Annotated in this window: 191 protein-coding genes, 5 tRNA genes and 6 rRNA genes (2 of these 202 cut by a window edge); 78 read left to right on the plus strand and 124 right to left on the minus strand. The window is 45.6% G+C overall.

Annotated elements, in window-relative coordinates:
- The 6 genes from pssA to ACSX1A_RS14760 all read left to right on the plus strand — a co-directional run.
- Window positions 1-204 carry the final stretch of a CDP-diacylglycerol--serine O-phosphatidyltransferase gene (gene pssA, locus ACSX1A_RS14735; protein ID WP_439880407.1) on the plus strand. 501 nt of this gene lie to the left of the window's left edge, so only the last 204 of its 705 coding nucleotides appear in the window; its start codon lies beyond the left edge, outside the window; it ends in the stop codon at window positions 202-204.
- A complete protein-coding gene (locus ACSX1A_RS14740; protein WP_439880408.1) occupies window positions 201-359 on the plus strand; it encodes a phosphoribosylformylglycinamidine synthase subunit PurS in 159 nt (52 codons plus the stop codon). The genes pssA and ACSX1A_RS14740 overlap by 4 nt, the downstream gene beginning before the upstream one ends.
- Window positions 360-521: 162 nt before the next feature.
- Entirely contained in the window at window positions 522-4370 is a 3849-nt protein-coding gene (porU, locus tag ACSX1A_RS14745; protein WP_439880409.1) for a type IX secretion system sortase PorU, read from the plus strand.
- Between the two features lie 49 nt (window positions 4371-4419).
- On the plus strand, window positions 4420-5535 hold the full coding sequence (gene porV / locus ACSX1A_RS14750) for a type IX secretion system outer membrane channel protein PorV (protein ID WP_439880410.1): 1116 nt from the start codon (window positions 4420-4422) through the stop codon (window positions 5533-5535).
- Between the two features lie 19 nt (window positions 5536-5554).
- On the plus strand, window positions 5555-6841 hold the full coding sequence (locus ACSX1A_RS14755; RefSeq protein ID WP_439880411.1) for a M16 family metallopeptidase: 1287 nt from the start codon (window positions 5555-5557) through the stop codon (window positions 6839-6841).
- Window positions 6842-6876: 35 nt separating this feature from the next.
- Window positions 6877-7017, plus strand: coding sequence for a hypothetical protein (locus ACSX1A_RS14760; protein ID WP_439880412.1), 141 nt, complete (start codon window positions 6877-6879; stop codon window positions 7015-7017).
- Window positions 7018-7281: 264 nt separating this feature from the next.
- On the opposite strand, the gene rrf (ACSX1A_RS14765) is transcribed toward ACSX1A_RS14760, so the two are convergent.
- From rrf (ACSX1A_RS14765) to rpmH, 10 genes are all read right to left on the minus strand, one after another.
- Window positions 7282-7393, minus strand: a 5S ribosomal RNA gene (gene rrf, locus ACSX1A_RS14765).
- 113 nt (window positions 7394-7506) lie between these two features.
- Window positions 7507-10397 (minus strand): 23S ribosomal RNA (locus tag ACSX1A_RS14770).
- 221 nt (window positions 10398-10618) lie between these two features.
- A tRNA-Ala gene (locus tag ACSX1A_RS14775) sits at window positions 10619-10692 on the minus strand.
- Window positions 10693-10704: 12 nt separating this feature from the next.
- Window positions 10705-10778 (minus strand) — tRNA-Ile (locus tag ACSX1A_RS14780).
- Between the two features lie 129 nt (window positions 10779-10907).
- Window positions 10908-12431: ribosomal RNA gene (locus ACSX1A_RS14785) — 16S ribosomal RNA — on the minus strand.
- The 16S, 23S and 5S rRNA genes sit together here with 2 tRNA genes alongside, the layout of an rRNA operon.
- A 792-nt stretch (window positions 12432-13223) precedes the next feature.
- Window positions 13224-13736 carry a DUF2480 family protein gene (locus tag ACSX1A_RS14790; RefSeq protein WP_439880413.1) on the minus strand — a complete coding sequence of 171 codons (513 nt, stop codon included), beginning with the start codon at window positions 13734-13736 and terminating at the stop codon, window positions 13224-13226.
- 23 nt (window positions 13737-13759) lie between these two features.
- Entirely contained in the window at window positions 13760-14452 is a 693-nt protein-coding gene (gene tsaB / locus ACSX1A_RS14795) for a tRNA (adenosine(37)-N6)-threonylcarbamoyltransferase complex dimerization subunit type 1 TsaB (protein ID WP_439880414.1), read from the minus strand.
- Window positions 14453-14588: 136 nt separating this feature from the next.
- On the minus strand, window positions 14589-16238 hold the full coding sequence (locus ACSX1A_RS14800) for a S41 family peptidase (RefSeq protein ID WP_439880415.1): 1650 nt from the start codon (window positions 16236-16238) through the stop codon (window positions 14589-14591).
- 29 nt (window positions 16239-16267) lie between these two features.
- Window positions 16268-16678: a ribonuclease P protein component gene (rnpA, locus tag ACSX1A_RS14805; protein WP_439880416.1), complete on the minus strand. Its 411-nt coding sequence runs from the start codon at window positions 16676-16678 to the stop codon at window positions 16268-16270.
- 40 nt (window positions 16679-16718) lie between these two features.
- Window positions 16719-16880, minus strand: a complete 162-nt coding sequence (gene rpmH, locus ACSX1A_RS14810; protein WP_219878235.1) for a 50S ribosomal protein L34 — start codon at window positions 16878-16880, stop codon at window positions 16719-16721.
- Window positions 16881-17126: 246 nt separating this feature from the next.
- Between rpmH and ACSX1A_RS14815 the strand changes: the two genes are divergently transcribed.
- Entirely contained in the window at window positions 17127-18842 is a 1716-nt protein-coding gene (locus tag ACSX1A_RS14815) for a M61 family metallopeptidase (protein WP_439880417.1), read from the plus strand.
- Window positions 18843-18900: 58 nt separating this feature from the next.
- Here the strand turns inward: ACSX1A_RS14815 and ACSX1A_RS14820 are convergent, their stop codons facing one another.
- The 7 genes from ACSX1A_RS14820 to ACSX1A_RS14850 all read right to left on the minus strand — a co-directional run bounded on the left by ACSX1A_RS14820 (window position 18901) and on the right by ACSX1A_RS14850 (window position 24923).
- Complete coding sequence (locus ACSX1A_RS14820; RefSeq protein ID WP_439880418.1) at window positions 18901-20142, minus strand: NAD(P)/FAD-dependent oxidoreductase; 1242 nt, start codon at window positions 20140-20142, stop codon at window positions 18901-18903.
- Window positions 20143-20278: 136 nt separating this feature from the next.
- Window positions 20279-20479, minus strand: a complete 201-nt coding sequence (locus tag ACSX1A_RS14825; protein ID WP_439880419.1) for a hypothetical protein — start codon at window positions 20477-20479, stop codon at window positions 20279-20281.
- A gap of 153 nt (window positions 20480-20632) precedes the next feature.
- Entirely contained in the window at window positions 20633-21556 is a 924-nt protein-coding gene (locus tag ACSX1A_RS14830) for a PfkB family carbohydrate kinase (RefSeq protein ID WP_439880420.1), read from the minus strand.
- Between the two features lie 127 nt (window positions 21557-21683).
- A tRNA-His gene (locus ACSX1A_RS14835) sits at window positions 21684-21760 on the minus strand.
- 126 nt (window positions 21761-21886) lie between these two features.
- Window positions 21887-22255, minus strand: a complete 369-nt coding sequence (locus ACSX1A_RS14840) for a DUF6980 family protein (RefSeq protein ID WP_439880421.1) — start codon at window positions 22253-22255, stop codon at window positions 21887-21889.
- Window position 22256: 1 nt separating this feature from the next.
- Window positions 22257-23591 carry a dihydroorotase gene (locus ACSX1A_RS14845; protein WP_439880422.1) on the minus strand — a complete coding sequence of 445 codons (1335 nt, stop codon included), beginning with the start codon at window positions 23589-23591 and terminating at the stop codon, window positions 22257-22259.
- A 93-nt stretch (window positions 23592-23684) separates the two neighbouring features.
- Window positions 23685-24923: a serpin family protein gene (locus tag ACSX1A_RS14850; RefSeq protein ID WP_439880423.1), complete on the minus strand. Its 1239-nt coding sequence runs from the start codon at window positions 24921-24923 to the stop codon at window positions 23685-23687.
- 256 nt (window positions 24924-25179) lie between these two features.
- On the opposite strand from ACSX1A_RS14850, the gene ACSX1A_RS14855 reads away from it, so the two are divergent.
- Entirely contained in the window at window positions 25180-26541 is a 1362-nt protein-coding gene (locus ACSX1A_RS14855) for a DEAD/DEAH box helicase (RefSeq protein ID WP_439880424.1), read from the plus strand.
- A 62-nt stretch (window positions 26542-26603) separates the two neighbouring features.
- Here the strand turns inward: ACSX1A_RS14855 and ACSX1A_RS14860 are convergent, their stop codons facing one another.
- The 3 genes from ACSX1A_RS14860 to ACSX1A_RS14870 form a co-directional block, all read right to left on the minus strand.
- Window positions 26604-27011: a hypothetical protein gene (locus ACSX1A_RS14860; protein ID WP_439880425.1), complete on the minus strand. Its 408-nt coding sequence runs from the start codon at window positions 27009-27011 to the stop codon at window positions 26604-26606.
- Window positions 27012-27241: 230 nt separating this feature from the next.
- Entirely contained in the window at window positions 27242-27898 is a 657-nt protein-coding gene (gene upp / locus ACSX1A_RS14865; RefSeq protein ID WP_439880426.1) for a uracil phosphoribosyltransferase, read from the minus strand.
- Window positions 27871-28854, minus strand: a complete 984-nt coding sequence (locus ACSX1A_RS14870; protein ID WP_439880427.1) for a GNAT family N-acetyltransferase — start codon at window positions 28852-28854, stop codon at window positions 27871-27873. The genes upp and ACSX1A_RS14870 overlap by 28 nt, the downstream gene beginning before the upstream one ends.
- 77 nt (window positions 28855-28931) lie before the next feature.
- Here ACSX1A_RS14870 and ACSX1A_RS14875 point away from each other — a divergent pair, with 77 nt between their 5' ends.
- From ACSX1A_RS14875 to ACSX1A_RS14915, 9 genes are all read left to right on the plus strand, one after another.
- A complete protein-coding gene (locus ACSX1A_RS14875) occupies window positions 28932-30602 on the plus strand; it encodes a hypothetical protein (RefSeq protein ID WP_439880428.1) in 1671 nt (556 codons plus the stop codon).
- A 229-nt stretch (window positions 30603-30831) separates the two neighbouring features.
- A complete protein-coding gene (locus tag ACSX1A_RS14880) occupies window positions 30832-32670 on the plus strand; it encodes an ABC transporter ATP-binding protein (protein WP_439880429.1) in 1839 nt (612 codons plus the stop codon).
- Between the two features lie 129 nt (window positions 32671-32799).
- The gene (locus ACSX1A_RS14885) at window positions 32800-33153 is read left to right on the plus strand and encodes a hypothetical protein (protein ID WP_439880430.1); all 354 of its coding nucleotides are present in this window, start codon (window positions 32800-32802) and stop codon (window positions 33151-33153) included.
- Complete coding sequence (gene lpcA / locus ACSX1A_RS14890; protein ID WP_439880431.1) at window positions 33150-33725, plus strand: D-sedoheptulose 7-phosphate isomerase; 576 nt, start codon at window positions 33150-33152, stop codon at window positions 33723-33725. The genes ACSX1A_RS14885 and lpcA overlap by 4 nt, the downstream gene beginning before the upstream one ends.
- Before the next feature lie 240 nt (window positions 33726-33965).
- Window positions 33966-34625 (plus strand): hypothetical protein, encoded by a 660-nt coding sequence (locus ACSX1A_RS14895; protein ID WP_439880432.1) that lies wholly within the window; start codon window positions 33966-33968, stop codon window positions 34623-34625.
- Between the two features lie 137 nt (window positions 34626-34762).
- Window positions 34763-36301 carry a YifB family Mg chelatase-like AAA ATPase gene (locus ACSX1A_RS14900; protein ID WP_439880433.1) on the plus strand — a complete coding sequence of 513 codons (1539 nt, stop codon included), beginning with the start codon at window positions 34763-34765 and terminating at the stop codon, window positions 36299-36301.
- A 237-nt stretch (window positions 36302-36538) separates the two neighbouring features.
- Window positions 36539-37129, plus strand: coding sequence for a porin family protein (locus ACSX1A_RS14905; RefSeq protein ID WP_439880434.1), 591 nt, complete (start codon window positions 36539-36541; stop codon window positions 37127-37129).
- Between the two features lie 345 nt (window positions 37130-37474).
- A complete protein-coding gene (locus tag ACSX1A_RS14910) occupies window positions 37475-38137 on the plus strand; it encodes a porin family protein (protein ID WP_439880435.1) in 663 nt (220 codons plus the stop codon).
- Window positions 38138-38286: 149 nt separating this feature from the next.
- Entirely contained in the window at window positions 38287-38931 is a 645-nt protein-coding gene (locus tag ACSX1A_RS14915) for a porin family protein (RefSeq protein WP_439880436.1), read from the plus strand.
- 77 nt (window positions 38932-39008) lie between these two features.
- On the opposite strand, the gene ACSX1A_RS14920 is transcribed toward ACSX1A_RS14915, so the two are convergent.
- From ACSX1A_RS14920 to ACSX1A_RS14960, 9 genes are all read right to left on the minus strand, one after another.
- Complete coding sequence (locus tag ACSX1A_RS14920) at window positions 39009-40373, minus strand: dipeptidase (protein WP_439880437.1); 1365 nt, start codon at window positions 40371-40373, stop codon at window positions 39009-39011.
- Window positions 40374-40484: 111 nt separating this feature from the next.
- Window positions 40485-41129, minus strand: a complete 645-nt coding sequence (plsY, locus tag ACSX1A_RS14925) for a glycerol-3-phosphate 1-O-acyltransferase PlsY (protein ID WP_439880438.1) — start codon at window positions 41127-41129, stop codon at window positions 40485-40487.
- A gap of 166 nt (window positions 41130-41295) precedes the next feature.
- On the minus strand, window positions 41296-46044 hold the full coding sequence (locus ACSX1A_RS14930) for a hypothetical protein (RefSeq protein ID WP_439880439.1): 4749 nt from the start codon (window positions 46042-46044) through the stop codon (window positions 41296-41298).
- 32 nt (window positions 46045-46076) lie between these two features.
- On the minus strand, window positions 46077-46907 hold the full coding sequence (gene prmA, locus ACSX1A_RS14935; protein ID WP_439880440.1) for a 50S ribosomal protein L11 methyltransferase: 831 nt from the start codon (window positions 46905-46907) through the stop codon (window positions 46077-46079).
- Between the two features lie 8 nt (window positions 46908-46915).
- Window positions 46916-47290: a DUF6150 family protein gene (locus ACSX1A_RS14940; protein WP_439880441.1), complete on the minus strand. Its 375-nt coding sequence runs from the start codon at window positions 47288-47290 to the stop codon at window positions 46916-46918.
- 93 nt (window positions 47291-47383) lie between these two features.
- Window positions 47384-48145, minus strand: a complete 762-nt coding sequence (tpiA, locus tag ACSX1A_RS14945; protein ID WP_439880442.1) for a triose-phosphate isomerase — start codon at window positions 48143-48145, stop codon at window positions 47384-47386.
- A 157-nt stretch (window positions 48146-48302) separates the two neighbouring features.
- Entirely contained in the window at window positions 48303-51110 is a 2808-nt protein-coding gene (gene uvrA / locus ACSX1A_RS14950; protein ID WP_439880443.1) for an excinuclease ABC subunit UvrA, read from the minus strand.
- Window positions 51111-51431: 321 nt separating this feature from the next.
- On the minus strand, window positions 51432-51638 hold the full coding sequence (locus ACSX1A_RS14955; protein WP_439880444.1) for a hypothetical protein: 207 nt from the start codon (window positions 51636-51638) through the stop codon (window positions 51432-51434).
- Entirely contained in the window at window positions 51631-52893 is a 1263-nt protein-coding gene (locus tag ACSX1A_RS14960; RefSeq protein WP_439880445.1) for an MFS transporter, read from the minus strand. The genes ACSX1A_RS14955 and ACSX1A_RS14960 overlap by 8 nt, the downstream gene beginning before the upstream one ends.
- A gap of 472 nt (window positions 52894-53365) precedes the next feature.
- Between ACSX1A_RS14960 and ACSX1A_RS14965 the strand changes: the two genes are divergently transcribed.
- The 6 genes from ACSX1A_RS14965 to ACSX1A_RS14990 all read left to right on the plus strand — a co-directional run bounded on the left by ACSX1A_RS14965 (window position 53366) and on the right by ACSX1A_RS14990 (window position 57191).
- Entirely contained in the window at window positions 53366-53713 is a 348-nt protein-coding gene (locus tag ACSX1A_RS14965; RefSeq protein ID WP_439880446.1) for a hypothetical protein, read from the plus strand.
- Between the two features lie 306 nt (window positions 53714-54019).
- Entirely contained in the window at window positions 54020-54394 is a 375-nt protein-coding gene (locus ACSX1A_RS14970; RefSeq protein ID WP_439880447.1) for a group III truncated hemoglobin, read from the plus strand.
- A gap of 458 nt (window positions 54395-54852) precedes the next feature.
- Window positions 54853-55455 (plus strand): RNA polymerase sigma factor, encoded by a 603-nt coding sequence (locus tag ACSX1A_RS14975; protein ID WP_439880448.1) that lies wholly within the window; start codon window positions 54853-54855, stop codon window positions 55453-55455.
- Window positions 55430-55660 carry a hypothetical protein gene (locus ACSX1A_RS14980; protein ID WP_439880449.1) on the plus strand — a complete coding sequence of 77 codons (231 nt, stop codon included), beginning with the start codon at window positions 55430-55432 and terminating at the stop codon, window positions 55658-55660. The genes ACSX1A_RS14975 and ACSX1A_RS14980 overlap by 26 nt, the downstream gene beginning before the upstream one ends.
- Window positions 55661-55679: 19 nt before the next feature.
- Window positions 55680-56363, plus strand: a complete 684-nt coding sequence (nth, locus tag ACSX1A_RS14985; RefSeq protein ID WP_439880450.1) for an endonuclease III — start codon at window positions 55680-55682, stop codon at window positions 56361-56363.
- Between the two features lie 237 nt (window positions 56364-56600).
- Window positions 56601-57191 (plus strand): phospholipid scramblase-related protein, encoded by a 591-nt coding sequence (locus ACSX1A_RS14990; protein ID WP_439880451.1) that lies wholly within the window; start codon window positions 56601-56603, stop codon window positions 57189-57191.
- A 64-nt stretch (window positions 57192-57255) separates the two neighbouring features.
- Here the strand turns inward: ACSX1A_RS14990 and ACSX1A_RS14995 are convergent, their stop codons facing one another.
- The 3 genes from ACSX1A_RS14995 to gldB form a co-directional block, all read right to left on the minus strand.
- Window positions 57256-57711: a hypothetical protein gene (locus ACSX1A_RS14995; RefSeq protein ID WP_439880452.1), complete on the minus strand. Its 456-nt coding sequence runs from the start codon at window positions 57709-57711 to the stop codon at window positions 57256-57258.
- 119 nt (window positions 57712-57830) lie between these two features.
- Entirely contained in the window at window positions 57831-59036 is a 1206-nt protein-coding gene (locus ACSX1A_RS15000; protein WP_439880453.1) for a glycosyltransferase family 4 protein, read from the minus strand.
- Between the two features lie 26 nt (window positions 59037-59062).
- Entirely contained in the window at window positions 59063-60067 is a 1005-nt protein-coding gene (gene gldB, locus ACSX1A_RS15005) for a gliding motility lipoprotein GldB (protein ID WP_439880454.1), read from the minus strand.
- A 77-nt stretch (window positions 60068-60144) separates the two neighbouring features.
- On the opposite strand from gldB, the gene ACSX1A_RS15010 reads away from it, so the two are divergent.
- On the plus strand, window positions 60145-60813 hold the full coding sequence (locus ACSX1A_RS15010) for a porin family protein (protein ID WP_439880455.1): 669 nt from the start codon (window positions 60145-60147) through the stop codon (window positions 60811-60813).
- A gap of 75 nt (window positions 60814-60888) precedes the next feature.
- Here ACSX1A_RS15010 and ACSX1A_RS15015 read toward each other — a convergent pair whose 3' ends face one another.
- The 3 genes from ACSX1A_RS15015 to ACSX1A_RS15025 all read right to left on the minus strand — a co-directional run bounded on the left by ACSX1A_RS15015 (window position 60889) and on the right by ACSX1A_RS15025 (window position 63930).
- Window positions 60889-62487, minus strand: a complete 1599-nt coding sequence (locus ACSX1A_RS15015) for an Rne/Rng family ribonuclease (RefSeq protein WP_439880456.1) — start codon at window positions 62485-62487, stop codon at window positions 60889-60891.
- A gap of 209 nt (window positions 62488-62696) precedes the next feature.
- Entirely contained in the window at window positions 62697-63563 is an 867-nt protein-coding gene (locus ACSX1A_RS15020; protein WP_439880457.1) for a tetratricopeptide repeat protein, read from the minus strand.
- A 61-nt stretch (window positions 63564-63624) separates the two neighbouring features.
- Window positions 63625-63930, minus strand: a complete 306-nt coding sequence (locus ACSX1A_RS15025; RefSeq protein WP_187068752.1) for an HU family DNA-binding protein — start codon at window positions 63928-63930, stop codon at window positions 63625-63627.
- A 324-nt stretch (window positions 63931-64254) separates the two neighbouring features.
- Between ACSX1A_RS15025 and mutY the strand changes: the two genes are divergently transcribed.
- From mutY to recG, 5 genes are all read left to right on the plus strand, one after another.
- The gene (gene mutY, locus ACSX1A_RS15030; RefSeq protein ID WP_439880458.1) at window positions 64255-65346 is read left to right on the plus strand and encodes an A/G-specific adenine glycosylase; all 1092 of its coding nucleotides are present in this window, start codon (window positions 64255-64257) and stop codon (window positions 65344-65346) included.
- Window positions 65347-65449: 103 nt separating this feature from the next.
- The gene (locus ACSX1A_RS15035; RefSeq protein WP_439880459.1) at window positions 65450-65902 is read left to right on the plus strand and encodes a single-stranded DNA-binding protein; all 453 of its coding nucleotides are present in this window, start codon (window positions 65450-65452) and stop codon (window positions 65900-65902) included.
- A gap of 27 nt (window positions 65903-65929) precedes the next feature.
- Window positions 65930-67300, plus strand: coding sequence for a gliding motility-associated protein GldE (gene gldE, locus ACSX1A_RS15040; protein WP_439880460.1), 1371 nt, complete (start codon window positions 65930-65932; stop codon window positions 67298-67300).
- Window positions 67260-67880, plus strand: a complete 621-nt coding sequence (gene gldD / locus ACSX1A_RS15045; protein WP_439880461.1) for a gliding motility lipoprotein GldD — start codon at window positions 67260-67262, stop codon at window positions 67878-67880. Before gldE ends, gldD begins: the two co-directional genes overlap by 41 nt.
- A 203-nt stretch (window positions 67881-68083) precedes the next feature.
- Window positions 68084-70183: an ATP-dependent DNA helicase RecG gene (gene recG, locus ACSX1A_RS15050; RefSeq protein WP_439880462.1), complete on the plus strand. Its 2100-nt coding sequence runs from the start codon at window positions 68084-68086 to the stop codon at window positions 70181-70183.
- Between the two features lie 155 nt (window positions 70184-70338).
- Here the strand turns inward: recG and ACSX1A_RS15055 are convergent, their stop codons facing one another.
- The 5 genes from ACSX1A_RS15055 to ACSX1A_RS15075 form a co-directional block, all read right to left on the minus strand.
- Window positions 70339-72135, minus strand: coding sequence for an acyl-CoA dehydrogenase family protein (locus tag ACSX1A_RS15055; protein WP_439880463.1), 1797 nt, complete (start codon window positions 72133-72135; stop codon window positions 70339-70341).
- Window positions 72136-72255: 120 nt separating this feature from the next.
- A complete protein-coding gene (locus ACSX1A_RS15060; RefSeq protein WP_439880464.1) occupies window positions 72256-73434 on the minus strand; it encodes a thiolase family protein in 1179 nt (392 codons plus the stop codon).
- A gap of 33 nt (window positions 73435-73467) precedes the next feature.
- Complete coding sequence (locus ACSX1A_RS15065; protein ID WP_439880465.1) at window positions 73468-75870, minus strand: 3-hydroxyacyl-CoA dehydrogenase NAD-binding domain-containing protein; 2403 nt, start codon at window positions 75868-75870, stop codon at window positions 73468-73470.
- Window positions 75871-75894: 24 nt separating this feature from the next.
- The gene (locus ACSX1A_RS15070) at window positions 75895-76329 is read right to left on the minus strand and encodes a MarR family winged helix-turn-helix transcriptional regulator (RefSeq protein WP_439880466.1); all 435 of its coding nucleotides are present in this window, start codon (window positions 76327-76329) and stop codon (window positions 75895-75897) included.
- Between the two features lie 228 nt (window positions 76330-76557).
- Window positions 76558-78318 (minus strand): AMP-dependent synthetase/ligase, encoded by a 1761-nt coding sequence (locus ACSX1A_RS15075; RefSeq protein ID WP_439880467.1) that lies wholly within the window; start codon window positions 78316-78318, stop codon window positions 76558-76560.
- A gap of 194 nt (window positions 78319-78512) precedes the next feature.
- Between ACSX1A_RS15075 and ACSX1A_RS15080 the strand changes: the two genes are divergently transcribed.
- From ACSX1A_RS15080 to murQ, 4 genes are all read left to right on the plus strand, one after another.
- Window positions 78513-79682 carry a formimidoylglutamase gene (locus ACSX1A_RS15080; protein WP_439880468.1) on the plus strand — a complete coding sequence of 390 codons (1170 nt, stop codon included), beginning with the start codon at window positions 78513-78515 and terminating at the stop codon, window positions 79680-79682.
- 5 nt (window positions 79683-79687) lie between these two features.
- The gene (locus ACSX1A_RS15085) at window positions 79688-79948 is read left to right on the plus strand and encodes a cytochrome b5 domain-containing protein (RefSeq protein ID WP_439880469.1); all 261 of its coding nucleotides are present in this window, start codon (window positions 79688-79690) and stop codon (window positions 79946-79948) included.
- 65 nt (window positions 79949-80013) lie between these two features.
- Window positions 80014-80892, plus strand: a complete 879-nt coding sequence (locus ACSX1A_RS15090) for a hypothetical protein (protein ID WP_439880470.1) — start codon at window positions 80014-80016, stop codon at window positions 80890-80892.
- Window positions 80893-80941: 49 nt separating this feature from the next.
- Complete coding sequence (murQ, locus tag ACSX1A_RS15095; protein ID WP_439880471.1) at window positions 80942-81748, plus strand: N-acetylmuramic acid 6-phosphate etherase; 807 nt, start codon at window positions 80942-80944, stop codon at window positions 81746-81748.
- A 69-nt stretch (window positions 81749-81817) separates the two neighbouring features.
- Here murQ and ACSX1A_RS15100 read toward each other — a convergent pair whose 3' ends face one another.
- A complete protein-coding gene (locus ACSX1A_RS15100; RefSeq protein WP_439880472.1) occupies window positions 81818-82885 on the minus strand; it encodes a hypothetical protein in 1068 nt (355 codons plus the stop codon).
- Between the two features lie 203 nt (window positions 82886-83088).
- Here ACSX1A_RS15100 and ACSX1A_RS15105 point away from each other — a divergent pair, with 203 nt between their 5' ends.
- The gene (locus ACSX1A_RS15105) at window positions 83089-83658 is read left to right on the plus strand and encodes a hypothetical protein (protein WP_439880473.1); all 570 of its coding nucleotides are present in this window, start codon (window positions 83089-83091) and stop codon (window positions 83656-83658) included.
- 177 nt (window positions 83659-83835) lie between these two features.
- On the opposite strand, the gene ACSX1A_RS15110 is transcribed toward ACSX1A_RS15105, so the two are convergent.
- The 5 genes from ACSX1A_RS15110 to era all read right to left on the minus strand — a co-directional run bounded on the left by ACSX1A_RS15110 (window position 83836) and on the right by era (window position 87170).
- Window positions 83836-84033 (minus strand): hypothetical protein, encoded by a 198-nt coding sequence (locus tag ACSX1A_RS15110; protein WP_439880474.1) that lies wholly within the window; start codon window positions 84031-84033, stop codon window positions 83836-83838.
- A gap of 193 nt (window positions 84034-84226) precedes the next feature.
- The gene (locus ACSX1A_RS15115) at window positions 84227-84418 is read right to left on the minus strand and encodes a hypothetical protein (RefSeq protein WP_439880475.1); all 192 of its coding nucleotides are present in this window, start codon (window positions 84416-84418) and stop codon (window positions 84227-84229) included.
- Window positions 84419-84630: 212 nt separating this feature from the next.
- Window positions 84631-84828 carry a hypothetical protein gene (locus ACSX1A_RS15120; RefSeq protein WP_439880476.1) on the minus strand — a complete coding sequence of 66 codons (198 nt, stop codon included), beginning with the start codon at window positions 84826-84828 and terminating at the stop codon, window positions 84631-84633.
- A 71-nt stretch (window positions 84829-84899) separates the two neighbouring features.
- Window positions 84900-86213 (minus strand): ribosome biogenesis GTPase Der, encoded by a 1314-nt coding sequence (der, locus tag ACSX1A_RS15125; protein WP_439880477.1) that lies wholly within the window; start codon window positions 86211-86213, stop codon window positions 84900-84902.
- Window positions 86214-86282: 69 nt separating this feature from the next.
- Window positions 86283-87170: a GTPase Era gene (gene era, locus ACSX1A_RS15130; protein WP_439880478.1), complete on the minus strand. Its 888-nt coding sequence runs from the start codon at window positions 87168-87170 to the stop codon at window positions 86283-86285.
- Window positions 87171-87416: 246 nt separating this feature from the next.
- Here era and hemH point away from each other — a divergent pair, with 246 nt between their 5' ends.
- The gene (gene hemH / locus ACSX1A_RS15135; protein ID WP_439880479.1) at window positions 87417-88445 is read left to right on the plus strand and encodes a ferrochelatase; all 1029 of its coding nucleotides are present in this window, start codon (window positions 87417-87419) and stop codon (window positions 88443-88445) included.
- Here hemH and ACSX1A_RS15140 read toward each other — a convergent pair.
- The 4 genes from ACSX1A_RS15140 to glmM all read right to left on the minus strand — a co-directional run bounded on the left by ACSX1A_RS15140 (window position 88390) and on the right by glmM (window position 92061).
- Complete coding sequence (locus tag ACSX1A_RS15140; protein WP_439880480.1) at window positions 88390-88716, minus strand: hypothetical protein; 327 nt, start codon at window positions 88714-88716, stop codon at window positions 88390-88392. The two genes, hemH and ACSX1A_RS15140, sit on opposite strands and share 56 nt — an antisense overlap.
- A gap of 12 nt (window positions 88717-88728) precedes the next feature.
- Window positions 88729-89310, minus strand: a complete 582-nt coding sequence (locus ACSX1A_RS15145; protein WP_439880481.1) for a TIGR00730 family Rossman fold protein — start codon at window positions 89308-89310, stop codon at window positions 88729-88731.
- A gap of 80 nt (window positions 89311-89390) precedes the next feature.
- Entirely contained in the window at window positions 89391-90533 is a 1143-nt protein-coding gene (locus ACSX1A_RS15150; protein ID WP_439880482.1) for a cysteine desulfurase family protein, read from the minus strand.
- A gap of 136 nt (window positions 90534-90669) precedes the next feature.
- Window positions 90670-92061, minus strand: a complete 1392-nt coding sequence (glmM, locus tag ACSX1A_RS15155; RefSeq protein WP_439880483.1) for a phosphoglucosamine mutase — start codon at window positions 92059-92061, stop codon at window positions 90670-90672.
- 182 nt (window positions 92062-92243) lie between these two features.
- Between glmM and mazG the strand changes: the two genes are divergently transcribed.
- From mazG to ACSX1A_RS15200, 9 genes are all read left to right on the plus strand, one after another.
- Entirely contained in the window at window positions 92244-93050 is an 807-nt protein-coding gene (gene mazG / locus ACSX1A_RS15160; protein ID WP_439880484.1) for a nucleoside triphosphate pyrophosphohydrolase, read from the plus strand.
- 542 nt (window positions 93051-93592) lie between these two features.
- Window positions 93593-94465, plus strand: a complete 873-nt coding sequence (locus ACSX1A_RS15165) for a MotA/TolQ/ExbB proton channel family protein (RefSeq protein WP_439880485.1) — start codon at window positions 93593-93595, stop codon at window positions 94463-94465.
- A gap of 18 nt (window positions 94466-94483) precedes the next feature.
- Complete coding sequence (locus ACSX1A_RS15170; RefSeq protein WP_439880486.1) at window positions 94484-95095, plus strand: ExbD/TolR family protein; 612 nt, start codon at window positions 94484-94486, stop codon at window positions 95093-95095.
- 14 nt (window positions 95096-95109) lie between these two features.
- Window positions 95110-95637 carry an ExbD/TolR family protein gene (locus ACSX1A_RS15175; protein WP_439880487.1) on the plus strand — a complete coding sequence of 176 codons (528 nt, stop codon included), beginning with the start codon at window positions 95110-95112 and terminating at the stop codon, window positions 95635-95637.
- Between the two features lie 2 nt (window positions 95638-95639).
- The gene (locus ACSX1A_RS15180) at window positions 95640-96464 is read left to right on the plus strand and encodes an energy transducer TonB (RefSeq protein ID WP_439880488.1); all 825 of its coding nucleotides are present in this window, start codon (window positions 95640-95642) and stop codon (window positions 96462-96464) included.
- 292 nt (window positions 96465-96756) lie between these two features.
- Window positions 96757-97590: an energy transducer TonB gene (locus ACSX1A_RS15185; protein WP_439880489.1), complete on the plus strand. Its 834-nt coding sequence runs from the start codon at window positions 96757-96759 to the stop codon at window positions 97588-97590.
- A gap of 117 nt (window positions 97591-97707) precedes the next feature.
- Window positions 97708-97965 (plus strand): hypothetical protein, encoded by a 258-nt coding sequence (locus tag ACSX1A_RS15190; RefSeq protein ID WP_439880490.1) that lies wholly within the window; start codon window positions 97708-97710, stop codon window positions 97963-97965.
- Complete coding sequence (locus tag ACSX1A_RS15195) at window positions 97955-98896, plus strand: PstS family phosphate ABC transporter substrate-binding protein (RefSeq protein WP_439880491.1); 942 nt, start codon at window positions 97955-97957, stop codon at window positions 98894-98896. The genes ACSX1A_RS15190 and ACSX1A_RS15195 overlap by 11 nt, the downstream gene beginning before the upstream one ends.
- Before the next feature lie 44 nt (window positions 98897-98940).
- Window positions 98941-100542, plus strand: a complete 1602-nt coding sequence (locus tag ACSX1A_RS15200) for a tetratricopeptide repeat protein (protein ID WP_439880492.1) — start codon at window positions 98941-98943, stop codon at window positions 100540-100542.
- A 141-nt stretch (window positions 100543-100683) separates the two neighbouring features.
- Here the strand turns inward: ACSX1A_RS15200 and ACSX1A_RS15205 are convergent, their stop codons facing one another.
- The 14 genes from ACSX1A_RS15205 to ACSX1A_RS15270 form a co-directional block, all read right to left on the minus strand.
- Window positions 100684-101718, minus strand: a complete 1035-nt coding sequence (locus ACSX1A_RS15205; RefSeq protein WP_439880493.1) for an RluA family pseudouridine synthase — start codon at window positions 101716-101718, stop codon at window positions 100684-100686.
- A gap of 88 nt (window positions 101719-101806) precedes the next feature.
- Window positions 101807-102418 (minus strand): OmpH family outer membrane protein, encoded by a 612-nt coding sequence (locus ACSX1A_RS15210; RefSeq protein WP_439880494.1) that lies wholly within the window; start codon window positions 102416-102418, stop codon window positions 101807-101809.
- A gap of 29 nt (window positions 102419-102447) precedes the next feature.
- Window positions 102448-103107, minus strand: a complete 660-nt coding sequence (locus ACSX1A_RS15215; RefSeq protein ID WP_439880495.1) for an OmpH family outer membrane protein — start codon at window positions 103105-103107, stop codon at window positions 102448-102450.
- A 14-nt stretch (window positions 103108-103121) separates the two neighbouring features.
- The gene (bamA, locus tag ACSX1A_RS15220; RefSeq protein WP_439880496.1) at window positions 103122-105602 is read right to left on the minus strand and encodes an outer membrane protein assembly factor BamA; all 2481 of its coding nucleotides are present in this window, start codon (window positions 105600-105602) and stop codon (window positions 103122-103124) included.
- Window positions 105603-105610: 8 nt separating this feature from the next.
- Complete coding sequence (locus ACSX1A_RS15225; RefSeq protein ID WP_439880497.1) at window positions 105611-106354, minus strand: isoprenyl transferase; 744 nt, start codon at window positions 106352-106354, stop codon at window positions 105611-105613.
- Window positions 106355-106414: 60 nt separating this feature from the next.
- Window positions 106415-107188: a DUF6089 family protein gene (locus ACSX1A_RS15230; RefSeq protein WP_439880498.1), complete on the minus strand. Its 774-nt coding sequence runs from the start codon at window positions 107186-107188 to the stop codon at window positions 106415-106417.
- Window positions 107189-107236: 48 nt separating this feature from the next.
- Window positions 107237-108235 (minus strand): DUF6089 family protein, encoded by a 999-nt coding sequence (locus ACSX1A_RS15235; protein WP_439880499.1) that lies wholly within the window; start codon window positions 108233-108235, stop codon window positions 107237-107239.
- Between the two features lie 122 nt (window positions 108236-108357).
- Window positions 108358-109245, minus strand: a complete 888-nt coding sequence (locus tag ACSX1A_RS15240; protein WP_439880500.1) for an NAD kinase — start codon at window positions 109243-109245, stop codon at window positions 108358-108360.
- Window positions 109246-109256: 11 nt separating this feature from the next.
- Window positions 109257-110648: a BamA/TamA family outer membrane protein gene (locus tag ACSX1A_RS15245; RefSeq protein ID WP_439880501.1), complete on the minus strand. Its 1392-nt coding sequence runs from the start codon at window positions 110646-110648 to the stop codon at window positions 109257-109259.
- A 12-nt stretch (window positions 110649-110660) separates the two neighbouring features.
- A complete protein-coding gene (locus ACSX1A_RS15250) occupies window positions 110661-111326 on the minus strand; it encodes a CBS domain-containing protein (protein WP_439880502.1) in 666 nt (221 codons plus the stop codon).
- Entirely contained in the window at window positions 111323-112099 is a 777-nt protein-coding gene (locus tag ACSX1A_RS15255; RefSeq protein ID WP_439880503.1) for an alpha/beta fold hydrolase, read from the minus strand. Before ACSX1A_RS15255 ends, ACSX1A_RS15250 begins: the two co-directional genes overlap by 4 nt.
- 49 nt (window positions 112100-112148) lie before the next feature.
- Window positions 112149-112718, minus strand: coding sequence for an anthranilate synthase component II (locus ACSX1A_RS15260; protein ID WP_439880504.1), 570 nt, complete (start codon window positions 112716-112718; stop codon window positions 112149-112151).
- Between the two features lie 54 nt (window positions 112719-112772).
- The gene (locus tag ACSX1A_RS15265) at window positions 112773-113291 is read right to left on the minus strand and encodes a CvpA family protein (RefSeq protein WP_439880505.1); all 519 of its coding nucleotides are present in this window, start codon (window positions 113289-113291) and stop codon (window positions 112773-112775) included.
- A gap of 91 nt (window positions 113292-113382) precedes the next feature.
- Window positions 113383-113844, minus strand: coding sequence for a GatB/YqeY domain-containing protein (locus tag ACSX1A_RS15270; RefSeq protein ID WP_439880506.1), 462 nt, complete (start codon window positions 113842-113844; stop codon window positions 113383-113385).
- Between the two features lie 177 nt (window positions 113845-114021).
- Here ACSX1A_RS15270 and ACSX1A_RS15275 point away from each other — a divergent pair, with 177 nt between their 5' ends.
- From ACSX1A_RS15275 to ACSX1A_RS15295, 5 genes are all read left to right on the plus strand, one after another.
- Window positions 114022-114735 (plus strand): pyridoxine 5'-phosphate synthase, encoded by a 714-nt coding sequence (locus ACSX1A_RS15275; protein ID WP_439880507.1) that lies wholly within the window; start codon window positions 114022-114024, stop codon window positions 114733-114735.
- On the plus strand, window positions 114736-115764 hold the full coding sequence (gene mnmH / locus ACSX1A_RS15280; RefSeq protein ID WP_439880508.1) for a tRNA 2-selenouridine(34) synthase MnmH: 1029 nt from the start codon (window positions 114736-114738) through the stop codon (window positions 115762-115764).
- Window positions 115765-115766: 2 nt separating this feature from the next.
- The gene (gene selD, locus ACSX1A_RS15285; protein WP_439880509.1) at window positions 115767-116819 is read left to right on the plus strand and encodes a selenide, water dikinase SelD; all 1053 of its coding nucleotides are present in this window, start codon (window positions 115767-115769) and stop codon (window positions 116817-116819) included.
- A gap of 329 nt (window positions 116820-117148) precedes the next feature.
- Window positions 117149-117919, plus strand: coding sequence for an alpha/beta fold hydrolase (locus tag ACSX1A_RS15290; protein WP_439880510.1), 771 nt, complete (start codon window positions 117149-117151; stop codon window positions 117917-117919).
- A gap of 181 nt (window positions 117920-118100) precedes the next feature.
- Complete coding sequence (locus ACSX1A_RS15295; RefSeq protein ID WP_439880511.1) at window positions 118101-118817, plus strand: SAM-dependent methyltransferase; 717 nt, start codon at window positions 118101-118103, stop codon at window positions 118815-118817.
- Window positions 118818-119012: 195 nt separating this feature from the next.
- Here ACSX1A_RS15295 and ACSX1A_RS15300 read toward each other — a convergent pair whose 3' ends face one another.
- From ACSX1A_RS15300 to ACSX1A_RS15335, 8 genes are all read right to left on the minus strand, one after another.
- Complete coding sequence (locus tag ACSX1A_RS15300) at window positions 119013-120515, minus strand: SusD/RagB family nutrient-binding outer membrane lipoprotein (RefSeq protein WP_439880512.1); 1503 nt, start codon at window positions 120513-120515, stop codon at window positions 119013-119015.
- A 10-nt stretch (window positions 120516-120525) separates the two neighbouring features.
- Complete coding sequence (locus ACSX1A_RS15305; protein WP_439880513.1) at window positions 120526-123795, minus strand: SusC/RagA family TonB-linked outer membrane protein; 3270 nt, start codon at window positions 123793-123795, stop codon at window positions 120526-120528.
- 1049 nt (window positions 123796-124844) lie between these two features.
- The gene (locus ACSX1A_RS15310; protein ID WP_439880514.1) at window positions 124845-125702 is read right to left on the minus strand and encodes a DUF1735 domain-containing protein; all 858 of its coding nucleotides are present in this window, start codon (window positions 125700-125702) and stop codon (window positions 124845-124847) included.
- 85 nt (window positions 125703-125787) lie between these two features.
- Window positions 125788-127314, minus strand: a complete 1527-nt coding sequence (locus tag ACSX1A_RS15315; RefSeq protein WP_439880515.1) for a SusD/RagB family nutrient-binding outer membrane lipoprotein — start codon at window positions 127312-127314, stop codon at window positions 125788-125790.
- Window positions 127315-127347: 33 nt separating this feature from the next.
- Window positions 127348-130461 (minus strand): SusC/RagA family TonB-linked outer membrane protein, encoded by a 3114-nt coding sequence (locus tag ACSX1A_RS15320; protein WP_439880516.1) that lies wholly within the window; start codon window positions 130459-130461, stop codon window positions 127348-127350.
- 628 nt (window positions 130462-131089) lie between these two features.
- Window positions 131090-133243, minus strand: coding sequence for a ferrous iron transport protein B (gene feoB, locus ACSX1A_RS15325; protein ID WP_439880517.1), 2154 nt, complete (start codon window positions 133241-133243; stop codon window positions 131090-131092).
- A gap of 11 nt (window positions 133244-133254) precedes the next feature.
- On the minus strand, window positions 133255-133503 hold the full coding sequence (locus tag ACSX1A_RS15330; protein WP_439880518.1) for a FeoA family protein: 249 nt from the start codon (window positions 133501-133503) through the stop codon (window positions 133255-133257).
- A 220-nt stretch (window positions 133504-133723) separates the two neighbouring features.
- Complete coding sequence (locus ACSX1A_RS15335; protein WP_439880519.1) at window positions 133724-136183, minus strand: bifunctional UDP-N-acetylmuramoyl-tripeptide:D-alanyl-D-alanine ligase/alanine racemase; 2460 nt, start codon at window positions 136181-136183, stop codon at window positions 133724-133726.
- A 193-nt stretch (window positions 136184-136376) separates the two neighbouring features.
- On the opposite strand from ACSX1A_RS15335, the gene ACSX1A_RS15340 reads away from it, so the two are divergent.
- Entirely contained in the window at window positions 136377-137327 is a 951-nt protein-coding gene (locus tag ACSX1A_RS15340) for an EamA family transporter (RefSeq protein WP_439880520.1), read from the plus strand.
- Between the two features lie 55 nt (window positions 137328-137382).
- Here the strand turns inward: ACSX1A_RS15340 and ACSX1A_RS15345 are convergent, their stop codons facing one another.
- From ACSX1A_RS15345 to ACSX1A_RS15355, 3 genes are all read right to left on the minus strand, one after another.
- Window positions 137383-137688 (minus strand): hypothetical protein, encoded by a 306-nt coding sequence (locus ACSX1A_RS15345; RefSeq protein ID WP_439880521.1) that lies wholly within the window; start codon window positions 137686-137688, stop codon window positions 137383-137385.
- A gap of 99 nt (window positions 137689-137787) precedes the next feature.
- Window positions 137788-140376: a DUF5686 and carboxypeptidase regulatory-like domain-containing protein gene (locus tag ACSX1A_RS15350; protein WP_439880522.1), complete on the minus strand. Its 2589-nt coding sequence runs from the start codon at window positions 140374-140376 to the stop codon at window positions 137788-137790.
- Between the two features lie 113 nt (window positions 140377-140489).
- Window positions 140490-141374 (minus strand): DMT family transporter, encoded by an 885-nt coding sequence (locus ACSX1A_RS15355; RefSeq protein ID WP_439880523.1) that lies wholly within the window; start codon window positions 141372-141374, stop codon window positions 140490-140492.
- Between the two features lie 208 nt (window positions 141375-141582).
- Here ACSX1A_RS15355 and ACSX1A_RS15360 point away from each other — a divergent pair, with 208 nt between their 5' ends.
- Complete coding sequence (locus ACSX1A_RS15360; RefSeq protein ID WP_439880524.1) at window positions 141583-142065, plus strand: regulatory protein RecX; 483 nt, start codon at window positions 141583-141585, stop codon at window positions 142063-142065.
- Window positions 142066-142120: 55 nt separating this feature from the next.
- On the opposite strand, the gene ACSX1A_RS15365 is transcribed toward ACSX1A_RS15360, so the two are convergent.
- From ACSX1A_RS15365 to carB, 6 genes are all read right to left on the minus strand, one after another.
- Entirely contained in the window at window positions 142121-142756 is a 636-nt protein-coding gene (locus tag ACSX1A_RS15365) for a DUF4230 domain-containing protein (RefSeq protein WP_439880525.1), read from the minus strand.
- A 150-nt stretch (window positions 142757-142906) separates the two neighbouring features.
- Entirely contained in the window at window positions 142907-143806 is a 900-nt protein-coding gene (locus ACSX1A_RS15370; RefSeq protein ID WP_439880526.1) for a 1-aminocyclopropane-1-carboxylate deaminase/D-cysteine desulfhydrase, read from the minus strand.
- A gap of 88 nt (window positions 143807-143894) precedes the next feature.
- Window positions 143895-146336: a YfhO family protein gene (locus tag ACSX1A_RS15375; protein WP_439880527.1), complete on the minus strand. Its 2442-nt coding sequence runs from the start codon at window positions 146334-146336 to the stop codon at window positions 143895-143897.
- A gap of 42 nt (window positions 146337-146378) precedes the next feature.
- Window positions 146379-146669 carry a DUF4834 family protein gene (locus tag ACSX1A_RS15380; RefSeq protein WP_439880528.1) on the minus strand — a complete coding sequence of 97 codons (291 nt, stop codon included), beginning with the start codon at window positions 146667-146669 and terminating at the stop codon, window positions 146379-146381.
- Window positions 146670-147001: 332 nt separating this feature from the next.
- Window positions 147002-147922: a hypothetical protein gene (locus ACSX1A_RS15385; protein WP_439880529.1), complete on the minus strand. Its 921-nt coding sequence runs from the start codon at window positions 147920-147922 to the stop codon at window positions 147002-147004.
- A 230-nt stretch (window positions 147923-148152) separates the two neighbouring features.
- The gene (carB, locus tag ACSX1A_RS15390; protein WP_439880530.1) at window positions 148153-150966 is read right to left on the minus strand and encodes a carbamoyl-phosphate synthase large subunit; all 2814 of its coding nucleotides are present in this window, start codon (window positions 150964-150966) and stop codon (window positions 148153-148155) included.
- 223 nt (window positions 150967-151189) lie between these two features.
- Between carB and ACSX1A_RS15395 the strand changes: the two genes are divergently transcribed.
- From ACSX1A_RS15395 to ACSX1A_RS15410, 4 genes are all read left to right on the plus strand, one after another.
- Window positions 151190-151411, plus strand: a complete 222-nt coding sequence (locus ACSX1A_RS15395) for a hypothetical protein (RefSeq protein ID WP_439880531.1) — start codon at window positions 151190-151192, stop codon at window positions 151409-151411.
- A gap of 226 nt (window positions 151412-151637) precedes the next feature.
- The gene (locus ACSX1A_RS15400) at window positions 151638-152042 is read left to right on the plus strand and encodes a hypothetical protein (RefSeq protein ID WP_439880532.1); all 405 of its coding nucleotides are present in this window, start codon (window positions 151638-151640) and stop codon (window positions 152040-152042) included.
- 43 nt (window positions 152043-152085) lie between these two features.
- Entirely contained in the window at window positions 152086-153453 is a 1368-nt protein-coding gene (locus ACSX1A_RS15405; RefSeq protein WP_439880533.1) for a lysophospholipid acyltransferase family protein, read from the plus strand.
- A 58-nt stretch (window positions 153454-153511) separates the two neighbouring features.
- Entirely contained in the window at window positions 153512-153739 is a 228-nt protein-coding gene (locus tag ACSX1A_RS15410; protein WP_439880534.1) for a hypothetical protein, read from the plus strand.
- Window positions 153740-153810: 71 nt separating this feature from the next.
- On the opposite strand, the gene ACSX1A_RS15415 is transcribed toward ACSX1A_RS15410, so the two are convergent.
- The 5 genes from ACSX1A_RS15415 to ACSX1A_RS15435 form a co-directional block, all read right to left on the minus strand.
- Window positions 153811-154257 (minus strand): hypothetical protein, encoded by a 447-nt coding sequence (locus ACSX1A_RS15415; RefSeq protein ID WP_439880535.1) that lies wholly within the window; start codon window positions 154255-154257, stop codon window positions 153811-153813.
- Window positions 154258-154326: 69 nt separating this feature from the next.
- Window positions 154327-155415, minus strand: a complete 1089-nt coding sequence (locus tag ACSX1A_RS15420) for a DUF3616 domain-containing protein (RefSeq protein WP_439880536.1) — start codon at window positions 155413-155415, stop codon at window positions 154327-154329.
- Between the two features lie 146 nt (window positions 155416-155561).
- Window positions 155562-156002, minus strand: a complete 441-nt coding sequence (locus tag ACSX1A_RS15425; protein WP_439880537.1) for a hypothetical protein — start codon at window positions 156000-156002, stop codon at window positions 155562-155564.
- A 221-nt stretch (window positions 156003-156223) separates the two neighbouring features.
- Window positions 156224-157423 carry a zinc dependent phospholipase C family protein gene (locus ACSX1A_RS15430; RefSeq protein ID WP_439880538.1) on the minus strand — a complete coding sequence of 400 codons (1200 nt, stop codon included), beginning with the start codon at window positions 157421-157423 and terminating at the stop codon, window positions 156224-156226.
- Window positions 157424-157530: 107 nt separating this feature from the next.
- A complete protein-coding gene (locus ACSX1A_RS15435) occupies window positions 157531-158325 on the minus strand; it encodes a phosphatase PAP2 family protein (RefSeq protein ID WP_439880539.1) in 795 nt (264 codons plus the stop codon).
- Between the two features lie 213 nt (window positions 158326-158538).
- Here ACSX1A_RS15435 and ACSX1A_RS15440 point away from each other — a divergent pair, with 213 nt between their 5' ends.
- Window positions 158539-159027 (plus strand): DUF4864 domain-containing protein, encoded by a 489-nt coding sequence (locus ACSX1A_RS15440; protein WP_439880540.1) that lies wholly within the window; start codon window positions 158539-158541, stop codon window positions 159025-159027.
- Between the two features lie 71 nt (window positions 159028-159098).
- Here the strand turns inward: ACSX1A_RS15440 and ACSX1A_RS15445 are convergent, their stop codons facing one another.
- On the minus strand, window positions 159099-159581 hold the full coding sequence (locus tag ACSX1A_RS15445) for a GNAT family N-acetyltransferase (RefSeq protein ID WP_439880541.1): 483 nt from the start codon (window positions 159579-159581) through the stop codon (window positions 159099-159101).
- A 159-nt stretch (window positions 159582-159740) separates the two neighbouring features.
- On the opposite strand from ACSX1A_RS15445, the gene ACSX1A_RS15450 reads away from it, so the two are divergent.
- Entirely contained in the window at window positions 159741-160334 is a 594-nt protein-coding gene (locus ACSX1A_RS15450) for a membrane-associated protein (protein WP_439880542.1), read from the plus strand.
- Window positions 160335-160393: 59 nt separating this feature from the next.
- Here ACSX1A_RS15450 and ACSX1A_RS15455 read toward each other — a convergent pair whose 3' ends face one another.
- Genes ACSX1A_RS15455 through ACSX1A_RS15470 form a run of 4 tightly spaced genes read right to left on the minus strand, consistent with a single transcriptional unit; the run spans window position 160394 to window position 164799 of the window.
- On the minus strand, window positions 160394-161488 hold the full coding sequence (locus ACSX1A_RS15455; RefSeq protein WP_439880543.1) for an efflux RND transporter periplasmic adaptor subunit: 1095 nt from the start codon (window positions 161486-161488) through the stop codon (window positions 160394-160396).
- A 37-nt stretch (window positions 161489-161525) separates the two neighbouring features.
- On the minus strand, window positions 161526-162773 hold the full coding sequence (locus ACSX1A_RS15460) for an ABC transporter permease (RefSeq protein ID WP_439880544.1): 1248 nt from the start codon (window positions 162771-162773) through the stop codon (window positions 161526-161528).
- A 10-nt stretch (window positions 162774-162783) separates the two neighbouring features.
- Window positions 162784-164028 carry an ABC transporter permease gene (locus ACSX1A_RS15465; protein WP_439880545.1) on the minus strand — a complete coding sequence of 415 codons (1245 nt, stop codon included), beginning with the start codon at window positions 164026-164028 and terminating at the stop codon, window positions 162784-162786.
- Window positions 164029-164079: 51 nt separating this feature from the next.
- Entirely contained in the window at window positions 164080-164799 is a 720-nt protein-coding gene (locus tag ACSX1A_RS15470) for an ABC transporter ATP-binding protein (protein WP_439880546.1), read from the minus strand.
- A gap of 302 nt (window positions 164800-165101) precedes the next feature.
- On the opposite strand from ACSX1A_RS15470, the gene ACSX1A_RS15475 reads away from it, so the two are divergent.
- Window positions 165102-165671 carry a hypothetical protein gene (locus ACSX1A_RS15475; protein WP_439880547.1) on the plus strand — a complete coding sequence of 190 codons (570 nt, stop codon included), beginning with the start codon at window positions 165102-165104 and terminating at the stop codon, window positions 165669-165671.
- A 54-nt stretch (window positions 165672-165725) separates the two neighbouring features.
- Here the strand turns inward: ACSX1A_RS15475 and ACSX1A_RS15480 are convergent, their stop codons facing one another.
- From ACSX1A_RS15480 to ACSX1A_RS15530, 11 genes are all read right to left on the minus strand, one after another.
- The gene (locus tag ACSX1A_RS15480) at window positions 165726-166517 is read right to left on the minus strand and encodes a pentapeptide repeat-containing protein (protein ID WP_439880548.1); all 792 of its coding nucleotides are present in this window, start codon (window positions 166515-166517) and stop codon (window positions 165726-165728) included.
- A gap of 145 nt (window positions 166518-166662) precedes the next feature.
- A complete protein-coding gene (locus tag ACSX1A_RS15485) occupies window positions 166663-166830 on the minus strand; it encodes a hypothetical protein (protein ID WP_439880549.1) in 168 nt (55 codons plus the stop codon).
- A gap of 33 nt (window positions 166831-166863) precedes the next feature.
- Window positions 166864-167235: a GntR family transcriptional regulator gene (locus ACSX1A_RS15490; RefSeq protein ID WP_439880550.1), complete on the minus strand. Its 372-nt coding sequence runs from the start codon at window positions 167233-167235 to the stop codon at window positions 166864-166866.
- 1 nt (window position 167236) lies between these two features.
- Window positions 167237-167968: a hypothetical protein gene (locus ACSX1A_RS15495; RefSeq protein ID WP_439880551.1), complete on the minus strand. Its 732-nt coding sequence runs from the start codon at window positions 167966-167968 to the stop codon at window positions 167237-167239.
- Window positions 167965-168177, minus strand: coding sequence for a hypothetical protein (locus ACSX1A_RS15500; RefSeq protein WP_439880552.1), 213 nt, complete (start codon window positions 168175-168177; stop codon window positions 167965-167967). The genes ACSX1A_RS15495 and ACSX1A_RS15500 overlap by 4 nt, the downstream gene beginning before the upstream one ends.
- Window positions 168167-169018: an ABC transporter ATP-binding protein gene (locus tag ACSX1A_RS15505; RefSeq protein ID WP_439880553.1), complete on the minus strand. Its 852-nt coding sequence runs from the start codon at window positions 169016-169018 to the stop codon at window positions 168167-168169. Before ACSX1A_RS15505 ends, ACSX1A_RS15500 begins: the two co-directional genes overlap by 11 nt.
- Before the next feature lie 168 nt (window positions 169019-169186).
- Entirely contained in the window at window positions 169187-173032 is a 3846-nt protein-coding gene (locus ACSX1A_RS15510; protein ID WP_439880554.1) for a DUF7619 domain-containing protein, read from the minus strand.
- Window positions 173033-173198: 166 nt separating this feature from the next.
- On the minus strand, window positions 173199-174602 hold the full coding sequence (gene lpdA / locus ACSX1A_RS15515; protein ID WP_439880555.1) for a dihydrolipoyl dehydrogenase: 1404 nt from the start codon (window positions 174600-174602) through the stop codon (window positions 173199-173201).
- A 301-nt stretch (window positions 174603-174903) separates the two neighbouring features.
- A complete protein-coding gene (gene odhB / locus ACSX1A_RS15520) occupies window positions 174904-176472 on the minus strand; it encodes a 2-oxoglutarate dehydrogenase complex dihydrolipoyllysine-residue succinyltransferase (RefSeq protein ID WP_439880556.1) in 1569 nt (522 codons plus the stop codon).
- 105 nt (window positions 176473-176577) lie between these two features.
- Window positions 176578-179334, minus strand: a complete 2757-nt coding sequence (locus ACSX1A_RS15525) for a 2-oxoglutarate dehydrogenase E1 component (RefSeq protein WP_439880557.1) — start codon at window positions 179332-179334, stop codon at window positions 176578-176580.
- A 133-nt stretch (window positions 179335-179467) separates the two neighbouring features.
- Complete coding sequence (locus tag ACSX1A_RS15530) at window positions 179468-181012, minus strand: MFS transporter (RefSeq protein WP_439880558.1); 1545 nt, start codon at window positions 181010-181012, stop codon at window positions 179468-179470.
- 325 nt (window positions 181013-181337) lie between these two features.
- Between ACSX1A_RS15530 and ACSX1A_RS15535 the strand changes: the two genes are divergently transcribed.
- The 5 genes from ACSX1A_RS15535 (at window position 181338) to aspA (ending at window position 186965) form a co-directional block, all read left to right on the plus strand.
- The gene (locus tag ACSX1A_RS15535) at window positions 181338-181643 is read left to right on the plus strand and encodes a hypothetical protein (protein ID WP_439880559.1); all 306 of its coding nucleotides are present in this window, start codon (window positions 181338-181340) and stop codon (window positions 181641-181643) included.
- A 387-nt stretch (window positions 181644-182030) separates the two neighbouring features.
- A complete protein-coding gene (locus ACSX1A_RS15540; protein ID WP_439880560.1) occupies window positions 182031-183788 on the plus strand; it encodes a M28 family metallopeptidase in 1758 nt (585 codons plus the stop codon).
- A gap of 164 nt (window positions 183789-183952) precedes the next feature.
- A complete protein-coding gene (locus tag ACSX1A_RS15545) occupies window positions 183953-184180 on the plus strand; it encodes a hypothetical protein (protein ID WP_439880561.1) in 228 nt (75 codons plus the stop codon).
- A gap of 148 nt (window positions 184181-184328) precedes the next feature.
- Window positions 184329-185510, plus strand: coding sequence for a ribonuclease D (locus tag ACSX1A_RS15550; RefSeq protein WP_439880562.1), 1182 nt, complete (start codon window positions 184329-184331; stop codon window positions 185508-185510).
- A 45-nt stretch (window positions 185511-185555) separates the two neighbouring features.
- Window positions 185556-186965, plus strand: a complete 1410-nt coding sequence (gene aspA / locus ACSX1A_RS15555; RefSeq protein ID WP_439880563.1) for an aspartate ammonia-lyase — start codon at window positions 185556-185558, stop codon at window positions 186963-186965.
- A gap of 119 nt (window positions 186966-187084) precedes the next feature.
- On the opposite strand, the gene ACSX1A_RS15560 is transcribed toward aspA, so the two are convergent.
- The 7 genes from ACSX1A_RS15560 to ACSX1A_RS15590 form a co-directional block, all read right to left on the minus strand.
- Window positions 187085-187243 carry a hypothetical protein gene (locus ACSX1A_RS15560; RefSeq protein WP_439880564.1) on the minus strand — a complete coding sequence of 53 codons (159 nt, stop codon included), beginning with the start codon at window positions 187241-187243 and terminating at the stop codon, window positions 187085-187087.
- Window positions 187231-187342 (minus strand): 5S ribosomal RNA (gene rrf / locus ACSX1A_RS15565). The genes ACSX1A_RS15560 and rrf (ACSX1A_RS15565) overlap by 13 nt, the downstream gene beginning before the upstream one ends.
- 113 nt (window positions 187343-187455) lie before the next feature.
- Window positions 187456-190346, minus strand: a 23S ribosomal RNA gene (locus tag ACSX1A_RS15570).
- Window positions 190347-190567: 221 nt separating this feature from the next.
- Window positions 190568-190641, minus strand: a tRNA-Ala gene (locus ACSX1A_RS15575).
- A 12-nt stretch (window positions 190642-190653) separates the two neighbouring features.
- Window positions 190654-190727: transfer RNA gene (locus ACSX1A_RS15580), tRNA-Ile, on the minus strand.
- 129 nt (window positions 190728-190856) lie between these two features.
- Window positions 190857-192380 (minus strand): 16S ribosomal RNA (locus ACSX1A_RS15585).
- Window positions 192381-193168: 788 nt separating this feature from the next.
- Complete coding sequence (locus tag ACSX1A_RS15590) at window positions 193169-194413, minus strand: NAD(P)-dependent oxidoreductase (RefSeq protein ID WP_439880565.1); 1245 nt, start codon at window positions 194411-194413, stop codon at window positions 193169-193171.
- 239 nt (window positions 194414-194652) lie between these two features.
- On the opposite strand from ACSX1A_RS15590, the gene gcvP reads away from it, so the two are divergent.
- The 3 genes from gcvP to ACSX1A_RS15605 all read left to right on the plus strand — a co-directional run bounded on the left by gcvP (window position 194653) and on the right by ACSX1A_RS15605 (window position 199161).
- Window positions 194653-197571: an aminomethyl-transferring glycine dehydrogenase gene (gcvP, locus tag ACSX1A_RS15595; protein WP_439880566.1), complete on the plus strand. Its 2919-nt coding sequence runs from the start codon at window positions 194653-194655 to the stop codon at window positions 197569-197571.
- A 171-nt stretch (window positions 197572-197742) separates the two neighbouring features.
- Window positions 197743-198339 carry a DUF4136 domain-containing protein gene (locus tag ACSX1A_RS15600; RefSeq protein WP_439880567.1) on the plus strand — a complete coding sequence of 199 codons (597 nt, stop codon included), beginning with the start codon at window positions 197743-197745 and terminating at the stop codon, window positions 198337-198339.
- Window positions 198340-198633: 294 nt separating this feature from the next.
- Window positions 198634-199161, plus strand: a complete 528-nt coding sequence (locus ACSX1A_RS15605; protein WP_439880568.1) for a DUF4136 domain-containing protein — start codon at window positions 198634-198636, stop codon at window positions 199159-199161.
- A gap of 37 nt (window positions 199162-199198) precedes the next feature.
- On the opposite strand, the gene ACSX1A_RS15610 is transcribed toward ACSX1A_RS15605, so the two are convergent.
- From ACSX1A_RS15610 to ACSX1A_RS15635, 6 genes are all read right to left on the minus strand, one after another.
- A complete protein-coding gene (locus ACSX1A_RS15610) occupies window positions 199199-201487 on the minus strand; it encodes a TonB-dependent receptor domain-containing protein (RefSeq protein ID WP_439880569.1) in 2289 nt (762 codons plus the stop codon).
- A gap of 178 nt (window positions 201488-201665) precedes the next feature.
- Window positions 201666-203648, minus strand: a complete 1983-nt coding sequence (locus ACSX1A_RS15615) for an OmpA family protein (RefSeq protein WP_439880570.1) — start codon at window positions 203646-203648, stop codon at window positions 201666-201668.
- 18 nt (window positions 203649-203666) lie between these two features.
- The gene (locus ACSX1A_RS15620; protein ID WP_439880571.1) at window positions 203667-204602 is read right to left on the minus strand and encodes a PorP/SprF family type IX secretion system membrane protein; all 936 of its coding nucleotides are present in this window, start codon (window positions 204600-204602) and stop codon (window positions 203667-203669) included.
- 34 nt (window positions 204603-204636) lie between these two features.
- Window positions 204637-208629, minus strand: a complete 3993-nt coding sequence (locus tag ACSX1A_RS15625) for an ice-binding family protein (RefSeq protein ID WP_439880572.1) — start codon at window positions 208627-208629, stop codon at window positions 204637-204639.
- A 435-nt stretch (window positions 208630-209064) separates the two neighbouring features.
- A complete protein-coding gene (gene lipA, locus ACSX1A_RS15630) occupies window positions 209065-209967 on the minus strand; it encodes a lipoyl synthase (protein ID WP_439883562.1) in 903 nt (300 codons plus the stop codon).
- Between the two features lie 120 nt (window positions 209968-210087).
- Window positions 210088-210777, minus strand: a complete 690-nt coding sequence (locus ACSX1A_RS15635) for a hypothetical protein (RefSeq protein WP_439880573.1) — start codon at window positions 210775-210777, stop codon at window positions 210088-210090.
- Window positions 210778-210898: 121 nt separating this feature from the next.
- On the opposite strand from ACSX1A_RS15635, the gene ACSX1A_RS15640 reads away from it, so the two are divergent.
- Complete coding sequence (locus ACSX1A_RS15640; protein ID WP_439880574.1) at window positions 210899-211303, plus strand: OsmC family protein; 405 nt, start codon at window positions 210899-210901, stop codon at window positions 211301-211303.
- A 51-nt stretch (window positions 211304-211354) separates the two neighbouring features.
- On the opposite strand, the gene ytxJ is transcribed toward ACSX1A_RS15640, so the two are convergent.
- From ytxJ to ACSX1A_RS15660, 4 genes are read right to left on the minus strand one after another with little or no spacing between them, the layout of a single operon-like run.
- Entirely contained in the window at window positions 211355-211696 is a 342-nt protein-coding gene (ytxJ, locus tag ACSX1A_RS15645) for a bacillithiol system redox-active protein YtxJ (protein WP_439880575.1), read from the minus strand.
- A 17-nt stretch (window positions 211697-211713) separates the two neighbouring features.
- On the minus strand, window positions 211714-212091 hold the full coding sequence (locus tag ACSX1A_RS15650) for a hypothetical protein (RefSeq protein ID WP_439880576.1): 378 nt from the start codon (window positions 212089-212091) through the stop codon (window positions 211714-211716).
- 10 nt (window positions 212092-212101) lie between these two features.
- The gene (locus ACSX1A_RS15655; RefSeq protein WP_439880577.1) at window positions 212102-212329 is read right to left on the minus strand and encodes a hypothetical protein; all 228 of its coding nucleotides are present in this window, start codon (window positions 212327-212329) and stop codon (window positions 212102-212104) included.
- Entirely contained in the window at window positions 212326-214305 is a 1980-nt protein-coding gene (locus ACSX1A_RS15660; RefSeq protein WP_439880578.1) for an alpha-ketoacid dehydrogenase subunit alpha/beta, read from the minus strand. Before ACSX1A_RS15660 ends, ACSX1A_RS15655 begins: the two co-directional genes overlap by 4 nt.
- Window positions 214306-214515: 210 nt before the next feature.
- Between ACSX1A_RS15660 and ACSX1A_RS15665 the strand changes: the two genes are divergently transcribed.
- The 7 genes from ACSX1A_RS15665 to ACSX1A_RS15695 all read left to right on the plus strand — a co-directional run bounded on the left by ACSX1A_RS15665 (window position 214516) and on the right by ACSX1A_RS15695 (window position 222422).
- Complete coding sequence (locus ACSX1A_RS15665) at window positions 214516-215775, plus strand: M16 family metallopeptidase (RefSeq protein ID WP_439880579.1); 1260 nt, start codon at window positions 214516-214518, stop codon at window positions 215773-215775.
- A gap of 183 nt (window positions 215776-215958) precedes the next feature.
- Window positions 215959-216408, plus strand: a complete 450-nt coding sequence (locus ACSX1A_RS15670) for a MarR family winged helix-turn-helix transcriptional regulator (RefSeq protein ID WP_439880580.1) — start codon at window positions 215959-215961, stop codon at window positions 216406-216408.
- A gap of 54 nt (window positions 216409-216462) precedes the next feature.
- Window positions 216463-217281, plus strand: a complete 819-nt coding sequence (locus ACSX1A_RS15675) for an aldo/keto reductase (RefSeq protein WP_439880581.1) — start codon at window positions 216463-216465, stop codon at window positions 217279-217281.
- 105 nt (window positions 217282-217386) lie between these two features.
- Complete coding sequence (locus tag ACSX1A_RS15680) at window positions 217387-218487, plus strand: alkene reductase (protein ID WP_439880582.1); 1101 nt, start codon at window positions 217387-217389, stop codon at window positions 218485-218487.
- A 211-nt stretch (window positions 218488-218698) separates the two neighbouring features.
- Window positions 218699-219184 carry a 2-C-methyl-D-erythritol 2,4-cyclodiphosphate synthase gene (gene ispF / locus ACSX1A_RS15685; RefSeq protein ID WP_439880583.1) on the plus strand — a complete coding sequence of 162 codons (486 nt, stop codon included), beginning with the start codon at window positions 218699-218701 and terminating at the stop codon, window positions 219182-219184.
- A 65-nt stretch (window positions 219185-219249) separates the two neighbouring features.
- A complete protein-coding gene (locus tag ACSX1A_RS15690) occupies window positions 219250-220899 on the plus strand; it encodes a M28 family peptidase (protein WP_439880584.1) in 1650 nt (549 codons plus the stop codon).
- 149 nt (window positions 220900-221048) lie between these two features.
- A complete protein-coding gene (locus ACSX1A_RS15695; RefSeq protein ID WP_439880585.1) occupies window positions 221049-222422 on the plus strand; it encodes a LutB/LldF family L-lactate oxidation iron-sulfur protein in 1374 nt (457 codons plus the stop codon).
- 65 nt (window positions 222423-222487) lie between these two features.
- Here ACSX1A_RS15695 and ACSX1A_RS15700 read toward each other — a convergent pair whose 3' ends face one another.
- The 5 genes from ACSX1A_RS15700 to sdaAA all read right to left on the minus strand — a co-directional run bounded on the left by ACSX1A_RS15700 (window position 222488) and on the right by sdaAA (window position 227594).
- Window positions 222488-223744, minus strand: a complete 1257-nt coding sequence (locus tag ACSX1A_RS15700; protein WP_439880586.1) for a pyridoxal phosphate-dependent aminotransferase — start codon at window positions 223742-223744, stop codon at window positions 222488-222490.
- 263 nt (window positions 223745-224007) lie between these two features.
- Window positions 224008-225183: a DUF4407 domain-containing protein gene (locus ACSX1A_RS15705; RefSeq protein ID WP_439880587.1), complete on the minus strand. Its 1176-nt coding sequence runs from the start codon at window positions 225181-225183 to the stop codon at window positions 224008-224010.
- Window positions 225184-225354: 171 nt separating this feature from the next.
- Entirely contained in the window at window positions 225355-226080 is a 726-nt protein-coding gene (locus ACSX1A_RS15710; RefSeq protein ID WP_439880588.1) for a hypothetical protein, read from the minus strand.
- 112 nt (window positions 226081-226192) lie between these two features.
- The gene (locus ACSX1A_RS15715) at window positions 226193-226417 is read right to left on the minus strand and encodes a hypothetical protein (protein WP_439880589.1); all 225 of its coding nucleotides are present in this window, start codon (window positions 226415-226417) and stop codon (window positions 226193-226195) included.
- Between the two features lie 271 nt (window positions 226418-226688).
- Window positions 226689-227594 carry an L-serine ammonia-lyase, iron-sulfur-dependent, subunit alpha gene (sdaAA, locus tag ACSX1A_RS15720; RefSeq protein WP_439880590.1) on the minus strand — a complete coding sequence of 302 codons (906 nt, stop codon included), beginning with the start codon at window positions 227592-227594 and terminating at the stop codon, window positions 226689-226691.
- 186 nt (window positions 227595-227780) lie between these two features.
- Here sdaAA and ACSX1A_RS15725 point away from each other — a divergent pair, with 186 nt between their 5' ends.
- The 4 genes from ACSX1A_RS15725 to ACSX1A_RS15740 all read left to right on the plus strand — a co-directional run.
- Complete coding sequence (locus tag ACSX1A_RS15725) at window positions 227781-228926, plus strand: App1 family protein (RefSeq protein WP_439880591.1); 1146 nt, start codon at window positions 227781-227783, stop codon at window positions 228924-228926.
- 41 nt (window positions 228927-228967) lie between these two features.
- Window positions 228968-229252: an acylphosphatase gene (locus tag ACSX1A_RS15730; protein WP_439880592.1), complete on the plus strand. Its 285-nt coding sequence runs from the start codon at window positions 228968-228970 to the stop codon at window positions 229250-229252.
- A gap of 71 nt (window positions 229253-229323) precedes the next feature.
- Window positions 229324-230298 (plus strand): hypothetical protein, encoded by a 975-nt coding sequence (locus tag ACSX1A_RS15735; RefSeq protein ID WP_439880593.1) that lies wholly within the window; start codon window positions 229324-229326, stop codon window positions 230296-230298.
- Window positions 230299-230301: 3 nt separating this feature from the next.
- A protein-coding gene (locus tag ACSX1A_RS15740; protein WP_439880594.1) for a Crp/Fnr family transcriptional regulator crosses the window boundary here: on the plus strand, window positions 230302-230686 show its 5' portion. 167 nt of this gene lie beyond the right edge of the window; only the first 385 of its 552 coding nucleotides appear in the window; it begins with the start codon at window positions 230302-230304; its stop codon lies beyond the right edge, outside the window.

Below are 230686 nucleotides of genomic sequence, written 5' to 3' on the forward strand. Positions count from 1 at the left end.
ATACTACTATCGTTTCTGCTGATAGCTGAGCTGCCTTTGTTTGCGCTGAAGTTTTCGAACCTTACCTGGCAAGACAACTCCCTGCGCTTTATATTCCTGATTCTGTCGCTTATTTTGATAGCACTTCTTAAATTCGCAGCTATACCACTGATCATTGCGTTATACATCCTGTTGTCTATTATCAAAACAACTTCACAATCATGAAGCTGAAGGTCGATATTGATGTAGTGCCTCGTCCGGAATTATCAGCCCCACAAGGTGAAGTTGTATTACCAAATCTGGAACACCTCGGACTGGATCAGGTGGATGATGTTCTCTTTGGCAAACACCTTACAGAAGGTAGAGAAGGCTTGCAGTAAACTACTGGCAAACCTTATAGTGAAATTTTATACTTATGAACTAAAGCAGGCTTAAAAAACTTGCTGATCTGCAATAATTTAGCTGTATATGTGTTAACTTGTGAAATACTGCCAGGGGTACAAAGTCTCTGGCAGTATTTTTTAACAAAGACACGGTTTAATATGGGCCTTATTCGACTAGTTTTTGCTTGCGCTTTCCTTTTACTGAACTTGCTGACGAATGGAGCAAAAGCCCAATCAACGATAACAATTACCTGGAGCGGCTATGAAGCCGTGCCCCCTACTGCTACGCTTACTGATAAAATACCCACCTTTAATGGAGCTACAGTAGACTATACCCTACACCTGCCGTATTACAGGCTGCGTGTACCACAGCATCTGGAGAATTTTACGCTCGCCAACACTACTTACAAAGTTTTTACTCTAGAAGAGCAGAAGCTGTTTGGCAAGCAATCATTTGAAGCAGCGCCGGTAGTGCAAATTTCAAATGCCACAGAAAATAAACTGCCCGTAGCAATTGTTTCCGTACTGCCCATACGCCGTAATCCACAAACCAATCAACTGGAAAAGCTGATCTCATTCAGCTATACTTACAACGGACGTAGCAGTAAAACCAGCAACGCCAGAACAAGCAGCAGCAACTTTGCATCTAATTCAGTTTTAAGCACCGGAGAATGGTACAAACTGGCGGTTACAACAACAGGCGTATTTAAAATCGATAAAAGTTTGCTGCAGAGCCTGGGCGTAAACACACAATCCCTGGATCCGAGAACAATTCAGATTTACGGAAATGGCGGTGGTATGCTGCCGCAGCCCAATAGCGCCCCCCGGCCCGACGACCTGACGGAGAACCCGATTATGGTAACGGGTGAGGCCGACGGGCGTTTTGATGACGCAGATTATGCGCTGTTTTATGCAAAAGGGCCGCACTCCTGGAACTATAACGATACAAAAAAACAGTTCGAGCATAGCTACAACTTTTACTCGGATACTGCTTTTTACTTCCTGCGGCTTGGGTCAGCGCAGGGAACCCGGATTAACAGCCGCGCACAGGCAGCAGGTGCAACACAAACCATAACCAGTTACGATGAGCACATGTTTCATGAAAAAGACCTGAAAAATATGGTTTTTTCTGGGCGTGAGTGGTATGGTGAGGAATTCAGCTCTTTTAATGTATCGCGCACCGTCAGTTTTCCGGTTTCTGATGTAGTGCCAGGTTCTGACGTAAAACTTACAGCATTCCTGATGGCTAACTCCCCGGCAGAGTGCTCTTTTACAATCAAACTCAATGACCAGAACCTGGGTACGCAAAGCATTCCCAGCAGAGGGAATTTCTATTTTCACCCGGAGGGGGTTAACAGTACGCAAACTTATACCCTGAGCCAGCAAAAACTAGGCGCTGCAACAGATCATAAGGTTACATTAGACTTTAATACCGGTGGCAGCTCTACCTCACTCGGGTACCTTAACTACCTGGAGTTAAACTACAACAGGCAGCTAAAGCTGTACGGCGAACAAAGCAGTTTCAGATCAGTGGCAAGCATGGCCGCTCCGGTAAGTACTTTTAGCATTTCGGGTGCACCTGCAGGTGCTATGGTGTGGGATGTAACAGACCCGCTTAAACCGGTATTGCAGCAAACCACCTCTGGGGCTAACCTTACGTTTAGTATAGCCACTGACGAACTCAGGGAGTTTATTGTGCTGCAGAGTAATATTACAAACAAGCCTGTAGCAGTAGGTAAAGTAGCCAACCAGAACCTGCATAACCAAAACCAGAACGGCCAGTTAGATTTTGTTATCGTTACTAATCCTAAGTTTCTGCAGGAGGCCAACCGGTTGGCAGAACACCGCCGCAAGCACAGTAACATGCAGGTATCTGTTGTAACCACCACACAAGTCTACAATGAATTTTCTTCCGGGGCTCAGGATGTAACTGCCATACGCGACTTTATGCGGATGTTGTACAAACGAAGCACCAAGAGTGGTGACAACCATATGTACCTGCTGCTTTTCGGGGATACCTCTTACGATTATAAGAACCGCCTTAGCAACAATACGAACTTTGTACCTGTCTATGAATCCCGGCAGTCACTTCACCCTATCTCCAGCTATTCTTCGGAAGACTATTATGGTTTTCTGGATGATGATGAAGGAGAATGGGCAGAGACCACTGCAGGCGATCATTTACTGGACATAGGCATTGGCCGGTTACCAGCTGAATCTCAAACGGAAGCAGCCAACATCGTAAATAAAATCATTGCTTACGATAGTCCCTCTCATTTAGGAAACTGGAGAAGTCGGGTAACCTTTGTAGCGGATGACGGAGATTATAACGAGCACCTGAACGATGCGGAGTACCTGGCTAACCTTCTGCAGACGATTGCACCTAATTACAACCCAAACAAAGTATATATTGACCTTTACCGACAGGTAGCTGTTTCAAATGGCCAACGCGCACCAGATGCCGTTGCAGCTTTAAATAAAGCTATAGAACAGGGCTCACTGATCACCAACTATACCGGCCACGGAAACGAGGTTAGCTGGTCTTCGGAGCAAATACTTACCATTCCACAAATAAACAGCTTTACAAACAAAGATAATCTCACTTTCCTGCTTACTGCCACTTGCGAATTTGGCCGCTACGACGACCCTTCCCGCCCATCAGGAGCAGAGACCATCCTGCTGCAGCCGAACGGTGGAGCGGTTGGCCTTATCTCTACCACGCGCCCTGTTTATTCTAACGGTAACCGGGTATTGAACAGAAATTTCTTTAAGAGTGCCTTTGCCCCTGTTGCAGGTCAATACCCCAGGTTAGGAGACTTGCTGATGAGCACCAAGAACAATAGTATCACAGATAATGTGAGTGGTTCTAAAGGAGTAAACAATCGCAACTTCACGCTGCTGGCAGACCCAACATTACAATTAGCTTACCCATCGTTGCAGGCACAAATTACACATATCAATGGCAAAGCAGCTGCTGCAGATACTTTAAGTGCACTCAGCAAGGTTAGCTTTAAAGGCAATGTAACCACTTATTCTGGCAATGTGGCTGCAGACTTCAATGGTGATATCAGGGTAACGGTATACGAAAAACCTGTAACCCTGCGCACGTTTGGCGATGATGGCTCTCAACCGCAGCCTATTAAAGTGCGTGAAAATATTTTGTATGATGGTAAGGCAACAGTCAAGAGTGGCTTATTTGATGTAGCGTTTGTGGTACCGAAAGACATTGCCTATAACTATGGCAACGGTAAGGTGTCTTTATATGCAACAAACGGGGCGTTAGATGCTTTAGGTGCAAACCAGTCTGTCATCATAGGCGGTAGTGCCAAAAACGCTGAAGCAGACAATACGCCTCCTACAGTAAAGCTTTTTATGAATGATGAATCGTTTGTGTTCGGAGCCCCTACTAATAAAGATGCTGTGCTGCTTGCTAAACTTTTTGACGATAACGGGATTAATACAGCAGGTTTAGGAATAGGACATGAGTTAACGGCAATCCTGGATGATGATAGGGATAATGTAATTGTTTTAAATGACTACTATACTGCCGAGGCAGACAGTTATCAGGAGGGAAGGGTTAAGTATTACTTTAAAGATCTGGCACCCGGTCCGCACTCACTTCGGGTGAAAGCCTGGGATACACATAACAATGCAGCCGAAGAATACATAGAATTTGTTGTATCTAATGATAGCAAAATTGCGTTAGAGCATGTGCTGAATCATCCTAATCCTTTTTCCACTAAAACAACATTTCATTTTGACCACAATAGGGCTGGAGATAACCTGGAGATACAGGTGCAGATATTTACAATTTCAGGTAAACTGGTAAAGACACTTGAAACAACAAGCTATGCAAGTAAGGCACATTTTGCAGATATAACATGGAATGGCAGGGATGAGTATAATGATTTACTTGGCAGAGGCGTTTATATTTATAAAGTGAATGTCCGATCGCAGTTGGATGGTTCTAAAACCTCAATATTTGAGAAGCTCGTAATTTTAAATTAAAAATTACCCGATAATTTCTATATTTGATATAGTTATCAACAAACTACATATGTATAAAAGAAGTACTTTAGTAAAGGCATTTGCTTTTTTGGCAACGTTTGCGTCAGCTCCAGTTGCTTTTGCCCAAACAACTGTTGGTAGTAATGCAGTGACAACAGCAGTGCCTATCCTTACAGTTGCTCCAGATGCTCGCTCTGCCGCTCTCGGAGATGCCGGTGTTGCGCTTAGCCCGGATGCAAATGCTCCATTCTGGAACCCTGCAAAACTTGGCTTTGTGAAGAATGATATGAGTGTTAGTTTCTCTTACTCTCCCTGGTTACGCAACATTGTTGATGATATGTCTCTTAGCTATTTATCCGGTTATAAAAGGTTAAGTGAGACATCAGCCTTATCTGTTTCTCTTTTATACTTTGATCTAGGACAGATTCAGTTCATTGATGAGAACCGTATTCCTATAAATGACTATAATCCTAAGGAATATGCTGTTTCTTTAGCATATGGCCAGGCACTAAGCGAAAACTTCAGTCTGGGTATTGGAGCTAGGTTTATACACTCTAACCTGGCAGGAAACGTAAATGTTGGAGGTTCATCATCCACCTTTGAGTCGGAACCAGGTAATACAGCAGCAGTTGACGTTGGTGTATATTATAACAAGGACCTGGGACAATCTCTTAACCTTGCTTTAGGTGCTAATGTGTCTAATATTGGTGGTAAGATATCTTATACTACAAAAGACGAAAAGGACTTTTTACCTACAAACCTTAAGCTTGGTACAGCGGTTACTTATAACCTGGATGCTTATAACAAGCTGACATTCCTTTTAGATGCGAACAAGCTTCTGGTACCATCTCCTGGTGCTGACAGTACCCAAACGGTATTGAGCGGTATATTCACTTCGTTCGGAGACGCTGAAGGCGGTTTCAGTGAAGAAGTTAAGGAAGTTGTTCTTTCAGGCGGTGTAGAGTATTGGTATAATGATCTTTTTGCTGCCAGAGCTGGTTATTTCTTCGAAAATGAAGACAAGGGTGGTCGTAAGTATTTCTCACTAGGATTAGGTTTACGCTACCAGAAATTTGGCATCGATGCAGCTTACCTGATACCAAATGACCAGAACAATCCGCTGGCTCAAACGTTACGTTTTAGTATAGCACTCAACCTGGATTAATAGAACCAATAAAAAAATAATGCTTGACAGAACTATAGCTCCTGACATACACGAAATTGACGCAGTCTCTTTACAGATCGCAGAAGTTACACATTTAGACAACGGAGCAAGATTACATATTATCAAAAACGAAACCCAGCCTGTGATCAGGCTGGATTTTGTTTTTAAGGCCGGCAAGTGGTACGAAGCTAAGACAGGAGTATCTGACCTGACTGCTAAAATGTTAATGGAAGGGACAGTTAATTATACTGCTAAGCAAATCGCAGAAAAGATTGGCTTCTTTGGTGCCTCCATGGACATTAACCATGGGTACGACCGCACCGAACTTACGGTGTACTGCCTCTCAAAATATATTGATGAACTGCTGCCTCTTATGTTGGATATCCTTCAGAATCCGACATTTCCAGAAGAAGAGTTTAAGCTTTTAAAGAAGAGAACTTTACAAACTTTAAAAGTACAGCGACAAAAAAACAACTACCTCGCTACACATGCTTTAACAAAACTGATCTACGGTGAAGACCACCCATACATATTTGGGTTTGATGAGCATGGATTGGATGATGTAGAGCTTGAGCTATTAAAGCAATACTATCATGAGCATTACAGCACGAAAGATCTTGAGATATTTGCCTGTGGAGCAGTAGATGATACGATGTATCAGAACTTTGTTACAGGTATCAGCAAACTGAATTTAGAAAATGGTATCAAGGCTGAAAGCAATAATGCGAATAAAGCCATAGTATCAGAGACCAATAAGAAGATACTTGTTGAAACACCTGAAAGCCTACAGTCTTCGATAAGAATAGGCAGAAGCTTTCCACTTAACAACAGTGAAGATTACCTAAAGCTGAAGGTTATGAACGAAATCTTTGGCGGGTATTTCGGATCGAGGTTAATGAAGAATATCAGGGAAGACAAGGGATATACTTACGGTATTTATTCCGCTATTTCTCCAAAAGAACATGACACGCTATTTTTTATTGGAACGGACGTCAAATCCTCAGTTACAGCGGATACTATAAGTGAGATAAAAAAGGAAATAGCAAGAATGCAGAATGAGCTTGTTCCAGAGGAAGAACTCAGTACAGTAAAAAATTATATGTTGGGTAAGTTCATAAATGATGTGACAACCATTTTCGAGCAGTGCGATAGGTATAAGAAAGTTGTGCTGCACAACTTGTCTATGGACCACTATAACAATTATATAACCACAATCAGAAATATAACTCCTTCCGAAATCCAGGATTTAGCTCAACGTTATTTGAATGAGGATAGCTTATTTACTGCTATAGCAGGTAAAAACTAAAGCTATTCCGCTTTATAAAAAAAGCCAGTGCGTTTATGCACTGGCTTTTTTTGTATGTAGTGATTTTAACAATTGAAAGAGTTGATGATGCTTCAACTATCTTTATCACGCAATCGAAGTGGGAGGAGGTTTTTTCGTTGGAGAACCTGCTGCACCCGCGCTTTATCAACAGCTAAGCGCAGATCGGTATCAAAACAAAGAGGGCGCCTGCTTATAGCGGGCGCCCTCTTTGTTTTTGTTCCTTAGCCTGTATCCCCAGGCCCTTAGCCTTGCTTTGTCTTGCCTTTCCATAGGATCACCCTTTGGCAGCGGCCTGGCTTGGTGAGTTGCCAGGGTGAATGGCACCAGCCGGCGTCATTACGTTTTGCTGCTGGTGGTGGTAGGGGTAAAAATGCCAAACAGGGCAGCTTCCTGTGCGGATGCTGCCCTGCTGGTGTTGGGGTTGGCGGCCACCTACTCTCCCGGGTGTGACCCCAGTACCATCGGCGCGTCCGGGCTTAACTTCTCTGTTCGGGATGGGAAGAGGTGCTCACCGGAGCCATAGCCACCATTATCGTCGCTGCCGTCGTTGTGGCAGTCTAATGCTTATAGAAGCTTGTTTTGAGCATGATTGGGGAGAGAGCGGAAAAGTGGCGGGCCGCGTTGCGGCTAAAGGCCTGTGGCCTGTGAGAACACGCTCGGGCAATTAGTACCGCTCGGCTTTGCTATCTCTAGCTTTACACCTGCGGCCTATCAACGTCCTCGTCTTGGACGGCCCTTAAGGGAGATCTCATCTTGGGGCGGGTTTCGCACTTAGATGCTTTCAGCGCTTATCCCGTCCGAGCGTAGCTACCCTGCGCTGCGGCTGGCGCCACAACAGGTGCACCAGAGGCTCGTCCAACCCGGTCCTCTCGTACTAAGGTCAGGACCCCTCAAATCTCCGACGCCCACAACAGATAGGGACCGAACTGTCTCACGACGTTCTGAACCCAGCTCGCGTGCCACTTTAATCGGCGAACAGCCGAACCCTTGGGACCTTCTCCAGCCCCAGGACGTGACGAGCCGACATCGAGGTGCCAAACCTCCCCGTCGATATGAGCTCTTGGGGGAGATCAGCCTGTTATCCCCAGAGTACCTTTTATCCTTTGAGCGATGGCCCTTCCATGCGGAACCACCGGATCACTATATCCGTCTTTCGACCCTGCTCGGCTTGTAGGCCTCACAGTCAAGCGCCCTTATGCTATTGCGCTCTGCGCACGGTTACCAAGCGTGCTGAGGGCACCTTTGAAAGCCTCCGTTATTATTTTGGAGGCGACCACCCCAGTCAAACTACCCACCAAGCACTGTCCCCCTCTTGGAGAGGTTAGGCGCCAAGCAACTCAAGGGTTGTATTTCAAGGACGACTCCACGATGCCTGGCGACACCGCTTCACAGTCTCCAACCTATCCTACACATGAGTTACCCAGCGTCAATGCTAAGCTATAGTAAAGGTTCATGGGGTCTTTCCGTCCCGTTGCGGGTACTCGGCATCTTCACCGAGACTACAATTTCACCGAGCTCACGGCTGAGACAGCGCCCAGATCGTTACACCATTCGTGCAGGTCGGAACTTACCCGACAAGGAATTTCGCTACCTTAGGACCGTTATAGTTACGGCCGCCGTTTACCGGGGCTTCGATTCAATGCTTTGTCTTGCGACTAACATCCCCTCTTAACCTTCCGGCACCGGGCAGGTGTCAGGCCTTATACTTCATCTCTCGATTTCGCAAAGCCATGTGTTTTTGTTAAACAGTCGCCTGGGCCTTTTCACTGCGGCTTCTTGTATTGCTACAAGGAAGCGCCCCTTCTCCCGAAGTTACAGGGCCATTTTGCCGAGTTCCTTGGCCGTGATTCACTCGAGCACCTTAGGATTCTCTCCTCGACCACCTGTGTCGGTTTGCGGTACGGGCGGCATGCCATTTAAACGCTTAGCGGGTTTTCTAGGGAGCCTGATTAGGGACGATCTCCGCGCCCGAGGGCTTGGAGTACTTTCAGATTTCAGCTAGCCTGGCGTACTTCACAACCAGGCCAATACCTACGCCCTTAAACGCACTATTCCGTCAGTGCGCCGTCCTTTCACTTCTCCGTCACCGCATCGCTATGACGTGCCGGTACTGGAATATTAACCAGTTGTCCATCGAACTGCGCTTTCGCCTCGCCCTTAGGACCCGACTAACCCTGATCCGATTAGCGTTGATCAGGAAACCTTGGTCTTTCGGTGTGCGGGTTTCTCGCCCGCATTATCGTTACTTATGCCTACATTTGCTTTTCCAAGCGCTCCAACGCCCCTTGCCGGGACGCCTTCATTGCCCTTGGAATGCTCCCCTACCAGTGCACAGTGTGCAATCCGCAGCTTCGGTGCCATGCTTGATGCCCGATTATTATCGATGCCCTGTCGCTCGACCAGTGAGCTGTTACGCACTCTTTAAATGAATGGCTGCTTCCAAGCCAACATCCTGGCTGTCTAGGCAACTGGACCCCCTTTGTTCAACTTAGCGTGGACTTTGGGACCTTAGCTGGCGGTCTGGGTTCTTTCCCTCTCGGCGCGGGACCTTAGCACCCCGCGCCTCACTGCCGTGTATATCAAATGGCATTCGGAGTTCGTCAGGATTCGGTAGGATGTGACTCCCCCTAGTCCTATCGGTAGCTCTACCTCCATATGACTCCACCACGACGCTGCCCCTAAAGGCATTTCGGGGAGTACGAGCTATTTCTCAGTTTGATTGGCCTTTCACCCCTACCCACAGGTCATCCAAATACTTTTCAACGTAAACTGGTTCGGACCTCCATTTGGTTTTACCCAAACTTCATCCTGCCCATGGGTAGATCACAAAGTTTCGCGTCTACCCCCCCTGACTGTGCGCCCTATTCAGACTCGCTTTCGCTCCGGCTCCGCTCCTCAAGAAGCTTAACCTTGCCAGGGAGGAGTAACTCGTAGGCTCATTATGCAAAAGGCACGCCGTCACCCCACTAAAGGGCTCCGACCGCTTGTAAGCGCATGGTTTCAGGATCTATTTCACCCCCTTATTCAGGGTACTTTTCACCTTTCCCTCACGGTACTGGTTCACTATCGGTCTCTCAGGAGTATTTAGCCTTACCGGATGGTGCCGGTGGATTCAGGCGGGATTTCTCCGGTCCCGCCCTACTCAGGGTACCACTACGGCCAAAGAGCTTACGCACACGGGACTATCACCCCCTCTGGTCATCCTTCCCAGGATGTTATGCTTCAATCTTTGGTCCGACGTCGTGGCCCTACAACCCCAGCCGTGCCGTGACACGACTGGTTTGGGCTCTTCCGCGTTCGCTCGCCACTACTTACGGAATCATTGTTATTTTCTCTTCCTCCGGGTACTTAGATGTTTCAGTTCTCCGGGTTCGCTCCCCGTAGGGTAGTATATCTTCAATATACTGGGTTGCCCCATTCGGAAACCTGCGGATCAATTTGTATGTGCCAATCCCCGCAGCTTATCGCAGCTTGTCGCGTCCTTCATCGCCTCTGAGAGCCTAGGCATCCCCCATGCGCCCTTATCTGCGTTCTCGGCCGTTGCTCCTAAAAGCAAACGGCCCGCCTCTTTTCTCGTTTTGCATGAGTTGTCGTTTCCGACAACCTAAACTTTTATTTTCTCTCTCCCATCATGTCAAAGAACTTCTCTCAAATGCCCTTTCTTCCGCTCCTGCTGCCCTATGAGCAGCCTAAACCAAAGCAAAGGCCTTAAGTTGGAAGCAAAAACCTGCTGTTTCTGCCTGTTGTGTGTTGGTGTGGAGAATAACGGAGTCGAACCGTTGACCTCCTGCGTGCAAAGCAGGCGCTCTAGCCAGCTGAGCTAATCCCCCAGGGTAATCAAGTGGGCCTGCGTGGACTCGAACCACGGACCTCTACATTATCAGTGTAGCGCTCTAACCACCTGAGCTACAAGCCCAGAATGAGTGCTGGGCGCCTCACAGCCACCATACAGTGTAGGTTTTGAGGTGTTGCCGAGACAAAAATTACAAAAGAAGAGGATCCGCGCCGGTCTGCTTGTGCCCGGAAAGCCGGGTGTCGACCCTAGAAAGGAGGTGATCCAGCCGCACCTTCCGGTACGGCTACCTTGTTACGACTTAGCCCCAGTTACCAGTTTTACCCTAGACGGCTCCTTTAACGGTCACCGGCTTCAGGTCTCCCTGACTTCCATGGCTTGACGGGCGGTGTGTACAAGGCCCGGGAACGTATTCACCGCGTCGTTGCTGATACGCGATTACTAGCGATTCCGGCTTCACGGAGTCGAGTTGCAGACTCCGATCCGAACTGAGACCGGCTTTTTGAGATTGGCGCCCTGTTGCCAGGTGGCGACCCTCTGTACCGGCCATTGTAGCACGTGTGTAGCCCTAGGCGTAAGGGCCATGATGACTTGACGTCGTCCCCACCTTCCTCACTTCTTGCGAAGGCAGTCTCTCTAGAGTCCCCACCATTACGTGCTGGCAACTAGAGATAGGGGTTGCGCTCGTTGCGGGACTTAACCCAACACCTCACGGCACGAGCTGACGACAGCCATGCAGCACCTTGCTTTGTGTCCCGAAGGAAGGCTCCATCTCTGGAGCTGTCACGCGCATTCTAGCCTAGGTAAGGTTCCTCGCGTATCATCGAATTAAACCACATGCTCCACCGCTTGTGCGGGCCCCCGTCAATTCCTTTGAGTTTCACCCTTGCGGGCGTACTCCCCAGGTGGATGACTTAACGCTTTCGCTTGGACGCTGACAGTATATCGCCAACATCGAGTCATCATCGTTTACGGCGTGGACTACCAGGGTATCTAATCCTGTTCGCTCCCCACGCTTTCGTGCCTCAGCGTCAGTTTCGGCCCAGCGAGCTGCCTACGCAATCGGGGTTCTTGGTGGTATCTATGCATTTCACCGCTACACCACCAGTTCCGCCCGCCTCGACCGAACTCAAGCCCGCCAGTATCAACGGCAGTTCCACGGTTGAGCCGTGGGATTTCACCGCTGACTTAACGGGCCGCCTACGCACCCTTTAAACCCAATAAATCCGGACAACGCTTGCACCCTCCGTATTACCGCGGCTGCTGGCACGGAGTTAGCCGGTGCTTATTCATCTGGTACCGTCAGTTACCCCCGCAGGGGCGTTTTCTTCCCAGATAAAAGCAGTTTACAACCCAGAAGGCCTTCTTCCTGCACGCGGCATGGCTGGGTCAGCCTCTCGGCCATTGCCCAATATTCCCTACTGCTGCCTCCCGTAGGAGTCTGGTCCGTGTCTCAGTACCAGTGTGGGGGACCATCCTCTCAGAACCCCTAGCCATCGTCGCCTTGGTGGGCCGTTACCCCGCCAACAAGCTAATGGCACGCATGCCCATCTTCTATCGCCGAAGCTTTCACCACAACCCGATGCCGGGTCAGTGGTGGTATGCGGTATTAATCCCGGTTTCCCGGGGCTATCCCCCAATAGAAGGCAGGTTGCATACGCGTTACGCACCCGTGCGCCACTGACCAGGGAACCGAAGCTCCCTGATCCGTTCGACTTGCATGTATTAGGCCTGCCGCTAGCGTTCATCCTGAGCCAGGATCAAACTCTCCATTGTAAAAAACTTTACTGCAGTTCCCTGCAAAATGTGTCCGTTCGACCCCGGCTTTCCTTGTCCCTTACAGGACTGGCGCAAATTCCTTGCGCGGATTACCTTATCTTTTTGTATGTTATTTCTGTCTCAACAATCTCTCAAAGAACTTACCGAAGAACTACTTTCTTCGCCGGAGCGCCCCAGGGGGCGCTGATCTTATTTTTACTCCCTTTCGAGCCGTTCGCTCGTTTGCGGGGTGCAAAGTTCGGAAGTTATTTTCAAACTGCCAAATCTTTTTTCACTCTTTTTTTTTCTCTTCTTTCCGTCTCAGAACGTCCTTCCGGAGCGGGCTGCAAAGGTAGCAAAACCTTTTTAATTTGCAGCAAATTTTTTTACTCTTTTTTTCAACCTTCTGCTTCCGAATCAACCGCCGGCCCTCTTTCCGAACCGGGATGCAAAGGTAAGTGCTTTTTTGGAAACCGCAAGGGGCAAGGTAAGTTTTTTTTCAAGGCCTAAAGTCCTTCAAAATGGCCCTCTCGCCGCCTGCAGGCCGCTTTCGCTGCCCCGCCTTCCCCGCCTTTCTGCCCCGTTCCTGCTGAACCGGGATGCAAAGGTAAGAAGAGTTTTCAGCCCCGCAAGGGGTGGGTCTGAAATTTCTTTACAGTTTTGTGTAAGTGGCTGTGTTGCAGCTTCAAAATTTTCATAGAACTTTTCCCACCATCTTCAGCAGTATCTTTTTTGCCTTTCAGCAGATGATAAACAGAAAGGGGGCAGTGTTTAGTTCACACTGCCCCCTCTTTTTTTCTGTAAATGTTATTACCCGTTTTTGGGCTTCTTATATAATGGAACAGTGCTGCATGGTTCGCCATACATTAAGCTACTTGTAACTGGTAATAGTTTGCGCATTATCTCAACATAGGCATAAGTAGGTACTGGAATGCTACCACAACCTTTCACTACTACTTTGGCATCCTTATACTCTTCCACATCAATTTTTGAGATCGCTTCCTGCAGTAAGGCCTGCTCCAGTGCTTCCTGGTCGCCAAATACAAAGAAGTTTGCGTGCCCGCTTAGTTTTGTTGCTAACAGCATATATGCCCAAGTTGGCACTATGGCATCTGCTGAACATATAATAGCAACGTTCTTCCCGTCGTACTGCGACCAGTCATTCTCTTTCACAAAGGCCCGGAAGTCCTTTTCCTTTAATATGAGTCCGTGAAACAGATTTTCTTTGATATCATACACCACTCTTTCTCCCGGATGAAGCAGTTCCTCCAGGTTAATTGTTACCAGTGAGCTCTGTGCTACTTTATTTATTATCTCTGACATCTTATTAGCTATTATAGTATGCGTTATTTTTTCGCACTTGTTATATAAACATCCTTTAGATAGAAGGGTTCATAGTAGGCCACATCTTCAAATAAGCCCTGTTCAAATTTTGGCAGTGCTAATTTACCTATTGTAATTGCTGATGGCTCTATCTCTTCTATAAACAATGTATTCCCCTTGTTACCCACCAGACTCTTCAGCTTTGAGGCTCCATTTCCGAAGAAGATCACCGTTTGCTCTTTCAAGTATTCCTGAAAAGTTTGTTCATTCAATACAACCGGGGCTATAGGCTCTACTTCCTGCATCTCAGAGTTTAGCAAGCAGGTATATACTTCCATCCGCCGCGCATCCAGCATCGGACTAAACAGGAAACGCTCTGGTTTTGGAGTAAAACTCAGTACTTGTGCTGCCATGCCATATAATGTAGACACTTCCAGTAAAGGAATGTTTAAGGAGTAGCACAACCCTTTTGCCGTTGATACACCTATTCTTAATCCTGTATAAGAACCCGGCCCCCCGGATACTGCTACTGCACTAAGGTTAGCCATCTTTTCCCCACAGTTTTCGACCAGCTGCGCAATCATTACAGTTATATAGGAGGAGTGCGACTTTTCTATCCGAAGTTCAGACGCCCCCATTAGCTGTGTTCCTTTATATAAGGCAACAGAACATACTGTTGTAGAGGTTTCGAGTGCAAGTAGTAAGGGTGCTGACATATGAGTATAAAATTTGCTTTACAAAATTACGCCAAGCGAATGAAGACACAAAATACTTGCTTACTTGTTCTGGTTGTATGAAAAACAAAAAGGCTATACTTTACAGTATAGCCTTTCCTGATTTATTGCCAGTAGTTTACTTAACTTTTAGGTAAGAGCTATACTTCTGTGAGTTATTCAGAACTTGTTTTGCCATCAGTATATTAGGGTCATCATCAAAAGATGATTCTATATATCCTTTCTGCAAGTAATAGCGGGATGCTATTTCTGCCTCAAGCATTTCCTTGATCTCTGTTTTGAATCGCACCAGATCATTAGACTTATTATGAGCTACTTTACTTTTTATAGCCTCCAGCTCGTTTTTAATATCATCATAGTGCTTATCATCCTTCGCTTTCTCAGCCAGATCTTCCAGTTCACTTTCTACACCCGTTGTATAAGCCAGATCCTTATTGGCAAGATAGTCTATAAACTGCTGGTACTCCTGGTCAGACAATTTGAACTGCTTTGCTGGTGCAATAGAAGCATGCCCCGCTTTAAACTTATTAGCATAATCAAAAAAGTAACCATTTCTGGCAATCGTTTTAATTATCTCAGAGTAAGTAGGCTGCTCCACTTCCACATCAGGCTTGATACCACCACCATCATAAACAATGCGGCCCCCCAAGGTTTTGAAAGCAACGCGTAACGAATCCGGAATGGTACCGACACTACCGTCTTCATTGCGGTGTGTATAATCTATTGCCTGAATACAGCGTCCGCTAGGAGTGTAATATTTAGCCGTAGTAACCTTCAACTGGGAGTTGTAAGAAAGCGGACGGGTAGCCTGCACAAGCCCTTTACCAAAAGTACGCTCTCCAACCAGTACCGCACGATCATAGTCCTGCATTACGCCAGCCACAATTTCAGAAGCAGACGCACTACGCGAACTGGTTAGAATAACAAGGGGAATTTCTTTATCCAAAGGTTCGTCCAGTGCCTTGTATGTCTTGTTCCACTCCTTCACTTTTCCTTTAGTGCTCACAATGTCTTTGCCTTTGTCTACAAACACATTCGAAATATTTACTGCCTCATGCAACAGGCCACCAGGATTATCGCGCAGGTCAAAGATTATTTTCTTTGCACCCATCTCCTTCAGCTTCTGCACAGCCATTTTCACTTCCTTCGATGCATCCACGGTAAAACCGGATAACTGGAAATAACCGATCTGATCATCGAGCATACCATAGTAAGGCACATTATCTACCATTATATTGGCACGTTTAAGCTCAACAGTTCTGGGTTTGGTCTGGCCATAGCTACGCACATCCAGCTTCACGGTGGTATTAGCCTGGCCTTTGAGCAGCTTTGTTACATCATTAGTAGATTTACCAGTAACGTCTACACCATCTACCTTTAAAATTTCGTCACCAATTACCAGGCCTGCTTTATGCGCAGGAGATCCTTCATAAGGCATCTGGATAGTTATCTTACCATTCCGGTTACCTACAAGAGCACCAATACCTCCATACTGACCAGTGGTCATGGTACGGAAATCTTCAATATCATCTTCCGGGATATAATTGGTATAAGGGTCCAGTGACTTGAGCATGGCATCAATACCAGTGCGCATCATCTTGGATGGGGGCACATCATCTACATAAAAGGTATTGACTTCCTTAAAGAGCGTGGCAAACACATCAAGATTCTTCGCTATTTCAAAATAGCGCTCTGAATCAGATTTAAAGGAAAAAAAGGCTAAGGATAGGACACCAACCAACAGGCCGGCAATAGACTTCTTGTACATAATTTCTAGGTGTATAGAACGTGGTAAGACTACTTACTCAAACAACGTTCCAAACCTGAAATTAGTTTTTTTTGGATGGATTGAAAGGTTTTTTTTTCTTTCCCTATATAAAGTATACCCAAAAGCAGCGGTGCTTGCTCCGGGTTACGGGTAAGAATATGCTTGTGAAGGCGATATGCCTCACGCATTTGCCTTTTTAGGCGGTTACGATCTGTTGCACGCTTAAAGTAGCGTTTGGAAACAGAGAGGAGCACCTGGGGTGTACCAGGAGACATCTCCTGCGGAGAATAAATAATAAACCGCAGGGGATACAAATTAAAAGAAGAACCCTTGCTAAAAAGCAGCGCGATAAGGCGCTTGCTACACAAGTGTTCTTCTTTCGAAAATGTATAGGAAGTTGGCTGCTCGCCTTTAATATCGTTAGCTTGCTCGTTATGCATGAGCGGCCACCAATAAGCGAAGCATATCCCTGATCAGGAATTAAGCCGCCTTATGTCTTTTTTCGTCAGAAACAGATAATCTCTTTCTGCCTTTGGCTCTTCTGCTAGCCAATACTCTTCTACCGTTAGCGGTCTCCATTCTTGATCTGAAACCGTGCTTGTTTCTTCTTTTTCTCTGAGAAGGCTGGAATGTTCTTTTCATCGTCTGCCAATGGTTTTATTATGGCCTGCAAAATTAGACAACCTTTTGTAAATTACAAAGCCTGCCTCAGAATTTTCGTAAAAATATGGTTATATCCCCCTTAAGTCTTCTAAAATAGCGTAATTAAGCCCTTAACTGCAGCAAGTTTTTTCGTACGCACTTTCACAGCTTGACTAATTTTGCCATTTCAGGCTACATCCGGCAGCTACAGTTAGTGCCAATCTATTACATATGATACCTTCAACTATGATAAGCTACTCCCTCTCCTACTCCAGTGCCCTGTCGCATTTTTTGAACATCACTATTACCATTCCACAAAATACTGCCACTTTACTGTACCTGCAGCTTCCTGCCTGGCGACCCGGACGCTATGAATTGCAGCACTTCGCCCAAAAATTGCGGGGTATAACGGCAAGCGCTAATGGTAAAGACATCGGCATCCACAAAGAGACCAAGGATCGCTGGGTAGTCGAAACTGATGGCGCGTCTTCTATCGAAATAAAGTACAGCTTTTATGCCAGGCAAATGGACGGCGGCGGCTCCTGGCTTGACGAAGAGCAGCTTTACTTAAATCCTATCAATTGCCTCATGGCCGTGGAAGGACGGGAACAGGAGGCTTGCCAGCTAAAATTTGCCATACCTGAGAACTGGCAAGTAGCCTGCGGCATGCCTGAAACCAGCAGGCACACCTTACTGGCAGATAGCTTCGATACCCTGGTGGATAGCCCTTTGATTGCCAGTTCCTCACTAAAAAAAGAAACTTATGAGGCTAACGGAGTCCGTTTTAATATCTGGATCCAAGGGCACTGCCAGCCAGACTGGGATAAGATAAAACACGACTTCAGCGCCTTTACACAGGAGCAGCTGGAAGTATTCGGTGATTTTCCGGTTAAAGAGTACCATTACCTGAATGAGATATTGCCTTACCGTTTCTACCATGGTGTAGAACATAGCAACTCCACTGTTATCACGCTTGGCCCGGGTGAACTGCTGATGACCCCAGCGCTTTACAAAGAATTTCTGGGGGTTAGCTCTCATGAGCTGTTCCATACTTGGAATGTGAAGAAAATCCGGCCAAAAGAAATGATGCCTTACAACTTTGCTCAAGAGAATTACTTTAAGACCGGTTATGTAGCTGAGGGTGTTACCACTTATTATGGCGACTACATGCTGGCCAGAGCACAGGTATTCACAGCAGAGCAGTACTTCGAGGAGCTGAACACATCGCTGCAGCGTTATTTCGGGGATTACAGCCGCAGCAACCTTTCAGTAGCTGACTCATCTTTCGATCTATGGCTTGATGGCTACAAACCCGGCATTCCTGACCGCAAAGTATCGATCTACATTAAAGGGGCTCTTACTGCCCTGCTCCTGGACCTGCAGCTACGGCAGCACACTCATAACAAAGCCAGCTTAGACACAGTGATGAAAGCACTGTGGGAGCAGTTCGGGAAAAAAGGGATTGGCTACACCGAAGATGACTATACTCAGTTAGTACAACGCATTGCAGGCACATCCATGCAATCATACTTTGATGCCTACATAAATGGTACAGTTGCTATTGAGCACGCCCTGGATGAGGCACTTAATTATGTAGGATGCACGGTAAAAGAGCACCCCAACACCCTGCTCTACGAAAGCAAGTATGGATTTAAAGTAAGCTCAGAAGGAAGCACTAAAGTTACTGCTATTGCCCCTGCTTCACCTGCCTATGATGTGCTAAGTGTAGAAGATGAGCTTGTTGCAATTAATGGCCGCAAAATAGAAAACAACCTGCAACACCTTATGGCCCAGCAGCAGGAACCGCCAACCTTAACGCTATTCAGGGAGAAGCAGCTCCATGTAGTGCAGCTGCCACAAGGTACCCACCGCTATTACAGCAAGTATACTATTGCCAAGAGAGAAGACGCTACCCCTGAAGAAAAGCAGAATTTTAAACTGTGGCTGAAACAGGAGTTTTAGGCCCTGCTTTCTCTCCAGGGCTAGTGTGCGTTCCGAAAAAAATTGTTTGGTTACGGGCTTAATTGAAGAGTAGTTTAAAATAGAATGATGGCTGCTTCAACCGCTCCCTGAGGTCCAGGTCATTGAACATACAGGAGATGGTTTCGGCCAATGCTTTATTCTTTGTTGCCTTGTTTGCAACCTGATTGAATAACCAAGGATAATTAAGCAGTTTCTGCATCTGGCGGCTTAGCTTAAGCTCTTTCCAGAGTCGGTTATACACGGCTTTGTCATACTGCTGTAAAAAGGAGGCAGAAAAGTCCTGGTGCTCCAGACACATAGCGGCCTGGTCAGCTGCCCAGCGGCCGCTGATCATGGCGTTGCTAATGCCTTCTCCAGTGAAAGGATCTATCAAGGCACCGGCATCACCTACTAACATATAATTATCGCCTGAAAGGGAGCGCTTTTTAGAGCCTAATGGCAAGCCATAACCTTTTATATCGCCAACAAGCTCTGCATGGGCAAAGCGTTTTTGAAGCTCCGGGTGTGTTTCGATCATGCGGAGCATTTCTTTTTTCAGGTTTATCTTTTTGCTGCTTATCGCACTGCTTAGCATGCCTACGCCTACATTGGCAAAGCCATTGGGCAGCGGGAATACCCAGAAATAACCTGGTAGAAAGTCTTTAAAGAAATGTAGCTCAATAAAATTATCTTTATCCAGGTCTTCCACTCCTTTATAGTAGGCCCTCAGGCCGGCACAATAATGCTCCGGTTCCTGCTGCAGCCCTGCCACATGCCGGGTAAAACCAGACTGGGCACCATTAGCAACTATCAATAACCTGGCGGCTATCTTTACATCACCATTTTTATCAGACAATAAAAAGCTCCCATCCTGCTGGCGCTCATACTTGGCAATGTCAAGCCCCTCCATCAGTTCAATCTCAGACCGCTGCCTTACCTGCTCCACCAGAAAATTATCGAAATCGATACGCTTTGAAATGTAACCGGCAGGAGCATCTACTTCGGGCTTATAGTTATACTTAAAGGGCACGCTCAGTTTCTGCCCACCCGGCGAGATAAAATGAATACCCCACGAAGGCACCTGCACCTCCTGCTCCTGACTGAACAACCCGGGTAAATCCGGAGATATCCTGCGGAGTTCATTTACTACTTTCCCGCTAAGGGCGTCGCCACAAACTTTATCGCGCGGGAAGCTAGCCTTATCTATTAATACAGAAGATATTCCTTTTTGTGCCAGGTGAAGTGCTGTAGTGGCGCCTCCTGGTCCGGCACCGAGTATGCAGATATCAGTTTTATACATGTGTAAGCGTTATGAGCAAACGAAAGATAAGGAATTGCTCAGACAGCCACACTTTATAAGGCATAAAAAAAGAAGGAAAGCCGCTAAGGCCATCCTCCTTCAGTATTTTCATAGTATTTATTTTGCTCGGTATGCGCTACTTCTTTCTTGCGGGAGTGTTATTCCCACCCTTCGCTAAATTGCGGTTAGGGTTTTGCACTTTTGTAGCGTCTTTGTTTAGTGCATTACGGTTTGGGCTATCATTGATATTACCCATTGGCTTATTCGGATCAACCTCGTTTGGGTTGTTCTTCTTCAGTTCATCTATGTCTTTTTTATTCTGGTTCTTTATACTCATAATCCAATCTCCTCATTAGTCTATACATAGTTTTACCCTTTCCGTCCATACTTTGTTACATTTTTCTAAAATTAAAGAGCGGATTGTTGCTGTAAATAAATGCAAAAAGGGAAGCGTTGGCTTCCCTTTTTGCATTCACAAGTATAAATAGGACTACTGTAGTACCGTATCGAACTGAACCAGTTTTACAAATTGTTGCACACGATTCTCGATCTCTTCCTGCGTCAGGTTCTTCAGGCGCTCTGTCCCAAATTTCTCAACACAAAATGAAGCCATAGCCGAACCATAGATCACAGCACGTTTCATGCTATCAAAGCTTATATCACCACTTTTGGCAAGATAGCCGATAAAGCCCCCCGCAAAGGTATCGCCTGCGCCGGTTGGGTCGAACACTTCTTCGAGTGGCAGGGCTGGTGCAAAGAACACTTTTTCCTCATTAAATAACAGGGCACCGTGCTCACCTTTCTTAATGATCAGGAACTTTGGTCCCATTGCCATGATCACTTTCGCAGCTTTAACCAACGAGTACTCACCACTAAGCTGGCGTGCCTCCTCATCGTTGATAGAAAGCACATCTATAAGTGCCAGCGTTTCCTTAAGCTCTTCCAGTGCGATGTCCATCCAAAAGTTCATCGTGTCCATCACGATTAGCTTTGGGCGTTCTGTTAAACGCTCAATTACTGTGCGCTGCACTTGTGGTGCCAGGTTGCCCAGCATCAGGTATTCGCAGCCCTGGTAGCTATCAGGGATGATTGGATCAAAGTCGCCTAACACGTTCAGCTCTGTAGCAAGTGTCTCGCGGCTGTTCATGTCATTAAAGTAACGGCCAGACCAGAAGAAAGACTTCTCATTCTCTTTTACCTGCACGCCTTCGGTGCTGATGTCGCGCTGATGCATGAGTTGGATGTGATCCTGATCAAAATCACCGCCAACAACTGACACTACATTTACAGGCTTCACAAAGTATGAAGATGACAATGAAATGTATGTTGCCGCTCCGCCTACGATTTTATCTGTTTTTCCGAAGGGCGTCTCCAGCGCATCAAACGCCATTGAACCGACTACTGTTAAGCTCATATTTTTAAATTTTGAATGACTGATTTTAGAGAGTAAAAGATCGAAGCTGACAATCAGCGCGTTAAACACTCCGCAAGTTAGCAATTAACTAAAATAAAAAAGCCCCTGAAGGTTTGCTTCAAGGGCTTGGGGTGGAAGATGGGTCTCGAACCCACGACCCCCAGAATCACAATCTGGTGCTCTAACCAACTGAGCTACAACCACCGTGTCTCATTTGAGAGTGCAAATATACACATGAAATCACATAATGCAATACCCTAAGCGCATTTTTGAAGAATTATTTTTAGCATTTTGAGGCAGGTACAGCCTAAGCCGCTTAGCTAAAGAAACTTACTTGGCTAATTTACTGCCACACCAAGGGCAATAATTTATGACCACCATAGATGCACCACCGTCATGTATGGGGATGCCATACAAACCTTCATCCCACTTGTTGATGATCACATCCGGGTCATCACTCTTTATCTCACCTTCTTCATCCAGGCTTTGAAACACTTTATCGGCCATCATCATGCAGCAGTAACCTTCGTAGTCAAAGCCTTTGCTCTTTAGCTTTTCTGTCGTCGCCCAGGTATAGCAGGCTTCATTTTCATGAATGGCATCTGCATAAGCTTCATACTCTTCCGACTGTATAACTTCTTCAGGCAGGTTTTTACCGAAAAAGCGGGCATGCAGCTCTTTAAATCTCTCTAAGTCCATACTATCTGTCAAACAACAATCGCTCTCCCTTCTTGCTCTCATCAAACGTACCATTAGCAAAGGCCAAATGCCCTGACACCAGCGTATGTGTGATAGTACTGTTGAAAGTATGGCCCTCTAAAGGAGACCAGCCGCATTTATAATAGATGTTCTCTTTCGTAACAGTATAGGGTTTATTCAAATCTACCAGCACCAGGTCAGCCCAGTAGCCTTCCCGAACGTAGCCGCGCTCACGCACGTTGAAAAGTATAGCTGGTGCATGGCTCATCTTCTCCACTACCTTCTCCAGCGTCAGTTTACCCTGCTTTACAAACTCCAGCATCATTTGCAGCGAGTGCTGCACCAAAGGAATACCGGAAGGAGCCTTTTTATACTTGTTCTGCTTCTCATCCCAGGTATGGGGGGCATGGTCTGTAGCGATCACATCCAGTTTATCCTCCAACAGCCCTTTTAGTAATCCCTCTTTATGGCGATGCTCTTTAATAGCGGGATTACATTTGATCTGGGTACCAAACTTGTCGTAATCCTCTTTATCAAACCACAGGTGATGCACACACACTTCTGCCGTGATGCGTTTCTGCTCCAGCGGAATATCATTTCTGAAGAGCTTCAACTCTTCTTCAGTGGAAATATGCAGGATGTGCAGGCGCGTGTTGTGCTTTTCAGCCAGCTTCACGGCCAGGTAGGATGATTTGAAACAAGCCACCTCGTTACGTATCTCCGGGTGGCATTTCACGGGGATATCCTCGCCGTACTTCTCCTCATAGATCGCCATGTTGTCGCGTATGGTCTGTTCATCCTCGCAATGCACCGCGATGGGCAGTTTGGCTTTGGCAAAGATCTGCTCCAGCGTTTCGGCATTATCTACGAGCATGTTTCCTGTGGAAGAGCCCATGAATATCTTGATACCGCACACAGTGTTGGGGTTGGTGAGCAATACCTCGGCCAGGTTATCGTTGGAGGCGCCCATGTAGAAAGAATAGTTCGTCAGCGAGGTCTCGGCAGCAATTTTGTACTTATCCTCCAGCAGCTCCTGCGTAAGTGCGTTTGGTACGGTGTTCGGCATCTCCATAAACGAAGTAGTACCACCGGCCACAGCCGCTCTTGCCTCCGTTTCAATATTCGCTTTGTGGGTAAGCCCCGGCTCTCTGAAATGCACCTGGTCATCGATCACCCCAGGAAATAGATGCAGGCCAGTGGCATCAATTGTTTCGTCAGCCTCTGCTGTTATACTATGTCCGATCTGCGCAATACGTCCATCTTGTACAAGAACGTCAGCAGTGGTTATAATTCCTTCGTTTACGAGTTGTGCGTTTTGGATCAGAATACTTTTCATGCTGCTAAGATATGTGCTGAACAAATTTAACACATTATCTTGGTTTCATGCAGTATTCGGGTCTTTACCTCTAGCAAATCTGCTCTGGCCCTGTTATTCAGGCTGCATCAGCTTGCCTATAAACAGTATGGCATTGGAAGACTTCTCGCGGATCATGAACACAAAAGGACGATCTATCCGGACGGTCAAAGGCACAGAGGTAACCCCAATACCAACAGAAGTGACTGCTGCAGCTTCTGTCCCTTCTTCGTTCACGCCCAGAAATGTTTTATGCCTCACTTCAGAAACAGACAAACCTCCTTGCCCCTCAACCATTCGGCTAAAGTCTGCCTGATCACTAAAGGCAATGCCCATACCTAATTGTGTCAGCACCTGATTCAGCTGGCTCTCATACTCTAATTTGAACTTAGGCATCTGAAGCTCTCGCTTCATTGTATCCGCTGCTGACAGCCACGAGGCCAAACTACTCTCGCTAAGCCCCTCTACAGTTTCCTGCACCGTATGCTGCTCCTTAGGCATTACTATTGTCATACTGTACTGCTGGTTACCGTAGGGCAGGTCAACCACCTCTTTGCTGGCATCCTCATAATGCAGGTACTTGCCGTTCTTCAGCGTCATGAAGTCGTGGGTAACGGTATTGCCATCTTCAAGATGAAATGTACCGGGTTTTGTCAGCTGCTTGTCAAACGGGTAAGTCCAGGTACCTTTAAAGTAGATCGCATTGATCAGGAATAATATTTGCTCAGGCCGGATCTCATCAATAATGCCATCAATTTTTCCGTTGGTTTTATTTTTCACCCAGTTATTGATCTGGTCTTTCGCAGCTGGCGAAGAAAAATCAAGCCCCTGCACCGTCGCATCAAAATATTTTTTGTTTGTTTCGATAAACGGAGCCTGCAGCTTGAACTGGTTGCTGTGCCACAAGGAGTTTGCAGACGTGAAAACAACTTTCTTATCTATCCCCTGCAGCAGGCTGGTCAGATCTTTGAATGACTTGTTTATTTCATCGTCTGAATTCAGCTTAAAACCCAAAGCCTGGTACATTGCTTCCTTTGTGGTAGATGCTGCACCATTGTATGTCATACCCAAAGCCATGCTGATGCTGAGAGGAGAAATAAACACATTCTTTGCACCCTCCTCCTCGCTAAGCGAAGCAAAAGCACGAAAGGCAAAATCGTTTGAGCTTTCTACGGTCAGTTGCTCCTGCGCCGTTAATGGCCGCACGTTAGGGGCATTATTGTCCAGCTGCTCTTTTTGACAGGATGAAAAAGACAAAGCAGCAGTAGCGGCAAGAGTAATTAAAAGGGGGAGTCTTGGTAAAGAGTTCTTCATGGTTACTAAGCTAGTAAGGGATCGGCAGTGTAAACCGCTAAATACCTAAGTATATAATTTTGACCCTTAACAGGATAAAAGAGTTGCAAGCTTACAATATATATTATTCCGTCAGAGAACCTAAAAGTGTACAAGTAAGCCATAACACTACGCATATCCAGCATCAGTGGCACTTTTTGCTCTCTTACATCATTTCATCTGCCTCCCGTAAAAAAGCCGTACCTTTGTACACAAATACAAAGCATAAATTACCACCATGGCAGAAGAAGCAGACAAAGAAATAACCACGTTCGAGGATTTTAAGCTGAACAAACAGCTACTGAACGCCATTGCCGATGCCGGTTACGAAAAACCTACACCTATACAATTACAGGCTGTTCCGTTAATAATGGCAGGCCACGATATACTGGGCATTGCTCAAACCGGAACAGGTAAAACTGCTGCCTTTTTGCTACCACTGCTCATGAAAGTGAAGTATGCACAAGGCCATAACCCGCGTGCGCTGATCGTGGCTCCTACCCGTGAGTTGGTCATGCAGATAGAAGAGAATATTGAGCTATTGGCAAAATATACGGACCTGCGCCACCTGGCCATTTATGGCGGACTCGGACCTAAAACTCAAATTGAAGCCCTTAATAAAGGCGTTGATATACTTGTTGCCACGCCTAAGCGCCTGATGGAGCTTTACCTGAAAGGGGAGCTGGTGCTTAAGGAGCTGAAAACACTGATACTAGATGAGGCAGATAAGATGATGGACATGGGCTTTATGCCACAGATCCGCCAGCTGCTGGAGGTAATTCCGCGCAAGCGCCAGAACCTCTTATTCTCAGCCACCATGCCCGACAAAGTGGTGGAGCTATCAGAGGAGTTTCTTGAGTTTCCGACACGGGTAGAGATAACCCCTCAGGCCACTCCGGTAGAAACTGTTACCCAAACCCTTTACCGCGTACCAAACCTGCGCACTAAGATCGAACTGTTTGAGCACCTGATCCAGGATAATGAGACGTTTAACCGCGTGATCATTTTTACCAGGAGCAAGAAAAATGCAGAGAGCGTTTCCAAGTTTCTGGAGCATCGTAACTACGGCGAAGTGCGTGCCATTCATGGAAATAAAGGCCAGAATACACGTATTAACTCTATGGAAGCCTTCAAAGGCGGTGATATACGTTTCCTGGTGGCTACAGATGTGGCATCAAGGGGTATCGACGTAACCATGGTCAGCCATGTGATCAATTTTGATGTACCTCTGATCTATGAAGACTATGTACACCGTATTGGTCGGACAGGGCGCGCTGAAAACATAGGAGCCGCCATTACTTTTGCCACTGAAGCTGAAATGTATCATGTAGGCAAGATTGAAAAGATCATTCGAATGAAGATACCGGAGGTGGCAATGCCTGCCGATGTAAAAGTGTTTGACACGCCCTTTGAGGAACAGCAGGAAATGGCCCGTGACGTAGACCGCCATAAACGGCGTGAAGACCCGGACTTTAAAGGGGCTTTTCATGAGAAGAAAGGGCGCCATAAATCAAACTTTGAGAAAGGCAAAAAGAAAGGCGACCCTAAAAATTCCTATTGGCAGAAAACAAAGAAGAAAGGTAGCAGCAGAAAGAAATAAAAGAAAAAGCCCCTCAGTAAACTTAATTACTGAGGGGCTTTTTCTTTTATTTCTTATCTGTTCTAAAACAGCGAAGATGCTATGTTACCAAACTCAAAAACCATAAAATTAAGTAGTGCACTCCAGAATATAGCACTCCATAACATATGTATAAATATGTGCTTGCGTGAGGCACCAAAAAGTGCTGCGACTACTGTTCCGAATATCGGAGTAAGTAAAATGGGCGTTAAAAAGGCCACACCTGTTACACCAAACCGCTTCCATATCTGCACAACCCTTCTGTTCTTTTTACTAAAGATAGGCTTACGCTTGGCCCGGCGCATGGTAGAGACCCTTTTAGAAAAAGCCCTCCCAACTATGGAGAAGATGATAACGCTTGTCATCATGCCTGCCACAGTTAACAACACTGACTCCATGTAAGATAATCCTAAGGTTGCTCCGGTTACAGGTCCTCCAAAAAATTTTACCATACTCACCAAGTACACCGACAGGTACTTCAGAACTTCTACCAACACAGCAATAAATTTAAATTGTACTCTAAAAAAGGAAAGGGTTGGAAGTATATAGTATACGCACCATAACCATAAAGTTTATATGAGTTTACAGACATCTCAGGTCTGCAAATTCTGCAAAAATTTAAATATCAAAACATTATGGATTCCAGTATGAGCAACAGGCAAGTTATACTTAAAGTTCAGGATCAGATCTTAGGCCCGAAAGCCAGGTCTCCTGCATCTCCTAAGCCCGGCACAATGTACGACTTTTCGTTCAGGTGGCTATCCTGTGTTCCTAACCAGATCAATGCCTCCGGAATCTCCTGCTGCACATGGGCAATACCTTCCGGCGACGCAATGGCGGCGGCAATATGCACCTGAATTGGCTTACCGTGTCGCAACATGCCTTTGTAAGATTTCACCAAGGATCTCCCTGTTGCCAGCATGGGGTCTGCCAGGATAAGTATCTTATCGTGCAGGTCAGTTGATGCCAGGTACTCCATATTTATCTGCAGCTCGGTGTTCTCTTCCTCTACCCGGTAGGCTCCAACGAATGTACTGTACGCCTTATCGAAATAATTCAGCATGCCCTGGTACATAGGCAAACCGGCACGCAGAATGGTGGCCAGTACAGGCTGGTTTGTGAGCAGCATTGTTTCTGTCTCAGCTAATGGGGTTGTAATGGTCACCATTTTATAAGGCAGCGTTTTGGATATCTCATAGGCCAGCAGTTCCCCGATCCGTTCCAGGTTTCTCCGGAAACGCAGGCTATCTCCCTGTACATGAATATCGCGCAGCTCTGCAATATAATGGTTAGCAAGAGAGGGGGTTTCGGTCAGGATGTTGAGATTGCGTCTTTCCATTTGAGGTACCAGGGTTTGTGTTGTTTTGTTAAAGATACATAGGGCACAGGTGTTGCTCCAAAATTTGCGTAAAATTTTGCAACAGATGGCACCATGCTTCCTTCGAAATCAAAAATAACATTTGCGTTTGCGTACTTCCGGATGACATGGTCCAGGAGCAGTGTCATAGCAGCACTTTTTCGTCCTTCCTCGGAAGAGGCTGAAAAAAGGAAGATCACCTTACCAGGCTGTACTATAAACAACGCGGCAGCAACTGGTTGTGCCATACTATTTACTACCTGCAGCAGTTCAGCAGCATTATGCTTCTGTAGCACCTCATATAACCCGGCCAACATACGATAATGCTTCTCCTTCATTTCGGAGAGCTCTCTGCCTTTGGTCGCTTTGAAAATGGAAACAAGCGGCTTTATATTTTTGAGTGGCTTTATCTCCAGGCCGGATCGTTGTGCCTTATGCAGCTTGTGCCGGTTGCGGTAATTCTTGAGCAGGTCTTTATAAGTTGGCCTCAGGTCCAGGTGATACGTTACACGCTCCGACAGGCTAACCGTTTGTATCTCAATATTTAATGCGTTGGTATTCCCCGTGTTCAGCTGCAGGTAAACATTCTTGTACTTATCAGGAATCAGAGCCAGGTAATCCTGTATATTTTTGAAGGCACTGCTGACAGTGGTAAAAAGGCCCAGCTGTTGCGTGAAATAAGGCTGCAACACCCCCAGTTGCCCCCACCGCCGGCCAAGGGGCAGCGGAAAAACAGATACATAAACGCCATCCTGCTCCTCAACCACGGCATCCCAGTTCCGGCACACAGCATTTAAATACCAGGCATACCCATATATAATGTGCTCCGCAGATGCGGCAACACAATCATTCCATTTCTCTTCGTTTATCTCTTGGTGTAGCAGGTAACGCAACATGAGGCACCAGGGCTTTAATGTCCTGCTAAAGTATAAATTCACTCCGGTTTCTTGAACATTAATTTTATAAAAGAGTACATTCGCATTTCAAAGCTTTGATTTCCCCTTAGGTTTTATTCATGAGAAGACTAGGATGGGCCTTTGCCCTGACATTTTTTGTTGGTTTTTCCGCACAGGCACAGGATGTGTATGTACCCTATAACCGTGATGTATACCACTGGATAGACCGTTACCAGATAAAGTACGGTGAACAAGTCCCCGGTCTGCAAACCGCAGTACACCCATATGGACGTCAGGATGTAGCCAACCTTGCCGAGATAAGTGCTCGAAATGCCCGCACGGCAGTAGATGAGTTTAACACTTCTTATCTGCTGAACGATAACTGGAACTATACTACCCAGGAGAACAACGAAAGCAGGAAGCCGATCTTAAATTACTTTTATAGAAATAAAACAGATCTCTTCCACTATGAAAGTGATGCTTTTACTTTACGCGTTAACCCCGTACTGCACTTTGAGGTGGGGATGGATGACCAGACAGATGGCATTCGTTATGTGAACACCCGCGGCGTACAGATAGAAGGTTCTATTGATGGCCGTTTTGGGTTCTATACTTTCATCGGTGAAAACCAGGCCCGCTACCCAGCCTATGTAATGGATCGCATCCGGCGGGATGGCGTGGTACCGCACGAAGGATTCTGGAAAGACTTTAAAGAAGATGGCTACGATTATATAACAGCACGCGGTTACCTGAATTATGCACTTAGCAAGCATGTGGAGATACAGCTGGGCCACGACCGCCATTTTATAGGCGATGGCTACCGCTCCCTAGTCCTTTCGGACTATGCTCCCCCTGCATTTTTCCTCAAGTTAAACACACGTGTCTGGAAGCTGCATTACATGAACCTGTTCCAGGAGCTTACTTCGGAATTCCAGCGTGGCGGTGGTGATAAACTGCTCCCTAAAAAATACATGGCGCTGCATAGGTTGGGCATAAATGTAACCGACAACATCAACATCGGCGTTTTTGAGCAGGTTGTATTTGCCCGCGATAAAGGCAAGTTCGAGCTACAGTACCTGAACCCCATAATATTTTACAGAGCCATTGAGCAGGCTGTAGGTAGCGAAGACAATGCCATGCTGGGTGCAGACTTCCGCTGGAACATACACAACCGACTACAGCTTTATGGGCAGTTAGAGCTGGATGAGTTTGTGTTGAAAGAAGTAAAAGCGATGAATGGCTGGTGGGCCAACAAGCAGGCCGGGCAGATCGGTGCTAAATATATTGATGCCTTTGGGCTTAGTAACCTCGATCTGCAGGGTGAGGTTAACATTATACGGCCTTATACTTACCAGCACCGGAACTCCACTACCAATTACCAGCACTACAACCAGTCACTCGCACATCCTATTGGCGCCAACCTGGCAGAGCTGATAGGTATTGTTTATTACCAGCCTGTACCACGCCTGATGCTTACCGGCAAAGCTATTGCCACCCGTTATGGGCAGGATATAATTACTGATACCGACACCCTGAACTATGGTGGCAGCGTGCTGCTCCCTTACACCACACGCGTTTCAGACTATGGAAATGAGATTGGCCAGGGTAACACAACCAATCAACTGCACCTCGACCTGACTGCAACGTATCAGTTCCGCCATAACATGTTCCTGGACCTGAAGGGAATACTCAGGCGCACGGATGCAGAAATCAACGCACTGGACAGAAATACCACCTTTTTCTCGTTTGCTTTCCGCTGGAACATACCTCAAAGGCTGCATGAGTTTTAGGAGATAAAACAGTCTGGGTCTAAAAAGTAAAAAGGTAGAACAACAAATGTTCTACCTTTTTACTTTTCTGCCATTCTGCCTTTTATTCAGTATCTTTGCGGCGGCTAAAACAGAAGCCTTTCCAGATATAAAAATAAGAACGAAGCAGTTATAAATTGCTACCATAGTGGTTGTGAGGGTGCAGCAACGGCTTTATGCAGGAGAAGCAGCCAGCAACAAATTAAATACCATGAAGACATACCTTCGCATACTTCAGTTCGCAAAACCCTACAGCAGGTTTGTGCCACTATATACCCTGTACACCGTACTCGGCATCATTTTCGGCCTGTTTAATTTTACTCTGATCATCCCTTTGCTTAATGTGTTATTTGGGCAGGTAGGTACTGAAGAAGCCGCCATGATGGCTACAACAAAACCTGAATTCAGCTTTACGATAGATTTCATTAAGAATTTCTTTAACTACCACTTTGGGCAGGTAATTCTGGAGGAAGGCCGTTTGGGGGCTCTGTTATTTGTCTGCATTATTATTGTTATCTCTATTTTCCTGGCTAACCTCTTCCGTTACCTGGCATTCAGGATAATAGGTGCACTACGGGCACATGTGGTAGAGAAAATGCGGGAAAAGGTATACAAGCGTGTGACAGAGCTGGAACTGGGTTACTTTAGCAACGAGCGAAAAGGAGACCTAATGACGCGCCTGACAGTTGATATACAGGAGGTGGAAAGCTCTGTGGTGAGCACTTTAACAGTAGTTGTCAGAGAGCCTATCGCCATCATCGCTTTTTTTGCCATCCTGTTTACAATGTCTGTTAAGCTTACCTTGTTTACGCTTATCCTGCTGCCGATTTCAGGGGGTATCATCTCCGGTATCTCCAAGCAGTTAAAGCGCAAGGCAAGTCAGGGGCAGGACTCCCTTAGCTTTATACTTACCATTATCGATGAAACGTTGAGTGGCATCCGGGTGATTAAAGCATTCAATGCAGAACCCTTTATACTTCAAAAGTTTCATGACCAGAATAATCGTTATGCCCGTATCCAGCGCTCAATAGCTAACAAACGAGACCTGGCATCTCCCCTGTCTGAGTTCATGGGAGTAACAGTGGTGGCAGGTTTGCTTTTTTATGGTGGTACACTGGTTTTAACCCAGCAGTCTGATCTGAAGCCAGCGGAGTTTATAACCTACATCATACTTTTCTCACAGGTCTTAGTGCCTGCAAAGGCTATGTCTGCTGCATTCAGCAATATACAACGCGGGCTGGTTTCTGGTGAGCGGGTGTTAAAAGTGATTGACACCAAGCCTCAGATCGTGAATAAACTTGATGCCAAGGTGCTGCCTCATTTTGAGCGCCGGATCGAATTTATTGATGTCGGCTTTGGCTATGGAGATAAGCCTGTTCTGCAAGATATTAACTTCACCATAGAAAAAGGCAAAACTATTGCTTTGGTTGGTCCTTCCGGTGGAGGTAAGTCTACGTTGGCAGACCTGATACCGCGTTTTTATGACCCTACCAAAGGTGCCATACTTATTGACGGGCATGACATCCGGGATTATACAATGGAATCTGTGCGTGATGAGATTGGGGTAGTTACGCAGGAATCTATCTTGTTCAATGACACTATCTATAATAACATCGCTTTCAATAAGACCGATGCTACAGAAGAAGAGGTAGTTGCGGCAGCTAAAATTGCCAATGCTCATGAATTTATCATCGACTCTGAAAATGGCTACCAGACGATGATAGGTGACCGGGGCAGCAAACTTTCAGGTGGCCAGCGGCAGCGCCTGAGCATAGCCCGGGCTATACTTAAAAATCCTCCGATACTTATTCTTGATGAGGCAACATCGGCACTGGATACTGAATCTGAGAAGTTAGTACAGGAGGCTTTAACCAACCTGATGAGAAACAGGACCTCCATCGTTATAGCACACAGGTTAAGTACTATTCAGTATGCAGATGAGATTCTGGTGTTACAACAAGGCCGCATAATAGAGCGTGGCACCCACGAGGAATTGCTTCAAAATAGCGGCCTTTATGCCAAACTTACCCAGATGCAATTAACCGTTTAGAGGATTAATAGTATTATTTATCAGCTAATTGTTCGATTTATAAGGAATTAGGGTTTAGCCTTGCAAAAGAATCATATTTTTTTTTAGCTTTAAGAAAATATGTTGTTGCACTAAAATCCTACTCTCTACATGAAAGCACTTAAAGCATTCCTGGATTTCCTTGTGATCTCCTACATCGTGTTCACTGTTCTGCTACTCACAACCGTACTTAACGAAAACACAATTCTGAACATCCAAACAGACGAGCAGGTTCTGTTACTTTACAAAGCTATAGTTGCCATTGGCGGCGTGATCATGTTTGCAAGATTGCTGGCTAACCACCTTTACATCGCAGACCTGAAGCACGAGCAGCACCTTGCACAACTTAAAATAAACGGATTAAAAGCGGATCTTTACGAGAAACGACAGGAATTTAGAAGCAACAGCTACAAACCTCAAGCCGAGGAGATCGAGGCAGAGGTAAGGCTCCTTAAACAAGCATGACATCCACCACCATACTGGCAGAGTTAACGCAGGCACAGGAAGTGCTTCATGCGTTTTTATCCGATGCAAAAAACATAGCCTCTATCGAGCTTGCCGCAGATGCTATGGCTGAAGCCGTGAGCAAAGACGGCAAAATCCTGAGCTGTGGCAATGGCGGCTCCATGTGCGATGCCATGCACTTTGCCGAGGAACTAACCGGCCGCTACCGCGAAAACAGAAAAGCGATTCCAGCTATTGCCATCTCTGATGCCAGCCACTTGAGCTGCGTTGGCAACGACTATGGCTACGACTCTGTTTTCTCCCGTTACCTGGAGGCGCTCGGTAACCAGGGAGACGTGCTTTTAGCGATCAGTACGAGCGGCAATTCAGGCAACGTACTGAAAGCCGCTGAGACAGCTAAAGCAAAAGGCATGAAAGTGGTGGGCCTAACAGGCAAGGACGGTGGAAAACTGGCAGATTTGTGTGATGTTGAAATCCGCGTTCCACACTTTGGCTTTGCTGATCGGGTTCAGGAGATACACATTAAAGTTATTCATATACTTATTCTGCTGCTTGAGCAAAAGCTAGTATAAAAGACAACGTGCATTTACAAGCACCCAAAGTATACCCGCAGCTTTTGTCGTGATAGTTGCGGGTTTTTTTTTAAATGGAGGACAGTCACCGCAAGTCACCCGGTGCACAGAATTTATACGCTCGTAAACGCTGCTCTCTTCTTTAACTATTTACTGCCGTAAAATTCTCTCCCCGATGCCATAAGGTGCGTATGTAATGGAGGTTGCGCTCCGGGTACAAGCAGGAAGCAGCATCGGTTTATGAAACACTACTTATTTTTTATTCTGGCTATAAGCCTACTTGCCTGTCAGCCTCAGGTTAACAACGATCTAACAGAAGAGACCCAGCCCCAGGCCGCTGACACAGCAGCTTTAGCACCTGCAAGCACCGAAGCACCCGACTCCGCTTTTCTTATAGTACCCGGCGAAAGTATAGGTGAGATAAATCTGCTAATGCCTGCCAATGAACTGTATAGCATTATGGGCAAAGCTGATAGCGGTGATGCTGCGATGGGTAAATCATTGCAGTTCTGGATCAGCAATGATCCAAAAGGCAAACGCAGCTACGTGGCAGCGTATACCGTCAACAATTTCGATGGCAGTGGTTCCCCTCCAAAAGTGCAGCAGATACAGGTTACTGCTTCCGGTTACAAAACCAAAAGCGGCATCGGCACTGGTGATACGTTTGCCAGAGTTCGTAAAGAGTTCAGCAATCTGCGGCCACTTGCATACTATACTAACCAAATGAAACAGCAGGTTTACATTTACGATGATCAACCACAAGGCATAGCCTTTGAAATTACTATTCCCGACAGTACTTGCACAGCAATCACTGTGCATCCGAAAGGCGAAAATGTAACAGAAACATACTTACCTATCCACCCAGACATGACCAGGTTAAAAGGCGATACGCTTCAGTAGCGGCAGCGACTTCCATCAATTTTTATTTGATGTTGCAAGAGGTTTCTTTCTTAAGTTCAATATTTAGAACTTTGTAGCTTGGCCTCGTGTTAGCGCACAGATTACCTGCAATTTTTTACCGGGATAACTTATACCAGATGCTTATTAAATCATTCGGCAGTGCCGTACAGGGCGTACATGCCTACACCGTAACCGTAGAAGTTAATGTTAGTGCCGGCACCAGATACTACCTGGTTGGCCTCCCGGATAATGCGGTAAAAGAAGGCGAGCAGCGCATAGAGTCTGCCTTGAAGCAGTACAATTTTAAAATGCCCCGCCAGAAAGTTGTTATCAACATGGCACCCGCCGATATTCGCAAAGAGGGTACAGCGTATGACTTAACCATCGCAATGGGAATATTGGCCGCCTCGGGTCAGATAGCTACTGAGAAAATCTCACAGTATATGATAATGGGTGAGTTATCTCTGGATGGATCGTTACGGCCAATAAAAGGTGTATTGCCTATTGCTATCCAGGCCCGCAAAGAAGGCTTCAAGGGGTTTATACTTCCAACACAAAATGCACAGGAAGCTGCCATTGTAAATAACCTGGATGTGATCGGTGTCAGCAATATTCTGGAGGCCATCAATTTTCTTGACGGGAAAAGCGACATCATTCCTTTAACTATTGATACCCGTGATATTTTCCAGAGTACCGTAGATCAATATGCCGCTGACTTTGCCGATGTACAGGGCCAGGAGAATATCAAGCGTGCTTTAGAGATCGCTGCCGCAGGTGGGCATAACGTCATCATGATCGGCCCTCCAGGTGCAGGTAAAACCATGCTGGCTAAACGACTTCCGTCTGTGCTTCCGCCATTATCCATGCACGAAGCACTGGAAACAACGAAGATACACTCTGTGGCAGGCAAACTGGGCGAAGCAGCCTCTTTGCTGACAACGCGCCCTTACCGCTCGCCCCATCATACTATATCTGATGTAGCTTTAGTAGGAGGTGGCAGTAATCCGCAGCCAGGCGAGATCTCCCTTTCTCATAATGGGGTACTATTCCTGGATGAACTCCCGGAATTTAAGCGCACCGTGCTGGAGGTAATGCGCCAGCCGCTTGAAGAGCGGCGTGTAACGATCTCGAGGGCCAAAACAACCATCGACTTCCCTGCTAATTTTATGCTGGTGGCAAGCATGAACCCCTGCCCCTGCGGTTATTATAACCACCCGGAAAAAGAATGTGTGTGCGGCCCAGGCGTGGTGCAGCGTTACCTTAATAAGGTGAGTGGCCCTCTTCTGGACAGGATCGACCTGCACGTAGAGGTGACACCGGTAACTTTTGATGAGATGACTGCCACCCGAAAATCAGAGGACAGCGCCACTGTAAGGGAAAGAGTAGTGCAGGCCCGGGACCTGCAGACAGAACGTTTTAAGGAGACCCCTGCAGTGCACTCCAATGCGATGATGCCATCGCAGATGGTAAAAGAAATTTGCCAGATAAACGAAGCAGGACGCACCCTTCTGAAGACAGCAATGGAGCGCCTGGGGTTATCGGCCCGTGCTTATGACCGCATCCTGAAAGTGAGCAGAACCATTGCTGACCTGGCAGGAAGTGAAAATATAAAAATTGAACATTTAGCAGAAGCTATACAATACAGAAGCTTGGACCGAGAAGGCTGGGCAGGATAATTCAGAACTACTTAATTTATACATAGATAGCTATTTAGCGATAAGCAGCGGCATATTATGTCGCTGCTTTTTTATTTGCAGTTGCACCATATGCTTCACATAAAATACTATTACCTCAACAAAATTATTTGCTAATTCTTAGACTTTTTAAATATCCTGTCGTAAGAGGCTTACATCAGGCAGATAGTTCTTACTGCCGGCCTGGAGAATACTTTTAATTACATGAATTTAGAAACAATGAAAAAGACACTTATATTATTCGTTTTAGCAATGGTAACCACGGTTGCCGCACAGGCACAAATGCAAGCCCCGCGATTTGGAATAAGAGCAGGTGCGAACTACTCCGGCTTTTCTGGTGATGATGCCGATAACCTTGATAGGCTTTTTGGTTTTCATGCCGGTGTTACATCACAATTTATGCTTTCCAGTGATGGTTTCTTTGCAATACAGCCAGAGCTTTTATTCTCTACAAAAGGAGCCGAGTCGAAAGATGACAGCTTTAAGTATAAGATCAGTTATTTAGATGTGCCCGTACTAGCACGTATCAATGCCGGACCATTATACTTTGAAGGCGGCCCCCAGGCTTCCTTCCGCATTGGCGGCGACATTGAGTCTAATGGTGTGAATATAGATGATAACCTGGACCAGTTTAAGCGTACTAGTTTTGGTTATGCGGCAGGTATTGGCTTTGCTTCCACCCCATTAGGTTTAAGCCTTGGTGTGCGTTATAATGGTGACATCTCAAAACTTTATGATAACGAAAACGTTTCAGATGCACGGAACAACCTATTTATGTTAACACTTGGTTATACATTCCCGACCAGATAACGCAGACTACCTGTTAGTATAAAATATTACTATGGAAAGTTAGAGCCCGGCGCTTGTCGGGCTCTATCCATTAGTTAACTCCCCCGGCACTTCCACCGACTCCGTTAAAACCAATATTTACACTTCATATATAGGCAATGTTAATATTTTGGCCCGCTTGTTGCTATGCTATGTTTGCATGCATATTACGGTTTAACTGCCCGAAAAAAGCCTTTAAATTTTTATCGCTAACCATCAGGTAGTTGTATCAAAATCTTAAACATTGAATAAAAATTTGAGTCTTAACTTATCTTATTTACCGCATACTGCTCGTTAATCAGGGCGTATCAAAACATTTTTATGATTATGAAAAAGTTATTTTTTGTATTTGCATTTGTACTAGCCTCTTTCTCTTTCGCTCAGGCACAATCATTTGGTATCAGAGGTGGTGCTAATCTTTCTAATCTATCAGGAGATTTGCGTAACGAAGACCGCTATGAAAACAAGTTTGGTTTTCACGCAGGTGTTACTCTTAATTTTGGTATTGTTGATGAGTTTTTCTCTATTCAGCCGGAACTGTTGTACTCTAACAAAGGCTTTAAAAATGCCGATGAAGAGTTTACTACTCCCCTTGGTACTTATAAGCGCACAGGTAATGTAAACTATAATTACCTGGACCTTCCTATACTTGCCAAGATCAAAGCTGGCCCTTTATACTTTGAGGCGGGCCCACAAGCATCCTACCTGCTAAGCGTAAATAATGCTACCAAGGAGTACTTTAATGGTAACCTGCAGTCTTCCACAACTACAGAGAGAGACAAAGATGGTCTGAAAGAATTTGAACTAGGCTATGCTGCAGGTGTAGGGCTTATGTCCAGAAGTGGTATTAGTTTAGGTTTACGTTATAACGGAAGCTTAACTGATTTTGTAGACAAAGACACTGAGGAGTATTTTGATGGTGACCTAACCAACGCACGTCACTCTACTATTATGCTAACATTAGGCTTTACAATACCATCAGCAAAATAAATTCTTATTATTTAGCTTTATTTAGCTACTTACAATTTTTGCCGGCTCTGCCTTTCAGGTAGGGCCGGCTTTTTTTTTTGCGTATCCTACTTCAAACTATTTTTTGCCAACTATAGTAAAACTATAAGCCTCACCACTGCATATATGCTATGAAAAAGACGCTCTTTGTATTCCTGCTTATACTTGCTCCTGTTATTGTGACACATGCTCAGTTTGCCAGGTTTGGGGCAAAAGTAGGCGGCGGCTTCACCTCGGTTAAAGGTGATGACGCTTCATCTGATTTCACAAATTACCTGGCAGGTTTTCATGGCGGTTTTATAGGAAGCTACGAATTTGTATCAAAGCTGGCCGTACAGGCTGAGCTTGAGTATGATCAGAAAGGGTTTACGTACGATAACTACCCTCTTAGCCCGACTGAAGCACTCGTTGATGACCATCGGCTGCACTACCTGACCCTACCACTACAATTAAAACTTCAGAAAGGCGGATTGTTTGTTTTAGGTGGACCTTACGTTGGGTACTTGGTGGCAGAAGGAACAAAAGTCAGGATACTGGACAGTGCCACACTCGAGGACCCTGAGCCAGTAGAACTAGGTAAATACCCGCTGCACATTAGCGATTTTGAACGGTGGGATTACGGCTATACCGTTGGTCTTGGCATTGAACTGGATAATGGCTTCTTTATGAGCTTCCATAACACTGGCGGATTTAAATCTTTCTCCAAAGAACTTGATCAGAAAAACGTTGTCTTTAAGCTAAGCATTGGATACCTGATGCGCCCTGTGCTTCCTTAACAGCCTCAAAAGATTTATAAAAAACAAAGGGCTTGCTACTTCTGTAGCAAGCCCTTTGTTTTTTATAAATCCCAATGTTATTTACTCATCTCAGCATAGTGCTTGTAGAACAACGGAATTGTTTCGATACCTTTCATGTAATTAAAAACTCCGAAATGCTCATTTGGCGAATGGATTGCATCTGAATCAAGACCAAAACCCATCAATACCGAGTCAAGGCCAAGCTCTGATTTGAACATTGAAACTATCGGAATTGAACCACCGCTACGGACAGGGATTGGCTTTACCCCAAATGTCTCTTCATACGCCTTAGAAGCAGCTTTATAGGCAACAGAATCAGTAGGGGTAACTACCGGTTCACCGCCATGGTGTGGCTTTACCACTACGCTCACACTGGCAGGAGCTATACTTTCAAAATGCTTTCTAAACTTCTCTGTTATTTCTTCTGAAGTCTGGTGTGGCACCAGGCGCATGGAGATCTTGGCAAAGGCCTTAGAAGGGATCACTGTTTTGGCCCCTTCACCTGTATAGCCGCCCCAGATACCGTTCACATCCAACGTCGGCCTGATCGAATTGCGCTCCATGGTTACATAACCCGCCTCGCCATGCACGTCTTTCAGGTCAAGAGATTTCTTATACTTCTCCAGGTCAAAGGGAGCACGCGCCATTTCAGCACGCTCTTCCTGGCTCAATTCATCTACATTGTCGTAAAAACCAGGTATGGTAATATGATTGTTTTCGTCGTGCAACGAAGCAATCATCTGGCACAGGATATTGATCGGGTTAGCCACTGCACCACCGTAAAGGCCGGAATGCAGATCGCGGTTAGGGCCGGTAACTTCCACTTCTACATAACTCATGCCTCGCAGACCAGTAGTTATAGAAGGTGTATCGTTGCCCAGCATACCCGTATCAGAGATTAGGATCACATCTCCCTTCAGCCTTTCTTTGTTCTCTTTCACAAAAGTGGCCAGATTAGCAGAACCTACTTCCTCCTCTCCTTCGATCATAAACTTTACGTTGCAGGCCAGCGTGCCTGTGCGCACCATTGTCTCGAATGCTTTCACGTGCATGTACATCTGCCCTTTATCGTCGCAAGCGCCCCGTGCATAAATATTCCCATCTTTTATAACCGGTTCGAAAGGGGGTGAACTCCAGAGCTCGTAAGGGTCTGCAGGCTGTACATCATAGTGTCCGTATACAATCACGGTTGGCAGATCAGGACTTACCATCTTCTCACCATACACCACCGGATAACCTGCTGTTTCAACCAGCTCCACATGGTCAGCACCAGCATCTACCAGGCGTTGTTTCACGAACTCAGCCGTACCAAGCACATCTTGTTTAAACTTTGGGTCAGCGCTTACTGATGGTATGCGCAGCATGTCGAGCAGCTCGTTTATAAAACGGTCTTTGTTCTCATTGATATATTGATTTATCATAGCAGTGGATACGTTTTGGTTCAAACATAAAGTTACAAAAAAAAGCTACCCTTGCAGTAAAGGATAGCTTTTCAAAATATTACAGATTTTACAACTGGCAGAAAGCTGCCGCTATTTTTTTAGTCCCAGATTAATGTTGGCCTTACTTTCCTCGCCGGCAATTAACCGGTTAATGTTCTTGCGGTGTGTAAGTACAACTACGGCAAAAAGGATGAAGCCGAAAATTATCAGTATCGGGTTATCCGGGTGGAAGCGTGGCAACAGCAGTAGAATAGGGAAAGCTAGTGCTGCGATCATAGATCCCAGCGATACATAACGCGATGTAAATAGCACGATCACAAAGATAACCATACACATTAACGCCACTTCAGTTTGGATGGCAAGCATCATACCCAGAAGAGTAGCAACGCCTTTACCTCCCTTAAAATGCTCGTAAACCGGAAAAATATGTCCTACTACAGCCAAAGCACCCATTATAAGCTGAAAGTATACCAGGTTGTCAGCAGATATAACATTAAAGATCACAAGTAAGCCCGCCAACGACGTAGCTACCCAGCCTTTAAAAATATCGATCAGCATAACTGCCGTTCCCGGCTTTTTACCTAAAACACGAAATGTATTGGTGGCACCGGAATTACCACTGCCATGCTGCCTGATATCAATTCCGTAATAGGCTTTACCCAGCCAAACGGCTGTAGATATAGAGCCGATCAGGTAAGCAGCTACAAATAATATTGCTGTTAATAAAATGTCCATGTATACACAACTCGTTTTAGCCTTCAGACTCCTCCATCCCTACAATAAAGTACACTGAAAGGCACTTGTCTGGTTCTAAAGGAAGCCCAAATATAGGCATAACTTAATTTAAACTCCAAAAATCAAGTTTCTCTTAAACTATATACGGGATGTCTAAAGTTCCTGGTTAATTTCCTTTCTCATCCTTATTTTTCTTTTTCTTCTCTTTTTTCTGACTATCTGTTGTATCTGTTACTTTTTGTGTGGGCTCCGCCTGCGGTTGCGGCTGTACCGCCGTCGCTTTAAAGCCTGTTTCTCCATTCAGATAGTTTTTTCTAAAGTGGTCAAGAAAGATATTCTTATCCATTTCTTCGCCAGAATATACGTCATAATTAGTGCTTACACCACGTCTCCCTTTAGATTTGGACTGTACTTGCTTGCTTAAGCCGTCATCAGATGAGGCGATGGTAAGCCCATTTTCAAAGAAATTGATGTAATACCATGAGTTCGGATTTGCCTCCAGGTAAAGTGATACAGCCGGCTCCCCGTTCAGATCCTGCTTCACTTCCAGGTATCCATCCAGTTGCGCATTGATATCCTCTTTCATTGTGCTGGCTACGCTGATCTTACCTACACTGTACCATGCATTTTGCTCATTAGACCAACGCAGGTTCACTTTATTCAGGAGCAGGCTTCGCACTAGTTTGCCAGACAGCTCCGGCAATGGCACATACCCTGTGGCAGAACGCTGCTTATATTGACGCACATCTCTGTCGCCTACAAAACCGGCAAGTTTATACAGGGCTGCATCGTTGTTTTCAACTGCCTCCGGTGCACCACCAACATTGTCTTTTAAAGACTCTGCAAATGCTGCCATTATATTTTTATGGGCAGTTAGATCCAACGCTATAAAAGTATCTAGTTCATACTGGCTACTGTCCACGTTTGCATCACCACTACCCGAAACCTCCATAGAGAAATTCTTCATAGGGCTTACCAGGTTCATCATACCTTCAAAATGAATGGTATTAGAAGCTTCGTTGTAAAGCAGCATGTTACCTTCATAAGAATCTGAGTAGGCACGCCCTTCCCTTCCCATCTTAAACTCGCTCTTGTCTTTGTTGTAAGACAGCAAGCCATCTACTACAAAAAGATCAAGGTCATCGTCGGCCTGCTTCTTTGAAACAAGGGTATTATAAAGTTTTGAACTGGCTTTGGATACGTGCAGACCTGTATAAAGCGGAGTACCATCTGCAGTCTTTGGTTTAGTGATCGGAATACGTACTGTTCTTGGGTCCAGTGATTCCTGCTTATAAGAGAACCAATCTGAATCTGATGGATTACCTGTAAAGTTAAGCTTCAGGTCTCCGTCAAAGTCAAAGTTCTCATTCATGGCATGCATCACGATTTTACCACGGTACAAAATGCGGGGGAATACATAAAATGGATTCTTTTCATCCGTATTGGCCTCGGCAAATGTATAAATTGGTTTCTTCTTCTCGCGTGGGTTACCATACACAAAATTGGAGAACTGTAACCGGAAAGAGTCTGAAGCCGCATTCAAATAATCGTGCATCGCTGTGGCCGTCATGGAGTTTCTGGACAAAATATTAATAGTACCTGCATATAATTTGTGGTATTGCTGCAGGCTATCAGCCAGGATCCGGGCATTACGGAGTGTTTTGATAGTAGCATCTGCGGCTACCGCTACTTTACCGCTATCCGGCACTACATAAGAGTCTCCTACTGTGATGTAAGGCACACCACCGGCAAGCACAGTATTTGCTTTCAGGTCATACATACCGCTGGCGGCCATAAACCGTAGCCCTTCCTGCTTTGGATGCATGGAGTAGAACCAGTTCTTGTTGCCATTCTCATCCGCCTTTAGGCTCACGTTCTGCTGGTTCATGTCCCAGCGGGCACTGTTCATTGAAGTTTTGTACTGCGCTTTCGGGAATTCTATACTTGCCACACCCTTTTGCTCACTTTCAAAATCTACAAAGCCTTTTACCAAGTCATATTTAAAAGCCATGTCCTGCGCTTTGATAGCTGGTTTACCAGCCACGTCTGATTTAGCGATCATAGTGGCATGGTTGCCACTTATCTCCCTTTGCTTAAAGTAAAGCTCCTGCGAGGTTACATTTGCCACCGGGTTATCCACCACGCCGGCTCCATATAAACCGCCCGGGGATAGCTTGGCCACTCCTTTGAAATCAAACTCTTCTTTGTAGATCTTCATCGGCTCTTTCTGCGTCTGAATATACATGGTATCTGCTTGCGGCAACCATTTCAGGTCGAAACCGGCAAGTTTGGCTACCGGAAACTTAGTGCCTCCCAAGCTGGCCTCTGCAATAGCAGCGGAGCCACCAACTTTAGTGACAACAGAATTTTTAAAGTAAGTATAAACAGGAGACTGCAAGGTAGCCGTAAGGTATGTCAGTTTGCCTTTACTCTGAATGCCGCTGGAGCTCATCATAATGGTATCGTACGCAATACCTTTACCTCCGTAAGCAGCCAGGCCTTTTGCAGTTGGCTGGTAATAGAAGCCCAGGGTTTTGTCAGGCATCATCAACAGCTTTGTTTTGATTGGCGGGAAAATACCCCCGGAATTGAAAGTGCCCTCAAACCCGATCACATTCTTACCTGCGCTAAGGCTATCGAGCTTAAAAGGTGGAATGTCAAAATATACGGTACTATCATACGCGCCACCTGCCACGTCTGGGCGTGCAAAGGCAACCTGTGCTCCCATAGGCGCATCAAACTTCGGGTATTCCGCAAAATGCTCCTCCCCTGATTTATTGTTTGGCTTATCGATATAGAGTTTACCTGATAGCGCACGACCTTTTCCTGTTAACACCTGGCTGGTCATTTTTCCCGAACGACGTTGCCTTGCCATCAGGGCGATGGTATCCAGTTTCACCAGATCAATAGAAAACTCATCATAATTGAACCTGAACTTACTGCCTTTAAAAGCTAAGCTACTGGCAAATACATTTCCGTCAAACTCGATATCACGGTTTTTAAGAATATGTACTTCACTATTCCTGGGAGTGATAAACACACTGGCTGTATCATTATTGAACGTGATCTTATCTACACCACGCACCGTAAGCTTGTTGTCTGCCAGGTTTAAAGTTGCATTCCGCCCCGATGGCACTACTGACCTTATGATCAGGTGGTCATAATCTGCCAGGCTACGTGATGACTTTACGTAATGCCAGGCCTTTTCCTTTAGCTCAACATAACCGGATATAGGTTCATAGTCAATGTAGCCGGCATGTTGCATGGTGAGTGCAGCTTCTTTTATCGCCTTCTCGCTTAGCTTAGTGGCGCGTGCCACTTCAGAAGTATAAAATGTATTGCTTTTAGATTTAGCACCATACCCCACCAGCACCTGTAACGGATGAAAAGGGGCTATCCCCACCATTTGCTGGTATCGGTTGTTAGAATAATAATGCTTTGACTCCAACTGCACCGGCACAAGCGTTTTTGTGTTGATTATTGAGAAGTCAAGGTTTTGGGCGCTTAGGTCCCAAAGCAAACGCTCTGCTGTAATTTCAAGCTTATGGTAAGTATCGTAAAACGGTGTGCTGGCATAGGGGCCTTTATCCTTTGTAAGAGTTAGCACTTGTTTGGGCTTGGAAAAACGCAGCTGCATTGCCGGGTGTGTCAGGGAGTCTTTTTGCTGATAAATAACTACCGAAGCCCTGCTTGCTGTTATTAAAGAGTCGTTAATGGTGAAACTACGGGCTGTAGACCTGAATTTTCGCTCATTGTTATACGACACCACAATTTCAGAAAGGCTATTATCCAAAGACTTACTTCCTACAGCATTTCCTACTAATGAGAAACCACCCGTGTACCTAATGTTACTGCCTAGTGTTTTGAGCTGTGCATCATTCGTAAAGGAAAAGAATTTCGGGTACGGATATTCGCTTGTTTTACGCTTCCCGCTGATCCATTCCATGGCTCCCTCAACTGGTTGAGCAAGTACAGCAGGGTATGTAATTGTTACATCCGGGGCTTTAAACCCCGCAAAAGAAGTATTAAAACTATACTTGTTGATAACAGCAGCTACAGGCTCCCCGTTTACATTCCAATTAAAAGCACCACCCTCGCCAACAAACATGTTGTTGGCCAGCATAAGCTGCCCCTGCGTATTTTTTATTGCTGTAGAATCCCAGGGTGTAACAAATGTTATCGTCAGGTTTTCTAATTTAAGTACAGGCCCTGTTGGTTTGGGCTGCTCTGGAATAAACTGGCGCTTTATGCTTTCTTTCCTGTTCTTCTCCGTCTTTTTATTGTCCTCCTTCTTAGGAGCGGCAGTAATTGTTCCCCAACCATCATCCTCTATCACTTCTCCCTTATCATTTACCTCATCGTCCCATGAGTTATCCCAGGTGCTGCCGGCGTCTGCTGTTGCTTCTGCTGATTTGCCACCTCCTTCGTAAGAAAAGCTAAAATTACCCTTTGAGGCCCGCAGACTATAGTATGAGTTCTGAAAAAGACGGTTTTTACTTAAATATAAACTTGCCGCACTTAAAAATTTCTCAAGTTGCTTGCCATCCTCCTGCTGCACCGCCTTTGCAGTAACTTCCAGCATTTCGTCGATCTGCTTCCCTTGCATGTTCTGGGTATTTACACCAGCGATTACCATGGTAAAGAAATCAGAGAAATGCGGATTAACACGCATCCGCTTCTTGTACAGATTCTGCGCAATGTCTATAACTTCTTTCTGCTGCTTTGCCGTGAGCCGGCCACTGTCCCATACCTGCTGCAGGTCGGCAGCCAGTTTTTCAGGATTCTCTGCTTTGCCGTAGATAAGCATCGCTTTTGCATCAGCCACAAAACTTTCAGGCTTATCCGAAAGTTTTGTCTGGGCCTGCGCAGTAAAAATTGTCAAGAAGAAAAGGAAGGGTAAAAGTTTGTGCCTCATAGCGGGTGGTTTATTAGCTTGAGAAATTAGGTTTAGATTGCTTTAAAAATGGCAGACACCCAGTTGTTCTTAACACGGTGCGATACATAACTGAGGCCAAGCTCAGATGCTCTTTCCTGTATCATTGGGAGGTCTTCGGTATAGAATCCGCTTAACAACAGCCAGCCTTCCGGCTTCAGTACAGCCTTGTAGGCAGGCATGTCATCTAAAAGCACATTGCGGTTGATGTTAGCAAGTATGATATCATAAGGCTGATCGCCTTCTATTGTCTCGGCTCCGCCTAAACGCACATCAATAGCATCGTAATTGTTGAGTGCGGCGTTCTCACGGGCATTTTCTACCGTCCAGTCCTCGATCTCAACTGCCACAATCTCAGAAGCCCCCAGTTCACCGGCCATAATAGCCAGAATGCCTGTACCGCAGCCCATGTCCAGCACACGTTTGCCGTGGTGGTCGAGTGTCAGCTGGTTCTCGATCATAAGTGTAGTAGTTTCGTGGTGGCCTGTCCCGAACGACATTTTTGGGTTGATCACGATGTCATACTTTGCGGCTGCAGGTTTCTCGTGAAACGAAGCTCTCACAGACACTTCGCCACCTATGAACAGGGGCTCAAAGTTCTTTTCCCATTCTTCGTTCCAGTTCTGGCGCTCAATTTTCTGCGTGGCATACTCCACCTGCACAAGATCTGCATAGCGGTTTAATACCTCCTCCAGTTCCTCCTGCGAGTACTTATCTTCATCAATGTAGGCGCTAAAGCCATCTTCTGTTTCAACAAAAGCGTCGAAGCCCAGTTCTCCCAACTCGGCTGTAAATATGTCCGCGAAATCCGCGTTCACTTTAAGGGTTACTTCTATAAAATCCATTTTTGTATTTATTCGCGGCAAGTGGCAAACGACCGCACATCAGTATAATGCACAGTAAAGTCTGCAAAATTACGGTTTTCGGTCACATATAGCACATGATCGGCAAAAGCTTTGCTTGGAGTAAGATACCAAATAGCAGTACCATCGGCAAACAGCTTATTATTTTCCCGGTACACTACCATGTTGGCAAAAGCCTCTTCCTCGTTCAGGAACACAGTATAGGAGGCTGTATTTTTATACTTTGGGTCACGCTCCAGGTAAACAGAGCCGTAAATCTTGCAATAATCCCGTGACGCAGCAGGTGCAGACACAGGTGCCGAAATTGTACTACCCGCAGGTAGTAGCGGCAGGAACGCCAGCCAAAGTGTAAAAAAAATATGCATACTCTAAAGTTAAAGAAAGATAACTATATGCGCTAACAAAAAAGGCTGCCGACAAATTGCACCGGCAGCCTTAATATTTTGAAAAACTTTTATTTAAAACGACTTGATTATAGCCGTAAAGTCACGGGACTTAAGCGAAGCACCACCTATCAGGCCACCATCCACATCTTCCTGGGCAAACAACTCCTGCGCGTTGCCAGGGTTACAGCTACCGCCATAAAGTATGGATGTGTTAAAAGCTGCCTCCGCGTCGAACATACGCGACAGCTGCTCACGGATGTAAGCGTGCATTTCCTGCGCCTGCTGGCTGCTGGCCGTACGGCCAGTGCCAATAGCCCAGATAGGCTCGTAGGCTACCACTACCTGATCAAACTCTTCGTTGCTCAGGTAAGAAAGGCTGTCGTGCAGTTGCTTGCCCACATACTCAAAATGGTTATCTGCATCGCGCTCTTCCAACGGCTCGCCGCAGCAGAAAATCGGTCTAAGGCCTTGCGCTATACTAGCTTTCAGTTTCTTATAAAGTGTCTGAGCATCTTCGTGGTGGTACATGCGGCGCTCACTGTGCCCGATAATCACGTACTCCGTGCCTACAGACTTGAGCATGCTTGCCGATACCTCCCCGGTAAACGCACCGCTATCGTGCTCGCTTACATTTTGGGCCGCCAGGTGCATCAGGTCGTTGCCCTGTGTTAGCTTACCAACGCTTTGCAGAAACGGGAACGGAGGTGCAATTACCACAGTCACTTCTCCGTTTACCTCATCTTTCACCATATTGTCGATCTCTGACACCAGCGAAAGCGCCTCTTCGTAGGTTTTGTTCATTTTCCAGTTGCCGGCAACGATTCGTTTTCTCATGTTCTATAGTTTGATAATAGGTTTTATACTTGTTTTAACAATCTCTGCTGCTTTACGGCAAGTTAATAAATTATGGTATACCTCCCCCTGCTCTCTGCTAAAAACAAAAGCCGCTGTAACTTATAGCTACGGCGGCTTTTCTATTTTTTATTTGTACCTACAATTTACCCTTCAGAAAACGGGCCGTATGGTTCTCTTCCAACTTAGCCATATCCTCGGGAGTGCCTTCAAAAAGCAGGTGCCCCCCGTTTATACCACCCTCAGGACCAAGGTCTATGATCCAGTCAGCAGATTTAATAATGTCCATGTTATGCTCAATGATCACAACGGTATTACCGTTCTCAATAAGTGCGCTTATGGATTTTAGTAATTTGCTGATATCGTGGAAGTGCAGGCCTGTACTTGGTTCGTCGAAAATAAAGAGGATGTCTTCCTGGTGTGGCTGTGCTCCCTTGGTCAGGAAAGATGCCAGCTTTACGCGTTGCGCCTCGCCACCCGACAACGTGTTGCTCGATTGCCCCAGTCGGATATATCCTAGCCCTACCTCATTTAAGGGTCGGAGTTTTTCAATGATCTTCGGCTGGTCGGCAAAAAACGCGATGCTATCAGCAATGGTCATGTCCAGTACATCGGAGATGCTCTTCTCTTTATATTTCACATCCAGCACATCCTGCTTAAAGCGTTGCCCGTGGCAGCTCTCGCAAGTCAGGTAGATATCAGCCATGAACTGCATTTCTATCTTTACCTGGCCTTCACCCTGGCATACTTCACAACGCCCGCCTTCTATGTTAAAAGAAAAGTGAGACGGTTTAAAACCGCGTGATTTCCCTAATGGCTGATCCGCGTAAAGTGTACGGATAGCGTCATAAGCCTTTACATAAGTAACCGGGTTAGAGCGGGAGGACTTACCGATCGGGTTTTGATCTACAAATTCCACATGCCTGATCTTGTTGTAATCACCGGCCAGTTTATCAAATTTACCTGTAGCCTCCGATGTAGAGCCATGCAGCTTCTGCATGGCCGGGGCCAGTATTTTCTTGATCAGGGTTGATTTTCCTGATCCACTCACACCTGTCACCACCGTCATCACGTTCAGCGGTATCTTCACGTTCAGGTTTTTCAGGTTATTCTCGCGGGCACCAACCAGTTCTATCGAATTGCGCCACTTACGGCGCTGTGCCGGCACAGGCACCTCCATAGCACCAGACAAGTATTTTGCAGTATAAGTGTCGGCACTTTGAGTCATCTCTTCAAAAGACCCCTGAAACATCAGGTTTCCGCCGCCGGAGCCGGCTTCCGGGCCAATGTCAATCAACTGGTCTGCGGCACGCATCATTTCTTCCTCATGCTCTACCACAATTACCGTGTTGCCTAACTGCTGCAACGTACGCAGCACACCAATCAGCTGCTCCGAATCTTTTGGATGCAGCCCTATACTCGGTTCATCCAGAATATACATAGAGCCCACCAAGGCACTACCTAATGAAGTAGCCAGGTTAATACGCTGACTCTCGCCACCGGATAAAGTGTTGGATAACCGGTTAAGTGTCAGGTAGCCCAAGCCCACACGCTCCAGGTAGCCCAAGCGGTTAGCCACTTCCGTAACCAGGCGTTCTGCCACATTCTGTTCATGTTGCGTTAGCTCGATGTTGCGGAAGAATGGCAGTACCTGCGTGATCGGCATCAGTACCAGGTCGGTTATACTTTTGCCGTTTACTTTTACATAGCTGGCATCTTTGCGCAAACGAGAACCCTTGCAGTCGGGGCAGGCAGTGCGCCCACGGTAACGCGACAAGAGCACACGATACTGTATTTTGTGTGTTTGCTGCTGCACATGCTTAAAGAAGGCGTTCAGGCCATCGAAATATTTGTTGCCTGTCCAGAGCAGTTCCTGCTCTGCCTCTGTCAATTCGTTATAGGGGCGGTGTATTGGAAAGTCAAAACGGATGCCATTCTTGAGCAGCGGCTGCAGCCACTCATTCATTTTATCGGAACGCCAGGGTGCCACAGCCCCCTCATACACGGTCAGGCTTTTGTCTGGGATAACCAGATCAGGATCTATACCAAGAACGCTGCCAAATCCCTCGCAGGTCTGGCAGGCGCCATAGGGGTTGTTAAAGCTGAAAAAGTTAACCGACGGTTCTTCGAACACGATTCCATCCAGTTCAAACTTATCAGAGAAAACACGCTCTTCGTTGTTACCATACAACACGCGGCACTCACCTTGCCCCTCAAAAAAGGCTGTCTGCACCGAGTCGGCAATTCGGAACTGCAGGTCTTCGTCTGATTTATAAATGACCGCCCGGTCAACTAATATAAATATCTCTTTGCCCAGCTTCGGCTTTTTCTGCTCCAGCAGTTCCTCGATAAAGTATACCTGGCCATCCGCATAAATACGGGAGTAGCCTTTTTGCAACAGCAGGTCCAGCTCTTTCGCCAACGTTCTGTCGTGGTGCTGCAACAGCGGCGCCAGGATCATGACGCGTGCTTCATCTTCTAACTTAAAGATAAAATCCACTACGTCCGCCACGCTATCCTTTTGCACCACCTCACCTGAAACAGGCGAGAATGTTTTACCGATGCGGGCATAAAGCAGCTTCAGGTAATCATAAATCTCTGTGCTGGTGCCAACGGTTGAGCGGTTATTTTTTATACTTACCTTCTGCTCAATGGCGATAGCGGGACTGATGCCCCTGATATAATCCACATCAGGTTTATCCATACGCCCCAGAAACTGGCGGGCATAAGAGCTAAGGCTCTCCACATACATGCGCTGCCCTTCAGCATACAGTGTATCAAAGGCCAGCGAAGATTTACCGGAACCGGAAAGCCCGGTAACTACAATGAATTTATTGCGCGGAAGCGCTACGCTCAGGTTTTTCAGGTTGTGTACCCGTGCTCCTTTTATAATGATGTTTTGGCGAGCATCGAGCTCGTCGAGGTTATATTCTGGTGTGTGTGCCATATAAGCTTAAACTGCGGCAGCATAATTTCTACTGCTGCACGAGTTTTTTCTGTCTTTAGATAATTGTGTAAAGTTACAAATACCTGACCTCTTTAAGAAAGTGTTTCAACAATCTGCCTTGCCAGCTTTGGGTTTGAAGGCAGAAATTAAAAATCTTAGCTTACGAAGGTCTGAAGCATCTTTTTGTAACACCTGCTATCCTAAAAAGGTTTAGCTTTTGCTTTTATTAAGCTAGTTACGTTTGCTTAGCTTATACAACTTCAGTTCATATAACTGCGTATGAACCTCATCTAACTCTCTTGCCGTAAGAGTAGCTAGAAACTAATCAAAACTATTTATGGGAAAAGGAGATAAAAAATCCAGAAAAGGTAAGATCACTAAGGGCACTTTTGGCAACCGCCGCCCACGTAAGGCTAACAGCGCCCCAAGCAAACCCAAAGAGCAAAAAGAGGCAACAGCATAAGTTAGTGCCATCTTCTCTAAAAGCGCAGTTCCGGTTTCAGGAGCTGCGCTTTTAGGTTTAAGCATGTTCTACTTCAGGTGTGAGGTCAAGGGCGCGCAGCTTATCTGCTTTAAAAGCTGTAACTCCTACCACTAACAAGGTCATTGCGCCACCAAAAACAACCGCAGGCACTACTCCCATCAGTTTAGCTGTAAACCCAGATTCAAAGGCACCAATTTCATTAGAAGAGCCTACGAAAATACTATTAACAGAGGATACACGCCCTTTCATATACTCCGGGGTGAGCGTATGGATAAGGGTAGAGCGGATAATAACACTGATGCTATCAAACGCACCACTCAACGCCAAGAGCAGCATAGAGAACCAGAAACTGGTAGACAAGCCAAAGAGGATGATACACACGCCAAAACCTGCCACGCACCACAGCATTTTTTTACCCGCGTCGATACTGATCGGATAATAAGCCATGAGTACGGCCATCAGCACAAACCCGACTGCAGGGGCCGCACGCATAAACCCTAAAGCTTCAGGCCCCATGTTTAATATGTCGGATGCGAAAATGGGTAGCAAGGCCACCGCGCCACCAAAAAGCACAGCAAACAGATCCAGAGATATAGCACTAAGTATAACCTGGTTGCCAAAGACAAACTGTATCCCGGAACGCAGGCTATCCTTCATATTCTGAGGATTTGCATTCTCAGGCAAAGCACGTGCGCCAATCATGGAGAAGAAAAGCAGCGAAAGCAGCACCAGAACGGCATCTGTGCAGTAGGCAGCGCTGACACCAAAGAAACCATAGATCAGGCCACCAATGGCAGGTCCGGCCAGAGAGGCTGCCTGCCAGGTAGTAGTGCTCCAGGTAATAGCGTTAGCATACAACTGCTTGGAAGGTACTAGTTGTGGCATAAAAGAGAAAACTGCCGGCCCCATAAATCCGCGGGCAATACCGCTTAAAAATATAACGCCATAAATGGGCAGCGCCCCATAGTTCTGCAGCACCAGGCTAATATCCAGCGTAAAGAACAGCAAGGCCAGTGAACAAAGCAGGAGTACGGCAATTACTACAATAATTATCTTCTTACGTGGCACCATATCTGCTACATACCCGGCATAAAGCGAAACGAAGATAGAGGGAATGGCCTCTGCTAAACCAATTAAACCCAGGGAGAGTGGGTCTTTGGTGATGTCATATATCTGCCAGCCAACAATAACTGCCTGTACCTGCATGGCCAGCGTAATGCACAGCCTGGCTGAAACGTAACGCCTGAACTCTGGTATACGCAGTACAGCGTAAGGGTCTTTTTTACTTTTGTTACTCATTAAACTTTGGCTGTTGCCCGGTTATATGCCAAAATTAACCAATCAGCTACAGGTTTAGCAGCATGTATAGTATTATAAAATTTTTAACGCGTAGCACCACCTAAAATTTAACCATAACTCGCTGCTTCACAGTATTTTCCTTTTTAAAATAAGCATTTATAAAATCTCTACTTGGAATACTGACAAAATTTCTCCCTTAATTATGATCTTTATTCGCAACACAACCTTGTAAAACAAAGTATAAAATTTCACGATTCGTTATCTGCTCAACCAACGATTGCCTCAGCGATTAAGCACCTGTTTTGTTTTAGCTAATTGTAACCAGCATTTTATGCTTCTGTTACCTTAGCCAATGATTTATTAAGTGTTTGTAAAAAATCTGACTTCAACAAACGCAGGTAGCCATAGTTTGTAACTTAGCAAACTGCAGGCCGTTGCAAATAACCTATTATTCACTCAAAAACATTAAGAAATGAAGATATTAGATATTAGAGACTTATTGGAGAACATCGAGAAGAAGGTGAGCCAACAGGAGATCACAACCGATACAGACGTGACAAACCTGATCAACACGGAGATTGCCAAGGCGATTAACCTGAAGTACAAGAAAGAAAATGAAGCCGACAGCAAAATAGAGAGCTCTCTGAAAAATATTTCCTGCACTACACTTGAGTGTTACCTTGAGCATTTAAAATCCGTCGAGCAAAAACTGAGAAAGCCCTGCGATATTTCAGCGCAATGCAACCCAGTGGAAGAACGCGACATTAACAGGCGCATTCTGCTAATCCTGAACCGATTGAAAGGCTACAGTAGAAAATAACACCTTAACGCATTATTAACTTATCCTTCGTAAAGTTTCCTCAGCTCTTTCGAAGGATTTTTTTATGCCCATACTTTCCCTCGCGCCGCACCTGCAAGAATCGCAACCTGCCTGCCCCTACCCATTACCTGCGAACTACGCGCCTCCTTCTCCTTTACAAGCAAGTGACATTTATCATTTTATGAGAGCGGTAATGCTTGTAAACTTGCATAATTAGCCCGTTGCTAGGCTAACATCAAATGGGAAAATGCTTTGCTAAAGCAGCACCATAAATACTAAACATTGCTTTACAGCAGCTTGACAATAATGAAAAAGGATATTGAAGGCGAAGAGGACATCAAATTTCTGGTAGATAAGTTTTACGAGGATGTTAATCAGGATGACCTCCTTTCGCCGGTATTTAATGGTTATGCACACGTAGACTGGTCTCACCATTTGCCTGTTATGTATAATTTCTGGAGTACAGTTTTATTTGGCAGCATGATGTACAAAGGGCAGCCTTTCCCTAAACACATGCACCTGCCCATTGAACGCTCTCATTTTACTCGCTGGGTTAGCTTGTTCACGCATACTATTGATACTTTGTTCGAAGGCCCCAAAGCAGAAGAAGCCAAGCAGAAGGCAGCAAGCATTGCCCATGTTTTCCAGCTCAAGATGGAAATGAACGGGTGTCTGAAGTAACTCCGGCACCACTTTATTTTATACCCTATGCAATAAGCCAGTAGCGGATCAGTCAGCTACTGGCTTATTGCATTACCCGTTTTCTCAGTATTAATCAAGTAGTTATATGTAGGATAAAAACTTTTACACAGACATAAAAACTTTTACACAGACACTGAACTCAGGGTCAAAAAGCCCTATACCAGCCTGCAACTATATGTGGAAAACTAAATTGAAGTAATCTGCCACTCATTTATACTTTGTCAACGTATAAGAAAAAATCAGAACCCACTGAAACGTTCCGGATTAGTTGATTGGTACGTAGGTTCTATACTTTTTTCACAAGAGGATCTGGCGGCTCTTGCACGAACAAAATGTATTACCTATATTTGATTTACACTTCTAAAAAATCTTTGTTCAAAAATTTTAAACGCAACAATATGATATAAAGCTCTACGTTAAACTAATGTAGCTTTAAGATGAATACAACGACCCAGCTGAGTGACTCTGCTTTAGTTTCACTCTATATCGCAGGTGAAGAAAATGCGTTTGAACAGCTAGTAAACAGACACAAGAACAAAGTCTACACTACTATTTTATTAATTGTAAAGGACTCTTATACAGCCGAGGACCTCATGCAGGATGCTTTTATAAAAGCGATTCATACCATGAAGAGCGGCAGGTATAACGAAGAAGGTAAGTTCTCTTCCTGGATATGCCGTATCGCACATAACCTGGCGATCGACTTTTTCCGTAAAGAGAAGAGAAGCCCGATGATCACGCTGGATGACGGCAGCAATGTGTTTAATACAATGGCTTTTTCCGAGGACTCTGCTGAGTCGCTTCAGGTAAAAGAAGACACACATGCCCGTCTGAGGGAGCTTATCCAGACGCTGCCGCAAACGCAGCGGGAAGTTCTTATGATGCGTCATTATGCAGACATGAGCTTCCAGGAGATAGCCGACGCCACTGGTGTGAGCATCAACACAGCCTTAGGCCGTATGCGCTATGCGCTTATAAACCTGAGGAAAAAGATGCTAAAAAGTAATTTCGCTTATGATAAAAACCTCTACTCAGAATGAGCTGATCCAGTATGTTTATGATGAATTGGCAGAAGATGCCTGTGAACAATTGGAAGCGGCATTTATGCACGATGATGAGCTGGCCGAAAGCTGCTCTGAGCTCTTACAAATCCAAAGCCTCTTAACCGGCGCGCTTAAAAGCCCAACTAAGCGCTCTGTTCAAAGCATACTTAGTTATTCAAAAAGCTTAAGTTTGCAGTCCTAACCGACTGCAAACTTTTTTTATGCTTAAGAAAGATCGCTATAAGCTCCTGATTGAGTACTTTACTCAACATTTTCCGGAGCCTGAAACAGAACTGGCCTATTCTAACCCTTACGAGCTCATACTTGCCGTTGTGCTAAGTGCACAATGTACTGATAAGCGCGTGAATATGGTAACACCTGCTCTTTTTGAGGCATATCCTACGCCGGAGCACCTGGCTGTTGCCTCCCCTGAAGAAATTTTCCCTTACATCAAAAGTATCTCATACCCTAACAACAAGGCTAAGCACCTGGCTGGTTTGGGTAAAATGCTGGTGGAACAGTTTAGCTCCGAAGTACCCAGCACAGTAGAAGATCTGGTAAAACTACCGGGTGTGGGCCGCAAAACTGCCAATGTCATAGTTTCGGTCATCTGGAACCAGCCGGCCATGGCTGTAGACACGCATGTGTTCAGGGTAAGTAAACGACTCGGTTTAGTTACAAAAGCAGCTAAAACCCCGTTGGAGGTAGAAAAGCAGCTCGTAGCCAACATTCCGAATGATCTTGTTTCAAAGGCGCACCACTGGCTTATACTTCATGGCCGCTACATCTGCGTTGCCCGAAAGCCGAAGTGCGAAGAATGTCCTTTAACCCATTTCTGCGCCTTTTTCCAGAAGAACTTCCCTAATATTCCTGATGACCCTGAGAATAAGCTTAGTGGAGTGTAAGAGATTTAAAGTATGAAGCACCAAAGCCTGCTGTAACTATAGTTGCGGCAGGCTTTATATTTACTGCAGAGGGACAGAAATTATATACCATCACTTTCTGCTGATATCACAACCCCTGGATTGGGTACTAATTTCATTTAACTATAGCAGGCTTCATTATAGAAGCATATATTTTAATTTAACTATATTGCTTACGTGTACCTTATACATTACCTTAAAACAAACCAACCTTACCACATGCACCCAGCCTTAAACCAGAACTCATACTTTGTAAAAGAACACACAGGCGTATTCAAGGCCTCCAACCACTACGACATTTACGATCCGGAAACACAGGAGATCGCTTTGTATTGCCGTGAAGAAAATCTGGGCATAATTTCCCGTTTGCTTCGCTTTACAGATTACAAGCGCATGACGCCGTTCACTATTGAGATAAGAACAGCCAGCAACAGCGAAAAGGTATTAACTGTACGTAGAGGAGTAGCTTTTTTCAGATCTACAGTAGAGATCCTGGACGCAAATGACGAGGTAGTAGGTCGCTTTAAGCAAAAGGTATTATCGATTGGTGGCAAGTTTAATATTGTTGACCCAAATGACAACTACCTATTCTCACTACAGGGCAAGTGGACCAGTTGGGACTTTAAGTTTGTAAAGGAGAACACGGAGTTTGCGCGTGTAAATAAAAAGTGGGCTGGCATTGGCAAAGAGCTTTTCACATCTGCCGATAATTACATGCTTACCATGACTGACCAAGTGCCACAAAACAACAACATCCGCCTGCTTATACTTGGGGCCGTTATGTGCATTGATATGGTTTTAAAAGAGTAGTCTAAAAGTATATGCATAAAAGAAAAGGGGGGCCATTAAGCCCCCCTTTTGCATTCTCTTATCTTTAGCTTCTGTGCTGTAGTTCTCCTTTTTGTTCCTTACGCTGCTCCCGCTTCTTCTCATGTCTGGCATGCATTTCTGCTTTATCAGCTTCGTATTGTGCATACTGCTTTTTATTCAATATATCCTTTAGCTCGGCCTCATAGCGTGCTCGGTTAGCTTGTCTTTCGCTCCGCATGTTCTCATGGTTTCTTACTTCTCCACGGTTAGCCTGCATCATGGCTTGCTTCTCCTGAGCGTGCTTCAGGTTAAGGGCCAGTAGCTTTTTCTGCTGCGACTTATTCAGGTCAAGCTTTTTAGTTAACATCTCGGTACGTTTGGCAGCCATTTCTTCTGGCGATCTTTTTTGCTTCTGCTTCCGTTCAGTGCGATGCTTTCTCTCTTTTTGTGGTGTAGTCTGAGCATAAGTAGTACCAGCCATCAAAACACCCAACGATAATATTGCAATGATCTTTTTCATCTTCTTTTGTCTAAAAGGTTAATTGGTAAAGAGCGCTGAGCAGTAGGCCCAGGAACATCTGCTCTTTTGAGCAACCATTCCAAATGCTGTGCCAGAAATAGAAGAAAGAATACTTAGCTTTATTTTTTTGATCTTGCTGCAGTTTGCAGGATAGCATCTACCTGTTTAGCCATTAACTTCCTGTCAAATAACTCCCGTGAGATAGCAGCCCCGTTCTCCCCTGCACTTTCCAACGCAGCAGGTTCACTAAGCGCTTGTCTGATAGCTTGAGCGAGTTTGAGTGGATCTTCAGCGGGCGCATACCACCCTACCCTATGTTCCTCTACAAAACTTTTTGTCCAGCCTGGGTTTGTTACAAGAACGGGGGTACCACAAGCCAGGCTGTCGTAGAACTTAGAAGGTGAGTTAGAAGCCAGCACCGGTAGATCATTAAATGTTACCAGGGATAAATCAGCAAGCTTGAAAAGGGTAAAAACCTGATGCCTTGGCTGGGGGGGCAGCAGCAGTAAATTAGGCACTCGCTTTGCAAGTTCTTCTAACTGCGGCTTATAATACCCATTTCCGGCAAGCACAAAATGTATAGTTTTATCCGATGCCATGAGTTGTATTGTCTGCATCAGGGCAGGAATGGCGTTGGCTCTTCCATAGGTGCCACCATAAAGTACGAGCTGCTTGCCGGTAAGCCCATACTTCTGCCGCAATTCTTCCACCTCCCGCTGCTGCACAGCATCAACAAGATCTAAATCAGTACCATTAAGTATAGTAGAAACCTTATCCTTTGCAATGCCCAGTTCATATACATAACCGGACATATCAGGAGACAAGGTTATTACCTGGCTGGCAGCTTTATACAGTTTTTCCTCGATGCGGTAAAGCAGGCGCTGCAGCTGAGTGTTTCTTACAGCACCCATTTCTATCGGGAACCGTGGCCACAGGTCCTGCACCTCAAATACCCAGGGAACATTGCGCAGTGTTGCTACCTGCGCTGCGGCCCAGGGAGTAGTAAGAGGAGTAGACACTGCCCAAATCACATCTGGTTTAGGTATTGTCAATCCTTTGGCTAAAGCATAGGCCCCGTAGTGGCTAAAGGACTTCATCCGCTGCACTACCCCCATTTTATTGGCATAAGGGGAAGCACACTCATAAAGCGTCACTCCTTCCGGCACCCAAGGGTATTGACTTGTTATCCTGGTTCGGCGCCATCCGTCACTTGTAATCAAGGTTACCTGATGCCGTTTTGCCAGTTCCTGAATAAAAGTATAGTGCCTGCAAGTAGCCGGGCAGTCAGGATTATGGTGGTGCTGGTTAAAAACGGCTATGTGCATCCGGAGCGAGTATCTTTCAGCGCTGATTATTTGCGCCTCTCGGGCTTATACTTCGATTCATTAAATATTTTCTGAGCATCTGTATCAGCCATTAATGCAGGCAGTGTGACCTCAGGGTTGCGCTCCATGTATGCTCGTACGATTTGCCAGCCTACCCAGGCACCTAAACGTCCGGGAGCTTTTTCATCGATTTCTGGGGTTGAAGGCCTTTCTCCTAAATATTTGTTGATCAGGAAAGGATTCTTTTCATACAAGAGGCTCTTCTCAATAAAATGTGCCCAGATCCGGCCTTCGTTATGCTGCACATCCGCTAGATCCTGTCCTGAGTATCCAATGATAAGGGAATCTGCTGTACAGGGCATAACCTGGTCTACAAAATAGTAAGCCTTCCCCATATTTATCATTTCAGAAAGCAGGGTTCTGTTGGTGAAATTTGCTTTATTAAACTGATTAGAAAGCAGAAGCATGGCTGCAGGAACCATCATCTCACGTTCATATCGTTTCAATATGTAATCGTAAGCCTGTGGCCTGTATGTTGCATTCTTCCCGATAAAGTAATCCAGACCAAAAACAAGCAAGGAATCTGATACAAACAGGTCGTTCCCGATGGTGCCAAGGCCGGTAACAAAGGTTTTAACCTGTGGCACATTAAATTGGGGGTAGTAGTATTTAATGTATTTGAAAGCGGTTTGCAGTTGTTCCCTCTCCTGCTCCATATCTTCAAAACGCTTTTCTGCTTCCTGCACCAAAGTATCTAAAGACTGATTGGTTGCCAACTCCAGCAATGGATTGATAAGTAGCGAATCTGAGGGATATTGATCCCGCTGCAGGTATTTGTCTGCAAATAGAGGATGCTTTTGCAGGAACAATGCCATCTCCGCTTTGCTGTCTGCGGCATAAAATGGTTTTTCTAAGCGCTCTATAGTTACATCAACCGGGACACTGGCTACTTCATCAGGTATTTTGCACCCTTCTTCCTTACAACCGAAGGAGAATAGCAGCACCACAAGTATTAAGAATCTGTAATACATTATTCTAGTATATTTGTACAAAAATAGAGGGTTCTTACGTATTAGAGTAACACTATTCCTTCAAATTAATTATACACATGAAGAAACTTGCCATTTTATTGCTTTTTTTATTGTCTGGTTATGCCTCTATGGCCCAAATTGAAATTGGGTTAATGTTGTCGCCAACTATTTCAAGTAACCGTTTTATAGCCGAAGATAAGTATAACTTTGAGAAAGAAAGCAGCAAACTACGCTTAGGAGTAGGTGTAGTTGCCGATTATTTTTTCGCTAAAAATTATGCCTTTAGCACCGGGCTTATGTACCGCAGCAAAGGAAGCGAAATTACTTACAGTTATACCCGCGATGAAAATGGATCATCGGTTACAACCAATGGTAAAGACGACATCACCTTACAGTACATTGAGCTACCCCTCTCCCTGAAGCTTTTCACAAACGAAGTTGCGCCAGGTACTTTGGTTTATTTCCAGGTTGGAGGCTCTTTAAACACGAAAGTAGCAGCTAACGTGAACGACAAAAAAGTGATTGACGGCGAGAAGGCGATCAAACGTTTTAACATTTTTGAAGCGGATGCCATACTTGGTGGCGGTGCAGAGATGCAGATGGGTGAAAGCACGAAGTTGTTTGCCGGCCTTACTTACCACAGGGGCTTGTCCGATATTGATGATTACTATAGTGAGTTGCTTGGCGACAAGAACATATCTTTAAAAAACAGCGGCTTTTCTATAGATGTGGGTGTGAAGTTCTAACCATTCAGGATCAGTCATAAACAAAGAAGCCGCTCCGATTTGCATCAGAGCGGCTTCTTTGCTTTCAGTATATACTTACTCTTCTTCTTTATCAAGTACTTCGAGCTCTTCCGCAAAAGTAGCGCGTAGTTCTATCTCATCTCCTCGCGTATCCATCACCTTAAAGTCAGTGATGCCCAGCGATGTGTCTTTAACTAGTTTTACCCACTTAAAGTACTTAAAGAACCATTTTACCTGTTTCGAAATGATGCCTTTCGTGTAGTAGGCGTGTACAAACGGGTGCAGGTAAATTATCAGGCCTTTATGATTGTGGCTTGTCAGCAGGTCGTTCACCGCTGCTTCAATTTCGTCAGTAACCAGTATACTGGCTGTAATTTTACCGGTGCCGTTGCAAGTAGGACAAACTTCTCCGGTTATAATATTTTGTTCTGGCCTTACACGCTGACGCGTTATTTGCATCAGGCCAAATTTTGAGATTGGAAGAACGGTAGATTTTGAACGATCTCTTTTCAGTTCCTCTTTTACAACCTCATACACTTTCTGGCGGTTTTCCGGCGACTTCATATCTATGAAGTCTATCACTATGATACCACCTATATCCCGAAGGCGTAATTGACGTGCCACCTCTTTGGCAGCCATCATGTTCACATTAAGCGCTGTCGCCTCCTGATCGGTTTCGGTATTAGATTTGTTCCCACTATTCACATCTACAACATGCAGCGCTTCGGTGTGCTCTATTACCAGGTATCCGCCTCCTGGTATGGTCACTGTTTTTCCGAAAGCAGCTTTCAGCTGTTTCTCGATGTGGAAGTGTTCGTAGGTTTTGGTTTTGCCGGTATATTGCTTCAGGATCTTTAGTTTATCCGGTGCAATACTTCCGATGTATGTTTTGATCTCATCATAGAGTTGACTATCGTCAACGACTATGTTATCAAAACTTTCGTTAAGCAAATCCCTCAAAATGGAAGAAGAACGATTTAGCTCACCTATGACTTTGTCACATGGCTTAGCAGTCTTCAACGTCTTAAACCCTTCTTCCCAGTTAGCGAGCATGTTGCGCAGGTCTCTGTCGAGTTCTGCCACTTCACGCCCTTCGGCCACCGTCCTGATTATCACGCCAAAGTTTTCCGGTTTGATCGAAGTGATCAAGCGTTTGAGGCGTGTGCGTTCTTCTTTGCTAACGATCTTCTTGGATACGCTCACCGTGTTTGAGAACGGTACGAGCACCAGGAAACGACCTGCTAAAGATATCTCGCAGGATAAACGTGGCCCTTTTGTAGAAATAGGTTCTTTTACAATCTGGACTAATAGCTGCTGTCCTTTTTTAAGTACATCAGCTATTTTGCCTAGCTTGTCTATCTCGGGCTCAAATTTTAACTGGTTAAGTTTAGGCGTTGCGTTCTTCTGAGTCTGTGCTACTTTCAGGTACTTATTTAATGTTTTGATGTTGGCGCCCAGATCATGATAATGCAAAAAAGCATCCTTCTGGTAGCCAATATCAATAAAAGCAGCATTTAGGCCTGGCATTACTTTTTTTACAGTTCCCAGAAAAATATCACCTACGATGTAATTTGTGTCTTTACGTTCGAAGTGGTACTCAACTAGTCTTTTATCCTGTAATAGCGCAATGCGTTCTCCATCCTGAGTAGAATTGATAATTAGTTCGTTACTCAATTTCTCTCAAAGATTAGTTGGATGTATAGACCAAAGCCCACTATTGCAAAGCAATGTGGGCCTCAATTAACGCAGAAGAAATTACTTCTTCTTATGTCTGTTCTTTCTCAGGCGCTTCTTTCTCTTGTGTGTAGCGATCTTATGTCTTTTTCTTTTCTTTCCGCAAGGCATAGTCTTGAAAATTTATGTTTTGAATAATTTCTTTTCGTTTAATTTAATTTAGCCAGGTACTCATCAACAGATGCAGCAAGCGCAGGATCGTTACTCATGCTCTTTACTTTGTTAAACAAAGCTTTAGCTTCTTCCTTTTCGCCTGTTTCAGCCAGTGATACGGCCAGGTAAAATGTTCCCTCCACATGCTTTGGGTTCACCTCTATCAGGTGGCGGAAACGCTCGGCAGCCTTATCGTACTGGTTTGACTGAATAGAGAGAATACCTAAGTTGAACAGCGCCTTCTCGTTATCCGGATCCGTCGCGATCACCTCACGAAGCAGCATTATTCCCTGCATAGGGTTTGTGCTGGCAATGTAGGTCATGGCTACGTTTGTTTTAGCATCCAGTTCCGAAGGATTATTCTTTAGCACCTGCTCATACATCTCACGGGCTTTACCTCCTAATTCGTTGGCACGCTCCTGAGTGGCGGCAAATGTAAATGCTTCGTAGTAAGCATCACCGGCTTTCTTATAGCTCTTTTCACCCCCACGGGCTTTTGCGGCTATTTCAAAATAGTAGCCGGCGCTGTCATACTTAGCAGCAGCCGAATAAGCTTCTCCTAACTCTGATGCCAGGCGGTTGCGCGCCTGTACGTCCGTTGCTTTGTTAAACTTAGCTCGGGCAGTAGCTAACTCCATCAACTGTTCTGGCGTTGCAGACATGTGTGCCGCTGTTTCGCCTCCTGCCGCTGCTTCATGGTCATGGCCATCATCTTCTGAATGTCCTTCTGAGGCAGCAGACGTTGTCTCCCCTTTAGCTAAATTGTCTTTATCATCTTCATTTACAACTACTTTAGGCAGAAAGAACATGGCGGCCGCCAATGCGATGGCTGCAATAACGATCAGTATTTGGGACCGGGACATTCTTTCTGCTTAAGTAATTATAAATAAGTCAAACAAATGAGTTTTGCAAAGATACAAAAAATTAAGCAGTAGCTAACTCTTTGATTTTTTTGCTGTTTTTGATCTTCTGGATGAAAGTCTTAGATGGCTTGAAGCTCGGTATAAAGTGCTCATCAATAATGATGGACGTATTCTTAGAGATGTTACGAGCCACTTTCTTCGCGCGCTTCTTATTCACAAAGCTACCAAAACCTCTCACGTAGATGTTGTTACCATCAGCCATAGAGTCTTTAACTACTTTGAAAAAAGCCTCAATTGTAGCCTGGACATCCGCCTTATCAATCCCTGTTTTATCAGCAATCTCTGATATTACTTCTGCTTTAGTCACTTTCTTAGATTTTTATAAATTTGATAATCAGTTAACTTTTCAATGTTTATAATCAGGAACTTAAGTTCATTCGCTGATTTTCGGGGCACAAAGGTAATTTTACTTTTCGATAAGTAAAAGCATTACCTGTAAATTATTACAGGCTGATACTTACGATTTTACCCCTGCAAACTCAATTTATACAATACCCATGCCACGTATCCGCCTGCATAACGCAGCCCTTCTGATAATATTTCAGTCATCAGCCAGCATGGCAGCACTCTCAACAAATGATTACTTTTGTCCGTTCATTTAAATCATTTCTTAAGTCAATTTTGTTCTACTATGACCTGCCCATCACCTCAGTACTTTTCCCAAATTCTTAAGCAGTGGTATGAGCAGCATAAGCGCGCATTGCCCTGGCGCGACACCACCAACCCTTATTACATATGGCTCTCAGAAGTAATCCTGCAGCAAACGAGGGTGGCGCAGGGCATGCCCTACTATTTAAAGTTTGTGGAAGCTTACCCTACTGTGCAGGACCTTGCAGCGGCTCCACAAGATGATGTGCTACGCCTGTGGCAGGGGCTTGGCTACTACTCCAGGGCCCGCAACATGCACCACACAGCCCAGCTGGTTGTAGAAAATTTTGGAGGCCGTTTCCCGGATAAGTATGAGGAACTGCTCAAATTAAAAGGAGTAGGCAGCTACACCGCAGCAGCCATAGCTTCTTTCGCATTTAAGGAGCAGGTGGCAGTGCTGGATGGCAACGTCTTCAGGGTGCTTTCACGTGTTTTTGGCATAGCAGACGATATTGCCGTGCCTGCTTCGCGCAAGGTTTTTCAGAAACTAGCCGATGAACTGGTACCGCCAAATGCGCCTGATACATACAACCAGGCGATTATGGAGTTTGGAGCTATACAGTGTACCCCGGTCATGCCAGACTGCCTGTTCTGCCCATTGCAGCAGGACTGCTTTGCTTTTAACAAAGGCATGGTTCAGGAGTTGCCCGTAAAATCTAAGGCTAAGGCGGCACGGCACCGGTTCTTCCACTATATTGTACTGGAGTTTGATGGCCACTATTACCTGCGTAAACGCCTGGAAGGAGATATCTGGCAGGGGCTGTATGATTTTTATTTGTACGAAAGCGAAAGCAAGGATATTGACAGGGCTGCAATGTTTCAGGAACTGGCAAAAGCAGGCATCGATATCAAAGACTCTCAACTCCGTGAGCCGCACAAAGTGTATAAGCATATCCTGAGCCATCAAAAAATTATGGCGCAATTCTATCATTTCAAACTTAAATCCCGTTTAAAGGAAGAGGTCGTAAAAGAAACAAGATTAGCACTTTACAACACCGAAAAAATAGAGGCTTTGCCTAAGCCCGTTTTGATCAGTAGCTATTTGAAAGATGCTAAGATTTTAGTACATTTATAAACAGAACTAATTTAGCTGTAAGTTTGTAGTTCAGTAAGCCATATTTGCCTCCGGCTAGGTTGCCGGAGTAGCCCAATTAATTAACTATTTAGACAAAAAAGACATGGCAAGTGTAAACAAAGTAATCCTGATCGGAAACCTGGGCAAAGACCCTGAAGTGCGTCATTTAGAAGGCGGAGTAGCCGTAGCACGTTTTCCTATCGCAACCTCTGAAACTTTCAAAGATAAGGCCGGCCAAAAGCAGGAAAGAACCGAATGGCATAATGTTGTGCTGTGGAGGGGTCTTGCCGAAGTTGCGGAAAAGTACCTTCGCAAAGGTCAGTCTGTTTTTATTGAAGGTAAGATCAGAACAAATAACTACCAGGACAAAGACGGCATTCAGCGATATAGCACTGAAATAGTAGCTGACACCATGACTATGCTGGGTGGCCGAAGTGAAAATGGTAACGGCGGTGGCAATTACCAGGAAGCACCTGCCAATTCCAGCAGCGGTAGTTTTAGTGGCGGAGGGGCACCTGCCCCTCAGAACGACGAGCCAGACGACCTGCCGTTCTAACCCTATGTTGAACGAAACTGTTTAATTTTGGAAAGTTTAGATTCCGGAGACCCCCTGAGTTTTAGTTTATTTCAATTAATACAAAACTCCTTTACCGAGCTCAGGATAGAATATATAGCAGCAATTTTTGCCGCTTTCACCTTACTGCTGCTTTCTGCTCTCACATCGGGAGCAGAAGCAGCTTTCTTTTCTCTCTCAGAGCAAGAATTAGAGAGGTGCAAAAACAGCCGGCTCCCTGCCGAGCGGAAAGCCTACAACCTGCTGCAACACCCACGTAAGCTTTTAAACACGTTACTGGTTTTCAATAACGGCATTAATGTGAGCATTATCACCTTGTTCGCCTATATTGCCTGGCAACTGTTTGGTACCATGAACCTGTCGGCTTTGCCCATGTTCATATGCGTACTTTTTGCTACTGTGTTTATTGTTTTTTTTGGAGAGGTTTTACCTAAAGTATATGTCCAGACAAAGCAATTGAATGTGGTACGTGCTACAGCCCCTGCCATACATTCCCTGCAAGTCATAGCCTTACCTTTAACATGGATCATGGCCAGGATAAGCGGGTATATTGATAAGAACTACATGATCCGTGGCTATAACCACACCATCGAAGAGCTGCACCATAGCCTGGATGTGGCCCTTACAAATGAAGACACTTCGCCGGAAGAGCGTAAGATACTACGCGGCGTAGTGAACTTCGGCTCCATCACGGTAAAACAGATCATGCGCCCACGGATTGATGTTGTTGCATTTAACACGAAAGAGACGCTCCCGCAACTACTCCCACAAATATTGCAATGGGGATATTCCAGGGTTCCTGTTTATACAGAAAGTACGGACAAAATAGAAGGTATACTTTACATTAAAGACCTGCTGCCCCACCTGCACGAAGGCGAAAATTTTAACTGGCTGCAATTAGTCCGCCCTCCGTTCTTTGTGCCTGAAACAAAACGTATTGCTGCTCTTTTCCAGGATTTTAAAGAAAAGCATGTACACATGGCCATCGTTGTTAACGAGTATGGCGTTACCTCCGGCTTGCTTACACTTGAAGACATTGTGGAGGAAATTGTGGGTGAGATCAACGATGAATTTGACGAAGATGATGACATTATCTATTCGCAGTTAGATGAAAATACCTATATCTTTGATGGAAAGACATCGTTGCACGATTTCTGCAAAATTGCTGAAATTCCGTTCGATGCTTTTAATGAGGTAAAGGGAGAGAACGAAACAGTAGCAGGTCTGATGCTGGCACTTTTCTCACGCATCCCGCGTGTTGGCGAAGATGTTTCGTACGGCCGCTTTCATTTCACGATAGAGTCAGCAGACCCGAAGCGTGTTAAACGCGTTAAAATCAATGTCAGAAACAAAAAAGAACACTACTATAAAGTTGGCTAAACTAAAGGCATTCGTGTGGTTTGGATTAGCAGCAGCTATGGTAGCTTGTGGTGCTGAATACACGCCTAAACCCAAAGGATTTAACCGTATTGACCTGCCCTTGCAAACCTATCAGACTTTGCAGGAGGAGCACCCTTATACGTTTGAGTACTCAGAACACGCCAAAATCAGGCCTGACTCCTCTATGATTGCGCAGCCACACTGGATCAACATCATATACCCAAGCCTGGGGGCTAATGTGCAGCTGACATACAAGGACATCAACAATAACCAGAAAATGCTGAATGACCTGATGGAGGATGCACGCAAGCTCACATCGAAGCACCAGGTAAAGGCTTACTCCATAGAAGAAACTGAGGTAAAGATCCCAACCGGGGACGTTGCTTCTGTTTTTGAGCTGGAAGGAGAGGTTCCTAGTCAATTTCAGTTCTATGTTACCGACTCAACTCAGCATTTCCTGAGAGGCGCTTTATACTTTAGAACAGCCACGCAGAACGACTCCCTGGCACCAGTCATTGATTTTGTAAAGAAGGATATCATCCACATGCTGAACACGCTGAAGTGGAAGGAGAACAAGTAGTTGTTGTCCGCAATTAGCATTGCCAATTCGTGGATGTCCTGCAAACCCGAGGATCAAAACTATAATCTGTTCTTTCAGTATGAAACTTCAACCTGTCTAAAAATTTAATTGAAGCTACAAGAGCCCGGGCAGCGTTTACACCTGTCGGGGCTTTTGCTTATTTTTGTCACCTATACTTGCCATACCTATTATACTAAGCAAGCGTGAGTAACTTCTTCAATACTAAAATAGAATTCCTGAAGGGCGTTGGGCCGATGCGGGCGGAGCTGCTGCAGAAAGAACTGCAGATCTTCACCTACGGCGACCTCATCCAACATTACCCCTTCCGTTACCTGGACCGCACCCAGTTCTATAAGGTTTCGGAGCTGGACGAAAGTATGCCATACGTGCAGGTGCGTGGACGCATACGTAGCAAGGAAGTGATCGGGGAAGGACGTAAGCAGCGCCTGGCAGCAACCTTAGTTGATGAAAACGGCGATCAGCTGGAGCTGGTGTGGTTTAAGGGGGTGAAATGGATGCAAAAATCGTTGAAGAATCATACTGATTATATTGTTTTCGGTAAACCAACAGAGTTCAACGGCAGGTTTAACATGGCGCACCCGGAGCTGGAGGAGTTAGCTGAAGAGAAACAAACCACTGCTTTTCTGCAGCCAGTTTACCACACAACCGAAAAGCTAAAGGCCCACCGCATCGACAGCAAAGTGATCAGTAAGATGATGGAGCACCTACTGAAGGTAGCGCTCCCCAACGTACAGGAATCTCTGTCGCCGGAGCTGATCGATCATTACCGCCTGACGGATAAACGCAGTGCCTATGCTAACATACATTTCCCGGAAACAGTTGAAAAGTATAATGCAGCCAAGTTCAGGCTAAAATTTGAAGAACTTTTTTACATACAGCTACGCCTGTTCCGACAAAAAGTAGTTCGTAAAGCTGATTTAAAGGGGCAGGTATTTAACCAGGTGCCCACATTAACAGAGTTCTACAAAAACCACATGACCTTTGACCTTACCAATGCACAGAAGCGCGTTGTGAAGGAAATTTATGGCGACCTGACAGCCGGGAAACAAATGAACCGCCTGTTACAAGGTGATGTGGGCTCAGGTAAAACTATAGTTGCCTTTATCACTATGCTGATTGCCGCAGACAACGGCGCGCAGTCTGTGTTGATGGCGCCAACCGAAATTCTGGCCGACCAGCACTACGTAGGGCTAAAAGCCTTTGCCGATCGCCTAGGAATAAATTTGGGCAAGCTAACAGGCTCTACAAAAGCCAAAGACCGCAGAGTACTGCATGAGCAGCTCCGATCCGGTGAAATGAAGATGATTGTTGGCACACATGCTTTGCTCGAGGACGTGGTGCAGTTCCAAAATCTGGGTCTGTGCATTGTAGATGAGCAGCACCGCTTCGGTGTAGAGCAACGCTCTAAGCTATGGCGTAAGAACCCGCGCATCATTCCGCATGTTCTCGTCATGACAGCTACTCCGATTCCCCGCACGCTGGCCATGACTCTCTACGGCGACCTGGATGTGTCTGTGATAGATGAGTTGCCGGCAGGCCGTAAAGAGATCGTTACTGTGCATCGCTTTGATTCTCATCGCCTGCGGGTATTCCAGTTCATCCGTGATCAGGTAAAGCTGGGCAGGCAGGTTTACATTGTTTACCCGCTCATTGAGGAGTCTGAGCAGATGGAGAACTACAAGGACCTGATGGACGGCTACGAGAGTGTGAAACGTGCTTTCCCGGAGTATAAGGTAAGTATGGTTCACGGCAAGATGAAGCCGCAGGACAAAGACTATGAGATGCAACGTTTCGTAAAGAACGAGACACAGATCATGGTTGCTACTACTGTAATTGAGGTAGGCGTAAATGTTCCGAATGCCTCTGTAATGATCATTGAAAGTGCAGAGCGCTTCGGTTTGTCGCAGTTGCACCAGTTGCGTGGCCGCGTGGGTCGGGGAGCAGAGCAAAGCTACTGTATACTAATGACAGGCTATAAGCTGAGCAAAGACAGTAAGACAAGACTGGAAACAATGGTACGCACAAACAATGGCTTTGAAATAGCTGACATTGACCTGAAGCTTCGTGGCCCCGGCGACTTAATGGGAACACAGCAGAGTGGCGTATTGGATTTGCTGATCTCTGACCTGGCTAAGGATGCCCCCATACTTCAGGAGGCTCGGGCTGCCGCACAACGATTGCTCAATACCGATCCGCAGTTGGAGCAACCGCAGAATGCCAACCTCCGTCGCCATATCCAATCCCTTAGTGTTAACACGGTAAACTGGAGCAGGATCAGCTAAACTAATAATCCCGGGAATTATACTTCTCCTCTAAGAAGCTCTTCTCCCAGGAAAACGTTCCTATAGTTCCACGCGAAACAATAGTAAAAATTTCATATATAAAAAAAGGCCTTCCCCTAAGGAGAAGGCCTTTCTAAACTATAAATGGTCAGAAATTAGTAAACAAATTCATTGGCCTCTATCATGGAGGCAGCTATACGTCGGCGGGCTTCTTTGGTGTTATAAAGGTCTTTCTTTGTAAAGCGCTTTAATCCCATGAACAGCAGGCGCTGCTCATCCCCTTCGGCCATCGCTGCGATAGCTTCTTTGCCGGCTTTAAAGGACGAATCCACGGCATCGTTTACTACCACACGTACTATGTCAATTTCATTAGAAACGGCATCTTCACCTTTCATATCAACCAGCTTCTCAACACGCAGGAGCGTAGATTCAGCCACATAGGTCTTAATAGCCATGTCGGCGATGTTCATCAGTATCTCCTGCTCTTTAGCCAGAGAGTTCATGAATTTCTGAACGGCTGTGCCGGCTGTCATCAGAATCGCTTTCTTCAGGTTTTTGATCGCCTTATGCTCAGCAGCAAACAATCCTTCTTCCTCTGCACCAAAATCAGGAATAGCCATTAGCTCCTGCTGTACGGCTTGCGCTGGTCCCATCAGATCTAACTCGCCTTTCATGGCCTTCTTCAGGATCATGTCTACGGTTAGCATGCGGTTGATCTCGTTGGTACCTTCAAAAATACGGTTGATACGAGAGTCACGGTAGGCGCGGTCCATTGGATAATCAGCCGAGAAGCCGTAGCCACCATAGATCTGAACACCTTCGTCTACTACGTAATCCAACACCTCAGAACCTTCTACCTTTAACATAGCACATTCAACAGCAAACTCACGGGCAGCACCAAGCAATGCTTCATTCTCGTCAGCTCCGCCTGCTAAAAGCTCCTGTTCCATGCGGTAGATGTCCATACCGGCACGGTACATAGCCGACTCCATCGCATAAATACGGATAGCCTGCTCCGCCAGCTTGTAGCGGATAGCTCCGAATTTAGAGATGGGCAGCTTGAACTGGTGACGCTCATTGGCATATTTCACTGAAAGATCAGCTACGCTTTTAGCAGCGCCCAACGTTGCAGCCCCTAGCTTGATTCGGCCAATATTCAGGATGTTGAAAGCGATAAGGTGTCCTTTACCGATCTCACCTAATACATTCTCTTTCGGAACTTCGCAATCTTCAAAGAACACCTGGCGGGTAGATGACCCTTTAATACCCATTTTGTGCTCTTCGTTTCCAAGGCTTAATCCCGGATAGTCTTTTTCTACAATAAAGCCTGTAAACTTATCTCCGTCTACCTGTGCAAACACCACAAACACATCAGCAAAGCCCGCATTTGTGATCCACATTTTCTGGCCATTCAGAATATAATGTGTGCCTGCATCATTTAATACTGCCTTGGTTTTAGCTGCCAGGGCATCAGAACCAGACCCTGGCTCCGTTAAACAATAAGCTGACATCCACTCTCCGCTTACCAGCTTCGGGATATACTTGCTCTTCTGCTCTTCAGTACCGAAGTATAAAATTGGTAATGTACCAATACCAGTGTGCGCTGCAAAGGCAACCGGGAATGAATGACCACCGCCAACTGATTCTGTTACCAGTAAGGCTGTATTGAAGTCCATGTTCAAGCCACCATACTGCTCAGGTATAGACACAGCGAACAGACCCAGCTCTCCCGCTTTTTTCATCAGGTTCTCCATCAGGCCTTCTTCGTGGTTATCCAAGCGGTCCAGTAACGGAAATACTTCTTCACGCACAAAATCCTTGCACGTTTGGGCCATCATACGCTGCTCTTCGTTAAAATCAGCAGGAATAAAAACGTCTTGTGGGTCAGTCTCCTTTATCAGAAACTCCCCGCCTTTAATAGTTGCTGTTTGCTTTTCTGTTGTATTTGCCATGGCTTTTTAAATTTTTCTTATCGTATCAGGTAACTCGAATCATGTATCACGACTTATATAAATCGGACCGTGGTGAAGTTGATATCAGGACACGCTTATTATTTTTATTTAATAATTACTTTATTTCAACAACTCAAAAATGCCGGCCACACCTTGTCCACCGCCAACGCAGGCAGTTACAATACCGTGTTTGCCGCCTGTTCTGCGTAGGTCGCTGAAAAGCTGCACAGATAGCTTTGCGCCGGAGCAACCCAGTGGGTGACCAAGGGCAATGGCACCGCCATTGATATTCAGCTTTTCCGGGTCGAACTCCAGGTGACGCATTACGGCGATAGACTGCGCGGCAAAGGCCTCGTTCATTTCGATCAGGTCAATGTCGTTCAGCGTCATGCCAGCCTGCTTCAGGGCCTTCGGAACAGCTGCAATCGGGCCCATGCCCATTATGCGCGGATCCACGCCGCCTGTGCCGTAGCTAACCATGCGCGCGATTGGCTCCAGGTTCAACTCCTTTACCATGCGCTCGCTCATAACTATAACAAAGGCAGCCCCGTCAGATGTTTGCGAAGAGTTACCGGCCGTTACCGTACCGCCTGCGGCAAACACAGGCTTTAGCCTGGCTAATCTTTCGAGAGAAGTATCGGCACGCGGGCCTTCATCGGTATCTACCACGTAAGTCTTCTTCTTTCGCTTGCCGTTCTCGTCCACGTAAGTCTCCTCGACAGTAATAGGCACGATCTGATCTTTGAAGTAACCTTTCTCTATCGCATTCAAAGCTTTTTGGTGCGACTTCAGGGCGAACTCATCCTGGTCCTCACGTGAAACATTGTAGTCGTTGGCTACAGCCTCTGCCGTTAGGCCCATGCTCAGGTACCAGTCAGGGTTATTGCTCGCAATTTTAAAATTGGGAGCGGTTTTCCAACCGGCTGTCGGCACCATCGACATAGATTCTGTACCACCAGCAATAATACAGTCAGCCATACCCGCTGCAATGCGGTTAGCGGCAATCGCTATGGTTTCCACGCCCGAACCGCAGTAGCGGTTAACCGTCATACCTGAAACCGACATTGGCAACGCCAATAGCGATATCATGCGCCCGATCTGTAAGCCTTGCTCTGCCTCTGGCACTGCGTTTCCTACGATCAGGTCATCTACACGCTCCGGGTCTAAAGCCGGTACCGTGCTCAATAAGTGTTTGATGACATCAGCGGCCAGGTCATCGGGTCTGGTGAACCGGAACACACCACGCGGGGCTTTCCCCACTGCGCTACGAAATCCGGCTACGATATATGCATTGTTCATTTTGATGCTCTTTTATAGTTTATACTATAGTTCCTAGTTTCTCAGCGGCTTGCCTGTGGTCAGGATGCTCTGGATACGCTCCAGCGTTTTACGCTCACCTGTTAATGACAGGAACGCTTCACGCTCCAGATCCAGCAGGTATTGTTCGCTCACCTCAGTTGGGGCAGATAAATCTCCACCGCACATCACCCAGGCCAGCTTGTGAGATATCTTCATATCATGCTCTGAAATGTAGCGACCCGTATACATGGCGTTGGCTCCTGTGTAGAACATACCCAGGCCACCTTTACCTTGTACTTTGATATTGGTGCGCTGTACCGGCTTGGTATAACCTGCGTCAGCCAGCATAATGGCGTGTGCTTTGGCATCGGCGATCAGGCGGTTACTGTTGATCGTGATCCCATCGCTCTTACGCATGTAACCCAAATCAATTGCTTCTTTACCTGAAGTCGATACTTTAGCCATACCGATGGTCAGGTAAGCGTTTTTCAATTCGTTATATTCGATATCACCTTCCGAGTAAGCGTCAGAAGCACGAAGAGTCATCTCTTTTGTGCCACCACCACCCGGGATCAGGCCAACACCAAACTCTACCAGACCCATGTAAGTCTCGGCAGATGCCTGTACGTGGTCGCAATGCAGGTTAAGCTCACAGCCACCGCCAAGCGTCATGCCATGCGGTGCGCCTACTACCGGGATAGCAGAATAGCGCATGCGCATCATCGTATCCTGGAACTGCTTGATCATGAAGTTGATCTCATCATACTCCTGTTCCAGGGCATACATGTAGATCAGGGCCACGTTAGCACCTGCAGAGAAATTGGCCGCGTCGTTGCCGACTACCATGCCTCTAAAGTCCTGCTCAGCGATCTCTATTCCTTTGTTCAGGCCGGCCACCACATCGCCACCAATGGTGTTCATCTTGGTGTGGAACTCTACGTTCAGGATACCGTCCCCAATGTCGGTTAGGGTAGCGCCGCTATTTTTCCAAACAACTTTGCTGCCGCGCAGGTTATTCAGGATAATGAAATTCTCGGCACCTGGTATGGCTTTATATTCTTTTGTTTGGATGTCGTAATAACGGCGGGTACCGTTTTCTACGATGTAGAAGGCTTCTTTACCGTTATTCAGCATCTCCTCTACCCAAGGCGCAGGTTCGTAACCAGCCTCGATCATGCGTTGTACACCTTCGCGGGCACCAATGGCATCCCAGTACTCGAACGGGCCAAGCTCCCAGCCAAAGCCGGCACGCAGGGCATCGTCTATTCGGTATAGTTCGTCAGAGATCTCAGGTATGCGGTTAGAAACGTATTGGAATAGGCCGAACAGTGTTTCGTTGAAGAATTGCGCTGCTTTGTCGGACTGGTTTGAGAAAACTTTGATGCGCTTTTTCAAGTCGTCTATTGGCTTGAGGGCCTCCAGGCTCTGGAACTTCACCTTCTTCTTCGGACCATACTCCATCGTGTCCAGGTCCAGCGTCAGGATCTCCGTTTTGCCATTGGCATCTTTAGTCTTTTTGTAGAAGCCCTGACCGGTCTTATCGCCCAGCCATTTATTATCAACCATCTGCTGCACATAACCCGGAATCTTGAACAGGTCTCTCGACTCGTCCTTCTCCCCTGCCTGGTACAGGCCGTTGGCAACATTTACTGTAGTATCGAGGCCCACCACATCCAGCGTGCGGAACGTAGCCGACTTCGGACGTCCTACGATCGGACCGGTGATCTTATCAACTTCGTCTATACTTAAGCCAACTTTCTCCATGGCCTTCAGCGTCTGCATGATGCCATAGATCCCCACACGGTTGGCAATAAAGGCAGGCGTATCTTTGGCCAGCACAGTGGTCTTCCCTAAATAGAGGTCTCCGTAGTGCATCAGGAAGTCTACTACCTCCTGGTCTGTCTCCGGTGTCGGGATGATCTCGAGGAGTTTCAGGTAGCGCGGCGGGTTAAAGAAGTGCGTACCGCAGAAGTTCTTTTTAAAGTCATCGGAGCGGCCATCCAGCATCAGGTGAATCGGGATACCGGAGGTATTAGATGTGATCAGGGTACCTTTCTTTCGGAACTGCTCCACTTGATCGTACACCAGTTTCTTTATTTTCAGGTTCTCCACAACCACCTCAATGGTCCAGTCGGCTGTGGCGATGTCCTTCATATCATCATCAAAGTTGCCCGTTTTGATCAGGCTAGCATCTGATTTGCGATAAAGTGGCGACGGATTGGAGTTGATAGCTGCCTGCAGGTGGCCATTTACCAGGCGGTTACGCACGGCTTTGTTTTCCAGCGTCAAGCCTTTCTTCTCTTCTTCCGGCGTTAGCTCTTTAGGTACGATGTCTAGCAGCAGTACCTGCACTCCAATATTAGCGAAGTGGCAGGCAATTCTGGAGCCCATCACCCCGGAGCCGAGCACCGCTACTTTTTTAATTATTCTTTTCATAGAATAGCTATAGTTGTCTATGGTTTAAAAGATTTCTTTGTTTTCGATCATGCCAAGTATACGGCCGCAGACGTTGAAGAATTTATCCAGCTCTTCCTGCGGTATTTCTTCGCGTACTTTTTTGTTGAACTGCTTCACCGTCAGACGTGATACTTCCTTTTTTTCAAGTCCTTTTTCAGTTAAAAAAATGCGGACCAAACGTTTATCTTTTGGGTCCGACACTTTATATATAAGTCCTTGCTCTTCCATGCTTTTGAGGATACGGGTAAGGCTACGCGCCTCTAACCCAAGCAAAGGAGCGATCTTGGTAGCAGGCGTGCCATGTTGCTGATCTATATTTAACAGCACAAACCCTATAGAAGTTGTAATATCGTTCTGAACGGCCTCTGCATTGTACATGCGCGAGATTGCATGCCAACAAACTTTAAAGTGATAATCTACTGTTTCTTCTGGCTTCATTTCATAACTCTGATGTATACCAAATATAGGAAAAAATGTTATGCTTGCATACTATTTTTGAAATTAATTTCTTTTTAGCCTATCACCCTGCACTGCTTAATGTTATAAATGCTAAAGCTATTGTTATACTGAAAACAACTATGGAAGTATGCCATGTAGCACGGATAAAAAGCAAAAAGCCCCCTGGTGGTTATCCAGGGGGCTTTTTGCTTAAAAATAATGTACTTCTTAGAACATACTATCTATCACGTTCTTGTAATTCTGAGTGATGATCTTGCGCTTCACCTTTAAAGTAGGAGTAAGTTCACCGCTTTCCACTGTCCACATGTTCTGTATCAACCGGAATTTCTTTACAGTTTCATACTGCGCCAGCCCTTCATTTGCCTTTATCACTTCCCGTTGGTACTTATCGAGCACCTCAGGTTTGGTGATCATCTCCTCATCGGAAGTATACGGGATGCCTTTGTGCTGACACCAGTCCTGCAGCCCCGGAAAAGCAGGCACAATGAGAGCAGCAGCATACTTCTGCCCTTCGCCAACCACCATTGCCTGTTCAATCAGTACAGATTCCTTCAGTTTATTTTCTATTGGCTGAGGCGCCACATACTTACCACCCGACGTTTTGAACATTTCTTTTTTACGGTCTGTAATCTTCAGGTACTTGCCGTCGATCATCTGCCCGATATCGCCTGTATGAAACCAGCCGTCTTTATCGATCACCTCATCCGTCAGTTCAGGTTTGTTATAGTAGCCCTTCATCACGTGCGGTCCACGTGTTAAGATCTCACCATCTTCTTCTGCAATCTTAACTTCAACGCCATCTATCGGCATACCAACAGTGCCGATCATGTTATTTTCAGGCTCAAAACGATTTACTGTTATTACCGGCGATGTTTCGGTGAGGCCATAACCCTCCATAACCCGGATATTGGCAGACCAGAATACCCGTGCCAGTCGAGGCTGCAATGCAGCACCGCCCGAAACAATGGCTATCACATTACCGCCAAGAGCCTCGCGCCACTTGCTAAAAATAAGCTTGTTGGCCAGGTCAAGTTGTTTATTGTACCACCATCCCTGGTCCTGTTGTGTATCATACTTCAGCCCGAGCTCCAGAGCCCAGAAGAATAGCTTACGCTTTACGCCGGTAAGTTCAAGCCCTTTGGATACAATCTTGTCATACACTTTTTCAAGCAGGCGGGGTACTGTAGTAAATACATGCGGTTTCACCTCCTTCAGGTTTTCAGCTACCATTTCTATGCTTTCGGCATAATAAATTGATACCCCCATACGCATGTATAAATAAAGCAGCATGCGTTCAAAAATATGGCACAAAGGCAGAAAGCTTAATGCACGATGTTCCTGCCTAACCGGTACGTATGGCACAGTGCCAAGCACATTGCTCACCAGGTTCTGGTGCGTAAGCATTACGCCCTTAGGGTTACCTGTAGTTCCGGATGTATAAATAATAGTCAGTACATCGTCAGGCTGCACCGCTGCTCTCAACGGTCCTAACTGTTGCACATCCTCTCCTTTTCCCATCTCCAGCACCTCTTCCCAGTGCTTTGCTCCTGACACTTTGTCGAAGGTATAGATCTCCTTCACTGTGTCCATGCCTTCTGTAGCTGCTACCACTTTGTTATAAAGGGAGGCATCCGATACAAAGATCACTTTAACCTCTGCGTCATTAAAAATATACCTGTAATCCTCTTCCGTAATAGTAGGATACATCGGCACACTTATACCACCTACCTGCTGTATGCCCAGGTCAGCCAAGACCCACTCCGGGCGATTGAAAGATATGATCGCAACCTTATCATTTTTACCAATCCCTAACTTTAAAAGGCCCAGACTAACTTTGTCGGCATAATCCTGCACATCCTGCGTGCTGTATTTCACCCACTCGCCATTTACTTTGGCAGCAAGGCAATCCGGCTGCGGGAAATTGGTAAGTTGGTAGGGCAGGAGATCTAGTGTACGGGTAATTTCCATTGTGTATAAATTAGTGAGTCTTTACTGGTTTGAGCCTATGCTTAACGCATTTTAGGTATTTTTTTCAAAACTTCCACGATGGCCTCTAAAAATATTTTACAAAGCTTATATTTATAGATTGAATAACAATGTGCTAAGTTAAGCTGCACTCGTGCTTCATTTTTCATAATTTTGGCTTCTTCAGCCCTCGTAACATGAACCTTTCGATATTCTTTGAGCCTCTTAATGAGGATGTTTTCGTTAAACTTAACAAGCCTCGCACCCTTGGCGCCTACATAAACCGATTTGTTAGCAAATTTCCTGACTGGCGTACTGCCGACATGGCAATTATAGGTGTAAGCGAAACCAGGGGGCTGCATGTGGAAGAAGCAGCCGAAATCACCTTACCCTCCACAGCCCCGGCGCGAATAGTCAGGAAGAAGCTTTACACACTTCACAAAGGGAGTGGCAGATGCCAGATTGTGGACCTTGGGAACCTGCGCCCGGGCATTACCCTTGAAGATACGTACCTGCGCCTCAAAGAGATCGTGGAAGTACTGATTTCACACAATACGATACCTATTATTATAGGAGGGTCACATGACCTGGAATACGGGCAGTACCTGGGGTATGAGCACTTAGACCGGGTAGTTAACATGGTAACCGTAGATAGTAGCGTAGACATGACCGAGGATGCTTCCGCACCTCCGAACAAGCGGCAGCTCCGCCGTATCCTGATGCACGACCCTAACTACCTGTTTAGCCTGGGCCAGATCGGGTACCAGTCGTACCTGGTGGAACCGGAAGTGATGGCGACCCTCGAGAAGCTACACTTTGAAGCTTACCGGGTGGGGGAAGTACATAAAAACGTGCAGGAAATGGAGCCCGTCGTGCGCGTGGCAGATCTGCTAAGTTTTGACATATCGGCTATCCGTCACCAGGATGCCCCCGGCTACGAACCGGCAAACCCTTTTGGCCTGACAGGTGAAGAAGCCTGCCAGCTATGCTGGTACGCTGGCCTTAGCGACAACCTTACTTCGCTGGGGATCTATGAATATGATACCGAACTGGATAAGCGCAGGCTGACAGCCATGACCATTGCCACTATGATCTGGTATTTCATAGAAGGCTTTTATCACCGTAAAAATGAAGTGGATTTCAGCGGTAAGCTGTTTACCAAATATGCTGTGGCGTTTAGCGATGATAACCCGGATCGGATGATCTTCTATAAAAGCAAGAACAGTGAAAAGTGGTGGTTGGAAGTAGAACCTTTAAGTAGCGATAAAGGCAGCCGGATTGTGCCTTGCAGTTACGAAGACTACCTGCAGGCCATAAAGGGAGAAGTGCCTAACAGGTGGATATTAACTCAGGCAAGAATAGGCTAGCAAATATGGAACTGCCGGAATATACATTACAACAACTAGCCTCCCGTAACGGGCAGGACAGGGATGAGATATGGGTCGCTTATAAAGGTCTGATCTATGATGTCAGAAAATCAAGGCTTTGGCGCGATGGCAACCATTATGAGCATTGGGCCGGCCAGGATCTGACAGAAGAACTGAAGGATGCTCCGCACACGGAATATGTATTTGATAAGTTCGAAGTAATCGGAATTATTAAGAACTCCGCCTATCTATCTAGTCAGAATTAGGCGTACTTTGCATAAATATCGTATATTGGGACTGCCCATTTTTAATTCAGAACAAAAAACAAATTATGATACTTATAGCTGACAGTGGCTCAACGAAAACAGATTGGCGCATAGTAACTGCAGACACAGTGCTTGCACAGGCACAGACTGCTGGCTTTAACCCCATGTACCAGGAGGCGGACGAAATACATGCTGAACTACGCGATGTGCTACTGCCACAGCTTACTGATAAGCACCCACAGGCAATATATTACTATGGCGCTGGCTGTAGCTCTCCTGAACGAAACAAGCGTGTAGAAGATGCGCTTCGGTTGGCTTTCCCGGAGGCGCTGCTGTATGTGGATCATGATCTTTTAAGTGCGGCACGTGCCCTTTGCGGCCGCAACCCCGGTATTGCCTGCATTTTAGGAACAGGCTCCAATACATGCCTCTACGATGGTGCCCAGATTATAGACAATGTGCCTTCGCTTGGCTTCCTGCTCGGAGATGAAGGCAGCGGCGCCTACATGGGTAAACTCCTGATAAAGGCCTACCTGTACCGCGAATTGCCTGAAGATTTAGCTCAGTCGCTAAAGAATACGTATAATCTGACAAAAGACGGCATACTTGACACCCTGTATGGCTCCTCTATCCCAAGCCGCTACATGGCTACTTTTGCTAAGTTCATGCATGACAAGCAGAAGCACCCGGTAATTCGCGCCATGATTTATGAGAATTTCTCTGAGTTTTTTGAGCGACACGTGTTAAAGTATGAGGGCCATGAGAAACTGCCAGTAAACTTTGTGGGTTCCATTGCTTTCTATTTCAGCGACCTGCTAAAGCAGGCTGCCAAGAAGTACGGTTTGCATGTTGAAACGATACTGCAAAGCCCTATTGACGGATTGATCAAATATCATCAAGAGCTTATAAGCGCTTTTGGCACCCCGGACAACACAACGAAATAATGCACAAAGCATTTTTATATTAAGCATTTAATCGCAACGCATAACCTGCATGTCTACTACCGAGTCGGCCTCCAATTACGACAGTTTGGAGAAAATGAGTGTAAAGGAGCTTTTGGTTGGTATAAACCAGGAAGATAAAACAGTGCCCCTGGCAGTTGAAAAAGCACTCCCACAGATAGAAAAGCTGGTGGAAGCTACCGTAGCCAAGCTACACAGCGGAGGCAGGTTGTTCTATATTGGCGCTGGCACAAGTGGCAGACTTGGCATTCTGGATGCTTCAGAGTGCCCCCCTACTTATGGTGTGCCTCACGGACTGGTGATCGGGTTGATAGCCGGAGGTGACACAGCCATCCGGAAGGCAGTTGAGTTTGCCGAAGACGACCAGGAACAGGCCTGGAAAGACCTGCAGGAGCACCACATCTCTGATAAGGATATTGTAGTGGGCATTGCAGCCTCGGGCCGTACGCCGTATGTGATCGGGGGATTAAAAGCTTGCAGTTCTATTGGCATCACTACCGGTTGCATTGTTTGCAATGCAAATAGCGCCGTAGCCGCTGAAGCATTGTACCCTGTTGAAGTGGTTACCGGTCCTGAATTTGTTACTGGAAGCACCCGTATGAAGGCTGGCACTGCGCAAAAGCTGGTTCTGAACATGCTCACAACTTCTACCATGATCAAGTTAGGCCGGGTAAAAGGAAACAAGATGGTGGATATGCAGCTTTCCAATGTAAAGCTTGTAGACCGTGGCACACGAATGGTAATGGAAGAACTACATCTGGACAGGCACGCTGCTGCCGAATTACTTCAAAAACACGGAAGCGTTCGGGCTGCCATCAATGCCTTCCTAAAAAAATAAGACTTACTTATTAAAACGAACGGGTGCAAATGAAGACATTTGCACCCGTTCGTTTTAATGGGCAAATTGTTACTCTGCCGCCACAAGTTTCTCCATAATTATCATTGCGGCCTCTTTACTCGGTACATAGTAATTAGAAACTGCCCATGTATTGCCAAGCTTAAACCGGTTATCACGTTTGCTATAGAGCACCTTCTTTTTATATTCCTCAAGAGATTCCAGCCCCAGTTTATTACGGCGTTTGTTTATTGCCTCCAACTCCCTGTCAGTCCGTGACTTTTCAAAGTACTGGTCAATGCCTTCAAAGGTCTTATCATCTTTACAAGTGCTGCAATTTACTTTGATGAAGGGTTTAGAGCTATACCTGTTATCTCCAGACTGCTGATCCATCAGGTAAGCAGCTGCGTGTGGCTCCATCTTACCTTGCTCCACTGCCTGCGTCAGCATATCAGTAAAATCATACCCTTTTCTGGCTTTAGTCTGCCGCTGGATTACGATATAGAAACGTGGCAACTGCTCCAATGTATCTGCTACTCCTATCAACGATTCACCGGGATAGCCATACTTTTCCACCCAGTCAAGAAAACGCTTTGTATTCGCTTTTTCAATTTTCTGCAGGGTATCGCCATACACACGATATCCTCCTTTTGCCTGCCTGAAGTACTCATCGCGTGCATAAAGCTCATCCAGGTCGGCACGTAAATCTTCATTCACTTTTTCGCGATACTCACGCCGGTACTTCGGATACTTTTTCCTGAACTTCCGCCACTTCCTGGACTTTTGAAGATCCGAGAAAACTTCCTGGTTTTCGAGATAGGACAAACTAACACCCTTTACAACCAGCTTTTCCAGGTAATCGAATGTCTGCTTCTGATCGTTTACCAGCAGGGCACACACAGCAGCATTATAATAATCCCGGGCAAAAGGATCAGGCACTTCAGAAAAGGCCAGCTGATAGGCCGCAAGCGCTGCCGAATAATCCTCTTGTACGATATTAATTTCAGCTTCATTTATAGCTGGATGATACACCTGCCTATAATCCGGAGCATCTGCAACAGCTGAAGTAGCCAGCAGTAACAGCACACACACCATTAAGCTGGCTAAACTGCGTCGGGAATAGAAAAGTACTGTTTTCATTCTACTTGTAAGGGTAAGGATATGCGCCAGGATTGCCTGGATAAGTATAACGACAACTCCCGTTGAATACTTATATCTTAAAACCAATTCCTGAAAGATAGTTTCCTAACATAAAAAAAGCTAAAAAGAATTGCCAACTTTGCCCTTACTTTTAAGTAAAAAAAGCATTAAGGCAGCATTACATTGCTATATCACATTAGTTTATGCATACAATAGAACCTTTTTATAACTGGATCGAGAAATACTCTGCTACTGAAGACCCGCGCTCACCGCTGTTCGGTACAGAAAATAGCCTGACCCAGTACACAAACACCATTTACGGATACTATATTCATCCGCAATGGGATGATATTGACTCTGAGACACTATTCCTGAAGATCCTTTATGCTGATTATGAGCTAGGGTTTACTGTGATTGAGTTTATTGGAGAATGGAATGACACGCTGCATAACGATATTATGAGCCTGAAGCGCAATATACTGGACCCACTGATTCAGGAAGGTATAAAGCACTTTATTATCATCGGCGAAAATGTCTTCAACTTTCATGGTTCCGATGACTCTTATTATGAAGAATGGTTTGAGGATATTGAGGAAGGCTGGATAGCCGCGCTGGGGTTCCAGGACTTTGTACTAAGTGAAATGAAGAATTACAACCTGGACTACTATATTAACTCCGGCGGCACGTTAGAAGACATTCATTGGAGAACATATACACCCAAACGGCTATTTGCGCTGGTGAACAGCATGATCCAAAAGCGACTTGGAGCTTAAAAGCACATGAGCCCCGCCTTAGGCGGGGCTCATGTGCTTTTGAAAGTTAGTACCCTTTGTTTTCCTATGTGTTTACCCCTGCTGCTCCCCTGCTAAATAGGCATGCGATAACTAGATCCAGCCCTGATAACCAGGTGCGCAAGAAACTCATAAGTATACTAAGGAGTTAATCTAACCTTATTCAACAACAGTAGTAGTATCCATATCTTCAGCTACTTCCTCGTTATATTCCTGAACTTCTTCGTTTAGTTCTTGCTTTTCTTCTGCCACATCTTCAACTTCATCTGCAACATCCTCTGCCTCATCAGCCGGAGAGTTACAAGATCCTAATGTGAAAATACTGGCAGCGAACATCATAAACATTAACTTTTTCATGTATCTATAATTTTAGTTAAACATATATTCTTATTTTACATTTAGCCATTTCACACGCTCCATAAAATTTTTACCCATACAAACGGTTACCAAGTTAACAAGGTTAAGAATCGCATTATGAAGTGTATGACTGAGCTATAAATAAAAACAGGCCGAAACTACTCCCGGCCTGCTTTTGAGCATTTATTGAAATCTATTCGATCACAGCTGTAGTGTCGTCCATTTCCTCCTCCATGTCTTCCATTTCGTCGGCACGATCTTCCGCTTCATCTTCCATTTCTTCTACAGCTTCTTCTCTATCTTCAGCTCTTTCTTCAGCTGGAGAATCACAGGCACTGAAGCCCATTAAGCTTGTAAGAGCAAAAGCGTACATTAATCTTTTCATAATTCTATCTTTTAAAGTTAATTTCAGGTAATTACGCATCAAATCAGCTCCGTCTCAAGCAGCTTTGCCTCACCAAACATCTCTGGTGAGCCTGAGAACGAATACGCCATTATTAGAATATAGTTTAAAAAAAATATAAAAACATAAAAGGCACCCTTGTGAGGTGCCTTTTATGTTTGCCAGCCTAAGCCAGCAGGTTTCTTCGTAGCTAATTAAAGAGTAGCAGCAGCAGAATCAACTGGAACAACAGTTGTATCAGCCTCAAGTGCAGTAGAATCTTCTACAACAGGAGTTTCTTCAACTACAGTTTCTTCTGTAACTTCAGTTTCAGTAGCCGCTTCTTCAGTGTTGTTGCAAGATGCAAAAGCGAAAAGACCAGCAACGAAAAGTAAACCAAATACCTTTTTCATATTGTTTTGATGTTTGTAAAATGAAGGCGCAAATATACTACTATATCTGCGCCTCCAAATATTTTTCAAAACTATTTCTTTTTAAACAGAACCTTGATTGGAACACCCTCAAATCCGAAGTGTTTCCTGATCTGGTTTTCCAGGTAGCGGGTGTAGGGCTCCTTAATATACTGCGGCAAGTTGCAGAAAAAGGCAAAGGTTGGATTGTGTGTAGGTAGCTGCGTTACATACTTTATCTTTACAAACTTACCCTTGATAGCTGGCGGCGGATAACGGTCAATCTCCGGCAACAGCAAGTCATTTAGCTTAGAAGTCGGGATTTTTTGCGTTTTGTTATCATATACTTCCATCGCTTTTTCCACAGCCTTATGAATACGCTGTTTTGTAAGCACTGATGTAAAGATGACAGGTACATACTTTATAGGGGCAATCCGGCTCAGAATCTCTTCTTCAAATTGCTTGGTTGTATGCGTGTCTTTCTCTACCAGATCCCATTTGTTTACCAGGATCACAATTCCTTTGCGGTTCTTCTCAGCCAGAGCAATTATGTTTACATCCTGCGCTTCGATACCACGTGTAGCATCCAGAATAACAATACACACGTCAGCATCTTCCAGGGCACGCACAGAGCGCATCACCGAATAAAACTCAATGTCCTCGCTAACCTTGCTTTTACGACGCAATCCCGCCGTATCCACAATTATAAACTCTTTGCCATAGGCATTGTAACGCGAGTGAATTGCATCGCGGGTAGTACCGGCAATGTCCGTTACAATGTTTCGTTCTTCGCCAAGCAGCAAGTTCACAAATGATGACTTACCTACGTTCGGGCGACCTAACACAGCAAGCCTCGGAATGCCTGCATCCGGGTCCTCTACGCCTGCGTCTTCAAAGTGGCTAACTACAGCATCAAGTAATTCTCCTGTGCCGGAACCGCTTTGCGATGAAACAGGAAAGATCTCCTTACCTACACCTAAAGAGTAGAATTCACCCATCTGGTGCATCCGCGCATTTGTGTCGGCTTTATTCGCCACTACATAAATAGGCTTGTGTGTTCGACGCAACACATTGGCAAACTCCTCGTCCAGGCCTGTTAAACCCGCATCTACGTCCACCATAAACAGAATAACATCAGCTTCTTTAATAGCCAACTCTACCTGCTTGTTAATTTCCTCTTCAAAAATATCTTCGGAGCCATGCACATAACCACCTGTGTCTATCACGGTGTAATATTTGCCTGTCCAGTCTCCATGGCCATAGCTACGGTCGCGGGTTACACCGCTCTCGTTGTCCATGATGGCCATACGTCTGCCAATAAGGCGGTTAAAAAGTGTAGACTTGCCTACGTTTGGGCGGCCTACAATTGCAATGATGTTTGATGACATCGAAATAAAATAAAATAGTTAAAGTGCCCCCGGAGCACCTTGCTCCGAAGCTTTATGCAATGCGCCTACTTACTCGCTGTAACCAAAACGCCTAAGCAGTTTTTGGTCTGTTCGCCAGTTTTCGTTCACGCGCACATACAAATCAAGAAATACTTTTTTCTGGAAAAACTTCTCCATGTCCACACGGGCCTGAGTGCCTACTTTTTTAAGCGCTTCTCCTTTGTTACCGATCACAATGCCTTTCTGGCTGCGCCGCTCCACACTGATCTCGGCCCGTATGCGGATGATGTCCTCCTCCTCTTTAAACTCCTCTACCACTACTTCGCAGCTGTAGGGGATTTCCTTTTTATAGTTAAGCAGGATCTTCTCCCGGATAATTTCCGAAACAAAGAAACGCTCCGGCTTATCAGTCAGTTCATCTTTTGGATAGAACGGCGGATGCTGTGGCAAGTAATGTAGCAAACGCTCGAACAGATGCTCCAGCCCAAAGTTGTGCAGGGCAGAAATCGGGAGAATTTCAGTCGGCTGCATTTTTTCCTGCCAATACGCGACCTTCTCGTTTAACTCCTCTTCTGTTGCCTGGTCTATTTTGTTGATCAGCAGCAAAATCGGCACCTCAGCATACTGGAGTCGTTTGATCACATCATCCTCATCGTGCTTTTCATAGATATCTGTAACAAACAAGATAACGTCTGCATCTTCAAGAGAGGTGCGCACAAAACTCATCATCGATTCGTGTAGCGCATACTGAGGCTTAATAATGCCCGGGGTATCAGAATAGACAATCTGAAAGTCATCTCCGTTCAGAATACCCATGATGCGGTGCCGCGTAGTTTGCGCTTTAGATGTAATTATAGACAGCTTCTCCCCTACCAAGGCATTCATCAAGGTAGATTTACCCACGTTTGGTTTACCCACTATACTTACAAAACCAGCTTTATGCGTTGTTTCGGCCATACTCTAAAATTTAAGGTTGCAAAATTACTTCTTTTTTACGAGACGCCACCCCAATAGCTGAATAATTGATTCACAGAATGATAGAATAAATCTCTATGATCTGGAAACGGCGGCAAATTGAGTTGAACATTTTGCCATACTTCTTGCTTTCACTAGCGTCCCCGCAACTCCGGACAATGACAATTCTCATTAAAAAGAAAGTTTTATAGTTTGTACCTTTGCAACAGATAAGCATTTATACTTTACATGAGCAAGAAAGCCTCTGGTAAAATTGGCGTGCTGCTAGTAAATCTCGGCACACCTGATACTCCGAACACCCCTGACGTAAGAAAGTACCTGCGAGAGTTCCTGCTGGACAAACGCGTGATTGACATACCTGCTATTGCACGGTATGCTCTGATCAATGGCGTAATTGCTCCTTTCAGGGCACCTAAATCGGCGAAAGTCTACAAAGAGCTATGGACAGAGCGCGGTTCCCCGCTGTTGTACCATGGCCGCGATTTGCAGGAAAAACTGCAAAAAGCGCTTGGAAGCGACTATCATGTTGCTTTTGGCATGCGTTACCAGAGCCCAAGCATAAAGAGCGCTCTGGAAGAATTAAGAGAGCAAAGTGTGGATAGGATTATTGTACTGCCCTTGTTCCCGCAATATGCCTCAGCCTCTACAGGATCTGTGCAGGATAAGGTTATGGAGATTGTGAAAGATTGGTGGATCATACCAAACATCAATTTCATCTCATCCTTCTGCGATGATCCAGGCTTTATAAAAGCTTTCGCAGCGTTGGGCAAGCAGCACATGGCCCAGGATGACTATGACTTCGTAGTTTTCAGCTACCACGGCCTGCCTGAGCGTCATATCCTGAAAGGCAGTGACCATGGCTACTGTAAATTAGGGGCGTGCTGCAATACGTATAACAAGCGGAATAAATACTGCTACCGAGCCGCGTGCTTTGCCACCTCCAGATTGTTGGCAGCTGAGCTTGGCCTGCGCGAAGACCAATATACCGTTTCGTTCCAATCCAGACTGGGCAGAGATCCGTGGCTACAGCCTTACACAGACTTTGTGCTGAAAGACCTGCCTGCCAAAGGAATTAAGAAAGTGCTTGCTTATAGCCCTGCCTTTGTGGCCGACTGCCTCGAGACGACCATAGAAGTTGGAGAGGAATTCAAGGAGATGTTTATTAATGCCGGCGGCGAGAAATGGCAGCTGGTAGAAAGCCTTAACTCAAACCCACAGTGGGTGGAGGCTGTAAAGGAGATGATCCTGAAAAACTAATTATAGCAACAGCAGCATTACCTTTTAAGGTACTACTGTTCCAAACAAAAGCAGAAGCCCGGGAGATATACTCACGGGCTTCTGCTTTTTGGTTAGTCCCGTTATCGTACCTGTACCTGTAGTTAATGCCTGCGAAGTAGTTAAGCCAGTAATCCGTTTTCACACCTACTACAGCACCTTCTTCTTTCCTGAACTCCAGGTACGGGCCTGCAGATAAACCAGCCAGCCCTATTGAAAAAGCATCCTGCGCTTGAACACCAGACAGGGACATGCTCTGGTGTCATTATATTCTTTTAAAATCCACCCAGTAGTCCGAAGTTAAATCGGCGAAGTTTCTAATTTTCTGCAACAGCAGTTCCGGATCATTTTCCACAATCAGGTTGTCGCGCTGGTCTGCTTTGATAAAACCTTCGGCCACGCAGTGATCCACCATATCCAGCAACCTGTCATAGAACCCGTTTACATTTAAAAAAGCAACCGGTTTTCTGATGATACCCAACTGATTCCAGGTAATGATCTCACATATCTCATCGAAAGTCCCGAAGCCACCGGGCATAGCGACAAAAGCATCGGAACGGGCAGCCATCATGGCCTTTCTCTCGTGCATTGTCTGGACTACATGTAGTTCTGTCAGGGCCATGTGTGCAACTTCCCTATCTACCAGGCTCTGCGGTATTACACCTACAGCCTGGCCTCCTGCTGCTAAAACTGCATCCGCAATGGTACCCATCAGGCCTACATTGCCGCCACCATAGACCAGTGCAACCTGCTGTTGCGCCATTAAATGCCCCAGCCTGGATGCGGCTTGCTGGTATACTTCATTTGCCCCGGTGTTGGCACCACAGAAAACACCAATACTCTTCATTCTTTAAAGTTTTTTATAACGTAAAAAAAAGGCTCCAGCACGTATGCCGGAGCCCCAATTCAGGAATAGCTCGCTAGATTTTAAGCGAGTTGTTTCTTATACATTTTGGCCAGTGTTTCCGCCACATAATCCACCTCTTCCGACGTATTGTACTTGCTGAACGAGAAACGCACTGAACCGCGTGCCGGATCAATATTTAACGCACGAAGTACGTGTGAGCCTGCATTGGCACCACTACTACAGGCACTCCCTCCTGAAGCAGAAATTTTGTTAATATCCAGGCTAAACAATAGCATCTCATTTATGTCAGAAGCTGGCAGATTGACATTGAGCACGGTATAAAGGCTCTTATCACTAACTTCGGACATTCCGTTGAAACTTACACCCTCCATCTGTTCCCGCAGCTTATGTATCATGCGGTCTTTCAGGCTTTGAATGTATGCATGGTGCTCCTCCATGTCGCGGTATGCAATTTCAAGAGCTTTGGCCAAACCGATGATACCGTACACATTTTCCGTACCACCACGCATGTTACGTTCCTGTGCACCTCCCTGGATCAGCGGCTGAATTTTAACATTCGCATCGCAATACAAGAAGCCGACTCCTTTCGGACCATGAAACTTATGCGCGGACCCAACAATAAAACTTGTGCTTAACTGCTGAAGGTCGTGCTTGTAGTGCCCCATAGTCTGCACTGTATCGGAATGAAAGATCGCATCATACTTTTTGCAGATCTCTCCAATTTCCTCAATATTATTCAGGTTACCCAGCTCGTTATTAGCATGCATCACAGACACTAATGTTTTGGGCTTGCTGGCTAACAACTCTTCCAGGTGCGCCAGGTCTAAGTTACCACGTTCATCATGACGCAGGTAGGACACCTGCACCCCTTCCTCCTTCTCGAGCAACTCCATAGTGTGCAGCACGGCATGATGCTCTAGCCTGGAAGAAATAGCATGCTTTATACCGTGGGTACGGCAGGTGCATCGGATAGCGGCATTATCGGCCTCAGTACCCCCAGAAGTAAAAAAGATCTCGGCTGGGGATGTGTTCAATAATCCGGCTACTGTTCTGCGCGCTTTTTCGATAGCCGACCTCACCTCGCGGCCATGTGAATGAATGGAAGATGGGTTACCGAAGTGCTCCAGCATAAAAGGAGCCATGGCATCAAACACCTCCTTGTCCAGAGGGGTGGTGGCAGCATTATCTAAATAAACACGCATAGTATCTGAGTTTGGATTCACTTCTCTAGGAACTGCTAAAGTATAAAAAAAAGTTGCGCCAAGAGAGAAAAAGGCTCATTTCCTCCTCTGGCGCAACTAAAATTGCCTTTTTATATTATTTTACAACAACAGCACATCAGGCTTTTACAGAAATAACTTCCTTGATGTCAGCAATGATTTTATTGGCCAAATGCTCCGCTGTAGCATTGCTATCAGACTCGGCATAAATACGAATTATAGGCTCTGTATTTGACTTGCGCAGGTGTACCCACTCCTTATCAAACTCGATCTTAACACCATCAATAGTGTTTATAGGCTGCTTCGCGTAGCGCTCCTGCATCTGGCGCAGCACCTCATCTACGTTTACATCCGGCGTAAGCTCTATCTTGTTTTTAGAAATGTAGTAATTAGGGTAAGAAGAGCGCAGGCGCGTCATGCTTATGTCAGACTTAGCCAAATGCGAAAGAAACAAAGCGATTCCCACTAAAGCATCGCGGCCATAGTGTAGCTCCGGATAAATGATACCTCCGTTGCCCTCTCCACCGATCACGGCATTTTGGGCTTTCATCATGTTCACTACATTCACCTCGCCTACTGCAGCAGCAAAATACTCGCCGCCTGCCTTCTCGGTCACATCACGTAGTGCCCTGGTTGAGGAAAGGTTAGACACTGTATTTCCTGTCTTGTTTTTAAGAACATAATCGGCCACAGCTACCAGTGTATACTCTTCCCCGAACATACTGCCGTCTTCATTTACCAGGGCCAGGCGATCCACATCAGGGTCAACCACAATGCCCAGGTCAAACTTGCCCTTCTCAATCACTTTAGAAATCTCACGCAGATTCTCAGGCAGTGGTTCAGGGTTGTGCGGAAAATGGCCATCTGGCTCACAGAACAGCTTCTCTACCTTCTTCACGCCGAGTGCTTCCAAAAGCATCGGCACGGCTATTCCTCCAGTTGAGTTGACACAGTCAATTGCTACGCTAAAGTTTTTTGCTTTGATAGCCGCCACATCAACTAATGGCAGATCAAGTATCGCCTTGATGTGCTTCTTAATAGCGGTATCGGATGTTTTATACTTGCCAAGGTCGTTTACCTGAGCAAATTCGAATGCTTCTTTCTCTGCTATCTCCAGCACCAGCTTTCCTTCCTCATCAGAGATAAACTCTCCATTTTGGTTCAAAAGCTTTAGTGCGTTCCACTGTTTCGGGTTATGACTGGCTGTCAGGATAATGCCGCCGCCTGCTTTCTTAGCCGGCACTACCATCTCCACAGTAGGAGTTGTTGACAGTCCTACGTCTATCACATTAATGCCTAACCCTTGCAAGGTTGCGCAAACCAGTTTATTAACCATCTCGCCAGAGATGCGCGCATCGCGGCCAACAATGATTGTGTTGTTACCAGTTGTTTTTAATACCCATGTTCCGAAAGCAGCGGAGAACTTCACCACATCAACAGGTGTGAGTGCTTCACCAGCCCGTCCGCCTATCGTACCACGTATTCCAGAAATTGATTTTATTAAAGCCACTTTTCGTATGTTTTTACTTGGGCAAAAGTAATCATTTAGTTATACTTTAAGAAGTATAACTTATCAATAGATTTAGAAATAATCCCGAAAATAAAGAATCGGCCTAAGGCTTTCTACCTGTTACACTGTGCATTCTGAAGCACCTTACGCCTGCTTTACGTATATTTGCTCCTGTAATACTTATGACTACTATGAACTTTGACGATAGCCCGCGTGGCAGACAACTTCAGGCATTTAACCGATTGCTGGACATTATGGATGACTTGCGCGAGAAATGCCCCTGGGACCGCAAGCAAACACTTGAGAGCCTTCGGCACCTTACCATAGAGGAAACGTACGAACTCTCTGATGCTATCATGAAGAATGATTTGCAGGAGATCAAAAAGGAGATCGGCGACCTGATGCTGCACATGGTCTTTTATGCCAAGATCGGCTCTGAATTAAAAGCGTTCGACATTGCTGACGTTTTAAATGGAGAGTGCGAGAAACTGATCTTCCGGCACCCGCACATATACGGCGCCGCCACAGCAAATACCGAGGAGGAAGTAAAGCAAAACTGGGAGAGGCTAAAACTCAAAGAAGGCAATAAATCAGTGCTGGGAGGAGTACCTTCTTCGCTGCCTGCACTTGTAAAGGCTATGCGCATTCAAGAGAAAGCCAGGGGCGCCGGGTTTGACTGGGATGATAAATCAGAGGTATGGAAAAAGGTGCAGGAGGAACTAAATGAGTTTGAATCTGAGTTTAATGTAAAAGATACAACCCTGATAGACAGAGAGAAAGCTACCGCGGAGTTTGGAGATGTGCTGTTTTCACTAATAAATTTTGCCCGTTTCATCGACATCAATCCCGAGGAAGCTTTGGAAAGGACTAACCTTAAGTTCATATCACGCTTTCAGTATATCGAAACCGAAGCGGCTAAAAATGGCAAACAACTACAGGATATGAGCTTGGAAGAAATGGACTATTACTGGAATAAAGCAAAAAAATAATCTGCGTGCGTACAACATTAATACTCATTCACTATATTTATAGCACTTTTTTAAAAAAACCTGACCCTATATCGATTTATAGCGTTTTATTAAATAGATAATAATTAGAATTTTTACCTTCAGCCTTCTAACTTACTATCTGCTAACATGCAGATATAAGTAAACTACCTCCTACTGGTTAAACTTGTCATGGATTGGCAAAGGCGAATCCTGCTACCTTTTAAAGGTAGTGGACAAACAAGTAAGGCACAGATGTTAAAATGCCATTTAGCGTTTTAACTTTGGATAAGTAATTAAATTATTTAGATTTGTAGAGGCGCAGAATTTTCAAAAAACAATAGCGTTAAAAATTTGGAAAATAACAAGGTCGATTAAATATCGTTAAAAATGTTTTTAAAATTTTCCTCGCCGTACTATATGATAATTGCAGAAAATACAGAAATTGCGAATTCTTCAAAGAACTAAAAGCAAAATAATTGCATTAAGAATTACACAAACAAATAAATTACAACACAAACAGCTAAACTTTAAACTTTAAGAAAATGGAAAAAAAGACTGCAGTAGTAAGCAAAAATGCTAATGTAGAAACTAAGGCCAGCACTGGTGGCTCAGTATTTGCTTCTATCGTGATTCCGTTGGCAATTCTGGTATGTATTCTGATTTATATCTTCGTACTTGGTAATCCAGCAAACTTCGAAGGCGGAAGCAACGAAAACCACCCACTTCCTGGAAACTATTTGGGAATTGTATATAAAGGTGGTTATGTAGTACCTGTTTTGATGTCTCTTGTACTGATGGTATTTATCTTCGCTATTGAGCGTGTGTTAACTATCAGCAAAGCAAAAGGCTCTAAAAGTGTTCCTGCATTCGTTCGTGCTATATCTGCTAAATTAAACCAGCGTGACATCAACGGTGCAATTGCTGCTTGTGATGCACAAAAAGGTTCAGTAGCTAACGTGGTAAAATCAGGTCTTCTTAAATACAAGGAGATGCAGAATGAGCCAGAGCTTTTAAAAGCTGAGAAAATTGCTGCTATCCAAAAGGAAATTGAAGAGTCTACTGCACTGGAGCTTCCAATGCTTGAGAAGAACCTGGTAGTTATCTCTACTATTGCTTCTATCTCTACGCTTGTTGGTTTGATCGGTACAGTACTTGGTATGATCAAAGCGTTCTCGGCTCTTGCAGCTGCAGGTACTCCGGATGCTACCGCCCTTTCTAACGGTATCTCTGAAGCCTTGATTAACACAGCTCTTGGTATTACAGGTTCTGCTCTTGCTATTATCGCTTACAACTACTTTACAAGCAAGATCGATGAGCTTACTTACAGCATTGATGAGGCTGGTTTCAGCATTATCTCTACTTTCGCTGCTCAGCACGAAACAACTGGTGCTCCAGTAAGACCACAAACTGTTTAATCAATTTAACACAAGAAAATGCCTAAAGTAAAAGTAAAAAGAACCAAACCTTCATTGGATATGACACCGATGGTGGACTTGGCCTTCTTGCTGGTTACTTTCTTTATGCTAACAACAAAGTTTGCTCCTGAAGAAGCGGTGATCGTAGATACGCCATCGTCTATTTCAGAAATCAAACTTCCTGAATCCAACGTAATTACTATAACGGTTGACAAGAGCAACCGGGTATTCTTTGGAGTTGATGGCAAGCAAACAAAGGAAGCACTTCTCAACAAGATGGCAGGCAAGTACGGTGTTAGCTTCAGCCCAGCAGAAACGGAAACGTTTTCGTTAATTCCTAACTTCGGCGTTCCGATGAACAGGCTTAAGTCTTATCTGGCTTTAAGCAGTGACGATCGTAAGAAGTTTGATAAAAGTGCCCCAGGTATTCCGATTGACTCTACTAACAATGAGTTATCTGACTGGGTACTTCAAACACGTCTTTCAAACCCTAAAGTGGTTATTGCCATCAAAGGTGACTCAGACGTGAGCTACGAAACGATTCAGAAGGTTATTCAAACCCTGCAGGACAGAAAAGTGAACAGATTTAACCTGATCACTGACATGGAAAATAAACCGCAAAACCTTTAATCGAGAGACTAGAAATGGCAGAGATACAAGAAAAAGGCGACTCCGGTAAAGGCGGGAAAAAAAGAGCCAAGAAGATGTCCACTCACCTGGACATGACTCCTATGGTAGACCTTGCTTTCCTTTTGCTTACATTCTTCATGCTTACCACTACGTTCAGTAAACCACAGACCATGGAAATTAACATGCCTGTGAAACCTGAAACAGAAGAAGAGCAAATAGCGCTTAAAGCAAGTAACGCCATGACAATAATTCTAGGCGAGGATGATAAGCTCTATTACTATTTCGGTCTAGGCGATCCAGCTGAAAACCCGGAAGTAATTGAGTCTGATTATTCGGCTAGTGGTATTCGTAAGGTTCTTTTATCACCACGTATAAAGTCAAATGAAAAAATGACTGTGATGATAAAGCCTATGGAAGAGTCACGTTACAAGAATGTTGTTGACATTTTAGATGAGTTAAAAATCACTGATACGAAGAAGTTTGCTCTTGTTGAAATCACAGACAACGACAAACAACTTATTCAGCAAAAAACCGGACAATAGATATGGACGCAAGTAAGTTATCAAAAGCATCGCTTGATGATATCGTCTTTGCAGGACGAAACAAAGCATACGGTGCCTACCTACTTCGCAGACTTTACAACAAGCATATCATTAAGGCCGCTGTCATCGCCACAGTGTTATTCTTTATTTTTATCAGCATTCCGCTGATTCAAAAATTGATAGCAGGTGAAGAAGAGGCGCAAGTGGTAGAGCGAATTGTAACGGAAGTAGAACTGGCCCAGCCACCTCCAATTGATGAGGCTACGCCACCGCCGCCGCCGCCGCCACCAGATCTTCCGCCACCGCCACCGCCAGTGCGTGCAAGTGTTAAATACACTCCGCCGGTAGTAAAGCGTGACAATGAAGTAGTGGAAGAGGAAGAGATTCCGGATGTTGAAGTACTAGAAGAAATTGACGCTGGTACCAAAACAGTGGAGGGTGTGAAAAACGCACCACTTGACCTTGGTGATATCGATGGAACAAGCAATGTAGTTGCTGAAGCTGTAGAGGAGAAGCCTTATACATACGTAGAGCAGATGCCATCTTTCCCAGGTGGTGAAACTGAAATGCTAAAGTATCTGGCTAAAAACATCCGATACCCAGCCGCAGCACAGCGTGCAGGTGTAGAAGGTCTGGTTGTTCTTTCATTCGTAGTAGGTAAAACAGGTGAGATATCTGAGATTCAGGTAATCAAAAATCTAGGAGCCGGTACAGATGAAGAAGCTATGCGTGTTGTGAAAACAATGCCTAAGTGGACACCAGGTAAGCAGAACGGTAGAACAGTACCTGTTCGTTACACTTTACCAGTACGATTCACGATCAAATAAGTACTTCAGTACATAAAACAGAAAAGGCCAGCTGCAATAGCTGGCCTTTTCTGTTTTATACCTTTTAAACTAACAAAGCTAAAAGTAGAACAGCCAGGTGATACATAATCAAAAGAGACACTAATAATAAAAGAGTGTTCAAATCCGGATTTGATAGTCCTCAGATCCGGAAAAGAAAGGATTTAGGGAATTCAGAGGCGTAAAATTGCTTAAGAACATCAGGAGAAAACACAGCACACTGCTCCTGTTGATAACGCAAAATAAAATTAATCTAACCTCTAAATCCGGGATCATGAACAAGAACTATTATTTAAGCGCCACTTTTAACGAAGTTGTATTCAAAGACAGAAACAAGGTATATGGTGCCTTCGAATTAAGGCAGAAGTATGAGAAGCACGTAATAGCAGCATTGTTTATTGCTATAGTTGTCTTCAGTTCAGTGCTTGCCACACCGCTGATAAAAAACATGTTCTTTGCCAGCACAGATAAAAGCCAGTTACCAATTATTGAAACTGATGATCGGGTAATAACCGATGTTATAGTTATACCGCCATTACCTGATAAACCAAAAATAGAGGAACAGGTTGTGGCAGCAAAAAAGCAACAAGTGAAAACAGAGGTATACGCTGAAACCAAAGTGGTACCAGATGATGCGAAAGTGGAGACAAGAGAACTTGCTAACCAGGAAGATCTGAAAGAAGCTAACTTTGGCACACAGAAAATTGAAGGGACACCCCCTACAATTCCTGACATTAAAATAGTTGATGCTCCTCCTGCAGGTTTAGGAGATGGCAGTGCAAAAAATGAACCGGAGATCTTTATTATTGTGGAAGAAATGCCTGAATTTATAGGCGGAGAAAAAGCTATGCTGCAGTATCTGAGCAAGAAAATCAATTATCCGGCCATGGCCCAGCGACAAGGTATAGAAGGGCTTGTGGTAGTGAGTTTTATTGTATCAGAAACAGGAAAGATCAGAGACGTGGAAGTAATAAAAGGTTTGGGCTCCGGAACAGACGAAGAAGCACTACGTGTAGTAAGAAATATGCCGGACTGGAAACCGGGAAAACAAAATAGCCGTAAAGTACCGGTCCGGTATACTTTACCTATTCGATTCAGCCTGAAATAGTGAGAAACGTATAAAAGCAGAAGCAAACATTGGTTTTGTTTGCTTCTGCTTTCTTTTTTAAAGCACAAACGCTATTTTTAAGGGTTAAACAATAAATTATAGCTAAGCTGTCGCAGAATGCTCAGACCAAGAAGAGAAAATGAAACAGGAAATGCCGTACAAAAATTTGTGCGCATCTTCACCTTATTGATGACTTTACTTTATGTAGCTCTTGGGGTGTTTCTGATCTTTATTGACAATAGCCAGTTGAACCTTAATCTTTCTAAAGAGGTAAGGATGGTATTAGGCGGTATATTGATATTATATGGTGCAGCCAGATTCATTAGAGTATACCAACTAAACAAACGGTCTAAAAACAATGAGAATGAAAAGTAACATATTCAGCATTTTAGCTAGTGCAGCTCTGATCGTTCAGTTCTCCTGCGGAGGTGATCCTAAAACACAGCTGGACACGCCTACAACAGGTAAAATTAACATCAGTGTTGATGAGTCTTTTCAGCCAATCATAGAAAGTGAAGTTGATACATTTGAGGGTATCTATAAGTATGCTGATATAAATGCCGGATACAAGCCTGAAGGCGATGTTGTGAAGGACCTGCTTAATGATAGCACCAAAGTAGCGGTGTTATCAAGAGAATTAACGCCAAGTGAAAAAGCTGTCTTTGATAAGAAAAAGATAATCCCCCGTTCAACAAAGATCGCGATTGATGCCATTGCCCTCATCGTGAACAGGAACAACAAGGACACCTTACTGACAGTTGATGAATTGAAGAAGATATTTAGCGGTCAGGCAAAAAAATGGAGCGACCTGGATGAAGATTCTAAACTAGGAGACATAACGATTGTTTTTGATAACAATAATTCCAGCACGGCACGTTATGTACGTGATTCATTAATAACTGACGGGAAGCTTCCCCAAAATACCTTTGCCGCCGAATCGCATAAGGCCCTGATTGATTATGTGGAGAAAAACGAGAATGCCATCGGTGTTATCGGGGTAAACTGGATAAGCGATTTTGATGACTCAACTGCTGTGAATTTTCAAAAAAGAATAAAAGTACTAGCGCTTAGTCAGGACTCTAATCCATTAACGACAGATGACTATTACCAGCCCTACCAGGCTTATATCGCGCAGGGTGTGTACCCATTGCGTCGTTACCTATATATCATTAGTACTGAAGGCCGTTCAGGGCTTGGCACAGGATTTGCATCATATGTTGCAGGTGACAAAGGCCAGCGTATTATTCTTAAGTCTGGGTTAGTGCCTGCCACAATGCCAGTGCGTGTTGTGGGACTAAGCAACTAACGAATTCTGCATTTTTCAAACTAAAACAACTAAACTTAAATACAATGACGAATAACTGGAAGTATATAGTTCTGATGGCGGCAGCCTTCCCTGCTACAGCAGCTTTTGCACAAACTGGTGGTGCTGGACAAAGAGCCGTTGATCTAGAGCGCTATGAAGAAGCTAAAAATATTTACAAGTCTCAGTTAAGTGGTAAGGATGCCGATAATGCCTATTTTGCAATGGGTGACATTTACCTGAAAACTGAGAAACTTGATTCTGCAGCATACTATTTCAATCAAGGTATAGCTCAGAACAAGAAATCCTATATCAATTATGTAGGTTTAGGTAAGGTTGCACTCGAAAAAGGTGATAAGGCTAAAGCAGAAGAAAATTTTGACCAGGCTTTAAAAGGCCGGGGTAAAAAAGACTCTTATGTTCTTACAATGATCGGAGATGCGTATGTTAACGCTCCGAACGCTACTGAACAAGAGATCAACAAGGGTATTGATTACCTTAAAAAAGCCCTTGAACGTGATAAAAACAATGCTGCTGCTAACCTTATCTTAGGTGATGCTTACCTTTCTTTGAAAAAAGGTGGCGAGGCGATGACAAATTACGACAGAGCTATCCAATTGGATGATCGCTATGCTAAAGCGTACTTAAGAAGAGGTCAGCTTTATACTAGCTCACGTAACTATAACGAGGCAGAAGAAGCTTTTAAGAAGGCTATAGAAATTGATCCTAATTATGCTCCTGCTTACCGTGATCTGGGCGAACTATACTACTTTGCCGGTCAGTACGACAGAGCGCTGTCTACTTTCCAGAAGTATGTAGACATGGCCGAGAAAACTCCTGAAACACGTGCTAAGTATGCTTCATTCCTATTCCTGACTAAGAATTATGAGCAGGCATTGAAGGAGGTAGATCAGGTGTTGCAGCAGGAGCCAGGCAATACGGTAATGAACCGTTTACGTGCCTACTCTTACCTTGAATTAGGTAAACCTGAGAAAGCCATGGAAGCGATGAATACTTATCTTAAAAATGTTGATAAGAATAAGCTGATCGCAGAAGACTACGCATACTTTGGTAAGATCTATAGTAAAAACAATCAGCCGAAAAAGGCTATTGAGAACTTAGAGATCGCCATTCAAAAGGACTCTACAAACGCTGACCTGTATTATGACCTTGCAAACGCATATGCACGTGAGCAGCAGTATGACAAGGCTATTGGTATCTATAACCTGAAGCAGGAGAAGCTTGGCGCATCAAACACTGACTATTTCCATATTGGTAATGCCTACATGATGGCCGGTGACTTTAAGAAAGCGGATGAGACTTATGCTAAGATCACAGAAACTAACCCAACTTATGCGTATGGTTATATCTGGAGAGCACGAGCACAAGCAAGCCAGGATCCGGAAACTGAAAAAGGTTTAGCAAAAGGAATGTATGAGGAGTTTATCAAGCAAGCTGATAGCGAGCCCGACAAGTATAAAAAAGAGCTTATAGAAGCCAATACTTACCTGGGTTATTATAACTACCTGCAAGGCAACAGAGATCTGGCTATAAAGCACTACCAGCGTGTTAAAGCTCTTGATCCTACTAACCCTCAAGCGGAAGCAGCATTAACAGAAATCAATAAGTCTACTAAAAAGAAGAAGTAATTAACTTCACATAAGTAAAAACAAAAAAGCCTGCTCAGTGAGCAGGCTTTTTTGTTTTTACTTATGTGAGTTGTTTTTATACTCCGTTACATAACTCATGTATACCAGATTTATATTCGTAAGGCTGCCTTACCTATTTGATCATTGATCTTCATACAGGCTCCACTTTTCAAGTGCTGCCCTGAAATCTTCCGGAAGTTCCGTCTCAAACTGAATAAATTCTTTGCTCAGCGGATGAATGAAGCCTAACGACTTTGCATGTAAAGCCTGTCTAGGCATGAGCTTGAAGGCATTTTCCACAAAGGATTTATAAGACCCTACGGGAGAGCCTGCCAAAATCTTATCTCCACCATACGTTGTATCAGAGAATAGCGGGTGACCAATGTACTTCATATGTGCCCTGATCTGGTGTGTTCTACCTGTTTCAAGGTTACACTGCACCAGCGTAACGTATTTAAAACGTCGTAACACTTTATAATGCGTAACAGCATGTTTCCCGTAATCACCTTCCGGGTATACTGTCATTACCTTTCTGTCTTTAGCACTGCGCCCAACATGGCCTGTTATCGTACCGGCATCATCTTTAACATCACCCCATACCAAAGCGTAATAGGTTCGCTCAATTGAGTGATCAAAAAACTGCTTAGCCAGGTAAGCCATACTGTAATCAGTTTTAGCGATTACCAATAAGCCAGATGTGTCTTTATCGATTCGATGCACAAGGCCTGGCCTACCCTCCCCGTTGCGGGTGGTTGGCAGGTTTTGAAGGTGGTATACCAGTGCATTTACAAGAGTACCGTTCCAGTTGTTATAGGCTGGATGCACTACCATACCTGCTGTTTTATTAACCAACAGCAACTCCTCATCTTCATACAAGATATCCAACGGAATATTCTCCGGATGAATATCTGTGTCGCGCGGAGGCTCCGCCAACGTTATGGTAATTACATCGTGGGGCTTAACCTTATAGCTTACCTTAACTGGCTTTTGGTTAACCTGTACAGCCTCCGATTTAATGGCTCCCTGAAGCTTGTTGCGCGTAACGTTCGGCAGGCGATCCATCAGGAACTTATCGATGCGCAACAACGACTGCCTGCTATCCACCACTATTCTATGGTGCTCGTAGAGTTCATCTGAATCTTCTGATGTTTCTTCCTGATCTATATAATCAACCACAGGTACTATACGATTAACGTGTATTATAAACAAAAAGAAAGCCGAAGTAGATACATCGGCTTTCCCCTTAAATAAATTTTAAGCTTTTTTAGTTCTTCTTCTTCTTGCTGGTAGAAGCTGGTGTTTTAGCTGGAGTAGCGGCAGGCTTAGCGGCAGCTGGCTCTGGCGTCTGCTGAACTTTAGACGGATCAACACCTAATTTCTTTAATACAAGTGGAGAGATATCACCATCCTCAGGGCCTGCAAGCAATGCCTGGTTGCTGATTACGTAAGTATAGCCGTTCTCTTTTGCTACTTCTTTGATCGCTTTATCGATCTTAGTGATTACCGGATCAACCAAAGATTTTTCTTTTTGCTGAAGAGACGCCTGAGCATTACGCTGGAACTCCTGGATAGAATTATTCAGGTTCATTAGCTCTCTCTCTTTGTCTTCGCGCACTACTTTATCCATGGTTGCAGCACCTTGCTCATAAGCTTTCATCTTTGTTTCATACTCAGAGTACTTGTTTTTGAGCTGGTTCTCAAGTTGAGTGCTGTGCGTTTTAAGGTCAGACTCAATTTGCTTGCTTTCTGGCAATTGCAGTAGAATATACTCTACGTTAGTATAACCAATTTTTAGAGGCTGGTCGTTACTTTGTGCAAAAGACGCAAAGCTGATAAGTAAGAACGCTACTACTAAGGTTTTGATTTTGTTCATCATTAGTTGGTAAGTTAAGTAATATTCAGGGTTTAGTTTTTTGACTTCTTTTTAGGAGCCGGTTTTGTTTTTACCGGCTGAGATTCTGGTTGCTGCTCTCCTGCTTCTGTTTCCGGCAGGTTATTCGGATCTTCTATTGTAGTATTGGCAGGTTTGCTACCTGGTGTATTCTGTTTATCAGAAGCTAATCCTAATTCTTCCAGTACATACTCTGTATAATCATGCACCGGGTTTGTATAGATCATTACCAGGTCACCGGATTTATCAAACATGATCTGTAGCCCTTTTGCCTTAGATACTTTTTCTACGGCAGTGAAAACTTCGTCCTGTATAGGGCGCATTAACTCCTGCCGTCTTTTAAACATCATGCCTTCATAACCGAAGATCTTACGCTGATAATCTCTTAGTTCAGTTTCTTTCTTCGCTATTTCAGCCTGTCGCTTTTTTTTCATCTCCTCAGTCAGGAGAACTTCCTCAGCTTTATAATCCTGCTTCAGTTTGTCGACTCCTTGCTGAAGTGTTTCTATTTCCTTCTGCCAGGCATCGGCATATTTATCCATCTCCTGCTGCACTTTGTTATATGCAGGCATTTTGCTCAAAATATAATTTGAGTCAATATAGCCAAACTTCTGTGCCTGCGAAACATGCGCTAGCAAAAAGCCTGCTAAAAAGATGAACAAAAACTTTCTCATACAAATTCAATAGGTTAGCGTATCTGCTGCCCTATGATAAAGTGGAACATGCCTCTTTTATCATTCTGACCACCTGGTAACGTATCTAATCTCCAACCATAGTCAAAGCCTAGCATACCAAATGCTGCCATAAATATTCTGGCTCCCACACCTGTTGAGCGGTAAAGCTTGAACGGGCTAAATCTTTCATAAGAGCCAAAATTATTTCCTGCTTCCAAAAACGCCAAGCCATATATAGTGGCAGCCGGGTTTGGAGAGATCAGGTAACGAGCTTCCAATACAAACTTATCATAAGCAACACCACCGGCAGAGCGTAAAGTTGCATTATCATTGTTTACAACACTTTCATCGTCGTAGCCACGTAAGCCAATGTATTCTGTTCCTACAAAGATGTTGCCACCTCCAAGGCCGGAACCACCAAGCTTAAATCGTTCAAAAGGACCGATTTCTTCATCAGAACTATACGTGCCCAGGAAACCAAAGTGCGCTCTTGTATTCAATACCAAATTCCCTGCCAAGTTTATAAAGTAAGATGCATCAAACATCCACTTGTTAAATTCGATGTACTCAAACTGGTCTTTTCTGTCTGACAGGAGTGAGTAAGGAGGCGTAAGGTTTACACTCAATGAGATGGCAGACCCTCTGCGCGGGAACGTCGGATTGTCTATGCTGCTACGACCCACAGTATTTACAAAAGAGATACTGTTTGAGATACCATTGTCAAAACCAGGGAAAAGCTGGTAGTTGCTTAGGTCATAACGGTTGTAAGAGAAGGAGTGGTTCATGTAGAAGTAGTCATCCGGCCAGTTCAGGCGTCGGCCCAGGCTAATAGCACCACCATCTACATTCAGGCGCTGGTCCAGTTCCGAGTTAGGAATTCTTCTAACTGTTTTAAATAAACTTACCGTAAATGAATTTCTCTTGCGACCTCCTAACCAGGGTTCTGTGAAAGAAAGCGAGTAAGACTGGTAGTACTTTCCGTTTGCCTGCACGTTAAGAGACAATCGCTGACCATCGCCGCTAGGTATTGGTCTCCACTCAGACAACTTAAATAGTTTGCGTGTAGAGAAGTTGTTTAATGTTAAACCTACAGTACCAACGGCACCGATAGGTCCTCCCCATCCACCAGATAAGCTTATCTGGTCGTTAGGTCTTTCAACAACGCTGTAATTGATATCTACCGTACCGTCTACTGGGTTCGGGATAGGAGAAAGTCCAATTTGCTCCGGATCAAAATATCCTAGTGAGGCTAATTCGTTTCTGGAGCGAATTAAGTCGTCGCGGCTATACTTCTGCCCTGGCAGTGTGCGCAGCTCACGCAGAATAACATGGTCACTGGTTTTATCGTTACCGGATACTGTTACTTTATTGATTGTAGCCTGCGGGCCTTCCGTAACACGCATTTCAAGGTCAATAGAGTCACCCACAATGGCTACTTCTACCGGATCTATATTTGAGAATAAATACCCATCATTTTGATACAATGCGGATACATCTATACCTCCTGTCGGGTTATAAGTGAGGCGTTTCTCCAGTTCCTGCTGGTTGTAAACATCTCCTTTCTCAATACCTAATACCCTGCTCAGGTAAGCATCATCATAAATGTAGTTACCCTTCCAGGTGATGTTGCGGTAGTAGTAGCGGTTACCTTCATCTACAGTTATTCTGATACCCAATCTATCATCGCTGATTTTGTATACAGAGTCCGAAACTATTGTTGCATCGCGATAACCCTCTGAGTTATAGAAATCCAACAGGAGCTGCTTATCGTTCTCGTATTCATCTTTCTGAAACTTGGAGGAAGTAAAGATCTTGTAGAAGCGCTTTTCTTTTGTCTTCTTCAACTGGCGCTGTAACTTCTTATCTGTGAAAGCCTCGTTGCCTACAATCTCAATGTCACCGATCTTAACTTTATTGCCTTTATCAACTGCAATGTCAAGCACCACACTGTTTGGCAGGTTGGTAGAAGGGCGCTGCACGATGTTTACTTTCGCGTTCAGATAGCTTTTCTCTGCATAATACTTGCGAATGGCATTGCGTGTGCTGTTCAGAACGGCATCCGTTACGATCTTTCCTTTCTGCAAGGGCACCTTATCCTTTAGTGCGTCAGCTTGCGTTTTGTTAATGCCGGTAAAACTAAAGTCAGCCAGTCGAGGACGCTCCTTCAGGCTGAAGTTTAACCAGATGCGGCTGCCTTCAACTTTAGTGATAAAAACCTCTACATCACCCAGGATGCCCTGGTCCCACAATTTTTTAATGGCACGGCTGATATCTTCGCCGGGCACGGTTATCTCATCGCCAACCTTTAAACCTGTAACAGAAACAAGGGCAGTAGGATCCAGGAAATTCGCGCCGCTTACAGTTATGCCGGCAATGGTATACTGTTGCGGCTGTGCGTAGTTAAAGGGGCTGGTCTGCGATGGGTTATTTTGAATTTGAGACGAAGCTGTGCCTGTAATAAACAGAAACACAAGCACCCAGATGCATCTTGTCATTAATATTTTCACTTGGTTAGTTGTTCACTGGTTTTTCCGAACCTACGCTCACGGCGTTGGTAAGAAACGATTGCTTCATATAAGTGCTCTTTCCTGAAATCAGGCCAAAGCAACTCTGTAATGTATAATTCAGTATATGCTAACTGCCACAGCAAGAAATTGCTTATCCGCTGTTCGCCGCTGGTACGTATCAACAGCTCAGGGTCTGGCATGCCTGCAGTAGACAAAAATTGTTCTACAGTGGCCTCATTTATGGCATCTGCCTGTATATTACCCTGACCCACCTCATGCGCCATACGTTGCATTGCCTGGGTAATATCCCAGCGGCCACTATAACTTAGCGCCAGCACCAGCGTCATGCGGCTGTTCTGCTTGGTAAGTTCAATAGCCTCCTGCAATTCTTTTTGGCAAGAAGCTGGTAAGCTTCCTGTATTGCCTATAGTCTGTAAGCGGATATTATTTTTATTAAGTGTGGCTGTTTCTTTCCTGATCGTAGAAACGAGCAGCTTCATCAGAGCAGAAACTTCTACGGCAGGCCTCTTCCAGTTCTCTGTAGAGAAAGCATACAAGGTTAAGTATTCTACCCCCAACTCTGCCGCACTCTCTACTGTCTCGCGCACAGCCGTAATGGCACTTTGATGACCAAATATGCGCAGTCCACCCCTTTGCTTTGCCCAGCGCCCATTCCCGTCCATTATAACGGCAATGTGTTTGGGTAAATTGTCTAAATCTACTTTCTCTTTAAGATTCATTAAAACACAATTTCCTTGCAAGTTACTAAAAGCAAGACAAATTTGTGAAAGATTAATCTTCTAATCTAAAATACCGGGCTTATTTTTATAAGGAGGGGGACATTTAATTGTGTAAATGGTATAAGAAATACTTAAACCGTTATAAAACAACCAATCATTGTCGTAGGGGTTGGCAAGTGTCTTGCCATCAACTTCAAACAGGTTATCCACCTGATCCGTGAAAAGCTTTCGAGCCCCAAACTCCGCCCCAAGGTTCCAATGCTTACTTAAGGCATACTTTACGCCTACCCCAAACGGAATGGCAATGGCCACATTTGTTTCAAAAGGCTTGTTTAGCTGCGTGCTAAGGTTTTCATTTTGTGTGGAGAGCCTCACATTATAGAGAACCCCGGAAACACCACCAAAAAAGTATGGCGAAATGCGCGTTTTCTGGCTCAGGTCATAATAATCCAGAAAATTATACTCTGCTACTAAAGACAGTTCTGCTAAAGACACTGCTGCCTCAGCCTGGCGGTAGTTAGGCAACGGAAGATCAAACGCTTCATCACTGAAGGTATTATCATCAATAATGCGATGGCTGAACAGGAGCCCTGCTCTCAGGGTGATAGGCTGCGAGATGTCCTTGCGGAAAAACACCGTTAACGCGGGTTGGTTGTTCAGAAAACGGTAAGAAGGAGATAACTCTCCTTTATAGTTAGCTCCACCAATACCTACACCTATTTCACTGGTAGAAACATGACTGGACTGCGCAAAAACAGGAAGGGTAAAAAAAAGAACTCCTATCTGCTGTACAAGGCAAACAAGGAGTACTTGTCTAGATATTTTTAAATTCATGTAGGTTACTAACGGAGTTTAGAGAATAACGATGCTTTGCTTCTTCTATTATCTAAACTTTGGTGTTCTAACCCCCGGATTGAGAATATAATGGATGGTTAGGCTGGTTGTGATGTACCAGTCATCATCCGATCTGTTCCCTCTTCTTTGGTTGCCGGGCGTTCCATAATCGTCCGGGAAAGTAATGATGGCATACGGGGTGCCGCTAGGGTCAGGTGTTGTTCCGAAGCCACTCATGGCGCTACGGTCCGATAATAATGCAGCAGCTTTTGGATTACTACCTCCGCCGTTTAGGATATCATTTTTCCAGGCATAACCAGTGCTGGAATCGTCCAGGTAATCAGTGAATGTTTTCCTCCAACCCAGTTCCAGGCTCAGGTCCCAGTTCCTGTCCAGTTTATACCTTACGCCCAGGCCAAACGGAATTGAAATACCTATTTTCTTATATGGTTCCGGATAATCACCTTCCGCGTACTGGCCTTCCGTGCCTAATGGCTGCAACTCATACCAGCCTGTAGGGATGTCCTGATCAGGGGTAATACCCGGGAAGGACCCATTCTCATAATAAGCTTTCGGGTTATGATGAAAAACAGCTACCCCAAAAAACATATATGGCGCAAAATCAGGTCGGCGTTGATAAGTCTGACGGTTCTCAAACAAATCAATAATGCCTATCAGGCTAAGCTCCGAAATATCATTCCTAAAGGAGAGGTTACGCCCAAAGCGCCCCATGTTCTCTGCTTCGTTTACTGAGGCACTCAGCATATCATCTCCCATAATGCGGCCCCAGTGAAAAGCTACTTTTCCGGATATGCGCGGCCTGTACCTGCGGGTATAATTGATACCTACGTTAGGGCGCGTAGACTTGAAACGCAAACTTGTAAAGTTCGGCTCCGGCACTATATCCCCAAAATAGTTCATAGCGCCTAAGCTAAGCCCGATAGAGCTGTACCGCTTCCTCATTGTAAACAGCTGCGCCTCCGCATCTGTGACAACTAATGTCATGGTGAGGGTAAGCAGTAATCCCAGGGCACAAAGACTTCTCATAAACAAAACAAATCTGAAGAACAGAGTTTCTTAGAGCAAGAAACTCCCAACTTATTAAGTGTTAAGCAAAAATAAACATTTAATCTTGCAAAGGAAATAATATAAAGGATATTTAATATCATCTATTTCAGAAGAATATTCCTTTTATCCAGCCCCCAGTTTAATTTACTCCGCAGCGTTGTCAGGAAGTTAACGTGATGGAGCTTTACTAAGCGTGCTGAGAAATTCTCCCGCCTTACTGCCAGTTGTACCGACATATCTACTGGGGTAGACCTGGAATCGAGCGAAGCCAGATAACCACTGCTACGGCCCTCAACTTCAAAAGAAATCACGCTCCGGTCAGATACAATCATGGGCCTCACATTCAGATTATGGGGACATACGGGCGAGATAACAAAATTGTTGGTCTGTGGAAGCACCAGTGGCCCGCCACAGCTTAACGAATAGCCTGTGGAGCCAGTAGGTGTAGCCACCACCAGACCATCGGCCCAGTATGAGTTCAGGTATTCCCCGTCAATGTAGGTATGCACCACAATCATAGCAGATGTATCGCGCTTTAAAACACTGAACTCGTTAAGCCCAAAGTTTATCCCGTCGAATATCTCCTGATCGGAATCCACCCGTATCAGTGCCCGGTCATCTAAAGTATAGTGCCCTTTATACAGTGCATCCAGGGCGATGTTAATGCTATCGTAAGGTATAGTAGCCAGGAAGCCAAGGCGGCCCGTGTTTATACCAAGTATGGGAATCTCCTGGGCCCCGACATAAGTAACAGAATCAAGCAGGGTGCCGTCGCCACCAATGCTTAGCACAACATCGACATCCTCCAGCTTATCACCCCGGTTAAAGGTTTGTATACCAGTAGGCAGGTTCAGGGTATTTTTCAGGTAGAGCTGGAAATGCTCCACCATAAACAAGTCTGCCTTCCGGCGCTGCAGCTCATCAAAAAGCATCTGGATGAAAGGTGCAATGCTATCGCTGAAGGGTTTGCCAAGTATAGCTATTCTCATTGTTGATCGTTTTAAAAAGGAATCCTGCCACTAAAGTATAATCCCCTGTCACCTTCCCGGTTTAACGTGTACTCCAGCCGGAGCACAATATCATAGAACGTAACAGCGTGTAAGCCCAGCCCTCCACCTGCTAAAACACGATTTGTAAGCGGGTTGTTTTCATCAAAAACATTATCTGCAACATACCCGGCATCTGTAAAAGCGTTCAGGTAAACAGACAAAGGGATATTATTAAACTTTGGGCTATCTATAAATTTAAGCTTAATACTTTTAATATCAAGCAACTGGCGCGTAATACCTTGTTTAAAAAGGCCGTAATGCTGCCCTCCCACTACGTAAAGCTCATAACCCCTCACCAAAGACCGGTACCCCAGAGCAATATTATCAGCAAACGCGTGCTCGCCGGCCAGGCGCAGCTGCCCCTCCACACCTGCCATGTAAGAGTATTTATCGGAAAGCTTAAAATAACTGACATACTTGGCCCGGGCCATAGTATAAGGTGAACCCGTGTCCTTCAGAAAAAAAGTCTGTGCCAACCCTGCTTCAAAGTAGCTCCCTGACAGCGGATACACAAAATTATTGCGCAGGTTTATAACCTTATAAAGTTCCAGGCGAATGTACTGCCGCTCCGTTAACGCATCGGCATAATATTCAGGGTTTAACCTGGATACTGAGTCAGAAATATGTTCATTATGATAAGATACCCTCAGCCCTTCCTGCCTCGCCACACTCTGCCGATGGATGATGCCTGCGGCTACAGAAGTTCTTTTGATCGGCAGCACCTCGTCCTGCTCAATAAAGCGCTGCCTGTTCTTATAATTCGTGTAGCTTGTAACGCGGCTCCGGTAATCTGACAGGGCAACCTCAGCGCCTAAGTTGTATTGCCGTATAAGGTAAGGCACCCTGTACGACACCTCCAACCGTTTATTAAAGCCTTGTTGCACGCGGAGGCGCACTTCCTCATTCCGGCCCCTAACGTTTTTCCGAACCAGGTTTAAACCGTAGTCAATGCGGCTCCAGTCTTTTTTTTCGAGCCAGGCATTAAAATTTCTGTCTGCAAAATCCAGAATAGGAATCGGGTACAAGTAGTAGCGTTCCTGCACTACATATTGCACCTGCACATGGCCAGCATTACAGGTATAAGTATAACTTACCTCATGAAAAAGGCGCAGGTTAAGCAGTCGCTTCCGGTTCTCTTCCAGTATTGGCTCCAGTTCATTGCTTGCAATGGAGTCACCGGGAGCAAAGCTCAGCTCCCGCAGCATTACCAGGGGTTTTGTGATTTCGTTACCGGCAAACGTAATGTTGCTTACCTCCACCACCGGATCTGCACAAGGTGAGGCCTGTAAAACAGTTATAGAGAAGTACAGGCATGCTACTAAGAAAAGGAACGAACGGAGCATCAACGCACCAGCTTAAATATCCAGGTATTTAAAAAGCATGTCCAGCCTGTCGCGGCCTATGTCCTGCTCAGTGCCATCGTTGAATTGTGCTGTAATACGATATTCGAAGCGCTCTAGCGTTGCTATGATGCGGCTCATGTCGGTAGTGTTCAGCTTGAGGGTAAGTTTGATCTTAAAGGGGTCCAGCTCATCTGGCGATACATAGGCACTTAAAATCTTGGTGCCTTCCTCTTCTATTAATCGGCTTATCTGGCTCAGAGAGTAATCCCGTTCCGGCATAGAGAGCACAAGAATACTTCCCTGCCCCTGCAACGCCGACATCTGCCCGAACGCAGCCAGTGTATCATTAATGGTGATGATACCGATATAATCCTGCTCTTCGTCAAGCACCGGCACTACCTGTATCTTGTTCTTTATGGCAGCCTCCATTACATCATAGAAATGCTGCTGCCCCTGCACGTGCACGTCCTTATATTCCAGTTCAAGCTCTTTAAGCGGCTGTGCCCGGTCCAGGAGCTCAATCAGGGTTTGTTCTGTTGCCAGGCCCATGTACTTGCGGTTGCTTACCACAGGCAGTTCATTCACACGAAACTCATCCATCCATCGCAAAGCTTTTTCTACGGTATCGTAAAGCTTTAGCGGCGGAATCATTTGGTTGATGAGTTCTTCTGCTATCATGTGGCGGTTTCAGTTATGGGGGTTTTGGCTAAAAATTTTTCTAAGATACTGTTAAACTTCTCAGGATGTTCCATCATTGGCGCATGCCCGCATTTATCAATAAAATAAAGATCCGAGTTAGGTATAAGCCTGTTAAATTCATGGGCTACCATCGGTGGTGTGATCGTATCGTTCAGGCCCCATATCAATAACGTAGGCACATTGATATTTGTGATATCTTTGGCCATATTATGTCGTTGTGCCGACTTGGCTATGGCAATGATGCGCAAACATTTCGCATTACTGTTGGTGATATCAAAAACCTCATCTACCAGTTCTTTAGTAGCTGTGTTCGGGTCGTAAAAAGTATAGGCTACCCGCTCCTTCACATACTCGTAATTGCCACGCTTCGGAAATGATCCACCCATGGAGTCTTCGAAGAGGCCGGAGCTGCCGGTTAACACCAGGCGCTTCACTTTGCCACCGTTTTTTAAGGTATAAACCAGTGCCACATGCCCACCCAGTGAATTTCCCAGAAGGGTCATATCATTCAGTTGCATATGCTTTACAAAGTCTTCTACAAAAGACACTAAACCAGACACTCCGGCCTTATGCAGCGACATCTCATAGATCGGCATCAATGGAATTACAACACGGTAGTGCTTTGAAAAATGATCTACGACACCATGCCAGTTGCTGAGCGCCCCAAACAAACCGTGTAGCAGAACCATTACCTCTCCACTTCCTTCGTCGATGTATTTAAATCCGCCTTCCTGTTTTATCTGTAAATCCATGTAATGTAAGCTTTGTAAAAGAAACGTATTTTTTACCTAATACGGTTAATTAGCATGCAATATTAGCAATACTAACCCAATTTTGAATCATCTGGAGTCCATAAGTAGTTAAGGCCGCCTCCGGATGAAACTGTAGTGCGTACAACGGCAGCGTTTTATGCCGGAAGGCCATCAGTTCTCCTCGGGCTGTGCAAGCCAGGGGCAAAAGGCAATCTGGTGTATGGCACAGCACCAGCGAATGGTACCGGACAACGGGCATCTGTTTTGGCAAGCCTTTAAAAAGCGGATCATCCTCGCACACGATCTCCGATACTTTGCCATGCATCGGTTTTATACCTTTCTCCAGGGTTGCTCCAAAAAACTGCCCCAGTGCCTGGTGCCCTAAACAAATCCCCAGCATCGGCACCCGTTCATGATAATAGCGGATCACGTCCATCAGGCAGCCGGCACTTTGCGGCACTCCCGGCCCAGGCGACAATACAACCGCTGTAACTGGCAGTTGTTTTATTTCCTCCAGTGGCACATCGTTTCGAACTACCATAGCCTCTACGCCAGCCTGGCCCAGGTAATCTACTAAGTTGTAGGTAAACGAGTCAAAATTATCGAGCAGGAGTAGCATGACTGACAGTGTGCAATTATTTTCGCTATATTCTTTACCTTAACTACCTGCAGGCTAAAAATTCTGCTGCAGCGAAAAGATAAGGGCTTTCACAAACGGAAGAACATACCCCAGAATATCCAGCGCATAAGGAGTGGTTTTTAAAACTACCGGGTATACCATCGAAGCTGCAGCCGTATCTTCTGACACACTGATACCGGCCATATCAGAAACATAAAGCAGCAGGCTCAGCGCCACGCACCACTTTAAGGCACCAAGTATACTTCCCAGTACATTATCGAAAAGACCAAATGGCGTAAAGTCAATCACCTTTTTCAAGATCAGGCCACCCACATGAATAAGCAGGATGATTCCGACGAACACCACCAGAAACGTAACATAAGGCAGCAGCCCGTGTGCGTCTCCAATAAAATCCTTCATTACAGGCAAAGCGGTATCTAAAAGCTTTAGGCCGCCAAGTATAGCCAGCACCAGCCCTACCAAAGATACCAGCTCTAATAGCAGCCCTTTGCGGAAGCCTTGGAAAGCACCATACAAAATGGGCAATGCCAGAAAAAAATCAAACGTGCTCAAGGGTGAAATAATTTAAAATATCCCGTGCTGCTCTTGCAACTAGCCTAAGCAGCACGAGACACTGCCTTTCAGACAGTCTTCCAGATAAAATTTAAAAATCAGTATTGTTCAACAGCTGTCCTACTGCCGTCGAGATTGCGCGTCCGTCTGCCTGCCCTGCCAGCTCTTTGGAAGCAACTCCCATTACCTTACCCATGTCAGAAGGTCCGGTTGCGCCTACACGTTGTATAATTTCTACCAGGCGCACACGCAGGTCACCTTCGTCTAACTGCTTTGGAAGGTATCCTTCTATCACAGTCAATTCCTGCAGTTCGATCTCCTCCAGGTCTGTGCGGCCTTGCTGCGCATAGAGCTCTGCCGATTCGCGGCGCTGCTTGGCTGCTTTTGTCAACAGCTTCATCTCTGCATCTTCACTAATACCTTCGGTGCCGCCTTTCTCAGTTTCGGCCAGCATAATCTGCGACTTTATACTTCTAAGGGCCTGTAAACGGGCTTTATCTTTTGCCAACATGGCTTCTTTAATGTCGGCGTTAATGCGTTCTTTTAATGACATAGTTTTATATTATTAGTTCTTTAAACTGTTGAGATACTGCTTTTCATGTAGCAGCCTGCTTTTATACGTGACTACAGCAGAGGGTATAAGTTATCATCTTAAACAAAATTCCACTAATTTAGTCATTCATTTATGTAAGTTAATAGCATGGCCTTTACAGGCTACAACATAACACCTATGACCAAGCTGAGTGTAAATATAAACAAAATAGCAACGCTTCGGAACGCCCGCGGCGGCGATAGGCCAAACGTGGTCCAAACGGCAAAGGACTGCGAGCGCTTCGGTGCTCAGGGCATTACCGTGCATCCGCGCCCGGATGAGCGTCACATCCGTTACCAAGATGTGTACGACCTGAAACAAGTGGTAACCACCGAGTTCAATATCGAAGGCAACCCAACTCCGGATTTCCTGAAAATGGTAAAAGAGGTGCGGCCGGAACAGGCAACACTGGTGCCCGATGCCCCCGATGCCATCACCTCAAACGCTGGCTGGGACACCCTAAAATACAAAGATTTTCTTACAGATGTGATCGGTGAACTAAAAGAAATCGGGATTCGCACCTCTATTTTTGTTGACCCGGAAGTTGCCATGGTGGAGGGAGCCGCAGCAGTAGGCACCGACAGAATAGAATTGTATACCGAAGATTACGCCCGCCATTATCATGCTAACCGGGAGCAGGCCATTGCTCCATACCTGGCAGCGGCCAGAAAAGCGCAGGAATTTAACCTCGGACTTAACGCCGGCCATGACCTGGACCTGGATAACCTGAAATACCTGCATGATACGTTGCCTAACCTGATGGAAGTGAGCATTGGCCATGCACTGATCTGCGATGCACTTTATTATGGCCTGGAAAATACCATACAGCTGTACCTTCGTCAGCTTAAGTAGATGGTAAATACAATAACGATACAGGAATTTTTAAAAAAGGCAGAGCAACTGCCAGTGCTCGACGTACGCGCACCTAAAGAGTTTGAAGCCGGGCATATTCCCACAGCACATTCCTTTCCTATATTTGATGATGAGCAGCGCGCCAAAGTAGGCACTGCATACAAGCAACAAGGCCATGACCCGGCTGTGCTGCTTGGCCTTGACCTGTTTGGCCCTCGCATGTCAGGTTTTGTAAAAGAAGCCACCAAACTGGCTAAAGACAAAGAGCTGTTAGTGCATTGCTGGCGTGGTGGCATGCGAAGCGGAGCGATGGCCTGGCTGCTTGATTTCTCAGGATTTAACGTGCACCTGCTCCAGGGAGGTTATAAAACATACCGGCACCTGGTGTTGGAGCAGTTCAGCTTGCCCCGTAAGCTACTTATACTCGGTGGCCTTACCGGGAGTGGCAAGACTGACATTCTCCCCTACCTGGCTACACTAGGCCAACAAACTGTAGACCTGGAAGGCTTAGCAAGCCATAAAGGATCTGCTTTTGGAAGTATTGGCATGGCGCCACAGCCCAGTACTGAGCATTTCGAAAATCTGCTGGCTACGGAGCTGCTAAAGCATGACCCGCTTCAGCCACTGTGGCTGGAGGACGAGAGCAAAACAATTGGCCGTGTTGTGATGCCTCCGGAACTTCATAACCAAATGCAGGCAACCCCTACCATTGCCCTGGATATCCCTAAAAACCTACGTATCCGGAAACTGGCACAGGAATATTGCCAAACCGATAAAGCCATACTGGAAGCATCTATCCTTAAAATAAAAAAACGGCTTGGCGGCCTGGCAACCAAAGAGGCCTTGGCTGCTATTGCCGGAGGTGATATGGAGAAGATGGTTGAGCTAGCACTCGCTTATTATGATAAGGCTTATACTTTTGACCTGGCTAAACGGCAACATGTACTGCCCCTGGAATTACAAAGTATAGATCCCGAAGAAAACGCTGCACAAGTGGTGCAGTTCGCTAAAAAGAATAATTTACTATAGCCATGGAAGATACCACTGCACAAGACATAAAACTTACCCAATACAGTCATGGAGCTGGATGCGGCTGCAAAATATCCCCGAAAGTACTGGACTCGATCCTGCACTCCGATATCCATTACCCGGAAGAAAAGAACCTGCTGGTAGGCAATAGTTCTCGTGACGATGCAGCTGTGTACGACATCGGTAACGGCAAAGCTGTTATCAGTACGACTGATTTCTTTATGCCGATCGTGGATGATGCGTATGATTTTGGTCGTATTGCTTCTGCCAACGCAATATCGGATGTGTATGCTATGGGCGGCACACCGATGATGGCAATTGCCGTACTGGGCTGGCCGATTGACAAGCTATCGCCGGAAGTAGCCCGAAGAGTAATTGAAGGCAGCCGCAGCATCTGCCACGAAGCAGGCATTCCATTGGCTGGCGGCCACAGCATCGATAGCCCGGAGCCGATCTTTGGTCTGGCCGTAACAGGCATGGTAGACATCAAAAATTTGAAGCAAAACGACACTGCTACAGCCGGCTGTGAACTATACCTTACCAAACCATTGGGCGTAGGCATACTCACTACTTCTCAGAAAAAAGCCATACTTAAATCTGAACATGCACACCTTGCGCCGCAGCAAATGATGCAACTGAACAAGATCGGGGCGGAACTGGGGCAACTACCACAGGTAAAAGCCATGACCGATGTAACGGGCTTTGGCTTGATGGGGCACCTTTCCGAAATGTGTGAGGGCAGTAACCTGACAGCTAAGGTATATTTTGATAAAGTACCGGTACTACCTGAAGCATTAGAATACCTGGCTCAGAATGCTATACCTGGCGGAACACACCGTAACTTCGATAGCTACGGGCATAAACTAGCAGAACTTACTCCGGAGCAAAAACACCTGCTCTGCGACCCGCAAACCAGTGGCGGACTGTTAGTAGCTGTTGATCCGGCTGGCCGCGAAGAAGTGTTGCAGGTGTTTGAAAAGTATGGCCTGCAGCTACAGCCTTTTGGTATGCTTCAGGAGCGTGAGGTTGAAGAGAAACTGATTAAGGTGGAATAAATATTATCTACCTGTCACCTGCTTCCGTACTTCCTATAATTAGTTCACATATGCCCATGTATGCCGCCAGTTTGAGCAAAGCGGTAACTGGTGGCCGGAATGGTAGCCAGTTTGTAATTGGCAAAAGTATAGCTTTAAATAGTACGCCAGTTACAAACTGGCCTCATACTATGCCACAAGTTGCGCTAACGTTAAACTCGCGGCATAGCTTGGAAATTACATGTACAAGTAAAATTCCCCTCCTTGGAGGGGCTGGGGGTGGGTAAAGAATCAGAGTTTACTGCTCAATCCTGAGGCTTAAATATTCATGAAAAATAGTACCTGAAAGTATGAAACTACACTATAAAGAAATGGGCCATGGCCAGCCGCTTCTTATTTTGCATGGCTTGTTTGGCACATTGGATAACTGGGCAACCCTGGCAAAACGATTAGCTGAGCATTACAATGTATTTCTTGTGGACCTCCGTAACCACGGCCGCTCCCCGCACAGCGAGCAGCACGATTACGATGCCATGGCTGCTGATGTGCTTCAGTTAGTTGATGACCTGCAGATACCAACACCTGCCATAATGGGCCACTCGATGGGTGGTAAAGTTGCCATGAATTATGCGCTGAAGTATCCTACCCGCCTCACAAAATTAATTGTAGTAGACATTGCCCCTAAAGCTTATCCCCCACATCACGATGAGATCATAGACGCCCTGCAGTCTGTAGACCTGAGCAACGCCACCAGCCGTGGAGACATCGACAAGCAATTGGCAAAGTATATCAGACAGGAAGATGTACGCCTGTTCCTGATGAAGAACCTCTACCGCAAAGAAGATAATACGTTTGGCTGGCGCATGAACTTAGATGCTATTGAAAAAAACTACGAAAAGATAGCCGGAGCTATTACCGCAGATGTCCCTTTCAAAAAACATGCATTGTTTATACGTGGCGGCAGATCGAACTACATTACGCAGGAAGATCTGTACTCCAACATAGAACACCTGTTCACTCTCGTGGAAATGGAAACCATACCGGAGGCAGGCCATTGGGTTCATGCCGAGGCACCGGATAAAGTGTATGATTTAGTAACTACTTTCCTGAGCACTGACTAGGATCAGGATTTTCAGGATTTGAAAAGATAAACAGGATAAATTCTATAGTACCAGTAAAAATTAATTGTGGTACAAGCTCATGCTAATCGATCCTGAAAATTCAACGCCATCCTGCAAATCCTGATTCAGACGAAATGCCATGAAAGCAGTGGCAGTTAATTAATCTCCTACCTTTGCAGACATGAAAAAAGCCGGCACCTTATATCTTATTCCCACTGTACTTGCTGAGGGGACTGCAGACAAAGTAATATCACCGCAGGTAACAGACACTGTTAGCCACCTGACTTATTTTATAGTAGAGAACCTGCGCACGGCCCGCCGCTATGTGAAGAGCATTTGTCCGGAGCTGGTTATAGAAGAGCTTAAGTTTGTACAGGTAGATAAAGATGCAAGCCCGGCACAGGTGCAGGCTTCGCTAAAGCCTCTGCTGGAGCAAGGTATAGATGCTGGTATTATATCAGAAGCCGGATGCCCGGGAGTGGCAGACCCTGGTGCAGAAGTTGTAAAGTATGCACACCAGAAAAACATAAAAGTTATACCCTTTGCCGGTCCTTCGGCCATTCTTTTGAGCTTAATGGCTAGCGGCTTTAACGGTCAGCAATTTGCCTTTCACGGCTATTTACCTATAGAAAAAGGGCCACGTCTGCAAGCACTACGTCAACTTGAGAAGGAGATGCAACAGCGTAACCAGACTCAGATCTTCATGGAAACGCCTTACCGCAACAACAAACTTCTGGAAGACCTGCTTACTACGCTACACCCTGAAACAAAGCTTTGCATCGCTGCCAACATCACTTCTCCGGAACTGGAGTTTATCCAAACCAAAACCATTCAGCAGTGGAAAGGTAAGCTACCGGATATACATAAGCAGCCGGCTGTGTTTTTGATCTACAGATAGAACTTTTACTTCAGCATAAGTAACACATCCTCCCCAAGTTCAAGATAAAGCAAAACCTCAGCTGCTGGAGCTGAGGTTTTTTGTTGTGCTATCCCAAAAAGAAAAGGCCCCCGGAAACCGGGGGCCTTTGTCCAATGAAGAAGACTACTACCTAGTATTCTAATCTATCTACTTTATTAACCAATTATTCTTTTGTTAGTCAACATCCCACCAAACGTGAGCTGTGTTGCTGTCCTTAGAAGGCGTCAAGTCTGAAAGTGCTGCAGTATAGTTTGCATTGTTCAGGTTAACTTCTTCAGTTGGGTACAGGTATCTTGTCGGAATCTGACCATCGTTCTGGTAATCTTCTGCAGGAGTAAGATGTGGATAATCAGTTCTTCTCCACTCTGCCCAGGCATCGAAGCCCATTCCGAACAAGCTTTTCCACTTCTCTTCGCCAATGACCTGTGCCAGGCCACCTTGTGCAGTTGCAACATCTGCAAGACGTGCAGTAGCATAAGCAAGGGCTTTATCGCTGATAGCTACACCAGCATCATTATGCGCATCCAGTGTTTTGAAAGACATTACGATACCTTCTTTTAGCATATCAGTAGCAACCTCAGTTGTCCAACCTAACATCGCCGCTTCAGCTCTGTTCAGGTAAGTATAAGATGCTGTCATTAAAGGCAACGGAGAAGTATTGTTCCAGTAGTTTTTAGTTGACATTTGATTTTTACCAGAACCGCTACCATCTGCATGGCCATAAGGTACACCTTCAGCTGTGGCTGACTTTGCGTAAACCTGGATTCTAGCATCAGCAGCAGTGTTTGAAGTAGGGTTCAGTGAAGATGCCATTGGATCACCTTGTAAAGCATCTACAAACTCACCTGTGAGGAAGTAGTCACGCGTTCTGTTCGAGTTCCAAGGGTTTCTGAAACCAGTAACGTCCTGAAACTTGAACCAAGCTTCTTCGCCTACTTCATCAATAACACCAGCAGGATCATTTAAAGCTGCTTTAAATTCAGTAGCGGCATAACCAGATGGCGATGGAAAACGCTTAGATAATTGTAAGGTAGTTTGTAGCAAAGCAGAGTTCGCTAACCTTTTCCATGCATTTACATTGCCATTATAGATAATATCACCAGTTGGCATATTTTTAGATGCATCCAGCATATCTCTACCTGCCTTTAACTCGCTGATAAGCGCCTTATAGATATCCTCTTGCTTATCATAAGCTGGAGAAAGATCATCCAGTCCTTTGAAAGCTTCAGAATATGGAGCATCACCCCAAGTATCAGTCACACGCTTCATCACAATTGCTTTCATGATCATTGCAACACCGATCTGATTCTCCGGAGCACCTTGAAGTATGAAATTAGGTGTGATGTTTTCCTCGTTCTGATTGATCTTTATAACCTGATCCAGGTTAGAAAGCACATCTACATAGTAAGTGTACCATGATGCCGGTGCCTGAGAATACAACATCTCATCTGTGTAAGTTACCTGAGACTGGTACTGTACATACAGAGTTGGTTGCGTTATTCCCTGTCTTCCTGTAATATTACCATAAGACATCATAGCACTAGCCATCAGACCAGAAGCAGATGGGTCTTCAGCACCATTTTTGTTCTCATTGGTGTCACCGAAGTCCACCGTTTCGCATGCCACGAAACCTTGTGACAGCGACGCGAATAATAATAAATATATAATCCTTTTCATTTTCAATTTTTTAGAAAGTTAACCTAACATTTACACCATAGCTTCTCGTTCCTGGCAACTGTCCGTTCTCACCGAATGTCTGAGACAATTCAGATGGATCCCAACGATGAGTATTGTCTTTAGATACTGACATCAGCCACAGGTTTCTGCCAACTACACCAACTGTAGCTCCTTTTACAAAGAAGTTCTTCTTCAGCAGGGTAGAAATATCGTAAGACAAGCTAACATCTCTTAACTTAATAAAGCTTGCATCGTGGATAAATGGCTCAGCTAACCTGTTGCCATAAAACTGTGTAAAATAGTCATATGCATCTACATAAGTATCTACTTTTTCACCGTTTGCGTCAACACCTGTTACGTGAACACCACCACCATCAGCAACTGCATCACGTACGTTGTTGCCTTTGTCGTTTGTAGCAGCAGTTTCTTCTAACAGACCAGAAGACTCACCCCACATCTCAGTTAATGAGAAGAAGTTACCACCTTTCTGGAAGTCAATAGAAGCAACTAAAGAAAGGCCTTTGTAGCTAAATCTGTTCAACAAACCACCAGTGAAATCTGGAAGTACGCTACCAAAGTATTGGTTTCTTTCAATCGCATACAAGCCATTCGACTGAAGGATCTTGTTGCCTTGATCATCTCTTGCAAAGCCAGTACCTCTTAGCTGACCCCAGTTGTTACCAAGCTCATGGATAACCGTTGCAAAAGCGTAGGCATCAGAACCACCTGGAGCAGTGATAGCTTTAAAATCAGCTGGAAGTGCATCAACAGTAGTTCTGTTTCTTGCAAAGTTGAATGTCGCATTCCAGTTAAAGCCATTGTCAGATCTGAAAATATCTCCATCTAAGGCAAGCTCGATACCTTTTCTTGAAGACTCACCAGCGTTAGTAAGGAAGGCATTGTAACCAGAAGCTCTGGATGTACTCACAGGGATGATCTCGTTCTTTCTGCTCTCATCGTAGTAAGTAAAGCTTAAGCCAACTCTGTTCTTGAAGAACTTAACATCAAAACCAGCTTCCATAGAAGTGTTTGTTGATGGTACAATGTTAGGGTCTACCAGTGTAGTATAGCGGTACATCAATACATTTGAACCCAAATATGGTTTTGCACCCAAAGAGTATATTGGATTGATCTGCAATGCATCCACATCGTTACCTACCTGTGCCCAACCAGCTCTCAACTTACCAAACGATAATGCGTCGAAGTCAACAAGCTCAGAGAAGATTAAGCTGGCACCAATTGATGGGTAGCTGTAACCATTCTTATCAGTCGGAAGCGCTGAGCTCCAGTCTCTTCTTACACTTGCATCCAGATAAGCCATATCTTTATAACCTAAAGATGCATTACCATAGATACTTCTCACCTCTTTCTCATACATGTATGGTCTAGGGGTAGGTAGTTCACCAGCATTCGCAAAATCATAAACATCAGGTATGATCAAGCCACCAGATTTGGCATCAACTGTCATCCAAGCCTCAAGGCTCTCATAGTCGTTTGTTCTGATGTTACCACCAACAAAAGCTGATAAGTCGAAGTCACCAAAATTATTCTCATACTTCAACATAGAGCTGAAGTTATTCTCAGAGTTTGATCTGCGGTACTTACCAAAGCTGTTTGACCAGGCATTGTAAAGCTCCGGAGCTGCAGAGTTTGACAGGAAGAATGGGAAGTGGTACTGTGATTCGTAGTTAGTCGCGTTTCTTGAACCAGTTACTGAGAATTCAAAATTATCATTGATCTTATAAGCAGCACTTAAGCTTCCTGCTATGTTGTTGTTGGTACGCTCTTGATTGTAGTTCTCAAGGAAAGTGTATGGGTTGAACCAGAAAGCAGGTTTCTTAAATCCTGCACCATAGTATGAATAATAGTCAGGTCCCCACCAGTTCCATGATGCAGAGTGTCCACCAGGTGTAACCAGGTCTTTTAGTTCTCTAAGTTTGCTGATGTCTACATCACGACCAAACCATGAGTTGAATGAACCTGAAGTTTGGTTACCATAACCATCATCATAATCACCGTGGATAGTAGAGTTTGTGAAGCGGATGTTTGAGTTAACAGTTAACTTATCTGTTGCTTTAAACTCAAAGTTCGTGTTCACGAAGTGCTTCATCAGGTCTGTGTAAGGAGTAATACCTGACTGATCTAGGTTAGTATAAGCTAAACGTGCGTTAAATCTATCGTTACCGCCGCTAACAGAGATACCGTTTTTCTTAGTTAAACCAGTATCATAAAAATCTTTAATGTTGTTTGGCTGAGCTGTGTAATTAGCAGTTTGTCCGAAGTATGGGTTCGGGTTTTCTGCAGTACCTTTCCACCAAGCGTACCATGGAACATACTCCTGTCCATCCAGTTTAGGTCCCCAGCTTTCGTCAGCATAGTTATTATCCCAAAGCAGGTAACGCTTTCCATCAAAAATTTTCCATTCTTCAGGATATGGCTCACCATCTGCACCAGCCTCAAAGTCAAAGATTCCGAATGCATCTTCACCGTCATATCCCTGACCATACTTATTCTGATACTTAGGCAGGTAAGCTACCTTATCCCATGTAGTTGCATTTGTAAGCTCAACTGATAGTCCGCCTGTGCCTTTTTTAGTTGTGATTACAACTACACCTGCCTCAGCTCTTTGTCCGTAAAGAGAGGTTGCGTTTGGTCCTTTAAGCACGTTTACCGACTCAACGTTGTTCATGTCGATGTCGTTTGGATCAGGCGTTGGAATACCGTCAACGATATAAAGCGGATCGCTATCGCTTGTCAGAGATATGGCACCCCTAATACGAAGCTTACCAAACTGACCTAGTTTAGAACCCGCCTGACCGTTGATCTGCACACCTGCAACTTTACCGGCAAGAGCGTCTTTCACGTTCACACCTTGTGTAATGTTCAGGTTTTTAGCAGTAACCTCTTGTGAGGCATACGTAATTGTTCTGGCCTCTCGCTTAACTCCAAGAGCAGTTACAACTACTTCAGAAAGTTGCTCAGTATTAAGCGGAAGAGCCACATCTACTGAGGCAGCATTCCCAATGGCCTTCTCGATATCACGATAGCCGATAAAGCTGAACTTCAGCGTGTTTGCACCTTGTGGCACATTTAATTTGTAAGTACCATCAGCAGAGGTAGCAGTACCAACAGTAGTACCTTTCACCATAACCGTTACACCTGGTAACGCCTGGTTTGTGGAGGCATCAATCACCTTACCGGTGATTGTCCTACTCTGTGCCATTGCTTGCTGAAGCAAGCAAGAGACCAGAAGGAAGGTCAGCATTAAAAGTTTTTTCATTGCGCTGTTTGTTTAAGGTAAGTGAATATAAAATATTGTTTTATTACCGAGAGGCTTACTCTATTTCAGCCTGATCAGCCAAGTAAGTGTAGAAAAATTTGCTACCGATAAGCGTTGGTGCAGTAATTTGATTAGGTAATCCCCTCTCCTGCAGTCGGAACTGGTATTATTTAGCCAGTTAAGATTTTTGCTCGTGCAGCAAATTAACGGAATAGTACAATAAAGTGTTTGAGTACTTTGCATCGTTCAAATTTGAACAATACATTGATATCATAGAACTTTAATTGCATTTTCATTAACCCTCTTTCAGCGCTCCCTGCTCAGACAGCAGCAAAATCAATTCACCCTTAGAAAAAGGCAATAGAAAGCCACCTGAACATATAGTTCAAAATTTTGGGATAAAGAAATTAACGATAAATTAGCCGGTTAACGCTTATGATGGTGATGGAGCGTTCAAAGAGGGGCTTTTAAAAATGCCTGGAAATGACGTCTCAAAGAGTACCAGTCTTTTCATATTAATATCTGTTTAAGGTGAGAGATTAACAAGTTTAATGAATTAAGTTCAGTTTCACAAAACTTTTCTTAACATTTGCAAGAAAAATGTTGCAACATTTATTTTCAGGTACTTGCACTCTAATTTATAACATATTAACTATGAGTGCTTTGCGATTAACACAATATTTAGAGAACGAAAATTATTTTTTATCAATTTTTATTACCGGAAGCTGCTGATGCTGTTCAAGTAGCTACGTCTATTACGGATACTAAAAAATTATGGGTAATAAATTAGTGTATAAAATATAAGCGAATTGAAATACCTAAATAATTAACTGATGCCTATGTGGGGGGATGGAGCAATACTAAAGTTGTAGCATGTAGCTGATCAACGCTATTTAAAACAGGTGGGACTGAAGACTTGGTAGTAAAAAAGAAAAGGCCCCCGGTTTCCGGGGGCCTTTGTCCAATGAAGAAGATTACCTAGTATTTTTATCTATTTACTTTATTAATAATCTCTGTATGATAGCACGCACATTAAGCAAACGCTATTATTATCTAGGCTTAATGTATTTGATTGTTTCTTCGAAATGTCTCGCTCCACCATTTGAAGTCCACTTTACGTGGAAAGTCTTTGTTGCAGGATCGTAATGGCTACTTGGATCTGTAGCTATAGGAAGAAGCGTTGTCATCGAAACAGTTACTTTGTTAGTTGCTGGGTCTACAGTATAAAACACTTCGTTGCTATAAGTAGCTACCAAACCGGTTTTTACAGTAAACTCACCAGTAGTTGCCATTACTATTGTTGCTTCTTTGCCAGCACCAAGTGACTGATCAGCTGCGCCCTTATAACTATACTTTCCATCATACTGGTTCTTCGCTTTAACATTGAAGATTGCAGCACCAAAGTTTCCACTGATCGTACCTGTAGAAGCTCCGCTTATTTTCAATGGAATACCATATTGCTTAGAGAAATCAAACTGATCAGTATGAACAGTAATCGGAAGGATCGCTTTTCTTTCGCCTTTCTTTATTGTTACCTGAGTAGCCTTAAGCTCATAAAGCTCTGACGGCATTAAATCATAGCCATTCTCAAATAGAGCATCCTCAGCAGCTGCGTCCGGATCATCATTTGTGGCAATAGCTTCTGCCCTTGCATCCGCTTCAACTTTAGCATTAAACTCGTCTATTAGGGCTGGTAAAACTTCAATATTAACAGTGATGTCCTCTGGCGCTACATCAGTCCCTGAATAGCTTACTACAACTTCCATTTCAGCCGCAGGTTTAACTTCGTACGCTGATGTTACCACAGGAAACAAGTAGCTTGAAGAAGGATATACTGAAGGGCTTGCAGAAAACTCGATGATATTTGCTGCATCAGCTGTATCAGGTACAATACGCTCATCGTCCAAGCAAGAGCTTAGGCCCATGCATAGCACAGCAAATGGGAGTAGTTTAGTCAGTAATTTCATATTCTTGATATCTTAATATTTAAGGTTATTTAACATCCCAGAACACAGCTGTTGACTGAGGATTGATGCTTCCTTCTTTGGCAACGTTCGCAGCGTTATAACTGTACTCGTTTGCTGGATACATCAAACGCTTAGGTATTCCGTTAGAACCTTTACTAGGAGAAAGAGACAACGGAAGATCAGAAGGAACTCCTACTCTTCTATAGTCTACCCATGCTTCAAAATTGTTAATGCCTACCAACGACAAGTACTTGTGCATTACAATGAACTTCACCTTATCAGTTGCAGCATCATAGTTTACAAGGTCTACATTATCTTGTGCCAAGTATTCCTCTGCAACCTGAGTAGCAGATTTTAAATTGCCTGTAGTAGCATCCTTTTCTGATACTCCTAACCATTTGAATGATTCAATAACTGCATCTTTCCAAGCCGCTTTAGGCTCACCTGGCAACAAACCTCTTGCAGTAGCTTCAGCCTGCAGGAACTTGCTTTCAACAGAAGTAAATAACCACTGCGGCTGTGTTGCCGTTTTTGCCAGACCTGGCCCTGCTACATCAGATGAATTAGCAGCCTTAGGAGCACTGTTTGGTATTACCTCACCAAAGTTATAGCCGTAGTAAGTGTTTCCACCCTGCGGAGTTTTTGCCTTACTGAAGTAATACTGATAACGAACATCGTTACTAGTTCTAAGCTTACTAAGAACATAGTTGTTTGCTCTGTTATAGTTATCAGCTACAGAACCAGTAACATCTAACTTATATGCGTTCCAGAATGGATTTTGTTGGCCTCCAACAACTGCATATCCAGGCTGTACTTCAGCAGTAGTTGATAAAAAGCCACTACCATCAGTCGTGATTTTTGCCATTTGTGAAGCGGCATCAAAACCAGGAACTTCAGCTTGGCGAAGGATTAGTTTTAAACGCTGGGTGTTAACCAACTTTCTCCACTTTGTTACATCACCACCAAACATAATATCAACAGTTTCCATGGCAGGAGTTACTTCGGCCTCTGCAAAAAGCTTTGCAGCTGCATCAAGCTCCACCAGAAGGCTATCATAGATATCTTCACCTTTATCGTAAGCAGGCAGAATGTTGTTTTTAAAGTCAAATGCCTGAGAGTAAGGCACATTACCATACTGGTCAACCAAATACATGAAACCAATTGACTTAAGGACCTTAGCTGTACCCTGATAGAACTTCTGATCAGTTACTTTAGCCTTTTTTTCCATTAAGTTAACATCGTTCAAGATGTCATACCAACCAGCCCACTCATCAGATTGGTACTGCGTTGTAATGTTATAAGACTCCTGCTCAGTAGATGGACCATAAGTACCAGAGCGTGCCCAATAGCCCGTCCAATGTGCTGCATAGTCATATGATGTTGCCATTCTTGCTGCCGTCGCATGTAGCGCTCTTGGGAGAATCAACTGTGGTGTGATTGACTCCTCAATAGGGGCATTTGGATTTTCGTTGATATCGAAGAAATCATCTTTACAACCCGTTGCTGCAAAAAGCATCAAGAAGGAAAGAATCGGATATATAAACTTTTTCATTTTCTATTAATTAGATTTTAGAATTCCTGGTTATTAGAATCGTAGCGTTACGTTACCACCAAATGTTCTTGTTGGAGGGTTGATCTGAGAGTTTGAGATACCTGCAGCGTTCCCTTGCGTGAAGTTGAAATCAGGATCCTGGAACTCATTTGTTTCAGGTACCCATAGTAGAAGGTTTCTACCGGTAATCGCCACTGTTACTCCTTTCACAACATTCTGTTTTGCAAGGAATTTTTCAGGAACAGCATAGCTTAACGCTACTTCACGTAATCTCCAGTGAGATGCACTCGTGATAAAGTTAGTTCTTGCGCTTCTATAAACACCTGTATAGAAGTCATTCACATTGCTGATCGTGATATCAGTGTTTTCAATGTACTGACCTGGGTTCTCTGGGTCTTCATAAACAGAGTTAGGGAACACAAATCTTTCACGGTTGTTACGAGCAGAAGCGGCAGATACACCTGTCCATGCCATTGCCTGTCCGATATCATGATAAGCATAATGGCCACCTTTGTACTCAGCTAGTACAGACAGGTTCAAACCTTTCCATTTAGCTGATGGGTTTAACCCTATTATCCATTTTGGAAGTGTACGACCAAAAGATTTTAGGTTTGGATCAACTGAAGGATAACCAGTTTTTGCATCAACAATAACTCTACCTTCCTCATCTCTCGCATAATCTACTGCTTTGATAATGAAAGCAGGCTGGCCAACGATGGCGTAGTTTGCCGCAGTTGTGTAACCGCCAATAAATAGCTCATCTAGTCCTGCATATACGCTTGTAATCTCGCTGTCATTATATGTTGCATTGGCTCTAAACTCAATATCTACATCTCCAAGCTCAACAAGTGGAGTCAATCTCAAGTCCAGCTCAACACCTTTGTTGATGAAAGATGCAGCATTTACATATGCACTAGTATAACCTGTACCTGCAGATACACCAATAGGAATTATCTGGTTGTCGTTGTTCTGGTGATAGTAAGTAGCATCTAAATTGATTCGACCATTTAAGAAGCCTGTCTCAACACCAACTTCTTTACTTTCAATAAACTCTGGCTCAAGTTCTGAAGTATAGATAGTATTGTTAGCAGTATATCCAGGTAAGGCACCATAAGGGAAACCGCTAGCTTGTCCGAAAGTCGCAGCTAACAGATATGGGTTAATATCAGCGTTACCTGTTTTGCTCCAAGATCCTCTTAGCTTAAGGTAAGAAATCAGGCTGCTGTTTTGTAAGCTAGGAATAGCTTCTGAAAGCACTAATGACCCACTTACACCAGGATAGAAGAAGGTGTTGTTATCAAGGCTCAGAACTGAAGTTCTATCTTGGCGCCCAGTTACCTCTACGTTAGCCCATCCTTTGTAGCTTAGGCCGGCACTTGCATACAAGGAGAAAAGTCTTGTTTTGTATAAAGGGGATGAACCTGTTAACTGACCTGTTAAGTGGTCGATGCTATAAAGCCCAGGAACAACCAGGTTAGTGGCACCTACTTCTGTGTCACGTGTATCAACCTGGCGTAAATAAGTACCCAAGATACCTGTTACTTTGAAGTTCTCGTTTATCTCTTTGTTTATATTCGCAAATGCCTCAGAAGACAAACGAGTGCTCTTGTATGATCTTTCATTAACCGCACCTGGGATAGTTGAGAATCCTCTGTCTTCGCCGTATGGAGTCGGAACTACACCTTCAGAAGTGTTTCTTTCAGTGATTGCTCTGTTAGTTAAGCCGGCTCTGTAGTTCAATGTCAACCAATCAGTCGCCTTAAATCCTAAGTCAACATTTGTTAGCAGGTCTTCACGCTTGCCATCTAATCTCCAGTTAGCTATTGCAAAGTATGGGTTTAAGCCATAGTCGTTAAAATAGCCATTATACTCGGCAAACTTGTTGTTTCTAAAGTCTTTGTAAGAAGAAATCGGAATGTGTGCAGGTGTGTTGAAAATCAAGTTCATCAAACCTTGATTCAAACCAACGTTCTGAGTGGTGTTATAGTCAGCCATCTGCGCATCATCAAATACGTTGTAGTTCTGCTGAATATAGTTCGTGTTGAACCCAACTTTAAACTTACCATACTCATTGGATGTGTTCAGTCTAATACCAGTTCTACGGTTCTTATCATCTGGAACAATACCGTGTATGTTGGCATCCTGAAAGCTGATGTAGAAGTTTTTTGCGGCAAAAGAGATGTCATTCTGTGTAGTAACGCCTGTATCAAAAAAGTTTTTGCGCTCATCTGTTGCGCTGTATTTTACTTTTTGAACGCTTCCATCCTCTAACTCATGTCCTATTTCTACTTCAGAACCGTCAAATGCAGGTCCCCAAGACCAGTTTTCGTAAGGCGTATAGACTCCGTATCCACCACTACCAAACTGAGTCTGGAACTTAGGGAAGAAAGAAATCTGGGACAACTGCGTAGAATGGCTTACAGTTACTGTAGGCTTTTCATTACGAGATCCTTTCTTAGTTGTAACGATAATAACACCGTTTCTTGCATCCGGACCATAAATGGCAGCAGCAGAAGCACCTTTTAGTATGTTTGTGCTTTCGATATCATTAGGGTTGATAGAAGACAAGAAGTCTAGAGATGCAGGCACCCCATCAATAACTAAAAGTGGGTTGTTATTACCAGTCAGAGATCGAATACCACGCAGGTTGATCTTCACGTTCTCGAATACACCACTGTTTGTAGTTGTAATATTCAAGCCGGCAACTTTACCCTGTAAGCCGTTTGCTACGTTAACCGGGTTTGCTCTTGTCACTACTTCATTAGAAACAGTTGTAGTTGCGTATCCGATTTCTTTCTTCTGTCTTTCAATACCTAAAGCTGTTACCACAACTTCTGATAATTGCTTAGAGTCTAAAGGAAGCGATACATTTACTGCACTTGCGTTACCAATTTCGCGCTCTACAGTTGTGTAGCCAATAAAACGGAATACTAATGTATTCTTATCAGTTGGTACGTTAATGGAATACGTTCCATCAGCACCTGTTGCAGTACCTACAGAGGTCCCTTTAACCATTACCGTTACCCCTGGTAACGCCTGGTTCGTGGATGCGTCAATCACCTTACCGGTGATGGCTTTTACCTGCGCCACAGCGTGTTCGCACACGGCTGCAACGAGCAAAAGACTTAAAAGTAGTAGTCTTTTCATTGTACTCTTTTTTTGTTTTAGGTAGTTAGTAATTAGTAATTTGTTTATTGCTGAAGGCACCAGAAGACCCAGGCCTTTTATCAGCCACTCGAGACTCTAAGAGTCTTTTTGTGCATTTAAAGTGAGATCAGTAAACAGTAACTGTTCTGTGATCGAAGCAAAACCTTATTTGCTCAATCTGTTTAGGCAGGCACCTTACTTTTTCATGATAAAAAAAGATGTGCTAAGATATAATTATCTGCGCTTGCAAAGAGGATGCAGCATCTGAAGAGAAGTTTAAACAAGTAATCAGAAATGAATTCTTAGAGAGTATTACTCTTAACATTGGCCGTTTGAATTAAATAAGTAATAAACAATTTTAACATTAAAACTTAAGTTAAACAAGCGAGATGATTCAAATCAATCAAAAAAAAATGTTGCGACACGGATCCTGGCAACCCACATCTATACTTAATAAATTGAATATCAATTTATTAACATGGAATTGAAAAGTAAAAGACTTGGGGGAAAAATTAACAAAATAAGCGATCAGCACACTGAAGCTGCTTGGTTATGGATTTCAAAACAAAAGCACACTTCGCTCCCAAAGGGATACAGGCAAGGAGGACTAGTAACGACTGAGGAGGTATCAGCTAAAGATATGATAGGTTATAAAGGCCATCACGTAGGCCAGGCCACTCATATACAGCAGTTGTGCTAAAGGCCACTGCCAGCTTTTTGTCTCGCGGCGAACTATAGCTAACGTGCTCACACACTGCATAGCGAAGAGGTAAAAGATCATCAGTGAGAACGAACGGGCAGGAGTAAAAAATGGGTCGCCATTGGCATCTTTCTCTGCCATTAGCTTGTTCTTTATTGTACTTACGTTCTCCTCCTCTCCTATGCTGTAGATCGTAGAGATGGTACCTACAAACACCTCGCGGGCTGCAAAAGATGTGAGCAGGGCAATTCCGATCTTCCAATCGTAGCCCAACGGCTTTATAACAGGCTCAATAGTACGACCAATCAATCCGGCATAAGATGACTCCAGTTGATGGGATGCGATTCTGTTCTCGGTCTGCGTTTCAGTTAAGTTTTGTGCTTCTGCCTCAACTATAGCTTTCTTTCTGGCTTGCTCAAAACTTTCGCCAGGACCATAGGAAGCGAGCACCCATAAAATAATGGACACAGCTACAATTACTTTCCCAGCCTCAAAAACAAAAGCCTTCGACTTCTCGATTATCGTGATCCCTACGTTTTTCCAGCGTGGCATTTTGTATACCGGAAACTCCATAATGAAGTAACTCCGTTCACGGGCTTTCAGGATTGTTTTCAGCAGTAGCGCGGAAAATATTGCAGCCAGGAAACCGATCAGGTATAACCCCATCAGCACAAGGCCCTGCAGGTTCAGGAAACCCAAATAATACTTCTCCGGCACCACCAGCGCGATTAACACTGTGTAAACCGGAATTCGGGCTGAACAGCTCATTAAAGGAGTCACGAATATCGTGATCATTCGGTCCTTCCAGTTCTCGATCGTCCTGGCAGACATTACAGCTGGTACAGCACAGGCAACACCAGAGATTAAGGGCACTACGCTTTTGCCGTTCAGGCCAAACTTGCGCATGATCTTATCCATCATAAATGTTACGCGCGCCATGTATCCTGTTTCTTCCAGTATGGCAATAAAGGCAAAGAGAATGGCGATCTGCGGCACAAACATCAGCACCCCTCCCAGCCCAGAAATCACGCCTTCAGTAAGCAGATTGACAAGTGGGCCTTCAAAGTTCTCCTGTATCAGGCTGTTCAGGTTCGCAATTCCCAGATCTATAAGATCCATGGGATAACTTGCCCAGGCAAAAACTGCCTGAAACATAAGGAAGAGTATTGTAAAGAAGATCAGGTAGCCAAATACCTTATGCGTTAGTACCTGGTCCAGACGATTACTGAATTTTTCATCCTTCACAGCCTTCTCTACACGCACAACATCCAGGAGGAGCTCATTGATCCGCACATAACGGGCAATTGTTTCGTTCGCCTGCAATGTGTTTGACTTGAAACCTTCTGCCTGCAACTGCTCGTCTAGCCAGGCGATATCCGTTTCCGGCAAAAACCGCAGATTTTTATATTGGTGAGCGTAGTGCAGGGCTAAATAATCTGTGCTAAGCCCGAAGCGCGTCTTAATAACCTGCAGAAGGCGCATCAGTTCCTGCGGTATCTCATAAAAAGACACAGGTGTTGGCTCCAGTTGCTGGGTCATCACTATTTTGAGCGCGGCTACCCCAATTCCCTTGCGGGCGTTCATTGGTATCACAGGTACACCGAGCTCACGCTGCAGCGCAGCTATATCAATTTTCACTCCTTCCTTCTCTGCAACGTCCACCATGTTCAGCGCCAGTATAGCAGGAATATGCAAATCAGCCAGCTGAGTGAACAACAACAGGTTACGCTTCAAGTTTGAGGCATCGGCAGTAACAACTACCAGATCCGGGTAATGCTTAGAAGCAGGATCGTAAAGAAGGTCTATGATTACGCGCTCATCCAATGACTTTGGATAAAGGCTGTAGGTACCGGGCAAATCAATGATCTCGGCCCTTAAGTTTGGTGTGAGTTGGCTATAGCCTGTTTTTTTATCGACAGTAACACCCGGGAAATTACCAACTTTCTGATTTAAGCCTGTCAGCTGGTTAAACAAAGATGTCTTTCCTGAATTAGGATTACCAATAAGCGCAATTTTAGCTTCCGATTGGCGTATGGGCGGCCTTTCGACCTTTAATTCTTCAGGCTGGGTAGCTACAGTCATTTAATTGATCACTATTTAAGCAAAATAGTCTCGGCTTCGTCTAATCGCAGAGAAAGGGTATAATCGTTCACAATAATGGTGATCGGATCTCCGAAAGGCGCACGGCTATTCATTTTAACCTCTGTGCCCGGTATACAACCCATTTCAAGCAACTTCAATCCCATTTCAGGGTCCTGGAGGCAACAGATCACCCCAAATTCCCCAATCTTCAGGTCGCGCACACTTTTCCGCTCCGGCTTCACTTCTATCGTATTTCGCACCTCTTGCTGTTTTTATTTAGACTGTTTATAAACAACTGCAAGTTACAAGGTGTTCAACTTTAAAGCAAAAGATTTACTGATTTGTGATAATTCTCATTTTTTTGATTTGGTTTTTACAGAATCTGATAATACAATGCACCCTGTAGAAGCGAGAAAGCAAGCAACTGGTTATGAACACATCTAAAACTCAGCTATTTTTATTACTCACACCAACTAAACCTTACTCTGCAAAAAACACCCGCTTTACACGGGTACTAACATTGGTTAGCAGCTCATAAGGTATGGTGCCGATGCTTTTTGCCAGTTCTACCAGCGTTAGCTGCGGTCCGAAAAGTATAGCTTCGTCACCTGCTTTAACAGGTAAACCTGTCACATCTATCATGCACATGTCCATGCACACATTCCCTATCACCGGACATCTTTTGCCATGTAGTATCGCATGCCCTACTCCATTGCTGAAACGGCGGTCATAACCGTCAGCGTAACCAATGGCAATAGTAGCAATCGTTTTATCAGCGTCAGCAACGCCTTTACGGCTATACCCAACTGTATCTCCCTGTCTTATATTTTTGACCTGCGACACTGTCGTTTTGAGAACACTAACCGGCCTGAGTGCTTCCTGTTCTGAACCAGTGGCCTCTACACCATACAAACCAATTCCAAGCCGCACCATGTCCAGCTGGTGTTCCGGGAAACGTACAATACCCGCAGAGTTCAGGATGTGTTTTACCACTTTACTTCCCAACCTTGCCTCCACTTCTGCAGCCATTTGCCTGAACTGAGCGATCTGCAGCTGGGAGTAATCGTTATGCAGGGCTTCATCAGCACCGGCAAGGTGGCTGAATACACTTACGACCTGCACCTGCGGGTATTGCTGTAGTACAGTGAATAGATCGTTGAAATCTTCATGCACAAAACCAAGACGGTGCATACCAGTATCCAGCTTTAAGTGGATCTTGTAAGTCGCCGATTCTTCAACAGAGGTGATGAAAGCCCGCAAGAGCTCCATCGAATAGATTTCGGGTTCCAGGTTATACTGCTTGATCTTGGCAAAACTGTCTGCAGAAGGATTCATGACCATGATAGGTAGCGTGATCCCGTGCTCGCGCAGCATCACTCCTTCATCAGCATAGGCCACGGTAAGGTAATCTACCCTGTGGAACTGCAACAAATTTGCTACCTCAAAACTCCCGCTTCCGTAGGCAAAGGCTTTTACCATCACCATCAGCTTGGTATCCGGAGCCAGTTTGGATCGGTAGAAGTTCAGGTTATGCACCAGCGCATCCAGGTTCACTTCCAGCACTGTGCCATGCACCTTCTGCTGAAAAGCATGTACGATCTTTTCAAACTCAAACACGCGTGCACCTTTCACCAGGATCACCTCATTTCGGAATTCTGTGCTATTGAAATGTTTCAGGAAATCAGCGGTTGCCGCATAAAACGTAGCCGGAAGGCTGAACATGTTTTTATACTTGCTGATGGTTGGCCCTATGGCTATGAGCCGCTCCACGCCACGCGCCTGCACCAGTTCTGCCACTTTAGCATACAGCTTCTCCTCAGGCAACCCTGATTCAAGCAGGTCCGATAATATAACGGTTCGACTACCGCGTTGTGGCTGGTTAACCAGCAAATCCAGGGCTATGGCCAGGCCACCCAGGTCGTTGTTATAGGTATCATCAATCAGGTAGCAGCCATTGATAGCTTCCTTCATTTCAAGGCGCATGGCTATCGGGTGCAGTCTATCCAGCCTATCCTGGATTTCGGCCAGCGGCAGGTTGCGGTACAGCAGCACAGCCAGGCAGTGCAAGGCATTTTCTATCGAGGCTTCATCAGTGAAAGGAATGGCCAGCCGCTGCTTTTCACCTTTATAAGTATAGACAACTATGGTTCTGTGCCCGGCCGGGGTGGTAGCCTTAATATGCAGGTCTGCCTGTTGCTGCTTTCTGGACCAGGTAAAAGCGTTTATCTTATGTGTCTGCACAGCATTTCGAAGATCCTCGTAATCGGAACAATAAAAGAGCAGTTCAACATTTTTAAAAAGCTTCAGTTTCTCCTCTATTTTCTGCTGCCGCGATATGAAGCCTTCGTCGTGCGCGCTGCCAATGTTGGTAAAGATGCCAATGGTAGGCTGAATAACCTGCTGTAGCTTCTCCATCTCGCCGGGTTGCGATACGCCCGCCTCAAAAATTGCAAAGGAGTGGTTGGGCTCCATTTGCCATACACTCAGCGGCACGCCCAGCTGTGAGTTATAACTCCTTGGGCTTTTTACCACCAACTCATCGGGGCTCAGCAACTGGGCGAGCCACTCTTTTACAATGGTCTTGCCATTACTGCCTGTAATGCCAAGAACAGGTATGTTGAACTGCGCTCGATGCCAAGCAGCCAATTTCTGTAAAGCCTGCAGGCTGTCTTTTACCTGCAGTATATTTGCCTCAGGATACTGGAGCTTCAGTTCCTCCGGCTGCCCCTGCTCAACTACAAATGCCCGCACCCCTTGGTTGTAGAGCTGCTGCAGATACTTATGGCCGTCATTATACTTCCCTTTTATGGCAAAAAACACTGACCCTGTTGGCTGTGATAGCTTACGGCTATCAGTAAGCAGGTGTACAACAGGCAACTCCTGCACAAACTGCACAAGTGTTCCTTTAACAATAGAAGCGAGTTGCTGAAACGTAAGCATGAGCTATAATTTATACGTACATCAAAGATAGTTTTAGTAACGATGAGTTAAAAGCAAAGCGTGACGAGTTGCGAAAGCAAATCAGGGAACGACAAGAACCGTAGCTGAAAATATTTTATCATAAAAAGGTGTAGCAACATCAAAACAGCCCTGGCTTTTATACATTTGTAACGTTTTATTCCCGCACACTACCTTGAGCACAATCGAAAAAAGACCATACTATGCCGCCGGGCTGGCTGCTTTTATTATCTGGGGGTTTATTCCTTTTCCATTAAAAGCGCTTGCAGCTTACCCAAGCGGGCAAATCCTGTATTTCAGGGTGGCACTTTCTGTGGTACTGTTACTACTGATCTCTTTGTTATTTCGCAGAAAGCAGATCAAGGCGGTACTTACACAGGTAAAGCAAAGCGTGCCACAGGAAAAGCGGAAGTTTATACTTTTTACTGTTCTGGGTGGGGCGTTGTTAACAATAAACTGGTTGCTCTTTATTTATGTGATCAACCATATCAGTATTCAGACAGGCTCTTTTTCTTACCTGCTTTGCCCTATCATTACGGCTGTACTTGGCTTCCTGCTGCTGAAAGAAGAACTTAGAACCAACCAATGGATCGCCATTGCCTTAAGTGCTCTGAGTTGTGCACTGGTGGGTTCCGGTGAGATCAGAAGCTTGCTGTTTAGCTTGATGATTGCCCTTTCTTACGCTTTTTACCTGATCTCGCAGCGCATTCTAAAAGACTATGATAAAATTGTGCTCCTGACGCTTCAGCTGATCCTTTCCTTTGTCTTTATAGGCCCGTTCTACAGTTTCTTCACCGAAGGTTCTTCAGCGGTACTGGATAGTCATTTTTTCCTGAACATTGCCTTGTTAAGTGCTGGTTTTACAGTTTTGCCCCTTTTCCTGAACCTGTTTGCTCTAAAAGAACTTACCTCAGGCACGATTGGCATACTGATGTATATCAATCCGATCCTGAATTTTATTATGGCTTTTCTTTATTTTGATGAGAAGACGACACTACTAAAGGTACTGGCTTACATGATCATTTTCATCTCTGTGATCATCTACAACATCAACCTGAAGGGCCGTAAAAAAAGTGCGAATGGTATGGTTATACCACCTGTGGGTACCACAGCAGTTATAAAATAGCAATGCCCTTCCAGTAACAAGTACAGGTAGGGCATTGCTATCGCTATTTATAAATTTATTGGTTCTGCTTCTTTTTCTTCAATTCATCTAGTTTATGTAGTGCTCTGGCAGTTGTATCCTGGTTTGACTTCAACTCTCCAAATCTGTTTGCCTGTTCTGCCGTTACCGAAGTATCCCCGATTGGCGCAGGCCTCGGATTGTTCAGGTTAGCCGCAGAGGAGTCCATGGCCACTATGGCTTCCGATGTACTGGTATCATCCGTTGGATTTGACTCTGGCCTATCGTAATTACAGCCAAAGCCGATTGCCCCCGCAAAGGCTACTGCTACACCTGTTTTGAATATATGCTGTATGGTTTTCATGTCTTATTTAGTTTAGTTCTCAGGCTATTTTTAACGTTCACTGGGCTAATTGGTTATAAGGCTGCTGCTCCTGCCGGGGTAACAGAACAGCAGCAGGGCTCAAAATCCTAAGCCTATCAGTACACCTGTCCGGGCTTTGTTACCTTCCTGGAACGAAGTCACAAAATCTACGCGGATCACTTTAAAAATATGCTCTATCCCCAGTCCTAGCTCGAGGTAATTTTTAGATTCCTGAGTGTTCAGGTAGTTAAGGCTCACTACTTCCTGCCACTTCAGCTTACGGAACAAGGGGACTTTATTAAAAAGAAAACCATTGAAATGATGCTCGTAATGTGCTTCGAGGTAGCTGTTATTGGTGCTGTAGCGATAATAATCCAGCAACTGAAAACCAGAATAAGACCCGGCAAAATGGGTGCGGTTGCCGTTAAAATGTTTGTAATCCAATAGCCGCATGTCTTGCTTACCCCAGAAAAAAGCGCCCAACACACTGTATTGGCTCACTCCCAGTAAACCCATACTTACATCGTCACTTATACTTAAGCCAGCTGTATTGTATTGCACATCACAGCCAAAAACCTTGAAGCCGCCACGGTAACTAAACGTAAAACGAGGGTATTTAGACCCCAGGTTTATCTTATCATCCGGACGCATAATATACTTCTGCCCTGGTTTATAGCTAACCCCCACTGTTAGTGTCAGGGCCTCGTGTGCGGCGAAAGAAGCATCGGTGAGTTCGGCGTTGTTAGGAACATTAGAGGTGAATCTGCTTTCCTGGTCATCGTTTTTCCTGAAGGTAAAATCGGTGGTGTTCTGCAAAGGCATGCGGTGCGCATAATTAACAGAGGTATTCAACCCTACTCCATTCCAGATTTCGCTGCGGTATGTGAGCTGCCCGAAGTCACGTTGGTAAAGCTTCATATAATTGCGCTCTGCAAACAAGGTATAGAGTGTGTTCACAAAAGGTGAAATGGGGTCTAAGTTGTTTATCTGGTATACATACCGGCCACCCTCCAGAGCAACAGAGCTGTTTTTAAAAGGGTCAAAGTTGTACTGCATACGCAGCTTTGCATTTAGTTTCTCGTTGGAGAAGCCATAGCGCACAGCCGGCTCAACTACATAAGAACGGCGATCTTCAAAAGTTTTCAGATAGTTTACCCGGACATCAGCGGCAACGCCTTCTACCGTATTGAACTGCAAAATGCTAGGGCCACCTAAAATATCAAAGAGCGGATCGAACCGATAAAACCTGCGCTGATATGTGTTAGAATAAGTATAGCCCCTGATAAAAAAATTCTCAAAGGAGGGTATATTGCGGATGTGGTCTACAGAGTCTTTATAAGCCTGTGAGCTTTTAATCACTTCCATACTATCTTTATGCGCGTAATCCTGCACCTCTTCCTGCGTGAGTGGCACCGGCCTAACCGAAGCCCAGTAGGCCGAATCGCGTACATTGGCATCTTTCTCCACTAACAAGACCTCTTTGCTGAATATCTCCTCCTCCTGAATAGGCTGCTGCTCTTCGGGTGCTATCTCTTTAGGTTTAATAAGTATGATCTTAGGCTTTTTGGTCCGCTTAGCCTCGGCTACAACTGTTTCGCCTGCAGGCTCCACCTCTTCCAGCGCAGGAGGCTTGCTATAGGCAGGCTGTACTTTATACTTAGAGTACACACCAGTGACATAACCTCCGCCTTTAAAACCCAGCCCTGCCGCCTCAAAGTTAAATTTCTGCGATACCGGCATCCACACCTGCTCGGCAACAGGGGCATACACCTGTCGCACGCGTATGAAGTCTACAAACTCAATACCGGCAGCATTTGTCAATTTCAGATCTGTGCTGTGTATGCGCCAACTGCCATCTACGATGTAAATATTGCCCGAGAAAACCGGATCGTTCTTACGGCGGGGAATAACTTTGATCTTGTTGATAGTACGTCCGTTCTCCTGAAATGTACCCAGGTACTCGAACCGATAAAAGAAGAGCGCATTATTAGCTAGTGGCGATACAAATCCTCGTTCGCTCAGGCCTTGCACCTTCAAGAGCGGGTCATAGAAGCTGATATTCATCTCGGAGGCCTGGTTAAAGCTGAAGCCTTTCTTCTGGCCGCTTACCTTGCTCGAGATCATCCGCTCATGTATTTTATTGGGCTTTTTAAAGTTCAGAACAGATACAGACTCCGACAAGTAAACAATACCTGTATCCACATCCACTACTTTAATGCCAAGTACTTTAGAGGGAATTTTATCCAGCCGGTACACGCCTTTCATGTATACCTGTGCCGCCCAGGCATTAACTTCGTTCTGGTGATATTTGCGCAGCTTAATGGCATTTCGCATGATACCGTAAGCCGGATCTTCGTCTGAGGCCCGCACGATCACTTCTTTCAGGTTCAGCACCTCTGGCAGCAGCTGCACATTCAGCTCCTGTTTACCCTCTTCAACCGTGACCGTTTCGTTTTTGGCGCGGTAGCCTACATACTTAAACTCCAAGGTGTATGTGCCCGCAGGCAACTGCAACTGGTAATAGCCCTGATCGTTGGATGCTGTTCCGCTGGCTGTCTCGTTAATGTAAATGCTGGCAAAAGGCAGACCTTGCCCGTTTTCATCAGTTATACGCCCATGTAGTGTACCTGCCTCAGCAAATAAGGGCAGTAGTAAAAGCAGAGATACTATCAGGTAAAGATACCGCATGCGCCGGGGTCTGGAACTTTCGTTATGTGTAAATGCAATTTAATTAGCTAACGCAAAACGAAGCCACACATGTTTATATTTTATCTGATTTTATACTAGTTCTTTCACAAAAACTACCTGTTGATCTTTTCTGAAGGCATGGTTGCCAGCGCCTCCTGCTTTGAGAGCCGGTTTTTGTAACGGATATTGAAGATAACCCCCACTAATACCAGCGCCATTCCGACATATGACCAAACGCTGAAAAGCTCTCCAAAGAACACAAACCCAAAGATCAACGCATAAATAATACCGATGTAATTCAGGTTGGCAACCTTTGACAGTTCTTCAGATTGATAGGCCATGGTCATGTAATACTGTGCCAGCTGGGTTAGCACTCCGATAAGTATAAGTATAGCCCACTCCCATTCTACAGGCTGCACCCAGTTAAAAAGAGAGTAAAGCGCGGTAACGGGTAGCGCCACTAACGGAAAGTAAAACACGATGACAAGTGGGTGCTCACGGGTGTTGAGCCTCCTGATCATGTTATAGGCTATACCAGCAAAAAGGGCACTGCCTAAGCCAAGCGCCAGGTAAAGCGGCGAAATACGTGCATCCACACCCTCAATAACCAGGATGCCGCTGAATGACAACAGGAAGAAAACCCATTGCCAGGGTTTTACCTTCTCCTTGACAATGAAAATGCCCAATATGGTGGTGAAGATTGGGGAAAGGTACTGTATGGTAACGGCAGTGGCCAGCGGTATATTCTGCAGCGTAATAAAGAAAAGGATCAGCGCCATGGCCCCGGTTATGCCCCGCGTGATCAGCAGCCCATGGTGAGTACCCCATACGCTTACACCCTGCCTTTTCAGCATTGCCCAACTCATTCCCAGCGATACAACCGACCTGAAAAGGATAACCTCCACCGCCGGTATATGCGACACCTGCTTGACGAGAACGTTCATCAGTGAAAAGAAAAACGTAGCCAGCAGCATGTGCCGTACTCCTTTTGACAGCATATTTAAATTGTTTTCACTACAAATGTCCGGGATTTAATTGTTGATTACTAATTGTCTGAATCAAGATTTACAGGATGGATTAGGAATTTACATGATTATATTTGCTTTAGCTTCCCTGCACTTTTTAACTTTCAAGCTTTTTAACTCTCCTTCTTCAGAACCTTGTGCTGTGGCAGGATGTTTAATTTAGATAACCAACCACACCACTTTGGAGCGACAGAAGAAACAAAAAAACTATACCCCGAAGGAGGCGCTGATCAAAGCGGCTGTCTACTGCGCTTACCAGGATCGCACGCAGCAGGAGGTGCGCGACAAGTTATACTCCTATGGCCTGGAGCCGGATGATGTAGAGGAACTGATCATCAGGCTGAGCCAGGAAAAGATGATAGACGAGGAACGCTATGCCCAGAGCTATGTCCGGGGTAAGTATGGCCTTAAAAAGTGGGGCCGCAGGAAGATATTGCAAGGCTTGAAAAGTAAAGGAATTTCCGATTACTGCATAAAGCAGGGCATGAAAGAAATTGACCCTGAAGTATATGAGCAAAACCTGCTGCACCTTCTGGAGAAAAAGAATGCTACCGAAAAAGAGAAGAACCCTTTTGCCCGACGCCAGAAACTAACTTACTTCTTAGTGAGCAAAGGCTATGAGAACGACCTTGTACAAGATGCCATAAAAGAGCTGGAAAACTAGAAATTTATTGTCCTGCTTGCAGCATAGGAGTTAGAAACAACTGGCCGGCACGCCCCTATCTTTTAGGTGGCAGCTTTGGGTTTTTGATGCGCCGTTGCGGCACCAGCACCACTCTGCGACCTGTTATCTCTTCCAGCATTGGTTTCAGTATCTTTTCAGCATTTACTTTTGTCTGCCGCAGAATGCCTGAATTTAAAGCGGCTTTCTTCACGTTCTGCTCTGCGTACCGGAAACTTTCTTCCACCAGGTCTGCATCCTGAAAGTAGGTGTTCTCTTTACTGAAAACCTTGGACTTACTGTGATCAACTTTATAATAGCATATTTCCGGGGCAGGAATGGCTATCTGCACCAGCGAATCACCCTGGAACTGAATATCAGCCTGGGTTATTTGCGTAAAGTCTACACATCCCACTGCCTCTCCTGATACAATGAGCACTATTTTAGAGTCAGGCACCCAACGCGACACACTCTTTTTATACTCCACTACATCCTTAAAATTATAGCGGACCAATTCCATCTTGCCTAAGTCTTCCACAGAGGTTAGTATGGTATTGTAATTTACTACAACCTTCGGCTCTTTCTCTGCTTCGTTATCTGCAAAATAATCTTTAACCATTCGCCATAAGAAAATACCGGCCACCAAAACAATGATCCAGGGAATAAGCTTGATGAGAAGACGGATTAAGGGCATGGGGTATGCTATGTAGCTTTAATTGAATTTTAAGATATCCGCTTACAAAACTGTAAACCGGACTAATAAGTTGCAGAAACTACCATCCTGGAGCAGATACACACTACTATAAAAGTCAGGACAGGTTAACCCAAACAGTTAATACAACTATTATACCTTAATACCTAAGCGTTCCTGAAAGCCGGCATTGCCTTGCAGTCCTCCGGTATGTATGGCAATAATTTTACTGTTCTCCGGGAAAAAGCCTCTTTCAATCAGGTCATACAGCCCAAAAAACATCTTCCCGGTATAGACAGGCTCCAACGGAATGTTGTGCTGTTCCTGAAAGGTGCGCATGAACGCCAATAGCTCCGGTTTCACTTTCGCGTATCCTCCAAAATGATAATCCGTGATCAGTTTCCAATTAGGGTAGGCTTGCCCGTTGTAGGCTAAAACCAGTTGCTCAATTTCCTCCTTTAAAAAGCTTCCCCCTTTTAGTGCCGGAAAACCCAATACCTGCTGCTCACCTTGCTGGCCTGCAATTATGCCGGCCAGAGTACCACCAGTGCCAGATGCGCAACAGATGTAATCGTAGTCAATATTTATCTCCTCCGTTATTTCAGAACAACCTTTTACTGCTAAAGTGTTAGTGCCTCCCTCCGGTATAATGTATGGCTGCTCGAAGTGGGTTGCTAATTCATTCAGAAAAGTCGGCTCATTTTTTTGACGGTACCTTTCACGGGTAATGTAGTGCAGCTGCATGCCACAGGAAACGGCAAAGCTAAGTGTCGGATTAAGCGGCAAATGCTCCTCACCGCGAATCATGCCGATTGTTTTAAAGCCAAACTCCTTACCAGCTGCTGCTGTGGCAGCAATGTGGTTTGAATAAGCCCCCCCGAACGTTAGCAGCGTATCTTTTGACAAGTGGCCAGCCTCCTGCAGGTTATACTTAAGCTTACGCCACTTATTGCCAGATATATGTGGGTGCAACAAGTCTTCCCGCTTTACCCAAAGCGCTATTTTATGATCCGCTAGTAGCTGATCATGAACTTGTTGAAGAGGTGCTTCCATGTATTAAAAAGAAGCCCCAGCATTTAGCTGAGGCTCCTGTCTTTTATTGCAATGAGCCAGGTGCTCATTACTGGTTAATTTCTTCAGCTTATACTTTGGCAACAATCGGCTCCTCGGTTGGTTTCTTTTTAACGCTGTAAGCAACTACTCCGATTACAACAAGCAGTAAAAGGATTGAAGAGATCAACGAAATAGTATTACCAAGTGTGTAAGCTTTTGGAGCAAATTTAAATTCAATGGTGTGCTTTCCTGCCGGCACCTGCATGGCACGCAGGATATAATCGGCGCGGATGTGGTCTACAGGCTTACCATCCAGGTACGCCTGCCATCCATCAGCATAGTATATTTCAGAAAACACAACCAGCCCATCCTGCTGTGCCTCATACTCATACTTCAGGTCGTTTGGCTGATAAGATACTAACTCGATGTTGGCATTATCTGCAGAATAACTCTGCTTTTCAACCGGGAATTTAGTTACATCAATAACCGCTGTAGTACCAGCATCAAACATGGTAAGGGCATCCAACTCTTCATCCGGAGACTGCACCGGCTTAACCTCCTCAACAAACCAGGCATTGCCCAGTGCGCCTGGTACACGCTGCACCGGCTGCTGCGGATTGCCCGTAATGGCATAACGCGTGTTCAGCATACGGTAAACCTCCAGGTTGTTCTGAGAGATATGGCGATCTATCACGTCCTGGTAGCGTCGCAGCTTTGCACCATGGTAACCTCCTATTGATTTATGGAAATACGAGGTGCGGGCATCATTAAACGGGTTCGGAAGATAGATAACTCTATAGCTCAGGTCTTTGTCCTGCAGGATCATTTGGTCTGCCTGCGTAGGCTGGAAATGCGTTGCTACTACATCCCGCTGGAAATCTGCCTCGTTCAGGTAACGTTTGTCCACAGACCACAGATCTACCAGTATCAGCACACCTACACCGGCAATGGCAACGGTAGCTGAAACCTTATTTTTAACATATACATAAAGTAACCCTGCTGCCAGCACAATAAATATAAACGAACGGAAGGCATCAGAGCGCATCATACTTTCACGGTCTGCACGAATGGCATCTACCGGGAACTGCGCCTGCATTAACTGCTGGTCTGCGGCAGAAGTAAAGCTGAACGCACCGGCAAATAACCACACTAACAAACAGATACCTGCCGTTATTCCACCTGAGATCAGGAGTTTCTTGTCCAGGTCCTTAATAAGATCCCGCTCACGCAGCAGTTTCCAGAGAGCCAGTAAAGCCAGGAACGGAATAGTAATTTGAGCAATTACTAATGTCGAAGATACTGCTCTGAACTTATTGTATAGCGGGAAATAGTCGAACATGAAGTAGTTGAACGCTTCAAAGTTCTTACCCCAGGCCAACACAATAGAAAGGATCGTACCGGCAACCAACCAGCTCGTCCAGCGGCGGTCTACTATGAAAAGCCCCAGCACAAACAGGAAGATAATAATAGCACCAATATACACTGGTCCGCTCGTCATGGGCTGCGGCCCCCAATACATAGGCAAGCCCTGCTTTACAAGCTGCTCCGCCTGTACAGGTGGCGCGCCCATTTTTAGAAAAGCATTATAGGTTTCGGAATCTGTATCTAACGATGCGCTGCTGCTACCGCCATAAAAGTCGGGGATTAGCATGGTTATAGTTTCGCCAACACCATAGCTCCAGTTAAAGGCATAATCTCTGTCAAGGCCGCTGCCTACGTTCTCGCCACTATTGGGCTGCGTAAGCTCTGACTTACCACGAATACTATACTCACCGTACTCAGCGGTAGTATACAATCTGCCAAAATTCACCCCTACTGCCAGCACCGCCGCTACTGCTAATACCAGGCCTCGCTTTAATAACTCGGCAAAAGTGCCGTGCTTCACTGCATAGATGATCTCTACTATAGCAAACACCAGTATCAACAGGAGCATGTAATAGGTCATCTGCAGGTGATTGAAGTGCAGGTTCATGGTAAGGCCAACGGCAAATAACGCGGCCCCGATCCAAAGGTTCTTTCGCAGCGCATAGATCAGACCGGCCAGAACCATGGGTATATAGGCTATGGTAAGTGACTTTGTATTGTGCCCTGCTTCCAGGATAATAAAATTGTAAGTTGTAAACGAGAACGCCACTGCCCCTACAATTGCCAGCCACGAACTCATGCCCATAGCCACCAATAATATATAGGCACAGATCAGCGTGATGAAAATGTTACCTGCCAGTGCAGGCAAATCGAATGTAAGTATTTTGTGGATGTAGCCTGACCAGTCGCCGGGGAAGTGCGTGTTGATCAAGTAAGCAGGCATGCCACTGAACATGGAGTTCGTCCAGAGTGCCTCCTGGCCTGTCGCTTCACGGTAATCCTGAATTTCTTTGGCGCCGCCTTTAAATTGCAGGATGTCGTGCTGCGCAAGGCCTTTATCGCCAAATACCACTGGCGAGAAGTAAACCGCCGTCAGGACCAGGAAAATTGCTACTGCAATGATGTGAGGGAGCACATCACGCTTAAAGTCAAAGGGTGTTGTCATATCTTTCAAAAACCTCAAAATAGAGGTTGAAAGATAATAGTTTTATTTCACTTCTTCATAATCTACATACTCGCCGCCGTTGAAATCCTTTCGGTCAGACTGGTCAGGTACATAGTCTATCTTCACGCTGCCGTTGCTTTTGGAGTTAGGTTGGCTGTTATTCTGATGGAAATCCTGGTACTGGCGCTGTTGCTGTTTCATGTTGCTGTAAAAGAACGAACCATTGCGAAGGCTTTTTTTGACAAATAATGCTAAAAGCCATCTGAACAGGACAGGGGCAACCAGTCGTACAAAGTAAATAATAAGTATGGTGGTGAGGATGTATTTAATCATGCTAATGCTTTCTTAACAAAATAGTATACTGCAAAAACAGTACCTTATCTATTAAACAACTCCCTTGCCAAAACATTTTATCTGCCGTTTTGGCGGAGACGGTGCAAAGATAAGAAGTATACTTGGTTAATGCTTTGAAGAATGGCTTAGTTCCTTTGTTGTTTGTAGCAGAATTTTCTGGCTTCTTTGATGCCCTGTTAGCTGTTCGTGTAGGCAAATATTATAATGCCCGCCTTTTGGTTAATCTTTCCTGCTGCTTATGTTGGTAATTCTTATACTAAAAGGGTCCTTCCCTATTTCTGAGAAGAACCCTTTTAGTATAAAATATTAGTTTATCTCCCTTTTCCGAAACTCGCCTGTAAGCCAATAGATGGAATAAGCGTTAATCCGGAGTAGCTGTAAACGGATTTATTGAGAAGTTTATAGTCACCATAGTTCTGGTAGTAAACCGTGAGGGCTGGCACTATGTAGATGTACTTAATGCCGAACCTGGCATTCACAAAAAATCCGTAAGACCCGAAGCTGTTCTTCTCCATCAGCGGGTTGATTTCTTCTACTTCGCTACCATACTTTTTAAACAACCTGCCCGGCTCAAATCCATACTTGATAAACGTATGGTTGTAGACGGCACCAAAGGCAATACTTCCATTCTCTTCTTCCGGTCCGAAGGACTTGCTAAAGATAATCGGGATCGTAACATCTTTGCGTTTGGCCGTGAACTGCAACACAGGTTGCAGCTTATCCAGAAACAATCCGTCTATCCAATCAGAACTCTGCCCTGCATACTGCAAGCCTATGCTTCCGTACCAATCCCCCTGCCCAGGGGCTTCTGGTGTGCCAACAGGGCCAAGAAACTGGTATTGCGTATCAAATACGTGTACACCTGAAGCAAACTTATACCCCGCATCAAGGCGTGGCGCTATTCCATAACGGATGTAAAAGTCGAAGGTAGGCCCAACAGGGTCTAAAGCGTAAGCCAGAAGTGCCTTTGTTGCGGTTTCTACCTCATCATCATAAAACACGGTGTCTTTCTTAGCAATGGCATCAACGGCAGCTTTCGTAATATCGTCCAGTTGGCTAAGAGGCTCTGTTGCTATATTGCCGCCAAAGTTCACACCGGCCTTAAACTTGCCTGGTGCTGTTACCTTACCAGAGTTTATTACTGCGCGCGGAGCAGTACAGCTTACCAGCACGCCCATCATCATCAAAAAAAGCCAGGAGGCCATCTGAACTGTAGATACTTTATTGCGCATATGTTTCTATTTAAAATTTGTTCTATTGGACTAACAATTTATAGTATAAAAGATAAGATTCAAAGTTACTTGACGGGCGCTGCACTTCACTTATTCCCAATTATAAAACCTCCGATTTTCTAAGGTCTGTGCAATCAATTATCCGGCCACTTTATCATGGCACTTAAAATAAAAACAGGGGGCGCTCCATTTACTGAAGTGCCCCCTGTTTTTATGGTTATTTGTTAAGCTTACTTACTCAGGTATAAGTTACGCTCAGAGTATACTTTCACAAAATAATCATCCTGCAGGTCATCAATAAAATAGATCGCTTCTCCTGTAGACTTCATTTCCGGGCCAAGCTCTTTGTTCACTTCCGGAAACTTGTTGTAAGAGAACACCGGTACTTTAATGGCGTATCCGTGCTTATAAGGGTTGAATTCGAAATCCTTCACCTTCTTCTCTCCCAGCATGATCTTGGTAGCATAGTTGATGTATGGCTCACGGTATGCCTTGGCTATGAACGGGAACGTACGGGAGGCACGAGGGTTGGCCTCAATGATGTACACTGTCTCGTTCTTGATTGCAAACTGAATGTTGATCACCCCAACTGTCTGCAGCGCTACCGCTATTTTCCGGGTATGTTCTTCAATTTGCCTGATCACATTATCACTCAAGTCAAATGGAGGAAGCACTGCATAAGAGTCTCCGGAGTGGATGCCTGCTGGCTCGATATGCTCCATAATACCACAAATGTGCACATCCTCTCCGTCACAGATAGCATCTGCCTCGGCCTCAATGGCATTGTCCAGGAAGTGGTCCAGCAACACTTTATTGCCCGGATGGTCTTTGAGCAGGTCAATCACGTGGGCCTCCAGCTCTTTCTCGTTAATCACGATCTTCATGTTCTGGCCACCCAGTACGTAGCTAGGGCGTACCAGCAGCGGAAACTTCAGTTCTTTGCTAAGCTCCAGTGCTTCTTCGGCTGTTTCGATAACTGCAAAAGGAGGATAAGGAATGCTCAGGTCACGGAGTAACGTTGAGAATGAACCACGATCTTCGGCAAGGTCAAGGGCCTGGTAGCTGGTACCGAATATTTTTACACCATAGCGGTCTAGCTTCTGGGCAAGTTTCAGCGCTGTTTGTCCACCCAACTGTACTATAACCCCTTCTGGCTTCTCGTGTAGGATGATCTCATAAATATGCTCCCAGAATACCGGCTCAAAGTATAACTTATCCGAAATATCAAAGTCAGTAGACACTGTTTCGGGATTACAGTTGATCATGATGGTTTCGTAGCCGCACTCTTTTGCCGCCAGTACACCATGCACGCAGCTGTAGTCGAACTCAATTCCCTGCCCGATCCGGTTAGGGCCAGAGCCTAGCACAACAACTTTTTTCTTATCGGTTACAATGCTCTCATTCTCGCCGTCGAAAGTGCTGTAGTAGTATGGCGTGGTGGCTTCAAACTCTGCCGCGCAGGTATCCACCATTTTATACACACGCTTGATGCCTAACTCTTGGCGTACATTAAATACTTCGCTTTCCAGGCAACGCAGCAAGTGCGCGATCTGCCGGTCTGCATACCCTTTTACTTTTGCCTCACGCAGCAGATCTGCTGGAATAGTATCCAGGCTATACTTTTCAATTTCTTTCTCCATCACGTCCAGCTCCTCAATCTGAGCCAGGAACCATGGATCTATCTTGGTGATCTTCTGAATAGTGCTGGTCGGGATACCGATGCGCATGGCATCTTTTATACTGAACAAGCGGTTCCAGCTCGGGTTAGACAGGCTATAGATCAGTTCATCGTAATTAGTCTTTTCTTTACCGTCTGCGCCAATACCGTTTCGTTTAATTTCCAAACTCTGGCAAGCCTTCTGCAGCGCTTCCTGAAACGTACGCCCAATGCCCATTACCTCACCCACAGATTTCATCTGCAGGCCTAGTTTACGGTCAACACCCGGGAACTTATCAAAATTCCAGCGCGGTATCTTTACGATCACGTAGTCCAGTGCCGGTTCAAAATAAGCCGATGTTGTTTTGGTGATGGCGTTTTTAAGTTCATCCAGGTTATAACCGATAGCCAGCTTGGCAGCTATTTTGGCAATAGGATAGCCTGTTGCTTTAGAAGCCAGTGCTGATGAGCGGGAAACGCGCGGGTTGATCTCAATGGCGATGATGGTATCATCTTCCGGGTTAACAGAGAACTGCACGTTACAGCCACCGGCAAACTGCCCGATTCCATTCATCATCTTAATAGCAAGGTCGCGCATTTGCTGATAGATGGTGTCAGGAAGTGTCATGGCCGGAGCTACCGTAATGGAGTCACCGGTATGGATACCCATAGGGTCAAAGTTCTCGATAGAGCATATGATGATGATGTTACCGACATTGTCGCGCAGCAACTCCAGTTCATACTCTTTCCAGCCCATGATGCTTTGCTCAACCAATACCTCGTGCGTAGGCGAAGCATGCAGACCACGGGTCAGCGCTGCATCGAACTCTTCAGGGGTGTTCACAAAACCGCCCCCGGTGCCGCCAAGCGTAAACGATGGCCTGATCACTAACGGGAAACCGATCTCTTGCGCAATTTCTTTTCCTTCCAGAAAAGAGGTAGCCGTCTCGCCTTTGCAAACGTTAACGCCTAGCTCTATCATTTTCAGTCGGAATTCTTCCCGGTCCTCTGTCGTTTCGATGGCTTTTATATCCACCCCAATCATACGGACACCGTACTTTTCCCAAACACCTGCCTTATCACAATCGATGGCCAGGTTTAAAGCGGTTTGCCCGCCCATAGTTGGCAGTACAGCATCAATCTTATGCTTCTCTAATATCTCGATAATATATTTCTTCTCCAGCGGTTTCAGGTACACATGATCTGCCGTTACAGGGTCAGTCATGATGGTAGCCGGATTAGAGTTGATCAGTATTACCTCAATCCCCTCTTCGCGCAGAGAGCGGGCGGCCTGAGAGCCGGAGTAATCAAATTCACAGGCCTGGCCGATAACAATTGGGCCGGAGCCGATAATAAGAACAGATTTAATGCTGGTGTCTTTAGGCATGGTGTGGTATGTATAAATTGCCCAAAGTTAGCGCAAAATGTTGGGGCAGGCAAAAGTAAAATCCACTACTTGGCAACTTATTGCCGCAGAAAGCTGCAAAGCGGCCATTATTGCCTGATTTATTTTCTTAAAACTAATTAAAAACTAAACCCAGGGGCAGCTTAAGCGGGTAAACATTCGCGCTGTAATCCGTAAACTAAAGTAAGATAACTAAGAAATGAACATGGAAACACCTAAAGAAGACGACATTATTACTAACGCTGATGAGAGCAAGCGCTTACCCGATGAAAATCCTGAACCATTATTGGGTACCAAAAAGAAAGAGGTTGACATAATGGATGGTGAGTATGAGGGTAAAGAAGAGGCTGGTAATGTAGCAGCAAAAAAAGAAGAAGACACGCGTAAGCTGGACGGCAGCAACGCCAACAACCTTCGTACAAAATAATCAATTATCTGAATGACAGCTATTGCTGCCCCGTCTGCGTTTTGGCTCTGCAGATGGGGCAGTTTTTTATGTAATAACCGGGTATTGCTATGAAGTATAAAAAACATACTTCCTGTGTTAAAAAAACAATAGTTATTAATGTAAAATTAAGAGGTTAAAACTTTGATATTTAGAGATTAATCTTTATAATTACCTAATGTAACACCCACCCAAAGCCCGACCGTATATGATCTGTTTCGACTCTGAATACCTACATGTAGAGCTTTACGAAACTCCAAATGTGTTAGTAACACAGTGGTACGGGAAGTGCACCAGCCAACAATACCGGGAGGCACTGCTAAGATTCAACTCTTATGTAAGACTTTACGATGTACATTTTGCTATTGCTGACAGGCGCTCACTGCCTGCATTGCCCCAAAATGACCTGGAGTGGACTGTGAATGTATTCTTACCTCTTTTCCGAAAGCTGCCGTTAAAGCGTTTTGCTGTGCTCAACTCTTTTGATGAAGCTGCCGAGCAGGTGCTACCTAACTTCCTGAATAACGAAGATTATCCTCTGCCTTTCGAGGCCAAAGCCTTCGATGATCTGACGTCGGCTTACGACTGGCTGGTTGGGGTAAAGGCAAAATAGATTTATATTGCCCCTCATTCGTTAGTCAGAATTTGCATGCAGTATGCTTTACGCACTTCTTAAATTAATCTATAGAGCTGGGTTATGGGTTTTCTTCAGGAAATTTGAAGTTATTAACCGCAATTTCGTTCCTGCAAAAGGCCCCCTCTTAATCGTATCCAACCATCCTAATACTTTTATGGATCCTATTGTAACAGCCTCGCTGTTGCACAAGCCCGTATTTTTTATCGCTAAAAGCACTGTGTTCGGATCAAAATTCCAGAATTGGATGCTCCGCCAGATGCACCTCATACCTATACACCGCCGGGAGGATAACCCGGACCAGAACATTGATAATGCCGAAGCATTTGCAGCCAGTTTTCTGGCTTTGAACCAAGGGAAAGCGCTCCTCATTTTCCCGGAAGGGAACAGCTTTAACCAGCGCCGGTTACGCAAGATAAAAACAGGAACTGCACGAATTGCCCTAGGTGCCGAAGGAGCACAGCCTCAACCGCTGGGAATAAATATATTACCCGTAGGGCTTAATTATTCCGCCTCTACCCGGTTCCGCAGCAACTTGTTAGTGAATATTGGTAAACCTATCGCCGTAGCAGACTACCTAGCACACTACCGGCAGGACCAGAAAGAGGCAGTACTTGCCCTGACCGAAGAAATAAGGCAACGAATGGAAAACCTGATCATTCACACGCATACTGAAGAAGAGGATGAACTGGCAAAGCAGGTAGAGATCTTGTATAAAGGCAGGTTAGCCACTGTTGCCTCATCAGGTGCCACCAACTATGAGTATGATTTTAAAATTACGAAGGCCATTGTAAAGAGCATCTCCTATTTCGGCCAGACGGCACCGGCAAGGGTGGTGCATCTTAAGCAGGGCATTAACAGTTATATGTTGCAACTAAAGCGACTTCGGCTTCAGGATGCAGTACTGGGAAAAGGTGAGGACATTGTGGTCAGGCAAAGTATACTTGGCTTGCTTTACCTGGTGCTCGGAATGCCTTTATACCTCTATGGTTTGGTGCATAATTATCTCCCTTACATCATTCCCGCAAAAATAGCACGTGCTATAACCAAAGAGGAAGAATGGTATGCGCCGATCATGCTTACCGCAGGCATTTTTTCTTTCCCGGTCTTTTATTTTCTTGAAGTATGGCTGGCGTGGCACCTACTGGACTTGGAGCCCCAGTGGCTCATTTTATACTTCCTTAGCCTCCCTGCCAGCGGATTTTTCACCTTACACTACTGGAGCAGGCTGCTCCACACACAAGAGCACTGGCTGTTACTAAGGCTATTTTTTAAGAGGAACAACCTGGTAGCGCAGCTGCGGGAGCAACGTAAACTTATTATAAATGAGCTGGAGCAGGCTAGGCAGGATTACCTTCAGGAACGCGCACGGTACAGCGGTAAATATTAAATACCTTATCAAATTCCTAAGTGGCCCGTAAAACAGTATCTAACCAAAATTCGAAATTATGAAAAGAACATATGCCATGATGCTTTCTGGAGCTTTATTCTTAAGCTTAAGCCTTTATAGTTGCGGAACTGATAACACAACCGGAGTGGATACTGAAACGACGGAAAATGAAGTGGACGGAAGACTTAACGATGAGGACGAGGGCATGATCGAAGAACAGGCTACCCCGCTGGACACGACAGAGAACATGGGTACAGAAACAGATACTAACGAAATAGAGATGTAAAATATATCCTCCTCAAGCTACTGGCAAATTGTTCATACTTGTTTTCAGCAGTTTGAGGAGGGTATGGTTACTTAGTCAGCATCATCGCTGAGAGCGGCCCCAACAGCCGCCGCCACCAGGCCTCCCAGCAAGTAGTAACCGACAGTCATTGCCTGCGTTTTGGTTGTTTTATTACTTGGCTCCTCTCCCAAACCTAAAGGGCCCGGTAAAAGAACAGCACCTGCTCCAGCCGCAGCTCCTAACAAAGCCCCACGCCACCAGGCACTTTTCCCGGTTCCGGCCAAACTATAGTACAAGGAGTTTGACACCACATCACCGGCCAACGACCAGTTATGAAGTTCTTCTCTATCCCTTGGTGGCTCTTCTCCTGCTTCTTGCATCAGTTTTGAGATTGAGCGCATCCCCAGCACATCCATGCGTGGGGCATCCGGCACTACTCTCCGCAGCGTTTCATGCACCAGCGTTAACACACAGGCACCTGCTACTCCGCCTGCCATTGCTTTCAATATATCGTTCATAGTTTTATATTTTGAGTTAAGGTACTTACTGCTGTATAGCTAAATATTTTCGAGAAGGTTGTAAACGGCTTAGGATATAACTCTGATCAGGTCTGCCTGAACAGCGTCTTTGCCTACTTTGCGTTCCTCTACAGGGCTGTCAAATACAACCAAAACATGCTTCTCATCAAAAAAGGCAAGCCCTTCGCCTTTGTCTTTACCGGTGTTCTCACCGGTTCCGTGTGGTACTTCACCAATCCGTTCCAACTCATTATTATGCAGCAACTGTTCTTTTTCCTGCTTCACGGCATTGGGCCAGCGGTAAATAGCAATTACTCCGTCCAGATCCATTGTTGGGCCGGCGAGCAGGTACATATCATCTCCAAATACCCGCAGCTCCCTGATCCCTTTGCCACGCAGATTCAAAAAATGCTTTCGGTAAAGGCGTCCGTTCCCCAACTCTTTCAGGTGCAGCTTCCCTTTTTTATCTTCTTCCGGCTCTACTTCCAGCACAACTGCCCAACCCCGTAACACTGGTCCTCGCAAACCAATGAACAGGCGATTTCCAAATACGGCAAGGCCTTCTACATCAAACCCATTATCTTTTCCGGGAATGGTCATGAAAGGTGCTAAGTGCTCATCCTTTAGCAGTATTTCTGATAAAATGCTGCTGGTTTTATCGCCATGCAGCTGGGCTGCTCTGAGAAGACGGCCTTCCTGCTCCGGGTCTTCTACCTCCTTGTAGAGCGTAAACTGGCCCGACTCCTTATCCTGTATCATAGGAATACGAGCCAATAAGTATCTGTTCGCATCATTTTTTATGTCCGCCAGCTGCTTTATCTGTTTTTGGATGCTCGCATGGCGCTTTGGTTTCTTCCGCTTTAAACTATGCGAGCCCATGATCCACATATACCCGTTTGCCGCACCCATTCCCTCAATGTCCACCTCACTTTGCTCTTGCCCCGGCAAGTCAAGATAATCGCTCAGCCTGAAAGACGCGTGCTGTGCAAAGGTGCCCTTTGCAGTAAGTGTGAGCCTCTCCACAGCAGTACGTTCATCGCAGCTAAGCCACAGGTTATCCCCGGTGCGCAAGGCTGTGGAGAGGCCATCACGCACATGTTTCCCATCAGGGGTAAGACTTATTTTATGGTCGAATTCAAGAGTGATCTTAGTTGTCATGCTACCTTATGTAAACCTGTTACCTGGTATGGTACGTCAGGATTTGAAATGCCATACGCCAAAGCCTGTTTCTTTACATGCCTATACGCCAAAAAAAAGAGCCGGACAATCTGCCCGGCTCTCTATTTCTTATGCTAATGTGGTTCTTATTTTACGCGTGCGTCAATGCTAGACGATCCGGAGTTGCCGAATTTCCGGCTATGTTTCTCTGACTTGATCTTATCCTTGGCTGACGAAGCAAGCGAACCTGCCTGGTTCTTGATCTTATTTTTATTTTTAGAGCCTAATGCTAACCAACCTGCACCAAGAGCCAGCAACGAACCACCAACAACTTTCTGTGTTGTGCTTAGGTTACTTACTTTCTGCGCAGTGGCGCTGCCAAACTGCTGTAGTTTATCCTGAATGTTTTTTAAACCACCCTGACCTGTAGTACCCTGCTGGTTGCTACGGCCCTGCATGTTGCTAGATTTAGAACTACTGCTCTGCATGTTTGAGCTTTGGTTGCTCGTAGAACTTGAAGAGCTTTGCGGATTTAAATTTGTATTTGACTGAGGCTGCGAGTTTTTATTATTCTGATTATTTTCCATAGTATCGATTACTTTAATTAAATTTATTTTAGCACGAATAATCACTGAATGTGAAAGGTGCTAGGTTTATTTTATCGCGAAACAGGAGGCTAGGGTTGCGCAATGTTCACTATTTCTGCAAGCCGGAAGTATAAATAATTTGTTATAACTAAATATACCCTATATTCCATATTGCAATTATTTGCCTTTGGATCGGTATAAAAAAGTGCAATAAAACTCAGCTACTGCTGCATTGCCCTTAACCTTGTGAGAGCTTCCTGAGTTTTCTCCCATTCCCCCTCGTCCTCCTTCTGAAAATTGGGGGCTTTTTCATCTTTGTAGAATTGCAGCAGATGGCGTCTCAGGTCTGGCGGGATATTCTCAAAATCTGCATCCGACAGCTTATGCAGTAACTTTGCGTATGCCTCGTCGGCAGGTTTGTATTGCCCAGAAACCGTTGGTTTACCGGTATCCAGCTGCAGGTTTTTCAAGTTGCTTTGCCTGTTTGAGTACAGCTGCTTTAGATTAGCCATATAATGGTCAAGGGTGCTGTTAAAGCTTTTCATGAAAAGCTCTTCTGCTGCCGGGCCTGGGGGCACAAAGGCCAGCGGCCGTAAGGGCCCTACTTTAGGCAGCAGCTTTATGATCCAGGCAGTGAAGCGGGCAAAAATATTAGGTCTGTCAAAGGTAGTACCCCATTCTTTCTTGTATTCAGACATGCGCATACTGTACATGAACTTTCGCTGCGTAAGTCCTGGCTTCGATTTTTGTATCTCATCTTTCTTTGCCTGCCAGGCCGCTTTTGTAAGGTCTGGCATCAGACCCTTAATTGTATAGCGATAGGAGCCAACTGCCAACGGAAGACTTACAAAAACGTCTTTCAGTTCCAAGCCATACGTTTTCAGAAAAGCTTCCTTAAGGAGATCAGGGGCTACCTCAAATCCTATAAAGTCTTTATAAGCTTCCGGAGCATAGTTGCCCCTGGCAACCTGCAGCACATCAAACCCAAACTCTGTTTTAATATGTGAAACGGGGTCATCGGCATAGGTTACTGTTTCCCCGAATTTCTGTTTTACTTTTGGGTACACCAGCGGCACAGCCTGGTTGGTACCGATTGGATGTCCGTAGTTATCGGCATTGTAATGTGCCAGGGTACCCAGTGCAAAAGCATACTCATCCAGTGTTTCGGAAGAACTGATCAGGTTTTCTACAAAGTCCCCGCTGCGCACATAGTGCAAAAGGTCTGTAAAAAATACGCTCCCGAAAGGGAAGTACCCCATGTCCTGTAAAATAGAGCCGCCGTAGGCAAAGGCATGAGCTTTCTTCAATTCTGCTTCAGTGGCATTTGGGTAGCGGCGCAAAAGCAGCGGCTTCAGGCCTTTTTCCCAACTGGCATCTACTACTGCCTGGTGCGAGAGCACTCCATAAGCAGAAGCCGGCATGGCACTTATAAAAAAAATAAATAGTAAGAGGGCGAAGCAGCAAAAGCTGTGGTATAACTTGCGTTTCATAACACAGGGAATACGAGAAAAATCAAAAAAGGTGCTTTTTAGATGCTGTCATCATCAAAGGGCATCTTATTTTTACGGTACATCATTACCTCTACCAAACTCACACCTACTAAAAGCCATAGCAGCCCCAGCAAGTAACCAGCTAACACATCTGACAGGTAGTGCACACCCAGGTAGATCCTGCTAAACCCAACCAGGAAGATGAGTATAACAGAAAGCCAAATCGTAAGATTCTGGTAAGCATTTTTGTTGTAATGCCTGTAAAGAAAATAAGCTAATAAGCCATATAGGGCCAGAGCAGTGGTTGCATGCCCACTCGGGAAGGAGAAATGCTCTACCTGATAATAAGCAACATCAGAAGGACGTGCACGGCTGATAAACGTTTTCCCGTACCTCACTGAAATACCCAAACCGCCCATAACAAGCCAGAAAGCAACCAGCGCCACAAACCGCCTCCTGTACAGGAACACAACCGACACCAATGCCCCAACTATAAAAACAGTTATCTGCTCCCCCAGGTAAGAAATGGCATATAAGAACTGGCTCAGCCAGGGGGATCTGAAGTTGTAAAGAAAAACTGTGAACTTCTTGTCCAGGATCACGATCCACTCCGAGTCGATCACGCTTTCCGTTAGCTCAGATAGGAGCATGATGTTTATCCAGATTACTGCTACAATTAAAGTGAGTGGCAGCCCTACAAAAGTTTTTGGGTGAAACCTGTTACTGATAAAAGACGCTATGCCGGGGTGCTTTTGCTGGAAGTGCCGGACGACTGGCCAGTGCAGAAACCAGCGCTTGGTTTTTCTTACATGATGCGAGAGCAGGTTCTTCATAGCATTTTACAATGATGAATATATACGCAGGTCTCCCTGTTTGTTTGCCAGCACTCTATTTGCCTGCATAATTCCCTGTGTTCACTTTTAAAAGCCGCTTTTAGTAAAACTATCCTTCTCTAACCAAAGTACATATTTAGTATGAAGGGTATAGAAAAAGTGTTTGATAAGATAATGCTGGCAACTGGAATTCTTTTGCTAACACTATTTTTCATGCAATTCCCCGCAGCTCCTTCACCAGACGATCAGCACTACGCCTCCTACACATCACCAAGCGAAGAGACAAATTCTACCTCAAAATGGACATATCTGAAACCTGACAAAGCGCTTTCACCCCGCGAAGTGATCAGGATACAGCTTCGCGCTTTACAGCAAAATGACCGTCAGGATAGTGGCATCATCACTGTTTTCAATTTTTCATCACCCAGAAACAGGATGCATCTTGGTCCGCTTAATCACTTTAGGCTTATGGTTCGCAATCCTGCCTATAGCCCCATGTTAAACTTCAAAAGCTTTAAGTTGGGGCAGTTAGTTGTTACAGGAAATACCGCGTACCAACTGGCAGTGATCAACGGCAGAGATGGCCATGAAGAAGTATTTTTATTTATACTAGCCAAGCAACGAAAGGGCAAGTACAAAGGCTGCTGGATGACAGAAGGAATTGCACGAATGGACCAGAACAGGCAGACAAGCCTGACCTAGGTTAAGTAGTAGCAGCATCTTGTTTTACGCACCATAAACATGGCGCGCACACCTCTTTTTGAATCTACGCTTTACAGGTCCAGCTCCATTTTTATGTCAGCCCGTTCATAGATGCTCGGTGGCATGGGCACCTCAACAAAACCAAGCCTGCGGTACAGGTTAAGGGCCGTTTCAAGTCGTCTGTTTGATACCAGGTATAGTTTCTTTGCCCCAGCACGCCGGGCTCTGTCTATTGCCGCTTCTCCTAGCATCTTACCAATTTTCATGCCCTGCATTTTAGGGGCAACAGCCATTTTGGCCAACTCAAACACACCTTCTTCCTCATAAAGCAGGGCACAGGTACCAACAGGCTCCCCGTTAAAAAGCGCCATCAGTATATAGCCGCCTTTGTTTATGATGTACCCTTGCGGGTCGGTTAAAGACTTCGTGTCGGCATCTTCCATTACAAAATATTTAGATATCCATTCATGGTTAAGGTCGTAAAAAGCCTTTGCATAGAACATGTTGAAATCTACGATCTGAATTGCCGAAGGTGTATTGTAATGTTGTGCCATAACGCGTTTGTTAAATATGCTGCTGCAAATTTAAAACTCTATTTTATACTTATAAACCTGTAGAGTGCCTTTTAAAATTGATCAGGAAAGTAAATCATTTTTCTTCGTTGCACTGCATCGTTTCTATAGCCATACCTGTATCTTCAACAAACATAAAACATGATGGGCTCAACTGTTCCGCTCTGGCTGCAACTGTCTTATACTTTATTTGTGGTGGTGCTTGTGCCTGTGTATTGGGTAAAGTATAAACCTGCCAACTTTCTTTGGTTCTCAGATATCGCCCTGTTCGCCATCGGCATATCGCTATGGACGGAGAGCAGGATGCTGGTAAGTATGATCGCTGTGGGCGTACTGGGCCTGGAGATCATTTGGAACATTGATTATTTTGGAAGGCTCATCAGGCAAAAGCCATTACTGGGACTAAGCGATTATATGTTTGACAGTAGCAAGAGTCTTTTCCTGCGCGGGCTCTCTCTTTTCCATGTGTTTCTACCTGCCCTTGTTATTTGGCTGCTACTGGAATGGGGCTACAACCCAAAGGCAATATACTGGCAAACGCTTCTGACCTGGGTCGTACTCCCTATTGTGTACCTTTTCACAGATCCAAAAGAAAATATTAACTGGGTTTTTGGACCGGGCAATAACCCTCAGACCCGAATCCCCGAAAGCCTATACTTCTGGATCGTGATGCTGTTCTTCCCATTGTTTGTCTTCCTGCCTTCTCACCTCCTGCTAACATGGCTGTTTCAGTAGCATTTAAACAAAAAGGTGAGCTGTTACACTCACCTTTTCCACTATCCATCTTAGTTGCGTTACATCTGGGCGATAGTAGCATCCGGCACTTTCACCTTTTCATTTTTTGAAAGGCCAGACACGATCTCAATATTTATTCCATCAGACAGACCGGTTTTTACCATACGTTTCTCAAAAGTCTGCGGCGACTTTTCCACCTCCACATAAGGCTGTTCCTTCTCAAACTTCAGCATACTCTCCTTGATCGCCAGCACCTGATCCCGCTTATCCAGCACAATATCAGCGTTGGCGCTGTAGCCCGCCCTGATAAAATCTTTATCGTTAAGCACTACCTGTGCCCGTATCGGGAATTTTATAGAACCTTCTTCCAATACGCCTTTTGGGGCAATATATTCCAGTTTGGCATTAAATACACGCCCTTCTATAGCCCCGATAGTCAGGAGCAGGGCCATGTTTTCACGCAACTTACCTACCTCCGACTCATCGATCTTACCCTCAAACACCAGGCTACGCATATCTGCCACTGTGGCAATGGTAGTACCCTCATTAAAGTTGTTGCGTTCGATGATGGAAGTACCCACCTTTACAGGCACGTCCAGCAGCATTCCGTCTATGGTAGAATATACCAGATTAGATGCCTGTCCACTTTTACGGGAGGCTCCTTCACGGACAAGTAACAGGTTACTTTCCGCAGCCTGCATGGCTTCACGTTTCAGATTATAGTCGGCTTTATACTTCTGGTACTCCTGCTCCGGAATTACCTTCTGCTCATACAGCTGTTCATAACGGGCGAGTTCGCGCTTTGCCTCGTTAAAATTCAGTTTAGCTGTTTCAAGTTGTGTTTCGGCATTGTTCACGCTTACCATGTTGGGCACTATTCGTATTTTAGCTAAAAGCTGCCCTTTCTTCACAACCTGGCCTGCCTCCACGTGCAGTTCCTCCACTATGCCCGATACCTGCGATTTTACCTGCACCTCCTTGCGCGGTACAATAGAACCTGTGGCAACTGTTTTTTTCACAATGTCGGCCTTAAAGGGAGTCTCTGTTTTATACACCACCGGATCAGTATTGGCTTTGTTGTAAAAGTAGTAGCCCAGCCAAACCGAAAGACCCAGGAAAATGATAATGAATAAGCCTAGAAAAACCTTTTTCATAATGGAAGTATAGTTTAAGTCTTTAATTCTTTTTTAATTATTCATCGCGTAACGCCACTACCGGATTTACTCGTGCGGCTTTAGTAGCAGGTATCAGACCCGCCAGAGCACCGGTTAACACAAGCAGTATAGTAGCAGAAAGTGCAATGCCTAAGTTAACCTCCGGAACACCGAAGTACCCCGCCTGCACATCAAACTTGCGCATAAAGTATTCTATAATGGCAATTATACCAGTACCTGCCAGCAAACCGGTATATCCTGCCAAACCGGTTATTACAACAGACTCTTGTATGATCAGGCTGATAATAGACCAGGGAGTGGCACCAAGCGCTTTACGAACCCCGATCTCCTTTGTCCGCTCCTTCACCACGATCAGCATAATATTACCCACCCCAATAATTCCGGCGAAGATGGTGCCTATACTTACCAACCAGCTAAAGCCCGCTATACCGGTAAACAAGCCCTGTATGTCCTGAAACTCTTTTTCTATGTTCGCAGAACCAAAAGCTTTCAAATCATCCGGCGCCACATTATGTCGTTTCATCAGTAAGGCTTTAACTTTATCTTCTATCACAGCGGCAGGCACACCTGCCACTGGTGTCATGGCCAGCGAACCTACCTGGTTTGGCTGGTTAAATGTTTGCTGCAGGGAAGTATTTGGCAGGTAGATGATCTTGGAGTCTTCTACAATGTCCTCGCCCTTACCAACAGGCTCAAAAGTACCCACTACCTGGAAGTAGCTGCCTTTTATGTTGATGTACTTCCCGATAGGATCTATGTCCTTAAACAGCAGCTCCAGCGTTCTCGGCCCCACAACTGCTACCTTCCGGCGCTCAATAATATCCTTTTGATTGATAAATCTGCCGGTCATTACTTTAGTTGGCCTTACCTGTAGCATTTCGGGTGTTTCTCCACGCACGGTAAAAGCGGCACTTTTTGTCTGGTAGTTAACTGCAAAGTCTCCGTTAAGCTGGTTGTTCGGCGCAATAACGGCTACCTCCGGCACATTGGCCCGTATGGCGGCCACGTCGTCGTTCGTCATCTGGATAAACCTGCCCGCCTTCAGCCCCATATAGGGAACGCTGGTACGCTGGGTCCAGATAAAGACAGCATTTTTTGCAATGTTAAACTCGCCTACGATGCCGTTCTCAAGGCCCTTGCCTGCCCCAAGCAACACCACCAGCATAAAAATGCCCCAGAACACGCCAAAAGCAGTCAATGCTGTACGAAGCTTGTGCTTCTTTACAGTATTGTAGATCTCAGTCCATTTATCGATGTCTATCATGGCTCTCAGGTTAATCAGCGCGTAACGCTTCTATAGGTTTAATGCGGGCAGCCTTTAAGGCCGGCATAAGGCCAGCCAAAGCACCGGATATAACTAACACCAACGTTGCCGACAGCGCTACTCCCGGATCTACCTCCGGGTTGGCAAAGAAAGGCATTTCTGCCCCCGACGACTCCATGGCATATTCCATCAAGGCAAGTAGCCCCGTGCCTGCCAACAGCCCCATGTAACCTGACACGCCGGTGATCACGATGGATTCCTGAAGTATAAGGCTGACGATAGAAGCCGGAGTGGCCCCCAAGGCTTTTCTAACACCGATCTCACGGGTCCGCTCTTTTACAATGATGAGCATAATGTTACTTACACCAACAATACCGGCTATGAGTGTGCCTATACCTACAATCCAGACAAAAATGCGGATACCGCTAAATAGGCCCATTACCTTCAGAAACTCTGCTTCTGTGTTTTCTATCCCCAGGGCCATGTCATCGTTTTCGGCAAATTTATGCCGCTGCGCCAACAGCACACGTAAGCGGTCTTCCATCTCTTTGGCGGGCACACCGTCCTGGGCTGTCAGGACCATCATCTGCACCTGGTTTGGCTGATTAAAAGCACTTTGTGTTGTTGAGAAAGGAATGTAGGCACGCTCCTCTCGTCGGGCACCGTTATTGCCACCGGTCTTAAAAGTGCCAACAACTTTAAAATAAATGCCGCGAATATTAACGTATTCGCCAATTGGGTCCTGCTCCCCAAATATCACTTTGGCAGCCTGCTCTCCAAGCACAACTACCTTCCGCTTCTCCATCTCATCGTTCTCGTTCAGCAGGCGGCCACGGAAAGCAGTCTCCCCGTTCATAAGCATAAAATCCGGCTCCGCGCCAAAAACCTGGAAAGAGCCGTTTTGCTTTTTATAGTTGATCGTGTACTCGCCAAACACGCGGTTGCGGGGGGCCACCATGTTCAGGTTCTGTACTTCCCTGTCAATTACTTTCAGGTCTTCATTCGTTAGCGTTATTTCTCGACCAGGACTCATTCCCTTATGGGCCAGCGCAGTTTTACCGCTCCATATGTAGATACTGTTCTTGGCCCCGTTACCAAAGCGGTTGATCACGCCGTTTTCCAGGCCCTTGCCTGCCCCAAGCAGCAGCACCAGCATAAATATACCCCAGAACACGCCAAAGGCCGTCAGGAACGTCCGCAGTTTGTTCTTCTGCATCGTTGCCAATATTTCCTGCCATTTGTCTAAATCGAACATGTATATAGCGGTTACTGATTGAGGTTTGATTTTAACTGCTGCCTTATCGTGTTACCGTGCGACCTCTCTGGCAGATACGTTGCCGGCAGTCTCTTGCAGGCCATGGTCATCATTCACGATCAAGCCATCTTTCAACCGGATAATACGGTGTGTCTGATCTGCGATATCGTTCTCGTGGGTCACGATCATTACTGTCATACCCTTGCTGTTTACATCCTTAAAAATGTCCATTACCTCATAAGATGTCTGGGTATCAAGCGCACCGGTTGGTTCATCGGCAAGTATCAGCTTGGGTTGCGAAATAAGGGCCCTGGCTATGGCTACTCGCTGTTTCTGCCCCCCAGACATCTCTTTTGGAGAGTGTTCCGCCCAATCTTTCAGCCCTACCATGTCCAGGTACTCCAGTGCCAGTTTGTTGCGCTCTTTGCGGCTTACTTTCTGGTAATAGAGTGGCAGCGCCACGTTCTCCATCGCATTTTTAAACGAGAGCAGGTTAAATGACTGAAATACAAAACCCAGAAACTTGTTGCGGTAATAGGCAGCCTTGGTAGCAGAGAGGTTCTTAATAGAGGTACCAGCCAAGTTATATTCCCCGGTTTCATAGTCATCGAGTATACCCAATATGTTTAGCAGCGTGGATTTACCCGAACCTGATGAACCCATAATAGACACAAACTCACCTTCCCGCACATGCATATCTATGCCCTTCAGCACATGCAACTTATTCTGACCCACGGCATAGTATTTATGTATGTTGTTTAGCTTGATCATAGTTTATGTTTTACCGGAGATATTTTATTCTTTTACGGTAGTTTGCTATACAAGGTACTATTCAATTTGCTATTTCCTTATAAGTTTATACTTACCGGGACTTTTTATCGACTTATGCCACCTCTCTTTCTACTAACTTGCCCCAATTTTACGAGATGCCTTGCCGGAGCAAACCCTAATCCGTTCTGTTCATGATCTATAGATGCATATAACTGAACCTTAGTTGCTTTACCCGAAAAATAATTTGACAACCCAAAGCAAGGCCCCTTAAGTACAAGTTAAAAGATCATGACAGTGAGACCATGTTTTCTTCTGACCTCCCAAAGCCGGTACTTTTCCACCCCCTTAAGCACCACCTGGGGCACATTGTAGCCTACATGAAGGCTAACAGGTCAAGCGCTGTACCTGATATACAGCAAGACCTGCTCACGTTAGGCACATCACAACTAGACCTGTATTGTGGCCCACTTACGCCGCTTCAGATAGCACAGGAGACAATAGATCATTTGGAGAAGCGGGACCTGCTTCAGCCTGAGAAATTCAGCGAGTACTTATCGCTCACAGACAACCACTACCGCTGCATTACATTATCAGATTCAACAGATTGGGTACTGAGATGGGGAGTGATAGAAGGCAGGTATGTGCACCTGCACCCAGCGCGCTATGCGCCACATACTATTCGGGTAAAGGCGGCAGCTATCAAAACAGCTATCGCAGCTATTATGGCATCTTGGCGTCTGCAAACCTCGGAAATAGATGCTAAAGTCATAAACAATGCACGCAAGGAATGGCTAAGGCTTGCTCCTATTAAAAAAATAAGTCCCACAGAAGGAGTAGGTAAGATATTAGGGCTGCTGCTGCAAAAGACATAAAAAAACCGGGACCGCCAGTCAAGGCAGCCCCGGTCTTTTTATGAGTGCTGAGTTTTACCTGTTCATTTGCTGCAGGCTGGCAAGCGACACCTGCTTATTATTGAGCTTGGTATATTTAAAGTCGTCGCCCCCATTAAAGCTGGCACCTTGCACATTAAAGCTATCAGAAATTTGAGCATACTTGAAATTGGCGATGCCATTAAATTCCGCTTTCTGAAAGTTAACTCCTTCCTGGAAGTGTGCATACTTGAAGTTAGCTTCCTCGTTAAAGGCTGCTCCTGTAAAGCTAACTTTTACCGGGAACTTCACATATTTAAAGTTTGCTTCTTCTCTGAAGCTGGCGCTGCTGAAGTTGACGCTCTTTTGAAATTTACTATACTTGAAAAGTGCTTCTTCCTCGAAACGGGTATTAATAAATGAGGCGCCTCCTTTAAATTCAGAATACTTAAAAGCACTTGCTTCTTCAAAAACACAGCCTTCAAAACGTACTTCTTTCTCAAAGTTTGTATTATATACTTCGTTAGAAGAGTTTCCAATTTTTACTCCGTTATCAGGGTTAAAATAAGCGAGCACATCCCCCTCAAAAGTGCAGTTTATAAAGGTTATAGGCGCTGTAACAGTGCTGATATACTCTTTTGAATCATACTTATTATTGCTCTCCTCCTTTAGCTTCATATTTTTCAGCTTTGTAAGGTTAAGATCTCCCGTAATCCTTGCATCCTTATAGGTCACAGCTTCGCCACGATTTATTTTGGCGATGATCTCCGAAGCATTTACACTTGTTTGTGCCCAGGATAAAAGAGGGAGCATTAATAAAATGAATAGTGCCTGTACTTTTCTCATCATAGTTTATGTTAAAGTTTACGATATCCTGCTTTGGGATCTGTGTTAAAGATGCAGTGAAAATGATAAAGGTTGCCTCGCAAGAAAACTTTTCAAAAAAAAAGCCCACACCTGCAGGTATGGGCTTAAAAATATATCTCGAATTTCTTTATTCCGGGACTGCCGGAGCTTCCGGTGCCACTGGCGCTGGTTTTACTGTTTCCTGTTTAGCCGTCATGTTTTCTTCGGCGTAAAACTTACCTGCAACCAACATGGTGGTTATGCTAAGCAATACAAAGGCCAGCAATCCTAAAAGAAGTTTATTACTAGTTTTCATGGTAACGTTCTTTAATAATGAGAATGATAACTGTTAATTAACGCTTGGCCTGGTATACTTATCAGCATAAGTTTTCAGATCTTCCAAAGACAGCCCCAGCAGCTTCATTGTTCTTAGAAATACCGGTAGCTCCTCTTCTACAAACTGTTCTTTCTTTAGTGCGATAGTTCTCTCAAAACCATCATCTGCCAGGAAGTAGCCAATGCCGCGCTTGTTGTAGATAATTCCCTTATCCTGCAGGTAATTAAAAGTTCTCATTGTAGTATTTGGGTTCACCTCAAACTCTACCGCCATGTCACGGATAGAAGGTATTTTATCACCGCTGTTCCATTTCTTCTTCAGGATATTCTCGAAGAAGCGGTTCGCGATCTGTAAATAAATAGCTTGATTTTCTTTAAACTCCATCTTACACCTGCCTTTCTTTAAGTTTGAAATACGACACAACCATCAGGAATGGACCCAACACAAACCAGAACAAGAACGGTACGACTTCTTTAAAAATAAACTCCATTGTACCCTTAAGTTCTGTTCCTGGCTGCGCGCGATACTCATTGCCTCCAAAAAGCAGGTAGCCCAACCCGGCACTGTATGCACCAATAACGAGTGCTATCAAGAAAAGCGCCAGCAATGTTTTAAGAAAATTGTTACCCTTAAACGCTGTTGCTCCCACAAAAAAGAACGTCTGCACTACCAGGAATGAGCCAATAGTTCTAATAAAGGTGCTATCTGTCAGCTCCGGAAGATTGGCAGTTTGACCGGCCACCATAGTACTCAGAAATGATAGCATAAATATACCCGCCATAGCTGTTATCAGGTAAACCGGCGCCACGATCAGCAGGGCTCCCACTACCTTTTCGACAGCAGATACTGGCAACGTAAGGAAAGCATAACTCTTCTGAGGCGAATGCATCTCGTTGAAGACTCTGCTTGTAAAAATGAACCCTCCCAGGAATAACACCACCAGGTAAAGTGGTACCAGGTTATAAACAGCATCCGGATTGAAAACTGCCACTAAGGCAGATATCACCAACAATACTCCTACAATGGCTGCAATCGCAATCCACATAGAGCTAATGTTCATATACAGCTGCCGTTTTATAAACTGGCCCAGCCGCGTTAAGTTAAATTCAGTACTCATAGTTTTATCGTATACAAATGGTCATCAATAATGGCGTTATCTTTTATCACGCCTTTCAAAAACACTTCAAACGGATAAGTAAGATTCACTTCTCCTGCCTCCAGCAGAAAGGCACAACCCAAAGCTGCAAACCCTATCCAGAACGAGTGCAGATTTAGGACTCGCTTTGCAGATCTGCTGTGCACTTTTTGGTTACTATCAGTATTCATACTTCACATTGGCAAAGCCTTCATTCAATGCCTGAGGATTTTTCACAATACCGTTAAACAGCAATTCCATATCCACACGGCTATCTACACCTGCTATGTTCTTCACAATGCCAGCTTTTCTACCTTGTAGTTCTTCCGCATAAAGTATCTCCTCATCCGGAACACCAGCCAGATTATACTCAAAAGCAAGTCGTTCAGAAATATTGGCAATGCTTTGGTTAAAGATGATGTTTCCTTTCTCCAGCACCACAATGTTATCGATCAGGTTTTCCAGGTCGCGCACCTGGTGAGTGGAAATGATGATGATCTTTTCTTCGTCCAGCGCAGCGGCCATAATCTTCCTGAACTGACTCTTGGATGGAATGTCCAGGCCATTGGTAGGCTCATCCAGGATCAGCACACGGGCGTTGGTAGCAAGACCAAAAGCGATCAGGAACTTCTTCTTCTGTCCGTAAGATAAAGTGGAGAGTTTTGCATCTTCCGACAGTTCAAACTCTGCCAGGTAAGCGTTTAACTGATTCTGGCTGAAATTTGTGTAGAAAACAGAGTTGATCTTGACGAATGTAGACAGGCTAATTGGTGGCAGCTCAAACTCCTCCGCAATCAGGTAGATGTCCTGTAGCATTTCCGGTTTACGTGCTGAGGCATCAAAGCCAAATACCGAACACTGTCCGCTGTTTGCAAAAAGTAATCCTGAAATAAGCTTGAGCAGCGATGATTTACCAGCGCCGTTTTTACCTAACAAGCCATAAATAAAGCCCGGCTGTAGCGTTAGGTTCAGGTTCTCGAAGAGCGGCTTCGTCTTCTTATACCTGAAATCAATGTTAGATAGTTTTATCATAGTTTTATCGTCTTGGTGTATTAGACAACTAGTACACTACAAATGTAAATAGAGTTTTGATATTACCAAACATTTCTTAAAAAATATTTTAGTTTAAGGAGATGGGGTTGTATTAAAACAGCAGCGCCACCCCTCACGAGGTGGCGCTGCTGTTTGGTTAGTAACTAATCAAAGCTTTACTATTTTAGCTTTATGTACTTCGTTGTTCAGCTGCACGTCCAGGAAGTACATGCTTGGGGCCAGTTTTTCGAGTTGAAGGACCAGCTCTAAAACCGTATTCTCTTTGAGAATGGTATGGCTTAGCACCGGTTTACCCAACTGATCTCTTACAACTATTTTCACTTCTCCTGTAGCCTTGGAGGCAAGCTCCAAAAACAGTTCATCCCGAACCGGGTTAGGAGCAATGCTGAGAACAGAAGCTGGCAGGTTTACAGTATGCTTTATATTCTGACTGTTCGACTCACACCCATTCGTGATGGTTCTGACCCGATACTGACCTGAATTTCTTACAAAAAGCTTCTGAGCTGTTCCAGCTGCTATTGGCTCATCATTAAAGAACCACTGATAGCTATCAGCCTGAGGTGCAACTAAAGTATCATTTATGGCTGTAATAAGCACTTCTTTAGGGTGAATGCCCACCACGGTAGAACTTACCGGACTCTCGCAACCATTTACGGTTTGTGTAGCATAGAGCGTAGTGGAAGCCGACACCACCGGCACATAGTTGTTGCCTGTAAATAGTTTAAACTGCTTTTCCGCATCCTGATACCAGGTAATATTGTCTCCGGTTGCTGTTATCGGCAATAAGTTATCTCCTTCGCACTGGAGTGGCAGCTGTGTAATTTGCGGAGCTGGTGGTATAGAGAAACGGCTTATCTTAACCTGAGCCCTGGACACATTCCTGCAAAGCGTTATTGTCCATTCCAGTATAGTTTCCCCATAGCCAATATCCTGTACTTCCGATGTTGGGCTATACGGGTCAATAATAGTTGCCTGTCCGTTTACAAGTACCCATTTGCCGATTCCTTTTGTGGGTGCATTTGCCTGTAAGGTAGCCGTACTGGCTTCGCATAAATTTATGTCAGGACCTGCCTGGGCAATGTCTGGCATTTCTTCACTACAATCATAAACTACAGCTGGCGTAGGCGACATGATCAATGTGTCGCCAATAATGTTTACTACTTCATTCGTAGCAATAGGGCTGTTAAAATCAAAGTAGTTGTAGGCTGTATTCCTGATAACCGTTCCTTTTGGGTTATCAGGATTCTGAGCAATAGAGAACTTTATAAACCCATGGCTGCCAGGCTCATCCACTTTAGCCGCCGGCAGATTGATACCTTCAAAAGTAAAAGTGAGCACCGCATTTCCTTTACCGGATACACTATAGGTAAATGGGTGCGAAGCAGATCTGACCCGCAAAGATGTGATATCTAGGTTCGCACTAAGGGTATCTTTTACCACCACTTTATAGGCTACATCTGTACCTGTGTTCTGGAAACGGATGAGGTACTCCAGGTCATCTTCAGCTTTTATGTAATTCCTGCTGGTAATACCTCTCGGACTTACCTGTTTGTCATTCGGGTCGAAGCTGTCTATAATGGTTAAGCAGGAGATATCCACCTCTGCATCGGCATCATCCTGGTAAAAAGCATCGACAGGTGTAAGCACATCTGCTACTGGCGAAGCTACCGGAATAGTGGAAGGTTGCAGACTTATTGTAGGGCGACTCTTACCGGGGTGGTTCTGTACCTGGTCTGCTTCAAGGCGATAGGTAACGAGCTGAGCAGGCACTTCTAATGTTGTGGAGTCTCCCTGCCCCAGTTTAACCTTACCTTCTTTGATCAGGGCAGTGTTGGCAAATAAACGGTAAGAAGTACTGTCGCTCATAGCTGCAACACCACGATTGGCGATGGTAAACTCCGCTGTCTGCTCCTGGTTAATAAAACTACCTGCTACTGCTACACTTGCCTTCCCCCAACCACGGTCAGGCATTTCGCAAGTACTTTTAGGCGTGATAACTGCTTTAATACACTGGCTCAAGCCCCTGATGGCTTCGTTGCCACAGATAGTAGAATCAGTGATCACAAAGCTGGTGCGTTCACCGGCCTTTACGGTTCCAATATCAAATACTAACGCAGAATCAAGCTTGGCTGTCCATGGCCGGGCACTGCTTATCGGCACAACATATTTCGGATAAATAACCTTGATCCTGACATTCTGCGCATCAACGTTCCCGTCGTTGGTATACGTAACCGTGGTATTACTTCGGAAGCAGCGGCGGCGGCGGTCAGCGGCTATATCAACGGTTAGTTGGGAGCATTCTACAATATTGTAACCTAAATTAAGCCCGGTAATTTCCTGATGTAAACTATCGGCAACAACCTGTACGCTTTCCACACACTTGGTCATGAGTTGTGTGTTTCTATTCAGTCCAAAAACAGGTGTAATAGTATGGCTGCCATAAGGAACTCTAAAAGCAAAATTCCCCTGCTCATCGGTAGAAGCATACTGCTGCCCGGGCTCTATTTTGAGTAGTGTGTTGGCAAGACCTCTTTCCAAAGGGTCAGCAATACAATTAACGTTTTTGTCCTCATACAACCTGCCACTAATTTTAGCAGTTGGCTCTATGCCCTGCAGAGAGTCAATGATCTGAGCTATAAATATGTCGCCGGAGCCCTTACTAACTAGGAACTTGCCATTATTTGGCATCTGCTCATAAAATGTTCCTGCCAATACTACTTCTTTCTGCTTTGGAAGGTAGGATAAAGCTGCTTTTGTCTCGGTTGCTATTCCTCCGTATCCCTTCACCTCCAGGGCTTCTCCATCCAAATTAAGCTTTATCAGGAATATATCATTTCTATAGGCTCCATTGCTTTTAACTACTTTGCTCTGAAAGTTGAACTCACCAGAAAAGTCTCCTGCTAAGTATAGCCTTTGGTTGGCATACATTAATGGCAGAGTGGAATAACTCCCTTGAAAGCTTGTCGCCCACTGCACTGTGCCCTGCTGATCCAGCTTTAAGAGCGCCTGCTTTTTAGACCTGTCTATCAACACGTTATCAATTGTAATATTTAGGTCGCCGTATGAAGATGGGGTGGTGAAGTAAATATTATCGTCCTCGTCTAAAACAAATGATAAATAAGAGTATGTTCTCAGAGGATAGCTTCTTGCCCAGATCACATTCCCATCAGGGTCTCTTTTAACAATGAGCTTATCATATACCGGTCCATAGCTATTAGGAAGATTTGTATTTTCAAAAGTATAACCAGCTAAACTTACCGTCTCTTTAAATCCTCCTGCTGTTATAATGTTCCCTTTTGAGTCTATTACAATATCAGAGTATGATATATTGCTTCCCAAAGACGTCTTAACCCAAAGTGCTTCTCCCTCTGGGTTAAACTTAGCCACATAGTCTGTGTAAGAAGAAGTTGAGGATGGTGTGAAGTTAAATGTAAAGTTACCAATCGGAGAACCATCAAATTCCCCTACCATATAGATATTACCCTCTGCATCTACAGTAATATCCTGAGTGAAAAACTTATCCTTAGTAAAGTAAGATGGATAGATTTTCTCCCAGACTAAATCTCCATTTGGGTCTAACTTCTGAAAAAAGTAGTTCCCAGCACGAATATTACCTGCTACGTAAACAAAGCCAGCTTTATCGATTGTGAAGGTAGAATAAGGATTGAATAATGACTTAGGGCATTCCCTTACCCACAAGCACTGGTTATTTTTATCATACTTGGCAATGAACCCGTTAATGATATCTTTTTTAATGCTGCCGAAATCAATCTCTTCAGGCTCGTATTCACTAAAGTTGGGAACGCCGCTTCCGGGCATTCCTATTTCGCCCATTATGTACCGGTTATCATCCTCATCATGTATGATTTTAATAACACGATCGTTGTAACTACCTCCAATAGATTGAATGTTCTCCCTAAACTGGGCATGTACGCCTAACGAGACCAGAATAAACGTAATGGTGAACAAGAACTTGAGTAGAGTTTGTTTCATGCAGTAATCTAGTGTGATAAAAGTAAATTACAATTTACACACAATCATCAACCTACCCTAATGATTATATATTAAAAAAACTTACTATTCGAATATCTCCATCTATAAAAACAAAGAGCCCCGCTTCATGAAGCGGGGCTCTTTGTTTTTATAAGAAAGAACTTTCCTAAATATGAATAGCTCTGTTATCCGTAGCTGCTAAACATGCCTCCTTCATCGCTTCTGCGAAAGTAGGGTGCGCATGGCTCATGCGGGCTACATCCTCGGCTGAGGCGCGGAATTCCATGGCCGTTACCGCTTCAGCAATAAGGTCAGCGATACGCGGGCCAATCATGTGCACGCCCAGGATCTCATCTGTTTCCTTGTCAGCAAGTACTTTCACAAAACCATCCGTATCACCGGAAGCCTTGGCACGGCCAGATGCTTTGAACGGGAACGAACCAGTTTTATAAGCACGGCCCTGTTCCTTTAGTTGCTCCTCAGTAAAGCCTACACCTGCCACTTCCGGCCAGGTATACACCACACCCGGGATCAGGTTATAGTTGATGTGCGGCTTCTGGCCAACGATCTGCTCTGCCACCATCACGCCTTCCTCTTCAGCTTTGTGTGCCAGCATTGCGCCACGTACCACGTCACCGATAGCATAGATGCCCGGCACGTTTGTTTCCAGGTGGTCGTTTACGGCAATCATACCGCGCTCACCCATCTGCACACCGGCGTTCTCCAATCCTAAGCCTTCAGTGTAAGGTTTACGACCTACAGATACCAGCACGTAATCCCCATCAAAGGTCACAGCCTCGCCTTTCGGACTCTCGGCAGTTACTTTCACTGTATCGCCCTCATTGGTAGCGCCCGTAACTTTGTGGCTCATGAAGAACTCAAAGCCCAATGTCTTCTTCAGTACACGCATCAGTTCCTTGCCCAGTGCGCGGTCCATGGTTGGAATAATGGAATCCATGTACTCGATCACCTGTACTTTCGTACCCAGGCGGGCATACACAGAGCCAAGCTCCAGACCGATAACGCCGCCACCGATCACGATCATCTTCTTAGGAACTTCTGTCAGGGTTAATGCCTCTGTAGAAGTGATGATGCGCTTCTTGTCGATTGGCAGAAACGGCAGAGCAGTTGGTTTAGAACCGGTTGCGATGATGGTTTTATCCGTTTCTATCTGCTGCTCTTTTCCTTCAGCGTCTGTTATCTTGATCGTGTTTTTGTTCACGAAAGAGCCCAGGCCATAATAGGTATCGATCTTGTTTTTCTTCATCAGGAAAGCAATACCGTCGTTGTTCGACTTTACCACCTCACCCTTACGCTTGATCATCTGCTCCATGTTCACCTGCAGGTCGTTCAGCTCAATGCCGTGCGTCTTGAAGTTGTGCGCTGCGTTGTGGTAATGCTCTGATGAATCTAAAAGTGCTTTTGATGGAATACAGCCAACATTAAGGCATGTACCACCCAACACATTATATTTCTCTATGATCGCGGTTTTCAGGCCAACCTGGGCGCAACGGATAGCCGCCACATACCCGCCAGGGCCAGAACCGATAACTACTACATCGTATTTCATTTGCTTTATACTTTAAGGAGAGCAAGCCCTCGTTTTTGTATTTGATTTTCGCTGCAATTTTAAACCCACCCCTGCCCCTCCAAGGAGGGGATTTTCTGCAGTACCCAATTCCCCTCCTCGGAGGGGTTAGGGGTGGGTTAACTTATACTTAGACCGGAGGCCGCACTATAATTAGTCACGAGTCAAAGATCCCGAAACATTTCGGGGCGATGACGCTCGCGCCATACTTTGGCTATCTGCAAGTATAAAATGAAGGAGGAGCAAACTTCTTCGCTTACCCCTCCTTCATTATCTGAATAATTTATACTCCAAGAAGTAATCTCATCGGATCTTCCAGCAGCTCTTTTACACGAACTAAGAAGCTTACTGACTCACGGCCGTCGATAATTCTGTGGTCGTAAGATAGGGCCAGGTACATCATCGGGCGAATTTCTACTTGACCGTTGATAGCTACAGGGCGCTGCACGATGTTGTGCATACCAAGTATAGCTGACTGCGGCGCGTTGATGATCGGTGTAGACATCATAGAACCGAACACACCACCATTGGTAATGGTGAAGGTACCGCCCGTCATTTCTTCGATGGAAAGCTTACCGTCGCGTGCCTTTTTGGCCAGGCGAACTACCTCCTTCTCGATGCCATCCAGTGTCAGTTGCTCCGCGTTACGGATAACCGGCACCACCAGGCCTTTCGGCGATGAAACGGCGATAGAGATATCGCAGAAATCGTTAAAGATCATATCGTTGCCATCGATCTGCGCGTTTACCGCAGGCCACTCCTGCAGGGCAACTGTACAAGCCTTGGTAAAGAACGACATGAAGCCCAAACCTACCTCGTGAACTTCTTTAAACTTATCTTTATACTTGGCACGGATGTCCATGATCGGCTTCATATCCACCTCGTTGAAGGTAGTCAGCATAGCCGTTTCGTTTTTCACCTGCACCAGGCGGTGAGCTACTGTTTTACGCAGTGAGCTCATTTTCTCGCGGCGCTGGTTTCTGGCACCAGTAGCAGCAGGAGCCTCCGCAGATGCAGCAGCATCTTGCTTAGGAGCAGGGGCAGCGGCTGGCTTTGCAGCAGCCTGCTGTGCGTTCTGGGCATCCTCTTTGGTGATGCGGCCATCACGACCTGTACCCTGCACATCGGCTGGTTTAATGCCTTTTTCAGAAAGAATTTTTCCGGCAGCCGGCGAAGGTGTGCCAGAAGCATATGTTTGTGCACCTGAAGGAGCAGCAGCGGCAGGTTGAGCAGCTTGTGCAGCAGGAGCACTTGGCTGTGCTGCAGGTTTAGCTGCACCTGCACCTGCACCAGTCACGATCTTGCAAAGCAGCCCACCGATCTCTACAGTATCGCCTTCTTTGGCAACGATCTGCAGTGTACCCGCAGCCTCTGCCGGTAATTCGAACGTAGCTTTATCAGATTCCAGTTCGGCAATCACCTCATCCATCTCCACGTGGTCGCCGTCATTTTTCAACCAGCTGGCAATTGTAACCTCTGTAATCGACTCACCTACAGTCGGGACAGTCATCTCAACTGTCTCACCGCCACCTTGCGCAGGGGCAGGAGCAGACGCTTCTACTGCCGGAGCAGCTGCTTTCTCAGCAGTCGGTGCAGACGGAGCTGATGAAGCAGCACCATTCTCTTCAATTTTACAGATAATGGCGCCCACATCTACAGTGTCGCCTTCTTGTGCTACAATGCGTAAAATGCCTGCGGCTTCGGCTGGCAGTTCAAAGGTGGCCTTGTCAGATTCCAGCTCAGCAATCACCTCATCCATTTCCACACGGTCGCCATCTTTCTTAAGCCATTGGGCTATGGTTACCTCGGTGATCGACTCACCTACAGCAGGCACTTTAACTTCTAAGCTCATATTTTATTCAATTAGGAATTACGAATTTTAAACTACGGATGAAGTATGGCAGATGGCTACAAACACCATTGTTTAATGGCTTGTAAGCCACGTCCATACTTATTACTAAACAGTGAATGCGCGTTCTACGATGTCCTGCTGCTCTTTTACGTGAACTTTCATGTAACCTGTAGCAGGTGATGCGCTTGCTTTACGTGCGATAACATCCTCTACCTGGCTACGCATGATGCGCAGGATATAGGTCCAGGCACCCATGTTCTCCGGCTCTTCCTGTACCCAATAGATTTTTGCATTTTTATACTTCTTCAGTTCAGCCTCCAGCTGTACTTTCGGGAAAGGCGCCAGCTGCTCCATGCGTATGATCGCTACATCTTTGCGCTTGTTGTTCTGCTGCTCTTCCAGCAGGTCGAAGTATACTTTACCAGAGCAAAGCAGCACTTTCTTCACCGATTTAGCTGAAGCATACTTATCGCCAATTACTTCTCTGAAGCTACCTGATGTGAAATCCTCTACCGGAGAAACTACCATCGGGTGACGCAGTAAGGATTTAGGCGACATGTTTACAGCCGGTTTGCGGAATGGCAATGCCAGCTGGCGGCGCATGAAGTGGAACAGGTTAGCCGGTGTGGTTATGTTTGTCACAAACATATTGTTCTCTGCGGCAAGCTGCAGGAATCGCTCCGGACGTGCGTTGGAATGCTCCGGCCCCTGGCCTTCGTAGCCGTGAGGCAACAACATTACCAGGCCGTTCATACGCTGCCACTTAGATTCTGTGGAAGAGATGAACTGGTCGATCATTACCTGTGCACCGTTAGCGAAGTCACCAAACTGTGCTTCCCAGATCACCAGTGCATCCGGGTTAGCCATAGCGTAACCGAATTCAAAGCCTAATACACCATACTCTGACAGCAGCGAGTTGTAGATCTCAAATGATCCCTGCTTCTCGGCCATGTGGTTCAGGTTATTATAAGGGGCGCTGGTTACCGCATCATGCAATACGGCGTGGCGGTGCGAGAATGTACCTCGCTGCACATCCTGGCCAGAGAAACGCACGATACGACCATCTAAAAGTATAGAACCGTAGGCAAGTAACTCACCGGCAGCCCAGTTGAGCTGTTTGGTCTCAAAGAACATTTCTTTACGCTCTTTGATGAGTTTTTCAATTTGTTTTAAAGGCTTAAAGCCCTGCGGCAAGGTGGTCAGCGCTTTTCCTACCTGCTCTACAGCTTCAGCAGAAATGCCTGTCTCCGGCGACTGGTTAAAGTCTTCCGGCTTAGAACGGCGCAGTTCCTGCCATGCCAGCTCCATTTGCTGGTAGTTGTATGGCAGTGGCTTCTGCTTTACCAGGTCCAGGCGGTCCTGCAGCATTTTACGGAACTCCTTGTCCATGCTCTTGGCCAGGTCCGCATCTACATCCCCACGTGTGATCAGTTCTTTATTATATACCTCCCGCGGGTTAGCGTGCTTTGAGATCAGGTTGTAAAGCTGTGGCTGCGTGAACTTAGGCTCATCCGACTCGTTGTGGCCATGGCGGCGGTAGCACACCATATCGATAAAGATGTCGTTGTTCACCTTCTGGCGGTACTCCATAGCAAAACGCATAGCGAATACCACGGCCTCCGGATCGTCACCATTTACGTGCAGTACAGGCGCATCCAGTATTTTGGCAACGTCAGTACAGTAAATAGATGAGCGGGCATCTTCGAAGTCGGTTGTGAAACCTACCTGGTTGTTGATCACAAAGTGGATGGTACCACCTGTGTTGTAGCCATCCAGGTTAGCCATCTGCGTTACCTCGTACACAATACCCTGTCCGGCCACGGCAGCATCACCGTGGATAAGTATCGGAAGGATCTTGTCAGCGTCCTTGTTATATAATGTGTCGATCTTAGCACGCACAAAGCCTTCCACTACCGGGTTCACCGCCTCCAGGTGCGATGGGTTCGGGGCAAGCTTCAGGTTCACTTTGTTACCAGACGGTGTAACTACCTCAGAAGAGTAGCCCATGTGGTATTTCACGTCACCGTCACCCATGGTAAGGTCCGGAACGGCAGTGCCCTCAAACTCAGAGAAGATCTGCTCATAGGTCTTGCCCATGATGTTAGCCAGCACATTTAGTCGGCCACGGTGTGCCATACCGATCACTACTTCTTCCACGCCCAATTCAGAGCCTCTGTCGATGATAGCATCCAGGGCAGGAATAGTTGTTTCGCCACCTTCTAGTGAAAAGCGCTTCTGGCCCAAAAACTTCGTGTGCAGGAAGTTCTCGAAAACCACTGCCTCGTTAAGCTTGGAAAGAATGCGTTTCTTGAAATCCAAGGAAGGATTAAAGTTCAGGGATTCGTGCTCAACCTTCTGCTTAAACCACTCGAGTACCTCCGGATCGCGGATATACATGTACTCAAACCCAATAGAACCTTCGTAGATTTTCTTGAGAGCTGCTTCGATGTCGCGTAGTGTGGCAGGTCCGATGCCGATGATCTCCCCAACCTGGAAAACAGTATCCAGATCAGCCTCTGTCAGGCCGAAATCTGCAAGGTCCAGGCGAGCTTTGCGGTCTTTACGCTGACGCACAGGGTTTGTAGTAGAGCGCAGGTGGCCACGTGTACGGTAAGCATGAATCAGGTTACGTACTGCTACCTCTTTCTCAGACTCCAGCGCACTTGCTACTGATTTTGCAGGAGTTGCGGCAATGCCTTCAGCAGTTTCGTGTCCGTTTTCGCCATAAGCTGTTGCGAACTCAAAACCTTCAAAAAATTTGCGCCATCCGGCATCTACTGACTCCGGGTCTTGTTGATAAGCTTTATATAGCCCATCGATGTAATCGCCGTGCGCATTGGCGATGTAAGTATATTTATCCATAGGAATTACAACTGTGTATAAAGGCAAAGTTAACAGTATTATTCAAAAATCAAATTACTTTAATTCGCATAAGCAAATACACCTTACTCACAACAACATACATCCTCACATATTTAGCTGTGCGCGCACTAAACTACTTACCTCCTGATTTAGAGGGAATAAAGAGGAGCACAATAACAGCCCCGGCAAAAGCCAGACTTCCGCATATATTCATAACAAGTGAGAATGAATTTAGAAAAGCGGTATCAAGAATCTCCGCAACGGTAGCTTTAAGTTGTGGAGTAACTACTTCAGGAACGGAGGCTGCTCCGAGCTTTCCGGCTTCAGCAAGTGTGGCTGTATATTCTGCTGCAGAAAGGTCTAAACGCTGCAGCTGGGTAGCGAGGTTATCAGTAAAGGATGCCACTGCCAGAGAACCGACCACGGCTATACTTAATACACCTGCTATCCTGCTCACTGCATTGTTAACGCCTGATGCCGTGCCAGCAAAACGGTCAGAAACAGCGCTCATTACTGTTGTAGTAAGGGGTGCAACAGTGACAGACATTCCAAAGCCAAACACAAGTATACCCGGCAGGTAGGTGGTCCAGTAGTTTGAGAATCCTACAGCCAGATGCACCCTTGCCAACATCAGAAAACCAATGCCAACCACCAGAGGGCCGACAACTAAAAAATATTTTGCGTTATACTTTGCAGCCAGATCACCCATTTTCCTGGAAAAAAGTATCAGCATTAAGCCAAAAGGTAACGTAGCTATGCCTGCCTGTAACTGGGTGTACTGCTGCACCTGCACCAGGTTTAGTACTAACAGGAAAAGGCCCACATTTAAGGCACCATACAGTAGAAGCGTCAGCATGTTAGCTCCGGAAAAAGTTCTGTTCCTGAACAGTTCCAGCTTTACCATAGGGTGCTCTTTACGGGACTCGATCCATATAAAAAGCATAACTGCCGCAATACCCACTAAAAGTGCTCCAGCAACAAACGCACTGTACCACCCTCTTTCCGGCGCTGCAATAAAGGCATAGGTTATCCCAGCTAACCCAACTACCACCAACACTGCACCGGTCCAATCAATCTCCTTCCCACTCTCCTCATCACGGCTCTCGGGCACTTTATAGTATAAAGCCAGCAAGGCAAGAATACCTAGCGGCAGGTTTAGGAAGAATACGGCTCGCCACCAACCAAGATCAGCCAGAAAGCCTCCCAAAGCTGGCCCTATCACTGTAACCATTGTCGTGACAGCAGACCAGGTGCCAATGGCCCTTCCGCGTGCAGCTCTCTGGAAATGAGAAGATATGATAGCCAGGCTGCCCGGCACCATCAGTGCGCCACCTAAGCCCTGTACACTACGTGCAGCTATCAAACAGGACGCCTTCGGAGCTAAGCCGCAACACAGCGAAGCGAACATGAACAGGCCAATACCCCACATAAATACTTTCTTTCGCCCAAGCCTATCACCTAGCGTACCACCTAACAAAATAAAGGAAGCCAGAAAAAGGAGGTATGCATTTATTATCCAAAGCAGGTCTGTGGCAGCCACTCCTAAATCGTGTTGTAAAGATGGGAGCACCACGTTCAGGGCTGAACCATCGATAAAAACCATGGCAGAAGCAGTGGTAGCCGACACCAACACCCAATTCCCCGTTATTTTATCATGTTCTGTGATCGCTGCTTTCATGTAAAGGTTTACAAGAATACTTTCTGTAAAGGTTATAAAGTTTTGCTATGTCGGTCACTTTTCTGAGATCAGCAAAATATACCGATGTTACTTTTTGCAATTTTTAGAAGTCTCCTTACCCCTAAAACCGCCTTTAAAAAGATATTAATGTAAAAGAAGCTCTGATATTATCTCTTTTTGGATGTTACTTCCACACCCTTTGTTTCCTGTTTATTTACCTGGTACTTTTTTATTTTAGAACCACAGAATTAGCTCGTACAAAAGCATCTTGTTGTAGTTCAGGCCTTACCTGACGCGATTACTTCACATATTTATACTAAGCCTTATGTATAGCTATTTGTTAGAAGAATTTTCAAAGGCTATAGGTGCCCGGTTGGTTGTGAAATTTGAGTGCAATGGCTATTATCACGTGGCTGAACCTCACCTGTTGGGCCGGCATCATCTAAAACAGGACTGTATCTTAGGTTGGGTTATCAGTTCATCATCTCCCGAATTTACCGAAGAAGGGTGGCATGTATTCCCGCTCAACAAAATAGAGAATTTGACCTCGCTTGAAGAAAGATTTTGCAATACCAGGCCAGGCTATGACCCCTATGACAGTACAATGACACGCATTTACTATCGCTTTTAAGCAAAACAGACAAAGTACATGTAATCCTGAACACTGAAAATGAGCAGCCTTGCCTAACAGATCAGACAGTACTTCCCAACATACCAAACTGCCGCTCACTGGCCGATAGCACCTTAGCCGCCTTAATTGCGTCAATTGAACTGGTAATCCTAAGTATAAGCAGTTACATGATGCAGCAGGTTGGTAAGGAGCTGAGTTCAGGCGCTTCCAGTTGTCTCAAAACATAATAGACTGCAATTCAGTAATAAAGGAGCTGTACCAGAGATTACCTGGCAGTTGGAAAAAAGCAGCTTGCCTTCAGCTATTTATACAGAAGGAGAGGACAAGGCGTAGCAAAGATGTAGTGGGAAATACTTATCTTCAATAGACCAATAACTATTTAATACTATGAGAAAGCACTTTACGCTACTGGCCCTCATTGGCCTGGTGGCATTTGGCTGTAATGAAAGCTCACGTGAGGTAGCCGACGAGACTAACGACGAGGCCGTGAGCAGCCACACTACTGACAGTACAAACCTACAACCGGCTTTGCAGAGCATTACTGCTGCCGACCTTTTAAATCGTATCAATGTACTGGCGTCGGACGCTTTTGAAGGCAGGAGTCCTGCTACTGTGGGAGAAGACTCTACTGTTAATTATTTAACCCGCCAGTTTAAGAAAATGGGTCTGCAACCCGGAAACCCAAATGGCACTTATGTACAGGAAGTTCCAATGTTTGGCTATACTCCTCAGCCAACAGCAACTGTAAAAGCAGGTGGCAAAACGATCAATTTTAATTTCCCTTCGGATTACGTTGCCGTGACACGCCGCTATGTACCGAACGTAGACATTAATAACTCAGAACTGGTTTTTGTTGGATATGGCATTGTAGCTCCGGAATATGGATGGGATGACTACAAAGGAGTAGATGTGAAAGGAAAAACTATAGTCATGCTTGTTAATGACCCTCCTATTCCTAGTCCTGGTAACCCTGACCAATTAGATAGCACCATGTTTGGTGGCAAAGCCATGACCTACTATGGTCGTTGGACCTATAAATATGAGATAGCTGCCGAGAAAGGTGCTGCCGCAGCCATTATTATTCATGAGACAGAGCCAGCAGGTTATCCTTATGAAGTACTTTCGGGCAGCCACAGCCGCGAAGGTTTTGAAATTATAACTCCTAATAAAAACATGGACCGTGCAAAGGTCGAAGCCTGGATTACAGAACCCAAGGCGCGCGAAATATTTTCTGCAGTTGGTCGTAATTTTGACCAATTGAAGCAGACAGCCGCCAAAAAGGATTTTAAACCTATTCCACTCAACGCCACAGCTTCTTTTACTATTAAGAATAAACTGCGTGAGGTTCGCTCTAAAAACGTGATCGCTAAACTGGAGGGGTCGGACCCTAAGTTAAAAGATGAGTATGTTATTTATACAGCACATTGGGACCATCTTGGGAAAGACCCTAATTTGAAGGGAGACCAGGTATATAATGGTGCTATTGACAATGCGAGTGGTACAGCCGGCTTGTTAGAAATTGCCGAAGCGTTTAGCAAATTAAAAGAGAAACCGAAGCGCTCTATCCTGTTCCTGGCTGTTACAGGGGAAGAAAAGGGCTTATTAGGCTCTAAATATTATGCTACTAACCCACTATACCCACTTAATAAGACTGTTGCTGATATCAACATGGATGGGCTTAACGCCTATGGGCCTACTGAGGATGTAATAGTAGTTGGGTATGGCAACTCTACCCTGGAGGATGTATTGGCAGATGAAGCGAGTACACAGGACCGCCGTATTGTGCCGGAAGCATCACCTGAGAAAGGTTCTTTTTACCGTTCTGACCATTTTGAATTTGCTAAACAGGGAGTACCTGCATTGTATGCTAAATCTGGTGTGATAGCCCGTAACCAGCCTGCTGATTATGTGCAGAAATGGCAGGATAAGTATACTGCTGAAGATTACCATAAGCTTACAGATGAAGTTAAAAGCGACTGGAACTTAGATGGGGCAGTCGAGGACCTGAAGCTTTTCCTTCGTGTAGGCAATAAAGTAGCAAATACAGCAAAACTACCGGAATGGAAGCCCGGGACAGAATTTAAAGCCAAGCGTGAAGCTATGTTAGCTGAGCCTGCAGACAGTGTAAAGGCTCAATATCAGTAAGAATTTGTCGGCATACGAGTAGATTGATATCTCTACTTATGAATTCTGTACACTCACCTGCTTTTTTGATCCATTCACCTGTTATCCACAAACCTATACTTGCATGGTGGGTTACTTTTAGTGTTTAAAAGTATTATTATCTGTAAATCAACTAGATAATTACTATGAAACATAATTGGAAATTAGCATTTATTGCCTGCGCGCTACTTGCGTTTACAGCTTGCAAAAATGAAGATAAACCGATCACTGAATCAGAAAATATCGAAGATACAGAGGAATTAAATACAGAGCTCGGTACCGGTATGGATGAAGATACTGTAACTGTACAGGATAGCACTATAAATAACGGTGTGATGGATGAAATAGAAGAGGAACAACCTCCTGTTCAATAATATACTTTTTTAGAATCATAAAACAAGAGTCCCTGCTCACAAGGCAGGGACTCTTGTTTTATAGCATAGTGGCTTTATAACAATGAATTTGATCAAAAGAATGAAAACAGAAGGTATGGATATGCTGTAAACATTTTTAACTTTAGGAATGGAAAATACACCTCTAATGCACGATGGAACTACCATCAGGCTAGTTGAGACAGACGAGCAACTGAAACAGGCAGTGGAAGAGCTAAAGAACAGTACAGAGCTTGCACTGGACCTGGAGTTTGATCAGCATCGTTTTACTTATGGCTTTAATCTTTGCCTTATCCAGATTGCGGACAGGAACAGCAACTGCTATATCATAGATCCACTTTCAATTACGGATTTACAGCCAGTTTTTGACCTTATTGAAGATGAGCGTATCACTAAGATCATACATCATTCTAACAACGATATCCTTCTGTTAAATAAGCTGGGTTGCAATATCAAGTCTGTTATGGATACTGACGTTGCGGCCAAAGTGATCAACTATGAACGATCTTCTTTAGCAACTGTCTTGAAAGAGGAGTTTAACAAAGAGATTGATAAATCACAGCAGTCAAGTAACTGGAACAAAAGGCCATTAACTGAAGCTCAGCTTACTTATGCCGCTATTGATGTGATCTACCTGCATCGGGTTAAAGATAAACTAGTAGAGGAGGTAGAAAAGTTAGGCCGCATGCGTTGGCTGGAAGAAGAGAACCAACTTTTGCAAACCCTACAGTATACAGAACCTGAAAACCCACATCTTAAACTTAAGAACGCATTCCGTTTGAACTACTTTCAGCAGTATGTGCTAAAAGGTCTGTATGCTTTCCGGGATGAAATGGGAAGAGAATTTAATAAACCTGCTCCCTATGTTATTCCGAATGAAGCTTTGGTTGACCTGGCACAGAACTATTCAACTGATCTGCATGAGTGGCTAAACCATACGAAGGGAATACATGGCGGACTGAAGAAGCCTAAGAACGAAAAGCTGTTGAAAGATGCTTTGATACAGGCTATAGCCAGTGCCCAGGCTAATAACATCAGCCACGACTACACTGAAAACCGCTGGCAGCGGCCGGAACGGACCCCAGAAACAGAGCAGCGTAAAGAGGAGCTAACTCAGGTTCAGAAGCAAATTGTAAAAAAATACGGGGAATATGCTTCCCGTCTTATTATTACCCAAAGCGTAATTAATGAGTATAGCCAGACTGGTAAACTCATTTGCCTTAAACAGTATGCCACTGCCATAGTTTTGGAAACGGCTGCAGAACTCAATATTGCCTTACCAGCACCTACTTTTAAACAAGCTGCCAAATAAAAGGTAAACAAACTGAACGTAATCATATTAGACTTAAGCAATAACATGAGTGAATATAGAAAGGAGCATGATTTTCTTGGAGAACAGGAAATCCCCAATGAACTATACTATGGTATCCAAACAGCCCGGGCTTTAGATAATTTTCATATTACCGGAATCCCTATATCTAAAGAACCGCTTTTTATACAGGCCTTTGGCTATGTTAAAAAAGCAGCTGCCATGGCCAACAGAGATTGCGGTGTACTGGAGCCAAAGATTGCAGATGCCATTTGCCAGGCCTGTGACAAATTAATTGCCGGGGAATATTTAGATCAGTTTGTAACTGATATGATCCAGGGTGGGGCAGGTACTTCCGTTAACATGAATGTTAATGAGGTAATTGCTAACATTGCGCTTGAAATACTGGGTCATAAAAAGGGTGAATATACAATTGTTCATCCTAACAACCACGTCAATTTCTCTCAATCGACTAACGATGCTTATCCAACAGCATTCAGACTGGCTCTTTACAAAAAGATAGATAATTACATCAGTAGTCTTGAGGCATTACAGGAATCCTTTGGCCGCAAAGGTTTAGAGTTTAATGAAGTGCTGAAAATGGGCAGAACTCAACTTCAGGATGCTGTTCCGATGACCTTGGGAGCTGAGTTTCATGGTTTTTCTACAACAATTAAAGAAGACATTCAACGCTTAAATGAGGCTAAAATGTTGATCTGTGAAATTAACATGGGAGCTACAGCCATTGGTACTTCTATTAATGCCCCAGAAGGTTATCCGCAAATTGTAACAGACCACTTACGAAATATTACTGGCATACCCGTTGTACTGGCAGAGGACCTTATCGAAGCGACATGTGATACTGGTGCTTATGTTCAGATTTCGAGTGTTTTAAAGCGAAGCGCTATCAAAATCTCTAAAATTTGTAATGATCTCCGCTTGTTATCTTCAGGTCCAAGGGCTGGCATAAATGAGATCAACCTCCCACGCATGCAACCCGGATCTTCTATTATGCCTGGCAAAGTTAATCCTGTAATTCCGGAAGTAGTGAACCAGACCGCTTATTATGTGATAGGTTCTGATGTAACAATAACAATGGCTGCAGAGGCAGGTCAGTTGCAGCTGAACGTAATGGAGCCGGTTATAGCGTTTAGCTTGTTTAGCTCATTTACTTACATGGAAAATGCCTGCTATACTTTACAACAAAAATGTATAGATGGTATAACTGCCAATGAAGAGCATTGTAAGAATATGGTTATGAACAGTATTGGCATTGTAACCTCTCTCAATCCTATACTTGGTTATGAAGTAGCAGCCTCGATTGCAAAAGAAGCACTAAACACCGGAAAGTCTATACACGATATAACAGTTATTGAACGCAAGCTTATCACGCAATCGAAGTGGGAGGAGGTTTTTTCGTTGGAGAACCTGCTGCACCCGCGCTTTATCAACAGCTAAGCGCAGATCGGTATCAAAACAAAGAGGGCGCCTGCTTATAGCGGGCGCCCTCTTTGTTTTTGTTCCTTAGCCTGTATCCCCAGGCCCTTAGCCTTGCTTTGCCTTGCCTTTCCATAGGATCACCCTTTGGCAGCGGCCTGGCTTGGTGAGTTGCCAGGGTGAATGGCACCAGCCGGCGTCATTACGTTTTGCTGCTGGTGGTTGGTGGGGGTATAAATGCCAAACAGGGCAGCTTCCTGTGCGGATGCTGCCCTGCTGGTGTTGGGGTTGGCGGCCACCTACTCTCCCGGGTGTGACCCCAGTACCATCGGCGCGTCCGGGCTTAACTTCTCTGTTCGGGATGGGAAGAGGTGCTCACCGGAGCCATAGCCACCATTATCGTCGCTGCCGTCGTTGTGGCAGTCTAATGCTTATAGAAGCTTGTTTTGAGCATGATTGGGGAGAGAGCGGAAAAGTGGCGGGCCGCGTTGCGGCTAAAGGCCTGTGGCCTGTGAGAACACGCTCGGGCAATTAGTACCGCTCGGCTTTGCTATCTCTAGCTTTACACCTGCGGCCTATCAACGTCCTCGTCTTGGACGGCCCTTAAGGGAGATCTCATCTTGGGGCGGGTTTCGCACTTAGATGCTTTCAGCGCTTATCCCGTCCGAGCGTAGCTACCCTGCGCTGCGGCTGGCGCCACAACAGGTGCACCAGAGGCTCGTCCAACCCGGTCCTCTCGTACTAAGGTCAGGACCCCTCAAATCTCCGACGCCCACAACAGATAGGGACCGAACTGTCTCACGACGTTCTGAACCCAGCTCGCGTGCCACTTTAATCGGCGAACAGCCGAACCCTTGGGACCTTCTCCAGCCCCAGGACGTGACGAGCCGACATCGAGGTGCCAAACCTCCCCGTCGATATGAGCTCTTGGGGGAGATCAGCCTGTTATCCCCAGAGTACCTTTTATCCTTTGAGCGATGGCCCTTCCATGCGGAACCACCGGATCACTATATCCGTCTTTCGACCCTGCTCGGCTTGTAGGCCTCACAGTCAAGCGCCCTTATGCTATTGCGCTCTGCGCACGGTTACCAAGCGTGCTGAGGGCACCTTTGAAAGCCTCCGTTATTATTTTGGAGGCGACCACCCCAGTCAAACTACCCACCAAGCACTGTCCCCCTCTTGGAGAGGTTAGGCGCCAAGCAACTCAAGGGTTGTATTTCAAGGACGACTCCACGATGCCTGGCGACACCGCTTCACAGTCTCCAACCTATCCTACACATGAGTTACCCAGCGTCAATGCTAAGCTATAGTAAAGGTTCATGGGGTCTTTCCGTCCCGTTGCGGGTACTCGGCATCTTCACCGAGACTACAATTTCACCGAGCTCACGGCTGAGACAGCGCCCAGATCGTTACACCATTCGTGCAGGTCGGAACTTACCCGACAAGGAATTTCGCTACCTTAGGACCGTTATAGTTACGGCCGCCGTTTACCGGGGCTTCGATTCAATGCTTTGTCTTGCGACTAACATCCCCTCTTAACCTTCCGGCACCGGGCAGGTGTCAGGCCTTATACTTCATCTCTCGATTTCGCAAAGCCATGTGTTTTTGTTAAACAGTCGCCTGGGCCTTTTCACTGCGGCTTCTTGTATTGCTACAAGGAAGCGCCCCTTCTCCCGAAGTTACAGGGCCATTTTGCCGAGTTCCTTGGCCGTGATTCACTCGAGCACCTTAGGATTCTCTCCTCGACCACCTGTGTCGGTTTGCGGTACGGGCGGCATGCCATTTAAACGCTTAGCGGGTTTTCTAGGGAGCCTGATTAGGGACGATCTCCGCGCCCGAGGGCTTGGAGTACTTTCAGATTTCAGCTAGCCTGGCGTACTTCACAACCAGGCCAATACCTACGCCCTTAAACGCACTATTCCGTCAGTGCGCCGTCCTTTCACTTCTCCGTCACCGCATCGCTATGACGTGCCGGTACTGGAATATTAACCAGTTGTCCATCGAACTGCGCTTTCGCCTCGCCCTTAGGACCCGACTAACCCTGATCCGATTAGCGTTGATCAGGAAACCTTGGTCTTTCGGTGTGCGGGTTTCTCGCCCGCATTATCGTTACTTATGCCTACATTTGCTTTTCCAAGCGCTCCAACGCCCCTTGCCGGGACGCCTTCATTGCCCTTGGAATGCTCCCCTACCAGTGCACAGTGTGCAATCCGCAGCTTCGGTGCCATGCTTGATGCCCGATTATTATCGATGCCCTGTCGCTCGACCAGTGAGCTGTTACGCACTCTTTAAATGAATGGCTGCTTCCAAGCCAACATCCTGGCTGTCTAGGCAACTGGACCCCCTTTGTTCAACTTAGCGTGGACTTTGGGACCTTAGCTGGCGGTCTGGGTTCTTTCCCTCTCGGCGCGGGACCTTAGCACCCCGCGCCTCACTGCCGTGTATATCAAATGGCATTCGGAGTTCGTCAGGATTCGGTAGGATGTGACTCCCCCTAGTCCTATCGGTAGCTCTACCTCCATATGACTCCACCACGACGCTGCCCCTAAAGGCATTTCGGGGAGTACGAGCTATTTCTCAGTTTGATTGGCCTTTCACCCCTACCCACAGGTCATCCAAATACTTTTCAACGTAAACTGGTTCGGACCTCCATTTGGTTTTACCCAAACTTCATCCTGCCCATGGGTAGATCACAAAGTTTCGCGTCTACCCCCCCTGACTGTGCGCCCTATTCAGACTCGCTTTCGCTCCGGCTCCGCTCCTCAAGAAGCTTAACCTTGCCAGGGAGGAGTAACTCGTAGGCTCATTATGCAAAAGGCACGCCGTCACCCCACTAAAGGGCTCCGACCGCTTGTAAGCGCATGGTTTCAGGATCTATTTCACCCCCTTATTCAGGGTACTTTTCACCTTTCCCTCACGGTACTGGTTCACTATCGGTCTCTCAGGAGTATTTAGCCTTACCGGATGGTGCCGGTGGATTCAGGCGGGATTTCTCCGGTCCCGCCCTACTCAGGGTACCACTACGGCCAAAGAGCTTACGCACACGGGACTATCACCCCCTCTGGTCATCCTTCCCAGGATGTTATGCTTCAATCTTTGGTCCGACGTCGTGGCCCTACAACCCCAGCCGTGCCGTGACACGACTGGTTTGGGCTCTTCCGCGTTCGCTCGCCACTACTTACGGAATCATTGTTATTTTCTCTTCCTCCGGGTACTTAGATGTTTCAGTTCTCCGGGTTCGCTCCCCGTAGGGTAGTATATCTTCAATATACTGGGTTGCCCCATTCGGAAACCTGCGGATCAATTTGTATGTGCCAATCCCCGCAGCTTATCGCAGCTTGTCGCGTCCTTCATCGCCTCTGAGAGCCTAGGCATCCCCCATGCGCCCTTATCTGCGTTCTCGGCCGTTGCTCCTAAAAGCAAACGGCCCGCCTCTTTTCTCGTTTTGCATGAGTTGTCGTTTCCGACAACCTAAACTTTTATTTTCTCTCTCCCATCATGTCAAAGAACTTCTCTCAAATGCCCTTTCTTCCGCTCCTGCTGCCCTATGAGCAGCCTAAACCAAAGCAAAGGCCTTAAGTTGGAAGCAAAAACCTGCTGTTTCTGCCTGTTGTGTGTTGGTGTGGAGAATAACGGAGTCGAACCGTTGACCTCCTGCGTGCAAAGCAGGCGCTCTAGCCAGCTGAGCTAATCCCCCAGGGTAATCAAGTGGGCCTGCGTGGACTCGAACCACGGACCTCTACATTATCAGTGTAGCGCTCTAACCACCTGAGCTACAAGCCCAGAATGAGTGCTGGGCGCCTCACAGCCACCATACAGTGTAGGTTTTGAGGTGTTGCCGAGACAAAAATTACAAAAGAAGAGGATCCGCGCCGGTCTGCTTGTGCCCGGAAAGCCGGGTGTCGACCCTAGAAAGGAGGTGATCCAGCCGCACCTTCCGGTACGGCTACCTTGTTACGACTTAGCCCCAGTTACCAGTTTTACCCTAGACGGCTCCTTTAACGGTCACCGGCTTCAGGTCTCCCTGACTTCCATGGCTTGACGGGCGGTGTGTACAAGGCCCGGGAACGTATTCACCGCGTCGTTGCTGATACGCGATTACTAGCGATTCCGGCTTCACGGAGTCGAGTTGCAGACTCCGATCCGAACTGAGACCGGCTTTTTGAGATTGGCGCCCTGTTGCCAGGTGGCGACCCTCTGTACCGGCCATTGTAGCACGTGTGTAGCCCTAGGCGTAAGGGCCATGATGACTTGACGTCGTCCCCACCTTCCTCACTTCTTGCGAAGGCAGTCTCTCTAGAGTCCCCACCATTACGTGCTGGCAACTAGAGATAGGGGTTGCGCTCGTTGCGGGACTTAACCCAACACCTCACGGCACGAGCTGACGACAGCCATGCAGCACCTTGCTTTGTGTCCCGAAGGAAGGCTCCATCTCTGGAGCTGTCACGCGCATTCTAGCCTAGGTAAGGTTCCTCGCGTATCATCGAATTAAACCACATGCTCCACCGCTTGTGCGGGCCCCCGTCAATTCCTTTGAGTTTCACCCTTGCGGGCGTACTCCCCAGGTGGATGACTTAACGCTTTCGCTTGGACGCTGACAGTATATCGCCAACATCGAGTCATCATCGTTTACGGCGTGGACTACCAGGGTATCTAATCCTGTTCGCTCCCCACGCTTTCGTGCCTCAGCGTCAGTTTCGGCCCAGCGAGCTGCCTACGCAATCGGGGTTCTTGGTGGTATCTATGCATTTCACCGCTACACCACCAGTTCCGCCCGCCTCGACCGAACTCAAGCCCGCCAGTATCAACGGCAGTTCCACGGTTGAGCCGTGGGATTTCACCGCTGACTTAACGGGCCGCCTACGCACCCTTTAAACCCAATAAATCCGGACAACGCTTGCACCCTCCGTATTACCGCGGCTGCTGGCACGGAGTTAGCCGGTGCTTATTCATCTGGTACCGTCAGTTACCCCCGCAGGGGCGTTTTCTTCCCAGATAAAAGCAGTTTACAACCCAGAAGGCCTTCTTCCTGCACGCGGCATGGCTGGGTCAGCCTCTCGGCCATTGCCCAATATTCCCTACTGCTGCCTCCCGTAGGAGTCTGGTCCGTGTCTCAGTACCAGTGTGGGGGACCATCCTCTCAGAACCCCTAGCCATCGTCGCCTTGGTGGGCCGTTACCCCGCCAACAAGCTAATGGCACGCATGCCCATCTTCTATCGCCGAAGCTTTCACCACAACCCGATGCCGGGTCAGTGGTGGTATGCGGTATTAATCCCGGTTTCCCGGGGCTATCCCCCAATAGAAGGCAGGTTGCATACGCGTTACGCACCCGTGCGCCACTGACCAGGGAACCGAAGCTCCCTGATCCGTTCGACTTGCATGTATTAGGCCTGCCGCTAGCGTTCATCCTGAGCCAGGATCAAACTCTCCATTGTAAAAAACTTTACTGCAGTTCCCTGCAAAATGTGTCCGTTCGACCCCGGCTTTCCTTGTCCCTTACAGGACTGGCGCAAATTCCTTGCGCGGATTACCTTATCTTTTTGTATGTTATTTCTGTCTCAACAATCTCTCAAAGAACTTACCGAAGAACTACTTTCTTCGCCGGAGCGCCCCAGGGGGCGCTGATCTTATTTTTACTCCCTTTCGAGCCGTTCGCTCGTTTGCGGGGTGCAAAGTTCGGAAGTTATTTTCAAACTCCCAAATCTTTTTTCACTCTTTTTTTTTCTCTTCTTTCCGTCTCAGAACGTCCTTCCGGAGCGGGCTGCAAAGGTAGCAAAACCTTTTTAATTTGCAGCAAATTTTTTTACTCTTTTTTTTCAGCCTGCTGCTTCCGAATCAACCGCCGGCCCTCTTTCCGAACCGGGATGCAAAGGTAAGTGCTTTTTTGGAAACCGCAAGGGGCAAGGTAAGTTTTTTTCAAGGCCTAAAGTCCTTCAAAATGGCCTTCTCGCCGCCTCCGGGCCGCTTTCGCTGCCCTGTCTTCCCTTCCTTTCTGCCCCGTTCCTGCTGAACCGGAATGCAAAGGTAAGAAGAGTTTTCAGCCCCGCAAGCACTACCCCCTAAAAAAGTATCTATTTTCACCATTCAATGTTGCAACACATTGATTTGCAGCGAGAAAATTTTTAAGCATACCCTGTCTTTTTTCGCACTGCAGTTTTTGCGTGTAACTATAGCGTATATAATAGCCTGTACTTTATCCTAATTCCATTCCTATTTCAGCACTCTACACTGTTTCCTGCTTCTCCTTATTATTAGTAGCGCTATTAGCATAGTCTTCTAAATAACTAAACCGTTCTGTTAGTTTACCATCTCTGGCAATAGTAGCACGCGCTAACATTCCTTCTGCATCTCCATTGAAAAAGTGTGGGAACACATTATCTATAAGCAGCCGTCCAAAATCGCGTGAGGCATTCCGAGGCAGTTCACAAGGCAGGTTATCTACGGCCATTATAGTTATGTTGTCTGCTCTTGAATAGGGAGGCTCTACCACTCCTGTTTCAGGATTGTAATCATAAGCAGGGTTTGTAATAGTTGTAGCGCTTTTAGTGGTGGGTATTGAGCCGTCTACATCACAGGTGATGTCAGCAATGGTATCTATTCTGAAATCCGGTTTTCGCGTTTCCTCCTCTGTAAAAAGCTTAGGTGCCCGTGGATCCCAGTAGGCACAGGCCAGTAGCAGATCGGTAACTTTAGTAAACTTCCGGAAGGTACTCTTATATAGGTGTGGGTTAGCATAGAAATCCGGGGAGTCCCACACCTCCACGTCTGGCCGTGCATTATAGTCGCCGGAGTGTAGCTGCGCATAAACAGGTTCGGTAAACTGTTTGTACAGGTAATCAAAGACGCTCACCTTCCGGATACCCATTTTATCTAATACTTCCATGGCGCCTCCGGCCACACGTCCCCCTCCGGTTACGGCAATCTTAATAGGTGGCAGCTTTACTTTAAAGTACTCCTCCTGCATATCCTCCATTTCATGGCACAGGTAAGCCGGCTTCAAATCAAAGAGCTTATGTTTTTTACCATAGGTGAGTATGCCATTATATGCACCCACAATACCTGCATATCTGCCAAAGGCTACTACCCGCTGTCCATCCGCTGATTTCAAGGTTTCATAATCCAGCAGAGTGATGTTCTTGTCAAGTATAGCACGGAGAAGCTTTGCATTGTGGGGTTGCTTCTTAATTGTATGCGAAAAGAACATGTATGTCTTGTTTGGAATAAGCTGGTCTATCGGCACCTCTTTCACTCCCATCAATACATCACAGTCGTTCAGATCTTCCTGCATCGGGATGTGCAGCTCCCGGTATTCGGCATCGGTAAAGCAGCGGATATCACTTGGCTGCACCACAATCTCCATCTCCGGAAATTCCTGCAGCGCCTCTACACATTTTTTCGGTGTTAAAGGCACCCTTTTATCTACAGGTATCTTACCTTCTTTTATGATGCCGAATTTCAGTTTGCCCATTGGTTCCTTTTCCTTGAATTGTTAGCTCGGTTTTCTTGTTAGCTCATAAACAAAACCAGCTGCTGGTGCTTATACTTCAAGAGGTTAAGCATACTTCGATGCAGTTATGAACTATTTAGCTTTCATGCTTCAATATAATAAACTATTACTACTTTTGTAAAAAGAGTAGGCAACAGACTTAAAACCTGTTTCTAAAGGAGTTAAAAACCCAACAAATTCCAGACTAATATATCATCGTTATGATTTTTAAAACCAAACCTGCGGATGTGTTCAAAGAGCGCCACAACGGCCCTGATAAAGAGCAGATGCAGGACATGCTTGAAACCATCGGGGTTAACTCGCTGGACCAACTGATCGATGAGACTGTTCCAGCCGCCATCCGTCTGAAAAAACCTCTTAACCTTCCAACCGCTTTAACTGAAAAGGACTTCCTGAATAAGTTCTCACAGATAGCCAGGCAGAACAAGGTGTTCAAGTCGTACATTGGCCTGGGCTATAATGATACGATCGTGCCACCGGTTATACTTCGTAACATTATGGAGAACCCGGGCTGGTATACCGCTTACACACCATATCAGGCTGAGATTGCACAGGGCCGACTGGAGGCTCTGATCAATTATCAGACGATGGTGATGGATCTGACTGGCATGGAGATCGCTAATGCATCGTTGCTTGACGAAGGTACTGCCGCTGCAGAGGCAATGGGTATGTTTTATGCGCAGCGCAAAGGCTCACGCAAAAACGCAAACCGTTTCTTTGTCTCAAATCAGGTGTTGCCACAAACAATAGATGTGCTGGCATCACGTGCTACACCTATTGGTATTGAGTTAGTGATTGGTGATCATCGTGAGGCTGACTTAAATGATGATTCCTTTTTTGGTGCCCTTTTACAATACCCTGCTGCCGATGGTAGCGTGTATGACTATACAGACTTTATCAGCAACGCACACACTCAGGACATTTATGTTGCTGTAGCTGCTGATATCCTTTCCCTTACTTTATTAACACCTCCGGGTGAAATGGGTGCAGATGCTGTAGTAGGTACTACACAGCGATTTGGTGTGCCGATGGGCTTTGGTGGTCCGCATGCAGCTTACTTTGCTACAAAAGATGCTTTTAAGCGTGTGATCCCTGGCCGTATCATTGGAGTATCTATAGATGCGGAAGGCAACAAAGCGTACCGTATGGCCCTCCAGACGCGGGAGCAGCATATCCGCCGTGAGAAAGCTACTTCAAACATTTGTACAGCACAGGTATTATTGGCTGTAATGTCTGGTATGTATGCCGTATACCATGGGCCACGCCGCCTGAGGTACATCGGTCTTAATGTGCATGCCCTTACACAGCAGTTGGACAAAGGCTTAAAGGCACTTGGCTTTGAGCAGCAGAATGAGCAGTATTTCGATACGCTCAGCATTACTGTAGAAAGTTCTGATATGCAGCAGGCTATCCGCAAGGAGGCTGAGGCAGCGGGTATCAACTTCTTATACAATGGTGATACAAAAATTCACATTTCAATTAACCAGAATACAGACCTGCAGGATGTAAAAGATATCCTGGCTGTATTTGCAAAAGTGGCTGGCAAATCTGCTGATGTATTAAGTATAGATGAGCTACCGGAAGAAACTGAAGTTAAGTGGGCTGACAGCCTGATCCGTAAGAGCGATTACCTGCAGCAGGAGGTGTTTAACAAGCACCACTCAGAACATGAGATGCTGCGCTACATGAAGCACCTGGAGAACAAGGACATTTCTTTGGTTCACTCGATGATCGCGCTTGGCTCCTGCACCATGAAACTGAATGCAACAGCTGAGATGATCCCGGTTACATGGCCTGAGATTGGGCAGCTGCACCCATTTGCCCCATCTGACCAGACAAAAGGGTATGAGCAGATCTTTGCTGACCTGGAAGCCTGGCTATGTGAGATAACACGTTTCGATGCTGTTTCGCTGCAGCCAAACTCAGGTGCTCAGGGTGAATATGCCGGTCTGATGGTAATCCGTGCCTATCATGAGTCTCGTGGTGATCATCACCGAAACATTGCCCTGATTCCTTCTTCTGCCCACGGCACAAACCCTGCTTCTGCAGTAATGGCCGGTATGAAAGTGGTGATCGTGAAATGCGATGAGAAAGGTAACATTGATGTAGCTGACCTTCGTGCCAAGGCAGAGCAGTATAAGAATGAGCTGTCTTGCTTAATGGTGACGTACCCATCTACACACGGTGTATATGAGGAAAGCATCATCGAGATCTGCCAGATTATACATGACAACGGCGGCCGCGTTTACATGGACGGCGCCAACATGAACGCCCAGGTTGGCCTTACTTCTCCGGCGCACATTGGCGCAGACGTTTGCCACCTGAACTTACACAAGACTTTCTGTATCCCTCACGGTGGTGGTGGTCCTGGTATGGGCCCTATCGGTGTGGTAAAAGATCTGGCTCCGTTCCTGCCGGGCCACGCAGTTAGAAAGATCAACGGTGACAAAGCGATTCATGCAGTTTCTGCAGCGCCTTGGGGTTCAGCTTCTATTCTGCCTATCTCTTATGCTTACATCGCCATGATGGGCGGCGAAGGTTTAACAGAGGCAACAAAGGTGGCCATCCTGAATGCCAACTACATTAAGGCTCGCCTTGAGAAGCATTACCCTGTGCTTTATGTTGGCAAGAATGGACGTTGCGCGCACGAGATGATCCTGGATTGCCGTGAGTTCAAGAAAGTTGGTGTTGAGGTTGAGGATATCGCCAAGCGCCTGATGGACTATGGTTTCCATGCGCCAACGGTATCGTTCCCGGTTGCTGGTACGCTGATGGTAGAGCCAACAGAGTCTGAGCCACAGGAAGAACTGGACAGGTTCTGCGACGTGATGATCTCGATACGTGAGGAAATACGTGAGATTGAAGCGGGCAAAGCCGACCAGAAGAACAACGTACTGAAAAACGCGCCACATACATTAAAAGTAGTGATGGTAGAGAACTGGGAGCGCCCTTATTCTCGTGAAAAAGCGGTTTTCCCGATGGCTTACCTGCGCGACAATAAAGTATGGCCAACCGTTAGCCGCATCGACAGCGCTTACGGTGACCGTAACCTGGTATGCTCTTGCGCCCCGATTGAGTCATACAACGAGAATAACAATGAAATGGTAGCAGTGGGATAAGCTGCAACACCTTATATATAGTGAATGGAAAAGCCTGGCCGTATCGGTCAGGCTTTTTGCTTTATAGACAAGTTTTAAAGTTTTAATTACTAATCAAACAGCCTGATTTGAACCAAAACACCTGAATGTACCCGTATACATGTATAAATGAACATATTAACTATCAAGACTATGAAACAAATTACAAAATCAACCCAGCTATTTCTTTTGGGCTTATGTTTTCTACTAGTAGCAAGCTGTGCTCCTACAGTTGATGTAAACACAGACTATGCTCAATCAACTGACTTTAGCCAATACAAAACATTTAACTTTTACCAGGAGCAGCCTACTGAATCAAGAGAGACCTCCGGTAACTATAATACGATGCTGGATCAGTATCTGAAAACTGCTATACGTCAGTCTTTAGGTAATCAGGGCCTTTCTTACGATGCGACAAATCCTGATTTAAAAGTTGCTTACGATGTAACTGTTGACACAGAGATGGCAGTAAACACCAATTACGTTTACCCTCCGGGGTTCGGCTATGGTTATAGCTACTGGTACGGTTACCGATACAACTATGGCTTTAACCGCTTTCCGGCCACTTACAAAACTATCAATAAGTATAAAGAGGGTACAGTAGTAGTAGACTTAGTTGATGCTGATACAAATGAACTGGTATGGAGAGGCGTTGGAGAAGCCGCTGTTGATATGGCAGGAGGAATTAGCCAGGAGCGCATTAATACCATCGTTAAAGACATTTTAAATGATTACCCGCCAGCCAAATAATCAATAAGCAATAACTTCAACTTTTAGCAACGCCGTGTGCTTCTATTTCAGCAGAAGCGCACGGCGTTTTATTTTATCAACTCCTTCTCTATACTATACGTTGGCAGCGGCACAGCTCATGTCTGAAGCAAGTGCGCCAGCATAACGCAGCCATCTACTCCGCACAAGCGTATAGTTCATCAACTAAATATAGCTACGATGCCTCTATCTATAACACCTGCGTTTACACGATTAAAAACAGCTACTGCTTTACTGTTTGCACTTTGCCTAACAAGTTGTGCGGTTATACCCGAAGTGGAAACTGCTTATGACCGCTCTGCCAACTTTAAAGTATACCAGACATTTAACTGGTACCCAACAGAGGTGCCTCCTCCAACAGCAGGAGCAGAAGGGCTTCCATATAATTCGGCATTGGACTTACGCATAAGAGAGGCTATTGCCAGTGAACTGGTAAAGCAGGGACTGAGCCCTACTACTTTAGATCCGGGTTTACTTGTGGCTTATGACATAGCTGTGGACCTACAACAGGAGCCGGCAAGCAACTATGTTTTTCCGCCGGGCTTTGGGTATGGGTACAGTTACTGGTATGGGTACCGCTATAACTATGGTGATGGCGGTATTCCTGAGTTTCGTAACATACGAGAATACAGGGCAGGCACTTTAGTAATAGACCTTATTGACCGCAATACAAATCAACTGATATGGCGCGGATGGTCTGAGTCGGTTTTAGATCCGGCAACGGCTGTTGACTCACGAAAAATAAACAGAATAATTGCCAACATTATGTCCCGGTTCCCTCCCACACCAGACATTACCCGGTAGTAAAAAGCAGTTATACTTACCCGCAAAGCGCTGCATTTCACAATGTATAGCCGACGTTGATGCCGCCGTAGTAATTACGATCGGGGGCAGGTTGAAAGTAACGGCCTCCAAAAGCATTCAGGTCGTTGCCCAGACTATACTTTACATTTGTCAGGTTATCTGCCCCCGCGAACAGCTCAAGCTTCAGGTGCTTTCCTAGTTGCCGTTTTAGTCCTGCCCGGGCACCAAATACAAAGTAGTTGCTCGCGTACACAGTATTTTCATCGTTAAGGGGTGTATCATCCAGGTAATTTGAAGTAAGGTTCAGGTAAAGTCCGAACGGAGTATCCAGGTCAAGCCCTGTAGTGAGGGCATGCGGCGCTACCCCTGTCAGTTTGTTCCCGGATAAATTAGCTTCACCTTTTTCATACTCATTAAACCGGAAATGGCTATACGCATAGCTACTCCATATTTTCAGCAAACTAAGCGACTTATCCGGCTCAGAAAGCAATGTATAACCCAGGCTCACTTCCAAACCCGATTGCGCTGTAGACCCCACATTTCGGAACACAGCCACACTAGACACATCCTGTCGGCTTACAATTGTTTCTTTTAACTTAAAGTAATAGGCTACTGCATCAAAGCTTAACTTATCTGCTAGCGCAAAACCCCGCACCCCCAGCTCATAGTTTGTACCTTTCTCTGCTTCCAGGTCTTCATTTAAAGAACCGTCAGAAGTAAGGATTTCTTCTTCGGTAGGAGGTGAGAAGCCGGAACTTACACTGCCGTGTACAGACACTTTATTCGTTAGTTGTTTTAGCAGCGCTATTCTTGGCGATAAAACCGTTTTAAAATTACGGTTCAGTTTATAGTTGCCACTACTTGCCTGATGTAAACGGGTAATTTTATACTGCGCATCATTAAGGCTAAGCGCTGCTGTGGCTATAATGTCTGCTGGCAGGTATAATTCCGCTTGTGCAAAAACAAATCCTATTTTGGTAACCACCTCATCATCTGTCCGGAGGGCGCCGGGAGTACCTCCGTTATTATCATACGTACGGGCAGCCTCAAAGCCTCTTTGAAACTCTCCGCCTACAGTAAATGTAGCACCTACTGTTCCAAGGGATGTATTGTAAACAAAGCTGGTGCGCCCACCAAGTTCCTGGTTAGTATTGCGTTCATAGTCAGTGTTAAACGGGTTATCTTTAAACTTATGCAATCCATACAAAGCAGTGGTGTTCCTGAAATCAGCACTGAACTTATACTCCTGCTTCAGGCCCATAGTAATACCCTCCAGGCCAAGCGACGCATTTTGTGCCACGCTGCCAAACATGCCACCGCGTGCCTGCCTCGGATTCTGCTGATACTGTTCACGCGTCAGTCCGCCCGGCAATTCATAAAAGAGATCAGAATATATTAGATTGGCGTTTAGCGTTCTTTTTTCAGAAGGCTTAAATTCAGACGACAGCAACAGAACGCTTCTGTCTGTGGCAGATTGCTGGCGGTACCCATCGTACTGCTGCCGTGTGTACTGCACCAGTGTCTTACTGTTTTCCGCCCCAACGCTGGCACTGGCTACATATCTCCTCAAGCCATAGGAGCCCAGGGTAGTGCCAATCCGTATTTGTTTCTCAGCGGGGGCAGCTCTTTGGGGTTCCAGTAAAACGGTGCCACCTGTTCCTGCTCCGTAAATACTGCCTGCCGGCCCTTTCAGTATCTCTATTGTTCCAATGTTGGCCGCATCAAGCAAGTTTAGCGCCGTGGTGCCATTTGCTTCCGTAAACGGAATGCCATCAAAGTATACTTTTACATTTCGTACTCCATAAGGAGATCGCAAGGTGCTGCCTCTGATAGACAACCGGTAACTGGCCGGGGCACGTTCATCCATCCGCACACCCGGTACTGTGTTCAAAGCACGTACAATGGAGCTTTCGTCATAACGCGCTATTGACTCATGTTCTAGCAGGCTTAAAGCTCCGGCTGTTTGCAGCAAAGGCCGGTTACTTTCATATCCAGTTACAAGTACTTCCTGTAAACGAGAAGCAGCAGGTTGCAGCAGCACCCTTATTTGCTGAAAGGCAGTTGGTGCGTGCACTGTTGCTGTATTATAACCGATGTAACTGAAAACGACACTATTGATATCCCCTGTTACCGGAAGAGTAAAATAGCCATTCGCATTGCTGATAACCTGCGCCCCTGTGTTAGCAGTTACAGTAACTCCCTCCAGTGGCAATTCCGTTTTAGAGTCTAAAACATAACCCTGGTATTGATCCTGCGCCCAGAGCTGGTGCGGAAGTGACAGGAGAAAAAACGTGAGACTTATGTAAAAGAGTGTTCTTACAGTCATAAACAGGAGCAATATCCAAAAGAAAACGCATGAGCCTCCTTAATGTTTATCATCAGGCGCGTATTGGGCCGGAGTGCCTGGTACAGGTATTGGGTTATGTCAAGCTACTAAAATAAAAAAAGCTCCGGCAGAAACTGCGGAGCCTTTCCAAACTATGAAAGCTAATGAGAACTTTATATCAATTTCTGATAATTCTGAATTCAGTTCGCCGGTTTAGCTGATGCTCTTCTTCAGAACACTCCACACCGTCGGCACATCGGTTAACTAATTTGGTTTTACCATACCCTTTAGCAGTTAGCCTTCTTCTGCTGATGCCCTTAGAAACCAGGTAATCAACAGCAGATTTCGCTCTGCGCTCTGACAACCGCTGGTTATACTTTTCAGTCTCACGGCTATCGGTATGGGAGCTTAACTCTACTTTTACCTCAGGGTTATTCTTTAGTATGGTTACCAGCTTGTCCAAGCCAGTAGCAGCATCCTGACGAATATTCCACTTATCCAGGTCATAGTAGATGTTTTCCAGCACGATGGCATTATCCACCTCATTTTTATCAAACAGTAAGGCAACCACTACGGTATCGCCAGCTGTTTCCGGGATGTTGGCCAATGCTTCCTGGGTCAGGTATCCGTCTTTTCTGCCAAGTATCGAGAAACTGTCCCCTCTACGGGCATCCATATAATAACGTCCCCCTTCATCTGTCATAACCACAGCAGAATCTTTTAGGTTCTCTTGCGACACAACAATTTGAGTTTTTGGCAGGGGCACTTCAATTTTGCGGTTCTGCCCGTTCAGTTTTCGCTCCAGGGTAGTAACCATTACCACCACTGGCCTACGCAGCAGTTTGAAAGAGTAAATGTCGTCGGTTCCGTTTTCTGACTTACGGTTTGAAGAGAATAAGCCTTCCGCGCCAGGCTTTGTAAACATAATGCCGTAGTCGTTTTGCGGGGAGTTTATCGGCGCTCCCAGGTTGCGCACTTTTGACCAGGAAGCATGTTCTCCTTCGGCTTCAAATACATCCAGGCCTCCAAAGCCGGCATGTCCATCCGATGCGAAAAATAGTTTGCCGTCAGCATCTACATAAGGAAAGCTCTCACGGCCGGAGGTATTAATAGTAGGGCCCGCATTTACAGGCTCTCCCCAGCTACCATCCGCATTGCGAACAGAGTAATAAATATCCGTCTCTCCAACTCCTCCAGGCATATCAGAGGCAAAGTACAGCACATCTCCGCTCTTTGACAGGGCAGGATGGCCTACTGAATATGCTTCTACTTTATTATATACAAATGGTTGAATGTTAACCCACTCTTCTCCTTGTCTTTCAGCTGAAAATATCTCAAGGCGGTTCACAAACTCTTGTGTGGCAGCCTCTTTTGCCCAGCTGGTTGGGTCAGGGTTGGTCCTTTTCCGCACCGGCACCATATGGGTGCGGGTAAAGTATAGTTTTTTCCCGTCTGCAGCAGCGGATGCCGTGGCATTGTGGTAATCCGCGTTGATCATTTCTTCCATTGCCTTCGGGCTTGTCCAGTTACCCTGCTCATCCTTCTTTGCCGAGTACAGCTGGAGGTAAGGCCGCCCTGTCCAGCCATATACATTCGATTTCTTTGCGCTTTCGACCGCACCTCTATCCGAAGAAAAAATAATCTCGTTGCCATACGACACAGGGCTAAAATCAGAAAAATCTGCTGTGTTAATTGCCGTTAAAGGAGTTACTTCGGCAACTGCAGGCTTATTTTGCCAAAGCAGCGCCCTGTCGCAGACCTCCATCAGTTTTTTGGCCTGCAAGCCGTTATCCTTTGTTTCGGAAGCCCATTGCTCGTACTGCTTTTTTGCCTCCTCATATTTTCCGTTACCGCGCAAAGCCTCACCGTAAAAGTATAGGTTCTGCGGGTCTCGTCCTGCCGTATTCACTATTTTGGCATACCACTGTTCCGCCTGCACATTCTGGCGGGTAAGGCGATAGGCATCTGCCATGCGCTGCATTGTATACAGGTCTGGCTGTGATTTCTTTACTGCCACCTGGTAGTTCTCCAGAGCCAGAGCAAACTCATAGTTTTCGAACTGTTTGTTTGCCTTGCGTAGTTCCGACTGTGCCTGAGCTACTGTGCTCAAGCCGATCATGGCCGCAACTACAAAATATAAGGGTGTAGATCTATAGTTCATCTCGTAATGGGCTTAGGATTAAAAGTATTGCGGAGTAAGTATCCTGGTTTCTTTCTTCTTGAAGAAGTAGTACCCTACTGATATCTCGTGTGTATTAAAGCCACTCAGGTTATTCAGCATCTTATCATAAGCATAGCCAAGCCGCAACGACTTATGTATCTGAAGCTCTGCTATAAATGCAATCGCTGACCTTTTGTAGGCTTCCTCCATGTCTGTTGTGCTGTTAAAAAGGTTCATGCTGGTGCGGTAAGAACTACCCAGCCACAGCCTGTCGGCCAGCAGCACAAAAGCATTCAGATCGACGTTGGCCGGCGCGTGAAAATCCTCTTTAATTAATATGCTCGGCTTTAATTTCAGGAAGCTTCCTACGTCAAACACATATCCTGAGGTAAAGTAGTAGTGGCGCTCCGGCTCAATCTGCTCCATATCCTTGAACTGCAGCAGGTCCGATGCTGAGACACCGGCATAAAAGCGTTCTGTATGATAGTATGCGCCTACTTTAACGTCTGGTTTGAGAGTGGTTTCTTTTCCGGCAGGAATGGAAGGGTCATCTTCTATGCCTATCTCGACCCCATCCAGGGTGTGCTGCACGAAGCCCGGTGCAAGCCCAAAACTCAAGATGCCATTTTCGCTTACCTGCAGTTTTACAGCAATGTTTGCATAAGCTGAGAACATGGACTGGGCTCCGATCTTATCGCGGGTAAGGCCCAGGCCTATGCCTAATTTATTATTAGCAGCTATGCCATCCACTGTAAGCGACTGTGTAGAAGGTGCCCCCTCAATACCAGTCCATTGTGAACGATGGAAGGCATTGAGGTTGAGCACGTTCTTACTACCTGTGTAAGCCGGGTTAATGCCCATGCTGTTAAAGATATACTGCGAGTACTGTGGGTTTTGCTGGGCACTGGCTCCAAACGCGAGCAGCAGGAACAGCAGGGTATAAAATATTCTCATGGTATTGTTCTTTATCTTTTGATAAGGATGTCTCTTAGCGGAAAATCGTAACGTAACCGGTAAACACTTTTTCTACACCGTCGCATAAGGTTACACTTACTTTATAATAGTAGGTACCCTGCTCCAGCTTGTTACCGTTCCAGTCGTTCTGGTAATTGTCTTTCTTATATACTTCAGAACCCCAGCGGTTGAAGATGATCACCTGGTTCTTCGGATACTTCGTCAGGTTAGCAATTACCCATGTGTCATTCTTGCCATCGCCGTTCGGGCTGAAGGCTTTCGGGAACTCCAGTTCACCATCCAACACCGATGTGTCGATTGGCAGGCTGGTTACGGGGCTGCTACAGTTGCCATTATTGGCCACCACGCTTACCTCACCAAAGGAGTTTGGATTATCAGCTTTCACAACAATGGTTGTAGATCCTTGTCCGGAAACGATTGTAAAGCCGGCCGGTAGAGTCCAGGTGTATCCTGTGGCGCCAGGCACAGGGTTTACGGTATACATCAGGCCGTTACACAAGGAGCTCATGTCTTTTATCTGGGTGGTTGCTGCCGGAGGTGTTGTGATCTCTACATCCAAAGAGCTTGCAGTACTTGTGCCGCAGTCATTTGATGCCGTTACGCTTACTTTACCTCCTGTGTCGCCTGCGCTTACAGTTATACTATAAGTGCCCTGGCCACTTACGATTGTCCATCCATCAGGCACTGTCCAATTATAAGTTTCTCCGCTAGTAAGCACTGTAATGCTGTAAACCAGGTTCTCGCCGCTGTTCGCGCACGATGCGTCAGGGCCTTCAACTGCTCCGGGCTCGTTAGGCGTTGTGGTTGGCGAAACAGCTATACTTGCTGTTGCCCCGGTGCCACACTCATTTGTACCGGCTACAGTTATCATTCCCGGGTTGTTTCCTGCTTCTACCTCAATAGTTGTGGAGCCCTGGCCGCTTTTTATTGTCCAGCCTGCCGGTACGGTCCAGGTATATCCTGTAGCACCACCCAAGTCATCAATACTATAGGTGAGCACTGATCCTATACAACCACTGGAACTACCATGTATGGTTAGTGGCGCTTGCGGTGCATTATTTACACTTGTTGTATAAATAGCTGCGGCACTTGCCCCACAGGCATTATCAGCGGTTACTGTAACATCGCCGGAACCTGACCCTGCTGTTACTTTTATCTCTGTGGAGCCCTGTCCGCTTACGATGGTCCAGCCTGCCGGCACAGTCCAGGTATATCCTGTAGCACCCGGTACCGAGGCAATACTATAGACTAAGTCGCTGGTGCCGCCGCATGTCGCCGAAGGACCAGAAATTGCCCCCGGAGTAACAGGTGGAGGAGTAGGAGAAACAGCTTTACTGATGCCTGAGCTGGCGCCGCATTTGTTTTTTGCTGTTACTGTAATGTCACCGGGTGCATCACCTACTGTTACAGTTATGGTTCCGGTTCCTTGGCCGCTTGTAATGGTCCAGCCTGCCGGAACAGTCCAGGTATACGCTTCTGCGCCTGCCGTTTCACCAACACTATAGGTTAGCGAGGAACCCACGCAGCCAGCTGCATCACCAGTAATGGCCAGGGGCGCTTCAGGAGCTTTACTTACAGTGAGTGGCATTTCGGCAGGTGTACTGCTGCCGCATTCATTTTCTGCAACCACTGTTACGTTACCTCCCGCTGTGCCTGCAGTTACTGTGATGTTTGTAGTTCCTTGTCCGCTTACGATGGTCCAGCCTGCCGGAACGGTCCAGGTATACCCTGTAGCACCATCAACAGGACTAACTGTATAGGTAAATCCATCCTTGCCGGCACAGGCGTCAGCAGTTCCGGATATACCAGCCGGGGTCTGAGGTTTTTCATTAACTGTTACTCCCAACGCTGTACCTGTACTCGCACCGCAGTCGTTTTCTGCAATCACGCTTACATTACCGGAGCCAGCTCCTGCTTTTACAGTAATACTTGTCGTGCCCTGTCCGCGTATTATCGTCCAGCCTGCAGGCACGGTCCAGGTATATCCTGTCGCACCGTTTGTCGCCTGTATGGTATAGGTGGCTTCATTGCCTGAACAAAGCTCTGTATCTCCTGAAATGTTTGCCGGCGAAACAGGTGGCTGATTTGTATTGATCGTTATAGCAGATGCATCACTTGTAAAGCATTCGTTGCCCGCTGTAACGGTTAACGTACCGCCGTTAGGCCCTACGCTTACCTGCACGGTTTTACTTCCCTGCCCTCCGGTTATCTGTATGTCCCCGTCAGCTGTCCAGGTGTAAGTTGCACCCTCGGGAGCTCCTTCTGCTGTATAACTGTTACCTGTGCTGTTTGCGCAAACACTTGAACCTCCTGCTATGGTTGGGGCTTCTGGTTTGGTAATTACTGTAACCTCTTTCACTACGGTGTAAGCATTGCCGCATAAATCGGTTACTGTTGCTTTTACTGTTCCGGCTGAAGTACCTATGTTTACAGTAATTGAGTTACCGGTGTGCGACACTTCCGTCAGGCCTCCTGTTAATTCAAAAGCATAGGTTGCACCAAAGACTTCGGTAACAGTATAAGTTACAGCGGTGGTTTCAGCGCACTGGGAGGCTCCGCCTGAAATACTTAGTGCAGGAGCTGGGCAACTAGGCTCAACTACCACAATATCCGTGTTATCTCCTGGTGTTTTATCAGGAGTGGAACTCCCTACCCCGGCAGTATTTTTAATCTCGCCGGCCGCCAGAATCTTTGCCTCGATGGTTAAAGTAGCAGTTTCTCCATTAGCAAGAGAACCAACCGTAAACAGACCTGTGGCCGGATCATAGATACCTTTGCTTGCTGTAAAGCTGATCAGTTCAAGCTTTTCTGACAATAATTCGTTAACCACCACATCCTCTGCCGTGTAAGGGCCGTTATTCTTCACCTCAATCGTGTAGATGATGGTGCCTCCTACTGTATGTGGACCACTGTTTGCGGTTTTCGACACACTTACATCCGCTGAAACCTCCGGCACATCCACAGGATCTTCCCCATCGTTGTTACCTGGTTTCGGATCAGGATTGTTACTACCCACAGATACTTTGTTAACAACATCACCTGCGGCAATAACCCTGAAAGTAAGTTTCAGTTCTGCAGTTTCATTCAGCTGCATCTCCCCGATCGTCCATTCTTTCGTGGCAGGATCATAGGTGCCTGCACTGGCACTCTCCACACGCACAAACTCCAGCTCCGCAGGAATTATTTCATTTACCACTACATTGTAGGCAGTGCTAGGGCCAGCATTATGGGCCGTAATAGTATAAGTTACTTCATCGCCAATCAGGTACTCACCTTCCGTAGCGGCTTTTTCCACGGAAAGGTCTGCGAGCACAACACTTGGCAGGAACACGTTGTTGGTATTCAGGCTAACGCCGCCGTCCAGTGAAATAGCCCTGCCGATCAGGTTTACACCAGGCTCCAGGGTGATATCTCCTAATGAAATAATGTTGCCTTGGAAACTCGTTGAGTTGCCCAGGTTAACCTTGCCTTTAACGATCCAGAAAATATTTTGAGGTTGAGCTCCGTTCTGCAGGAGGAGTCCTGTTCCCGGTGCGGGAGGCGCAATGGATGGAGTTGTCAGGTCTCCGTCTATGATGAACACGAATTTCGCATTCACGTCGCCGTGTGCGTCCAGCACGACAATCCCATCCAGGTCAACGTTGCCGCTGTTTCTGTAAATACCCGGAGAACTACCGCCAGCCACAAGGCCCGCACCTGTAAAGGGCGTCCCTGTCATGTTGCTGTAGTAATCATAAACGGTCCTGGCGTCTTGTAGCGCCTCATTCACAAGTGGCAAACCAATCTGTTTGGTACCCCGCACCAGTAACTGACCATCATCTGTGTAAATCCCCTGCGGGGTTACTCCCAGATCTCCGGTAACGCCTGTAGTGCCGGTGTTGCTAACATAGTTTGAGCCAATAATAGCAAATGTGGTAGCCTTGCCAAGACTAGGTGCTGATTGTGCTATACTTAGGGTGGTAGTACCAATCAGGCAAAGGATGATTAGCAGTAAAGATTTTTTCATATCCTTTAAGCAAAGAGAATAAGGGTATAACTAAATATCTATAGATAGAATTACAGATATTGAATATTTTCCTTTACTTAAATAATGAAAACAGGTTGTTAATAATTGTAAATATTATATAAATATACAAGTATATACTTAAATATCAATAAAACATTATATTACTAAACACTACCCTGATTATGGAGCATTATTAAACTATTTTTTTAGCAGTGCAATTATTTAAAAGATAATGAAAAGAATATCATTATCTCATGCGGTAGTCAATATGCCCCAGAGTATAAACAAGGCCAGTATTGCACGCTAAGCATTAGTCAGAAGGCTTGTCATGCTGCAATGCATGACAACAAAACAGTACAATTTAAAGCAAAAAGCCCTGCTACCTTTCTGGTAGCAGGGCTTTTTGCTTTAGTATTAACAACGCAAATGCAGGTTCTAAACGTGCACGTGCCTTTCTGCGTGGTAAGAAGACCGAACCAATGGGCCCGACTCCACATATTTTAAACCTCTTTTTAAACCTTCTTCACGGTAGTGATCGAACAGGTCCGGGTGGATAAACTCTGCTACTTCAATGTGTAATTTTGTTGGCTGCAGGTATTGGCCCAGTGTCAATATATCGCAACCATTGGCAGCCAGGTCGTCCATGGCCTGGTATACCTGCTCACGCGTTTCACCTAAACCAAGCATAATACCTGTTTTGGTACGCTGCCCATACTCTTTCGTACGGCGAATCTGTTCCAGGCTACGATCATACTTCGCCTGCGGACGCACACGTCGGTAAAGCTCTTTTACTGTTTCCATGTTATGCGAAACAACTTCCTGCCCTGGAGATATCATGGTGATCAAGGCATCCCACGTTCCTTTTACATCCGGAATAAGTGTTTCTATGGTAGTAGCAGGAGACATGGCTTTTACCTGTCTTACTGTTTCATGCCAGATGGCAGCACCACGGTCTTTCAGTTCATCACGGTTAACAGATGTGATAACAGCATGCTTCACGCCCATCAACTGAATGGCCTCTGCTACACGGCGTGGCTCGTCCTCATCATATTCATTGGGGCGACCAGTGGCCACAGCGCAGAAAGAACAGCTGCGGGTACACACATTGCCCAGTATCATAAAAGTAGCAGTTCCAGCACCCCAGCACTCTCCCATATTCGGGCAGTTGCCGCTCTCACAGATGGTGTGCAGTTTATATTCTTCTACTATACTTCTAACTTTCGCGTATTCCTTCCCTACCGGCAGCTTTACACGAAGCCAGTTCGGCTTACGGGGTTTCCCTAAGGCGTTCAGCCCCTCAGGTGTCGCATTGGGCTGTATAACCGGAAGTGTAATCAAATCATCCATGATGCAAAGATAGGAAGTAATGCTTTAAGAGTTTAGCCATTAACTAAGAATTGTGTAGTGGCAGGCATGCATCCTTAACAAGGCTTTCCCCTGAAATGTTCGTTACAGAATTTATTTGCGGCGCCCGTAATACAGGTTGAGGTATACAGAGGTAAAAAATTGCTCGTTATCGGCCTGGGGAATAATGATCATTTCTTTCGGGAAAAGCTCCACTACAAAGCCTACCTCAATACCGGCGATACTCTCTCTGTAACGGCCATACTCAAAGCTGAGTCCACCTTTCAGGTTAACGCCTATGTTTACGTCAGACTCACCGAAGCCTTGCACAAAAGAAGCGTTCCCCTGTATGTTTTCCAGGTTACGGTGCTTCTGCGGATCATACTGTTCCGTGCGCACATCCTGGCCGCCTAAGCCGCCTCCATAGTTATACCGGATGTAGTATGGCACCAGCAAACCCAGTGAAGGACCAATAGCCCCAACAGCATTCACCTGCACCCCGGATTCTGCCGCTTTGCGGAAAAGAACTATTTCACGGCCATAGCGTGGGCGTATCACAAAGAGATAGTTTTGCTTTCCGGCAACAAAAAAGTCTCCTGTTTCGCTGCTATACAAACGGTTTTCCTTCGGGTGCTTTACCTCAACCACCTCAATTTCCCCGAACTGGTACATGCGGTTATTCCTGAAGTAAGACGAACGGATAAAGGCACCTCCTATGAGACCTCCATTTGAATTGAAGTTGATGCCGTAGCTGAGTTCGTTCTGGAAGCTCTCGTCTTCTTCGTATTGTGCGAATGCCGGCAAGGCTGAACCAAAAGCAAGAATCAGTACAAGTATAAGGTATCTAACCACCCGATTAATTATTTATAGTTGTTATTAAAAGTAGCTAAATTTACGTTCTATTCAAAACTATAGTTTACACCCTATGATAACCGTTAAGAGCTCATATAAAGGCAACCTGCGCACTTCCGCTGTACACGTAGCCTCAAACAACACAATCATTACGGATGCCCCTGTCGATAACAACGGCAAAGGAGAGGCTTTCTCGCCAACCGACCTGGTATGCGCCGCTCTTGGCAGCTGCATGATGACCATTATGGGCATAGTAGCCAACCGTAGCAACATCGACATAGAAGGAACAGAGATCGAAACCGTAAAGATCATGGCCTCTGAACCACGCCGTATCGCTGAGGTTGTGCTCAACTTTAAAATGCCCGCCAAGGATTACTCCGATAAGGAGAAAGCCATGCTGGAGAACGCCGCCCGTACCTGCCCGGTAGCTTTAAGCCTGCATCCTGACATTAAACAAACCATTAATTTCGTTTACTAGGCATCCCGCTTAAGAAATAAGCTGTAGCGGCATAGCAGACCAATAAGGCTGTTATGCTGTTACCTTCTTCTTCAAAACATCCACACTTATTCCCAAATGTGAGGCATCGTAGGTACAAACTCCATCCTGCACCAGCAAAAGCTGCGGCGACTGATGCGTTACATGCAGTACCTCTGCCACCTCATTCGAAACAGGCCTGTAGCTCAGAAGGTCCAGGTAGTATGGTTTGATATGATCCAGCCCTGCTCCATCCCACTGCCTCTCCAGTCTACTTTTAGCAGTGGAACTAATAGAACATGCGGTACTATGCTTAAAAATTACAATCGGGGTATTTTTAGATTCCTCCATTACCTCATCTAACTGCTCTGTGCTTGTTAGCGGATGCCAATTCATATAGTGCTTTCTAAATTCTAATTAACTGATTTTTCTTTTTGCCGCTTCTCTTTCTTCTTCCAAAAGAAAAGACGCTTCTTCGGGTTATCTTTCTCTCTGCTTTTCTGATACCTGCGCCGCTCTACCCGTGTACGCCCCGGCTCCCCTTTCTTGAAATTATAAGAGCTAACGTCAAGGTGCGTATCTTTATAGGGAGAGACTGTTGTATCGGCCTGCTTCAGAAACTGTTTCCGCAACTGCTTGTGATGGCTATACGTCTCATAGCTGATCTGGGCAAAAGCAGGCGCAGTAGCGATTAAGAGCGCTACCAGGAGTAGTACAAAACGCTTATGTCCGCTATGTGATGAACAAGATAACATCAGAAATACTTTCTGATTAGTTATACTGTTTTTCACAAGGCTTGTTCTACTGCCAGAACTTAAGGCGGTTCTTCTTCCTCTTTACACGCCCGTTCTTATTAAAAGCTACCCTTGTAGCCTGAACGGACTTACCATCTTTGCCTGTCACCTCTGTTGAACTCCCCTTGCCATCTATTTTAGGACAACGTAAAATACCTTTGCGCTGGCAACTGCTGCCTAGCACCAGCACCACCCAAATGAGTGGCAACAGAAAAAAGGATCGCTTGAATATCAATATGATAGCATTAGTTCTACTTTATCGCGCAGGCGCTTTTGTGGCAAAAACTCCTGCTCAAGCGGCGGTGCAAAAGGTACAGCCGTGTCTAAGCTTGCCACACGGGCTACAGGGGCATCCAGCAACTCAAAACAGTGTTCGCTTATCCAGGCTGCTATCTCTCCGCCAATGCCACCGGTCATGGTGTCTTCGTGCAGGATAAGCACACGGCCCGTTTTTTCTACAGCAGCGCGAACAGCTTCCTTGTCCCAGGGCAGCAGCGAACGCAGGTCCAGGATCTCCAGGCTGGCATCTTTCAGGTCTTGTTGCAGCTGCTTTGCCCAATGCACTCCCATGCCATACGTAATGATGGTTAAGTCTGTTCCTTCGGCCACGGTTCTGGCTTTGCCAATTTCTATGGTATAATAATCGTCCGGAATTTCCTGTGAGATGGAACGGTAGAGCATCTTGTGCTCGAAGTACATCACCGGGTTAGGATCTTCGATGGCCGCATTCAGCAACCCTTTGGCATCGTATGGTGATGATGGATAGACAACTTTAAGTCCGGGTGTATGGAAAAACCATGCTTCGTTGCTCTGCGAGTGGAACGGCCCGGCAGCCGCACCTGCCCCAGTTGGCATGCGCACCACCACATCGGCATTTTGCCCCCAGCGGTAGTGGCTCTTGGCCAGGTTATTTATAATCTGGCTGAAGCCTGCGCTTACGAAGTCGGCAAACTGCATCTCTACCATACTTTTCTGCCCGCGCACCGATAGTCCCAGGCCAACGCCCAGTATAGCTGACTCGCATAAAGGTGTATTGCGGACACGTTTTTTACCAAACTTATCCACAAAGCCCTCTGTTACCTTAAATACACCACCATACTCAGCTATGTCCTGCCCCATCAGTACCAGCTCCGGGTAGCGCTCCATACTCTGGCGCAATCCATCCGAAATGGCATCTACAAAGCGTTTCTCCGTTTTGGCATCTGAGGCAGGCCGGATCAACTCCGGATCAAAAGGCTTGTACATGTCCTTGAGCTCCTGCTCACGGCTGGCTTCTGGCATTGGGGTTTCGAAGGCTTTATTCAGTCCGTTCTCTATCTCTGCCTTCAGTTCCTCTTTTATACTTTCCATGGTCTTCTGCGTCAGTACCAGCTCTTCGAGCAGGTACTTCTCAAAGTTTTCCACGGGGTCTTTCTTCGCCCACTTCTCAAACAGCTCCTGCGGCACATATTTAGTACCGCTGGCCTCTTCATGTCCGCGCATCCTGAACGTGATCGCTTCTATCAGCATCGGACGTGGGTTTTTACGGATACTTATCGCCGCCTGCCGAACAGTATCATACACCTCCAGGATGTTGTTCCCATCCACCTGCAGGGCATCAATACCATAGGCCGGGCCTTTATCTATAAACTGATTGAATTTAAACTGCTCGTTGCTTGGCGTAGACAGTCCATAACCGTTATTCTCAATCATGAAGATCACAGGTAAACCCCATACCGCTGCCACATTCAGAGCTTCATGGAAGTCTCCTTCACTAGCTCCGCCATCGCCACTGAAAACTAAGGTTACCTTCTCCTTCTTCTCCAGGAGGTCTGCCAGGGCAATACCATCGGCAACTGCCAGCTGGGGCCCCAGGTGGGAGATCATGCCAACAATATGGTGTTCATTTGAGCCGAAGTGGAAGGAACGGTCACGCCCTTTTGTAAAACCAGTAAGCTTGCCCTGGAATTGAGCGAATAGCCTGTCAAGTTCAACGTCCCTGCTCGTGAACACCCCCAGATTACGGTGAAGAGGTAAAATATACTCGTCTTTATCTAACGCCATCGCCGAGCCAACAGAAATGGCTTCCTGGCCAATGCCTGAAAACCACTTGCTCACCTTGCCCTGTCGCAGGAGCACCAGCATGCGCTCCTCGATCATGCGCGGCTTAAGAATGGCCTTGTATAAAGCTACTAGTTCGTCGTCAGTATAATCTTTGCGGTTATAATTCATCGTATAAAAGAAAACCTCGTTATAGTTGGGCAAGTTAATGTATTAAACCAAACCCTGAAAATACGCAGCTAATTTATACATTTGTTCTTAAATATAGACATAAGACGTTAGATTGAAGGCACAAGACTTATCAAGTCTCCTGATTGTTTAACAGAAAAGCAAGTTTAAGATCTTGAGTCTTATGTCCTGAATCTAACGTCTCAGAAATTTATGATACACTTCAAAGAATTTACCCTCAACAACGGTCTGCGCGTGATCGTGCACGAAGATCATACGTCGCCTATGGCAGTGTTAAACGTGCTATACGATGTAGGCTCCCGTGACGAGGACGAGGCACATACCGGATTTGCGCACCTCTTTGAGCACCTGATGTTCAGTGGGTCCATAAACATACACAGCTACGATGAGCCTCTGCAGCGTGTGGGTGGCGAGAACAATGCTTTTACCAGTCCCGATATCACCAACTATTACCTTTCAGTACCTGCACAGAACATTGAAACAGGTTTCTGGCTGGAGTCGGACAGGATGATGGAGCTGTTGTTTAATGAGAATGGCCTGGAAGTACAGCGCAAAGTAGTAGTAGAAGAGTTTAAGCAGAATTACCTGAACCAGCCTTATGGCGATGTGTGGCTCAAGCTCCGTCCTTTAGCTTACAAAGAGCACCCCTACAAATGGGCTACCATCGGTAAAGAGATTTCACACATCGAAGACGCTACCATGGACGAGGTGAAAGCTTTTTTCAGAAAGCATTATTCGCCTACCAATGCCATACTTGTTGTTGCCGGCAATGTCACTTTTGAGCAAGCAAAGGAGCTTACAGAAAAATGGTTCGGCCCTATACCTGCCGGTGAGAAGTATGAGCGCAAAACACCAACCGAGCCCAGGCAGACTGAGCCGCGCGTGTTGGAAACAAGCGCGGACGTGCCGCTTAGTGCCATCTATAAAGCATACCATATGCCTGCAAGAACCGAAGCGGACTATTATGCCGTTGACCTTATCAGCGATATTTTGGGTCGTGGTAAGTCGAGCAGGTTATACAATAAGCTGGTGAAGGAGCAGAAGCTGTTTAACTCTGTCTCTGCTTCCGTGTCAGGCTCAATAGAACCTGGTTTGCTGATTATACAAGGTAAGCTGAATGAGGGCGTGGACCTGCAGGAAGCCAATGCTGCTATTGAAGCTATTAACCAGGAGCTGATGGATGAACTGGTAGATGAACATGAGCTTAATAAAGTGAAGAACCAGGCAGAAACCTCGCTTGTATTTTCGGAGATAGAGTTGCTGAACCGCGCCATGAACCTGGCATATGGTAAATTGTTAGGGGACGCTAATTTCGTGAATACCGAAGGTGAAAAGATCCAGGCTGTAACGCCTGACGATATCCTGCGTTGCGCCAAAAAGGTACTGGATCCGAACAACTGCAGCACCTTGCTTTATAAGGCCGAGAAGAAAGAGGCAGCTGTGGAAGCTTAACTCTTACACAGTTTATACTTTAAAAAAGCGGCCGATGGGCCGCTTTTTTGCTTTAGGAGCGCTTTGTTATTTTGCCGTCTGGCGACCTATATACTTCCTGATTAGATTAAGCTGAACTTTTAACGCCCAACATTTGTATATACAAACAACGTGCATATATTTGCACCGCCTTAGCAGAAACAGATGCGCATAGAAGACGAAATACATCAGGAAGAATTTAAGAACGATCATCGTCGTCTGTTGGCAAACCTGTTGTTTACCAACAACTGGGTTAATCAGCAACTGATGCCTTTCTTTAAAGAGCTTGGCCTAACGCTACAACAACATAATGTGTTAGGCATTCTGCGTGGTCAGCACCCAAAACCTGTATGCTTTGGAGATATTCAGAACCGTATGGTTGATCGTAACTCCAACGTGACGCGCCTGATCGATAAGTTGATAGAGAAAGGCTATGCTACCCGCGATATCTGCGCCGCGAACCGCCGCATGATCGAAGTACGCGTTACGGAAAAAGGACTGCAGAAGCTTAAGCAGGTAGATGATAAATTTCCTGAGCTTTTCGCCAAATTCCATAACCTTTCGAAGGAGGAGGCTGTTTTGGTTAGTAATATGCTTGATAAGCTTAGAGGATAAGCTATTTTTTTAGCCATATATTTGTAGCAACAAATAATGTATAAACCTGAAATTATGAAAGAGATAAAAATAAAAGGGGCCACTATTCCAGCTTTGGGCTTGGGCACCTTCCAACTTGAAAACGAAGCAGCGTACGAAATGACAAAGGCAGCCCTCGCTGAAAGGTACCGCCATATAGATACAGCGCAGATCTATGGAAATGAAGAAGGGGTTGGGCGAGCTATTCAAGAGGCACCTGTTGCCCGCGAAGATGTGTTCCTGACAACTAAAGTTTTCAGGGAGAACCTGTACAAGAAGAGCTTTATGCCTTCGGTGGAGGAGAGCCTTAATAAGCTGAAGACAGATTATGTAGACCTGTTACTCATCCACTGGCCAAACGCAAATGTACCTGTAGAAGAATATATGAAGGAGTTAATGACTGCCCAGGAAAAAGGGTATGCCAGGTATATAGGCGTTAGTAACCACCCAACACACCTCCTGGACAAAGTGCTGGCTACCGGTGCCCCTATCATTACCAATCAGGTAGAATATCACCCGCTTATCAACCAGGAAAAGCTCCTTAAGTATTTGCAGGAGCACCATATCACGCTCACTGCTTATAGCCCTATTGCACAAGGCAAAGTGATGGGACAGGAAACACTGAAGAAGATCGGCGAGAAGTATGGCAAAAATGAGGTTCAGGTATCGCTGCGCTGGCTAATGCAACAGGATGAGGTCTTGGCTATTCCCAGAACTTCAAAGCTGGACCACTTAAAGTCAAACATCAACATCTTCGATTTTGAACTGACACCGGAGGAGGTGCAGCAGATTGACCGCCTGAAGGCAGAGAATACACGCGTTGTAAACCCGCCGTTTGCCCCGCAATGGGATTAAAAAAATTTGAGTAACTGAATTTAAAAATTGAATGCAGTGAAAGCCGGGGCATAGCACTTACTTAACAGCGTTGGCCTTCGCTTCTTACATCTATAACCGAATAAAATGACGCAAGCACTTTTAAAACCAATAACACTCCACGATTTAGAATTAAATAACCGGGTGATCATGGCACCCATGACGCGCAGCCGCGCAAATAACGAGGGGAATGTACCAACAGAGCTGATGGCAACTTATTACCGCCAGCGAGCAGGCGCAGGCCTGATCATTTCAGAAGGCTCACAAATTTCCAAGCAAGCTGTGGGATACGTGAATACGCCTGGTATCTATTCAAAAGAGCAGGTAGAAGGTTGGAAACAAATTACAGAAGCCGTACACGAAGAAGGCGGCAAGATATTCCTGCAGCTGTGGCACGTAGGCCGTATGTCGCACCCTGACTTTCATGATGGTGAATTGCCGGTAGCGCCATCTGCTATTAACCCGAATGATAAATCCTTTACACCGCAGGGTTTCAAAGATACCGTTGCCCCACGTGCGCTAACCATCCCGGAGATCAAGCAGATCGTGCAGGATTTTAAAAACGCAGCTCAGAACGCAATAGAAGCTGGCTTTGATGGCGTGGAAATTCACGCGTCCAATGGATACCTGCTACACCAGTTCTTCGCTTCTACTTCCAACACGCGTACGGATGTGTATGGCGGCTCTATTGAGAACCGTGCCCGTATCCTTTTCGAAGTGATTGATGCAATAAAAGAAGTAGTAGCAACAGAGAAAGTAGGTGTACGCCTGAACCCAAGCCTGAACGGCATTTTCGGGATGACCTTGAACGAGGATACTATCCCTACCTTCGATTATATAGTAGAGAACCTGAACAAGTATGATTTGGCGTACCTGCACCTGTCAGAGCCATTTAACGATGTCAGTGACCTGCCGCACGCAGAACCGCACATTGCCAAGCGTTACCGCCCGATGTACAATGGCAACCTGATCATAAACGCTGGCTTCACCCAGGAAAAAGGCAACAAAGTAATAGAAGCCGGCGATGCCGACATGGTAGCATTTGGCGTACCGTTTATTGCTAACCCGGATCTGCCGGAGCGTTTTGAACAAGATGCAGAGCTGCAGCAGCCTGACAAAGACACCTTTTACACTCCTGGTGCCAAAGGCTATATCGATTACCCTTCCCTGGCGGAAGTGGAGGCCTAAGCCAAAGGCGCTTTTACATATATACCTACAAAAGCCAGCTACCCGAAGGTAGCTGGCTTTTGTTTTTTGTGCTGCGCCCGAGAGAACTTTAATGTACTAACTTCAAAAAAGAGCATCGTAAATAGCACACAATCGTAATTTTCGATTAGATTTACTTTTTGTACTCTCTGTTTTAGAGCTACAGGCAAGGCTATACTATAGATCACGCTACATGAAACTGAAAATAAGAACCGGCTTTGGCTATGATGTACACCAGCTGCAGGAAGGCCTGGACTTCTGGCTCGGTGGCATTAAAATTCCACACACACACGGCGCACTTGGCCACTCAGATGCCGATGTGCTGATCCACGTTATCTGCGATGCCCTGCTGGGAGCCGCCAACATGCGCGACATCGGATTCCATTTCTCTGATAAAGACCCGCAGTACAAGGGCATCGACAGCAAGATCCTTTTAAAGGAAGTGGTTCACCTTTTATCCAGGGAAGGCTATGAGATTGGGAACATAGACACAACTGTGTGCCTGCAGGAGCCGAAACTGAACCCGCACATCCCGGAAATGAAGGCATGCCTGGCAGAAGTGATGGGGATTCCGGAGCACGATATTTCTGTAAAAGCAACCACTACAGAGCACCTTGGCTTTGTTGGCAAAAAAGAGGGAGTAGCCGCTTTTGCAACCGTACTTATCGTAAAGCAGTAAGCTAAGCCAGGTCCAACAAATCAGACTAAACTAAATCAATACTTTTAACACACCTTCTACTTACTATGAGACATAATGTCTACGGGTATTTGCTGTTAGCTGCCCTTGGGTTTGGCTGCACTAAAACGCCTTCCGCCAGCAAAGAACCTATCACCGACGCTAATAAGCTTCGCGAAGTTTCTGAAAAATATGCAGAAACAGTTACAGCCGCTGACCTTTCCAAACACCTGCACATCCTGGCTTCTGATGAATATGAAGGCCGTAATACTGGTGAAAAAGGTCAGAAAATGGCCGCCGAATACATCTCCCGTGAGTTTCGTGAAGATGGCCTGACAGGTCCGGTAAAAAGTAATACCACCAATCCTTATTACCAGTCTTTTGACCTGGAGAAGAGCCAGTGGGGAAGCGGTTACATGACAATCGGGCCAGAGAAATACCTGATGATGCAGGACTTCTTTGTGCTCGGAAGCAACTCTCCATTCCAGACAGAGCAAGCCGCAGACATTGTATTTGCCGGCTACGGTATTGACACGGACGAGTACTCTGATTATACTAACAAGGATGTTAAAGGCAAGGTAGTGGTCGTATTGGCCGGAGAACCGAAAGATGCCACAGGAAAATACCTGATCAGCGGAACCGATAAGGCATCGGATTGGGGCAACGATTACCGCCAGAAGCGCAATGCAGCCACAAAACAAGGCGCCAAGGCTGTGATGATTGTGACAGGCACGAGCCAGGATGAGTTCAATAGCCTGACACAGCGTTACAAAGCCTATGCAACACGACCATCTATTGGCATAAAGAGCAGCAGCGAAGAGCCCACAGCAGCGCCTGTTTTCATTTCGCCAGTTGCCGGAGCCGCCCTTTTAGGCACTACCACTGATAAGTTGTTTGACTATGGCAACATGGTAGCGAAGGCTGGTAAGCCTGTACCTGCAAATTTTACAGTGGCAAAGGATGTAAAGATCAAAACAGAGCGTAAATCTGAGCCCCTTTCCACCGAAAACGTACTTGGCTTTATCGAGGGGTCAGATAAAAAGGACGAGGTAGTGGTAGTAACCGCTCATTACGACCACGTAGGCGTGGATACCACAAAGCAGGGTGACCAGATTTACAATGGCGCCAATGACGATGGGTCCGGAACTGTAGCAGTTATTGAACTGGCTGAGGCTTTTGCCAAGGCTAAGAAAGATGGCTATGGCCCGCGCCGCAGCATGTTGTTTATGACTGTTACCGGCGAGGAAAAAGGACTATTAGGATCTGAATACTACTCTGAACACCCTGTCTTCCCGTTGGAGAACACTGTAGCCGATGTTAACATCGACATGATCGGACGTATGGATACTGACCATGAAAAGACCAACGACAGTAATTATATCTATGTGATCGGTGCAGATAAACTTTCTTCAGAATTGCACCAGATTAACGAAGAAATGAACCAGAAGTATGTAGGCCTCAAGCTGGATTATACTTATAACGACGAAAACGACCCTAACCGCTTCTACTACCGCTCTGATCATTACAACTTCGCAAAGAATGGTATTCCGATCGTGTTCTACTTCAACGGTGTTCACAAAGACTACCACCAGCCATCTGACGAGGTAGACAAGATTCTTTTTGACAGTGCAGAAAAAGTAGCTCGCCTGGCGTTTCACGTGGCATGGGAGCTTGCAAACCGCGATAACCGCATCGTAGTAGATAGCCATAAAAAATAAAATACTAGAAGGGCATAACACCCGTTATCTGTATTAAAACACACAGCTCTAGCAGCTTTCAGAAAAACACCCTAACTTTAAGGGTGTTTTTCTTTTTTGTTGCACCTCAAGATGCAGCCTTTGCACTGAAAAACCGTAAGGGAAACAGTATGAGTAAACTGAAACAGTTTCTGCTGGATGCAGAGACCAAAGCATTTGACCAGGGCCACCGCGCTACCATCAAGTTCAACATCGGCAAGTATAACGCCGCTGTACAACGTGGCCTCACCCAATATTCCGATCATGAACTGGCCCGTGAACGCGGCTCTTATATTAAAACGAACTCCATCAACAATCTTGACAAGTACCTGATGGAGTTTGAAACGAACTTTACGGCACGTGGCGGTAAGGTTATCTGGGCCCGCGATGCACAGGAAGCTCTAAAAGAGATCGGAGAGATCATGAAGCGCAAACGCGCCCGTTCTGTGGTAAAATCGAAATCGATGATCACAGAGGAGATCCACTTAAATGATTATCTTGAAAAGAACGGTATTGAAACCGTTGAAACTGACCTTGGCGAGTACATTGTACAGTTAGCGGAGCAACGGCCATATCATATCGTAACACCGGCCATGCACATGTCTAAAAAAGACATTGCGGAACTGTTTGTGCGCAAACTTGGCATTGCTCCTACCGATAATGCAGAAGAGCTGGTAGGTATTGCCCGTAAGCTGCTGCGCGACAAGTATACCGCTGCAGAGGTTGGCATAACAGGGGGTAACTTTCTGATCGCAGATATTGGGGGAATAGCGGTAACAGAAAACGAAGGCAATGCCAGGCTTTCCACCACATTCCCGAAAACCCATATCGCCATTGTCGGTATCGAGAAGATGATCCCATCTGTAATGGACCTGGATCTTTTCTGGCCCTTGCTAAGCACTAGCGGAACAGGGCAGAACGTAACGGTGTATAACACGATCATGACCGGCCCAAGGCAACCAAGAGAGCAGGATGGGCCGGAGGAAATGTATGTCGTGCTGTTGGATAATGGCCGGACTGATCTGCTGGCCTTACCTGAAAAACGTGAAGCGCTTAACTGCATTCGTTGCGGTGCCTGCCTGAACGTATGCCCGGTATATAAAAACATTGGCGGCCACACCTACGAGAGCACGTATAGCGGCCCGATAGGCTCTGTGATCACGCCTCATTACAATGGCATGGCCGAAAACAAGCACCTGAGTTTTGCCAGCTCCCTGTGTGGTGCCTGTACTTCTGTTTGCCCGGTAAAGATCAACATTCACAACCTGTTGCTGCTAAACCGCAAGCAGAGTGTAGACCAGGGCTTTGCTGAAAGCACTGAAACTACTGCTTTTAAATTCTGGCTAAAGGCCATGAAAAGCCGCAAACTGTTAAACCTGGCTCCGTCCGGTATTAAGAATTTTGTGCTGAAACAAGTGCTAAAAGATACCTGGAGCAAACGCCGGGAGCCTTTGCACGTTCCTAAAAAATCGTTTAACCAGCTCTGGAAAGAGCAGAGGTCATAAATTAAAATGCCTGCACCAATCCCGTGCAGGCATTTTAATTTATGATTATAGGAATTCAGATGTGCTTATTTCAGCTTCTGCAGCGCATCACGCAACCTGCTTAAAGATGCTTTGATATCATTCAGAGAAGCTCCTCCCACAGATAACCTGAACCAGTTAAGGTCACGGCTGGATCCGAATGCGGAGAATGGCACTACCGCCAGCTTTGCCTCCTGCAACACATAAAAAGTAATATCCTGGCTTGTTTGCAACAAGCTGCCATCTGGGGTGGTCTTCCCTGCCAGGTCAAGCTTGGCCGACAAATAAATGGCTCCCATTGGTTCGATAGCATCAACTGTAAACCCTTCAGACTTCAACTCTTTAAAGCCCTTATAAAGTACCTCGAGGCTCTCCTGAATTTTCGGCTTGAATGTATCCATAAAGCCATCTACATCGGCGGGGTGCTGCAGAAAATCGGCCATAGCCATTTGCTCTGCCTTCGGGGCCCATGCCCCAATATGACCAAGTATGGACTTCATTTTATCCATCACTACAGTTGGCCCGAAAGCATATCCTACCCGCACACCGGTTGCAGCAAAACATTTAGAGGTACCGTCAATATAGATCGTATAATCCCGTATTTCAGGCCGCAGGCTTACCGGATCATAATGCTCCACATCGCCAAAGGTCAGCATCCAGTAAATCTGGTCATATAACATATACAGTGGCTTTTCTCCCGCTGCACGATTTTTATTCTCCTCCAGCACCAGGTCACATATCTCCTCCAGATCCTTTTTCGAGAACATAGTACCGGTTGGGTTAAGCGGTGAGCAAAGTGCCAGCATTGTAGCCCCTTTCAGGAAAGGTTTAACGTCAGCCGCAGTAGGCATAAAGTTATTTTCCGGCCTTGTTTTCACCTCTACAGGTGTCGCCCCTGATAAATGGCAGTAGTGGTTGTTGTTCCAGGATGGTGTTGGATAGACCACTTTATCACCTGGATCGATCAAAGCCATATAGGTAGCATAGATCAATGGGCGGGAGCCCCCGGCCACCAGTATATCGCTTTCTGGGTACGTTAGCCCCAAACGCGATTTGGTAAATTCTACAACTGCTTTACGCAGCACCGCCACGCCATTGGCAGGAGGATAGTTGGTGTGGCCCTGTTCGTAGGCTTTTGTTATTCCTATCCGGAGTTCTTCCGGAATCGGGTAAATACTTGGGTCAAAATCTCCGATGGTAAGGTTACAGATAGGCTCACCTTTCGCGATCATTGCGTTTACCTCGCCGGCAACCCGTATAATTTCGGAGCCGATCAGGTTTTGCGCCATTTTAGAAACAGTCATGGGGCATTAGCTTTATGTGCTTTACAAGTTAAAAATTTAGCCGCAAAATGCGCCAATAACTTATGATTTATTAGTGAATGTGCACGATTTGAAGACCGTAAGACGGGTAACGGCAGCGCCAATCAATGTTGTAACTACGCAGAAAAGCAGGAGCCGAATGGCGTGCTTAACTTCCAGAGTGACCCGAGTTAAGTATAAAAGCAAAATCGCCTGCATCAAGTAAGACGCAGGCGATTTATTATGTGAAAGTTGGTTTTATTTTATTACCATTTATAATAACCGTTCTCCTCACCGTCATTCAAAATGTCGGCTGCAGTACCGGGGCTACGACTAATATCCTTCAGCATACGCTCCTTCCAAACTGCGGCAGACTCCCTGACAACCTCCAGGTGCGCATCTGATTTAATCCGCTCTTCCTCACGCTTGGCATCAATTTCATAATCGGTCCGGGCCGAGAATTTTGCTTCAGCAACCATCTGGCGGGTATCATACTGCTTCTGACGCTCAGCCACACGCTGTATTTCCTGCGTGGTTCGCTCATGCTCTACGCCTTTCAGAATATCATCATAAGGGCCTTTACTGGAAATCAATTTAGTAAAGATCGGGGCTGTTTCAAGACAGATGAACAGCAAGGTGATGAAGAATACCGGTAGCCAGGGTAACTTATCCAAGGCATTGATACGAGCCATTAAGCCATCGTAATTCGAGAAACTTTCCTGGCCTTCGGCAACAGTGGTGTCGTATTGCTTCATGAGATCCGCGATGCGCTGCTCCTTCAGCAAAATCCGCGCCTGCGCATCTGCCTGCATCAGCTTCAGTTCCTCATCTACTTTCTCGTACTGCTGCTTTTTCTCTTCAAATATCGGACCTTTACCCACTTTACCTGTACCACCTGTACCATCGGCTTCTGCGGCTACTATCTCATAAAGCTTGTTACGCTCCTGCAGCTTTGCATCCACAGCTTGTCGAATAGCGGCAATTTCTGATTTCACAGAGTCTACCTCAGCGAACTGCTTACCTACCAACGCTTTGTGCTCTATCGCCAGTTCTGCCTGCTTTTCCTTTAAAATAGCCTGAATCTCCTTATCAAATATTTTAAGCTCCAGTGGTTTAGAGATGACCACAGCCAGCACCAGTGCCAGCAAAATTCGTGGTGTTACCTGCAGCAGTTCTTTCCAGAACTTGCCTTCTTTGCGTAGCGTGGAAACAATAAACCGGTCGAGGTTGAAGATAACAGCACCCCACAGCAAGCCAAAAGCAATTGCCAAGGGAGCAGAATCAAATACAGTATGTAAGGCATAACCACCGGAGATACTGGCCAGCAAACCAGTAAAGAGTACCGTAGCACCTATACCTGCATATTTTATATGCTCAGACTTAGAGCACTTTTCAAGAATAGTGTCGTCGGCTCCGGCACACCACCAAAAAAATTTTTTCATTTATTATTACCTGTACAGATTAAAACTGGAGCAAGTGCAGTCAGTGCTTATTAAAGTATAACGCGCAAACTACTGGTGTTAATACTTTTATACACTTAAATGTGACGAATAAGCCCTTAAAAGTGACGAACTTACAGTATAATCCGGCAACGTGGCACCTGCTGCTTTAGTTCAATCAGTATTTGAGTCCTTAAGCTTGTCATAAAGCAACAGCGATGCAGCGGCACTGGCCAGTACTTTACGCGTATCTTGCGCAAGCCCCGGACTCATCCATACTTTGCCATTGTTCACTACCTGCACGGCACCGATCACTTCCCCGGCATCTCTGAATTCGTATCCCAAAATATCTCCCAGAGGCAGTGTCTTTCCTTCAAATTTATAGACAGGTGTTACTTGATACACCTTGCGCCCATTGGTAACCTCACCCTCAAACTTTTTTCGTGCTAAGTAGTGCCCCGGGTCAACTGTTACGAGGTGCCACTGTCCGCTTTCCGGTGACGTAAAATAACTTACATAATATTCTTTGTTGGGTGCCAGTTGAATGGTAATGCCATTGGTAGACTTCAGGTTTTTTTCATGCAGCTTGCTTGCGCCAAAAACATACCACTCGCTGCCTTCCTGGGTATCCTTCAGGCTAAACTCATACTTTTGAGATGCCCGCAGGTTATCGTAACCCAGGATGTTAAAGCCACCGCTTTTCATCCATCCCCGATGCACATCAGCAACTTTAAAAGCACCGATCATAAAATCGCCATTAGGCTTTAACATCTTTCGGCCAGCAACCGGTAACTCTGTGGCCTGTTCTTTAAAAGAGGATTCTACGGCCATAGGAGGCACTGAGCACGAAGACAGCAGCAGCAGTCCCGCCAGTGATGCCAGTAATAGATATTTTTTCATAGTTTTATTGTTATAGGTAAAGTAGTTATAATGCAAGTTTAATTCAAATATAGCTTTAGCATATATAATGCCAGAAGATGAAGATTCTTTTGCTTTAGCGGAATAAAATATGCTAGTTTTTTATGGTTGTGTTAACTACTGCTACTATTACCAATTCTGCTATTCTTTTTAGTTGCTGCTGATCCGCAGTCTTACGTTTGCCCTTTTTCATTTCTAACTTTGGTGCCCTCCTGGCCGGGAGGCCTCGTCTTGCCGCATCGCGCTGCTTTCCTTTCCTGCCCTCGTGCCTCGGGCTGCCTCGCTCTCGCTCGTCACCGGAAACTCTCGAGGCGCTCAACGTCAAGACTGGAATCAGTTCGGTCGCTGCAGCCTTTGCTATGAAACAAGTTTCATTCCCCTCCTCGGAGGGGTTAGGAGTGGGTTCATGCCCACAGCTTTGCCAACGGCGCTGCAGAAATCCTGTCTCTGTTGGGGGGAGGAGCCCACCCTCTAATCCTGCAAATCCTGATACTGACAGAGATACCTATTTTAGAGGCAGAAGGATTAAAACAAAAAAGGTAGAAACCTTACCCGGCTCCTACCTTTCTAACAGTCACTTTATTTCAGAATTACTCCGAATCCTCGTCCGGCAAAATCTCTACATCCTGCACCAGCACGAAGTTTTCGATTTCGCGTGCTCTTGGTGTATTCGCCAAACCTCCTTCGGCTGTTTCTTTATACTTGCGCTCCATGCTTTCGCCTACTTCACCCAGTGCTGCCACACATTGGTCAACAGGTATAACAGGGTCTACACCGGCAATGGCCAACTGCGACGAAGAGAAAGCAATGGCCGCAGCACTGGCATTGCGTACAATGCATGGCACTTCTACTAAGCCGGCTACCGGGTCACAAACCAGGCCAAGCATACATTGTATTGTAATGGCAACAGCATTAAACACCTGCTGCACATCACCGCCCAGGCAATATACAATAGCACCTGCTGCCATTGCAGCGGCACTACCGGTTTCTGCCTGGCAACCACCCACTGCACCAGCCAATGAAGCGTTCTGCTCAATGATCAGGGCAATACCGGCTGCTACCAACAGGCCTTCGTGTATCTTTCTGTCCTCCAGGTTATGCAGCTCCTGCAGCGTAGTGAGAGTTCCGGGTAAAATACCCGAGGCCCCCGCCGTTGGGGCAGCCACAACGCGGCCCATGCAAGAGTTTACTTCTTTGGCTCCCAAGGCACGGGACACCAGCATCTGAAACTCCGGCGACAATACCGTTACCGGCGACTTCGCTACTTTCTTTGCGCTGTTATTAACCATGCCCGACCGCGAGGTCATATTCTCTGTCAGACCTGTATGCACGGCATCCTTCATCACATCGAAAGCCTTGGCAATGTTTTCCCAAATATATTCCTCGCTGCGGCCCTTCTGTTCTACTTCATAATCCAGAACGGCCTGGTAAAGGGGCTCTCCGGTTTCGGCGCAATGCTTTTCCCAGCTTTTAAAATCAGTGAATAATAATGACATAGTATTTCTTTCTTTAACAATCCAGCCTGACACCTGCCGGGGTCACCCAATATAAACACAATTTCTATACACAGCTTTACCTGTGCCTATTTAACAAAGGTAACAGCCTTAAACGTTCTTGCCGGCAAAATCAAATTTTCATTTAACTCCCATTGCTCCCTGACGTTCAACAAAAGTAAAAAAACTATGACCAAGATAACTGAGGAGTTGAAGCAAAACCTGCTTCATGCCTTAAGCGAACTAAGCAGCAAAGCCTCTATGGTAAAGTTTGCTGTCAAGAAAAGGCTGAATGTGCTTGAACCTGTTAATATAATGCCCTTCTACGGATTCGCCAGCGACAATTATGTATACCTGAAAGGCCGTGTTCTGGAGCAGGAAAAGCTAAAAGACACTGCTGATGTTGAGAAATTAACGGAGCAGTGGCTTAACATGTGGAAACGCATGGAATCGGATGAAATACCCGGTGCAAAGCTTAAAGCCTGGTTTGATGGCAAGGAACTGGACATTGAAACAGATGAAGAAGGATATTTTGATGTAGAGATCCACACGGATGAGAAAATTAATTTCGGCAATACCGGCCATAAAATACAACTGCAGCTACAGGAGCAGTACACAGATCATGATAAGAAAGATGCTGAAGGCTACCTGTTTGTACCGGGTAAAGATATTGAGTTTGGAGTGATCTCTGATGTGGATGACACCGTACTGGTATCGCATGTTAAGGAGTTTATGGGCACTATACGCCTGATGCTACAGAAAAATGCAACAGAACGAAGCCCCTTTCCGGGTATTGCAGCCTATTTAAGGGCACTAGAAAAAGGCAGTGATGGCAATGGCCACAACCCTATTTTCTTTGTATCTGGCAGCGAGTGGAACCTCTACGATCTACTGGTAAGTTTCCTTAAATCTCATAATATACCCCAAGGGCCGCTGCTACTCCGTGATCATGGCACCACCTGGGACAAAGGGAAGAATGAGACCAGCGAAGCGGAGTATAAGCGTGAAAAAATCAGGCATATCCTGGATACCTATCCCGCTATTAATTTTATATGCATCGGCGATAGCGGCCAGCAAGACCCGGAAGTTTACGAAAAAATTGCAGATGAATATCCAGGCCGTATTATTGGCATTTATATTCGGGATGTAACTCCCGACAAAAGTAACAAGAAGGTTAAAGAGATAGCAAACAGACTAAAGCAAAAGGGCATTGAAATGATGCTAGCGGAAGAAACATTTTCAGCCGCTAAACATGCCGTCAAAATGGGCTGGATAAATGAGGACCAGCTCACCGAAATTGAACAGGAGTGTAAGGAAGATCAGCAGCAGGAGTAACCTTACAAAGAAGCAGAACCACTTAAACTTTACTTTATACTATGGGAAAAGATAAAAAGCGCGTTGCCATGCGGGTACATGGCAAAGTACACGGTGTTTTTTTTAGAGCCACTACCGTAGAGAAAGCGGAAGAATTTGGCCTTACCGGCTTCGTCCAAAATGAGGACGATGGCACTGTATACTTAGAAGCCGAAGGAAGCCCTGAAGCACTAAAAAAACTGGAGCAATGGGCACATGAGGGACCAAGTAAAGCACAGGTTGATAAAGTGGAGGTAGAGGAGAAACCGGACCTGAAAGGCTTTGATGGGTTTGAGCAGCGGAGGTGAGGTGAAACTACTAGAATATGTTATAATTATACATTAACTTTATCCTATACATATTACTTTAAATTAGGCTGATGAGTACTAGAATCCTTCACTGTTCAACTTCTTTTGAGAACTACAATATCTGCATTGATCAAAAAATTGCAGGCTTCTCAAACAGAGGCCCTCAACCTAATGACGTAATATATTTAGCAGTTAAAGACGGCAAGAAAACTGTGTGTGGTGCAAGATTTAAACTTGATGAGCTAACAGACCTCAAGCCGTGGCCTGATGGGCAAAAATACATTCATGCACTTACAGTAAAAGATATTGAATACTGTCAGCCTTTTGACATCTCTATATTATCTCAGACAGGAGGTCCATTTTGGGGAGTCAAATATATGCAAGCCTCTAAACCTATTTCTGACAAATTGGCTTGTGAGCTCTTAAACAAAACGTTCAATATTAACAAAACTGAGTCATTTATACCTTTTAAGGTTAAAGTTGATAGCAGTAATTTTGATGCCCCATTTGAAAAATCACCAACTATAACCCGTGACTCAATTAAGATTCAAGCTATACTAGCCGAAATTGGTGAGCGCATGAAATATAAAATCTGGCTTCCGAAAAATGACAGGAGTAGAGTTCTGGAGGTTTGGCAGCCGAAAAAGAGTAATTCCGTTCTACTGGATCTGCCTCTCAATTATGATGTTGATACTTTAAAGACGATTGAGAATATTGATGTGCTCTGGATAAAGGGGCACTCTATTGTACGTGCCTTCGAGGTAGAACATACTACCTCCATTTACTCTGGCATATTAAGGATGGCTGATCTCATGGCACTACAACCTAACCTCAATATTAAGGCACATATAGTTGCTCCAGTGGAGAGATATGATAAGGTTATGAAAGAACTATCAAGGCCTGTTTTCAAACACACTTTAGCCCCTTCATGCTCTTTCATTACTTATAACTCAGTTGAGGAGTTATCTAAGGAGAGAAGGCTTGAATATATGTCAGATGATGTTTTAAATGAGTTATCAGAATATGCTGATAATTTAGTAAGCTAACACATGCTCCACACCCTCCTCCAACAAATCCCTTACTTCACCCCGGAAGATATCGCTGCTTTTGAGCTTCTCTGGAAAAAGCGGGTGCAGTTGAGTAGGTATGACTTTTTGATCCGGCGGGGGCAGGTAGAGCAGGGTTTATACTTTGTCACTAGTGGCGCACTTCGTATTTACTATCCTTTGCCTGACGAAGATATTTGCGTAGGCTTTGCTTACCCCGATACACTGGTTGTTTCTTTTCCGTCTTTTGTAGATGCCAAACCCTCTGCTTATTACATACAGGCTCTGAAGAAGAGTGAGTTGTTGGGCATCAGCAAAAATGACCTTGTACAACTAATGGAGGAGCGGCCTACTATCAAGCGTTTCTGGTACGAGCAACTGGAAAAGG

It is taken from the genome of Pontibacter sp. MBLB2868, assembly GCF_051904785.1.
GTDB lineage: Bacteria > Bacteroidota > Bacteroidia > Cytophagales > Hymenobacteraceae > Pontibacter.

What these genes read in the sequence shown, in the direction of transcription:
- ACSX1A_RS14910 (WP_439880435.1), top strand. Translation starts at nt 37,475, where the DNA reads ATGAAAAAGTTATTTTTTGTATTTGCATTTGTACTAGCCTCTTTCTCT.
- ACSX1A_RS15100 (WP_439880472.1), bottom strand. Translation starts at nt 82,885, where the DNA reads ATGAAAACAGTACTTTTCTATTCCCGACGCAGTTTAGCCAGCTTAATG.
- ACSX1A_RS15675 (WP_439880581.1), top strand. Translation starts at nt 216,463, where the DNA reads ATGAAAGAGATAAAAATAAAAGGGGCCACTATTCCAGCTTTGGGCTTG.
- ACSX1A_RS15440 (WP_439880540.1), top strand. Translation starts at nt 158,539, where the DNA reads ATGCAATTCCCCGCAGCTCCTTCACCAGACGATCAGCACTACGCCTCC.
- ACSX1A_RS15530 (WP_439880558.1), bottom strand. Translation starts at nt 181,012, where the DNA reads ATGAAAGCAGCGATCACAGAACATGATAAAATAACGGGGAATTGGGTG.
- prmA (WP_439880440.1), bottom strand. Translation starts at nt 46,907, where the DNA reads ATGGATTTTATAGAAGTAACCCTTAAAGTGAACGCGGATTTCGCGGAC.
- ACSX1A_RS14740 (WP_439880408.1), top strand. Translation starts at nt 201, where the DNA reads ATGAAGCTGAAGGTCGATATTGATGTAGTGCCTCGTCCGGAATTATCA.
- ispF (WP_439880583.1), top strand. Translation starts at nt 218,699, where the DNA reads ATGAAACTGAAAATAAGAACCGGCTTTGGCTATGATGTACACCAGCTG.
- ACSX1A_RS14880 (WP_439880429.1), top strand. Translation starts at nt 30,832, where the DNA reads ATGAAGACATACCTTCGCATACTTCAGTTCGCAAAACCCTACAGCAGG.
- ACSX1A_RS14755 (WP_439880411.1), top strand. Translation starts at nt 5,555, where the DNA reads ATGCTTGACAGAACTATAGCTCCTGACATACACGAAATTGACGCAGTC.
- ACSX1A_RS14825 (WP_439880419.1), bottom strand. Translation starts at nt 20,479, where the DNA reads ATGAGTATAAAGAACCAGAATAAAAAAGACATAGATGAACTGAAGAAG.
- ACSX1A_RS15665 (WP_439880579.1), top strand. Translation starts at nt 214,516, where the DNA reads ATGATACACTTCAAAGAATTTACCCTCAACAACGGTCTGCGCGTGATC.
- ACSX1A_RS14975 (WP_439880448.1), top strand. Translation starts at nt 54,853, where the DNA reads ATGAATACAACGACCCAGCTGAGTGACTCTGCTTTAGTTTCACTCTAT.
- ACSX1A_RS15350 (WP_439880522.1), bottom strand. Translation starts at nt 140,376, where the DNA reads ATGCGGTATCTTTACCTGATAGTATCTCTGCTTTTACTACTGCCCTTA.
- aspA (WP_439880563.1), top strand. Translation starts at nt 185,556, where the DNA reads ATGAGTGAATATAGAAAGGAGCATGATTTTCTTGGAGAACAGGAAATC.
- ACSX1A_RS15445 (WP_439880541.1), bottom strand. Translation starts at nt 159,581, where the DNA reads ATGGCACAACATTACAATACACCTTCGGCAATTCAGATCGTAGATTTC.
- ACSX1A_RS15610 (WP_439880569.1), bottom strand. Translation starts at nt 201,487, where the DNA reads ATGACTGTAAGAACACTCTTTTACATAAGTCTCACGTTTTTTCTCCTG.
- ACSX1A_RS15430 (WP_439880538.1), bottom strand. Translation starts at nt 157,423, where the DNA reads ATGCCGGCTTCTGCTTATGGAGTGCTCTCGCACCAGGCAGTAGTAGAT.
- ACSX1A_RS15200 (WP_439880492.1), top strand. Translation starts at nt 98,941, where the DNA reads ATGACGAATAACTGGAAGTATATAGTTCTGATGGCGGCAGCCTTCCCT.
- ACSX1A_RS14930 (WP_439880439.1), bottom strand. Translation starts at nt 46,044, where the DNA reads ATGAGGCACAAACTTTTACCCTTCCTTTTCTTCTTGACAATTTTTACT.
- ACSX1A_RS15195 (WP_439880491.1), top strand. Translation starts at nt 97,955, where the DNA reads ATGAAAAGTAACATATTCAGCATTTTAGCTAGTGCAGCTCTGATCGTT.
- ACSX1A_RS15620 (WP_439880571.1), bottom strand. Translation starts at nt 204,602, where the DNA reads ATGAGAATATTTTATACCCTGCTGTTCCTGCTGCTCGCGTTTGGAGCC.
- ACSX1A_RS15075 (WP_439880467.1), bottom strand. Translation starts at nt 78,318, where the DNA reads ATGGAAATTACCCGTACACTAGATCTCCTGCCCTACCAACTTACCAAT.
- ACSX1A_RS14965 (WP_439880446.1), top strand. Translation starts at nt 53,366, where the DNA reads ATGAAGATATTAGATATTAGAGACTTATTGGAGAACATCGAGAAGAAG.
- ACSX1A_RS15425 (WP_439880537.1), bottom strand. Translation starts at nt 156,002, where the DNA reads ATGGAAAATAATCAGAATAATAAAAACTCGCAGCCTCAGTCAAATACA.
- lpcA (WP_439880431.1), top strand. Translation starts at nt 33,150, where the DNA reads ATGACATCCACCACCATACTGGCAGAGTTAACGCAGGCACAGGAAGTG.
- ACSX1A_RS14830 (WP_439880420.1), bottom strand. Translation starts at nt 21,556, where the DNA reads ATGAGCTTAACAGTAGTCGGTTCAATGGCGTTTGATGCGCTGGAGACG.
- uvrA (WP_439880443.1), bottom strand. Translation starts at nt 51,110, where the DNA reads ATGGCACACACACCAGAATATAACCTCGACGAGCTCGATGCTCGCCAA.
- murQ (WP_439880471.1), top strand. Translation starts at nt 80,942, where the DNA reads ATGTCTACTACCGAGTCGGCCTCCAATTACGACAGTTTGGAGAAAATG.
- ACSX1A_RS15065 (WP_439880465.1), bottom strand. Translation starts at nt 75,870, where the DNA reads ATGAAAAGAATAATTAAAAAAGTAGCGGTGCTCGGCTCCGGGGTGATG.
- hemH (WP_439880479.1), top strand. Translation starts at nt 87,417, where the DNA reads ATGAGCAAGAAAGCCTCTGGTAAAATTGGCGTGCTGCTAGTAAATCTC.
- ACSX1A_RS15450 (WP_439880542.1), top strand. Translation starts at nt 159,741, where the DNA reads ATGATGGGCTCAACTGTTCCGCTCTGGCTGCAACTGTCTTATACTTTA.
- ACSX1A_RS15020 (WP_439880457.1), bottom strand. Translation starts at nt 63,563, where the DNA reads ATGTCCCGGTCCCAAATACTGATCGTTATTGCAGCCATCGCATTGGCG.
- ACSX1A_RS15660 (WP_439880578.1), bottom strand. Translation starts at nt 214,305, where the DNA reads ATGAATTATAACCGCAAAGATTATACTGACGACGAACTAGTAGCTTTA.
- ACSX1A_RS15245 (WP_439880501.1), bottom strand. Translation starts at nt 110,648, where the DNA reads ATGCTCCGTTCGTTCCTTTTCTTAGTAGCATGCCTGTACTTCTCTATA.
- ACSX1A_RS15375 (WP_439880527.1), bottom strand. Translation starts at nt 146,336, where the DNA reads ATGACAACACCCTTTGACTTTAAGCGTGATGTGCTCCCTCACATCATT.
- ACSX1A_RS15380 (WP_439880528.1), bottom strand. Translation starts at nt 146,669, where the DNA reads ATGATTAAATACATCCTCACCACCATACTTATTATTTACTTTGTACGA.
- porU (WP_439880409.1), top strand. Translation starts at nt 522, where the DNA reads ATGGGCCTTATTCGACTAGTTTTTGCTTGCGCTTTCCTTTTACTGAAC.
- ACSX1A_RS14905 (WP_439880434.1), top strand. Translation starts at nt 36,539, where the DNA reads ATGAAAAAGACACTTATATTATTCGTTTTAGCAATGGTAACCACGGTT.
- ACSX1A_RS14885 (WP_439880430.1), top strand. Translation starts at nt 32,800, where the DNA reads ATGAAAGCACTTAAAGCATTCCTGGATTTCCTTGTGATCTCCTACATC.
- ACSX1A_RS15535 (WP_439880559.1), top strand. Translation starts at nt 181,338, where the DNA reads ATGTATAGCTATTTGTTAGAAGAATTTTCAAAGGCTATAGGTGCCCGG.
- ACSX1A_RS15730 (WP_439880592.1), top strand. Translation starts at nt 228,968, where the DNA reads ATGGGAAAAGATAAAAAGCGCGTTGCCATGCGGGTACATGGCAAAGTA.
- ACSX1A_RS14960 (WP_439880445.1), bottom strand. Translation starts at nt 52,893, where the DNA reads ATGAGTAACAAAAGTAAAAAAGACCCTTACGCTGTACTGCGTATACCA.
- ACSX1A_RS15335 (WP_439880519.1), bottom strand. Translation starts at nt 136,183, where the DNA reads ATGCTTACGTTTCAGCAACTCGCTTCTATTGTTAAAGGAACACTTGTG.
- ACSX1A_RS15150 (WP_439880482.1), bottom strand. Translation starts at nt 90,533, where the DNA reads ATGCGTGTTTATTTAGATAATGCTGCCACCACCCCTCTGGACAAGGAG.
- ACSX1A_RS15365 (WP_439880525.1), bottom strand. Translation starts at nt 142,756, where the DNA reads ATGCCCTTAATCCGTCTTCTCATCAAGCTTATTCCCTGGATCATTGTT.
- sdaAA (WP_439880590.1), bottom strand. Translation starts at nt 227,594, where the DNA reads ATGTCATTATTATTCACTGATTTTAAAAGCTGGGAAAAGCATTGCGCC.
- ACSX1A_RS15690 (WP_439880584.1), top strand. Translation starts at nt 219,250, where the DNA reads ATGAGACATAATGTCTACGGGTATTTGCTGTTAGCTGCCCTTGGGTTT.
- ACSX1A_RS15300 (WP_439880512.1), bottom strand. Translation starts at nt 120,515, where the DNA reads ATGAAAAGGATTATATATTTATTATTATTCGCGTCGCTGTCACAAGGT.
- gldB (WP_439880454.1), bottom strand. Translation starts at nt 60,067, where the DNA reads ATGTATTACAGATTCTTAATACTTGTGGTGCTGCTATTCTCCTTCGGT.
- ACSX1A_RS15175 (WP_439880487.1), top strand. Translation starts at nt 95,110, where the DNA reads ATGGCAGAGATACAAGAAAAAGGCGACTCCGGTAAAGGCGGGAAAAAA.
- mnmH (WP_439880508.1), top strand. Translation starts at nt 114,736, where the DNA reads ATGGTAAATACAATAACGATACAGGAATTTTTAAAAAAGGCAGAGCAA.
- ACSX1A_RS15700 (WP_439880586.1), bottom strand. Translation starts at nt 223,744, where the DNA reads ATGACTGTTTCTAAAATGGCGCAAAACCTGATCGGCTCCGAAATTATA.
- ACSX1A_RS14920 (WP_439880437.1), bottom strand. Translation starts at nt 40,373, where the DNA reads ATGATAAATCAATATATCAATGAGAACAAAGACCGTTTTATAAACGAG.
- ACSX1A_RS15000 (WP_439880453.1), bottom strand. Translation starts at nt 59,036, where the DNA reads ATGCACATAGCCGTTTTTAACCAGCACCACCATAATCCTGACTGCCCG.
- carB (WP_439880530.1), bottom strand. Translation starts at nt 150,966, where the DNA reads ATGCCTAAAGACACCAGCATTAAATCTGTTCTTATTATCGGCTCCGGC.
- ACSX1A_RS14815 (WP_439880417.1), top strand. Translation starts at nt 17,127, where the DNA reads ATGATAAGCTACTCCCTCTCCTACTCCAGTGCCCTGTCGCATTTTTTG.
- ACSX1A_RS14860 (WP_439880425.1), bottom strand. Translation starts at nt 27,011, where the DNA reads ATGGTAAAATTTTTTGGAGGACCTGTAACCGGAGCAACCTTAGGATTA.
- rpmH (WP_219878235.1), bottom strand. Translation starts at nt 16,880, where the DNA reads ATGAAAAGAACATTCCAGCCTTCTCAGAGAAAAAGAAGAAACAAGCAC.
- ACSX1A_RS15270 (WP_439880506.1), bottom strand. Translation starts at nt 113,844, where the DNA reads ATGTCATTAAAAGAACGCATTAACGCCGACATTAAAGAAGCCATGTTG.
- ACSX1A_RS14895 (WP_439880432.1), top strand. Translation starts at nt 33,966, where the DNA reads ATGAAACACTACTTATTTTTTATTCTGGCTATAAGCCTACTTGCCTGT.
- ACSX1A_RS15490 (WP_439880550.1), bottom strand. Translation starts at nt 167,235, where the DNA reads ATGGAGTTTAAAGAAAATCAAGCTATTTATTTACAGATCGCGAACCGC.
- ACSX1A_RS15210 (WP_439880494.1), bottom strand. Translation starts at nt 102,418, where the DNA reads ATGATGAACAAAATCAAAACCTTAGTAGTAGCGTTCTTACTTATCAGC.
- ACSX1A_RS15170 (WP_439880486.1), top strand. Translation starts at nt 94,484, where the DNA reads ATGCCTAAAGTAAAAGTAAAAAGAACCAAACCTTCATTGGATATGACA.
- ACSX1A_RS15670 (WP_439880580.1), top strand. Translation starts at nt 215,959, where the DNA reads ATGCGCATAGAAGACGAAATACATCAGGAAGAATTTAAGAACGATCAT.
- mutY (WP_439880458.1), top strand. Translation starts at nt 64,255, where the DNA reads ATGACCTGCCCATCACCTCAGTACTTTTCCCAAATTCTTAAGCAGTGG.
- ACSX1A_RS15415 (WP_439880535.1), bottom strand. Translation starts at nt 154,257, where the DNA reads ATGAACGATATATTGAAAGCAATGGCAGGCGGAGTAGCAGGTGCCTGT.
- ACSX1A_RS15110 (WP_439880474.1), bottom strand. Translation starts at nt 84,033, where the DNA reads ATGAAAAAGTTAATGTTTATGATGTTCGCTGCCAGTATTTTCACATTA.
- ACSX1A_RS15460 (WP_439880544.1), bottom strand. Translation starts at nt 162,773, where the DNA reads ATGATAGACATCGATAAATGGACTGAGATCTACAATACTGTAAAGAAG.
- ACSX1A_RS15705 (WP_439880587.1), bottom strand. Translation starts at nt 225,183, where the DNA reads ATGAAAAAATTTTTTTGGTGGTGTGCCGGAGCCGACGACACTATTCTT.
- ACSX1A_RS15295 (WP_439880511.1), top strand. Translation starts at nt 118,101, where the DNA reads ATGAAAAAAGCCGGCACCTTATATCTTATTCCCACTGTACTTGCTGAG.
- ACSX1A_RS15165 (WP_439880485.1), top strand. Translation starts at nt 93,593, where the DNA reads ATGGAAAAAAAGACTGCAGTAGTAAGCAAAAATGCTAATGTAGAAACT.
- ACSX1A_RS15035 (WP_439880459.1), top strand. Translation starts at nt 65,450, where the DNA reads ATGGCAAGTGTAAACAAAGTAATCCTGATCGGAAACCTGGGCAAAGAC.
- bamA (WP_439880496.1), bottom strand. Translation starts at nt 105,602, where the DNA reads ATGACAAGATGCATCTGGGTGCTTGTGTTTCTGTTTATTACAGGCACA.
- feoB (WP_439880517.1), bottom strand. Translation starts at nt 133,243, where the DNA reads ATGACTGTAGCTACCCAGCCTGAAGAATTAAAGGTCGAAAGGCCGCCC.
- ACSX1A_RS15615 (WP_439880570.1), bottom strand. Translation starts at nt 203,648, where the DNA reads ATGAACTATAGATCTACACCCTTATATTTTGTAGTTGCGGCCATGATC.
- ACSX1A_RS14995 (WP_439880452.1), bottom strand. Translation starts at nt 57,711, where the DNA reads ATGAAAAAGATCATTGCAATATTATCGTTGGGTGTTTTGATGGCTGGT.
- ACSX1A_RS15290 (WP_439880510.1), top strand. Translation starts at nt 117,149, where the DNA reads ATGAAACTACACTATAAAGAAATGGGCCATGGCCAGCCGCTTCTTATT.
- ACSX1A_RS14875 (WP_439880428.1), top strand. Translation starts at nt 28,932, where the DNA reads ATGAGAAGACTAGGATGGGCCTTTGCCCTGACATTTTTTGTTGGTTTT.
- era (WP_439880478.1), bottom strand. Translation starts at nt 87,170, where the DNA reads ATGGCCGAAACAACGCATAAAGCTGGTTTTGTAAGTATAGTGGGTAAA.
- ACSX1A_RS14980 (WP_439880449.1), top strand. Translation starts at nt 55,430, where the DNA reads ATGATAAAAACCTCTACTCAGAATGAGCTGATCCAGTATGTTTATGAT.
- ACSX1A_RS15120 (WP_439880476.1), bottom strand. Translation starts at nt 84,828, where the DNA reads ATGAAAAAGGTATTTGGTTTACTTTTCGTTGCTGGTCTTTTCGCTTTT.
- ACSX1A_RS14940 (WP_439880441.1), bottom strand. Translation starts at nt 47,290, where the DNA reads ATGCATATTTTTTTTACACTTTGGCTGGCGTTCCTGCCGCTACTACCT.
- ACSX1A_RS15225 (WP_439880497.1), bottom strand. Translation starts at nt 106,354, where the DNA reads ATGAATCTTAAAGAGAAAGTAGATTTAGACAATTTACCCAAACACATT.
- ACSX1A_RS14845 (WP_439880422.1), bottom strand. Translation starts at nt 23,591, where the DNA reads ATGAAAAGTATTCTGATCCAAAACGCACAACTCGTAAACGAAGGAATT.
- ACSX1A_RS15230 (WP_439880498.1), bottom strand. Translation starts at nt 107,188, where the DNA reads ATGAATTTAAAAATATCTAGACAAGTACTCCTTGTTTGCCTTGTACAG.
- ytxJ (WP_439880575.1), bottom strand. Translation starts at nt 211,696, where the DNA reads ATGAATTGGCATCCGCTAACAAGCACAGAGCAGTTAGATGAGGTAATG.
- tpiA (WP_439880442.1), bottom strand. Translation starts at nt 48,145, where the DNA reads ATGAGAAAACGAATCGTTGCCGGCAACTGGAAAATGAACAAAACCTAC.
- ACSX1A_RS14760 (WP_439880412.1), top strand. Translation starts at nt 6,877, where the DNA reads ATGCACTGGCTTTTTTTGTATGTAGTGATTTTAACAATTGAAAGAGTT.
- gcvP (WP_439880566.1), top strand. Translation starts at nt 194,653, where the DNA reads ATGATTTTTAAAACCAAACCTGCGGATGTGTTCAAAGAGCGCCACAAC.
- ACSX1A_RS14900 (WP_439880433.1), top strand. Translation starts at nt 34,763, where the DNA reads ATGCTTATTAAATCATTCGGCAGTGCCGTACAGGGCGTACATGCCTAC.
- ACSX1A_RS15710 (WP_439880588.1), bottom strand. Translation starts at nt 226,080, where the DNA reads ATGAAAAAATATCTATTACTGGCATCACTGGCGGGACTGCTGCTGCTG.
- ACSX1A_RS14855 (WP_439880424.1), top strand. Translation starts at nt 25,180, where the DNA reads ATGGCAGAAGAAGCAGACAAAGAAATAACCACGTTCGAGGATTTTAAG.
- der (WP_439880477.1), bottom strand. Translation starts at nt 86,213, where the DNA reads ATGTCATCAAACATCATTGCAATTGTAGGCCGCCCAAACGTAGGCAAG.
- upp (WP_439880426.1), bottom strand. Translation starts at nt 27,898, where the DNA reads ATGGAAAGACGCAATCTCAACATCCTGACCGAAACCCCCTCTCTTGCT.
- ACSX1A_RS15145 (WP_439880481.1), bottom strand. Translation starts at nt 89,310, where the DNA reads ATGAAGAGTATTGGTGTTTTCTGTGGTGCCAACACCGGGGCAAATGAA.
- ACSX1A_RS15180 (WP_439880488.1), top strand. Translation starts at nt 95,640, where the DNA reads ATGGACGCAAGTAAGTTATCAAAAGCATCGCTTGATGATATCGTCTTT.
- ACSX1A_RS15525 (WP_439880557.1), bottom strand. Translation starts at nt 179,334, where the DNA reads ATGGATAAATATACTTACATCGCCAATGCGCACGGCGATTACATCGAT.
- ACSX1A_RS15695 (WP_439880585.1), top strand. Translation starts at nt 221,049, where the DNA reads ATGAGTAAACTGAAACAGTTTCTGCTGGATGCAGAGACCAAAGCATTT.
- ACSX1A_RS15085 (WP_439880469.1), top strand. Translation starts at nt 79,688, where the DNA reads ATGGAACTGCCGGAATATACATTACAACAACTAGCCTCCCGTAACGGG.
- ACSX1A_RS15080 (WP_439880468.1), top strand. Translation starts at nt 78,513, where the DNA reads ATGAACCTTTCGATATTCTTTGAGCCTCTTAATGAGGATGTTTTCGTT.
- ACSX1A_RS15395 (WP_439880531.1), top strand. Translation starts at nt 151,190, where the DNA reads ATGGAAACACCTAAAGAAGACGACATTATTACTAACGCTGATGAGAGC.
- ACSX1A_RS15420 (WP_439880536.1), bottom strand. Translation starts at nt 155,415, where the DNA reads ATGACAACTAAGATCACTCTTGAATTCGACCATAAAATAAGTCTTACC.
- ACSX1A_RS15495 (WP_439880551.1), bottom strand. Translation starts at nt 167,968, where the DNA reads ATGAGTACTGAATTTAACTTAACGCGGCTGGGCCAGTTTATAAAACGG.
- odhB (WP_439880556.1), bottom strand. Translation starts at nt 176,472, where the DNA reads ATGAGCTTAGAAGTTAAAGTGCCTGCTGTAGGTGAGTCGATCACCGAG.
- ACSX1A_RS15435 (WP_439880539.1), bottom strand. Translation starts at nt 158,325, where the DNA reads ATGAAGAACCTGCTCTCGCATCATGTAAGAAAAACCAAGCGCTGGTTT.
- ACSX1A_RS15500 (WP_439880552.1), bottom strand. Translation starts at nt 168,177, where the DNA reads ATGAATACTGATAGTAACCAAAAAGTGCACAGCAGATCTGCAAAGCGA.
- gldD (WP_439880461.1), top strand. Translation starts at nt 67,260, where the DNA reads ATGTCAGAAACAAAAAAGAACACTACTATAAAGTTGGCTAAACTAAAG.
- ACSX1A_RS14820 (WP_439880418.1), bottom strand. Translation starts at nt 20,142, where the DNA reads ATGTATAAAACTGATATCTGCATACTCGGTGCCGGACCAGGAGGCGCC.
- ACSX1A_RS15540 (WP_439880560.1), top strand. Translation starts at nt 182,031, where the DNA reads ATGAGAAAGCACTTTACGCTACTGGCCCTCATTGGCCTGGTGGCATTT.
- lpdA (WP_439880555.1), bottom strand. Translation starts at nt 174,602, where the DNA reads ATGAAATACGATGTAGTAGTTATCGGTTCTGGCCCTGGCGGGTATGTG.
- plsY (WP_439880438.1), bottom strand. Translation starts at nt 41,129, where the DNA reads ATGGACATTTTATTAACAGCAATATTATTTGTAGCTGCTTACCTGATC.
- ACSX1A_RS15735 (WP_439880593.1), top strand. Translation starts at nt 229,324, where the DNA reads ATGAGTACTAGAATCCTTCACTGTTCAACTTCTTTTGAGAACTACAAT.
- ACSX1A_RS15410 (WP_439880534.1), top strand. Translation starts at nt 153,512, where the DNA reads ATGAAAAGAACATATGCCATGATGCTTTCTGGAGCTTTATTCTTAAGC.
- ACSX1A_RS15255 (WP_439880503.1), bottom strand. Translation starts at nt 112,099, where the DNA reads ATGGATTTACAGATAAAACAGGAAGGCGGATTTAAATACATCGACGAA.
- ACSX1A_RS15115 (WP_439880475.1), bottom strand. Translation starts at nt 84,418, where the DNA reads ATGAAAAGATTAATGTACGCTTTTGCTCTTACAAGCTTAATGGGCTTC.
- tsaB (WP_439880414.1), bottom strand. Translation starts at nt 14,452, where the DNA reads ATGTCAGCACCCTTACTACTTGCACTCGAAACCTCTACAACAGTATGT.
- ACSX1A_RS15090 (WP_439880470.1), top strand. Translation starts at nt 80,014, where the DNA reads ATGATACTTATAGCTGACAGTGGCTCAACGAAAACAGATTGGCGCATA.
- nth (WP_439880450.1), top strand. Translation starts at nt 55,680, where the DNA reads ATGCTTAAGAAAGATCGCTATAAGCTCCTGATTGAGTACTTTACTCAA.
- ACSX1A_RS15055 (WP_439880463.1), bottom strand. Translation starts at nt 72,135, where the DNA reads ATGGCAAATACAACAGAAAAGCAAACAGCAACTATTAAAGGCGGGGAG.
- ACSX1A_RS15345 (WP_439880521.1), bottom strand. Translation starts at nt 137,688, where the DNA reads ATGAAAACCATACAGCATATATTCAAAACAGGTGTAGCAGTAGCCTTT.
- ACSX1A_RS15185 (WP_439880489.1), top strand. Translation starts at nt 96,757, where the DNA reads ATGAACAAGAACTATTATTTAAGCGCCACTTTTAACGAAGTTGTATTC.
- rnpA (WP_439880416.1), bottom strand. Translation starts at nt 16,678, where the DNA reads ATGCATAACGAGCAAGCTAACGATATTAAAGGCGAGCAGCCAACTTCC.
- ACSX1A_RS15590 (WP_439880565.1), bottom strand. Translation starts at nt 194,413, where the DNA reads ATGGGCAAACTGAAATTCGGCATCATAAAAGAAGGTAAGATACCTGTA.
- ACSX1A_RS15475 (WP_439880547.1), top strand. Translation starts at nt 165,102, where the DNA reads ATGTTTTCTTCTGACCTCCCAAAGCCGGTACTTTTCCACCCCCTTAAG.
- ACSX1A_RS15725 (WP_439880591.1), top strand. Translation starts at nt 227,781, where the DNA reads ATGACCAAGATAACTGAGGAGTTGAAGCAAAACCTGCTTCATGCCTTA.
- ACSX1A_RS14955 (WP_439880444.1), bottom strand. Translation starts at nt 51,638, where the DNA reads ATGCTTAAACCTAAAAGCGCAGCTCCTGAAACCGGAACTGCGCTTTTA.
- ACSX1A_RS15480 (WP_439880548.1), bottom strand. Translation starts at nt 166,517, where the DNA reads ATGATGAGAAAAGTACAGGCACTATTCATTTTATTAATGCTCCCTCTT.
- ACSX1A_RS14915 (WP_439880436.1), top strand. Translation starts at nt 38,287, where the DNA reads ATGAAAAAGACGCTCTTTGTATTCCTGCTTATACTTGCTCCTGTTATT.
- ACSX1A_RS15625 (WP_439880572.1), bottom strand. Translation starts at nt 208,629, where the DNA reads ATGAAAAAATCTTTACTGCTAATCATCCTTTGCCTGATTGGTACTACC.
- ACSX1A_RS15240 (WP_439880500.1), bottom strand. Translation starts at nt 109,245, where the DNA reads ATGAGAATAGCTATACTTGGCAAACCCTTCAGCGATAGCATTGCACCT.
- ACSX1A_RS15485 (WP_439880549.1), bottom strand. Translation starts at nt 166,830, where the DNA reads ATGAAAACTAGTAATAAACTTCTTTTAGGATTGCTGGCCTTTGTATTG.
- mazG (WP_439880484.1), top strand. Translation starts at nt 92,244, where the DNA reads ATGACTACTATGAACTTTGACGATAGCCCGCGTGGCAGACAACTTCAG.
- ACSX1A_RS15260 (WP_439880504.1), bottom strand. Translation starts at nt 112,718, where the DNA reads ATGCTACTCCTGCTCGATAATTTTGACTCGTTTACCTACAACTTAGTA.
- ACSX1A_RS15315 (WP_439880515.1), bottom strand. Translation starts at nt 127,314, where the DNA reads ATGAAAAAGTTTATATATCCGATTCTTTCCTTCTTGATGCTTTTTGCA.
- ACSX1A_RS15470 (WP_439880546.1), bottom strand. Translation starts at nt 164,799, where the DNA reads ATGATCAAGCTAAACAACATACATAAATACTATGCCGTGGGTCAGAAT.
- ACSX1A_RS14840 (WP_439880421.1), bottom strand. Translation starts at nt 22,255, where the DNA reads ATGGACTTAGAGAGATTTAAAGAGCTGCATGCCCGCTTTTTCGGTAAA.
- ACSX1A_RS15105 (WP_439880473.1), top strand. Translation starts at nt 83,089, where the DNA reads ATGCATACAATAGAACCTTTTTATAACTGGATCGAGAAATACTCTGCT.
- ACSX1A_RS15010 (WP_439880455.1), top strand. Translation starts at nt 60,145, where the DNA reads ATGAAGAAACTTGCCATTTTATTGCTTTTTTTATTGTCTGGTTATGCC.
- ACSX1A_RS14790 (WP_439880413.1), bottom strand. Translation starts at nt 13,736, where the DNA reads ATGTCAGAGATAATAAATAAAGTAGCACAGAGCTCACTGGTAACAATT.
- ACSX1A_RS15060 (WP_439880464.1), bottom strand. Translation starts at nt 73,434, where the DNA reads ATGAACAATGCATATATCGTAGCCGGATTTCGTAGCGCAGTGGGGAAA.
- ACSX1A_RS15455 (WP_439880543.1), bottom strand. Translation starts at nt 161,488, where the DNA reads ATGAAAAAGGTTTTTCTAGGCTTATTCATTATCATTTTCCTGGGTCTT.
- ACSX1A_RS15510 (WP_439880554.1), bottom strand. Translation starts at nt 173,032, where the DNA reads ATGAAACAAACTCTACTCAAGTTCTTGTTCACCATTACGTTTATTCTG.
- porV (WP_439880410.1), top strand. Translation starts at nt 4,420, where the DNA reads ATGTATAAAAGAAGTACTTTAGTAAAGGCATTTGCTTTTTTGGCAACG.
- ACSX1A_RS15140 (WP_439880480.1), bottom strand. Translation starts at nt 88,716, where the DNA reads ATGTCCCTGTCTGGTGTTCAAGCGCAGGATGCTTTTTCAATAGGGCTG.
- ACSX1A_RS15505 (WP_439880553.1), bottom strand. Translation starts at nt 169,018, where the DNA reads ATGATAAAACTATCTAACATTGATTTCAGGTATAAGAAGACGAAGCCG.
- ACSX1A_RS15545 (WP_439880561.1), top strand. Translation starts at nt 183,953, where the DNA reads ATGAAACATAATTGGAAATTAGCATTTATTGCCTGCGCGCTACTTGCG.
- ACSX1A_RS15070 (WP_439880466.1), bottom strand. Translation starts at nt 76,329, where the DNA reads ATGAAGCCAGAAGAAACAGTAGATTATCACTTTAAAGTTTGTTGGCAT.
- ACSX1A_RS15305 (WP_439880513.1), bottom strand. Translation starts at nt 123,795, where the DNA reads ATGAAAAAACTTTTAATGCTGACCTTCCTTCTGGTCTCTTGCTTGCTT.
- ACSX1A_RS15600 (WP_439880567.1), top strand. Translation starts at nt 197,743, where the DNA reads ATGAAACAAATTACAAAATCAACCCAGCTATTTCTTTTGGGCTTATGT.
- ACSX1A_RS14800 (WP_439880415.1), bottom strand. Translation starts at nt 16,238, where the DNA reads ATGTACAAGAAGTCTATTGCCGGCCTGTTGGTTGGTGTCCTATCCTTA.
- ACSX1A_RS14990 (WP_439880451.1), top strand. Translation starts at nt 56,601, where the DNA reads ATGCACCCAGCCTTAAACCAGAACTCATACTTTGTAAAAGAACACACA.
- ACSX1A_RS15250 (WP_439880502.1), bottom strand. Translation starts at nt 111,326, where the DNA reads ATGATAGCAGAAGAACTCATCAACCAAATGATTCCGCCGCTAAAGCTT.
- ACSX1A_RS15320 (WP_439880516.1), bottom strand. Translation starts at nt 130,461, where the DNA reads ATGAAAAGACTACTACTTTTAAGTCTTTTGCTCGTTGCAGCCGTGTGC.
- ACSX1A_RS14970 (WP_439880447.1), top strand. Translation starts at nt 54,020, where the DNA reads ATGAAAAAGGATATTGAAGGCGAAGAGGACATCAAATTTCTGGTAGAT.
- ACSX1A_RS15215 (WP_439880495.1), bottom strand. Translation starts at nt 103,107, where the DNA reads ATGAGAAAGTTTTTGTTCATCTTTTTAGCAGGCTTTTTGCTAGCGCAT.
- ACSX1A_RS15465 (WP_439880545.1), bottom strand. Translation starts at nt 164,028, where the DNA reads ATGTTCGATTTAGACAAATGGCAGGAAATATTGGCAACGATGCAGAAG.
- ACSX1A_RS15385 (WP_439880529.1), bottom strand. Translation starts at nt 147,922, where the DNA reads ATGCGCAATAAAGTATCTACAGTTCAGATGGCCTCCTGGCTTTTTTTG.
- ACSX1A_RS15235 (WP_439880499.1), bottom strand. Translation starts at nt 108,235, where the DNA reads ATGAGAAGTCTTTGTGCCCTGGGATTACTGCTTACCCTCACCATGACA.
- ACSX1A_RS15405 (WP_439880533.1), top strand. Translation starts at nt 152,086, where the DNA reads ATGCTTTACGCACTTCTTAAATTAATCTATAGAGCTGGGTTATGGGTT.
- ACSX1A_RS15275 (WP_439880507.1), top strand. Translation starts at nt 114,022, where the DNA reads ATGACCAAGCTGAGTGTAAATATAAACAAAATAGCAACGCTTCGGAAC.
- ACSX1A_RS15640 (WP_439880574.1), top strand. Translation starts at nt 210,899, where the DNA reads ATGATAACCGTTAAGAGCTCATATAAAGGCAACCTGCGCACTTCCGCT.
- ACSX1A_RS15550 (WP_439880562.1), top strand. Translation starts at nt 184,329, where the DNA reads ATGGAAAATACACCTCTAATGCACGATGGAACTACCATCAGGCTAGTT.
- selD (WP_439880509.1), top strand. Translation starts at nt 115,767, where the DNA reads ATGGAAGATACCACTGCACAAGACATAAAACTTACCCAATACAGTCAT.
- ACSX1A_RS15190 (WP_439880490.1), top strand. Translation starts at nt 97,708, where the DNA reads ATGCTCAGACCAAGAAGAGAAAATGAAACAGGAAATGCCGTACAAAAA.
- ACSX1A_RS15400 (WP_439880532.1), top strand. Translation starts at nt 151,638, where the DNA reads ATGATCTGTTTCGACTCTGAATACCTACATGTAGAGCTTTACGAAACT.
- ACSX1A_RS15680 (WP_439880582.1), top strand. Translation starts at nt 217,387, where the DNA reads ATGACGCAAGCACTTTTAAAACCAATAACACTCCACGATTTAGAATTA.
- ACSX1A_RS15355 (WP_439880523.1), bottom strand. Translation starts at nt 141,374, where the DNA reads ATGCTGTCAAAAGGAGTACGGCACATGCTGCTGGCTACGTTTTTCTTT.
- ACSX1A_RS14850 (WP_439880423.1), bottom strand. Translation starts at nt 24,923, where the DNA reads ATGAAGAACTCTTTACCAAGACTCCCCCTTTTAATTACTCTTGCCGCT.
- ACSX1A_RS15370 (WP_439880526.1), bottom strand. Translation starts at nt 143,806, where the DNA reads ATGGAAGCACCTCTTCAACAAGTTCATGATCAGCTACTAGCGGATCAT.